Source organism: Chelatococcus asaccharovorans, assembly GCF_003201475.1.
GTDB lineage: Bacteria > Pseudomonadota > Alphaproteobacteria > Rhizobiales > Beijerinckiaceae > Chelatococcus > Chelatococcus asaccharovorans.
The window spans coordinates 283,930-514,615 of sequence record NZ_QJJK01000003.1 but is presented as its reverse complement, the minus strand read 5'-3'; the positions used below and the strand labels follow the sequence as shown (position 1 = coordinate 514,615).

The window sequence follows — 230,686 nt, the reverse complement described above, 5'->3', positions numbered from 1 at the left end:
CGGCGCCGCGCGCGATGCGGAGGTTGCCGCGATCTGGGCGTTCGCAGAACCGGCGCTGGCTGTAAGAGCGGTCGATACGCCGATCGTTGCAAGCGATGTCATCAGGAAGTCGCGGCGACCGGGGTGTTTTTCTGGCTTGCCTGGCATGATCGAGGTCCTGACCCGTGTGAAGAGCGACGTTTTTGGTCCCCCAGCATACACGTTGATTGTCCACCGCCCTCCTTCTCGCCTGAAGGCCGGTCTAGGACCCCTCACGATCGTGAGTTCAGTTCGTCATTGTCGGTGAACGTCCAGAGCATATTCAGTGAACTCCGGTTCACCGAATATGCTCCAGGCCTTTGTTTTTATGCATTTTCCTCACGCGAACCGGTGTCCACTTCGCTCGAAAATGCTCGCGCAAGCGCGACGTTGGCGGCTTCTCGCAACAGACCGACGTCGGATCCGATGGCTATGAAATCCACACCTGCTGCCGCGTAATCGGCGATGAGCCTTTGGTCCGAGGTCAGCACGCCGCATTTTTTACCCGCGCGTTTGATGCGCAGGAATGCATCGAGGACGGCGGCGCGGACGGCCTCATGGCCGGGATTGCCGAGGTGTCCCATGTCCGCCGCCAGATCCGCCGGCCCGAGGAAGAGGCCGTCGATGCCTTCGATCGCCGCGATCGCGTCGAGCGCGGCGAGGCCCTTGCGCGTCTCGATCTGGACAAGCAGGCAGATCTCCGCGTCGGCCGTCCTGAGATAATCGGCCTCGGCGCCGAAGCCTGAGGCGCGAACGAGCGCGGCTCCCACCCCGCGCTGGCCGGCGGGAGGATAGCGCACGGCATCGACGAGGGCCTTCGCCTGGTCCACGCTTTCCACCATCGGGATCAGCAGCGTCTGGCAACCCGCGTCCAGGAGCTGCTTGATCAGCCACGCTTCGCCCATGGGCGGCCGGATCACCGGTGCCACGGGAAACGCAGACATGGCCTGCATCTGCGCAATGGCGGAGCGCAGGTCGTTCGGGGCGTGCTCGAGATCGATGAGCAGCCAGTCAAATCCGACGCCGGCCAGGAGTTCGGCGCTCAGCGGGTTGGCAAGTGCGACCCACAGCCCGGTTTGGCGGCGGCCCTCCCGAAGTGCGGCCTTGAAGCGGTTCTTGGGCGCTGGCATGGGCTATACCTCAGGCGAAATGGCAGGCGACGCTGCCGAGGGGGCCGAAATCGGCGGACATGGTCGAGCCTGGCGGGCATTCGATCGGCCGAATGAACGAGCCGGACAGAATGACCTGTCCCGCGGCAATCCGATGGCCGCCTGCGGCAAGCCGCTCTGCGAGCCAGACCAGTCCGCGCGCCGGCTGGTTGAGCACGGCCGCCCCCAGGCCGGTCTCTTCGACCACGGCGTTGCGCGAGACGATCGCGCCACACCAGCGCATGTCGATGGCGTCCGGAGGCATCGGCCGTCCGCCGAGCACGAAGCCGGCATTGGCTGCGTTGTCGGCGATGGTATCGCAGACATTGCGCAGACGGCCGGAGGCCGCGTCCTGGCGCTCGATCCGCGTGTCGAGGATCTCGAGAACCGGCATCACATAGGCGGTCGCCGCGAGGACGTCATGGAGCGAGGCGCCCATGCCGAGATCCGCCTTCATGATGAAGGCCAGCTCGGCCTCCACCCGTGGCTGAATGAAGCGGCCGGCGGGAATGGTGTCGCCGTCCGCGAAGCGCATGCTCTCCAGCAGATAGCCGGAATCGGGCGTATCGATCGCCAGCGCCTGCTGCATCGCCCGCGAGGTGAGGCCGATCTTCCAGCCGACATGGGAATCGCCGTCTGCGATCTTATGCCCGACCCAAGCCTCCTGGATCCGGTAGGCGTCGGCCATGGTGATGGCAAGATGGCGCAGGCTGAGAAGGCCGATCTGCCTGCGGTCCCGCTCCGCCGCCGCCAAGGCCTGCGCCGCGGTGTCGATGTCCAGCGCGCTCAGCATGATGACATCCTCCGCATCAAGTGGCCGCGACCGTCTCGCGAACCACGCGGTTCTCGAGCGTGCCTATGCCGGGCACGTCGACCCGCACGACGTCGCCATCGACGAGATAGCGGGGCGGATCGAAACGCGCTCCCGAGCCGGTCGGCGTACCCGTCACGATGATGTCGCCGGGCAGAAGTTCCGTGAAACTGGAGATGTAGCTGATGAGATAGGCGAAGGGGAACAGCATGCGGCGGACCGTGTCCTCCTGGCGCAGTTCATCGTTCACCCACGTTTTCAGGGAGAGGTCGTCGAGGCTCCCGGCATCGGCGACCGGCACGATCCACGGCCCGATGCTTCCCGACTTCTCGAAGTTCTTGCCTTGCGTCACGTTGAACTTGGCGTGGCGCATCCAGTCGCGCACGCAGCCCTCGTTGCAGACGGACAGCCCGAAGATATGGGTGAGGGCGGTCTCCTGCGGGATGCGCCGGCCTCCGCGACCGATCACCAGGGCGATCTCGCCTTCGTAGTCGAACTGCGGTGATTCCGGTGGGAGCAGCAGAGGCTCGCCGTGGCCGGTGAACGAGCCGCGGGTACGCAGGAACATGCTCGGGTAGCCCGGCGCCGCCGATCCGTCCTTGTACTCGGCATTGCGGTCCGCGTAGTTGACGCCGATGCAGATGATCTTGTCGGCGTCGGGCACGGGAATGTGGTAGCGGATATCGGCGAGCGCGAAATCGATCGGCGCCTGCGCCGCGATGCGCCGTGCGGCCTCAAGCCCGTCCGGCGAGGCGATCAGGGCCCTGAGCGAGGAGAAATCGGTGCGCGCGCCGAGATCGGCAACGCCGGTCGCGTGAACGAGGCCGAAGCCATCGCGGCCGGCTGCGGAAAAGCTGATGAGTTTCAAGGTTATGTCCTTTGTCGCGTAGATCGCGCGATGACGCCGCTGCGGAATAGGGCGGGGGGTGTCACGCTTCCTGTTCGAGATGGGGCTTGGCGCGCCGGATCGCCGGCATGAGAAGCAGGGCCATGAGGAGGACTGCGGCCCCGAGGAAACCCGCGCTGATCGGGCTCTCCAGGAAGACCATCGGGTCGCCGTGGGAGATGAGGAGCGCGCGCCGGATGTTTTCCTCCAGCATCGGACCCAGGACGAGCCCCAGGATGAAAGGCGCCAGCGAGAATTCGAGCTGCAGGACGATATAGCCGAACACGCCGAACCCTGCGCCGATGAGCACGTCCATCGGGTCGTTCGACAGCGTGTAGATGCCGAAGCATGACAGGATGAGGATCATCGGGAACAGCCAGGAATAGGGAACCTTGAGCAGCGTGATCCACAGGCGGATCAACGGCAGGTTCAGGATCACCAGCAAGACGTTGCCGATCCACATGCTGGCGACCAGCCCCCAGAACAGCTCGGGGCGTTCGGAGATGACGTTCGGGCCCGGGGTGATGCCGTGGATCATCAGGGCGCCGAGCATGAGCGCCATCGTGGCGCTGCCCGGTACGCCGAGGGTCAGGGTGGGGATGAACGAGGTCTGGGCCGACGCGTTATTGGCCGATTCCGGGCCGGCGACGCCTTCAATGGCACCATGGCCAAACCGGCTGGGGTCTTTCGCGCAGCGCTTTTCGAGGACATAGGAGGCAAAGGAACTCACGGTCGCACCGATGCCCGGCAGTACCCCGCAGAACATGCCGATGGCCGTCCCGCGCAGGATCGGCTTGACCGACTGCTGCAGTTCGGTACGCGTCGGCATCAGGGAATCGACCTTGACATTCCCCTCCACCGCCCGATGCGACAGGCTCAGCTCGCGGATGATCTCCGAAAAGGCGAACATGCCGACAGCCACGACGACGAAGTCGATGCCTTCCATCAAGGACTGCTGGCCGAAGGTGAAGCGCATGGCGCCGGAGTTCACATCCATGCCGACGAGGCCGATCAGGATGCCGAGGAGCGCCATCAACAGCCCCTTCACGACGGCGCCCTGGACCAGGACGGAGGTAGCCACGAGCGCCATCGTGATCAGCGAGGCATATTCGGCGGGTCCGAAGGCAAGCGCGGCCGAGCCCAGCATCGGCGCGAACAGCGCGATGGAAAAGGTGCCGATGCAGCCGGCGATGAACGAGCCGATCGCGGCAATCGCCAGCGCGGCACCCGCCCGGCCGCGGCGCGCCATCTGATAGCCGTCGATACAGGTGACGACGGAGGAGGATTCTCCAGGCAGATTGACCAGGATGGCGGTCGACGAGCCGCCGTAGGAGGCGCCGTAATAGATACCGGCCAGCATGATCATCGAGGCGACGGGCGTGAGCCCGTAGGTCATAGGCAGCAGCACCGCGATGGTGACGAGGGGGCCGACGCCGGGGAGCATGCCGATGAAGGTGCCGAGCGTGACGCCGATGAGGCAGTAGAGCAGGTTGTCGAGGGACAACGCGACCTGGAAGCCGAGAAGCAGACCGTCGAGCATGGCAACCTCAGATCTTGATGGGGAGCTTCAGTCCGACGCTGAAGATCAGGATCGGAACCAGGATGCCGATCACGATCAGGACGATCAGCGCCCGTGCTTTGCGGTTGGGATCGGCGAACCATGCCGCGATCACGAGATAGGTCACCGAGACGATGATGCCGAACTCGATCAGGAAGGCGAAACCGGCGATGGCGGCGGTGACCAGCGCGAGCGGACGCCAGGCGACGGCGAACGGTGTGTCGTCGGCCGGCGCGCGCAGGCCGCGCAGGAATAGCAGCACGCCGAGGCCGAGCATGAGCGTCGAAACGATCGTCGGGAAATATCCGGGGCCCATGCTCAAAGCCGATCCGGCCGGATAGCTGCGCGACATCAGCAGGGCGGACAGGCCGATGGCCGCGAACAGGAGTCCGCCCAGGCTATCCTTGGTAACGTGCATGGCAGTTCCTCCCCATGCGTGGCACTTTCTGAGGTCCGTTAGCGGGACACGGCTTTTTTCTTGATGTACTCGTGAAGATTATTGAACTTGTAGTTCAGGTCCGCGCTCATTTCCTGCACTTCGAAGGCCACTGCCAGTGGCCGGCGGTCGTGCAGAGGCCTGAGCAGATCGCAGATGCCCGCAAACACCTGGTCCGCGGCCGCCTTCTTCGTGGCGAGGTCGCGTCCGGCACCGATGCGCAGGACGACATGGACGAAGCTGTTGGCCGGATCGCCGTCGCCGACGATGTAGTCGTCGATGACCTGGAAGCGAACGCGTACGCCGCCGAGCGGAAAGATCCCGGTCTCCAGCGCCGCGTCGTAGACCAATGTCTTGAGTTTCTGAACTTCCGGTTCGTCGGCGATGTTGGCCGAGCATTCGATCCAGGCATGCGGCATGTGAAATCCTTCCTGCGTTCCGGGGCTGGGAGACGGGCGTGCTGCGCCATCTCCCGCGCCGATGTCGTGCTATTCCGGCTTGATGCCTTCTTCCTTGATCAGCGCGGTCCAGCGCTTGATCTCGGTATCGATGAGCTTCCGGAATTCCTCAGGCGTGGAACTGCGTCCGTCCACGCCGGACTTCTCGAGACTCGCCCGCACGCTGTCCTGCTGCAGCGCCGCGACGACCGCGGCATTGAGCTTGGCGACGATGGCTGGATCCGTGCCTTTGGGCGCGGCAATGCCATACCAGCCGGACACGTCGAAATCGGGATAACCGAGCTCGGCGACGGTCGGAACGTCGGGCAGCGAGGGAATGCGCTCTGGTCCCGTGACAGCGAGCGGGATGAGCGACCCGGATTTGATATGCGGCAGAACCGAGACCGGGCTCGACAGCATCACCCCCACGCGCCCCGACAGAAGGTCCGTGAGGGCCTGACCCGATCCGGAATAGGGAATGTGGGTCATTGCGATACCGACGGTCTTCTGAAACAGAAGGGAGGCGAGATGCGATGCCGCCGCGCCGCTGGCGTAGTTGATGCTGCCCGGGGTGGCCTTCGCCTTGGCGATCAGCTCCTGGATGGTCTTCACGCCGAGCTTGGGATTGACCGCCACGACGTAAGGCGACGTCGAGAGCTGCGAGATCGGCACGAAGTCCTTCGCCGGGTCGTAGTTCGTCGCTTTGTAGAGACTGGGATTGAGCGCGAGCGTTGCCTGCAGGACAAAGGTTATCGTCTGTCCGTCCGGGGAAGCCATGGCACCGGCCTTGGTGCCGGCGATCCCTTGCGCCCCCGGCCGGTTATCGACCAAAACCGGCTGGCCAAGACTTTTTGACATCTCCTCGGCCACCACGCGGGCGACGACGTCCGTGCCGCCGCCAGCGTTGAACGGAACAATAAAGCGGATCGGCCCGCTCGGGAATTCCGCGGCACGGGCGGGACCCGGAGCCATGAAGGGGACAGTCGCCAGGGCGGCCAGGGCCGCCACCGACGCGGTGACGAAGTGCATCATTGTTTCCTCCCAACTTGGTTTTGGTCATTGCGGGCCTTGCCGCTCCTCAGGCCTTTTTTGCGATCAGGCCTTTTTGGCGGCGAAAAGCGCGTCGATCTTCTGCTCGTAGGCATGGTAGTTGAGGTATCCATACAGGTCCTCGCGGGTCTGCATGGTATTGAGGATGTCTTTCTGCGTGCCATCGCGGCGGATGGTCTCGTAGACGTTCAACGCGGCCGCATTCATCGCGCGTGCCGCGGACAGGGGATAAAGCGCCGCGGCGACACCCGCATCGCGCAGTTCTTCGGTCGTGAAGTTCGGCGTTTTGGAGAATTCGGTGATATTGGCGAGCACCGCTTTGGGGCGGTTCAGCGCCTTGGCGAGCTGCGTATATTGGCCAAGTTCGGTGAAGGCCTCGGCGAAGATCATGTCCGCACCTGCGTCCATATAGGCCATGGCGCGGTCGATGGCGCCGTCCAGCCCCTCGATCGCCAAGGCGTCGGTGCGCGCGACGATCACGAAATCCTCATCATAACGCGCATCGACAGCGGCCTTGATGCGGTCGAGCATCTCGCCCTTGGACACGATTTCCTTGCCCGGACGATGGCCGCAGCGCTTAAGGGCCACCTGGTCCTCCATATGCATCGCGCCAGCGCCGTCCTTGATAAGGCCGCGCACCAGCCGCGCGATGGAATAGGCCCCGCCGAACCCGGTATCCACGTCCACGAGCACCGGCAGATCGCTCGCATCCGAGACCTTGCGCAGGTCACCGAGCACATCGTTGATCGTCGTGATGCCGAGGTCAGGCAGTCCATAGCTGGCATTCGCGACGCCCGCGCCTGCGAGATAGATCGCCTTGTATCCGACCTTCTTGGCCATCATGGCCGTATAGGCGTTGATGGTGCCCACAATCTGGAGAGGCTGCTCTTCCGTCAGCGCTTGACGGAACCGTGCCCCGGCGGAGGAGCGGACCGGCGTGTGCATCAACATTCGCGAACTCCACAATATGGATTTATCATTGACTTTCGAGTCAAGTTTAGCCATATAATGGATCCGCATGTCAATCCGAGCCTGATAAATCTTTCCTTATTCCATATTGTGGAGTCTTTGATGGAGCAGGGGGCGCAATCCATCTATCGCGCGGTCGCGGTCTTGAAGGCGCTGGCGGCGCGCAACGGCGCGGGGAGCGGCATGACGGAAATCGCGGAGGCGACGGGCCTCACCGGGCCTACCGTGCACCGCATCCTGAGGGCCTTCGTCGATGTCGGCTTCGCCCATCAGCGCATGGCCGACAAACGCTATTTTCTCGGCCCTTTGGTCCATGAACTGGGCCTCAGCCTCAACCACCAGCTCGATCTGGAAGCCGTGGCGCGCGCCGCTACCGACCGGCTGGCGGAGCTTACCGGCGACACCGCCTTTTTCCTGCGTCGTGTCGGTACGGACATGCTGTGCGTCAGCCGAACCTCCGGCTCGTTTCCGGTCAAGACGCTGCTGACCGACGTCGGCACGCGCCGCCTCCTGGGGCTTGGTGCGGGCGGACTTGCGGTGCTGGCCGCGCTGCCGCGTGCGGAGGCGATGGACATCCTGGCGGCCCATGAGCGGAGCTATGCCGAGGCTGGCCGTCCGATCGCGGCCCTGGCCGCGGAGATGGACGAGGCCGCGCAGGCCGGCCATGTCGTGCGCCGGCTCGGTGATCTCGGCGCGACCACCGTCGCTGTCGCCGTCCTCGACAGGCAAAAAAGGCCAATTGCCGCGCTCAGCATGAGCGCCATCTCACAACGCATGCAGGGCGCGCATCTGGACCAGGCGATCACGCATTTGCAGCAGTTGCGGCAGCAGACCGAGGCTCAGATCGCCTTCACCGTACCCAATCTCTCGTAATCAGACATCCGTACGCCTTTTGAGCGCGATGCCGAGAGCAGGCTGGCCCATGCAAAAAGGCAAAGATACAAAAAAAGCCGGGATGCAAGGCGCTGGGATGCAAAGACGAGGGTTGCGGGGCGCGGGAAGATTCGTCGCCAGACGCCCGTCGCTGGCGCCGTTACCCTCGACGTCTTGCGTGACGATCCAGGTCGCGCCATGACCTCCGGGGATCGCGACCCACGCAATCCCTCACGCTCGGAGCCGGTCGGACCGTTGTGCCGCCGGTAGCTGCGGCACAACGCTCCGGGGGCAATTGCCCCTATGCCGGGAGGACGACCACCTTCGTCTTGACCGGCGTGCGGTCGTACAAGTGGATCATGTCCTGGCTGAGGAGGCCGACACAGCCACTCGTGATGCCGGAGCCGATCGATTCGGGATCGCTGCTGGCGTAGATCGTGTAGAGCGTATAGGCGCCGTTCTGATAGAGATAAAGCGTGCGGGCGCCGAGCGGGTTGTCGAGGCCTCCTGGCATGCCGCCGGCATATTTGGCGGCCTCGGGCTGGCGCTTGATCATCTCCTTCGGCGGTGTCCAGGTCGCCCATTCGCCCTTGCGGCCGACATAGGCGTCCCCGCTCCAGCGGAACCCGTCGCGGCCGACATTGGCCCCGTAGCGGGTGGCATTCCCGTCCTCTTCGATGCGGTAGACATAGTAGTTGCCGGGATCGACGATGATCGTGCCGGGCGCTTCCTTGGTCTCGTAGCGGACAGTCCGCCGGTAATATTTCGGGTCGACCTTGCTGACATCAGCCGCCGGAATCGGGAATTTCTCCGTCGGCACAGGCCCGTAGACCTTCTGCGCCTCCGCGAGGCTCATGCCGCCGTCCGAGGTCACGCAACCGCCCAGCCCCAGCGTACCGAGACCGACGACCGCAGAGCCGAACAGAAACGACCGCCGGTTGAGACGTCCCGACCGAAGCCCAAGCAAAGCGACCTGGTCTATCTCTCCAGCATCGGCCTTTTCACCGTCCATAATCATGATTTGGCAGTTTCCCATGTCTTGCTGCCCGACGAGACAATGCTCCGGCATATCCGCTGAACGTCTTGTTGTGCGGAGATTGCTCTCACGCGGCGCGATTGGCAAGATCGAGGTTTCGCTGCGCGGGGGCTTGGCACCCGCGGCGGTTGGTGTCTCCCCCCGATCTCGCAGTCGCGCATCGCGGGGGCTCGAATCCGGCTGACGGAGACGCCGTCGTTGTTGCATGCGGTTCAGAGCATCTCCTGCGCGATAAGGTGATACTGACGTTTGCGCAAGGCGAGCGTCGGCAGAAACTCCTGCAGCATGAACGCGGTGACCCCGGTCTGCGCCGACATGCGCGCGAGGGACGATCGCACCTGTCGTGGCGTTCCCACGAGATAGGCCGGCCAGTCGGCCTCTTCGGCCGGGACCATTCCTCCGAGAAGCGCGATAGCCTCGTCCGGCGTCGGCCATGCGTCGAGGAGAATGTTCTTCTCGCGGCGCAGCTTGAAAACCGCCCGGACCGGCATCGCCAGATACTCCGCCTCCTCCTTGGTTTCGGCGACGATGACGCGCAGCGCAATGATGGGGGTAGGCTCGCTCACGCCCGCCGCATAGGGTGAGGGCGTAAAGGCGCGTTGGTAAGCGGTTACGGCCGGGGCGGCCAGCGCCGGTGCGATGAAGGCGCTGAAGGCCAAGGGAATCCCGTAGCGCGCGGCGCGCAGGGCGCTCCCTTCACTGGCAGCGAGAATCCAGGGCATCGGTCCCGCAGGTTCATCCGGCATGATGCGAATGGCGCGGAAGGGCGAATCGGCGTCAAGCTGATGGCTCAACCAGCCCATCGCTTCACGTATCTGCGCGTCCTGGTCGTCGGGCGGCTCGACCTCGCGCAGGCGGCGCAAGGCGATGTCGGCCAGCGTCGCTATTCTCGCCCGGCCAAAACCCGCATCGATGCGCCCCGGAAACAGCACGCCCAATGTGCGCATCCATTCGGCTGCCTTGTAGGGGCTGTAGTGGTTGAGCAGGATGCCGCCAACACCGATGCGAATCGATCGGGTCGCGCCGGCAAGGGCCGTGGCGAAGACTTCCGGAGCAGGGTTCGCTTCGAACGGCGTGGCATGGTGCTCGACAATCCAAAAGCGGTGATAGCCGAGCTCCTCCGCATATTGCGCCAGGGCGATGGTGTCCTGCATCGCCTGTCCCGAGGTCCCGCCGGTCGATTTCTGCATGGCGTCGAGGATCGACAGCCGGAGTCGGGGCGACATTCAGCTCTTCCTTTTAATCAGGCCGCGGCGATCAAAGCGCGCGTATACGCGTTCTGCGGGGTCTGGACGATGGTGTCGGCCAGTCCCTCTTCGACGATTCGGCCCTGGCGCAACACGGCGAGGCGATCGCAAAAGTGGCGGGCCAGCGCGATATCGTGGGTGATCAGGAGAAAGGCCGTAGCGTTCTCGCGCGCGAGGCTCTCCATCAGGTCCATGATCTCCATCCGCACCGATTGATCGAGCATGGACGTGGGCTCGTCGGCGATAATGAGCTTGGGACGGACGACCACCGCTCTGGCAAAGGCGACCCGCTGCCGCTGCCCGCCCGACAGGGCGATCGGCAGACGGGAGATGAAGGCGCCGTCATGGGGCAGTTTCGCAGCCGCCAGCGCGGCGCGAACCTTCGCGTGGATGACGGCGGGGTCGCGCTCGCCCCGGATGCGCAAGGGCTCGGCGACGATGTCGCGCACGGACATGCCGTTCCGTAGGCTCTGATAGGGATCCTGAAAGACCAGATGGATCGCCTCGCTCATGATCTGGCGGCGGCGCATGCCGAGCGAGGCGATGTCTTTGCCCTGGCAGAAGACGGTGCCCTCATCGGGTGGCAGGACGCCCATGCACAGGCGGGCGATGGTCGATTTGCCCGCCCCGCTGCCGCCCACCAGGCCCAGTTTCTCGCCAGGCGCCAGAGTGAGCGATACGTCGTTCAAGGCCTGGTGCTCGCCGGCATCCGCGGCGCCCAGGGAACGGCGGCGAAAGGTCTTCGATACGTTGCGCAATTCGATGAGCGGCGCCTCCGCAGGCCCGCTCGTATCGGCATGGGCTTGCCAACGCCTGTCCCCGACAAGTGCGGGCAGGCTCTCGAAGAGCGCGCGCGTGTGAGTGTGGCGTGGGGCGCGGCGCAATGCGTCCGGCGCGCCTTCCTCCACGATCGTCCCGCCGCACATGACGGCGAGCCGGTCGGCATGGCGCGCGATCAGCGGCAGGTTGTGCGTGACGAACAGGATCGAGAGATCAAGCCGCCGGCGCAAATCGAGCAGCAGCGCCATGATGTCCTCCTGCACAAGGACGTCGAGGCCCGTCGTGGGCTCATCAGCGATGACCACCTCGGGACGGTTGCAGAGCGCGATGGCGATGACGGCGCGCTGGCGCATGCCGCCGGAGAGCTCATGCGGAAAGCTCAAGGCGTGCCGCGCCTCCAGGCCGACCGACAGGAGATTCTCGACGATGGCGGCCTCACGCGCCTCCGGTGGGCGCCTCCCGCCCTGATCCAGCGCTTCGCCGAGCTGGGCGCCTATCGTCAGCACGGGGTTGAGGGCGTTCATGGCGCTTTGCGGAATAAGCGCGATACGCCGCCCGCGCAGGCGCCGCATCGTCGCGTCGCTGGCCCGCAGAAGATCTTCGCCATTGAGCCAGATGGCGCCGCGCGTCACGCTGGCCGAGGGGCGCAGGAGCCGCAGAATGGCCATCGACAGCGTCGTCTTGCCCGAGCCGGATTCGCCGACAAGGCCAAGGAGTTCGCCGCGCCTGAGGTCGAGATCGACGCCGTGCACCACCTCATGACGGCCGAACTCGGAGTCCCAGGAGACATGCAATTTCTGAACCGACAGAACCGCGCCAGGACGGGGCGCCGCCCCGGCGGGGCGTTCGATCGGCCGCGCCAGCCGCCTGCGGATGCGGGGGGCGAGCGAGGCATCGTAGCCAAAGCCGATCAGGGCCAGCGACAGCACGGTGAGCGAGACGGCGAGGCCGGGCGGCATGACCCAGTAGACCCAGGCGCCGGTCAGAAAGGCCGTGCGGGCATTGGCGTGGAACAGGATGGAGCCCCAGCTGTTCTGCAGGGGGTCGCCGAGGCCAAGGAAGCTCAGCGAGGTCTCGACCAGGATCGCGTTATGGGCGATGCGAACGAACTGCGGCACGATCAAGGGTGCGAGCTCGGGAACAAGATGGCGGATGCCGACGAAATAGCCGCTGGCGCCCATCGCCAGCGACGCTTCAACGAAGGCGCTGGATCGGATCTGCAGGATCTGTGCGCGTAGCTCGCGCACGGACGGCGCCCACATGACGAAGGCGATGACGAGCACCTGGGTCCTTATCGACGCGCCGAAGAACACGCCAAGCACGATGACGAGCGGCATGAAGGGCAGGCACAGAATGATGTCGACCAGCCGCATGATGAGACGGTCGATCAATCCGCCGTTGAACCCCGCCACGACGGCGATGATCGTCGCCAGGAGTGTCGACAGGACAGCCACCGACAGCCCGACGGCGAGTGAAATCCGCGCGCCGTAGAGCAGCTGCGAGAACAGGTCCTGGCCGGCGTCGTTGCAGCCCAGGAGATGGGCTGCGGTCGGCGTCGCGAAAGGCCTGCAGACACTATCGCGGGGCGCATAGGAGGTCAGCAACGGCGCGCATATGGCGCTGAGCATGATGACCGCGAGGATGACCATGCCCACGCGCTGGACCTTGCCGGTCAGCGTCTCGGCCGGGGCGAGAAAGCGGCGGGTGTCGACATAGCGCTCGCTCATGCCGGGTCACCTTCGGCCGTGCGCGGGTCGACCAGCGGATACATGAGGTCGGCCGCAAGATTGGCGAGGATCACGCTGAGCGATACGAGAATGAAGATGCCTTGCAGAAGGTTGTAGTCGCGTGCGTTGACCGCCATCACGATCAGGCTTCCGAGGCCCGGATAGGAGAACACGGTCTCGATCACCAGCGCGCCGCCCACGAGCGATCCGATGCTCATCATGACATTCGTCACCAGGGGCAGGAGCGCGTTGCGGAAGGCATGGCGGAAGAAGATGCGCTGCTCGCTGAGCCCCTTGGCGCGGGCAAAGGTCACATAGTCCTGGTCCAGCGCCATCATGGTCGCCGAGCGCGCAATGAGCAGCACGTTGGCCGCCATCACGAGGCCCAGCGCGAGCGTCGGCATGACGAGCCGCTTGGCGACCCCGACATACCAGGCCCAGCTGCCGGACGGCGTGCCGATCGGATAGGCGCCGTAGGAGGGTAGCCACTGCAGGGTGGTGGAGAACAGGATGATGAGCATCATGGCCAGCCAGAACGGGGGCAGGGAGCCGACGAAGAGCACGCCCGAAATGGTGGCGAGATCCGCGGCGCGCCCCCGCCGCCAGGCCGAATAGGCGCCGAGCAGCGAGCCGACGACGGTGCTGAAGAGGAGCGCGCCGCCCATCAGCAGCAGCGTCCAGGGCAGGCGTTGCATCAGGACCTGCGACACCGGCATGCCAAGCACGATGGAGTTGCCGAGGTCGCCGTGAATAAAGCTTGTCAGATAATGCACATATTGCTGCCAGAGCGGCAGATGCAGATCAAACTCCTCCATGATGCGCTCAATCTGGTCTTTCGTCATGTTCTCCACGACGTCGGAGCCCAGCAAGGCATTGATAGGGTTTCCCGGCGCGAGGCGCGGCAGGAGAAAGTTCGCTGTCAGGACGACAAGCAAGGTCACCGTGTATTGTAGGGCTGTGCGAAGATAATACATCGGTGAAAGCCCGTTCATCCGAGATGAGAGAGGATCTCCCATCTCCCATTCTGGATAGTGCCGATGAATAGCCGGAATTGGGTAAACCCGATTTCGGAGTGAAGCCCAGGGATACCACCGTCATCACCGGGCTTGTCCCCGAGATCGGATTTATCCGAATTTCGGCTTTTGGTCAGGAACTCGGCAACAGCCGAGTTCCTGTGATCTCGACTAGAAAGACGCTTCTATTCATCGGGATGGCAACGGAACTCGGCTGTTGCCGAGTTCCGCGTTGGATAAGTTGAAGTCGGGCAAGCCCGACTTCAACGGAACTCGGCTGTTGCCGGGTTCCGCGTTGGATAAGTTGAAGTCGGGCAAGCCCGACTTCAACGGAACTCGGCTGTTGCCGGGTTCCGCGTTGGATAAGTTGAAGTCGGGCAAGCCCGACTTCAACGGAACTCGGCTGTTGCCGGGTTCCGCGTTGGATAAGTTGAAGTCGGGCAAGCCCGACTTCAACGGAACTCGGCTGTTGCCGGGTTCCGCGTTGGATAAGTTGAAGTCGGGCAAGCCCGACTTCAATGACAGGCCCGGCCATGACAGCTCCACTAGAACCAATAACTTGCTAGTGGTTTTCTTGACTCCGACATTTGCTCCGAGGGTGCTATCGGGCGGATGCAAATGTCGGAGCAGAACCACTAGTGCGGGAACTTCGCGTCGAGCGGCGCTGTCGTGCCGATGCGGCCGGCCTCCGGCAGGAATGAATATTTGTGGAATATTCCATAGCCCGACGACGAGGCATAATTATCGTAGGACTGCCAGCGATAGGCAAACAGGCCGTCGGGATACCAGAGCATGAAGCGGCTCGGGTACTTCACCTCATAGGCCTGCAATTCGAAGCTGGCATCCTTGCGCTTGTCGCGCGTATCGGCCTCCCACCACTTGTTGTAGAGGGCGAGCCGCTCCGGCTCGCTTTCCAGCAGCTTCCTCATCTGCGAAGACGAATAGAACTGCATATACTGGTCCTGATCGGCCAGGCCGTGCGGCGTGATTTCCGAGATCGCGAAATCATATTGACCGGAATTGGAGAGATTGGCGAAGGTCGCCGCATCAACAGCCTCGACATGGGACTTGAAACCCACGTCGGCGAACTGCTTCACCATCAGCTCGGCGGCACGCACGTGCAGTGGCTGATTTGTCGATACCAGAATGCGCCAGTCGATCGGCTTGCCGTCGGGCATGTCGCGGAAGCCATCCTTGTCCTTGTCGACGAGGCCTTGATTATCAAAACCCTTTCTGGCCAGGGCTGCGTCATAGGGCACGGCCAAGCCTGGTTTCGTCCAGGTGCTGTCGAGATGCGGCCAGCCATGCTTGCCGGATTGGGCGCGGCCCAGCATGATGCGCTCCACCATGGCGTCGGGTTGGATGGCGAGCGACAAGGCGTAGCGCAGGTCGCGATTGTTGAAGACGGGCAGATCGAGATTCATCTGCATCCAGGTTCCCCAGAGGCTGGGCGCCTGCGCGATCTCGATGGCCGGGTCGTTCCGCCATTGCTCCACCAGTTCGGGGGGCATGGCCCGGGCGGCGCCGTCGATCTCGCCTGACTTCAAGGCCGCGAACATCGTCTGCGGATCCTTGATCATGATCAGGGTCAGTTCATCGACAAGCGGTTTGCCGGCCCAATACTGATCATGGGCGACATAGTGGTAGTACTCGTCCGCCTTGTAGTCGACCAGCTTGTAGGGACCGGTGCCGATGGCCGGATCGGTCAGGCTGCGCGGATTCTTGATGGTCTCCCACTGCTTCTTTTGCAGGATTGGGAGCTCCGGGGCCGTCACCAGGTCGAAGTTCGGCATCGGCCGCTCGCTGGTGAAGCGTATGCGGGTCGGGCTGATCTTCTCGATTTTTTCGACGCGCGGAACATCCGACACATGATGGGTCCAGCGATTGGCCGGCCCGTCCCGGTAATATTCATAGGTGAAGACAACGTCGTCGACGGTCAATTCGCTCCCGTCGTGGAACTTCACGCCCTGCCGGATCTCGGCTTCCCACACCCGTCCGTCAGCCGTCACGGGGACGACCTCGGTGGCCAGCCAACTGCGGCCCTTGCTGAGATAGGGAGAAGGCTCAAGCAGCTTGTCGAGGCTGAGATACAACACCCAGTCGTTCCAGGAATTGCCGATCGTGTAGGTCGTGATATTGCCAGCCGGGTTCCAGATGCCGATGCGCAGGTGCTTGGCGGTCTTCGGCCCGTCGTGATCTGTCGCGCTCAAAATGCCGGCGGCCGTATGCCTCTCACTGGTCGCGACATGCGGTCCATCGTGGGCGGCGACCGGCGCCGCCGCTGACAGCAGGGCGGAAACAGCTGTGGCGGTTGCGAGGCGTGAGAGCACTGTCATATCCGGAACCTTATCCAGGAGGGATGCGCTTCCAGGTTTTGACGGGCCGGCGGGGGTCAACGAAGCGTTGTGCTCATTTATCGCTATGTATTGCAATCGTCAAGAAAGGATGACATTCCATCGATATTGAAATTCACGGTGCCGCCGGTGGCGGAAGATCGGAAAAAATAATGAGCGTGCTCTTTATACATTCACATTATAATTATTATAATGAGACGAATAGTGCGATGGGCCGCCAAGATCAGGCCAATTCGGTGCTCTCCGTTCGCGAATTGCAGCTCACGGAACGACATTTCCAGGAAGCGACGGGGCTGATTACCACGACCCATCTCGATCAGATCGGCTTCCTGCGCTTCCGCGATGCGGTTGAGGACCTGCTGGATCGCGGCGGGCGCTGGATTTTCAACGGCCATGTCATGAGGCCGCTGGTTGACGGGCTGCGCAACTACGTGCCGCTTCCAAGCCAGCGGCGGGCGGACCTTGACCAGATCCGCCTCCATCCCCATCCCATCTTTGCCGGCATCGACCAGAAGGCGCTCGAGGAAAACCGCGGGGTCGCGGGCTTCTACGGGCGCGGGCACAACCCGATGCCGGAGGGTGCCCTGGCGATCAACGGAATTGGCCCCGAACAGGTTGCGGTGGACTGGGTCTGGGCGAGGCCGCGCGGCGGCGAGATCCTCTCGCACGCGGGCAACGAATTCTGGGGCTGCGGGGATGATCCCGCATTGAAGGCGGAGCTGCTTGATCGCGCCGTCAAATGGGTCGAAGGAACATTGAACTGATGAGCGTCCTGGCCATTCATCCCGGTACATATTACCACATACAAAGCCTCGAGCACGCACCCTTCGCGCCGTATTTCGACGCGCTGGTTCGGCCGGAAAACCTGGGTTGGGGGGAGCTGGAGCGCTACGACGTTCTCTTTATCCCCTGCCGCACCCCTGCCGACCGGATTCTCCCGCACAGGGATATCCTGCAGCGCTATCTCGATGAGGGCAGGACGATCATCTCCACCGGTGAGAGCCACAGCGAGCTCTATCTGCCCGGCGTAAGTTTCACGCCGCAGCCAACCAACTGGTGGTGGTGGCTGACCCCGGGAGCCGACCTCGGTGTGCGGGCCGTGAATACCGATCACTCCCTCTTCCGTTACCTGCCGGAACAGGACCTGACATGGCATCTGCATGGCTGGTTCGATGCGCCCGAAGGCGCGACGGTGCTGGCCGTCAACGAAGCCGGCAAGCCGATCCTCTATGTCGATGACGTGAGCACCAACGGCCGCCTCATCGTCACGAGCCTCGATCCGCTGTTTCATCATGGTTCGCATTTCATGCCCGCCACGACACGCTTCCTGAACGGGTTCCTGCCCTGGATGCGTGATCACGCCCGGCGCCGACCGCCGGAGGGCGAGGGTCCACAGGGATGATCAGGGGCGGGGAGCCGGCGCGGGATGCAGGCCGGCGGTGATCAGCTCGTGGTGCCGATCATCAGCGCGGTGGGCAGGGTGATCGCCCGGGTGTCGAAGCTGCCGGTTTCGATGCGCTTCACCATATGGTAGGCGCCGAGCTGGCCGAGCTCGAAGGCCGGGGAGCGCACGGTGGTGAGGCGCGTGCCGAAATAGTCGATGAACTCCAGTCCGTTGAAACCGGCCACCATGACGTCCTCGGGGATGCGGACCTGCCGGCGCGTCAGCAGGCGATGGGCGGCGATCGCCATCTGATCGTTACCCGCGAAGATGGCATCGAACTGCGCGTTGGAGGCGATGAAGCCCTCGAGCGCGCCCTGGGTCGCACTGGCCGACTCGTCGGTCGAGGTCAGGACCGTCAGTTTCGAACGCGTGCGCGATGTCTCGATGAAGCTGCGGGCGCCAGCGACACGCGCCTGCATGGCCGGCCAGTCGAGCTCCGGCACGATCGCGACGATATGCCGGGCGCCCCGCTGCACCAGATGCTCGCAGACGCCCCGGCCGCCCTCGAAATCATCCTGGCGCAGGGAGCAGATGTCGCCTTCAGGGTCGGGCTCCGGCTGCTGGAACATCACGATCGGTTGGCCCATGGCCTTCAGCGTTCCGCGGAAGGCGGTGTTGGCCATGAAGTTGCCGGACATCAGCACGCAGAGGCCGTCGGTCTGCAACTGCTGAATGAGCGAGGCGCTCGCCAGATCGTCCACATGGAGCCCCTGCAGGACCAGCGAATAGCCGCGCTGATTGAGGCCGGCGCAAAGCCCGTCGATCAGGCTGGTGATATAGGGGTCCGCCAGGAAGCGGCGCCCGTTCTGCACAACGAGCATGCCGACGGCCATCCGCCGGTCTGTCCGCAGCGAACGCGCCGCGATGTCAGGCCGATAATTGGCACGCTCGACGGCCTGAAGCACGCGGTCGCGCGTCTCCTCATTGTAGCCCCGGAGCGTGCCGTTGACGACATTCGAGACGGTCATCGGCGACACGCCCGCCAGGCGCGCCACGTCCTTCAAGGTCGCGCGGTGCCGCGGACGGGCCTGGGGGGATGCTGCTTCGCGGGTAGGGGAGGTGCTGGCGGTATCGCGAGGGGGCATGGACATCCGGCATTGCGTCCGGTCACCTGCTGCCGGATCAGTTGGTGTTACGTTAAATTTATTTCTGACGGACGGCAAGTGCCGGACATCCCGGGGCGGTCGTCCCGTCGACCGGATTCTTGAGAAATCCTTGGGATTTCTTGACGATTCCATCCCCGTTCAGTCGCTCTCGCGGCGGGGACAGCCGGGGTAAGTTTGGCGTTGACTTAACGTTAAATCGTCGCTTAAGGTAGTGATAACCAGAGCGGACAGCAAAGCGACCCTTAGAAACGGCCCCGAGAACGGCCCGCGTCGTTCACAGCAATCGAAGACAGTTGATCAGTTGCCGTAGAGAGCAACGTTGCATGGTTGTGTCCCCAGTACTGTAACGTAACACACCCTGACAGCCCGTAATTCATTACGCTGGCTCATGGACAATCAGGAATGCCAAATGACTGAGACTGTGGCGGAAGCCGTGGCCAGACGACGCCAGTATATTGCCGGCGGCACCATGTCCATCAATCGCGCGATAGGCCCCGCGAAGCTTTTCGTGCGCGCCAAAGGCGCCTATATCTGGGATGCTGAAGGAAATGCCTATATCGACTACCATGCCGGCTTTGCGCCGTATCTGTTCGGTCACGGCGATAAAGACATCGATGATGCGGTGATTGCGGCGATTGGCAGTGGTGCGTCGCTGATCGGCGCCGGTACCATGCCCTGGGAAGCCGAAATCGCCGAAATGCTTGTCGAGGCGGTGCCTGGACTTGAGCAGATCCAGCTGACCAGTACGGGATCGGAGGCCGTTTCCTATGCGCTGCGGCTCGCCCGCGCGGCCACGGGTCGCGATACCGTGGTCGTCATGCAGGGCGGCTACAACGGCTGGTCGGACTATGTCTCGTATAATCTCATGGATCCCGGGGATGTCGTTGCCGACCACCGGGAGGGCGACGAATATCCGCTGCGCGTGACCACCGCCGGCATCCCCAAGGTGATCGATACCACCGTCCGGGTGATCGAATACAACGATCTCGCGGCGGCCGAGCGTGTGCTTGCCCGTGGAGACGTGGCGGCCCTCATCCTGGAACCCGTCCTGCAGAACGTCGGTGTGGTGAAGCCGCTGCCGGGCTATCTCGAAGGCCTGCGCGAGCTCTGTGATCGCTACGGCACCGTGCTGATCTTCGACGAGGTGAAGACCGGATTTCGCCATGCGCTTGGCGGCTACCAGGCCATCGCCGGCGTGCGGCCGGACCTGTGCACCTTCGGCAAGGCGGTTGCCAACGGATATCCCATGGGCGTGGTCGGCGGCCGGCGCGAGATCATGGCGCTCTGCAACGACCCTGACCCCGGCCGGCGCGTGATCATCGCCGGGACTTACAACGGCCATCCCGTCAATGTGGCGGCGGCCCGCGCCAGCCTGCTGCGTCTCAAGGCGCGCGAGCGGGACGTCTACAGCGAGCTCGAGCGCCTTGGTGCGCGGATGCAGGCGGGCATTGAAGCGATATTTGCGCGGCGCAACTATCCCACGACCTTCGTGCGCCAGGGCTCGGCCTTCGCCCTGTATTTCATGGATCACGCACCGCGGAACTGGCGCGATATCGCGCTCCACAATGACAATGAGCGCGATCTCGCCTACCGCAGGGCGATGATCGAGGCCGGGGTGTTCCATTTCCCTGCCGCCACCAAGCAATCCAGCATATCGCTCGCCCATACGGATGACGACATCGATCGCACGCTGGCGCTCACCGAAGACGTTGTTCGTACACTGGGCTGAAACAAGCAATTCAGGGATGGGAAGGTGGCTCATGATCGTCGATTGCCATGTCAATATTTGGGATGATGAGCATGTCTTGCCGCATTATGTGAGCGGCACGGCGATGGCCCGGCACGGAACGATCGGCACCGTCGCCGATATGGACACCGTCTATGCGGCCATGGGTGGCGTCGACAAGGCCATCCTGTTCAGCCTGCGCTACCACGACAGCGCCGGCATCGACGGGAACGACGAGGTCACGGCGCGTGCCGTGGCAAAATATCCCGACAAGTTTATCGGCTTCGCGGCCGTCGACCCGCGCCGCCCCGATGCCATGGATCTCCTGGTGCATGCGGTCGAGGACCTGCATCTCAAGGGCGTGAAGTTCGGGCCGATCTACAACGGCGTGTCCCTGCTCGACCCGCGCATGGTCCCCGTTTACGCGTATTGCGTGAAGCACAACCTGCCGCTGACCATGCATATGGGAACCACCTTCGCGGCCGGTACGCCGATCCAGTACGGCAAGCCGACGGATGTCGACGAAATCGCGCGGCGCTATCCCGACCTGAAGATGATCATGGCGCATCTCGCCCATCCCTGGGCTGAAGAATGCATCGTCATCTGTCGCAAGAACGCCAATGTCTATACCGAAGTCTCGGCGATCTTCTATCGGCCGTGGCAGTTCTGGAACAGCCTGATCGCCGCCCAGGAATATCGCATCACGGAACGTAACAAGATCTTCTGGGGCACGGACTTTCCCTTTGCGACGGTCGCGGAATCGATCGAAGCGCTGCAGACGGTCAATCGCTTCGTCGAAGGCACGCCGATGCCGCGGGTCAGCCAGGAGACAATCGACCATATCCTCTATTCCAACCCGCTCGACCATTGGTGGCACGGCGGATTTCCCGGCTGAGCGGTTGCGCTATTCAGCGCGCCGCCCATCCCGAGACCCTGCCCGATAGACGGCCAGAACCAGAACATGGAAGGAACACAAAGTGCTTAGATTGTTCTCAGCCTTGCTTGTCCCTCTCGCCTTCGTCGCGGGCGCATCGGTTGCCCAGGCCGAGGGTGCCCTTGATCGTATCCTCTCGAAGAAGAAGATCGTCATCGCCGTCCAGAATGACGTCGCGCCCTACTCACTGCTCGATTCCAACAACAAGCTCGACGGCCTCGACATCGAGGTCGGACGGCAGATCGCCAAGGATCTTGGCGTCGAACCGGAGTTCGTCGTGGTCACGGGTGCCAATCGCATTCCGGCGCTCGTCACCAACCAGGCCGACATCACCATCGCGACGCTGACCCTCACGCCGCAGCGCGCCGCGGTCGTCAGCCTGACGGCGCCCTATACCGCCGTGCCCCATGTGGTCGTCGGGCGAAAGGGCAAGGAGATCAAGAACTGGAAGGACATGAAGGACGTCAAGATCGGCGTGCCGCGCGGCAGCTTCCAGGATCAGTACGTGACGCAACTCGTCGGCGGCAACAACATCCGCCGCTTCGAGGACGACGCCACCACCTTCCAGGCGCTGGCCTCCGGCCAGGTCGATGCGACGGCCCTGGGCATCACGGTTGCGAACGCGATCATCGAGAAGAACCCGGATCTCAACCTGGAGATCAAGTTCGAGGGGGCGATGACCTACCCGACCATCGGCACCCGCCACGCCGACTATGACCTTCGGCATTGGATCAATACCTGGATCTTCTACCACAAGACCGACGGGTTTCTTCAGGCCATGCACAACAAGTGGCTGAAGATCGACATGCCGGAACTCCCTTCCTATTGAGCGCGTGAAAGCGCTGATCTCAAGGGTGCGAGCGGCTTACGCAAACCGCTGATCGCGCCGTCCCGAGTGACACGGCCCAACATCATCCAGGCACGGGGGCGATGACGTGACCTATCAATTCCAGTTCGGCGCGGTCTTCGCCCGTGCCGAACTGCTGATCGACGGCTTTCTGCTCACCCTGCAGCTGACGGTCCTGACCGGCCTCATCGGCCTCATCCTGGGGCTGAGCTGTGCCGTCATCCGCACCTATGGCCCGCGACCGGCGCGCATGGCCGTCGCGACCTATGTCGAGATCTTCCGCAATACGCCGTTTCTCGTACAGTTGTTCCTCATTTTCTTCGGCATCCCGGAGATCGGCAAGACCTTCGGCCTGCGCTGGCTGCCGTCGCCCTATATGGCGGGCCTTGCCGCGCTCTCGGTCAATATCGGCGCCTATGCCACCGAGATCATCCGGGCCGGTCTTCAGTCCGTCCATCGCAGCCAGGTCGAGGCCGCGGAATCTCTCGGGCTGACCCGCTGGCAGGTCATCCGCTATGTCATCCTGCCGCCCGCCCTGCGCAACGTCTATCCGGCGCTGTCCAGCGAATTCATCCTCCTGATGCTCGGCACCAGCGTCGTATCGGTGATATCCGTCGAGGAATTGACGGGAACAGCCAATCTCATTCAGTCGGAAACCTACCGGACATTCGAGACCTATGCCTTGATCTGGGTGATCTATTTCGCGCTCGCGCTCGTGCTGAAAGGAATACTCGACGCCATTGCCGCGCGTTTCATCGGCCGGCAGAAGCCGCCGCCCGCCGCAGCCGGTGCCGCCCATGCGTAGCTTCGGCCTCAACGATGTCTGGTATCTCCTGATCGCGACGCAGTGGACGATCTATCTGACAGTCGTCGCCTTCCTGGTCGGCGGCGCGCTCGGGTTGTGGCTCGCCGTCGTGCGCACGGGAGGCTCTCGCTTCGGCAACGGGCTTGCACTCGTCTGGATCCGGTCGTTCCAGAACACGCCGCTTCTTGTGCAGCTCTTTCTCATCTACTACGGCCTCGGGCTGTTCGGCTTTCGCCTGCCCCCCTTCGTCGCAGCCGCCGTCGGGCTCATCTGCTACGCCTCGGCGTTCCTGGCCGAGATCTGGCGGGGGTGCATTCTCTCGGTGCCCCGCCAGCAATGGGAGGCGGCGGACGCCCTGGCGCTGACCCCGTGGCAGATCCGCTGGTATGTCATCCTGCCTCAGGCCCTGCGTATCGCCATCCCGCCGACGGTCGGTTTTCTCGTCAAGCTCATCAAGAACTCGTCGCTCGCAAGTGTCGTGGGCATGACGGAGCTGATGCGCGCCGCCACCGCGATCAACAATGCCACCTACCAGCCGTTCAAGGTCTTTCTCTGCGCGGCGATCATTTATTTCCTGCTGTGCTTCCCCTTGACGATGCTCAGCCGGCGTTTTGAAAGGCAACTCGATGTCAGCACTCGCGGTTAGCGGTGTCTCGAAGCGCTTCGGCAGTCTTCAGGTGCTGCGCGACATCAATCTCAGCCTGGAAAAGGGCCAGATGCTGGCGCTGATCGGCCGCAGCGGTTCGGGCAAGAGCACGCTGTTGCGCTGCATGAACGGCCTGGAGCGCATCGACGCGGGCCACATCACCATCGGCGGGCATGCCTTGAGCTATGCGCCCGCCGCCCTGCGTCGGCTGCGGCAGGATGTCGGCATCGTTTTCCAGGCTTACAATCTGTTTCCGCATCTCACCGTTGGCCGCAACATCATGCTGGCGCCAAGGCTCGTGCTGCGCTGGCCGTCCGCGCGGGCCGAGGCGCGGGCGCGCGAGGTCCTGGCGACCGTCGGCCTGTCGGAGAAATTCGACGCCTATCCGAACCAGCTCTCCGGCGGCCAGCAGCAGCGGGTCGCCATTGCGCGGTCCCTGGCCATGGCGCCGCAGGTGATGCTGTTCGACGAGGTGACCTCGGCGCTCGATCCGGAACTGACCGGCGAGGTGCTCATCACCATGGAGAATTTGGCACGATCGGGCATGACGATGGTGCTCGTGACCCACGAGATGAGCTTCGCGCGGAGCATCGCCCATATCGTTGCCTTCATGCACGACGGCCGCATCCACGAGATCGCACCCGCGAAGGACCTGTTCGCGCGGCCGCGCACCGAAGAGCTGCGCCGTTTCCTGTCATCCACCTTGTGACTGCATCCTGCAACTGCATGCTGTGATCGCCCATACGGAGGCTTCAATGAAAATCACCCGGATCGAACCGATCCTGCTGACCGCGCCCCTCGACAGCGGGCCCGTCGCCTGGTCCGGCGGCCATATCCCGATGTTCTGCGCCTGCCTCGTGCGGGTGCATACCGATGCGGGCATCACCGGCCTTGGCGAGACCTATGGCGGGCTGTTCGCGCCTGAGGCAGCAAAGGCCATCGTCGAGCACTACGAGACCATGGCGGTTGGCCTCGATGCCAGCGATGTGGGCGGCGTTTGGAGCCGCCTCTACATGGGCGGCTTGTTCTGGGGCAGGGCAGGCTTTGCGGTCAGCGTGCTCAGCGCCATCGAGATGGCCCTGTGGGACATCAACGGCAAGGCGCTCGATGTGCCGGCCTACAAGCTCCTCGGCGGCAAGGTGCATGACCGCCTGCGCATCTATGCGTCCGGCGGCCTCGACGGCACGGCTGACCAGTTTCGTCGCGAGCTCGAGGGCTATGTCGAGAGCGGCTTCACGGCGGTGAAGATCCGCGGCGGTTACGGGCCGCGCTACGATGGCGCCCGCGCCGCGCTTGCCCGCGAGACCGTCGGCCCGGAACGCTATCTCATGATGGACATGGTGCAGGGGCACAATCCCCGGCCCTGGAGCGCCGCCGAGGCGATCGTCGTGGCGGAGGCGGTTGCCGATGCCGATCTCACCTGGCTCGAGGAACCCTGCGCCGCCTATGATTACGACGGCTATGCCAAGGTCCGCGCCAAGGCGCGGATGCCGATTTCCGGCGGCGAAAGCTCAACCACCCTGCACGAATTCAAGCATTTCTTCGACCGCGCCGCGCTCGATGTGGCGCAACCCGATGCGGCCCATTGCGGCGGCATGGCCGAGTTCTGCCGGATTGCAACGGCCGCCAATGCCGCAGGCGTGCGCATCGTGCCCCATGCCTGGGGATCAGGACCGGCGCTGACCTCGAACTACCATGCGGCCTTCACCACGGCCAACTGCTTCATGGTCGAGTTTCCGACCATCGAGAACCCGCTCCGCCATGCGCTGCTGGTCGAGCCGCTCAACGTGGTCGATGGCTTCCTGCTGCCGCCGACAGCCCCCGGGCTCGGCCTGCACCTGACCGACGACGTCATCGCCCGCTATCCCTTCAATCGCGATGCGGTGGTGCGGCCGCGCTTCGAGCATTAGAGCAAGCTGTATTTGGATGGAATCCCACGGTCATCCCGGGGCGTTGCGCAGCAACGAGCCCGGGATCCATGAACACGCGGCCCGAGAAAAGACGCATCGGACTGTGCCTCTCTGGTAGACCATGGTGTTCACGGGTTCCGGGCTCGGGCCTTTCGGCCCGCCCCGGAATGACACGGTGGTTCCGTATAAAATCAGCATGCTCTAGCTAGAGCAAGTCCGTCGGTTGCGGACTTGCTCCACTTAAAATTGACGAGAAAATTCATCGGCTTAGATGGTGTCAGACGATTCCATCTAAGCCGGATTTGCTCTAGCGGTTCAGGCAACCGGGCAGGCCTGGGTTATCGCGGCAACGGCCCTCAGGATTGGCGGCCCTTGCCGCATTTCATGCCCAGCGTCACCGCGCCATAGCCGATGACGAGGCTGACGCCGACATAGATGGTTGCGACGACCGCGGATTGCGTGGAGGCGCCCATCAGCACGACCGCGCCGTAGACGAAGCTGGAGAACGTGGAAAGGCCGCCCATGACGCCGGTACCGACCAGGAGGTTGGTATCGTCGCTGATCACCCGGCGCGTGTGGAGCGCGGTGACAAGGCCGAGGAGGAAGGCGGCGGCGATGTTCGCCACCAGGATATCGAGCGGGAAGTTGTCGGAAAGATGCGGCGTGCCGAGCATCAGCAGCTCGCGGACAATCGCGCCGATCGCGCCGCCGATGAAGACCAGAATGATTGAATTGATCATCGGCGCCTCTCATCCCTGCCAAGAGGCGAGCTCGGCGCCGAGAGCGGCGGCTGCCAGTCCGAGCCCGACGGACAGAAGGAGGTAGAACAGCGCGCGGCGGGGTGCCGTTGCAGCCAGTTTGACGGCGTCGAGCTGCATGCTGCTGAAGGTGGTGTAGCCGCCGAGCCCGCCGGTCAGCACCGCCGCGATGATCGCCGTGCTGTAGCGGTCGCGCCAATCGACGCCGATCAGGACCGACAGGTATCCGATGACAAAGGCACCGGATACATTGATCAGAAACGTCGCGAGCGGAAAACCGCCATGATAGCGCTCGCCGACCATTCGGCCGATTGCCCATCGAAGGACCGAGCCGAGGCCTCCGCCCAGACCGACCCATGCGAAATCGAGTGCCATCATCCCGTGTTTCCTCACCGTGCTGCGCAGGTACAGGCGCGCATCGAAGTTCGGTTGGCGGTCGCGATGGGCCGGGCCGGCCGTCGCGGTCAATCAGGACTTGAGGAGCGGATCCGGATTGAAATCATGGAGCGGTACATCCGCGACGCCCCAGCTGCGCTTCACGACGTGGAAATGGACGTCGCGCGCGCTGTGGCGCTTCAGGATATCGACGATCTCGGCGTCCTTGGACGGATCGGCGGCGTGAACCCAGAGGATCAGCCCACCGTCCTGGATCTGCTGCTGAATGCGCTCGGCATGGCGGCGGCCAAAGGCGCGCGCGAAGACGAGGCCGAGGGCGCCGCCCGTCAATCCGCTGCCGCATACGACTGCAATCGTCGGAATGAGCGCGGCGCCACCGGTGGCAACGATCGCCGCCGCCCCCGCACCGGCGACATAGGCCGGCACCCCGACCATCGCAGCCAGACCTTCAACACGCGAGTCGGATGACACATAGGCCTTGCGCTCGACCCCGTCCTTGTCTTCGAGCTCTTCGGTGGTGACGGCCCCGCTTTGCACACGCGCGGAATCGGCGAGAAGGCTCAAGTCTTCCTGCGGCACGCCCGCCTGCAGCAGCTCGTCAACAGCGGCGTTCAACGCCTTTTCATCGTTGAAGACGGCGACGGCTTCACGCTCCTCATAAATGCGTTCGCCGCTGTCGTTGTCTTTGTCGATATTCAGAACCATCACCATCTCCCGAGCGCCGGCGCGGCATCAAGTCTATTTGGATTATCCCAAACCCGTAAGGCAAAACAAACTCTGATGTAAGTTCGATTTTGTTGCCGCAGATCGGTTTCCGGCTTGATCCTTACGTGGCGAGGAGATCGCGCGGCGTGAGCGTCGCGTCGGCGATCTGCTTGAGATAGGGGGTGTATTCCGCGCGGAATGCGAGATATTGGCGCAGGCACCGGTTCCGGTCCTCGGCGACCGGTAGCCCGGCCTTGACCATGGCGTCATAAACGCGGTTGAACTCCGCCACCTTGGGCGGCTCGGAGGCGGGGATCTCCTCGTCGATGACCGGAGCGCGCCCGGCCAGTTGCAGGGCGAGCAGCTGCAGCGTGCTGATTCCCAGAACCCTGCACATGCGCACGGAATCCGGCGTGCCCTGTTGCAGGCAGGACATCACAAGCGACGTCGCGTCCAGGACGGTGGAGGCGGCGACGACCCAGGACTTTCCTTTGTAGATCGACGGAACATAGGCCAGGATGGGTGATAGCGTATGGGTTTCGCGGACACAGCGAAACCAGTCTTCCCAGTCATCCCATCCCTGCTGAGCCTGCGTCTGCCCGCTGGGACCGTGAAGCCAGTATAAGAAGCGCTCGGCGGTCGGATCTTCGTTCGTGCGGGTGTAGAGCCATCCGACCTTGCGTTCGCGCGTCTGTACGGAGGCCTGATAGCCCGGAACGAAGGTGAAGAGCAGAATGACGATGGCAAGGCCGATGGCAGCCTGAAAGATCGCCAGATACTCGCCGACGAAGTTGCTGGGCGTCAGAAAGCCCAGCGTGCTGAGAGCGGATCCGCTCGCGCTCAACGCGCGCCATATATTCGGCTCGATCCGGAGGCCCCAAAGGATGCCGGTAAAGGCGAGTTGCACGAGCAGGAACCAGATGATGACGCAGGTCAGGATGAACAGCGGCATGATCCACGCCTGAGCCTGCTGGATGCGGTCGTGGTCGTTCTTCTTGCCGATGACACTATGAACGATCGCGACGGCCCCGTGGCGGGCGCTGCGCTCGATGATGTCGCTCGACCGTGAATTGAGCAGCGTGACAACGACCATCGACCGAAAATAGACCATCAGCAGCAGGGCGCCACCGAGAACGGCCAGCACACGCAACGCAATTTCCATCGTTCCTCATCTCCTATCCAGCAGGCGCGGACGGGCCGGATATCGACCCCGGTTCTCAGCCGGCGAAGCCCGTTACGATTTAGCTTTCTTGTCCAGGATGCCGCCCTTGATCGGCGCATGCGGATGAGGTTGCAGATCCGCTTTCGGCAGCAGGAACAGCCATGTCACGAAGACGAAGGGCGCCGTGAACGTCGGGATGCCCGCTGGCGCGATCCCGGCATCGAGCGCACCCTGCACGATGACGGTGAAGATGGTGCCGAGCAGCGCGAAGGCGGCTCCGCGCAAGGACGGCGTATAGAACACGCATCCCAGGGCGACAGCGGTCAGCACCGGGCTGAAGCCGTAGAGGCCCGCCGTCACGTCGCTGAGACTGGCGCCAAGCCCCAACGAAACAGCGAGGGCGACGGCCGCGCCGACGGCGGCGAAGAAGGCGGACCAGGGTGAACTGACAATGAGGCCGATCAGGATGAGAACGCCGCTGATCGGATTGTTGATGAGGAACACCTGCGCCGGACCCTTGAGCCAGGCCTCAACGACGCCCCAGGCACTCAGAGCCTCGGGGCTCGCGCCGGTGGTTACCGCCTGAGGCAAAGCTGGCGGCCCCATGGACGCGATGGGCAACTGGCCGAAGGAATAGGCGGCGAGGACGAGGAACCAGGTGGTCAGGACGAAGGGGAAGGTGAGGGCAGGGGCTTCCCAGGTCTTCATCACCTTGGACACCGCCAGCATCACGACCGTCGAGACGGCGGCGCCGATGACGAGGATAAACCACATCCCGGCCCCATCGGCCAGGACGGTGGGAACCGCCGCGCCGACGAGAATGCCGTTGAAGCCGAACATTCCCTGGCTGAGAGACGTCTCATCGGCCTCCAGTAGCATCGCGGTGGCGGTGGCGATGACGAGAGCGACGAGGGCGCCGATGATGATGTCGAGGTGACCGCCGGTGTAGGCGCCCCAGGCGATCGCCGCGATGAAGAACAGCCCCGTCAGCGGATTGTTCTGGAAGATGACCTGCCCGGCGCCGCGCAGATTGACGTCGATGAACCGCAAGGCCGCGTTCCGCGAAGCCAATGTCGACCATGTGGAGATCGCTTCAGACATAATGCCCCCTTCCATGACGCCAGCCTATGGCTCGCGCCCGTCGCCTGACCGGCGCGGCGGAGCTAAGTGCGTTGACCTGCCTCCCGGAGCCGACACCGGTTGGCGCTTGTATCGAAAAGAGCGCGCCGAAAGGCTGCTCTTTCCTAGTGGAGCGAATTTGACATTTGAGTCCCGCCCGACATCAAGCTCCAGATCAAATGTCAAATTCAAAAGCTCCACTAGAACCAATAACTTGCTAGTGGTTCTCTTGACTCCGACATTTGCTCCGAGGCCGGTATCGGGCGGATGCAAATGTCGACGACGAACCACTCGCTAACCTCTTCCCTTGCTACCTCTTGCGCGGCGCATAGCGCTCACGCCCAGAGGAAGTTGTCCGGGACACGCGGGCCGACGACGACCTGCCTTACCTCGGACCAGAACGCTCTGATCGTCTCCATGACCGGCGCCGATTCCATCGCCAGGACCTTGAAAACCAGGCCGGCGTCGTGGGGAAGGCGGCTCACGCCGTGAGCGATGCCGTTCTCGCGATCGAAGACGGGCGTGTTCGCCTCGAAGAGCTGGTCCGCGTTGGCTTTCGGCGTTACGACGACCACATTGCCGAAGACATGGAAATCCCCCATCGCGCCGAGCGCGTGCAGCCTGTCCAGTTTGGGCCGCAGCACGAACTTCTCGGTGAAGAGGGATTCCCCGCTGGGCCGCCCGGCGGTCACTGTCGATGAGAACAGCTCATATTCGAAGATCTCGCCATCGCGATAATACTTCCGCCCCGGCATCATGATCTCGGAATAGATCAAGGTCGCAGTCGGATCGATGTCGATCTTCGTCGTCTGGATGAAGCGCGAGTTCCTGTGAGGGATGATCGGCCGCGGTATATATTCGAGATAGGAGCCCGGGCCGAGCGTCAAAAGCTGCGTCTGGCTCGCGTAGTTGGCATCCATTTCCTGGATGCGCGTCGCCGATTGCGTCGTGACATGCGCCTGCGCATCCGCCTGAAGATCGATCTCGATGACGTTGCGGTCGCCCTGCAGGATGCCGCCGGCATTGGAGATGATGCTGACGCAGGGGAGCCCCGGCATCTCCTCGTCCCAGTAGAGGGCCTGCTGCACGATGAGCGGCGCACGCCGATGCAAGGTGCGCAGCACCGTGCGATGCGCGCCCGGCTCGAAGCCGAGCCGCAGATAGGCATTCTTGCCAAAGGATCCGCTGGGCAGCTGAGGGGGTTCGTCCTGATAGGCCCTCAGTTCCCGGGCGCCGCTGATCATTACACGCCGGCCTTGTCGGAGATGGTCTCGAACAGCACGTTTTCCCGGATCAGGCGCGTGAGGTCCTCGATACCTTCATTCGTCTTGCAGTTGGTGAAGACGAAAGGCTTCTTGCCCCGCATCATGCGCGAATCGTCATCCATGACCTTGAGGCTCGCGCCGACATAGGGGGCAAGATCGGTCTTGTTGATCACGAGAATGTCGGACTGGGTGATACCCGGGCCGTTCTTGCGCGGAATCTTGTCGCCGGCGGCGACATCGATGACGTAGATGAAGAAATCCACGAGCGCGGGGCTGAAGGTCAACGTCAGGTTGTCACCACCGCTCTCGATGAGGACGAGGTCGGAATCCGGGAACTTGGCCTCCATTTCCTCCACGGCCGCCAGGTTCATGCTGGGGTCCTCGCGCACCGCCGTGTGGGGGCATCCGCCGGTCTCGACGCCGATGATCCGCTCCTCGAGGAGGATACCCCGCAGGGTGCGTTGCACGTGCTTCGCATCCTCGGTCGTCACGACGTCGTTCGTGATGACGAGAATCCGATAGCCGAGCTTCACCAGCTCGGGGGTAACGGCCTCGATGATCGCGGTCTTGCCCGAGCCGACCGGACCGCCGATACCGATGCGAGGAATTTTCTTCATCTGTCCAAACCCTGTTGACGCTGACCGCAGCGGGCACCCCGAGCGGATCGGAGTGGTCTTCCCATTGTTTTCGAGCCGCCTGCCTGTCCGGAAAACGGCTCTGTGCTTCCGCCCTGGAACAGGCCACCTGCCCGCCGTTCTCAGTTCATGAACATGCGCACGTGACCCTTCACGTGCACCGCCGCCAGAATGTCGATCATCGGCGCGAAACTCGCCATCTCGTCGATCGTCGCATCCGTAACGCGTGCATAGGCGGGCGCGACCTGGGCCGTTACATCGAGCAGGATCTTCTGCGTGTCCACGAAGGAAATGCGCATGAGCCGCAAGGCCGCGCTCAGCACAGCCGTCGCCACGCCATATTGATGCACGCCGAAGGCGTCCTGACGATTGGCACCGAGGGCGGCGAGCGTGATCGCCAGACTGACGGGATGCGTTCCCGGCGTGTCACCGCTCTTGATGCGCTCGAACCAGTCGCGCGTGGCGCCGTCGGCAATGATGACCGATGACAGCTCACACAGCTTCCGCCCCATGCGCACCGTCATGAGGCGCGTTTCCTCGTTGAGCTTGCGCTCGAAGACAAGGCGGTCGATGTGCTTGAGCGCGTCGATATCACCGGCCTGCGCCGCCCGATGGGCGCAGATGACGGCGACCCCGTCGCCCGTCGCTGCCTGCCACATCGATGTCTCGGTATAGGCCCGCAATGTTGCGGGCCCGTCGACGAGACCTTCCTGGATGGCTGACTCGAGACCGTTCGAGAAGGAGAAACCGCCTACGGGAAGTGCTGAATCGCCAAACTGGAGGAGATACAGCAGCTCCGGCAATGTTCGGCCAGAAGGGCGCTCAATGCCCATGGTCGTGGTCATGGTCGTGCTCATGGCCATGGTCATGTCCATGCCCGTGTTCATGCCCATGTTCGTGCTTGTGCCCGTGCGCATGCGCCGGGCGTCCGTCGCCGTGGTGGTGCGAATGCGGTGTATCGCTCGCCCCGCCGAAGAGACGGCGCGCCTCATGCGGCGCGAGGTAGGGGATGACCTCCAAACCGGGCATGAACTCGTAGCGCACGCCTGGCAAAGCATGGGTCTTCATGACCGAGGACATGACCTTGCGGTCCACGGTCAACGGCACATAGACCTTGGTTTCCTTGACGATCGCAGGCCAATGCTGGTTGCCCAGCGCGTGTCCGAGCTCGAACAGCGTCTGAACCATCTTCTCGACCTTCTCCCCGACGACGTCGGAGAGATCGATGATCATCACTTCACGCAGGTGGATGCGCACCACCGTTGCCGCATGCTTGCCTTCGTCCCACATCAGGACGTCGCCGTCGTGAAGATGGGAGTTGCGATCGAGCGACAGCGCCAGTTCGACATCCCCCGTCGTCGTCTTGCGCAAGCGGCTCTTCTGCGCTTCCCACTGGTCCAGTTCGAGCCAGTCGATCGCGGCCCCTTCCAGAAGCTTCGCCCACTTGGGATCGGAAAGATTGCCAAGCGTATTCTCAATAATGATCATGCGTGCCTCTGCTGCATGCCCGTGCAGACGTTAGCTGAAGAAATAAAGCTGGTTGAGCGAGATCGACTTCGGCGGCTCGACGGTCACATGCGTGCCGTCGATGGTCACGGCGAAGGTTTCCGAGTTCACGTCGATGTTCGGCAGGTAGTCGTTGAGGACCATGTGCTGCTTGCCGAGAACACGCGTCCCGGAGACCGGGCTGACCACACGCTGGAGACCCAGGCGCTCGCCGATATTCGCGTCATAAGCGGCGCGCGACACGAAGGTGAGCGACGTCTTTGGCATGGCGGAGCCGAAAGCCCCGAACATCGGCCGGTAGTACATCGGCTGGGGCGTGGGCAGGGAGGCATTGGGATCCCCCATATTGGCCCAGGCGACGAAGCCACCCTTCAGGACGAGTTTTGGCTTCGCACCGAAGAAGGCGGGCTCCCAGAGCACCAGGTCGGCAAATTTGCCGGGCGCGATCGAGCCCACTTCATGGGCGACACCGGCGGTGATGCACGGATTGATCGTGACCTTGGCGATATAGCGCAGCACGCGGAAATTGTCGTTGCCGGGTGCATCTTCCGCCAGCGGACCGCGCGCCTTCTTCATGGCATCGGCCGTCTGGATCGAGCGCAGGAAGGTCTCGCCAATGCGGCCCATCGCCTGCGAGTCGCTGCCGATCATCGAGATGGCGCCGAGATCGTGCAGCACGCTTTCGGCGACGATCGTCTCCGCGCGGACGCGGCTTTCCGCGAAGGCGACGTCGGATGGGATCTTCGGGTTGAGGTTGTGGCAGACCATGATCATGTCGAAGAGTTCGGCCACCGAGTTCTGCCCGCAGGGCAGCGTCGGGTTGGTCGAGCTCGGGAGCACGTTGCGCTGGCCGACAACCTTCAAGAGGTCAGGCGCATGGCCGCCGCCCGCGCCTTCGGAATGGAAGGTGTGGATCGACCGGCCGTCGAAGGCGGCAATGGTGTCTTCGACATAGCCGGATTCGTTGAGGGTGTCCGTGTGGACGGCGACCGAGACGTCGTAGTCGTCGGCGACCGAGAGGCAGGCGCGGATGGCCGACGGCGTCGCCCCATAGTCCTCGTGGACCTTGAAGCCGGCAGCGCCGCCCACGAGCTGCTCGATCATCGGGCCCTTGCCGGTCGAGTTGCCCTTGCCGAGGAGGCCGATGTTGATCGGCAGGCCCTCGATGGACCGCAGCATCATCTCGATGTTCCAAGGACCGTTGGTGGTCGTCACGCCGTTCGAGCCGTCGACGGGGCCGATGCCGCCGCCCCACAGCGTCGTGATGCCGTTGGACAGGGCCGCATAGACCTGCTGCGGCGAGATATAGTGGACATGCGTGTCCATCCCGCCCGCGGTGAGGATGAGATGCTCACCGGAGATCGCATCGGTCGCCGCGCCTGTCACGAGACCCGGCGTCACGCCCTCCATGGTCGAGGGGTTGCCGGCCTTGCCGAGGCCGACGATACGACCGTTGCGGATGCCGACGTCGGCCTTCACGACGCCGAGCGTCGGCTCCAGCACCGTGACATTCGTGATGACGAGGTCGAGACAGCCGGCTTCCTGGGTCAGCTGGTTGTCCGAGCCCATGCCGTCGCGCAGGGTCTTGCCGCCGCCGTACTGAAGCTCGTCCCCGAAGGTGGCCCGGAGATCCTTTTCGATCTCGACATACAGATCCGTGTTCCCGAGACGGATTTTGTCACCGACGGTCGGCCCGTACAGATCCGCGTACTGCTGACGTGAAATTTGCGACATGGCGGCGTACCTTGCGAAACGGAGAAAAGATGGAAGGGCTTATTTCGCGGACTTCTTGGTCTGCACCCCTGACTTGAAGCCGAGCTCCGCCGCTTTGGCGATCGACACATCTCTATTCGGGTTATAGCCCGGCGTCGGGCCCGTTCCCGTCCATCCATCCACCAGGCCGTTGAAGCCGTTGATAAATTGTTTGCCTGCGAAAGGAACGAGGGTCACGTCCTTCTCGTCGCCCGGCTCGAAGCGCACGGCCGTGTTGGCCGGAATATCGAGGCGCTGGCCGAAGGCGGCCGCGCGGTCGAACGCGAGATATCGGTTCGTCTCGAAGAAATGGAAATGAGAGCCGACCTGGATCGGGCGATCGCCGGTATTGCGCACCGTGACCTTGGTCCGCGGACGACCCGGATTGATCTCGATCGGATCGCTGGCGAGGACATAGCCGCCGACGGGCGTCGGCGCGGAAGCCGCCGCGGTCTTGGCGGCGCGGGTGGATGGCTTCGACGGAGTCTTGGGTAACGGGGTCTTGGACAACGGGGTCTTGGACAAGGGAGCCTCCCTGGAGGGCCTGCCGGCGCTTGGCGCTGGCGGATCAGACTTGGCGCTGGCGGATCAGACTTGGCGCTGGCGGATCAGACTTGGCGCGGGTGGATCAGACTTGGCGCGGGTGGATCAGACTTGGCCCGGGCCTTGGCGCGGGCGGATCAGACGATGGGGCTATGCAGGCTGACGAGCCGGCTTCCGTCGGTGAACACGGCTTCCACCTGAATCAGCTTGATCAGATCGGTCACGCCCTCCATCACATCCTCGGCCTTGAGGACGCTGCGGGCGCCGTCCATGACTTCCTCGACGGTCTTGCCCTCGCGCGCGCCCTCGAGAACATAGGCACTCAGCACAGCCACCGATTCCGGGTGATTAAGCTTGAGACCCTTGGCTTTGCGCTTCAGCGCAACGTCCGCCATCGTGTGGATCAGCAGCTTGTCGAACTCCCGCGGTGTCAAATGCATCATCGCCTCCAAACATGTTACAGCCGCACTGATGATGGATCATACGCGACGTTGCCACGATAATCTCGCTTAATGACAGCCTGTGTCCACAGCGGATAGTCAAGCGAACGTCGAGTGAAGATGCTCCACATGACGTCCGGCAAGTGACACCAATCAATAACACGCCGCCGACTCCGCGAGTCGCGCTTGACGCATTAACCAATTGTTCGCTCACCATGGTCGCATCATGTTACCCACACGCTAGCTAAAGCCGCACCTCTAAGCAACACAAAAGCTGTCCATCGCAAGTCGAACAGGTCATTTTAGATGCCGGAGGATGGCAATCTTTCATTTCTTCTTTGTCTATTCGATGGATCGCGGGGAAGGTGGCCCGCTGTGTGCGATGCGCATTGAGAAACGACCACTGCTAGAGGATGTTGAAAATCCGGACCGCCGCCCAGAAGGCGACGACGGCACAAAGGATCACCACCCAGATGCCGCCGCGTCGTGAAAACGCGACGGCGGCCAGGCCGAGCAGGGCCACAAGCGCAATGATGTCAATGGCTTCGAAGTAATCTGTGAGAAAACCCATCGCCTGCCTCGTTGCCTGCGGGATGTCGATGTCGGGGGTTTGATTCCGAATGCGATTGGCCCGTCAGCTGCGCCTGGCGTTGGTGGCGCATCTCGTCCATCACGGGGCAGTGGGGCTGACGACACGCGGCTCACGCGCCTTGTCCGGCTGAATCGGGCCGCAAGGCTCGCCGGCTTCGGATGCGCTTGCGCCTGCCGGGCTGCACGGCCTCGAGGAGATGGAGCAGGCGCGAAATCTCGAAGTCGATATCGACGATCGCGCTGGTCTCGTCCGCCCGGGACGACAGCAAACCGGCAGGCAAGTTCGGCATGTGGTTCTCAGCGGCAACGAATACTGCCATATCCTGCAGGAGGGCAACACGCGCGGCAATCTCCTGTTTGATAGGTGTGCGCGTTCTTTCCCGCTGTAACTCGGCAAAATACGTGATGTGGTCGCAAAGCCTCTCGGCATTGACGATGAGTGGATACCAGGCCGCCGCTTCGCTGCTGGCCGGAGGCGGCTCGGACAGGGCACGCTGGAGACTGGTGCGGACATTGGACAGGCTGTGATAGGCGCGGCGCCGCGCGGGCAGCATCGCTTCATATCCCGCGGTTGTGACCTTTCCGGCCATGTCGAGATAGGCCGCAACCGCCTGCAGGGCGGCTGCGAAGGACTTGCGGAAATGGCCCTGTGGTGACCGCGGCCAGATGAGATAGCCGAAGACGAGGGCAATCGCCGCGCCCATAATCGTATCGACGAGCCGCTCAATCGCGTAGTCGACGGTCGGCCCAACCACGCTCACGTCGATCAGGAGAAGGACGAACGGCGTCAGGATGGTGCATTGCAGTGCATAGCCGCGCAAACCGGCCCAGGGAATCGCCGCGGCAAGCGCGATGAGGATGGCGATCAGGATCAGGCCCTTTGGCAGCAAGGCCATGAGGGTAACGCCTATGACCACGCCGGCGACGGTTCCGATGCTGCGCTGAACCGCGCGGACGAAAACCGATCCGAAGTCGGGCTTGAGGACGATCGCGACCGTCAGCGGGATCCAGTAGGAGCGATCGCCCGGGGCTGTGTGCTGCACGACAAGCGCGATGCCGATGCACAGCGACAGTTGCAGCGCGGCCAGGACGACCTCGCGTCCCAGCGTGAGCCTGCCCAACAGAGCCTGATAGGACCGGATGGTGAGCCAGCGCGTCAGGTCGTGCGCGGGGCGATAGATCTTCCCCGGCCCCGCCTGCGCCGAAGATTCGGCGGAAGCCGGCCAGATCTCGTCCGCCAGCCGGTCCGCAAAGTTGAACAGGACGTCGTGAGCGGGCGTTTCGCCGGCCAGGGAGGGGCGCCCCTGACGGCCGACGAGCGCGTGCTGAATCCGCTCCAGTCGTTCGGCGATGGCGCGCAGGACGGCGGGGGGCGACCTGCTCCCCACGATCTCCGCGGACATCAGTTCAATGGTCGAGAGCAATGCGGCTTTTCGCTCCTCTGCCGCGGACTGCCCCTCGTTGCCGCGGCGCACATTGAGCAGTCCCGCGAAACCCTTGGCGATGACGTCCGTGAGGCTGCGCCGGGCGATTTCCACGGGTGTGGAGGTGTCGCTACGTTTCTGTGTCGTGGGTGTTTGCGCCTTCACATTGGCCAGATGGATCATCGCGCCGATGACATGCGCGATAGCGACCCGCTCCGGATGGCGCCGATCGATCAGGGCCTCGCAGCCTATGAGAGCAGCCGCAAAAGCCGCGCCTGCCATGAAGAGCAGCGGTGGCAACCAGAGGGGGGCGCCGGAATGTTCGCTCGCTCCGATAATGGCGAGGACCAGCATCTGCATGGCGGCGGTGGACAGCGCCGCGCCGTAGCCGCTGATGATCCCGGACCCGAATGCCACGGCCATGAGCAGCAGAATGGAAAGTGCGCCGTGTCCGGCCGCAGCCGTACCAAGAACGTAGCCGAGCCCCGCGATAGGCGCCGCGATGGCGAGCTTTGCCAGCCGTGCGCGGTAGGGATCGGACTGGACTTTGATGGAGTTGAGAAAGGCGCCCAGGCAGACCAGCAGGGCGGGCTCCCTGTAGCCGCTGAAATGGCCGACGAGCAGCGGCACAGCCACCGCGATCGCCATACGGATCGAATGGCGCCACGGCCAGGGCGCCCGCGGGTTCAGGCGTGCGAGATTCCGCAGCCAGCCGGAAGGCCGGTCAGCCGTCGTCTTGGTGCGTCGCTCGTTGCCGATCGTCACAGTGCCTGTCTCGATCCTCGGAGGTTCTCGTATTTCTAGGGGACGGAGATGGTCACCACAAGCTTAGTGCAAACATGCCTCAGGTGTAAAACGTACAATCGAGCAACGCGCTTCCAACTCCACCTCCCATTGCCGAGACTAGTTTTATAGAGCGATGATGTCTTCATTGCTCCCACGACAGGAGCTGAAAGCACACATATCGCCTGTGGGAAAAAAGATCGCGGTGGGAGAGCCGGGTTGTAGGCGCGCGTCGCCGACGTTAGCCTTGATCCAGCAAAGCAGGCGGGCTGCGGGCTTCGTCGCGGTGGGTAGTCGTGAGTACCATGTCCTTCAATCGGTTGATACTTGCGGCTTGTCTTCCCCTGGCTGGCTGCACATCCGTGGGCGCGCCCTCACTTCCGCTCTTCGGCGCTTATTTTCCGGCGTGGCTTGCCTGTGCGGTCGCCGGTATTCTTGGCGCCGTCGTGATCCGCGTGATCTTCATCCCGATCGGCATCGATGACGTCCTTCCGTGGAGATTGCTGGTCTATGTCTGCCTCGCCCTGGCGATCGCCTTTGCGGTCTCGCGCTTCGTTTTCGGACGCTGACCATGGGCGCTTCGGACGGTAAAGGACGGTCCACGGCCTTAGGCGGCCTCATAGCGGTCGTCATCGTGGTTGCTGCGGCGGTGCTGGGGTGGCGCTATCTCAACAGGGCGGACAGCAATCCGATGTCCGAGGACGCGGTCCTGCAGGCCAATCTCGTGCACATATCCTCGATCGTGCCGGGGCGTATCATCCAGCTGCCGGTCAAGGAGAACAGCCGCGTCAAGAAGGGCGACCTCCTGTTTTCGATCGATCCCGCGGCCTATGCCATCGCCGTCGACCAGGCCACGGCGGATCTGCACATCGCCGAGGCCGCCCTCGCCACCCAGAAGCGCACGATCCGCGCCGAGGCGTCGAACGCGACGATCGCCGGCGAGCAGGTGGTGCGCGCGCGTGCCAATCTCGCTCTCGCGACGCAGACCCTCGAGCGTCTCGTCGCGCTCAGGCCGAAGGGATATGTCACCGCGCAACAGGTCGACGATGCCGCGACCGCCAAGCGCGATGCCGAGGTCAGCCTCAAACAGGCGCTCGTTCAGGTCGAGGCTGCCGATGCGCTGGTGAACAGCGCGGATGCCGCCGAGGCTCTGGTGCAGGCGCGCAGGGCGGCCCTGGCGCTGGCCAAGCGCAATCTCGCCGAGACCGAGATCAGGGCGCCCCATGACGGGCTGGTCGTCGGCTTGACGACGGCGACCGGGGAATTCGTCATCACCGGCCAGTCGGTCTTCACGCTCATCGACACGGATCACTGGTTCGCTTCGGCCGCGTTCCTGGAGACCGAACTGCAAAACATCGCCGTGGGGCGCTGTGCGACGGTCTATGCGATGGCGGACCGCTCCGTCGCCATGCCGGGTGTTGTCGAGGGCATCGGCTGGGGCGTGAGTTCGGACGAAATGCTGCCGATCCCGCGCAACCTGCCTTATGTGCCGAAGACCTTGAACTGGGTGCGGGTGTCGCAACGCTTCCCCGTCCGGATCAGGCTCGATCAGCCCCCGGAGGATCTGATGCGCGTCGGCGCATCCGCGGTCGTCATCGTCCATAACGACAGACGCTGCTGACGCATGCTCGGCGGGATCATTCGTCAGGTGCGGCGCGACCTGGAACCCTTTCCCGGGCGTTCCGGAATGACATGGCGGATCGCGCTGCTCTGCGCCCTCGTGGCCGCGGTCGCGATGCTCTACAAGATTCCCGAGCCCGCGATCGGTTGCTACCTCGTCATCTATCTCATGAAGCCCAATGCGGCCGTGAATATCGCACTGGCGATCGGGGCGACCATCCTGGTGACTATCGTCGTGGCCGTCGTTCTCGTCCTGGTGCAATGGACGATCGACATCCCGGCCTTGCGCCTCGCCACGATGGCTCTCGCCGCCTTCCTGCTGGTGTTCCTCGGATCCGTCAGCCGCCTCGGCCCGCTCGGGTCGGACATGGCGCTCGTTGTCACATTCGCCCTCAGCCTGACGAGTGACGTGCCGGTCGGGGAGGCGGCAACGCGCGGGCTTCTCTACGCCTGGCAGATGGTCACGATGCCGATGGCCCTGATGCTCGTGTTCAACCTGGTTCTGGGGTGGACGCCGGATCGGCTGCTCCGGTCGTCGTTGCGCGAGCGGCTGGAGACGGCCGCGGACGCGCTCCGGAGCGACAACACGCTCGCAATGCGACGCCTCCTGCGGGAGGGCAACGGCGAACAGCAGCAGATGGCGATGCTGGTGCGCCTGTTCCACTACGCGCCGGCGGCAGCAGGCATGGGGCTGTCCCAGGCGGTCGACAGCAGCTATCGGCTCCTGCTGGCGATCGCCGCCCTTCCGCAAGCGCTCGCGCCGGAATGGCGCGCCCGTCTTGCGGCCGAATGCCAACGTGCGGCCGAGGCGCTCTCGCACCAGGCGCCGCGGGAAGCGGATCGGGCGGTCCTGACGGAGGCCACCGATCCTGCGGCGCGTGAGGCTGCTCGAGCCGTCGGCGCACTGGCCGCGCCAGCGAAGACATGGGCGCCCATGCCACAGGAGCCCTTCTTCGCAGCTGATGCCTTGAGCAATCCCGACCACCAGCGCTTTGCCTTGAAGACCGCGGCCGCGGCCATGGCCTGCTATCTCATCTACACCGGCATCGATTGGCAGGGCATCCACACGGCGATGATCACCTGTTTCGTCGCGGCCCTCGGCACGACGGCGGAGACGGTCCACAAGCTCGCGCTGCGTATCGTAGGCTGTCTCATCGGCGCGGCCATGGGCATTGCGGCGATCCTCTTCGTCATCCCGCAGATCACGTCGGTTGGCGGGCTGATGGTTCTTGTCTTTCTCGGCATCCTGCCGGCGGCCTGGGTTTCCTCCGGCAGTGAACGGATCTCCTATGGCGGCGTGCAGATCGGGCTCGCCTTCCTCCTGACCATCCTGCAGGGCTTCGAGCCGAGCATCGATATGGATTCCGCGCGGGATCGCATCATCGGCATCCTGCTCGGCAATGTCATGGTCTATCTCGTCTTCACGCAGATATGGCCGGTCAGCGTCACCCATGGTGTCAAGCTTCGGCTGGCCTCTGCCTTTGCAGCCCTGGCGCAACTGGCCCGACGCGCGCCTGACGAGACGTCGGCTGCGGCGAGCGACGCCTCTGAGGCCGAGAGCGAGATTGCGGCAGCCGCGAACAGCCTCGCCCTGGCGCTGTTCGAACCGCGCCGCCTGCGCCCGAGCGATGCTGAGGCCGAGCGCCTGCGGATGGTTCTGGCCGAGGCCGAGGCTCTCACCCCCAAGCTGTTCATTCTGCACGCCTCCGCCGGCAAGGACAGCGACCCGGAGAGCGCGGAGGCCGGCCTTGCCGCGGTGGGATCCGCGCCGGAAGACCGCGCGCTGCTGGCGGAGCGATTCACCCGGCTGTCGCATGCTGTTGTTGATAGGCCCGTGTCCGATGGCCGACCACGCGGCCAAAAAAACGACGGGGAACATTTACGGCGCGACATGCAGCCGTGTAATACAGTGTCAGAACATATCGATCGGATAGAGGATCTGCTGGCCGGACTGGGGCGTGATGGCGCATAAATGTAAGATGAGCCTTTGCGCCAGCCGGGGCTTCAGCTTTGCCTGTGTGGTTGTGAGCGTTGCACTTGCCGGATGCGCGCAGAACGCCGAGAGCCTGGCCCCATCGTCTCCCTCGCAGCCATGGACGCCGGGCAACACGACCGGCAGCAGCCTTCTGCCGCGATCGGATGCGAGCCAGGGCGCCGGTGCGTCCGTGCGCGACTTTTCCGTTCTGGGCAATGCGGCCGTCGCCGAGCTGCCGCCGCCGCCGCAAACCCAGGCAGGCAAGGTCTATCAGCTCCCGGAACTGATCGACATCGCGGCGCGCAACAATCCCGTCACGCGGATCGCCTGGGAACAGGCGCGGCAGTCCGCCCTGGCGGTCGGCATCGCCGAGGCGACATTCCTGCCGTTGATCACGGCGAATGCGGTTGGTGGTGTCCAGAACACCGATACGCCCGTCCAGGCGCTGGGCGTCCAGCGCTATCTCAACACCACCGCCCGCGGGGTGTCCTCGTCTGTCGCGCTGCAGTGGCTGATGTTCGACTTCGGCCAGCGCAGCGCCGTCGTCGACGCTGCCAGGCAGGTCTCGCTCGCGGCCAATGTGATGTTCAACGCATCCCATCAGAAGCTGATCTTCGACGTGACCCGCACCTACTATCAATATGGCGCGGCACGGACCCGGATGGAGATCGCCGATCAGACGCTGCGCAACAGCCGCGCCATCCTTGACGCCGCCGTGCAGCGCGAGAAGGGCGGCCTCGGGACGACGGTCGAAGTGGCCCAGGCGCGTCAGCAGGTCGCGCAGTCGGAGTTGCGCCGCGTCGTCGCGGAGGGGCAGGAGCGCGATGCCTATCAGGCCTTGCTCGCCGCAATGGGCGTGTCGCCGACGCTGTCCATCAAGGTGGCCAGCGCCGGCAACCGCCGTCTGCCGTCGCCGGTCAGCATGCCCATGGAGGATATGATCAAGCTGGCGCTTGTGCGCCGGCCGGACGTGCTCGCGAGCTACGCGACCATCAAGGCGAGCGAGGCCGGGGTCGAGGCCGCCAAGGCTGATGTCCTGCCGAAGGTCTTCGTGGCCGGTGGATTGGCGACGGGAAGCGGCAGCTTCAACGCCAGCGGCCTCCCGACGATTGGACAGCAGACCTCGGCGACCGGCGTGCTCGTCGGGGCCACCATGCCGCTCTACGACGCGGGTGTGCGCAGCGCCAACCTGCGCGCGGCCCAATCGCGCGTGTCCGCCGCGCATGACATCTTCAAGAAGACCCAGCAGGAAGCCGTCCGCGAGATGGTGGTCGCCTCCAACGCCGTCCGCTCCGCGCTGCAATCCTACCAGGCGGCGACGCGCCTGACGGAGGCTGCGACGATCACCTATGATGCCGCGCTGGACGCCTATCGCAACGGGCTCGGCACGATCACCGCCGCAACTGCGGCCGATACGGGTCTCCTGGACGCGCGTCAGGCCCGTGCCGACGCCCATGCGGCTGCGCTTGTGGCGGCCTCGAACCTCGCCTTCGTCCTGGGCGCGATGACCTCGCGGGATACTCCGGATCAATTGCTCCTGCGGTAGAGCAAATACGGCTTAGACAGAATCATCTGAAACCATCTAGGTCGTTGAAGATTCTATCGATTGTTGACTGGAGCCAATCCGCAACAGACGGACTTGCGCTGAGGTCATATCGGATCATCCCATCAGCAGGACGATGAAGATGCCGCCGATCGTCAGCAGGGTGTTGCCCACGGCGCAGGTCACCGTGAATCCGAGAGCCGGCACCTGGCTCCGCGCCTGCTCGGTCAGCATGCCGAGGGTCGCCGTCGAGGCCCTCGCCCCGGCGCAGCAGCCGAGCAGGATCGCGTCGTCGAAGCGGAACAGGTATCGGCCGATATAGAGGCTGAGAATCAAGGGAACGGATGTCGCCACGACGCCCCAGAGAAAAAGGCTCGCGCCCAGTTGCTCGGCGCCCGCCACGAAGCTCGGGCCGGACGACAGCCCGACGACGGCGATGAAGATGTTCAGACCCAGGGCGTTCATCAGCCAGCCCGCCGCCGGAGGGATCCGGCCGAAGGTCGGATGAACCGCGCGGAGCCAGCCTGCCGCAATGCCGGCGATGAGAACGCCGCCGGAGGATGACAGCGTGATCGGCACCGCGCCGATATGCCAGACCAGCGTGCCGATGAGGGCGCCCGCCACGATCGCCCCGCCGACGAAGCCGACATCGGTCTCGTCGGTGGAGCGGTCGGCGCGGCCGAATTTCGTCAGCGCCGCGGAGATATCCTTGGGCCGTCCGAGCACGGTGAGCACGTCGCCGCGGTGCAGCTCGGTCGCCGGCAGGATCGGGATGTCCACGCCGGTCGCGCCGCGGCGGATGCGCCGCAGGACGAGGCCGCGCACGCTGGGCTGATCCGCCAGATCGGCGAGGGTCTTGCCGTCGAAGGCGCGGTTGGTCAGCAGGACGTCGACGCCTTCGATCGGCACGTCGAGCAGGTCCGGATCCTCGACCTCCTCGAGGGTGTGGCCGAACTGCCTGAGAATATGCCGGTGCGGTCCGGCGATGGCGATGACGTCTCCGCTCTGCACGACGGTGTCGGCGACCGCATCGAAGATCGCGTCGTCGCGCCGTACCCTTTCGATGAAGAGCTGCTGGTGATGGAAGCCCGCCTCGATCTGGGACGCGGTTTGTCCGATAAAGGCGCTGTCCGGCCCGACGCGATAGGCGCGCACGATGAAGTCGTGCCAGGCCGAGCGACCACTGCCCTGGCCGACATGGCCGCCCATCCTGATCTCATAGGCCTTGCAGGCCGCGATGAGGTTGATCCCGAGCAGCTTCGGACCGAGGAGCGCGATGATGAGCGTCGCGCCGATGGTGCCGAAGATATAGGTCATCGCGAAGGCGGTCGGGATGGCATTGACCAGCGCCTGCGTTTCTTCAGCCGGCCGGCCCATCTGTTCGATGGCATCGACCGAGAGTGCCAGGGCGGAAGAGATTGTATTGGCGCCCGCGAACAGCCCCGCCGCGAAGCCCGCGTCATAGCCCGCGAATTTCGCCGACAGCCATGCGGTGCCCAGACACAGCGCGCAGATGATGATCGTGAACGCCGCCTGCGGCAGGCCGTTCCTGGCCACGCCCTGGACGAATTGCGGCCCGACGCTGTAGCCGATGGCGAACAGGAACAGCAGGAAGAAAATCGCGCGGACATCGTTCGAGATGGTGATATCGAGCTGCCCGATCACAAGCGCTGTCAGCAAGGTGCCGGTCACCGCGCCAAGCCCGATGCCCCTGTACGAGACCCTGCCGATGGAGGAGCCGATGGCAAGGGACAGGAACACCGCGATGGCCGGGTTGTCTCGCAGCACGTTCACCAACCACTGCCACATATCAGACCTTTTCTTTTCAACGCGCCGCAGGTTCAATCGAGGCCCCGGAAACGCCGCGAACGGCTCTCTGATGGCGGCTTCCCGCTCGCCGTGAAGGTCCGCGACGGACATTTCACCGGGGAGAGAAGTCCGACCATAGCCGCCTTCGAAACGGGAACCTACTCGGCCAAAGCTGCTCTCCGCCAATCATCGAAGATCGTCCGCGCGCCCTTCGGACCGCCCCCCGCGCGTCGGTCGCATTGCCACTGACGGGGACGTCGGCGTCGCAGTTCAGCGGCGGCCGAGCAGCTATCGAAAACGGATGCTGGGGGACGGAATCGTCTCGCCGGTCGCAGCCGATCGCAAAACAGAGCACGCTGGGCCGGCATCGGTGCAAGGAGAAGCATGATGCGGATGCCGCCATCGGCAGGCAAAGACCCCTAGAGAACACTTTCGCTCGCGGAGGTCGCAATCGGCCGGCCTTTCCGATGCGCTCGGAAACGCGCAACCGCCCCGCTTCAGTCTGGCGATGCTCAAGCGGGGCGGGCTGATCCCTGGTCAGCGGTTGGCCTGGGCCTCGACGAGGCCGGCGATCCAGGCCTCCACGGAAATGCCCGCGGCCTTGGCCTTGGCGCGCGCCGCCTCGACCAGCGTCGGCCGCAGGGGCACATCGAGGATGATCGCGTCGGCGTTGTCCAGCGAATACACCGTGCGCATCACGCGGGCCGCGAACCGCATGACCCGCGCCGACTTCTGTGCATCGGTCAGCGCTGTGTTCGATGCGACGACCGGGCAATAGGCGGCAACGAGGCTGTCGATGACCAGCGTCTCCGGCGTGCCCTGCTGGCGCAGGGCGTAGACGGCGGCGTTCAGCTGCGCGATATCGTCAAAGGCATCGCCGGTTGGCAGAAGCTTTTCCACGTTCGCGGCCTGCTTTCCATCCGCGATGGGCTTCCAGGGGCAGGAGAAGCCCGCCGCGCTTGCCGGCGTCGCCACCGACAGCAGGGGAACCGCGACGCATAGGGCCGCGGTCGCAAGCGATAGTCTCATAAAAGATCTCACGGCGTGACTCATTCGCTGGAATCCCAGGCTCACGCCGACGGCGCGGCGGGGGCGGGCGCATGCAGAGGAGCGGCCGCGAGGGCTTCACGCAGGGCCTGCTCCTTGCTGTGATCGAGCGAGGTCTTGAGGACGGTGCCGCCCGTGCCGCGCAGTTCCTCGAGCACCTTGTCGCCGGTCACCTGCTGCACCAGCACGAACAGCGCCGCACTTCCGGGCTGCAGCGATTCGCTGAGTTCCTTCATGAACTTGTCGTTGATGCCGTAGTCGGTCAGAGCGCCACCGAGCGCACCCGAGGCGGCTCCGACAACGACGCCGACCAGCGGCATCAGGAAAACGGCGCCGATCAGGAGGCCCCAAAGACTGCCCGAGGCTGCCCCGGCTGCCGTCGTGTTCATGAGCTGGTTAAGCTTCACGTGACCATTGTCGTTCTTCGTCGCGATCACGGCGTCGCCGATCTTGATGAGATATTCCTTCTGGAGCTCGAACAGGCGCTGACGAACTTCTTCTGCTTTCTGCTCGGAAGGATAAACAACGACGACAAGATCAGACATTGGAAACTCCACTGGGGTAACCCGTTGGCGGGCCAAAGACAATCTACCGTTTAAGGGCCGCAAATCAACCGAACTGTTCAGATATCGTGAAGATCTGGAGCTGGCCTCCTTGGTCAGATCGTAAGGATGACGCCTGTCGCGTGATTGGCCACCACGGTGGCGCGGTCGCCCCGCCCCGTCGCGGCGGGCGCGCTTCGGGGAGGATCGGGCGGGTGCCTGCCCATGCCCCAGCGGGCGTGGCGGCATCGTGCTGGCGCAAATTCGACTTGAATGGATCCGCCCGATGCCATCCAGGTCGGTGCCTCCGAGCCACCAAGGCCCCGTCTTCTGCGGGCGCGGGCTTCGAGGCGATCGGAAGCCGGACGGCAAGCCTATGCCATGAGCGGGCCGGATATCGCCGCACGTCACAAACTGTCAAGCCGGTGGCACAACCGGTCAAGCGGCCGGGCGTGGCACGCCGATAATGGCGCTATCCGTACCAAACGGATGCGACGCCATACGAACAGGGCGGTGGCGGTGACAAGATGGGGACGAGACGGCGACCGGTGCCGGTGCCATAGCTTCTGTGGCGACGCCAAGGCCTTGCCTCCTCTCACGGTTCGGACCATGTCGGGAGGGATGACATGAACCCGATCAATCCGGCCGCGCCGCATGATCTGCCGTTTTTCATCACCGAGCCCGGTGCGACCGACGTCCTCATGGGGGTGATGGCGACCTTTATCCTCCTCACCGTCCTCGCCGTCGGGCTCCTTTTTCTGCGCCTGCATACGCTGCCTGAGCGCATTGCGCATAAGTCGCACAAGCTGCAGTTCGAGATCGTTGCCGTGCTCGGCTTGCTGGCCCTCTTCACGCATATGCATATTTTCTGGGTGGCTGGCCTGTTGCTGGCGCTGATCGACCTCCCTGATTTCGGACAGCCCCTGCGCAGCATGGCGAAGTCCCTGGAAACGATCGCCGGCATGAAGCCCGGGGCGGAGGCTGAAGGCGACGGTCCGCAGGAGATGTCGGTCGATAGCCCCGCAACGCTGGACAGCAGGCCGTCGCCTCTTCGAACGGACCCGTCGTCCCATGCTTGAGCTTCTGTTGTGCTCCCTTCTCACGATCCTGCCCGATTATCTCTACCGGAGATACGCGCAGGGGAAGCGGATCGGCAAGGAGATTACGTTATATTCGGTCTGGTTCGAATTGAGATGGGGCATAATTTCGTGTCTTATGTTAACGGTAGGGCTTATTACCGTTATTTTTTACAATCATCCCGCGACGAATAACGCGACCGTATTGTTTCGTTCCATTCCTGTTTTGCCGGAATCCAATGGACGCGTCGCGGAAGTATTCGTTGGTTTTAGTGCGGACGTGAAGCAGGGTGAACCCATTTTTCGGCTCGACAGCTCACGCCAGGAAGCTGCAGCCGAAACGGCGCGGCGCCGGATAGCAGAAGCGGACGCTGCTCTCCTGGTTGCGCGCGCCGATTTGCTGGGCGCGGACGGCCGATTGCGGGAGGCCAGGGGCGCCTACCAGCAGGCCGTCGACGAACTGGAAACCAAGCGCGAGATTTATCGACGAAACCCGGGCGCAGTCGCCGTGCGCGACATCGAGAGATTGGAGGTCGCGGTCGAAGGGCGCCAGGGCTCGATCGATGCCGCGACGGCGTCGAAACAGGAAGCGGAGGCCAGGATCAGCGCCCTCTTGCCGGCTGAGAAGGCCAGCGCGGAGGCAGCGCTGGCCCAGGCGCAGGTCGATCTCGACAAGACCGTGATCCGGGCAGGTGTCACAGGGCGCCTGGAGCAATTCACCCTGCGGGTGGGCGATATCGTCAATCCGTTGATGCGGCCGGGCGGCGTGCTGATACCGAAGGAGGCGGGCCGGGGCAACCTGCAAGCGGGCTTCAGTCAGGTCGAGGCGCAAGTCATGCGCGTCGGCATGGTTGCGGAAGCCGCATGTATTTCAAAGCCGTGGATGATAATCCCGCTGGTGGTCACGGGCGTCCAGGACTTTATCGCGGCCGGGCAGTTCAAGGGTGGTGATCAACTGATCGACCTGCAGTCCGTCTCCCAACCCGGGACGATCCTGGTGACGCTGGAACCACTTTATGAAGGTGGGCTCGACGGAGTCATGCCCGGAAGCAGCTGCATCGCCAATGCCTACAGCAGCAACCACGAACAGCTCATGTCAAAAGATATCGGTGCGCTGCGGCGGGCCGCGCTCCATGTCGTCGATGGCGTGGCGCTGGTCCATGCCATGCTCCTGCGGATCCAGGCGATCATCCTGCCGATCCGGACCCTTGTTTTCGGGGGGCACTAGAACATATCGGGTGAATTCCGGTTCACCGGATAGGCCGGTTGTTGTTCGCATTGTCTTCCCGCGAACCGGTGTCCACGTCGCTCGAAACCGTCTAGAGCAAGTCCGTCTTTTGCGGACTTGCTCCGCTCAAAAATTAACGAGCAAATTCACCGACTTAGATGGTATCAGGCGATTCCATCTAAGTCGGATTTGCTCTAGCGCAGGCCCGCCGATTGCGGATCTGCTCCGCAGCGCCCGGTCCGCCCGGAACGCTGTCCGTTCTCGTAGTCCTGTTGCGGGCGAGCCAGATGATGACACCCAGGCCAACAACACAGGAAGAGCGCCGCCCCCGGGGGCTCGGGCTTCGCCCCTCGATCAACTGGCTTCTGATCTTCGCACCGGTCGCCGTCCTGCTTGATCGGGTGGGCCATGTGCCTGCTGGCTTCGTGTTCTTTTGCGCGGCGATCGCCATCGTGCCCTTCGCGGGGCTCATCGTGAAGGGGACCGAGCAGGTCGCGGCCCATGCGGGTGCGACCGTGGGCGGGCTGTTGAATGCGACATTCGGCAATCTTCCGGAGCTCATCATCGCCCTGGCGGCGCTGCGGGCCGGTCTTATCGAGATGGTCCGGGCCTCGATCATCGGAGCTCTTCTGGCCAACCTGCTCTTCGCGCTGGGCCTCTCATTCCTACTGGGCGGCCTGCGCCATTGGAAACAGGAGTACAATCCGCGTGCCGTCGCGGCCTTCTCCTCCACCATGGTGCTGGCCTGGCTCAGCCTGGCGCTGCCGAGCGCATTTCACCGCGCGCTCGGCGAGCAGGCTGCCCAAATCCAGTATGTCGCGCTGGATCTGATCGTCGCCGTGGTGCTGCTGTCTCTCTATGGGCTCTTCCTTCTCTATTCGCTGCGTACCCATCCCGAGACCTTCGCCGAACTCGGCGCGCCCGCGCGGGAGGAGGCAAGCGATCACCCGGGAATGGCGCGCGGCATCCTGATGCTCCTCATTGCCTCCGGCGGCGCAGCCTGGATGAGCGAGATCCTGGTTGGAGCCGCCGAGCAGGCCAGTCGGTCGCTCGGCATGTCGCAGATGTTCATGGGGGTGATCGTGCTGGCCATTGTCGGCGGCGCGGCAGAGGCCGGATCGGCGGTCGCCATGGCACGATCCAATCGCATCGATCTCAGCCTTGGCATCGCACTTGGCAGCTGCGTGCAGATCGCGCTGTTCGTCGCACCGATGCTGGTCCTGCTCGCACCGATCATCGGCTCGACGCAATTCCAGCTCGTCTTTTCCCAGGCCGAGATGTGGATGCTGTTCGGCGCCGTCCTTCTCGGGTCCGCTGTCACGATGTCCGGCCATGCGGATTGGTTCAAGGGCGCGCAGCTCCTGGCGCTTTATCTGATTATCGCGGTTGTTCTCTATCTCATCCCCGGAGCCCCTGCTTAGAGCAAGTCCGTCTGTCGCGGACTTGCTGAAATCAAAAATTGGCGGGGAAATTCAGAGACTTAGATGGCATCAGACGATTTCATCGAAAGCGGATTTGCTCGAGCGCCAATCCGGCGGGATTGAACCAGATGGGCCCATGCAAGCCGGATTTGATCGTCTATTGTGGAGCGCAATATATCCGCAACAGACTGCGCTCAAGGGTCGTCCATGCTGGGCCAACTTCTCGTCGGGATTTTCATAAGCCTCTGCAATATCGCCGCTCACGCCGTCGTCATGACAACGGTCGTGCGCACGGCTCGGGGCGCGACGGCCTGGGCGCATGACCGGCCGCGGAGCTGGCTACCCATCGTGATGGTCGCGACCGCCACCGTGCTTCTTGCGACGCATGTGGCCGAGGTCTTTCTGTGGGCGGCGACATATGCCGTGTTGCAAGTCATTCCTGTCGAAACGGAAGCGATCTATTTCGCGTTCGTCAATTATACGACTCTTGGATATGGCGACATCCTCCCCGCCGCCGAATGGCGCCTGCTCGGTCCGATGGCGGCGATGAACGGCATATTGTTGTTTGGCTGGTCAACCGCGGTGATCTTCGAGGTCCTCCGTCACGCAATGCTGCTCCACGGACAGACGGGACCTGAGCCGCGGTGAGCCGCGACCTGCCAGCCGGGTTTGCCAGCGTCAACGCAGCTCGATCCGTACGGCATCCGCGCCGCCGGCGAGCATCAATCCCTGCCTCTTGGATTGCAGCCGCAGGACGACACCTTTGTCGTTCTGCAGCCACAGCCGTCCATCGCCCTTGCTGGCAAGAGCCCAACCGATCCGGACCTGACCATAGATGCCCTCGAGATCACGGGCCCGGGTCAGATGAAAGACCTCGCCGGTTGCGCGCAGCTTGGATACGCCGACACCGCCGAAGCCGAGGCCATTGATCGTGAAGGGGTAGCTGCGTCCGCGAAAGTGCAATGTGCCACCCCCAACGGCCGCGCTTCCGATGAAGGCGACCTGGGTCTGATCGATCACGACGCGTCCCGCCGGCTTTGGCTTTGCCGTCTGCGCGGAGGCCTGTGCCGCGAGCAGGGTGAGGGCGATGGTGGCAAGAAGAGCGAGCGAGCCGAGGCGTCGCGAAATTGGCATTGTTTCCTCCGTCTGCAATGGGGGCGGCCAACTGTTCAGGCCATGATGCTCAGGCCGCCGTCGACGTAGGTGGTCGTCCCGGTGAGCCGCCGTGCGAATGGCGTCGCCAGAAAGGCTGTCGTGAGGCCAACATCGTCGATATCGATCAATTCCCCGATGGGGCTGCGCTCCGTGGCATCGGCCAGCAGCACATCGAAGTCCTTGAGGCCGGAAGCCGCTCTGGTTTTGAGAGGCCCCGGGGAAACCGCGTGCACGCGGATGTCCTTGGGGCCGAGTTCGTAGGCGAGATAGCGAACCGTGCTCTCGAGAGCAGCCTTGACGGGCCCCATCAGATTGTAGTGCGGCACGACCTTGTTGGCGCCGTGATAGCTCATCGCAATCAGGGTGCCGCCCTCCGTCATCAGGGGCTCGGCGAGGCGTGCCATGCGGATGAAGGAATGGCAGGAGATATCCATCGCCACCTTGAAGCCCTCGTCGGAGCTGTCGACCAGCCGCCCGCGCAGGTCCTCCCTGGGCGCGTAGGCGACGGAATGGAGCGCGATGTCGAGACGCCCCCAACGCTTCTCGATCTGCCCGAAAACCTCCTCGAGCTCGCCGCTGTGGCTGAAGTCGCAGGGCGCGAAGATCCGGGCCTCGAGGGCTTGGGCGAGCGGCTCGACATAGGGCCTCGCCTTATCGTTCAGGTAGGTTATGGCAAGATCCGCGCCGAGTTGGCGGAAAACCCGCGCGCAGCCATAGGCGATCGACTGCTCGTTGGCGATGCCGATGACGAGCGCGCGCTTGCCGTGGAGGACTTTGGAGAGGAGTGGAGCGTCTGATGTCTCGGGCATGAAGGCCTCAGGTGCCGGATGCGGCTTCCGGGATTGTCGGCGTCCCACCGGCGCCATTCTGCACGCGTCGTTTGCTGGAACGTTCCAGCGATCGATGCCGCGGCGAGGGATCGCCAGCATGCGTGTCCGATAGTAGGCCGCGGAGCTTTGCGAGCAAATCCTTCTGGTCAGGATTGGCGTCGAGCCGCATCTCGAGACGCGCGAGAAGGTCAAGAAGCGCGCGCCGGTCGGACGATGCGGGCAAGAGCGCGGGAAGGGCGGCCAGGGCCCTTTCGGGGGCGCGTTCCACAATGGAAGCCTGCTCGCGTATGATGGCGCGAGCCTGCTCCGCCGACATGTCGAGAAGGCCGATATCCCTGCCAGCGAGCTCTCGGGCGCGCTTCATCGCGGAAAGCCGCCGCCTTCCTGTCCCAGCCTTCATCAAAAGGAGCGCTGTGCGCACCATGGCCGCTGTGCGGCCACCTTCGGCTATCCGGGACAGGACCTCTTCGAGAGGCTTGTCGTCCCGGACATCATCGGGTTCGGGATGAGTGCGCCTTTGCGATGGCATGAAAAGGCCCGCAGCCCCGTAAGCTGTGAAGAACGCATTTTCCAGCGCGGCGTCCCGCAGGTCGCGGTAGAGGTCCCAGGTCGCCGAGGTCAAAGCCGCGCAGGTTCTCTCCAGACGCGCGAGGCCGCCCGCCTCGTCGTGCGGCAGGCGATTGGCCTTCACCCAATCCGCCATGCCTTTCACCGGCAGCAGGAAGGGGTTGAGATCCGAGAGCGCCCAGCGCTGCATCCGCTGCGGATGCAGGCTCCTGCGCATGGCCGCCCCCGCGGGCGTGACGAGCGCGGCAATCAAGGGATGCGCATAGGCCTCATAAGCCGACGCCAACACATCGGACGTCGCCTTGACCGCTTCAAACGGAATTTCATCCCTGCGCGCGTATTTTTGCAGCTGGTGCAAGTCTTCCACGGCGCGTTCCGTGAGCAGAGCATCGTAGTGAATTGCACCATCCACCACCTTCTCCTCGATCTGCATGCCATATAGGCCCGGAGGCAAATGCTCGATGTACTCGACGAGATCGAAGATCTGCTTGTGTTCACGCCGGGCGACCTGGCCGGAGACGAAGATGCCGAGATGGCCGACGCTCTTGTGCATCAAGCCGATGATGACCTGCCCGTTGGCCTTCAGCGCCTCGGTGGTGGGATAAAGATCGGCCACCCAGTTGAAGGCCTGCTGCGGAGGCGTGATATTGTCGCCGAGGGAAGCGAACAGGACGATTGGCGATCGGATCGCGCGCAGATCGAAGGCACGCCCCTCCGACCACTCCGCCTCGCCTCCAACGAGATCATTGCCGACGAACAGGTTTTCGACGATCCATTTGATTTCCCGGCGGTCCATCATGAAGAAGCCTCCCCACCACCGCTCGAAATCGAGGAAGCGTTGGGGTTCTGTATCGATCTTTGAGAAGAGGGTGTAGTATTTGTCGAAATAGGTATTCGCCGGATTGAGGGTCTCAAAATTCTGCACCAGTTCGGCACCATCGAAGGTGCCGGCACCGAGGTCGCTCGCGAAAAGCGCCGGCCAGGACCCTCCGAGAAGACCGCCGGAATAGCGCATCGGATTCTCACCGTCGTTCCCGGCCCAATAGGACATGGGCGCCCCGTTGATCACGATGGGGCCGACCGCATCGGGCTCAAGGGCGCCGACAAGCATGGAAGCCCACCCGCCCTGACAATTCCCGATGATGACAGGTTTACGTGTACCAGGATGGCGCTTGGCGACGATTTGCAGGAAATCGGCCTCGGCGCGGGAGACATCCGCGAGGGTCTGGCCGGGCATCGGCTCCGGAAAGAAGATGAGGAAATAGACGGGATGGCCAGCCTTGAGGGCGACCCCGACCTGTGAATCCTCTTTGAACCCGCCGATGCCTGGACCATGACCGGCCCGCGGATCGATGACGACAAAGGGACGTCGCTGAGGGTCCGTCTCCACGCCGGCCGGCGGGAGGATGCGCACGAGAGCGTAATTCACCGGTTGAGCGAATTGACGCGCATCCGCGACCATCTCCCACTGGAAGTGCAACAAGGGCGGTTTGCCCGCCTTTTCGTGCTCCAGCCAGTTGTTGCCCCGCTGGCGCAACGTGTCCCAGAAAAGGATGGAGCGCTGGGCAAAATCCAGCCAATAGCCGGTGACATCGGCCCAGAAGGCGTCGGGTGCCGCCGATGCCTCCGAGAGCGGTCGCGTTGCAGCTTGCGCCGCGTCCAGGTAGGAGGCCCAAGCCGTTGCGCAGCGCGTGGCGAAGACCTGGGCAACCGTCGCATGCAGCTTGAAGACGTCAGGGGGCGCCACATCTGACGTCGACGCCGCGATGGTCGCTTGTTCTTTTGGCATGCCAGAGCCTCCGCCGGCATTGATGATCAGGGCGTGCTCGCCCCCCATTTCAGGAAGAAGCCGACATCGCCGGGCATCCCGCCCGGCCATTCGATAATCATGGCCGACAGGCTGAAGCCCGCGTCTTTCAGTTGGCTTTGCCAGAGTTCATAGGCTTGCCGCGGCCGGCCCGTCAGGGTGTCCGGCCAGGACGGATCACTGTTGTTGATGGCGCGTCCCCGGTCCGAACAGAGCGTGTTTGGAAAACGCATAACCAGCAGTTCCGTATCCCCGCGCTCCGCTGCAGCCCGCAGTTTTGCCCGGAGCGGCTGGAGGACCTGCTTCAGCCGCTCCGGCGTGAGATCGATGCGTTCGGTCAGCTGTTTGACCAGTTCTTTCCGAGCCTGCTCGGCGCGATCCATGCTTTCCATCGATTGCGTGGCTCGCGCCATCTGCATCTCGCTCATATAGCGGCGCAGATCATCAGCCGACATGAACGTTTCGTCGCCCAGTTCCTGCCATCCCTTCGGGTCGCCAGTCCCCGTCTTTTCAGTGCCCATGGCATTGTTCTCCCTGTTCTAGACGCTGTGCCGAGCCGCGTTGATCACGTCCCGCGTCTGTCGCGCGATAACCAGTTCCTCGTTGGTCGGGATGACCCAGGCGGAGGGGGACGCGCTCGATGAGATCCTGGGGCCGCCCGCAGTGTTGGCGGCTTCATCGAGTGTCAGCCCGGTCCATGACAGGCCGGCCACGACGGCCGCGCGCGTTGCGGCGTCGTTTTCGCCTATGCCCGCCGTGAAGATCAGTCCATCGATGCCTCCGAGTACCGCGATCAGCGAGCCTGTTTCGCGGATAATGCGATAGACGAAGAGATCGATCGCCTTGCGCGCGTCAGCATTGGACGGGGCTTCGCGACGCAAGGTCCGCATGTCGTTGGACAGGCCCGATACGCCGAGCAGGCCGGATTGCGTATAGAGAACCCGTTCGGCCTCTTCGGCTGTGTGCCCCATTTCGCGAAGCATGTAGAAGACCACGCTGGCATCGATCGCGCCGCAGCGTGTTCCCATGGGTAGCCCATCGAGCGCGGAGAAGCCCATGGTCGTGGCAAGGCTGACGCCTCCCGAGAGCGCACAGAGGCTTGCGCCGTTACCGAGATGGGCGGCGACCACCCTGCCGCTGGCCAGACGCGGGTCGGTGTCCTCTAGCACCGATGCGATGTAGTCATAGGACAGGCCATGAAAGCCGTAGCGCCGGACCCCGCGGTCGCGGATATCCTTGGGCAGCGCGTACATCGTCGCGATTTCGGTCTGGTTGTGATGGAAGGCGGTGTCGAAGCAGGCGACCTGCGGCACATCCGGAATGCGACGGCGTGCGATGGCGATGGGCTGCAGATTGTGAGGCTGGTGCAGGGGCGCCAACGGAGACAGGGTCTCAAGCCTTGCAACAACCTCGTCGTCGACAAGGACCGGCGCGGCGTAGGCGTCTCCTCCGTGGACGACGCGATGGCCGATCGCCACCAACTTGCGTTCGTTCCGGTACTGCTGGAGCCAGGTGACCAGGTGCATCAAGGCAAATTCGTGGTCGACGCCCTCCTCGGCGGCCCATTGTGCTTCGTCCACGATGGCAGCGGTGTCCCGCGCGACCCGGAAACGGGCTCGCTGACCGAGACCTTCATACTGGCCTTTCCAGACGACTTTGGGATCGACGTCGTCGAGCCTGTCGAAGACCTGGAATTTCAGGCTCGACGAGCCGGCATTGAGAACGACCAGTGTGGGACGCATTCTCATACCTCGCCCATCGTCACGCGATGGCTCTGCGCCTTGGCGACAAGTGAGGCCACCGCGCAGGAGGCGAGGCGTGCGATCGTCGTGTCGGCCCGGCTCGTCAGGATGATCGGCACGCGGGCTCCGAGCACGATGCCGGCTGCGTCTGCATTGGCCAGGAAGGTCAGGCTCTTTGCAAGCATATTGCCCGCTTCCAGGTCCGGCACCACGAGGACGTCGGCGAGACCCGCCACCGGAGACGCGATGTTCTTGATCTTCGCCGCGCCGATATCGATGGCGTTGTCGAGAGCAAGCGGTCCATCCAGAATCCCGCCCCGTATCTGGCCACGGTCGGCCATCTTGCACAGCGCGGCCGCATCGAGCGTCGACGGAACCTTGGGGTTGACGGTTTCCATCGCCGACAGAATGGCGACGCGGACAGGGGAGGCGCCCAAGGCGCGTGCAAGATCGATGGCGTTCTGAACGATGTGGACCTTGTCCTCAAGCGTGGGGGCGATGTTGATCGCCGCGTCCGTAATGATCAGAGCACGGTCGTGGCCGGGGACGTCCATGACGAAGCAGTGGCTGATCCTGCGCGACGTGCGCAGCCCGCCTTCGCGACGCACGACCGCCGCCATCAGTTCATCCGTGTGCAGGCTTCCCTTCATCAGGGCATCGGCTTTTCCGGCGCGAACCTGTTCAACAGCCGCCTCGGCAGAGGCTTGGCTATGGGGGGCATCGATGATGACGAGACTGTCCAGTGATTTCCCCAGGTCGGCGGCCGCGGACCGGATCTTGGCGGTCGGCCCAACCAGGAGTGGATCGATGAGGCCGAGTTCGACGGCATCGAACACCGCTCCTATCGAGGAGGCGTCGCAGGGATGGGCAATCGCGACCCGCAAGGGCGGGAGCGACCGGGCAGCGGCCAGGAGCCGGTCGTATCTCTCATGATGGCGGGGTTGGCCAGTCGCATCCAAAGAGGAGACCGCATCAGTCATTCCACCCTCCGCGGTGTCGTGCCACAAGCCCGCAGAGCGTCACAATCGATGACGTCGGACACGCCATCCAAGGTCCACTCCGGTGGCCTCTCGCTCCGCGGATGAGTATGGTTTCTTCCCGTCATGCTGCTTGACCGCTTGGGCCATCGCTTTGACAGTTTCGGACGGCGCGGGGTGACCCGGGACGGGCTTTCCTATTTGGCGCGCCAGCGAAGTGGCTGCGAAATGCCGGCGCCGATCGACGGCCTCCGCAGGGTTTGTCGACCCTTCGGACCGAACAGGCGCAAACGGAGCCCCGGTCGATGTCTCAAGCTGTCAAGAACCTGTCCCAAAGGATCAAGCCTTCCGCCGCGAAGGGCGCGATCATGTTGCGTTGAAGCCGCGCATTGACAAGCGGCGTCACACGGGCGGGAGCGACAATTCAGAGGCAGTCAGCCACGGGACGCGCCACTGTGCCGCCTCCTTGACCCCGCCCTGCATGGGCAGATTTCACGCCAGCCCCGGACGGGGGTGACCGTTCGCGCGGGAGGAGGATCGGGATGAGCCGGAAGCACGATGTCAAAGCGAAGCGGGCCACAGTCCATGACACGGTGACGTCTCAGGTCCCCATGAAGCGGAAGGCGTTTGAAACCGAGCTACGCAAGCTCCAGGTCGAGCTCGTATGGCTCCAGACCTGGGTCAAGGCCACCGGCGCCAAGGTCATCATCGTCTTCGAGGGGCGGGACACCGCGGGCAAGGGCGGCGTCATCAGCCGGATCATGCAACGCGTCAATCCGCGCATATTCCGGCATATCGCCTTGCCCGCACCGACCGAGCGCGAGAAAAGCCAGCTATATATCCAGCGATATGTCGCCCATTTCCCCGCGGCCGGCGAGATCATTCTGTTCGACCGCTCCTGGTACAATCGTGCTGGCGTGGAGCGCGTCATGGGGTTCTGCAGCCAGGTGGAGTACGACCGCTTCATGCGGCTCGTTCCGTCTTTCGAGAAGGAGGTGCTCGACAACGGGATCATCCTTCTGAAGTATTTTCTGGATGTCAGCCAGGACGAACAACGTCGGCGTTTCGCGGCGCGGATCGAGGAGCCGGTGAAGCATTGGAAGCTGAGCCCCATGGATACCGAGTCGGTGCGGCGATGGTGGGACTACACGGCGGCTTACCAGGAGATGTTGCGCGAAACCGACACCCCGGCGAGCCCATGGTATATCGTTCCCTCCGATGACAAGCGCCGGGCGCGGCTCAACCTTATCGCGCATTTGCTCAGCAAGATCCCCTACAAGAAGGTCAAGGTCGATCTGCCGAAGGTGCCGAAGGTGCAGCGGCGGCCGGATGGGATCGAGGACGGGCTTCCCGTTCGCGAGACGGTGCCCGCGCTTTACTGAACGCGGCAGCTGCCAGGGCCGTCCTTGAGGGCGGTTCGTCTGCGAGGATGCCGGTTCCGATGGGACTATTGCGGTCGTCGGACGGACGTGCTCTCTCGGGGCCTGCGGCGATGGGGATAGGTGCGAGACAGTGCGGCCATGACGTTTCCTGATCCCAGAAAGGCTCGGCCGCTCGCGTCAGGGCCCATCCGTGCGACGGAGGAGGCGGCGACGGGGCGTGGATGGCTGCATTGGTTGCCGGGTCTGCGCACCCTGCTCGCGTATGAACGCGCGTGGCTCGGGCAGGATATCGTGGCAGGTCTCGTGCTCGCGACCATGCTCGTCCCTGTCGGTGTCGCCTATGCCGTCGCGTCCGGCTTGCCAGGGATATGCGGCCTCTATGCCACGATCATTCCCCTTCTCGTCTATGCGCTCGTCGGCCCGAGCCGGATCCTCGTCCTTGGTCCGGATTCGGCGCTGGCGGCCGTCATCCTCGGCGTCGTGCTGCCGTTGTCCCTCGGGGATCCCCAGCGGGCGGTCGTTCTCGCCGGCGCGATGGCGCTTGTCTCCGGTGCCGTTCTGATCGCGGCGGGACTGGGGAAGTTGGGCTTCGTGACCGAACTCCTTTCGAAGCCCATCCGCTACGGATATATGAATGGCATCGCCTTGACGGTTCTGATCAGCCAGATTCCGAAATTGCTCGGCTTTTCGACGGACGCGACGGGGCCTTTGCGCGATATATGGGCCATCGGGAAGTCCATCGTCGACGGCCAGATCAACTGGGTATCCTGCATGATCGGCGTTGCGACGCTCGCGGTGATACTGCTGCTCCGCGGCAGCAAGCGCGTGCCCGGCATCCTGGTCGCGGTCGTGGGGGCGGCGCTGGTGGTCAGTGTCTTTAATCTCGCCGACCGGTTTGGTGTGGCGATCCTTGGCTCGGTTCCCCAAGGTCTGCCCGCTTTCACCTTTCCCCTTATCGCGCTCGACGACATCCTCCCCATACTGCTGGGGGGCCTGGCTGTGGCTCTCGTATCCTTTGCCGACACCAGCGTGCTATCCCGCGCCTATGCCGCGCGTATGGGCACCAAGGTCGATCCCAACCAGGAGATGCTGGGGCTCGGGGCCGCCAATCTCGCGGCCGGGTTGTTCCAGGGCTTTCCCATCAGCAGCAGCAGCTCGCGTACCCCCGTCGCCGAGGCCGCCGGTGCCCGCACCCAGCTCACGGGGGTCGTTGGGGCGGTCACGATTGCGGTGCTGCTCATGTTTGCGCCCGATCTCCTCAGGACCCTGCCCAGCGCGGCCCTGGCCGCCGTGGTCGTCGCCTCGGCGATCGGCTTGTTCGAGGTGGCCGACCTGAAGCGGATCTACCGGATCCAGCGCTGGGAGTTCTGGCTGTCGATCACGTGCTTCGTCGGCGTCGCCGTGCTCGGCCCCATTCCCGGGATAGGTCTGGCGATCGTCATTGCCATCATCGAGTTCCTGTGGGACGGCTGGCGACCCTATTATGCCGTTCTGGGGCGCCCGGCCGGTGTCGAAGGTTATCACGACATCACCCGCTATCCCGATGCCAGCCGCATTCCCGGGCTGGTCCTGTTTCGGTGGGACGCGCCCCTCTTCTTCGCGAATGCGGAATTGTTTCGTGAGCGCGTCCTGGCTGCGGCCGCAGAGTCGCCGACCAAGGCGCGTTGCGTCGTTGTCGCCGCTGCCCCGGTCACGAGCGTCGACGTCACGGCCGCCGACGCCTTGATCGAGGTGGATGAAGCGCTGACGGCCCAGGGGATAGACTTCTGCTTCGCCGAGCTTAAGGATCCGGTCAAGGACAAGCTGAGAAGGTTTGGCTTGTCCAGCCGTTTCGACGCGACGCACTTCTTCCCGACGATTGACGCCGCCGTGCTTTGCTATCTGAAGACGAACGGCCTGGATGATGAGGCCAGGTGAATGGCGCATCGCACACCCGATTTGTCCTGCAGGCCCTCGCGGGGCTCTCTTGCGTTCATTCGCGCAATTCGGGGAAAGACGCATGAGACGCGCCTCGCCGTCGGTCTCGCGGTGCCGGGGCCGACAGAACGTGCGCGATCCACATTCAAGCCGGACAGGGGGCCCAGAGGCGGCCGCTATGCGAGCCGGTCTTCCGCGCGCCAGAGCGTCGGCGGCTGTCCCGACCACCGCCTGAATGCGCGTGTGAAGGCGCTTGCCTCCGAATAGCCGAGGGTCGCAGCGATCTGGCCCAGCGGCATTTTCGTGTCCGCCAGCAACTGCCGCGCAATCTCGAACCGGATCTCGTTCGCAATTGTACGATACCCGATCCCGCAGCCTCTGAGACGGCGGCTCAAGGTTCTGCGATGCATAGCCAGCAACAAAGCGATCTCCTCGGCCGAGCATCGGTGGGTGGTCAACCTCATGCGCAACAGGCGTCGGATATCATCTGAAAACTCCGTTCCCGGCCTGCCTTTCAGTTGATGAACGCGCTCTTCCAGGACCACGCGGAGCATGGGGTCAGCCCCCGGAATGCGAAGATCGAGGTCTCCGACAGGGAACGAGAGCGTGGCACTTTCCTGATTGAAGCGGACAGCCGCGCGAAAGTGGCGCTTGTAGGCGGTCACGTCCTTCGGAGCCTTGCGCGGCAGAAGGACTTCACCCGGGTTCCAATCAGCCCCGCATAAACTGCGTATCGCATTGACGGCGACAGCGAGGGCACCGTCCGATATCTGGTCCGCGCTCGCCGTCTCCGGCTGATAGACCGAAAAGGTGAAGAGCGCCATTCCATCCGAGATCGACAGGGCAGGGACCGCACCGCGGTTCTGGATACTGAGATTGGCAACGAGGCTGCGGAGTGCGTCCCCCATTGTTTCGCAATGCTGCATGAGGCGGCCGACGAGGCCGAGAGAAAGGATGGTTGCACGCTGGCCGACCAAGAGCCCGAAATGGGGGCAGTTGGTTCGGGCCACGCTCAAGGTGAGCAGGCGTCCGAGTGCTGCATGCGAAATGACATTCGTCACATCGTCGAAGAGCGACGGATCAAGCCCGGCCTCCCGGATGACGGGATGGGGATCAACGCCGAAATCCTGCAGTACAGGGACAATCTCCTTGGCCACGCCAAGATGGATATAGCCGGGTTGAAGGAGGCTGCCGAGCTTTTGCCGGGAGGGCTCAACGGTTGCGGCGATCGTTCCGCTTTCGCTCTCGGCATGATACTCCATGCCTTTCATCGGCGCCCCCGAGACTCGACGGATTGGCATCTGACTTCAGCTTGGCAGCGCATCACTCAATGCGCAACAAAACCTATATTATCATAAATCTAAAATCAGCAGTAGCGCCCTCGCTGCGTGAATGGCGCGACACATCGCGCCAAGTATGATCCATAAAATATTGATTTATATCATTTTTGCGTTGTACTGGGCGGCATTCGCGGCGCCTCCGGCCGTCACCCGGATGACGATCACTGCCGATCAAGACTTACCCATGATTGAGCATTTGTGGCGATTGTGCCGCATCGCTTCGGCCAGCCCTTGCGCCACGGCCTTCACGAATGGCCCAAGAGATACCCTTGTCATCACCGGGCTTGTCCCCGAAATCGGATTATCCGAATTTGGCTATTGATGAGGAACTCGGCTGAGCCGAGTTCCGGTGATCCCGACCGGAAAGGCGCCTCGGTTCGTCGGGATGGCTGCGGAACTCAGCGGATGCCGAGTTCCGTGTTGGACAGTTTGAAGTCGGGCAAGCCCGACCTCAAGGACAAGCCCGGCCATGACAGCTGGACATGCTGAATGTCGATTGGTCCTTGTGCTGAGTTCGCGCCTCGACGCTTGTTTTCAGAGCCGGCGCGGAGTGAGCACAATCTGAGTGGCTTCCGTAAAGACAAGATTGACCATGTCACCCCGCCGCAGCGTTTGCATGACGCTGATCACGGCGGGATCGATCACCCGGATGGTTCTTGGTCCCTCCGGGCCGACGTAGCGAACGACGCTGGTCGCTGGATCGAAACTGGTGAACCGTGCGGTGATCGTCGCCTTGCGCACGATCCAGCGGGCCGGCAGGTTATCAAACAATCCCTCGTTGCGGTCCGTCGTGAAAACGGCATCGGGCTTTGTTCCCCGCTTTGCGGGCATGATGGCCAGCAGGGCGCTTTCGACCCGATCGATGGTCAGACGATCACGCCGGCGCAAGCCGGCCAGGCTGCCGAAGTCCTCCGGAACGGTGATGCGCCATTGGCGGCCACTTCGTTCCACGACAACATTGCGGGACGGCAGATCGACGGAAACCACGCGCACATCGATAGTCTCGACCGCTACAGCTCCGACGCCGCGAACATTGACCGACTGTTGGGCCACGGCCGGAGAGGGGATCATGCCGGCTGTTGCGACAAGCATTGTGCTCGAGATGAGTGCTGCGAGGACTTGGCGACGCGGTACAAACATTGTGATCGATCCTTTTGCTGACAAGAATGTCGAGATCAGCCGTGTCCGACGCGACGGACCGCGGCACGGCTGTGACGAAACGTCGGTGCAGAGGTGGTGGCAGGTTCCTCCGTTGAGGCTGCAGGGCAATTCGTCTCAAAGAACCGGCGCCCTCAAGGTTTCAGCTTCTGCAGCGCCTGCGCGCATTCGGGGGAGAGCAGTCTGTGGTTTGTCTTCAAACACTGAAGAAGGCGGCTGCTGCCTGCCCGTACGTCCTTGCAAAATCTTTGCAGATCGGCTTTGCAATATTTGGGGACGTCGCTCCGAGCGCGCGACTGATCGGGTGCAAGGGTGCAGGCAAAGACTGCCAGGACCGTCAAGATTGTCTTCATACGGCTCACCCTGGCGAGAGAACACCTTCCACATATCGGCATTGATGCGCGTCTCGTGTTGCGGACACGGCTCTGATCAATGCATCTGCGCGTGCTATGTCTGAGTTCACGGCGCGCAATCCAGATTACCTGTGCCGGTTATATCCCGCGGGTCGCGGTCCCGGTTGAGCCACCGGGCGATTGAGTATGGTTTCTTCCCGTTTGCTTGCTTGACCGGTTGGGCCAGCCCCATGACATTTTAGGACGGACGTCGGCCCCATGCCGGCAGGATCGGCCAAGCGGCGACAGGCGCCTTCCTTTGGCAGCGCGCTCGCCGGCGTCAAGGGCGACGCCATCACGCAGGCCTCCCGCGCCGGGAACCTGCCTGCGCGAGCCGGCCGCGTCGCACCCCGCCGCTTGCAGATTTTTCCGGGAAATCGCGCCCGTGGCGAGCGATTGCCGGGAATTTCTCCCTGCGCGAGCTCACCGCGAGCATGTATTCTATTGTTAAGTCGAAGATTATGAGTATAATTGAGACGGGGCTGCAGGTGGTTATGCACATGGGGATGTGCTGCCTGCATCGGTGGGGGGAAGATGACCCAAGCTCTTGTTAACCTTTATGAGGACCTGCTGCTGCGCACGCCGGGGCCGGATGAGCTCGCCTTTTGGGAAAGTGCCCTCGTCAGCGGCACTTCCTTGGAGGACATCGAGCGGGCTTTTCGTTTGTCCGACGAATACATTGACCTCCATGAGGTGATCCTGCCGATTGTCGCTCTCTATCAGGGCGCCTTCGGGCGTGCCCCGGATGGGGCCGGACTGGCCTTCTGGGCGGAGCAGTTTCGCAGCGGGGCTGCATCCTTTTCCGATCTTCTCGGCTCTTTTGCGAAGTCCGCGGAGTTTCAGGATCTCCATCCGGAGATCGGCGCCGACGTCACGCCGGAGGAACTGGTCGGAATTTTCTACGAGAATCTCCTCGGGCGGGCCCCCGATCAAGCGGGCTTCGACTTCTGGGTCGACCTGGTCGCAAGCGGTCGTCTCAATGGCAATCAACTGTCTTCCGCGTTCCTGGAAAGCCAGGAGTTTCAGGACCTTGGCGGGGATAACCTGCGCACGTTTCTGGCCGATTTCGCGGATGGCGCGGTCGACGAAGACCATGGCTCCCTGATCGGGGGCGGTGACCCGGATCCAGACCCGGATCCGGATCCAGACCCCGATCCGGATCCGGATCCCGATCCCGATCCGGAACCCGAGCCTGACCCGACCTATGCCGTGACCGCATCGGCGTCGAGGGCCAGCGAGGGGAGCAGTGTCACCTTCACCCTCGAAACGACGCAGGTCGCCGCGGGCACTGCGGTCTCGATCGATTGGGGCGGCACGAGCAGCCCGGACGACATCGACGGCACGCTTCCGGCGAGCTTCACGGTCGGCGCCGATGGACGAGCCGAGATCACCGTCCATTTCCGCGCTGACGCCCTGACCGAGGGCACGGAGACGTTGACACTCGATGTGAGCGGCGCCGCGCCGGTCACCGTTACGATCGACGATACGAGTCTGACGCCTGCTGCCGTCTTCGATCCTGAAACCGGCCGGCTTGAGATCGGGGATATCGCGGCGTCCGTCACCTTAGGCGCGGGCGGCACGTCCGTCATTGTGTCTGCGGCGGGACGGGCATCGGTGGAGGTGGCCCTTGCCAGTCTCATGAGCCTCGCAATCAAGGACGAGGCCGAGGTCACGGTTGTCGGCAGTGACGCGATTTTCACCGACACGCGGCAGATTGATGTCGACGCGAATGCGCGGCTGATCGTCGATATCACTTATCCCGCGCTGTCGCCGACCCATCAGTCCCATGAAGCCCTGAACCTCGCGGGCGTGCGCGTCGGCGGCGATAACAGTCCTTCCGCGGTCTGGGATGTCGTCAGCACCGCGAGCGGCGATATCGGCGACAAGTTCCTGCTGTTCTGGGCGAATGGAGATGCCAAGTATTATGCCGGGGCGCCCGGCGGCGACTATTATAATGTCGACGTCAACCTCGCCAATATCGAGCTGTCCAACATCTATGTCGACTACCTGAACAACGGCGGCGACGCGATCACCGAGATCGTCCAGACGAAAGTCGGCGGCGTTCCGAACTTTGAGGCGCGTCAGCAGTCGTTGCACGACAATCTTCTGGCCAATGTGACGGACGCGGCCATCGATGATCGCTTCCACGGCCAGCCCGACCCGCGGTCTGAGGCGGCGCTCGTCTTCGGCGAGCGGCCGTTCGAGGACGGCGACCCGCCGCAGGCTTTTTCCCAGGCCGATGCCTGGGATGCCCTCCATGGCATCTCCAGGCCCGACCTGGAGAAGACATACGTCGACCTTCAGGACGGGTTCGACAGTATTCCCGAAGGGACGATCGGTGCCTATGACGGCTCCAACGCGGACGACTGGATCGCCGACCGCCTGGCGCCAGCCGGCGTGTCGACTGTGGAAATGGGGGGAGAGCAAGGCAAAGCGATCGCCATCACGGTCAATCCCGACGGACCGACGGGGGCGTCGGATTTTGCGCGCTACCAGGGCGTCCTGATCAAGGACGGCGGCACGGACTATCTGGATCTCGCCCATGGGAGCCATGTGGAGTTCAAGTTCTACATCGATCCGGAATGGTCGCAGGATGAAGGAGCCAAGCAATTAAGCGGGGCCTGGATCCAGATGCAGGACGCGGTCGGCTCCCTCAACGGCGGCGGGCGCTTCTCCATCGCCGAATATGTCGATGCTGATGCCGCGGCCGCTTTGGGTATCAACGGCGGCGATTTCGCGGGGTTCCGCTTCTGGAATTCCGATGAAGGCTGGGATGAGTATGTGTCGTTCGAGGGCACCGGCTGGGTGACGCTCGCCTTCGATTTCACCGGTGATGCTCATGTCTGGAGCCTGAACGGCGAAGTCGTCTACAGTCAGCTCGTGGGAGAGTTCGAAGGGGAGGCGAACACGGTCGCAAAAACCCAGATCGTCCAGAGCGTGATCTTCAACAGCCAGAATTTCGGCGCCGCACAGACCTACCTCTATGACGATGTCGCCGTCACCGGCGTGTCGATCAATCCGGATCTCTATGCCTGAGAACATCCATTGACGTTCGTTTCGTCAACCACTTACGAGCTCCCCCATCGCACGACGGGGGAGCTTTTTTATGGCCCGTGTCCGTCGCCGCAATCCAACCCTTGATACCAAAGCGCGACGATGCTGACGCATCCGCGCTTTGGCGACACTCGGGCGCCGCGCGGGCTTGACCAACGTGCGATGGGTCGAACGCATCGCGCATTGGTCTGAGACAACAGCGGGCTACTGCAAGGCCACGGCGATCTCGTCGACGGTGGGCGCGGTCTTGATCAGCCCGGCTTCCAGCATGAACTGCCCGAAGCGTTCATAGCGGCGGCGGTCGAGGGCTGACGGGCGCTTGGCGAAGCGGGGCAGCGTGTCGATCCAGGCCTGCCGGTTCAGCGCGTCGTCGAGATCGGGATAGGCCTTGATGAAGAGCTTCCAGCCTTCATCGGGATGGTTGGTGAGGTAGATCGCGCCCTGCTCCACGGCATCGAGAAAGCGGGTCAGGCGGCTGTCCTTGAGGAGATCCGGGCGCGTGACGAAGATCAATTCGTCGTAAGCCGGCACGCCGCTGTCCTCCGGCAGGAACGCGCGGCCTTCGTGGCCCTTGAGGCGCATCTGCGTCAGCTCGAAATTGCGGAAGCCGCCGATGGTGGCATCGACCTGGCCGCTGATCAGCGAGGGGGACAGCGCGAAATTGACGTTGACGAGCTCCACATCGGCCTTGTCGATACCCGCAGAGGCCAGCATGCGCTGGAGAAGGGCATCCTCGAAGCCCGACACGGAGAAGCCGACCTTTTTACCCTTGAGATCCGCCAGGGACTTGATGGGACCCTTCGCCAGCACGGTCACCGTATTGAGCGGCGTTTCGACGAGCGTGCCGAAGCGAACGAGCGGGATGCCGGCCGCATGATCGAGATAGAGGCTCGGCTGATAGTGAACGCCGATATCGGCCTGCCCGGATGCGACCGCGCGTGGCACGATTGAGGGGTCGGACGGCGGCAGCAATTCGACGTCGAGGCCCGCTTTGGCGAAGAGGCCGAGCTCCTTGGCCACCACCATGGGGGCATGATCGGGGTTGACGAACCATTCGAGCAGGACCTTCACCGTCTCGGGAGGCTTCACTGTCTCGGAAGATTTGGCCGATTGCTGGGGCGCGTTCTGAGCGGCCGGTTGCGCGAAGGTTGGCGCGGCCGATGTCAGGGAAAGAAGGGCTGCGAGAAGAGCTGAGCGGATCATGACGCGTTCCTGTACAGGGCTTCGATCAGGTGTCGTTGGACCAGGGCGTGAGATAGGGGGTGATGCCGTCGACCGCGGCCCGCATGGCCAGCGTCAGGGCGGCCAGCACCAGCATGGCGGCGAACATCGTCTCGGTCTGCATGCGGGCATTGGCCTGGACCATGACGAAGCCAAGCCCCGCCGAGGCGCCCACCCATTCGCCGACGACCGCGCCAAGCGGAGCGAGCGGTGCCGCGACCTTGAGACCGGAAGCAAGGGCCGGCAGGGCGAGCGGCAGACGCACGTGAATGAGCGTCTGCCAATGAGTCGCCGTGGTCAGGGCCGTCGCATCGAGAAGGTCGGGGTCGGTGCGCCGGAGGCCGTCGGCAAAGGCTGAAGCCACGGGGAAGAAGATGATGATCGTCGTCATCACCACTTTGGAGGCCAGCCCGAAGCCGAACCACAGCACGAGGACCGGCGCGAGTACAAAGACGGGGAAAGCCTGCAGGACCAGCACGAGCGGCCATACGAGCCGGCCGAGACGGGGGAGGGCGGCGATGGCAAGGGCTGTGGCGATGCCGAGGGCAGCCCCGAGCCCGAAGCCGGCGAGGATCTCGGTCAGCGTGACGAGGCCGTTCGTCAGGAGGAACGACGGCTGGCGCAGGAAGACGGCGGCAACGTCAAGGGGCGGCGGCAGGATATAGGCCGGCGGTCGGGCGATCGATACCAGCGCCTGCCAGGCGATGACGAGCGTTGCCGCGATCCGCAGCGGAGTGAGGGCGACGCGCACGCTGGCCCGCCTTCACGAGCTGGGGCGGCGCGGCAGGCCGCGGGCGAAGGCTGGACGCTGTCTGGCAAGGCACATGGCGGGATCCCCAGCGAGAAAGCCAGTGGAGCGAATCTGACATGTGAGTCCCGCCTGACATGAGGCTCCGGATCAAATGTCAGATTCAGAAGCTCCCCTAAAACCAATAACTTGCTAGTGGTTCTTGTGACGCCGACATTTGCTCCGAGGCCCGTATCGGGCGGATGCAAATGTCGACGACGAACCACTAGGATCCGGGCGAGGCGAAGAAGAGAGCGGGGGGTGGCGGCAGTTGCCCCATGTTCCGTTCCTACGCCGGCATCACCCGGATCAGGTTCAAGGGTCCAGCTCACCGCTATCTCAGTGCCGTGCGGCACGCCCCTCGGAATATGACAACTCTATGGGAAATGCCTGAACAGCTGTCAAGCTGGGGGCTCTGGCCGATCGAGGCCGCCCCGCGGCAGCCCGAGCATCGTCCGGTCTCTCGGAGGGAGACGGGGTGCGACCAGGCTGCTGTTCTCCCCCATAAATTGTCCTGAAGAACACGATTTCGGGAATATGCTCCGCGCCCGGAGGTATCGCGCGCGCATCGGCTGGCGATCGGCGAGCGTGCCGAACTTCTGCCGGCGCAATGCGTTTTGTTTGATCGGGCTCGCGGTCAGGATCAGCGAGGCTTCAGGATCAGCGAGTCTTGCGTCGCGGCTGGCGATGGTAAGATTTTGAAAGGATTAACCATGATAGCCTGCGCGAAAGCATGGTGAATCTCGTTAGATCGGTAGGAATGGTATATGCGGCACATGGTCCTGATCGCGACGGCCTGGATGATGGGTACGGGCGCTGCGGCGGCGAATTTCACGCAATGCATCGGTCAGCTGAGGGCTGATGCGGCGCGCTCCGGCATCAGCCAGAACGTGATTGCCCAGGCATTGGCCATCAATCAGCCCGATGAGAAGGTGTTGCGGCTGTCCAAGGTGCAGCCGGAGTTCAAGACCCCCATCTGGGACTACATGGGTTTCCTCGTCGACGAGGAGCGCGTGCGCGACGGTCAGGCCATGATGCGCAAATATGATCGCATTCTGCGCGCCGCCGAGCAGCGTTTCGGGGTCGATCGCCACGTCATTGCGGCCGTGTGGGGTGTCGAGACCAATTTCGGGTCTGAGGCGGGCGACAATTTCCTTCCGCATGCGCTCGCCACGCTCGTGTGCGAAGGGGGGCGTCGCGAGGCCTTCTGGCGTGGCGAACTGATGGCCGCGCTCAAGCTGGTGGATCACGGAGATCTCACGCTCGACGAGCTCTATGGGTCGTGGGCCGGCGCCTTCGGCCAGACCCAGTTCATTCCCACCACCTACCAGCGGCTGGCGGTGGATTTCGACGGTGACGGCAGGCGCGATCTCGTCAAATCGGTCGCCGATGCGCTCGGATCGACAGCCAACTACCTGAAGCGGGCGGGCTGGCGCACGGGGCAGCCGTGGATGATCGAGGTCGTCGTGCCATCGGGCTACAAGGGGCCGACGGGGCGCAACACCCGTGCCTCGCTGGCCACCTGGGCGGGCCGGGGCGTGACACGCGCCGATGGCCGCCCGTTGTCAGGTGGCGGGGAGGCAGGTCTTCTGCTGCCGGCCGGACCTAATGGGCCGGGCTTCCTCGTCTATCCCAATTTCAACGCCATCTATGCCTATAATCAGGCGGAATCCTACGCGCTGGCGATCTCGCATCTCGCGGATCGGATGGCTGGCTATCCCCCGCTGCGGACGCCATGGCCCACCGATGATCCCGGCCTGTCGCGCGCCCAGCGGCTCCAGTTGCAGAAGCTTCTGGCAGCGCGCGGCTATGACGTGGGCGAACCGGACGGGAAGATCGGTGCGCAGTCGCGCGCGGCCATCGCCGCCGCCGAGCAGGCGGCAGGCATGCCGCCGACGGGGCGCGCGGGCAGCAAGATCTATCGTGCGCTCGGTGGCCGGTAAAAGGGCGGTGCGGTATTTATTTGAAAGCGCAACCTCGTTGCAGGAGGGCGCGTTCAAATACAGTCTATCACCCCCGACTTCGCGTATTTCGAGCTCATGCATGCGATAATGACTTGAAGAACGCGAAGTTGGAAAGCCGGCTAAATTCATCGGCCGGTTCTGCTCCAGCTCGCGAGGACACGCGGTGTGTGCGCGACGTGTCGCGACGCGAGCGCGTCGCGCGAGACGGCCGGTCTAGAGCGCGTTTCGCTCTGATTGCATCAGTTCGGCGCTCCAACCTCTTTTATTTCAAGCATAATCTTATCGATCCTCATTTCACTCCGGTCGGATTATGCTCTAACGGGCTCTCTCGCCGATCAATGGATCGGCGATGGTTGCCGCCTGTCGCCCGACATCCGGCCGGGGCCCTGCCCGATGCCGTATGACGGGCGAGGGCAGGCGGCGTTGAAGCCGATGGCCCCTGACGTTGCGGGCTCGTTGCGTCCGCGCCACTTCCTCGGATCGCCTGCGCATTGACGCCGCCGCTCTCCGGCGGGGGCGCAGGTCCCCCTGCCGTCCATGCACAGACTGTCCACAGGCGACGATGCTTGTCCGCCGCTGGGCCGTGCTGGCAAACCGGCCGGAACAGGCCCGGGGATCCTGGGTTTGGGGATTCATTCCCCGTTATCCATAAGCGTCCCTTTGGATTGTCATGGAACAAACAGTGAATTAATGAGAACAAATAGAATACATAAAGGAGCAGGACGATGGTTCAGTGGATCTTCGGTCGGGTTATCGAACTCGCCTCTCTTGGCCTTTTTGTCGGCATGATCGGGGTTTGGGCGAGCGCGCTCGGACTGCCGGCGTGAGTGCCACAGAATCCTACTCGACAGATTCAGTTGCGGAGGCGATGCTCACGCCGGCACTGCGGACAGGTGTGTGAAGCGTCTCGCTTTTCGATTGTTTTCTGCTTTCGCTATTCCCGGTGATTGGCGAGAGGCCAGGTAAAGTCGGTATCGCGCCCCTTGTCTCCGTGCCCCAAAGCCGTTTGGTCAAGGCACGGGGGATCATCGCATGAGCCAGTTTCGACATCGGTGCGCGTCCATCTTCGGCATAGGCAGGGCGGCACTGCTCGGACTTTCTGTTGCGGCGCTCGGGGTGCCCTCAGGCGTCGCGGCCCAGACGCTCGCGCCCGCTCCTGAAGGGGCGACTGTGCGCACGAGCCGCAATCTCGGCGAGGCGCATCAGTTCATGGTGGCCGCCGCCAATCCGTTGGCCGCCGAGGCAGGGCGCGAGATCCTGCGGGCCGGCGGCAGCGCGGTTGACGCGGCCATCGCGGTGCAACTGGTGCTCAATCTGGTGGAGCCGCAGAGCTCGGGCCTCGGCGGCGGCGCCTTCATGCTGCACTGGGATGCGGCCAAACGCGCGCTCCTGACCCTCGACGGCCGCGAGATTGCGCCGGCCTCGGCGACGCCGGAGCTCTTCCTGACGGCGGACGGCAAGCCGATGCCCTTCATGGAGGCGGTTGTCGGTGGCCGTTCCGTGGGCGTACCCGGCACACCGCGTCTGCTGGAGGCCGCCCACAAGCGCTGGGGACGATTGCCATGGGCGCGGCTGTTCGAGCCGGCGATCCGGCTGGCCGATGAGGGCTTTGCCATCTCGCCGCGACTGAACGGCCTGCTCAGCCAGGAGCAGGCTTTGCGCGCCGATGTGCGGGCGCGTGCCTATTTCTATGGCGAGGATGGCAATCCGAAAGCGGTGGGCGCCGTGCTGAAGAGCCCGGCCATGGCGGCCACGCTGCGGACGCTGGCGCGCGACGGCATGGATGCCTTCTATTCCGGAGCCATCGCCGAGGACATCGTCGCCACCGTTGCCGGCCATGCGAAAAACCCCGGCGGCATGACGCTGGCCGATCTCAAGTCCTATGCCATCGCCGAACGTCCCGCGGTCTGTCATCCCTACCGAGTCTATACGGTCTGCGGCATGGGGCCGCCGAGCTCCGGCGGTATCGGGGTTGCCCAGATCCTGACGACGCTCGCGACGCGCGATCTCGCGCGCATGGGGCAGGGCGCCGAGGCCGTGCATTGGATCGCCGAGGCCGGTCGCCTCGCCTATGCCGACAGGGCGCAGTATCTCGGCGATCCGGATTTCCTCGCGGTGCCGGTGCGCGGGCTCCTCGATGCGGATTATCTGCGCGATCGCGCCGCATTGGTGCGGCCGGACCGGTCCATGGGCAAGGCTGCGGCCGGTGAGCCGCCCTTTGCGCGCCGGTCGCAGTTGCTCGCGCCCTCGGACGGCGTCGAAAACGGCACCAGCCATATCTCGGTGGTCGATGCGACAGGGAACGCGGTGTCGATGACGACGACGATCGAGAGTGGCTTCGGCGCCCGCATCATGACCGCGAGCGGCTTCCTCATGAACAATGAGCTCACTGATTTCAACTTCGCGCCGAGCGAGGCGGGCAAGCCCGTTGCGAACAGAGTCGAGCCCGGCAAGCGGCCGCGCAGTTCCATGGCCCCGACCATCGTCTTCGATGCCTTTGACAGGCTCTTCGTGATCACGGGCTCGCCTGGCGGCAGTCAGATCATCAATTTCGTTGCGAAGACGCTGGTTGCCATTCTCGACTGGAAGCTCGACCCGCAGGTCGCGGTGGACTGGCCGAATGTCGGCAGCCGCAACGGGCCAACCGAACTTGAGGCGGGAACCGAGGCGGAAGGCTGGAAGGCGCCCCTGGAAGCGCTGGGCCATCAGGTCTCGGTCGCGCCGATGACGTCCGGCACGCAGGCGATCGTGCTCACGCCGTCGGGCTTCCTCGGCGGTGCCGACAGCCGGCGGGAAGGCGTTGCGATCGGTGATTGAGCCGCGCGCCTGAACTGTGGGGCGAGACCGCGACCGGTCTCGCCAGGACAGATGCGGTGGGCCGGCCGGCGCGCCTCTCAATTGTCCGATGCGCCGCCATGGGCGGATCGGGGCGGGAAGCCATTGCGCCCCCGGCTCGGAAAAATCGCGATATTGCTTCCGCTTGGGGGCACGGACGGCAAGGGATCACCCTCCTGCGTCACCCGGTTACGGCCCTCGCTCTTGGAGCGGTAGAGCGCCGCGTCGGCGGCTGACAGGATTTTTGGGGCGTCATAGCCGTGGGCCGCCGAAGCGGCGATGCCGGCACTGACGGTAACGCCGTGACCATCACAGGACGGCCGGACGGCTTCGACGAAGGATATCCTGATCCTGTCCGCGACGAGGCGTGCGTCATCGGCGCTTGCGCCGGGCAGCAGGGCGGTGAATTCCTCGCCGCCCATGCGAAACAGCAGGTCGCTCGACCTGAGGTAGCGGGTCGCGATCTGGCTGAATTGCACGAGGATCGCATCGCCCATCGCATGGCCGAACGTGTCGTTGACCGCCTTGAAATGATCGAGGTCGAAAGCGATGGCGGCGATCGGCTCCTGCGTCGTGGCATGCCGACGCAGGAGCTGCAGGCCGCGCAGTTCGAAGCCACGGCGATTCAAGGCTTCCGTCAAGGGATCGATCAGCGCCTCGCGTCGATGCTCGAAGCCGATTTGCTCCTTCATGAGGGCGGCGGCGATGAAGGCCATGCCGAGCATGAAGATAAGCGTCTCGAAGGCCAGAACCATGTTCCAGTTCCAGGCGGTCAGGAAACCGCTCTCGGGAAGGGGGAGGTTCGGCGCGTCGATTGTCCGGATAATGAAAACCATGCCATGGACGCAGAGCAGCGCGACCCCGGGAAGGCGAGAAGCCAGTTCACCACGCCCACGTCCGCGCCAGAGCTCCCAGGCGGCTGCGAAGGAATAGGCCGCCACGATACCCGAGACGAGCATGACCCTGAGGGGCAGGACTTCCAGAAATGCCGGTATCGAACAGGCGCAAAGCCAGATGAGAGCGCCAACGGATAAGCCGGCCCATTGCGTGGGACGTCCGTCGAAGGCGCGCGCGCCCTGCCAGGCCGCGCCATAGCCCAGCAGAATGAAGCCGTTCCCTGTGATGATCCCCATGGTGTCGGGCAAGGCATCGCGCGCTGCCAGAAGCGCGACGCCGATGCCGACCAGGAAATAGCAGCTCGCCCACAGGACCAGCGGGCGTCGGTTGCGGTGCTGCAGTGCCGAGAAGCTGAGCCACGCGCCAACAACGATCGTAATGAAAACCACCACGATCAAGAGGGTACGTATGTCGAGCATCATCGGGTGGCCAGTCTCTGTTCGTCCAACCTGACGGCCAGGCCGTCTGATCGAAGCCGCCTCTGGTGCCCGCCACAACGGCCTTCGATTTCCGTGCTTGTAGCGCACGTAGCATACCATGCAAGGGGGCGGTGCAACGGGTGGCCTCTCGCGATCGCGCTACAAAAAATGGCCGGGACGAGCCCGGCCATGACAGTGTCTGGATTGGACGGATGCAGCCTGACGCTCAGCTGCAGCCGGTGGTCGAGCCGCAGGTGTCGCATTTCAGGCAGGTGCCGTTGCGCACCAGCGTGAAGTTGGCGCATTCGGGGCAGGATTCGCCCTCGTAACCCTTCATCCGCGCCTCGGCCCGCCTGTCGGACAGGCTGAGCTGCTGGTTGGCGGGCGCCGCGAAGCCGAGCGACGCGAAGGCTTCATCGCCGACGGGCTCGTCATCCGCCTCAGGCTCGCTTTTCAGGGCGACCGCACCGGTGCCGGCGAAAGCGACCACCGTCCCGTTCGCCGGCGGGGCCGAGGGGCTGGAAGGCTTGGCTGCATCGCGCTTGTCGCCGGGTATCGTCAAGAAGTTGGTCGGCTTGCCGCGCACAAACCCCTTCGAGATCACCTGCTGGCTTTGTGGCGGCGTGCCCTCCGGGGCCTTCGCCTGGTTTTCGCCCTTGCCGATGACGTCGAAGCCGATTTCGCTCGGATCGACATGGGCGAGGTCGTAGCGCGAGAGATAGGAGATCGCCAGTTCGCGGAAGATGTAGTCGAGGATCGACGTGGCGTTCTTGATCGACTGGTTGCCGGCCACGAAGCCCGCCGGCTCGAAGCGGGTGAAGGTGAAGGCCTCCACATATTCCTCGAGCGGCACGCCGTATTGCAGGCCGAGCGACACGGCAATGGCGAAGTTGTTCATCATCGCCCGGAAGGCGGCGCCTTCCTTGTGCATGTCGATGAAGATCTCGCCGAGCCGGCCGTCGGTATATTCGCCGGTGCGGAGATAGACCTTGTGGCCGCCGATGACGGCCTTCTGCGTGTAGCCCTTGCGACGATCCGGCATTTTCTCGCGCTCGCGCACACGCTCGACGCGCTCGATGATCTTCTCGACGATGCGCTCCGCCACCTGGGCGGTTCTCGCCGCGGTGGGCTGGGCGAGCAGGGCCTCGACGGCATCGTCGACCTCGTCCTCTTCCTCGTTGATGAGGGCGGAGTTGAGCGGCTGTGACAGCTTGGAGCCGTCGCGGTAGAGCGCGTTGGCCTTCAGGGCCAGACGCCAGGACAGGAGATAGGCCTCCTTGCAGTCCTCGACCGTGGCGTCATTCGGCATATTGATGGTCTTGGAGATCGCACCCGTGATGAACGGCTGGGCCGCGGCCATCATGCGGATATGGCTCTCGACCGACAGATAGCGCTTGCCGGTGCGGCCGCAGGGGTTGGCGCAGTCGAACACGGGATAATGCTCGGTCTTCAGATGCGGCGCGCCTTCCAGCGTCATCGCTCCGCAGATGTGGATGTTGGCGGCCTCGATGTCAGCCTTCGAGAAGCCGAGATGGGCAAGGAGGTCGAAGCTCGGCTCGGCCAGGCGCTCGGCCGGGACACCGAGGGTGCCCGTGAGGAAGTCCTCGCCGAGCGTCCATTTGTTGAAGACGAACTTGATGTCGAAGGCGGACTTCATGCCGGCCTCGACGGCGGCGATCTTCTCTTCGGTCAGCCCCTTGGCCGCGAGCGTCGTCTTGTTGATGGCCGGGGCCTGGGCGAGTGAGCCATGGCCGACGGCATAGGCCTCGATCTCGGCGATTTCCGATTCGCGGTAGCCGAGCGAGCGCAGGGCATCCGGCACTGCGCGGTTGATGATCTTGAAATAGCCGCCACCGGCGAGCTTCTTGAACTTCACGAGCGCAAAGTCCGGCTCGATGCCCGTGGTGTCGCAATCCATGACGAGGCCGATGGTGCCGGTCGGCGCAAGCACCGTCGTCTGCGCATTGCGGTAACCATGCGCCTTGCCGAGCGACAGCGCCTTGTCCCAGGCGGCCACCGCATGGGCGACGAGGTTCGTGCCGAGGTCGCCGACCTTCGCGGCCGAGGCATGGTCGAGCGGCACAGGGTCGGTCGCCAGCTTCTCATAGCCGGCGGCTTCGCCGTGCGCGGCGCGGCGATGGTTGCGGATGACCCGCAGCATATGCTGAGCGTTCTTCGCATAGCCGGGGAAGGGGCCGAGCTCCTCAGCCATCTCCGCTGAGGTCGCATAGGCAATGCCCGTCATCACCGCGGTGATGGCGCCGGTCAGCGCACGCGCCTCATCGGAATCATAGGGCAGGCCCATCGTCATCAGCAGGCCGCCGATATTGGCATAGCCGAGCCCGAGGGTACGATAGCGGTAGGAGAGCTCCGCGATCTCCTTCGACGGGAACTGGGCCATCGTCACCGAAATCTCGAGGACGAGCGTCCACAGTCGGCACGCGTGCTCAAAGGCTTCCACGTCGAAATGGCGCGCCGAGCGGTCATAGAACTGCAGCAGGTTCGCGGAAGCGAGATTGCACGCCGTGTCGTCGAGGAACATGTATTCCGAACACGGGTTCGACGCGACGATGGGGCCGGAGGCCGGGCAGGTGTGCCAGTCGTTGATGGTGGTGTGGAACTGGATGCCGGGATCGGCCGAGGCCCAGGCCGCGTAACCGATCTTCTCCCAGAGATCGCGCGCCTTCAGGGTCTTGACGGGCTTGCCGGTGAGGCGCGCCTTCAGCGTGAAGTCGCCATCGGCCTCGACCGCCTTGAGGAAGTCGTCGTCCACGCGCACGGAGTTGTTGGAATTCTGGCCGGCGACGGTCGCGTAGGCCTCCGAATCCCAGTCGGTGTCGTAGACGTCGAAAGAGATGTCCGTGTAGCCCTGCCGCGCGAACTGGATGACGCGCTTGATGTAATTGTCCGGCACGAAGGCCCGGCGGGCGAGCTTGATCTCGCGCTTCAGCGCCGGGTTCTTCTCCGGGTCATAGCAGGAGTCCGGCTTGTCGCCGCCTTGCGATTCGCAGTTGACGCAGGCCCTGAGCACGGCCTTGAGGTGTTTCTGGCAGGCCTTGGAGCCGGCGACGAGCGCGGCGACCTTCTGCTCTTCCTTCACCTTCCAGTCGATATAGGTCTCGATGTCGGGATGGTCGACGTCCACCACCACCATCTTGGCCGCGCGGCGCGTGGTGCCGCCCGACTTGATGGCGCCGGCGGCGCGGTCGCCGATCTTGAGGAAGGACATGAGGCCGGACGAACGGCCGCCGCCCGACAGCTTCTCCCCCTCTCCGCGCAGCTTCGAGAAGTTGGAGCCGGTGCCGGATCCATATTTGAAAAGCCGGGCCTCACGCACCCACAGGTCCATGATACCGCCCTCGTTGACGAGGTCGTCGCTCACGGACTGGATGAAACAGGCATGCGGCTGCGGGTGTTCGTAGGACGACTTGGATTTGGTCAGCTTGCCGGTCTTGAAGTCCACATAATAGTGGCCCTGGCTCGGCCCGTCGATGCCATAGGCCCAGTTGAGGCCGGTGTTGAACCATTGCGGCGAGTTGGGCGCCACCATCTGGCTCGCCAGCATGAAGCGCAGCTCGTCGAAGAAGGCGCTGGCGTCGGCTTCACTTGAAAAATAGCCGCCCTTCCAGCCCCAATAGGTCCAGCAGCCGGCAAGCCGGTCGAATACCTGGCGGGCAGACGTCTCGGACGTGTAGCGCTCGGCCTCGGGAAGATCCGCAAGCGCCTCGGTGTCCGCCACCGAACGCCACAGGAAGGACGGAACGTCGTTTTCCTCGACGCGCTTCAGGCGGGCCGGCACACCGGCTTTGCGGAAATACTTCTGCGCGATGACATCGCTGGCGACCTGACTCCAGCTCACGGGAACATCGAAGGCGTCGAGCTTGAACACCGTCGATCCATCCGGATTGCGAATCTCGCTCGTCGCGGCGCGGAACGCGATGGAGGAGTAAGGGGATTGTCCCTCTTCGGTGTAACGCCGCTCGATCCGCATGGTGTAATCCCTTTGGCGGTCGCCCGCCGTCTCTCAATATGGGGGTGGCTCGCCATGCACCAAGCTTGAACGCGGCGGACAGGAGCACCGGGGGGATGCTTCATCCGCGCCCCGCCCTGCGGGCGAAGCCCGGAAGGGAAGGCAGCGTCAGGCCTCGGTACCGACAGGGCCCGGGGGGACATTCAGACACGCAGCAGCCCGCACGCTGTCTCGCAACACCGTCTGCCGCTGAACTCATTTGTGAAACTTATTCCGAGATGCGTCAGCAGAAACGCGGCTAACGCAATGTGGCTGGAAGTTAGTGCGATCCGGCCCCGTGCGTCAATATCTAGGGGGTTCAAGTTTTCTGACGCGCAATCTCTAGAGCTGTTGTCCTGCCTTGCCGTCGTTTGAGCACCACTACAATAAACGCGCCTGATGATGATGGGAAACAACGCTTTTCCCCATTCCTGGGGATAGCGGCCCCAGCGTCACCATTTGTTCACCATAATCGAATTGTCCACCTCCATCCCCATGGGGCTGGACCCGACGCGCCCGATTGAGTGGCCTTTCGGCGATTCCCGCTCGACTGCGTCCCATGCCTGTGGCAGCGCTTTCAGGCGAATCGCAGCGCCATGCCAGGCTGATATTCGCGGGATATCGACAGAGCCGGCGTGCTTGCGGATGGTGGGTCCCTGCGAGATCCCGCGCCGGCCGGTGGATCCCCGCGGCGGCGCGTTGCGCGGGACGGTCGCCGGGGAGACAAGCTGTCATACTGGACAAAGTACCCATGACGGGGCCATAACCACGGCGACGATCGTCGGCTCGGGCCCGGCCTCTGGGATATGTGGTGATGAAAGACTTTCTCCTGCGCGTCTTCACCTGGTGGAACAAGCAGACCTTCGGCACGCAGCTCTGGACGTGGCGGTATGGCGAGCGCGTCGGCCAGGATGAGTTCGGCAACACCTATTATCGCACGAAAGGTGGCGCCAAGGACCCGGCGCTTGGCTTCGAACGGCGCTGGGTGGTCTATGCCGGCTATGCCGAAGCCTCCGAGATCCCTCCGGGCTGGCATGGCTGGATGCACCACACCACCGATGTGCCGCCGACGCAGGATGGCTATGTAGCCCGCGAGTGGCAGCGGCCGCATCGCCCGAATATGACAGGCACGCCCGAGGCCTATCGCCCGGCCGGTTCGACGCTGGCCGAGGGGCGCCGTCCGCCCGCAACCGGCGACTATAGCCCCTGGACCCCCTGACCGGCCGTCTCATCGCCACAATATGGGCCAGCACGGCCGTTATCGTCTGTCACGGGGACGCGTTGCGCCGCCTCACGCCGGTCCTGAGGGGCTATGACGCAGGCAGCAATTCGCATCTCGGGGGCTGTCGCAAGGGGCGCCGGAAGGTGTATGCAGTCATATCCGCTTCCCTCAAGACCGAGCCGCGATAAGATAGCACGATGAATTTCAAGCTCCTGCCCGCCGTTGCCTTGGCGGTGGCCTGTCTCGCTGCGGCCAGCGATGGTGCCAAGGCGGATCGAATCAAGAATCCCATCGCGGTATTCTCGGGGCTCGACAAAATTACCGGCCGAATCGTCTCCTTCGAGGCGGCCGTTGGCGAGACTGTCCAGTTCGGGGCCCTGCAACTCACTCCGCGCGCCTGCTATACGCGTCCCGCGACCGAGACACCCAATACCACGGCCTTCGTGACCGTGGACGAGGTCACGACAGCCAGCAACGAGCGCAAGCGCATCTTCTCCGGATGGATGTATGCTGCAAGCCCCGGCCTGCACGGCATCGAGCATGCCGTCTATGACATCTGGCTGACCGACTGCGAGGGCGGCACGGACGTGATCGTCGACCCCAAGGAAGGGGGCAGCGAAGCTCAGCCGCCGGAGACGCCTGATACGCGCGGCCCGCCGCCGGCGCGTCGCTGAGGCTCAAGCCCTCGCGGCCAGTTCCGCCAGGGCGGCACGCCCCGGGATGGACACGCCCGGAGGCCAGCTCCACCATTCGCCCTGCAGCGCGAGCGCGGCCTCAAGCTGCGCCATATAGACCTTCCGCGGCACGGCAAGCGCCCCGAAGCGCGCGAGATGGTCTGTGACGAACTGGGTATCGAGCAGGGTGTAGCCGCCGCGCTTCAAGCGCGCGACCAGATGGACAAGGGCGACCTTGGAGGCGTCGCGCTGGCGGTGAAACATGCTCTCGCCGAAAAAGGCAGAGCCGAGCGAGACGCCATAAAGCCCTCCGACGAGGCGGCCGCCGTCGCGGACCTCCACCGTGTGGCAATAGCCGAGGTCGAACAGATCGCCGTAGAGCTGGCGGATGCGACTGTTGATCCAGGTTTCCTCGCGGCCGTCGTCAGGGGCGGCGCAACCGGCGATCACGGCGTCGAAATCCTCGTCGACGGCGATTGCGAAACGGTCCGCTGCGACCGTGCGCGCCAGGCGTTGCGGGATATGGAAGCCCTCGAGAGGAATGATCCCGCGCTCCTTCGGCTCCACCCAGAAGAGGCCGGGATCGTCGGCATGCTCAGCCATGGGAAAAAGCCCGCTCGCATAGGCCTTGAGCAGGATCTCCGGCGTGATCTCGACCGACGACCGATTCATCGCGGTGCTACACCGTGATAGGAGCGAAGGGGGCGCAGTTGACCCCATTCTTTGATAATGCGAGAAAAATCAATAAGATCCGCCGATCTTCTGATCTGACGCCTTCGCATTGCGCGTCAAACGGACCCCATGATCTCGTCGACGCCGCCGTCATCGAGGAAATGCTCCAGCCAATGGATGTCGTAGACGCCGTTCTGAATGTCCTGATTGCGCACGAGAGTGCGGAACAGCGGCAGGGTGGTCTCGATACCGTCCACCACGAATTCATCCAGCGCGCGCCGCAGCCGCATCAGGCATTCGGTTCGGCTGCGTCCGTGGACGATGAGCTTGCCGACGAGCGAATCATAATGCGGGGGAATGCGGTAGCCTTGGTAGACGGCCGAATCGACACGCACGCCGAGACCGCCCGGCGGGTGGAAATAGGTGATCATGCCGGGGGATGGACGGAACGTCGCGGGATGCTCGGCATTGATCCGGCATTCGACCGCATGTCCCTCGATCTTGACGTCCTTCTGCTGGATCGACAGCGGGTTGCCGGCCGCGATGCGGATCTGCTCATTGACCAGATCGATCCCGGTGATCATCTCGGTGACCGGATGCTCGACCTGGATGCGCGTGTTCATTTCGATGAAATAGAACTCGCCGTTCTCGTAGAGGAATTCGACGGTGCCCGCGCCGAGATAGCCGAGCTTCTGCATGGCCGTCGCGACGACCGCGCCGATCCGCTCACGCTCGGAATGATTGAGCGCCGGCGAGGGGCCTTCCTCCCACACCTTCTGGTGGCGGCGTTGCAACGAGCAGTCGCGCTCACCGAGATGGATCGCGTTGCCCTTGCCGTCGCCGAGCACCTGGATCTCGATATGGCGCGGCTTCTCGAGATATTTCTCGATATAGACCGCATCGTCGCCAAAAGCCGCGCGGGCTTCGGCGCGGGCCGTCGCCAGCGCATGGTGCAGGTCCTCGGGCGTGTGCGCGACCTTCATGCCGCGCCCGCCGCCGCCGGCGGCGGCCTTGATGAGAACGGGATAGCCGACTTCGGCCGCGACCCGCGTCGCTTCCTCGTCGCCGGTGATGCCGCCGTCGGAGCCCGGCACGCAGGGGATGCCGAGACTGCGCGCCGTGCGCTTGGCCTCGATCTTATCGCCCATCAGACGGATATGCTCGGCTTTCGGGCCGATGAAGGTGATGCCGTGGTCACTCAACACCTCGGCGAAATGGGCATTCTCCGAAAGAAAGCCATAGCCGGGATGGATGGCGTCGGCGCCCGTAATCTCGCAGGCGGCGATCAGGGCCGGAATGTTGAGGTAACTCTCGCGCGCCGCCGGCGGGCCGATGCAGACGCTTTCGTCCGCGAGCCGCACGTGCATGGCGTCGGCATCCGCGGTCGAATGCACGGCGACGGTCGCGATGCCGAGTTCCTTGCACGCCCTCAAGATGCGGAGCGCGATTTCTCCGCGATTGGCGATGAGGATCTTGTCGAACATCGGCATGGTCATTCGATCACAAGGAGTGGCTCGCCGTATTCCACCGGCTGCCCGTCCTCGACCAGAATGGCGGTCACGGCACCTGCGCGCGGCGCAACGATATCGTTGAAGGTCTTCATGGCCTCGACGAGGAGGAGCTTATCGCCCTTCTCGACGCGCGTGCCGATATCGACGAAGGGCTTGGCGTCCGGCGAGGGCCGGAGATAGGCGGTGCCGACCATCGGCGAGGTGACGCTGCCGGGGTGATGCGCGTCCGGCTTGGCAGGCGCAGAGACCGCGGCCGGAACGGGGGCCACCGGGGCAGGCGCCGCCGCCACAGGCACATGCACCGCCGTCGTCACGTTGCGCGCCACGCGAATGCGCAGGTCCCCCTTCTCGACTTCGATCTCGGTGAGATCCGTCTCGGCAATCAGGCGCGCCAGTTCGTGTACGAGTTCAGGATCAATCGGGCTTTGCTTGGCGGTGGGCAGTTTCGTCATTGCGGGGTCCCGGTAGTCTTGGCGGCAGTCTTCGTTGCGTTGGTGCTATCGCGCTTCTCGAGGATAGGCACGAGCGCGTCAAAGGCCAGATCGTAGCTCGCTGCGCCGAAGCCGCAGATGACCCCGATCGCGACTGCTGCGATGGTGGAATGGTGGCGAAAGTCCTCACGCGCATGCACATTTGACAGATGCACTTCAATGGCGAGGGCGTCGACGCTTTTGATCGCGTCGCGCAAGGCGATGGAGGTATGGGTGTAGGCCGCGGCATTCAGAATGATGCCGGCCCCGGCGATCCCTGCCTCCTGGATGAAGGTGACGAGATCGCCTTCGCTGTTGCTCTGGCGGAAGGTCAATGCGACGCCGCCACGCGCCGTCGCGCGATCATTGAGGCGTTGCTCGATATCAGCGAGGGTCAGGCTGCCGTAGGTCTGCGGCTCGCGCCGTCCCAGCAGGTTGAGGTTGGGGCCGTTAACGACGTGGATCGCGACCATATCGGCTCTGCGGTTGTGCCAAGCCGCAAGAAGCGTCTCGGCGGATTGAGTTCACGGGCAGGAGCGTTCCGATGGCAATGGACCATCGTTGCCGCAATCGAGCTGCCAACAGATTCCCGAGCACGACGGCCGTTTTTCATTCCATCGCAAGGGCGCGTCTTAGCGCGAACCGCGTGCCAGGGGAAGAGCATGCTTCTTCAACGGCAACCGTTCCTTGGGAACGGCTGCCGCCGCCAGCGCTCTTCCGCCGCTTTATCGACCGGATCAGGAGCAGGCGGTGCGCCCGCACTGCCGGACCGAGGCGATCGCCTGTTGCAGCGGGGCATGGCCGACGGCGCCGAAGACGACGTCCTTGCCAAGGACGAAGGCCGGCGTCCCGGTCAACGAGAGCCTGTCGCCGAGCGCCAGCGTTTCCCGGATTTCGGCCTTGCGCGCGTCGGAAGTGGCGTCCTTCTGGAGGCGGGCCATATCGAGCCCCATCTCCTTGGCAACCGCGATCGCCTGCTCTTTGCCGACCAGCCCCTTCGCGCCCATCAGGCGGGTGTGGTAATCGAAGAATTTGGCACCCGGGAGCTGGTGCTGAGCGGCCCGCGCATAGAGGGCGGCATCAAGCGATTCGGGGCGCAGGATCGGGAAATCCTTGAGAATCACGCGCAGATTGGGATCCTGCTTCACGAGCTGGGCGACATCGTCGAGCGCGCGCTTGCAGTAGCCGCAGTTGTAGTCGAAAAATTCGACCAGGGTCACATCACCCTTGGGGTTGCCGACAACGATATTGCTTTCGGCGTCGTAGAGCGCCGTCATCTCGCCCGCGACGGCGTCTTCCTGCGCCTTGCGCTGGTTGTCCTGCTGGCGCCGCTCGAGTTCAACCATGGCCTCCTGGAGAACCTCGGGGTTGCGGAGGAGATAGTCGCGCACGACCTGCTCGATGGCCGTCTTCTCCGTGGCCGACAGCTCTGCGGCCGCGGCTGACGTTTGCATGAGCGACGGCGCCGCCAGCAGTGCCACGATGGCGACGGCAGCGGCGCGCGGAAGGAATGAAAAGCGCATCCACGATATCCAATCTGTCAAAGACATTCACACCCTGTGCGCCCGGATTGTGTCACTTACCCGGCGGCCGCTCCGGTTGATAGGCTAAAATGTCATCGGCGCGCAGCCAGGCCGGTGAATTCGGCTTGAGCTTGGCCTTGGCGCGGGTTGCCTGGGTCGCGGCCTGGTCCCATTCGCCACGCGCGAAATAGTATTGGCTCGCTGCCAATTCGGCCATGCCGATGTCGCCCTTGCGCGCATAGGCCGTCGACAGATCACGGAAGGCGTCGGCGAGCTCCGGCTCGCGCTGCGTCGCGTTCGACAATTCGCGGATGGCCTGGTCCACGACGCCCGGATCACCGGAGGCCACCATGGCGCGGCCGAGCATCGCGCGAATCAGCGCCGACGATGGGGTGAGGGCGACGGCCTGGCGCAAGGGCGCGATGGCCTCGCGCGCCCGGCCGCTCTCCAACAGGGCCTGGCCCTTCATCTCCCAGAAATACGGGTTCTTCGGCTGCTCCCGCAAGAGCTCATCCATCAGGGTCACGGCCTGGCTGGAACGGGCGGTCCGGTAGGCCATAATCGCCCGGGCATAGCGCGCCGCCACGGATCGATCGCTGGGGGGATAGCGACGCATGACCGTCTCCGGCCGCTCGGTGAAACCGGACAGTTTGGCGCGCATCAGTTCATGCCGGGCGACGAGCGCCGCTGAATCCTTGGCGTCGTAGGCCGGGCTCTTTTTTGCCAACTGCTCCAACGCTGCCATACGCTCCTTGGGGAGGGGATGGCTGAGGACGTAAGGGTCGAGCCCCGATGTGCGGAACAGGGAATTGTCGTCCATGCGCTTCATCGTATCGAGCAGGCCTTTGGCCGATTGCCCGGTGGCCGTGAGATAACGCACGGCGGCCTGGTCCGCGGCCTGCTCCTCGGAGCGCTGGTAGGAGAGCAGGTTGCGACGCACCAGCTCCTGGGATCCCGCCAGAACCCCGCCGGCGCCGACGCCGCCCTGGCCGACACGTCCGCCGGCGGAGCCTGCCAGCGCGCCCGCGCCCGCGAGCATGCCGACGACCGACAGGATCTTGGCATTGGCGATCTGCTGATGCAGCCGCGCCAGATGGCCACCGGCGATGTGGCCGCTCTCATGGGCGAGCACGCCGATGATCTCGTTGGGCGAACGTGATTCGATCAGCGCGCCCGTGTTCACGAAAATCTTCTGCCCGTTGGCGACGAAGGCGTTGAAGGTGGGGTTCTGGATGAGGATGACCTTGACCGCGCTGACGCGTATGCCTGCGGCCTTCAGCACCGGCGTGGAATAATCCATCAGGAGTTTTTCGATTTCCGCGTCGCGGACCACCTGGGTCCGCTCGCCGCTTTGCGCCTGGGCGGCGACGGGCGCCAGAACCAGGGCCAGACAGGTGACGCCCGCCACCGCATCCCGCGCGGCGGGGGCCACCGCCGCCAACGGGGACAGAAAAGACCGGGGGAAACGGAGAGCTCGAGAAAAACGCATGCTGATGGAACGCAGTTTGTCTTTGATCAGAGATGGAATGGCGCGTCAGTTGGGCGTGACGTCATGCTATCGGGACAAATTGAAGAAATTCAGTCAAATCAGAAAGCCGTCATCGCGATTGGCGCCAAATTTTTGCAAGGATCACTTTTTTATCATGATCGAGCCCAAGTCTTCCGTTCCCGCCGCATGGCCAGGCCCCTGTCTCGCGACACGGATGGCCGCAGTGGCACCGTTCCTGGCCATGGATGTTCTGTCGGCTGCCAAGACCAAGGAGCGGGCAGGGGACAGTGTGATCCACATGGAGATCGGCGAGCCGACGGCGGCCGCGCCGCGTCTTGCACGGGAGGCGGCCCAGGCCGCGCTCGCCATCGGCCGTATCGGCTACACCGAAGCCCTTGGCTTGCCGAGTCTGCGCGCGGCGATCGCCAGCCACTATCGCCGGCTTTACGGCCTCAGCCTGGCGCCCGAACGCATCGCCGTGACGACGGGCTCCTCCGGCGGCTTCGTGCTCGCCTTCCTCGCGCTGTTCGAGCCCGGCGCCAGGGTCGCCATCGCCTCGCCGGGCTATCCTGCCTATCGCAACACATTGCTGGCCCTCGGCCTCGAGCCGGTGCCCGTTCCGGCCAATGCCGCATCCGGCTGGGTCATTGAGGCGGCGGCGCTGCGCAGGATCCACGGGGAGGCGCCTCTGGCAGGGGTCCTGACGATGAGCCCGGGCAACCCGACCGGCACCGTCATGGGGCGGGAGGCCCTGCGGGCGGTGGGGCAGACCTGCCGGGAACTCGGCCTCTGGTTTATTTCCGACGAGATCTACCACGGCCTTACCTATGAAGCGCCGGCGGAAACGGCGCTTGCCTTCGACGACGATGCCATCATCGTCAACTCCTTCTCCAAATATTTCTGCATGACGGGCTGGCGCATCGGCTGGCTGGTGATGCCGGAGCGGATCGTGCGTCCGATCGAGCGGCTGGCGCAAAATCTCTTCATTTCCCCGCCCTACCTCAGTCAGGTCGCCGCCGAGGCGGCCTTCGGTGCGGCCGAAGAACTGGAGATGATCAAGGCGGGATACGCCGCCAACCGGGCCTTGCTCCTCAACGAGCTGCCCGCCCTGGGGCTCGACCGGCTCGCGCCGGCCGACGGCGCTTTTTATGTCTATGCCGACGTCTCGCGCTTCACGAATGATTCCCTCGACTTCTGCCGGCGTCTGCTCGCGGACACGGGCGTGGCGGCGACGCCCGGGCTCGATTTCGATCAGGACGAAGGCCATCGCTATCTCCGGCTGTCTTTTGCGGGCTCCGAGGCCGATTGCCGGGGTACTGTTGAGCGGCTACGCAACTGGTTGCCGCATATTTGAGATGAACGGCGATATTCGAGCGCCCCGGAATGACGCCATGGGCCTCATCGCGACGGTCCTCATCTCGACGATTTCTCTCTGCTCGTGACGGGGAAGCATATCCGTCGAACCTGTTGGCGCATCCTGTATTCGCCGATGCTGCGATCCTCGGCGCCGAGATCGAGGGCCGTCTCTCGGAGGACGCCATCGTCGCCGCAAATTATGTCACGGAGCTGCGCGGGGCGGCGACGAGCCAGGCGGTGCTGGCAGGCCTGCGGGTGAACTGGCGATCGCGTCTTGCGCCCTCTGACGACCGGCGACGTTCGCCGGGGGGCTGCTCCCAGCACGCAGGCTCCCGGCAACATGGCAGCCTCCCGCTCATCGCAGATCGCATCCCCGTTTCAATCTGTTATAGACAGCGGGCCTCATGGGTCGCACCCGTCTCGTTTCCAGGACGTCGATTGCCGGCCGCGACGGCAGAGGGAAACGACCAGGGACCGTCATGAATATCGCACCGCCAGCCCAACACGGCACCCTGACCCATGCTGAGGTGGTGTCGATCATCGTAGGCGTGATGCTGGCGATGTTCCTGGGCGCGCTCGACCAGACAATCGTCGCCACGGCGATGCCGACCATCGGCCGTGCCCTCGGCGATGCCGTCCATCTGCCATGGGTCGTGACGGCCTATCTCCTGGCGGCGACGGCGGTGACGCCGCTCTATGGCAAGTTCAGCGATGTCCATGGCCGGCGTATCACGCTGCTTGTGGGCATCGGCATCTTTATCATCGGATCCGTGCTGTGCGCCCTGGCGCCGACGATGCTCACGCTGATCATCGGCCGCTTCATCCAGGGGCTCGGCGGCGGCGGGCTTATCGCGCTCGCGCAGACGATCATGGGCGACATCACCTCGCCGAAGGAACGCTCGCGCTATCAGGCCTTCATTGCGTCTGTGTTTCTCTCCGCAAGCGTGCTCGGGCCCCTGCTCGGCGGCTTCTTCGCCGATAAGCTGCACTGGTCCCTGATCTTCTGGATCAACCTGCCCCTCGGACTCGCCGCGTTTCTGATGACGTATCGCCTGCTGCGCAAGCTGCCGCGGCACGAACGCAAGCACCGCATCGACGTCCTCGGCGGCATCATCCTGCTGGCGGCGACCGTTTCGCTGATGCTGCTGCTCAACTGGGGCGGCATCACCTATCCCTGGCTTTCATTCGAGATCATAGGCCTCGGTGTGCTGTCGGTGGTGTTCTGGATCGCCTTCGTCGTCAGGCTGCATGCGGCGCCCGAGCCTTTCCTGCCTTTGTCGCTGCTCAAAAACCAGGTGGTGCGCACCGGCAATATCTCGACCGCCTTTTCCATGGGATCGTTCATCGGCCTGTCGATCTATCTGCCGGTCTATCTGCAGACGGTCTATGGCTTCAGTGCCGGGGCAACGGGTGTCGTCCTGATACCCTTGATGGCGGGAACGGTGTGCGGGGCGTTCATCTCCGGCGCACTGATGCCGAAGGTCAGGCACTACAAGCGGCTGCCGATCGTCGGCCTGTCGTTCTCAACGTTGGGGCTGATCGTCCTGGCGCTTCACCCGGAACCCATGCCGCTCATCGCCCTGGAGGCCATCTTCATCATCGTGAGTGTCTCGCTCGGGACCTCGCTACCCGTGACCACCATTTCGATCCAGAACGCAGTGCCGCTGTATCAGCTTGGCATGACCATGGGTTTGATGAACTTCGCGCGTCAACTGGGCGGCGCGATCGCCGTGGCCATTTTCGGCGCCATCGTGTTCGGCCTGCTGTTGCACGGTGGTGGGGCGGGCGGTGGGGCGGGCATGAGCCACGAGAACCTGTCGGCCGCCTTTTCCGGCAGCACGGCGGATTTCGCACCGGCGTTCCGCTGGGTTTTCGTCGCGGCAGCCGTCTGTTTAGGCGTTGCTCTCCTGGCCCTGATCCGCATGGAGGAGCGCCCGCTGCGAAGCACCATCGGCGAGACGCCGCCGCATGTGATGGAGTAGCACCGGATTCTCCATGAAAAAGGGCAGCTCGCGCTGCCCTTTTCTATTTCACATGCAGAGGTCCGCCACCTCGCGTTGATAGTCGTCTCCGCGACGGGGCCTAACTACCCGTGATGGTCGCCTTGGCGCGCGACCACCAGCCAGTACGCTTCGGGCGATTGTCCTTGGGCTGGGCGGCGGATGGTGTCTCTTCTCCAGCGGGAGCCGCGGCCGGCGCCTCGGTTGCGGCCGTCTCGCCCGCCGGCGCCGCCTGCGCAGAAGCATCTGCACCCGCGTCTTCCGTACCTGCGACCGCCTTGGCCTTCGACGCCCGCGGGCGTGCGGTTGCCGCGGCCTTGCGGGGTGCGCGCGCGCCCTTCTTCTTTGCGGGCACCGTCTCGTCCTCTCCGGCTAACGCGGCGACCGGCGCAGTCTCCTCGACAGGAGCCTCCTCAGGAGCCTCCGCGCGGGGAGCGACCGCTTCGCGCGCAACGGCAGTCTCCTTGGTGCCGGCAGCCTTCTGGGTCTGAGCCTTGCGGCGGCGAGGCTTGGCCTTTGCGGGGCTCTCGGCGCTGGGAGCGGGCTCCGCGGGCGCCTCAAGCGTGGCCTCTGCCGGTGCGGCCGCGACCTCAGCCTTCACGGCCTTGCTCGAACGACGGCGCCTCGGTTTGGCGGGAGCCTCGACCACCGCTTCGACCACAGCTTCAACCTCTGGGGCGACGGCCACGACCGGCTCGGCCGTTACGGCAGCCTCCTCGGCGGCCGACCCTGCATCGGCGGTTGCGTCAACGGCCGGCACCTCGCCCTGGACTTCCCACTGGGCCTCCCCGGCGGCAAGCGCGTCGGCCTCATCCTCGGCGTCGGCGTCGTCCTCTGCGCCATGCTCTTGCCCTTCAGCCTGGACGCCGTTGACCGGCTGATCACCGCGATGCTCACTACCGCGGCCACCGCGCCGGCGCCGCCGGCGGCGGCGGCGGCGGCCGCCCTCCTCGCCGAGGGCGCCCTCGCTTTCGCGGCGCTGGTCATCGTGCGGGCGCGCCCCGGCCGGAGCGGCCTGGGCGCTCTCGGCCAAGGCTTCCTCGCCTTCGGCTTGCTCCTCTTCGTCCTCTTTCTCGGCGACGGGCTCTTCCTCTTCCTCGGGGATGATGGTGTCGACCTGAACGCGCGCCGGAAGCATCGAGGGCTCGGGCTTGACGGCGAGCTCGCCGCGTTCAAGCGCGAAATGCGTCGCGCCGATGAAGCTTTCATCAGCGACCACGGTGATCGTCACGCCGAAGCGCATCTCGAGGTCACGCAGATGACCGCGCTTCTGGTTGAGAATGTAGAGGGCGATCGTCGCCGGCGTCTTGATGGTGACGTTGTGCGTGGCGCTCTTCAGCAGGGTCTCTTCGACGGAACGCAGGATATGCAGGGCGATCGAGGGTGTCGCGCGCACGAAGCCGGAACCCGCGCAATGCGGGCAGGGGACGGAGGAGCTCTCGAGCACGCCCGTGCGGATGCGCTGGCGCGACATTTCCATCAGTCCGAAGGCCGAGATGCGGCCGACCTGGATCCGCGCGCGATCGTCCTTGAGGCAATCCTTCAGCTTCTTCTCGACCGCGCGGTTGTTGCGCTTTTCCTCCATGTCGATGAAGTCGATGACGATCAGCCCGGCGAGGTCGCGCAAGCGCAGTTGCCGTGAAATTTCTTCGGCAGCCTCGAGATTGGTCTTGAGTGCCGTGTCCTCGATATTGTGCTCGCGGGTCGAGCGCCCGGAGTTCACGTCGATCGAAACGAGGGCTTCCGTGGGATTGATGACGATGTAGCCGCCGGAGCGCAGCGTCACCTGGTTCGAGAACATGGCATCGAGCTGGGACTCGACGCCATTGCGCACGAAGAGCGGAAGGTTGTCGCGGTACGGCTGGACGGCCTTCGCATGGCTCGGCATGAGCATGCGCATGAAGTCCTTGGCCTCGCGATAGCCTTCCTCGCCGGACACGTGAACTTCGTCGATGTCCTTGTTGTAGAGGTCGCGGATGGCGCGCTTGATGAGCGAGCCTTCCTCATAGACGAGGGCAGGGGCCGTGGACTTCAGCGTGAGTTCGCGCACGCTTTCCCAAAGGCGCAGCAGATACTCGAAGTCGCGCTTGATCTCGGCCTTGGTGCGCAGGGCGCCGGCCGTGCGCAGGATGATCCCCATCCCATCCGGCACCTCGAGCTCCTGCGCCATTTCCTTCAGGCGCTTGCGATCAGCCGCATTGGTGATCTTGCGCGAAATGCCGCCACCGCGCGCGGTGTTCGGCATCAGGACGGAATAGCGACCGGCGAGCGACAGATAGGTGGTGAGGGCTGCGCCCTTGTTGCCGCGCTCTTCCTTCACGACCTGGACGAGAAGAACCTGGCGGCGCTTGATCACTTCCTGGATCTTGTACTGACGACGCAGCGGACGCTGGCGGCGGTCAGGCAGTTCCTCCGAGGCATCGGCGGATCCGCCGACCTGCTCGACGATATCGTCCTCATGGGCGGCATCGTCACCGTCTTCATCGGAGCCTTCGGAGGTTTCGCCCGAGGCGTCCGGAGCCGGGAGATCGCCCTCGCGATGATCATCGTTGCGTGCGACATCGACATCCGCGGAGACGGCCGTGACGCCGTCCTCGTCGCCGGCAGGTGCCTCCTCGCCCCTGTCTGCCGGGGTCGCCTCAGCGCTGACCGCTTTATCGTCGTTGCGGCGGCGCTCACGGCCGCGCGAACTCCGGCGGTTGGCGGCGCGCTCCTCGTCGCGCTCGGCATCACGCTCGGCCTGCGCTTCCTCTTCGATCAGCGCCTGACGGTCCGCGACCGGGATCTGGTAATAGTCGGGGTGGATCTCGCTGAAGGCCAGAAAGCCATGGCGGTTGCCTCCGTACTCGATGAAGGCTGCCTGCAGCGAAGGCTCCACACGCGTGACCTTGGCAAGATAGATATTGCCACGCAGTTGTTTGCGGTTGGCTGACTCGAAATCGAACTCTTCAACCTTGTTTCCGCGAACCACGACCACCCGGGTCTCTTCCGGGTGGGCCGCATCGATAAGCATCTTGTTGGCCATTGCTAACTCTCGTAAGGGCGGCCGTCGCGCGGAGAGTCATAGGTCTGGACGTCTTGGTGCTGAAGGCCATGGCGCCGCTGTCGAGCGACGGCCTGCCAATCCGGAACAATCTGCCAGTCCAACCCGCCGGAGCGGCGGTGACACGCGAAAGCACGCTGACGCGCCGGGGGAGGCCGGCGCCAGTTGGATGCGAAGGGTGAAATGCACAAGGGTCTGGAAGACGCGGGCAGTTTTGAAACGCGGACGGGTGCGCAACAGCCGCTGCCGCATCAGCGACGGCGAGCCTTGTTGCGAGGCGTGCCCGATCCGGGGAACTGCCCATATCCTCCAAGCCTTTAACTCACGGATCCCACCCAATCCGGAGACCGGATCGGGCGAGCGGCCACGGCGACACCGCGGCCCTTATTTCAAATCCGTACCGATGTACCGGGCTGGCAGGGGCAGGCGATGACGGGCCCAGCCTCTCTGCAGACCTGGTAGCCACCGCGTGGATCCCTGTGAGGGCGCCGCGCGTATACCAGAACGGAGACATGATTTCATTACAGATGCATAGCCGCCTTTGGCAAGCGTCATCCACAAGGTGATATGCGTGCAACGCTGTTTCCAAACCGTCAATGAGCCTGAATGATTGGTTAACCATCGGTGGCGTATGCCTTACACAGTGGGGCGGATCACAAGCTTCGCGGGCGTCGGCCAAGGGTGTTGATCACAGCCGGCGCGGGCGATGGAGCGCGAATGATACGGATGCCTTGTGCGCACAACGACTGAAACACTTCGACGCTTAGCGCGTTTCGCCGTGGCCGCGGCGCTTCTGCTGCCGATGTGGGGCTATCCCGCGCGCGCCGAGGCGGTCGAAGGGCGGGCGGTCGAGGGACGGGCGGTCGAGGGGCGGGCCGCCGAGGTGGCCGCACGGCAGGCGCATATGGTCCGCGCGACGGCCGTTGCGGTGGATGCGCGAAAGGATATGGCGCGGCTGACCTTTACGCTCACCGCGGCCGTGACGGCGAAGGCTTTTCTCCTGGAACGGCCGGACCGGGTCATCATCGACCTGCCCGAGGTCAACTTTCAGTTGCCCAAGACTGTCGGGCGTCAGCCCTCAGGCAAAGGAAACTTCATCGGCTCGTTCCGATTCGGCCTCTTTGCGCCGGAGCGTTCGCGCATCGTCATCGACCTGCGCGAGCCGGCGCTCGTCAGCCGCGTCGAGACCGTGACGACCGGCGCCGGCGCTGAACTCGTGATCGAACTGAACAAGGCCACGCGTGCGGCCTATCGGAAGGCTGCCCTGCGACCGATGGTCGATTCCGGCGACAGCCTGCCGGCCGAGCCCGAGGACACGGTCAAGCCGGTGGCCCGTGGCCCCAAGAACGACGCGTTGCCGCTCGTGGTGATCGATCCCGGCCATGGGGGAATTGATCCCGGCGCCCAGACGGGCGATGGCGTCCTGGAGAAGGATGTCGTCTTCGCCTTTGCCCAGCGCCTGCGTGAACGGCTCGAAGAGAGCGGCCGCTATCGGGTGATGATGACACGCACGACGGATACCTTCATCGCGCTCGGCGCCCGCACACGCATGGCGCGCCAGGCGGGCGCCGACCTGTTCGTCTCGATCCATGCCGATACGCTCGGATCGGGTGCGGGGGTGCGTGGGGCGACAGTCTATACCGGCGCCGACCTCGCCACGGATCTCGAATCGGCTCGGCTCGCCGACAAGGAAAACCTGGCCGACCAGATCGCCGGCGTGGAGGCAGCGGAAGATCCGGACGACATCGTCGGGATCCTGGCGGACCTTACGAAACGCGAGACGCGGACCTTCTCGAGCTCTTTTGCCGGAAATGTGATCGATAGCTTCAAGGGTACGGTTCTCCTGAACAAGAACCCGCATCGTTCGGCGGGATTCCGTGTGCTGAAGGCCCCGGACGTACCCTCGGTACTGATTGAGCTGGGTTATCTTTCAAGCGCCAAGGATGCAGCGCTCCTGGTCTCGGACGCGTGGCAGAACGAGGCGGCCAACGCCTTGACCGAGGCTGTCCGCCGCTACTTTTCCCAGCGCGCTCCGACGGAAAAAGCGGGTGGTGTCGCCTTTTCTCCATAGTTGTCGGAGATGTAGCAGGGTACACATCCGCTACGCTGGCACATTTGCTTCTCCTTATGGTAGAAGTAAACGTTTGGGGGCTGGCGGGACGACTGATCGACAGGTTGTTGGGAGGGGGCTCGTGTCACACCCTTCCGGCGTCGGCTTTGGACCAATTCTATGCGACTGATTCTGCGCTTTATCGGTTTTGCGTTCACGGCAGGCGCTATCCTGTTCCTGATCGGTGCTGGCGTCGTTGGCTACGTCTTCCACCACTATTCGCGGGATTTGCCGGACTACACGCAGCTCGCCGACTACGAGCCGATGGTCACGACCCGCGTCCACGCGGGCGATGGCGCTATCCTGGCCGAGTACTCGCGTGAGCGCAGGCTGTTCCTCCCCATCCAGGCCATTCCGCCGCTCGTGGTTGCGGCGTTCCTCTCCGCCGAGGACAAGAACTTCTACAAGCACGGCGGCGTCGATCCCGAGGGCGTGGCACGCGCCGCGGTCAACAACCTGCGCAGCGGCGGCCGTCGCCAGCAGGGCGCCTCGACGATCACGCAGCAGGTGGCGAAGAACTTCCTGCTCACGAACGAGCAGACCTATGAGCGCAAGATCAAGGAACTGATCCTCTCGCTGCGCATGGAGTCGGTCTATTCGAAGGACCGCATTCTCGAGCTCTATCTCAACGAGATTTATCTCGGCACGGCAGGCGGTGGACCCGGCAACTATGGCGTGGCCGCGGCTGCCCTCAATTATTTCGGCAAATCGGTCAACGAACTGACCTTGCCCGAAGCCGCCTATCTCGCGGCGCTGCCCAAGGCGCCGACGAACTACCATCCCTTCCGGCAGCGTGAAGCCGCGATCGAACGCCGCAACTGGGTGATCGATCGCATGGTCGAGAACGGCTATGTCTCGCGCGCTGATGGCGACAAGGCCAAGGCGTCGCCGCTCGACGTCTCGCCCCGCTCGTTGCCGGAAAGTTCGGCCGTTGCCGGCTTCTTCACCGAAGAGGTCCGGCGCGAGCTTGCGGAGCGTTACGGCGAGAAGGAGCTCTACGAGGGCGGCCTGTCCGTGCGAACCACGCTTGATCCGACCATGCAGGTCATGGCGCGCAAGGCCCTCGTGGACGGGCTCGTGCGTTATGATGAATCGCACGGCTGGCGGGGCGCCCAGCAGCGCATCGACCTGGCGAGCGGCGAATGGGGCGAGGCGCTCGCCCAGATCAAGTCATTCGGAGACGTCAAGCCCTGGCAGCTCGCCGTGGTTCTGACCGCCGATGCGCAGAAGGCGACGATCGGCCTTCAGCCGCGGCGCGAGGCCTCCGGTGCCGTCAATACCGAGCGCCGGACCGGCGTGATCGGGCTCGATGGTATCCGCTGGACGCGCAAGGGGCGTGTGAATGCGGCGCTCCAGCCTGGCGACGTGATTTATGCCGAGCCCGTCGATAGCCGCAGCGGCCAGTTCCGCTTGCGCCAGATTCCCGAGATCAGCGGCGCCCTGGTCGCGATGGATCCGAATACCGGGCGCGTCTTCGCCATGGTCGGCGGCTTCTCCTTCGACCAGAGCGAGTTCAACCGCGCAACGCAGGCCTGGCGCCAGCCGGGTTCCTCGTTCAAGCCTTTCGTCTACGCGACGGCCCTGGACAACGGCTATACGCCGTCGAGCATCGTCGTCGACGGGGCGTTCGAACTGGACCAGGGCCCCGGTCTCGGCGTGTGGCGCCCTGAGAACTACAACAGGAAATTCGCCGGCCCGCGCACGCTGCGCTACGGCATCGAACAGTCGAAGAACCTCATGACCGTCCGGCTGGCGCATGACGTCGGCATGCCACTCGTCTCCGAGTATGCCAAGCGTTTCGGCGTGTATGACGACATGCCGCAGCTGTTATCGATGGCACTCGGCGCTGGCGAGACGACCGTTCTGCGCATGACGACGGCCTATTCGATGTTCGTGAACGGCGGTCGCCGCATCAAGCCGACCTTGATCGACCGCATCCAGGATCGCTGGGGCAAGACGGTCTATCGGCATGATGAGCGCCAGTGCGTCAGCTGCAATGCGGACGCCTGGTCAGATCAACGCGAGCCGACCCTGGTCGACAAGCGCGAGCAGGTGCTCGATCCGCTGACGGCCTACCAGATCGTGTCCATTCTGGAAGGGGCGGTGCAGCGCGGCACCGGCACCGTTGTCAAGAGCGTCGGCAAGCCGCTCGCCGGCAAGACCGGCACCAGCAACGATGCCAAGGACGTGTGGTTCGTTGGCTTCTCGCCGGATCTCGCGGTCGGCGTGTTCCTCGGCTACGACAAGCCGCGCTCGCTCGGCGGACGCGTGTCCGCCGGCGTTCTCGCCGCACCGATCTTCCGCGATTTCATGACAATGGCGCTGAAGGACAAGCCGGCCACGCCTTTCCGCGTCCCGCCGGGCATCAAGCTGATCCAGGTCGATGCCCATTCCGGCCAGCGCAGCTCGGGTGGCAGCAAGGGAACCATCCTCGAGGCGTTCAAGCCGGGCACGGCCCCGCCTGACGGCTATGCCATGGCCGCCAACGGCGGCGAAACGACGGGCGCCGTGCCGGGCGATTCCGCCGGGCGTGGCGGTGGTGTCGGCGCCGGTACGGGCGGATTGTACTGACGGCGGGCAAGCTCGCGCGCCGAGATGGTCCTTCGACCGGGGATGCGACGTCGTCGTTGAAACGATGTCGCAGCCTCCTATCTCCTTGCACAGCATCACGCTTCCCCGCGGTTTACAGTCGCCGGCCCGATGCTCTATGAGCACAGGGTCGCGCGTGCGACGGACCCTTCACAGAGATATTGTGCAGCCATGCGAGCCGAGATCGAAGCTCTCGTCGAAACCACCAAGCAGTCCGTGGGACTGCTGAGGAGGCATCTTTGACTGGGATGCTGCCACAAAACGTCTGGAAGAGCTGAACGCTCTCTCGGAAGATCCAAATTTCTGGAACGATGGCGAAGCCGCGCAGAAGATGATGCGCGAGCGGACGGAACTTGAGGACCGTCTGTCGGCGATCGCCCGCATCGAACGCGAACTCGACGATGCCATCACCCTCATCGAGCTGGGGGAGATGGAGGAGGACGATACCGTCATCACCGAGGGTGAGGGCGCCATCCGCGCGCTGCAGGCGGAAGTTGCGCGCCGCCAGGTCGAGACGCTGCTGTCCGGCGAGGCGGACCAGAACGATACCTATGTCGAGATCCACTCCGGTGCCGGCGGCACCGAGAGCCAGGATTGGGCGCGTATGCTCATGCGGATGTACGCCCGCTGGGGCGAGCGCAAGGGTTACAAAGTCGAGCTCATCGAGGAGACCGACGGCGAAGAGGCCGGGATCAAGTCGGCAACGCTGATGATCAAGGGGCACAACGCCTATGGCTGGCTGAAGACGGAATCGGGCGTCCATCGGCTCGTCCGGATTTCACCCTTCGATTCCAACGCGCGGCGTCATACGAGCTTTGCCTCGGCATGGGTCTATCCGGTCATCGATGACCGCATCGAGATCGACATCAAGGAATCCGACTGCCGGATCGATACCTATCGCTCGTCGGGCGCCGGCGGGCAGCACGTCAATACGACGGATTCGGCGGTGCGTATCACCCATATTCCGACCGGAATCGTCGCGGCCTGCCAGAACGAACGGTCGCAGCACAAGAACCGCGCGACGGCATGGAACATGTTGCGCGCGCGGCTCTACGAGCTCGAGTTGAAGAAGCGCGAGGAGGCTGCGTCCGCGGAAGCCGCTTCGAAGAGCGAGATCGGATGGGGACACCAGATCCGGTCCTACGTGCTGCAGCCCTACCAGCTCGTCAAGGACCTGCGCACGGGGGTGACCTCCGGCACACCCTACGACGTGCTCGACGGAGAGCTCGATCCCTTCATCGAGGCATCGCTTGCTGCGCGCATCTACGGCGCCGCTGACAAGGTCGAGGATATCGACTAGCACGGATAGCCCCGACGACCGGCAGTCGATCGCCCGGATGCCTCGCGTCAGAGGTCAAGCGAGCGATCGTCCCGCCGAGGGCTCTCAACGGATCTCGGCCAAAAGATCGGCGGCACGCAGAAAGCGTGTCGGGTTGACGGCGTCGCCGCCGATCCGCGTCTCGTAGTGCAGATGGGACCCGGTCGAGCGTCCTGTGCTGCCAACCCTGCCGATTTGCGTATCGACCGTGACGATCGCGCCTGGACGCACGTCGATCTCCGAGAGATGCGCATAGCGGGTGACGACCCCGTTGCCGTGGTCGACCTCCACCATCTTGCCATATCCGCCCGTGTAGTCCGCGGTGGTTACGCGTCCCGCGCCCGTGGGAAACACCGGCATTCCCTCCGGCTGGGCGAAGTCGATGCCGGAATGCAGCGCGAGCCCGCGGGTGAAGGGATCCGTGCGCACGCCGAAGCCGCTCGTGATTGCGGAATCGAGGCCAGGCCGCCGCAGGGGCAAGCTGTCAACGGTGCGGCGCAGCCGCTCGAGCGTCGTCAGGTCGAGCTGGGTGGTCAGGGCGGAGCGCGTAAAGGGATCGGTCCTCGCCTGATCGAGGCCGAGGAGCGGTCCACCCTGTGCAGGCCGCTTGTTGACGCCGATGAGCGTGTCGGCGTCGAGACCCACCTCCGCGATCACGCCCTTCAACAGGGATGCATTGCGCCGGGCGTGCTGGCTGAGCCCCGCAAGCGTCGTGAGATGGCGCTGGTCCATGGCGTCGGCAAAACGCTTGGCCCGCAGGATACGTTCGCCAAGCGAGTATTTGTCGGATGAGAAATGCGGCGGCAGGCGGGGCGAGCCAAGGTTGCTCGGCAGGAGCGGAGCCGCTGGCGGCCGCGATATGCTCACCCCGCTGGCTGGTGGCGTTCCGGGCGGCGTGAAGACGCTCACGCTGGCGGCATCGCTGGCGACAATCGGGCCGCCGACGGGCATGTTGGCCTGCCTGATCAGGGAATCGACCATGGACTGGCGATCCTCAAGCTGCACCTGGCGCTTGAGGAGATCCATGATGCGCTCGTCATAGATCTCCTGGTCGATCACTTGTTTGTCGGTGACATCGTCGAGCCGCCCACGGAAATCGCGCAGGCGATCCTCATATTCGTAACGCAGCTCGGCCTGACGCGAGACCATCTTGCTGATGAGTCCATCGCGGAAGGCAAAGGCCCAGGTCGCCGCGGCGGCCCAGACCACCGCCAGTATGAAGGTTGCAGCGAAGGCAATCGCGACGGGACGGCCGACGAAGATATACTCGCGTCTGGCCGGCTCCGGGAAAACGAGGTCCCTGAACGGTTCGTCTTTTCCGAACAGGTCCCAGAGATCCGCCATGCCGATTCGTCCCCGCTTGTCTCAGACACGCGGAAATTAATGACATCGCGCGGTTAAATCACCGTAAAAGGTTGTTATTGAAATTAAATGCAACCCAAGGTGTCATTGATTGGAGCGTCAGGACGCCTCACGTGCCGCGAGCGAACGCGCTGCCGCGAGCACCTCCTCGGCATGGCCCGGGACGCGCACCTTGCGCCAAACCTGTGCCACCTTGCCGGTTTCGTCGATGAGGAAGGTAGCACGCTCGATTCCCATATACTTTCGGCCATACATGCTCTTCTCCACCCAGACGCCATAAGCATCGATCGCAGATTTCTCGGGATCGGCGGCAAGCGTCAGGGAGAGGCCGTGCTTGGCTTTGAACCTGTCGTGACTGACGACGTCATCTGCGGAAACACCCACGATCGCGGTGTCGGCCGCGGCGAAGTCCGCTTTCAAGGCATTGAAGGCGATCGCCTCTCTCGTGCAGCCACTGGTGTCGTCCTTCGGGTAGAAATACAGGACCACTTTGCTGCCCCGTAGCGAAGCAAGCGAGATGCGTTGGCTTGCGCCGGTCATCAGCTCGAACGCGGGGGCAGCGGATCCAGCTTCTACGGCCATAATGCCTTCCTTTCGTCAGATTAAAGCGGTTAAGGGTGCTGCGGAAGGCGATTACGTCCGACGAATCCGGTAAACTTCAAGCGCGTCGGCGCGATCTGCCATCGGCATTTGCGTATGAGTGGCTATAGTATCTGCGGGCGTGTGTCGCAGCTGTATATCTGTTGGCCGGTGCGTATTGCGGCAGATCGCAGCATCGCGCGATCCTGATGCCACGAGGGGCGAGAATTCATGCTGAACCCGTTATCGCACCGACCCCGGCCCATCGCGCCGGAGATCGACGGGCGAAAGCGTTGCCGGTGAGTGCCTGCCGGACTCTGTCGCTGCTGATTGAAGGCCGTTGCTGAGACGATATGGCAGCTTATCGTAAAATGAAGCCGAGACGGCGCGTCCATAAGGTCATCAGGAAGCGGCCGTTCCGCATCCTGCGCGGCGCGACGGTTTGCGTCGCGGCCAGTATCCTCCTGCTCACGTGTGTCGTCATTCTGCGCGTCGCGCTTGGGCCCATCTTCATCGGGGATGCGGCGCGCCCGATCGCGGCGGATATGGCGGAACGCCTGGGACCCGGCTGGAAGGTCGACCTGGCGGATGCAGCCCTCACCTTTACCCGCCATGGGCCCACATTGAGGGTCGACCGGATCGATGTGCGTGATCCACGCGGGCTCAGCCTGCTCAAGGCGCAGGAGGCCGAAATCGCTGTTTCGCCGTGGGCGTTGCTGCGCGGCGAAATCACGCCTCGCTCGGTGGAGCTCAGCGGACTTGATCTGCGCCTCTTCGTCGCGCGTGATGGCGGGCTTGCCCTGACGGCGGGAGAGGCGGATCCCCCCGAAGTCACAGCGCCCGCCCAGCCATCGACCGACGTTCAATCCGACCCCGCCACGACCACCGGGGCCGTTCCAGACAAGCGCAGTCTTCCCCTGGCCGTCGGTGCCGTTTCTTTCATCGATCTCGTGTCTGGGGGTGATTCGGCCGTTGCGGGCGTCCAGCGGGTGCACCTGTCCGGGGCCAAGCTGACGCTCATCGACGATACACGCCGCCAGCGGATCACGTTCGACGATCTGTCCTTCAACGTGCTGCGCCCGGCACCAGGCGAATTGCACTTCGCCTTCGGACTGAGAGGCGAGCACGGGCCGTGGCAAGTTTCCGGTACGGTGATCGGCGCGGCCTCCGGCACCGAACGCCGGGTCTCGATGACCGTCGACGGCGTACCGGTGTCCGACCTGTTGTCGCTCAACGGGATCCGCACGCCGCTCGTGACGACGGACATGCCGCTCTCGGGTAAGCTCGATCTGACTGTCGCCGCAGATGATAGCCTGTCCGCATTCGACGCGACCTTGCGCGGCGGGCGCGGCGTGGTCGTGATGGACGATCCGGACCAGCCGCCTGTGACCGTCGACAGCATCGCCGTGTCATCCACATGGGACGCGGCGTCAGGGGAGATGATCATCACCTCGGCGGATCTGCGTGCCGGTCCGTCGCGCTTCTCGATGTCGGGACGGTTGACGCCTGAAGAGGGCGACCGTCTCTGGCGCATGAAGCTGGCGGGTTCCGGGGCCGAGATCGAGAGCCTGACAGACGGGCAGTCACCCATGCCAATCAACGACATCGCCCTCGATCTGACGGGCGCGGTCGGCGGCGGGGTGAATTTCGAGGAGGTGCGGGTATCCGGGGCGGACTACGATATCTCGTTGACCGGTTCGCTCGGCACCGTCGCGGACCAGGGCGGGGTGAGCCTGGATATCTCGATACCGAAGGCGCCTGCCCGTGCCGTGCTGCGCTTCTGGCCGGCTTTCGTCGCATCGGATGTCCGACGCTATCTCGTGGACAATCTGACGGACGGCACGGTCGAAGGGATGTCCCTCAAGACAAGCCTGACGAGCGACGAGCTTCTCGCATCGCGTAACAAGCAGCCGGTTCCCGACGAAACGCTCGATCTCACCTTCGCCGTCAAGGACGGTACGCTGCGTCCCGCGGACGGACTGCCCGTCCTGACGCAGGTGAATGCCTCCGGTGTCGTCACCGGCTTGACGACACGGATCGAAGTCGCGCAGGCCGAGGTCAAGCTTCCCGCCAACCGATCGCTCAGCCTTGTCGACGGTGTCTTCGCCGTCGCGGACCACAGGCCGCCCGTCTTTTCGAGCGCCAACTTCCAGCTCCGCGGGCAGGCCGACGCGCTCATCGCCCTCCTGGGCAGCGATGCCCTGAAAGGGACCGTCCAGATCGACATTGACCCCGCGAAAGTGCGCGGCCAGGCGGATATCAAGGTCGCATTGGGAATTCCGCTGGGCAAGGACATGTCGGCTGCCGACGTCACGGCGACCGCAACCGGTAGTCTCACGAACCTCTCGGTGGATGGTTTCAGCGGCAAGGACAAGCTGGAGAGCGCGTCGCTCGCGTTGAATGTCGATGCGACCGCCTTCACGCTCAAAGGGACGGGGCAGATCGCCGGCCTTCCCGCCACGTTCGACATGCGTCAGCTTCTGCGTTCCAATGCCGGCGAGGCAACGATTTCACTGGTCCTCGACGATGCCGCCCGCGCGCGCAAGGGATTTGACCTGAAGAACAAGCTGCGGGGGCCGGTGGCGGTGAAGCTCGTGAAGAGCCTCGACGCGAAGGTGCCGACGGCTGTCGATGTCGACCTCCAGCGCGCGTCGATCGACGATCTCCTTCCGGGATGGCGCAAGGCAGCCGGACGGCCCGGGCGTCTCACGCTCGCCCTTGTCGACGGGGAGGGCTACGATCTGCGTGACATCGCCCTCGATGCCGGCGCCGTCGCCAAGGGGACGGCCAAGTTCGCCGCGGATGGCACATTGCGCGAGGCGAGCTTCTCGCAGTTCAAATTGTCGCCTGGCGACGACCTGCGCCTCGACGTCAGCCGCAATCGCAACGCCTACCGGCTGACCGTCAAGGGCAACGTGCTGGATGCGCGTCCCTTCCTGGCGATGCTGAGCGATGGTTCGGGCGGCGGCGCCGCGGCCGATATCGATCTCGATCTCGCCGTCAACATCCTCGCCGGCTATAACGACGAGGTCATTTCCAATGCCAATCTCAAGCTGGGCCGTCGGGGCAAGACGATCTCGGACCTCACGCTCAAGGGCCGGCTCGGCAGCGCACCGATCAGCGGCCAACTCGGCAACAAAGGCGCGATTTTCGTGGAGACCGGCAATGCCGGATCGGCTCTCCGCTTCGTCGATCTCTACAAACGGATGGCGGGTGGCTCGGCGCATCTCACGCTGACGCCTGCGGGCGACGACCTGCAGAATGGCGACCTGACGATTTGGGATTTCAGAATCCGCAACGATCAGGGCCTGCAGCGCATCATCGCCGAAACCCCAAAACAGGGACGCACAGGGAATGTGGCGGTTGATCCCTCCGATATCAGCTTCACGAAGCTCAAGGTAAACTTCACGCGCGCGACGGGGCGGATCAATATTCGCGAGGGGGTTGTCTGGGGACCGACCGTCGGCGTCAGCCTCGAGGGGCATCTCGACACAGCCCGCGACCGGCTCGATCTTTCCGGCACCTATGTGCCCGCTTACGCGCTGAACAACATTTTCAGCCAGGTGCCGATCGTCGGGCTCATCCTTGGCGGCGGCCAATATGAGGGCCTGTTCGCGGTCAATTTCCGGGTGACCGGCACGACCGCGGCGCCGGTGATGTCGATAAACCCGCTATCGGCCGTGGCTCCCGGCATCTTCCGGAAGTTCTTCGATCTTGGCCGCGCGGACAGCGGCCGCGTGGAGACGCTTCCGCCAAGCGGTGTTCCCGAGCGATGAGGCTCGTCAGCGCGGGCCGTCCCTCTGTCGCCGAAAAGCCGGCAGGCCGCGCTCCATCAGGCGCTGAATATCAACGCGGCCTTATGAGCACGTGCTTCTTGCGTCCAAGGGACATCTTGATCACGCCGTCGCCGGTGAGGTCTGCCGGCGTCAGAACCGCCCGCTCGTCAGTGACAGGGGCGTCGTTGACGCGGAGCCCACCGCCCTTGATCTGGCGGCGTGCCTCGCCGGTTGAGGCGACGAGCCCGGCGGTGACGGCCGCCGTCAGGACGCCGAGGCCCGTGGCCAGGCTGTCCGCCGGCAAGTCCACGCTCGGCAGCGTATCGGCGAGCGCGCCCTCCTCGAAGGTCTTGCGGGCCGTCTCGGCGGCTTCCTCGGCGGCGGCGCGGCCGTGGACGATCGCGGTGACTTCCGTCGCCAGCACCTTCTTGGCCTCGTTGATCTCGTTACCGCCCAGCGCCGCCAGCTTGGCGATCTCGTCAAGCGGCAGGCGGGTGAAGATCTTGAGGAACTTGCCGACGTCGGCATCCTCGGTGTTGCGGAAATATTGCCAGAAGTCATAAGGCGAGAAGAGATCGCCGTTGAGCCAGACGGCGCCCGAGGCCGACTTGCCCATCTTCTCGCCCGAGGCCTTGGTCAGCAAGGGCGTCGTCAACGCATAGAGCTGCGGGCCGCCCATCCGATGGCTGAGATCGACGCCATTGATGATGTTGCCCCACTGGTCCGACCCACCCATCTGCAGCACCGTGCCGTAGCGCCGGTTGAGCTCGGTGAAGTCGTAGCCCTGCATGATCATGTAGTTGAATTCTAGGAAGCTCAGCGACTGCTCGCGATCGAGCCTGAGCTTGACCGAATCGAAGCTCAGCATGCGATTGACCGAGAAATGCCGGCCGACATCGCGCAGGAACTCGACATAGTTGAGTTTGAGCAGCCAATCGGCGTTGTTGACCATGATCGCCGGGTTGGAGCCGCCGTAGTTCAGGATGTTGCCGTAGACCCGCTTGATGCTCGCGATATTGGTTTCGATCTGCTCCTCGGTCAGGAGCTTCCGCTGATCGTCGCGAAAGGAGGGGTCGCCGACCATGGAAGTGCCGCCGCCCATCAGGCTGATCGCCTGATGGCCGGTTTCCTGCAGCCAGTAGAGCATGGTGACGGAAATGAGATTGCCGATATGGATCGACGTCGCCGTCGCGTCATAGCCGACGTAGCCGGAGATCCGGCCCTTCAAGGCAAGGGCGTCAAGCCCTTCGGGATCCGAGATCTGATGGATGAAGCCGCGCTCATCGAGCGTGCGGAGGAAATCGGAGCGGAAGCGGGTCATGGTGTCTCAGGCTTTTTATCAAATGCGGCGTCATCGGCCGACCGCGAGGACGGCAGCGCGCCCCTTCGAGCGTTCAGATTTCATACGAAATCTCACGGTCATTCCGGGGCCTCGCGTCAGCGAGGAGCCCGGAATCCATGAACACGCGTTCTGGCAAGAAGGCGCGTCGGACCGGCGCTCTTCCGGTCTGCCGTCGTGTTCATGGATTCCGGGCTCGGGTCTATCAACCCGCCCCGGAATGACCGCGATGTCCCGTGTGAACCGCCCCATCCTGTAGCAGGTTTCTCGGCTAATTCCATGGGCTGGCATGTCAATCACCTGCCCGGAATGAAAACGCCCGGCCTCGAGGGGGCCGGGCGCGAATTATCAGTCCAAGATGCAACGCTCTGTTTCAGGCCGCGTCTTCCTGAACCGCGCCAAGGCGCTTGTCGAGATAGCCGTCGACCGCCGTCATCAGTTCCTCGAGCTTGCCCTCGAAGAAGTGGTTGGCGCCATCGATGACCGCGTGCTCGATCTGGATACCCTTCTGGGTCTTCACCTTCTCGATGACGCTGACGACTTCGCGCAGCGGCGCGACGCGATCCTGCGAGCCGTGCACGAACAGGCCGGACGACGGGCAGGGCGCCAGGAAGCTGAAGTCATAGCGATTGGCCATGGCCGCGATCGACAGGAAGCCTTCGATCTCGGGCCGGCGCATCAGAAGCTGCATGCCGATCCAGGCGCCGAAGGAGACACCGGCGATCCAGCAGGTGCGCGCCTCGGGGTTGACCGACTGCGCCCAATCCAGCGCCGCCGCCGCATCCGACAACTCGCCTTGGCCGTGATCGAACGCACCCTGGCTGCGTCCGACGCCGCGGAAATTGAAACGAAGCACGGAGAACCCACGGTTCACGTAGGTGTAATACAGGCTGTACACGATCTGGTTATTCATCGTGCCGCCAAACTGGGGATGAGGGTGTAGCACGATGGCGATCGGCGCACCTTTCTCCTTGGCCGGATGGTAACGGCCTTCTATACGTCCGGCGGGTCCGGTGAAAATAACTTCAGGCATTGGCTCCGACACCATGGCCGTGATGGCGCATCAACTCAGCAAGGGACATATAAGGCGACGTCCCTTGACTTCGTTTGTTGCAGCGCCATAAATCACGGTTAGAATTATTCTAAGGCCTACCGATGCGTGTATCCTGTTGCGATACAACCGGACATGCTTTGGAGGCCGCCCACGCTTTCACGAGCGTATGTAGCACAACGAGGGGGGTTAAAAGCAAGACTTCCATGAAGTCGCGCCATTTTCCCTGGAAACACGCATGACGGCGGGTCGCGTTTATCTGGACTACAATGCATCTGCGCCACTCCGTCCGGAGGTGGTGGAGGCGATGCTGCGTGTCCTGACGGCATCCGGCAACGGCTCCTCGGTCCATCGAGAGGGGCGCGCCGCCCGCGCCGCCATCGAGGAGGCCCGCGCCAAGGTCGCTGCGCTGGTCGGGGCAGGGGGGGCCAAGCTCGTCTTCACCAGCGGTGGCACCGAGGCCAATGCGCTGGCGCTGTCGCCGGATGTGCGGGTGCGCGGCTTCGGCGGACGGGGCGGGAACACCCCGCCATCGCGCTGCTTCATCGGCGCCACCGAGCATCCGAGCGTTCTCGCAGGCGGGCGCTTTCCGGCGGAGGCGGTGACGGTCGTTCCGGTGGACGGCAATGGTGTCGTCGACCTCGCCTGGCTCGCCGAGCGCCTCGGCGCCGACGCCGAAGGCTGGCCTTTCGTATCCGTGCAGATGGCCAATAACGAGACCGGTGTGCTGCAGCCGATCGCCGAGATTGCGCGGCTCGTGCATGGCGCGGATGGCGTCCTGCATGTCGATGCGGTCCAGGCGGCGGCCAAGATGCCCATCGACTTTTCGACGCTCGGCGCCGACATGCTGAGCCTCTCGGCGCATAAGTTCGGTGGCCCTCAAGGCGCGGGCGCGCTTATCTACAATCCGGGTGTCGATCTGGGGCCATCGCTCCTGCGCGGTGGCGGCCAGGAGAGCGGACATCGTGCCGGAACAGAGAATTTGGCCGCGATTGTCGGGTTTGGCGCTGCTTCGGAGATCGCATTTGGCGAAATTGATCATTATATGATGGCAATGGCCGCCATGCGCGACGAGATTGAACGTCACGTCCGGCAGGTCCTGCCGAACCTCGTGGTTTTCGGCGCGGATGTGAGGCGGCTGGCCAATACCTCGGCTTTTGCCATCCCGGGGGTGAAGGCCGAGACCCTGGTCATGGCCTTCGATCTTGCCGGCGTCGCGGTGTCGTCCGGGTCGGCTTGTTCGTCGGGGAAGGTGCGTCCTTCGCATGTCCTTGCGGCGATGGGGGTCGCGCCGACGGTGGCGGAGGGGGCGGTTCGTATCAGCCTCGGTTGGGCAAACCGCGATGAGGATGTCGAGCGGTTCGCGTCGGCTTTTGCCAGTGTGACGCGGAAACTTTCGCCGCGCCGCCAGGGCGACAGGGCGGCGTAGGTTGGGATATTGGCCTGCGGGCAGCGCAGTCCTTGGGCCAGAAGGACGGGCAACCACGGCCCTTGAAGCCGTGAGAGGAGTAGAGCGATGCCTGCAGTGCAGGAGACCGTCGAACGCGTCAAAGCGATCGACGTTGATCAGTATAAGTATGGTTTCGAGACCGAGGTTGAGATGGATGTGGCCCCCGTGGGCCTGTCCGAGGCCACTGTCCGGCTGATCTCCGCGAAGAAGGGGGATCCGGAGTGGATGACCGAATGGCGGCTCGACGCCTATCGGCGTTGGATCACCATGCGTGAACCGACCTGGTCGCGGGTGAAATACCCCCCCATCCCCTTCCAGGACCTCCATTACTACGCCGCGCCGAAGAAAAACGCCGCGCCGAAGTCGCTGGACGAGGTCGATCCGGAGATTCTCAAGACCTACGAGAAGCTCGGCATCCCGCTTCGCGAACAGGAGATTCTCGCCGGTGTCGAGGGCGCTGGCTCGCGCGTCGCGGTCGATGCCGTCTTCGATTCCGTGTCGGTCGTCACGACCTTCAAGGAGGAGTTGAAGAAGGCCGGCGTCATCTTCTGCTCGATCTCGGAGGCCATCCGCGAACATTCCGAACTCGTACGGAAATATCTCGGCTCGGTCGTCCCCGTGACAGACAACTTCTACGCCACGCTCAATTCGGCGGTCTTCACGGACGGGTCCTTCGTCTATGTGCCGGAGGGTGTCCGATGCCCGATGGAGCTCTCGACCTATTTCCGCATCAACGAGCGCAACACCGGCCAGTTCGAGCGCACGCTGATCATCGCCGACAAGGGCTCCTACGTGAGCTACCTCGAGGGCTGCACGGCGCCAGCGCGTGACGAGAACCAGCTCCATGCGGCGGTGGTCGAGCTGATCGCGCTCGACGACGCCGAGATCAAATATTCGACGGTGCAGAACTGGTACCCCGGCGATTCCGAGGGGCAGGGCGGCGTCTATAATTTCGTGACCAAGCGCGGCGATTGCCGCGGCGTCAACTCCAAGATCTCCTGGACGCAGGTGGAGACCGGCTCGGCCATCACCTGGAAATATCCGTCGTGCATCCTGCGCGGGGACAACTCGCGCGGCGAGTTCTATTCGATCGCCATTTCAAACGGTTATCAGCAGGTCGATTCGGGCACCAAGATGATCCATCTCGGCCGGAACACGACGAGCAAGGTCATCTCGAAGGGCATCGCCGCCGGCAAGTCGGACAATACCTATCGCGGTCTCATCTCGGCGCATCGCCGGGCCTCGGGCGCGCGCAACTTCACCAACTGCGACTCGCTCTTGATCGGCGACCAGTGTGGTGCCCATACGGTGCCCTATATCGAGTCGAAGAATGCGAGTGCCGTCTTCGAACATGAGGCGACCACATCGAAAATATCCGATGATCAGATGTTCTATTGCATGCAGCGCGGGCTCTCCGAGGAGGAGGCTATCGCCCTGATCGTCAACGGCTTTGTCAAGGATGTGCTGCAGCAGCTGCCGATGGAATTCGCGGTCGAAGCGCAGAAGCTCATTTCGATCAGTCTGGAAGGGTCGGTCGGCTGACGGGCGCGTGCCGGGCGTCGGCTGACAGGCTGACGCGGCCCGGCAAGCCGATGGCTGTCCACTTCTGTTTATCGTGAACACACCCTTCCGGTTCGGAGCGGCGCAAAGCGCCTTGAGACAGCCGGAAGTCGAATGCGGGATTGAAAGAATGCTTGAGATCAACAACCTGGTCGTCGACATCGAGGACAAGCGCATCCTCAACGGCCTGAGCCTGACGGTGAACGACGGAGAGGTCGCGGCCATCATGGGCCCCAACGGGTCCGGCAAGTCGACACTGTCCTACGTGATCGCGGGGAAGGAGGACTACACGGTCCTCGATGGCGAGATCCTGCTCAACGGCGAGAATATTCTCGAGCTCGAACCCTCCGAGCGGGCCGCCAAGGGCGTCTTCCTGGCCTTCCAGTATCCTCTGGAAATTCCCGGCGTTGCGACCATGACCTTCCTGAAATCGGTGCTCAACGCGCAACGCAAGGCCCGGGACGAGGATGAGCTGACGACACCGGATTTCATGCGCCGCGTCAAGAAGGCGGCTGAAACGCTTGAGATCGATCAGGAAATGTTGAAGCGCGCGCTCAATGTCGGCTTCTCCGGCGGCGAGAAGAAGCGGATGGAAATTCTGCAGATGGCGCTGCTCGAGCCGAGCTTCTGCATCCTCGACGAGACCGACTCCGGTCTTGATATCGATGCGCTCAGGATCGTCGCCGAGGGCGTCAATGCGCTGCGCGCGAAGGACCGCTCGTTCCTCGTCATCACGCATTACCAGCGGCTCCTGAACTACATCGTGCCCGATACGGTGCATGTGATGTCGAAGGGCAAGGTGGTGCGCTCGGGCGGCAAGGAACTCGCGCTGGAGCTCGAGGCGAACGGCTATGCCGACTACCGCGAACTGGCGGCGTGAGGGAAGGCCATGTCAGTCATCACCCCCATTCGTACGCCGGCCGAGGCGGGCCTGATAGATCTCTACAAGGTCGTCAGGAACACCTTGCCGGGCACAAAGGCCACGCTGAAGCATCGCGATGAAGCCTTCGCGGTGATCGAGGCGGCGGGCCTGCCGCATCGGCGCGTCGAGGACTGGAAATACACGGATCTGCGCAACCTGATGCAGGAGGCGCCGCCGCTGGCCGCGCGCCCGCACCTTGCGGAGACGGATCCGGCCATCGCCAAATCCAAGGCGTTTGCGGCTGTTTCCGGCGCGCGCGTTACCTTCGTCAACGGCCATCTCGTGACCACCGAGGCGATCCCCGAGGGCGTCGAGGTGACGCCGCTGGCCGAGGCCTTGACCAACGGACACCCGCTTCTTGCCAGGATGGGCGGTCCCGAGGTCGCGCGGGACAATGCCGCGGTCGCGCTCAATTCGGCCTTCGTGGCCGACGGCGCGATCATCGCGGTTGCCGATGGCGTCACGCTCGAAGAGCCACTGGTGCTGCGTTTCATCAACACAGGCACGAAGGCTTTCGCGACCTCGCCGCGCGTGGTGCTCGCGATGGGCGACGGCGCCGCCCTGACGCTCGTGGAGAGCCATGAAGGGCCGGGCGGCGTGGGCTATCACAGCAACAGCGTGGTGGAGATCGTCGCGGGTTCCTCGGTCGATATCGCCCATATCCGGTTGAATGCCGAGGGTGATCGTGCGCTCGCGCTGTCGACGCTGATGGTGACGCTGGGCGCCGATGCAAAATTTGCGTCGACGGGCGTCGTCGCCGGAGGACATGTGTCGCGGCACCAGGTGTTTCTGGCCTTCGCCGGCGAGCGCAGCGTCGCCACCATCGGCGGTGCGACAATGCTTGCTGGCAAGAGCCTTGCCGATACGACCCTGGTGGTGGATCATAGGGTGCCCGGTTGTCAGAGCCGGGAGCTCTTCAAGACCGTGGTCGACGGCGAGGCCACGGGGGTCTTCCAGGGTAAGATCATCGTCAGGCAACATGCGCAGAAGACGGATGGCCAGATGATGTCCGCGGCGCTCCTCCTTTCCGAGGGCGCGGCCATGAACAACAAGCCGGAGCTGGAAATTTTCGCTGACGACGTGGTTTGTGCCCACGGCGCCACCTGTGGGCAACTCGATGACGAGCTGCTTTTCTATCTCATGGCACGCGGCTTGCCACGACCGGAAGCAGAGGCCCTTCTCGTTCAGGCCTTCTTGGGCGAGGCCCTCGAGCCGATAGCCCTCGAGGACGTGCGGGAAGAGCTGACGGACATGGTGGCAAGCTGGCTTGCCGGACGTGCCGGATAATCCGGCTGGTATGCGGCGGCCTTTTCCGGCGATCCGGAGCAGGCTGCGGAGTGGGACAATCATGTGCCACTCTGACCGGTGCGCCGCCTGAGCAAGGAAGACGAGGCGAAGGCCATGAATATCGCCGTTGCCAACAATACCTATGACGTCGCGGCGATCCGCCGCGACTTTCCCATCCTCGCGACCGAGGTCTATGGCAAGCCGCTGATCTATCTCGACAGCGCTGCGTCGGCCCAGAAGCCGCGGGCGGTGATCGACGCCATGGTCAACTGCATGGAAAGCGGCTACGCGAATGTGCACCGTGGCCTGCACTATCTCGCCAATGCCGCGACGGAAGCCTTCGAGGACGCGCGCGAGGCTGTCCGCGCCTTCGTCAATGCGGAGAGCACCGACGAGATCATCTTCACCCGCTCTGCTACGGAATCGATCAACCTCGTTGCATCGAGCTTCGGCCGGCTTGCCGAGGTCGGCCCCGGCGACGAGATCGTCGTATCGATTGCGGAGCATCATTCCAATATCGTGCCCTGGCATTTCCTGCGCGAGCGCAATGGCGCCGTCCTCAAATGGGCTCCGGTCGACGACGACGGCAACTTCCTGATCGAGGAGTTCGAGAAGCTGCTGACGCCGCGCACCAAGATCGTGGCGATCACCCATATGTCGAACGTGCTGGGCACGGTCATGCCGATCAAGGAGATCGTGCGGCTCGCCCATGCGCGCGGTATTCCGGTGATGGTGGACGGCAGCCAGGGCGCCGTGCATCTCCCGGTCGACGTACGCGAGCTCGACGCGGATTTCTATGTCTTCACCGGTCACAAGGTCTATGGCCCGACAGGCATCGGTGTGCTCTACGGCAAGCGCGAATGGCTGGAGAAGCTGCCGCCGTTCAACGGCGGCGGGGAGATGATCGAGGAGGTGACCCTGGACCGTGTCACTTACAACTCGCCTCCGCACCGCTTCGAAGCCGGCACACCGCCCATCGTGGAAGCGATCGGGCTTGGCGCGGCGGTTCGCTATATCGAGTCCATTGGCCGCGGCGCCATCCTCAACCATGAGGACGAGCTGCGCGACTATGCGCATAAGAGGCTCGCGGGCCTGAACTCGATCCGCATCATCGGCAAGGCGCAGTCCAAGGGAGCGATCGTCTCCTTCGAGATGAAGGGGGCCCATGCCCACGACGTGGCGACGATCATCGATCGTTCCGGCATCGCCGTCCGCGCCGGCACCCATTGCGCCCAGCCGCTGCTGGCCCGCTTCGGCACGACGTCGACCTGCAGGGCCTCGTTCGCGCTGTACAACACGATTGCGGAGATCGACGCCTTCGTCGAGGCCCTCACCAAGGCCGAGCACCTCTTCCTCGACTAGGGAAGCCCTGTCCCGCTCAGGCGCGGCAGCGAGGTCTTTGGGCATCACCCGACCGCGTGATCCTCCGTAAAAGGCCGCGTGGCTTTTCTGAGGGGTGTCAGGAAAGGGCGGATGCGGAAGTGGCTTTCCCTTCTCGCATATCCGATTGAACCGATGCGCGAGAGCGCCTACATCGGGACTGTGAAGCGATCTTCGTCGATTGAAGTGACCGTTTGCGCGTAAAAGGATGGACCGTTGACCCAGTCGCCCGCAAAGCCGGTTGAGGAAGAAACCCCCGACGCCGCCACGGCTTCTCCATCAGCCCTGCCGGAAGGGGAAGTTGAGCGCCTTGGCGATGAGATCGTCGCGGCCCTCAAGACCGTCTATGATCCGGAAATTCCGGCTGACATCTACGAACTCGGCCTGATCTATCGCGTCGACATCGGCGATGACCGGCATGTGACCATCGATATGACCCTGACCGCGCCGGGTTGCCCCGTCGCCGGCGAAATGCCGGGCTGGGTCGAGAATGCGGTCATGGCCGTTGGCGGTGTGCAGGGCGTGACCGTGAACATGGTCTTTGACCCGCCGTGGGATCAGAGCCGGATGTCCGACGAGGCGCGCGTCGCCCTCGACATGTGGTAGCGATGTCTGTCACCCCGAAGCTTGGCCGCATTCTCGAGACGGCGCTCTATGTGGATGATCTTGAGCGCGCCGCACGGTTCTATCGCGATGTGCTGGGTCTCACGACACTCACGCGCGATTCGCGGTTCTGCGCTTTCGATGTGGGGCAGGCGAGTGTGTTGCTCATTTTCAAGCGCGGCTCCACCCTCGACACGGTGACGCTGCCCGGCGGCACCATTCCACCCCACGACGGCCATGGCCCGCTGCATATCGCCTTCGCCGTGGCCGCGGCGGACCTCGCGCCCTGGGAAGAGCGGCTGGCGGCAGCGCATATCCCGATCGAGGGACGCACCGAATGGCCGAAGGGTGGTCGCAGCATCTACCTGCGCGATCCGGACGGGCATTTGCTCGAATTGGCGACACCCGGCATCTGGGCAACCTATTGAGGCCGAGCCTCTCGACCTTGAGGGCCGCAATGCCTATCTTTATGATTGAATGAGATAATCCCAGGGCTTTGAACCCTGCGTGAGGAGTGGTGCCATGGGTGTATCCCGCCCGAAGCTTTCCGTCATGAGCTTGACCGATGCTGCAGCTGCGCGTGTTAAGCACTTGATGGCCAAGACTAACCCGCCAGCTGTCGCCCTGCGCATCGGCGTCAAGAAAGGGGGCTGCGCCGGCATGGAATACACCATGGACTATGCCGAAGCGCTCAAGCCAGGCGAGGATGTCGTCGAAGACAAGGGCGTCACGATCGCGATCGAACCGAGCGCGGTGCTCTTCCTGCTCGGTACGGTGATGGATTTCAAGACCGACAAGCTGAGTTCCGGCTTTGTCTTCAACAACCCCAACCAGACGTCGGCCTGCGGCTGCGGCGAATCGGTGGCCATTACGCCGGCTCGCTCTGAGGCCTTGGCGGGCGCCGCGGGTTAGAGTGCGTTTCGGTCTGAGTACATCAGATCTGGGCTCTAACCTCCCTTATTCCAAGCATACTTCTGCCATGGACGTCGCTGATCTCGTCGATATCTTCCAGGCGTTCGGCCCCGTGCGGGTCAAGCGGATGTTCGGCGGCCACGGCGTCTACCGCGATACGCTCATGTTCGCGCTGGAAGTCGACGGGACGATCTTCCTGAAGGCGGACGACAGCAGCAAGAGCCTGTTCGAGGGCGCCGGCGCGCGGCCCTTCGCCTATGCGCGGCAGGGCGGACGGACGGTGGTGATGTCGTTCTGGAGCCTGCCGGACGCGGCTCTCGACGATCCGGCCGAGGCCGCCCGCTGGGCGGAGCTTGCCTTTGCTGCAGCGAGGCGCGCGCAACAGGCCAAAATGCAACGCGGCATGAAACCGAAGCTGAAACCGAAGGCTGGGGCTGCGACGCGCAAGAACTAGTGGAGCGAATTTGACATTTGAGTCCCGCCTGACATCAAGCTCCAGATCAAATGTCAAATTCAAAAGCTCCACTAGAACCAGTAACTTGCTAGTGGTTTTCTTGACTCCGACATTTGCTCCGAGGGTGCTATCGGGCGGATGCAAATGTCGGAGTCGAACCACTAGGACCAATCGACAAGCAGGTAAGAGGATCCGTTGATCCGTTCTCGGCTCGTGTCATCCCCGGCGGGCTGCGCAGCAACCCGCCGGGGATGACACAGAGATTCCCGGGCTGACTTTGCCTTCAAGTCTCATGGCCGGGGGCTTGCCCAAGCTATGCAAGTCCGCAACAGACGGACTTGCCCTATCGGCCCCCCCTGTGCCTATTCCTCGGCGGTCACCTTTTTCGGCAGCCGGACCGCCTGCAGGACGAAGGCCGGCACATGCTCACCAAAGCCGACGAAATTTGGCCCGTCGTCATCATGGCGGCCACCGCGTCCATGGCTGCGCTCATGCTTGCCTGACGCGGCTTTTTCCAAGGCAGGCTTCGCCGGTTGCTTCGGCAGAGGATGGGGCGCGACATCTGCCGGCTTCGCGCTTTCGGCGCTGCGCCCGCGTCCGCGCTCCCGGCTGCCCGACTCGCCACTGCGGCCGCGTCCGTCGCGGGAGCGGCGATCGCCGCCACGCCCGCCGCGCCGGGGCTCTTCCTCCACCGCATTGGGATCCAGAGGCTCGCCTTCCCAGGCGATCGGCTGGCCGGTCATGCCCTCGATGGCGGCCAGCGCGCGCACATCCGCCGATGTCACGATCATCGCCGTATAGCCCGAGCGTCCAGCCCGCCCGGTGCGACCGATGCGATGCACATAGTCTTCCGGATGATGCGGCACGTCGAAATTGAAGACGTGGCTGACATCGGGAATATCGAGCCCGCGCGCGGCGACGTCGCTCGCCACCAGCAGCTGCACGTCGTTGGCGCGGAAGCGATCCAGCGCCTGGGTGCGTGACCGTTGGTCCATGTCGCCGTGCAGCGCGACCACGCTGAAGCCATGGCGTTCAAGCGAGCGGTGCACGACCGCGACATCGCGCTTGCGATTGCAGAAGATGATCGCGTTTTTCAGGTCGGTCGCGTCGCGAATGAGGCGCCGCAGCACCTCGCGCTTGTCGTGCGGTTCCCGGCCGGAGGCGACGAGACGCTGCGTGATGGTGCTGGCCGTCGATGACTGACGCGCAACCTCGATCTTGACCGGATTATGCAGGAAGGTGTCGACGAGGCGCTGGATTTCCGGTGGCATCGTCGCTGAAAAGAACAGCGTCTGGCGGGTGAACGGCACCATCCGGCAGATGCGCTCGATATCCGGGATGAATCCCATGTCGAGCATGCGATCCGCTTCGTCGATCACGAGCACCTCGATACCCGTAAGCAGAAGCTTGCCGCGTTCGAAATGATCGAGCAGGCGCCCCGGGGTGGCGATGAGCACATCGACGCCGCGGGTCAGTTTCGCGTCCTGATCGCCGAACGACACGCCGCCGATGATCAGCGCCACATTAAGTTTGTGGTTCACGCCGTATTTGATGAAGCTCTCCTCCACCTGCGCGGCCAGTTCGCGCGTCGGTTCGAGGATGAGCGTGCGCGGCATCCGCGCCCGGGCCCGGCCGCTCTCCAGCAGCGTAAGCATGGGCAGGGTGAAGGCGGCCGTCTTGCCGGTGCCTGTCTGCGCGATACCGAGAACGTCCCGACGCTGAAGCGCGTGCGGGATCGCTTGTTCCTGAATAGGTGTCGGCGTCGTGTAACCAGCAGCAGCGACAGCTTGCTGCACCTTGTCACTGAGGCCAAGATCGGAAAATGACATCGTGGTCCGTATGTCGTGGCGCCCGCTCGCGCCAGGATGACACGTGGCTGAGGACGCGGCTGACGCCATCGTCCGCAAAGCTTTGTCCGACGATGGCAATCTGCGCGAACATAGGGCGATCGTGACCAAAGTCAACGGATGGACTTGACAAATGGAAAGCCAAATGGCGGCAAATAGCGCCCAAGCGCGGCCGCCTCGGTTCCGCTAGGGCAAAAAGCCGTCATTTCCAGTGATTGTTAGCCGCCAGCACAGGCGCGCGACACCACGCCTCAGATGTCGAGTTCCGTCGCGAAGGCGGCCCGCTCCTGGATGAAGGCGAAGCGTGCCTCGGGCTTGTTGCCCATCAGCCGCTCAACCACGTCCGACGTTTCCGGGCGGTCGTCATGGGCGACGGACACGCGCAGCAACATGCGCTTCTTCGGATCCATGGTGGTTTCCTTCAATTGCGCCGGCATCATTTCGCCGAGGCCCTTGAAGCGCCCGACCTCGACCTTGCCCTTGCCCTTGAAGACGGTGTTCATCAACTCCTGGCGATGGGAATCGTCGCGCGCATAGACGGTCTTTCCGCCCTGGGACAGACGGTAGAGGGGCGGGACCGCGAGATAGAGATGCCCCTCGTCGATGAGCCGCGGTGTCTGCCGCCAGAAGAAAGTGATGAGGAGCGAGGCGATATGCGCCCCGTCGACGTCCGCATCCGTCATCACGATGACCTTCTCGTAGCGCAGGTCGTCGTGGCGATAGTGCGAGCCGGATCCGCAGCCGAGCGCCAGCAGAAGATCGGCCAGCTGCTGGTTTTGCGCGAGCTTCTCGCGCCCCGCCGAGGCGACGTTGAGGATCTTGCCGCGCAGGGGGAGGATGGCCTGTGTCGCCCGGTTGCGCGCCTGCTTGGCGCTGCCGCCGGCCGAATCACCCTCGACGATGAACAGCTCGGAGCCGGCCGCGCCTGCATTGCTGCAATCGGCGAGCTTGCCCGGCAGCCGCAGCTTGCGGGTCGCCGACTTGCGAGCGACTTCCTTTTCCGCGCGGCGGCGCAACCGCTCCTCGGCGCGTTCGATGGCCCAATCGAGCAGTTTCGTCGCCTGCTGGGGGGCGGCCGCGAGCCAGTGATCGAAAGCGTCCCGCACGGCCGTCTCGACAATGCGCGCGGCTTCGACCGTCGCGAGCTTGTCCTTGGTCTGGCCCTGGAACTCGGGCTCGCGGATGAACACCGACAGCATCGCCGCGCAGCCCATGACGACGTCATCCGCCGTCATCTGGGCGGCGCGCTTCGCCTGGCCGACACGTTCGGCATGGTCGCGCAGGCCGCGCAGCAGGGCGGCGCGGAGACCGTTCTCGTGGGTGCCGCCTTCGCCGGTCGGAATCGTGTTGCAGTAGGAGGAGATGAAGCCATCCTCCTGGCTGAGCCAGGCAACGGCCCATTCCAGCGAACCATGGCCGCCCAGCTTGGTGATCTTGCCGGAAAAGATCTGGTCGGCGACGGTGTCCATGCCGTCGATCTCACGCGCCAGGTAATCCTTGAGGCCGCCCGGGAAACGGAAGACGGCTTCGGCCGGCACCGTGGAGATATCGGCGACAAGGGCCGGCGCGCATGACCAGCGAATCTCGACGCCACCGAACAGATAGGCCTTGGAACGCGCCATCTTGAACAGGCGGCGCGGGTCGAAGCGCGCATGAGGGCCGAAGATCTCGGGATCCGGCTTGAAACGCACGGTCGTGCCGCGCCGATTCGCGACCGGCCCCACGGTCTCGATCGTGGTCAGCGGGAGGCCTCGCGAAAAGACCTGCCGGTAGAGCGTCTTGCTGCGCGCGACCTCGACCTCCAGCCGCTCGGACAAGGCGTTGACGACCGAGATGCCGACGCCATGCAAGCCGCCCGAGGTCTCATAGACCTTCGAATCGAACTTTCCGCCCGCGTGCAGGGTCGTCATGATCACTTCGAGGGCGGATTTCTCAGGGAATTTCGGATGCGGATCGATCGGGATGCCGCGGCCGTTGTCGGTGACGCGCAGTTCGCCGTTGTCTGAGAGCTCCACCTCGATGAAGGTGGCGTGACCTGCGACAGCCTCGTCCATCGCATTGTCGATCACCTCGGCGAAGAGGTGGTGGAGCGCCTTCTCATCGGTGCCGCCGATATACATGCCGGGCCGCCGGCGCACCGGCTCCAGCCCTTCCAGGACCTCGATCGAGGCCGCGGTATAGCCACCCTCGCCAGGGGTCGGGGCAGGGGAAAGCGCGGCAGCTTGCGGCAGGCCCGTCGCTTTCGGTTGTTTCGCGACGGTCTTGCGCTGCGCACTGCCGTCCCGACCGCCGAAAAGATCTGTTGGCTCTGCCATTGTCGCTCTCTGCACTCCCGTTCGTCGCCACATCAGGTTGTCAATTGTCGCACAAGCCCATGAAGGCCCGCGCTGCGGCCAACCGCCCCTGGAAGACTTATCCACTAATCCTCATAGCACGCGATGAGAACAGACAGGAAACAAACCGCCATCGGGCCTTCTGTCAAGTCTTTCCGGGCCATTTTCCGCGGCCGCGGTGATTCGCGCCCCATGATAAGCATCCCGGGCAATACGTCTGGCCCCGATGCCGGAACTGATGCTGTCGCCACCTGTGTGATGGAACGCACAGCGGTCACGGTCGCTTGGCCGCATATTTCCTCAGACGCAATGGAAGGAAGGAGAAAAACAACAATTTGCGGCGATTTGCGATGCTCTTCGCGGCGTCTGCGAGGACGCAGGCGGCCGATCCGGGCTCAGTAACAAAATCGTCAGAGTAGCATTGCGTTAACCGTGCACGAGCAGATTGGCACGATCAAGGAGGTCAAGACCGTGCTTTCGTCCGTCATGATGAATTCGACGCGCACTATCGGAGAAAAGGCCGGGCGCGATGGGGTGCGCCTACGCGCCATTGCCTGGTCCGACGATGCCGCTCGCGATATCAAACTTCATAGGCCCGCCCGGGAGTTCGGCGTCGAACTCTTCGCACTCTGGGCCTGGCTTTCGGCCAGTGCCTGCGCCGCAACAGCCCTGCTGCTGTTTTTCTAGGACTTGCTGGAATTTCGGCGTGGTCTCCGGCTCAAAGTGCCGCCAGATCAGGCCGCAGCAGGAGCTTGGCTTCGGGCTCTCCGGGTTCGGTTTTCGTCGCAAAGGCCAGCCGGCCGCCGCGCCTCAGGCGATCGCGCCAAGTTGCCGCTCGCATCGGCCCGTTCAGTGATCGCTCTTCTTGCGGTCATCGGGGTCGGCGTCCCCTTCCGACGCGGCCTGCTCGCCTTCCTGACGCGGGCGCGCTGTCAGCCTGCTCAGACAATACCCGACCGTCGCCTCGATGGCGTGACCGGAGATCAAGAGCGCCATCGCGACGACGACAGCGGTGACCACCAGAGGCCAGTTGCCGAGGCCGCAAACGATCCCGGCCGCGGCTGTGACCCAAACGGAAGCGGCTGTCGTCAAGCCGTGGATGTCGCCACTGTCTCGATCACGCAGGATCGCGCCCGCGCCGATGAAGCCGATACCGGTCAGGATGCCCTGAATGAGCCCCTGCACGACGCGGCTCAGCGCATCGGGATCGTCCCCCAACGGTTCGAATTCAAGCGTACCGACTGTCACGAGGGCCGTGGCGAGCCCGACGAGGCCCAAAGTTCGCACGCCGGTCGGCTTGTTCTCGAGATCCCGGTTGAGGCCGATGATCATGCCGATGAGTGTCGCGGCGCCTAGGCGCAGGAACTGGTCGAGACTATCTGGGTGCATGGTCGTGTCCCGGGTGTCCAAACCCTAAAGCGCGACCCTGCGAAATGTTCCGCGATGATGGCGGCACCCGCCACCGCGTCTGTCTATGCGCCGGCGCGGGCGAACCGGCCTGCCGCGCGCGGATGTCCGCGGGCGCCGGCGAGGGCATAGCGCGGCGGCTGATAATGGGCCGCCGGCGTATGCGGGCCGGCAAAATGAGCCTCGGCGAGGTCCTGGCGGACGAAGAAGGCGTTGATGCCCATGAGGTCGCATCCCACGAGCGCCATGGTCTTCTGCCTGGCGATCGTGTCGAGGGAGAGCAGGGAGGCGCCGAAATAGCTTGATCCCTGCCAGGCCGCCTGAGGGTCATAGGCAACCTCGAATTCAACCTCCGGGGGAAAGCTCGCGTTGTATTCGAGGCACGCCACCCGGGCCTTGAGCGACAGCGCGCGCCATACGTGGGACGTGTTCATGTCGATGTCGAGCGACAGAAAGTCGATCTCGCCGGACAAGCCGCAGCGCGCGACCACGTCGTTGATGGTCTCCGCCGTGACCGCTTCCTCGATCAGGACGAGCCGGCCATCGGCGAGATAGTCCGCGAGCCGATGCTTGATGGCCGCGACCGCTGCCGGATCACATTCCACCCAGGCGCCGCGCCAGCCGAGCTCGAGCAGGAGGCGGGTATTGTTTTCCGTGCCGTCGCCGACGCCGACCTCTAGAAAGCGCTTCTGGCCAGAACCTATCCGCCCAAAAATGGCAGATATGATGGCGTCCTCATAATTCTGCGAGAATAGATTTGTCTTCGCACCGAGGAGCGGATGCCCGGCGCTGGCATTCACCACGTCGGCGGAGACGACACGCATGAGGCCGTTGAGATAGGCGAGCTCCGCGCAGGTCTTTTCCTGCAGGAACCTCTGCGCCTGCGCCTGTTCCGCCTGGGTCACGCTGAGCTGCGCGAGGCGATCGAGATGCTGCTCGATCCGCGCGATTCGCGCCACCAGATCCCGGGTCTCCCCGCGCGTGGCAAAATGATCGGCAGCTCCCGCCCCGACCAGCCAGCCGATCGATCGAAGAATGCGCTTCAGCATGGTTCCTCCCGCATAGGAGCGCACTAGAGACGCCCGGTTGCAGGGTCAACCATAAACGTTGCAGTGGATGCAAAAAGGCCGGAGCGAGCTCCGGCCTTCGCGATCTGCAGAGCGACGGCGGGAAGGTGCCTCGCCGCCGTCGGCCGTGATCAGACGCTGTAATACATGTCGAACTCGACAGGATGCGGCGTGTGCTCGAAGCGAATCACGTCCTGCATCTTGAGCTCGATATAGGAGTCGATGAAGTCGTCCGTGAAGACGCCGCCGGCCTTCAGGAAGGCGCGGTCCTTGTCGACGTGGCCAAGCGCTTCGCGCAGGCTGGCCGACACGGTCGGGATCTTCTTCAGTTCACGCGGCGGCAGGTCGTAGAGGTCCTTGTCCATCGCCGCGCCCGGATCGATCTTGTTGATGATGCCGTCAAGGCCGGCCATCAGCAGGGCCGCGAAGCCGAGGTAGGGGTTCGCGGTCGGATCGGGGAAGCGGATCTCGACGCGCTTGGCCTTGGGCGACGCGGTCCACGGGATACGGCAGGACGCCGAACGGTTGCGTGAGGAATAGGCGAGCAGCACCGGCGCTTCGAAGCCCGGGACGAGACGCTTGTAGGAGTTCGTCGACGGGTTGGTGAAGGCGTTGATGGCCTTGGCGTGCTTGATGATGCCGCCGATGTACCACAGGCATTCCTGGCTCAAGTCGGCATATTTGTTGCCGGCGAAGACCGGCTTGCCATCCTTCCAGATCGACTGGTGGACGTGCATGCCCGAGCCGTTGTCGCCATAGACGGGCTTCGGCATGAAGGTGGCCGACTTGCCGTAGCTCGCCGCGACGTTGTGGATGCAGTATTTATAGATCTGCATCTGGTCGCCCATGTGCGTCAGCGTGTCGAACTTCATGCCGAGTTCGTGCTGTGCAGAGGCCACCTCATGGTGGTGCTTTTCGACCTTCACGCCCATGGAGGCCATCGCGGCGAGCATCTCGCCGCGCATATCCTGGGCGCTGTCGAGCGGGGGAACCGGGAAGTAGCCGCCCTTCACGGGGATGCGGTGGCCCATGTTGCCACCTTCATACTCCGTGTCGCCGTTCGAAGGCAGCTCGGTGGCGTCCAGCTTGAAGCCGGTGTTGTAGGGTGTCGACGAAAAGCGCACGTCGTCGAAGACGAAGAATTCGGCTTCCGGGCCAACGAAGATCGTGTCGCCGATCTTGGTCGACTGCAGGAAGGCCTCGGCCTTCTTGGCGATGCCGCGCGGGTCGCGGCTGTAGGATTCACCCGTGGTGGGTTCCAGGATGTCGCAGACGATCGACAGCGTGGGAGCCGCGAAGAACGGGTCGAGTTGGGCCGTGGAGGGATCGGGCATGAGGAGCATGTCCGACTCGTTGATGGCCTTCCAACCGGCGATCGAGGAACCGTCGAACATGGTGCCTTCGGCGAAGATATCCTCGTCGATCATCGACACGTCGAAGGTGACGTGCTGCCACTTGCCGCGCGGGTCGGTGAAGCGGAAGTCGACGTACTTGATATCCTGCTCTTTGATCGCCTTCAGCACGTCCTGGGCGCTCTTCATCATTCGTTCCTCGTGTTGCACAAACGTCAATAACCCGCGCTCGCGGCGCTCGCAGGTTGCTTCAGATCAAATCGCGTCGAGACCGGTTTCCCCCGTTCGGATGCGAATTGCCTCCTCGACGCTGGATACAAAAATCTTGCCATCTCCGATGCGGCCGGTTTGCGCGGCCTTGCGGATCGCTTCAACGGCCCGATCGACCATATCGTCGGCAAGGACAATCTCGATTTTCACTTTGGGCAGAAAATCAACGACATACTCGGCGCCACGGTAGAGTTCCGTATGACCCTTCTGTCGGCCGAAGCCCTTGGCCTCTATGACGGTGATGCCCTGCAAGCCAAGATCCTGCAGCGCTTCCTTCACCTCGTCGAGCTTGAAGGGCTTGATGATCGCATCAATTCTCTTCATCCGTCGTGGCCTCCCTGTGCTGCCCAGCTTCTGACGCCGAACGTGACCAAACGGCTCTTAGCATCAATGGGACGGTGGCGGCCATGTCGAAGTTGGAAGAAGGGGCTTCAGGCTGCCGCAATTTTAATCAGCGATAAGATTAAAAAATATGCATATGGTGACATTTTGATCCCTTGCTGTCGTGAGACTGAAAAACCACGCGAATACTGCCTAAGGGATTGGCCATGTGATTGGCCATGTGATTGGCCATGGGATTGGCCATGGGGATTGGCCATGGGATTGGTCTATTTGATTTGCCCATGGGAGCGGCGTCGGCGAGGGTGCAGGCCTTCGCGATCGGTGATCAGACGATCGGATGACACTGACGCTGGCGAGCGTGTGATGCGAGGATGAGATGCGAGGGCCCGATGTATGAGATCCTGACCAACGCTGCTGCGCGCCAGGCTGATCAGCGCGCGATCGCTGGCGGCATACCCGGCTGGGAGCTGATGGAGCGCGCAGGGCGGGCGGTCGCTCATCGGGCTGCCGAATGCGCGCCCAAAGGGCAGCGCGTGGCCGTGGTCTGCGGCCCCGGTAACAACGGCGGCGACGGCTTCGTGGCCGCGCGGATCCTGGATGAGGAAGGCTACCGGGTCGCGCTCTATCTCCTGGGCCCGGTCGAGGCGCTCCGCGGCGATGCGGCCTGGGCGGCGGGCCAGTGGAAGGGTAAGGTCAATCCCCTGGCCGCGCTGGATCTCACGAGCGCAGCCCTTGTCATCGACGCGTTGTTCGGCACCGGCCTGTCGCGCGATCTCGATGGCGACGCGGCGGCGGCGATCGTGGCCATCAATGCGGCGAAGACCCACACGAAGCTTCATGTGGTGTCGGCCGACATTCCCTCGGGCATCGATGGCGACAGCGGCGCCGTGCGTGGTGTCGCCATCATGGCGGATGAGACGGTGACCTTCGCGCGGCGCAAGCCCGGCCACCTTCTCCTGCCGGGCCGCCTCAACTGCGGGACGGTGACGGTTGCCGCGATCGGGATCAGCGACGAGATCATCACGGGTCTCGCTTTGCCCTATGCCGTCAATGCGCCGGGTGTTTGGCTGCGGGCCTATCGCCGGCCGGAGGCTGCGGGGAACAAATACGGACGGGGGCATGCGGTTGCCGTGTCCGGGGGCCTTGCCGCCACCGGCGCCGCACGGCTCGCCGCGCGGGCTGCCCTGCGCGTCGGGGCCGGGCTTGTCACCGTCGCCTCGCCTCCCGCGGCGCTGGCGGTGAATGCCGCCCATCTCACCGCGATCATGGTGCGGTCCGTGGACGGGCCGGACGGTCTCAAGGCCCTGCTGGGCGATGCCCGTTTCAACGCGCTGGTGATCGGGCCGGGCGCAGGCGTCGGCGAGGCCACGCGCGGGCTGATCGCCGTTGCGTCGGAAGCTGGCCGCGCCCTCGTCGTCGATGCCGATGGCCTCACGAGTTTCGCCGGCGACGGCCCGGGCGGCCTCCCCGCCCTGTCGGCGCTTGTCCGCGCCAATGCCGCGCCCACCATCCTGACGCCGCACGAGGGTGAATTTTCCCGTCTGTTTAAGAACATACCGGAAATCATTGAAGCGCCGTCGAAGCTGTTGCGTGCTGTCGCCGCGGCGCAGCACAGTGGTGCGGTCGTCGTCCTGAAAGGGGCCGACACCGTCATCGCCGCGCCGGATGGACGGGCCTTCATCAACGACAATGGCACGCCGTGGCTGGCGACAGCCGGCACGGGCGATGTGCTCGCGGGCTTCATCACGGGGCTTCTGGCCCAGGGCATGCCAGGCCACGAGGCCGCTGCCGCGGGTGTGTGGCTGCACGGCGCGGCCGCCCGAGCGCTCGGCCCGGGCCTGATCGCCGAGGACCTGCCGGAAGCCTTGCCGGGCGTGCTGAAACGCCTCCTGGAGCACGGCGGCCGGTGAGGGGGCTCAGGTCACGGTAAACCAGGTCGCCATACCGCCGCTAAGGCGGTCGAGGATCGCGGAACTGATCATCCATTGGCCCGCGCCTTCGGTGATGAAGGCGATGCGCACGGTGCGCCCGGCCGGAACCGCGATGGTGTCCTGCCAATAGGGCTCCCAGCCATCATCGAGCGCATGAAGGAGGCGCGCGGTGTGGCCATGCAGATGGAGCGCCTGCAGCATCTCGGTCTTGTTGACGAGGCTCAAGACGACGGGCTTGCCCTGGCCGGCGGAGAAGAGCGGCGCAACCGCATCCGTGAAGGCGACCCCGTTGATGCGCCAGATCCGGGACACATCGACCGGGGGTGGTGTATTGGGGGGAAGGCCGCCTTGCAGGACGACATCGACCCGCAGCGCGGCCGCCAGATCGATCGTCTCGGGCAGGCCGTTTCCCGGCGGTTTGATGTCAGCCGCGTTGGCGGAAGGCGCGGGCGCGCCGTCGGTTTTGATGGTGAGAAGCGGCAGGCCTGGGCCGAGAAGCGCCACCACATGGCCCGACACGCCCGCCTCCGGGGCGCAGGTGATGATCAGATCCGCCCGGTTGCCCGGCAGGAGCGCGAGGCTGTTGCGGGCCGGCGTGAAGGGCTCCGCCGGCTGGCCGTCGAGCGCGATGACCTCGACCGCAAGCTGGTCGAAGCGCAGGCTGATCGGGCGGGCATTCGCCGCGTTGAGGAGACGGAGGCGCACACGGCCGCCGGGGGCGACCGAGAAGCTCTCCGGCGGAGGCTCGCTGTTCACCGTGAGCCAGTTGCCGAGCCGGCCCACCGCGCCGATGTCTTCGGCTGTGCCAAAACCCGGCGCGATCTGGCCATCGTCGGCCAGCGCCCAGTCATCGAGCACGATGACAAGATCGGCGTCGACCGGCGGGGGCTCGTCCTCTTCGACCACGAGGACCCCATAGAGGCCGCGTTCGGTCTGCTCGGCAGCCAGGGCCGGAACCATGGAGCGGTACCAATAGGTTCCGGCGTCCCGCGGCGCGAAGCGGATCTCACGGCTTGCGCCGGGCGCGAGCGGTTCCTCGGTCAAGCCGCCGACGCCATCGAGCCGGTTCGGGAGGCGCAAGCCATGCCAATGCAGCGTGATGGGTTGAGAAATTCCGTTCTCGAGCATCACGGCGAGTTCCTCGCCTTTCCTCACGCGGAGGAGGGGCCCGGGCGACGTCTCCTCGAAGCACCACAGCCGGGTCGCGTCACCCGACGGCTTGAGCGGCCAGGATGCCTCCGCCGCGCGCAGGTGCTGCGCGCCGCTCACCGGCGCGGACGTCAGCTGGGGGGGCTCGGCCGCGGCTGGCGTGGGCAGCGAAACGGGGCGGGACGTTTCGCCCGCATCCTCCGCACGGGCGCCGGCGACATGCGCGGCGACGTGCGCCAGGAGGGTCGCGACCAGCCCGCCCTGGACGACGCGCCGCCGGGACAGTCCTGGAGCCGAGAGGGGTGACAATGGCGCGTGTGCCGATTCTGATGGATCTGCCGACATCGGAAATTTCCAAGCTTCACCCGAAGGGATGCGCACCATCAGCCACAAAGATTGACGAACTGCTTGAGAATGGCAGGGTTTTCCCCCGCATTCCACTGTTCGGGCCGTCGGCATGCGTGCAGGCGGCCGCAGCAAAAGCCCTTGGCGGACAAAGCGATGACATTTTTTTGCTGCAAGGGGCCTTTGTCATGATATAGAGCCGCGTCCTGAAGGGCAGGCATGCTGCGGGGCCCGCGCGGGCGTGGCGGAACTGGTAGACGCGCTGGATTTAGGTTCCAGTGACGAAAGTCGTGGGGGTTCGAGTCCCTTCGCCCGCACCAAAGGCCACATCGCTCCCCGTGTCATTGCCTATCCCGAGGGGCCATCAGAAGCACACGAATTTTCGAGAAGCTGTGACAATGCAGGCGACGCAAACCCGGGCCGATGGTCTGAAACGCGAGTTCAAGGTGGTGGTTCCGGCCGCCGAGCTGGAGACCAAGCTGGCAGGTGAGCTGACCGGCCTGAAGGACAAAGTCCGCATCAACGGCTTCCGTCCAGGCAAGGTCCCGATGGCGCACCTGCGCAAGCTCTACGGCCGCCAGGTGATGGCGGACGTTGTGCAGAACACCGTCAACGAAGCCAACCGCAAGATCATCGAGGACAATGCCCTCAAGCTCGCCAACGAGCCGAAGGTGACCTTGTCCGAGGACCAGGCGGAAGTCGAAGCGGTGATGGAGGCCAAGGGCGACCTGGCTTACACCGTCGCGCTCGAGATCCTGCCGGCCTTCCAGCTCAAGGACCTGTCCGACGTCGCGATCACGCGTGAGACGGCCGAGGTGACGGATGCGGAGGTCGACGAGGCGCTGACGCGCATGGCGCGCCAGAACCGCACCTTTGCCGCCAAGCCTGAAGACGAAGCCGCCGCCAGCGGCGATCGCGTGACGATCGATTTCGTCGGCACCATCGACGGCGAGGCGTTCGAAGGCGGCACCAGCGAGGGCGTCCAGGTCGAGATCGGCTCGGGCGGGTTCATCCCGGGCTTCGAGGAGCAGCTCATCGGCGCCAAGGCGGGCGATGACGTGACTGTGAACGCGACCTTCCCCGAGGAGTATCCGGCCAAGCAGCTGGCCGGCAAGTCCGCGAGCTTCGCCGTCAAGGTGAAGGAGGTGGCCGCGGCCGCCGAGGTGACCGTGGACGAGGATTTCGCGAAGGGCTTCGGCCTCGAGAGCCTCGACAAGCTCAAGGAAGCCGTCCGCGCGAGCATCGAGCGGGACTATGCGGCGCAGTCTCGCCGCAAGGTGAAGAAGGTCCTGCTCGACGCGCTCGACACGAAATATGATTTCGAACTGCCGCCCAGCCTCGTCGAACAGGAGTTCGCCGGCGTATGGCGCCAGGTCGAGAACGACATGAAGCAGACGGGCCGCACCTTCGCGGACGAGGAAACGACCGAGGAAGAGGCGAAGGCGGAATACCAGCGCATCGCCGAACGCCGCGTACGCCTCGGCCTTGTGCTGGCTGAGATCGGCGAGCAGGCTGCGGTGAAGGTCACCGACGATGAGGTCACCCAGGCCGTCGTGGAGCGCGCGCGCCAGTTCCCCGGCCAGGAGAAGCTGGTGTGGGACTACTACCGCAAGAACCCGCAGGCTTTGGCGGAAGTGCGTGCGCCGATCTTCGAGGAGAAGGTTGTCGATCACGTCCTGACACAGGTTTCGGTGACGGACAACGTCGTGTCCCGCGAGGCGCTTTTCGCCGATGACGAGAGCGAGGCCGGCGGCAAGGACGAGAAGGACGCGAAGGAGGACGGCAAGGCCGCTCCGAAGAAGGCGTCGCGTGCCAAGAAGAAGGATGGCGCCTGATCCGCACCGGCTTGCGGATCCTGCCGGAAAGCCTATCTCGTGTTGGCCGGGGTGAACCGGCCAACCGACGATGGCGACGGCATATGTCCGGCGCGATCGCCCAAGGCCCGTGCCGCTCTCTACGACACCTGTTAATGATCGCCGTGGGATAATCCGGCGATCAAGGAGACTGATCTGCTATGCGGGATCCGTTTGAGGTCTACAACAACACGCTCGTGCCTATGGTTGTCGAGCAATCGAACCGCGGCGAACGCGCGTTCGACATCTACTCCCGGCTTCTGCGCGAGCGGATCATTTTCCTCACCGGCCCGGTCGAGGATTATTCAGCATCGCTGATCGTCGCGCAGCTCCTGTTCCTGGAAGGTGACAACCCGAAGAAGGAAATCTCCTTCTACATCAACTCGCCCGGCGGCGTGGTGACCTCGGGGCTGTCCATCTATGACACGATGCAGTTCATCCGCTGTCCCGTTTCGACGCTGTGCGTCGGCCAGGCTGCGTCGATGGGATCGCTGCTGCTGGCGGCCGGAGAGCCCGGTCAGCGCTTTGCGCTTCCGAACGCGCGAATCATGGTGCATCAGCCATCCGGCGGTTTTCAGGGGCAGGCGACTGATATCCTGATCCATGCCCGCGAGATCGAAGCCCTGCGTCGCCGTCTCAATGAAATTTACGTGAAGCACACGGGGCGGGATATCGCCGCCATCGAGCAGGCGCTTGAGCGTGACAATTTCATGACCGCCGACGCTGCGCGGGAGTTCGGTTTGATCGATCAGGTGCCGGTGAAGCGGGCGGATGCCGACGCCTGATTTCGGCCTTCCGGCGACCGCAGGCGCTCCCCGACTTTGCGATGTGGGATATGCGGCAAGGTGTCCGCCGCCTATTGATCGCGCGGCGGCCCCATGTTTGCATGTGCTTTGGACTAGGTGCGGCCCGGTCGATTTCGGTGGTGCAGCGATAGGGCATTACCTTTTTTTAGATCCGGGCCTATATGAATGCTTGATGACGCCGGCGTCCTGTGCCCCGGCGGTACAGAGTGGAGACGGACCATGAGCAAGACAGGCGGTAGCGACTCCAAGAGCACGCTCTACTGCTCGTTCTGCGGCAAGAGCCAGCACGAGGTCCGCAAACTGATCGCCGGACCGACGGTATTCATCTGCGATGAATGCGTCGAACTGTGCATGGACATCATCCGCGAGGAGTCAAAATCGTCGCTCGTGAAGTCCCGCGACGGCGTGCCGACCCCGAAGGAAATCCGCAAGGTCCTCGATGACTATGTCATCGATCAGGACCATGCCAAGAAGGTGCTGTCGGTGGCGGTGCACAACCACTACAAGCGGTTGGCGCATGCGACCAAGCACAACGACGTGGAACTCGCCAAGTCGAACATCCTGCTCGTCGGACCCACTGGTTCGGGAAAGACGCTGCTGGCCCAGACGCTGGCGCGCATCCTCGACGTGCCCTTCACCATGGCGGATGCGACGACGCTGACCGAGGCCGGCTATGTCGGCGAGGATGTCGAGAACATCATTCTCAAGCTCCTGCAGGCGTCGGACTACAATGTCGAGCGCGCGCAGCGCGGCATCGTCTATATCGACGAAATCGACAAGATCTCGCGCAAGTCCGACAACCCTTCCATCACCCGTGACGTCTCGGGTGAGGGCGTCCAGCAGGCGCTTCTGAAGATTATGGAAGGCACGGTTGCCAGCGTCCCGCCCCAGGGTGGACGCAAGCATCCGCAGCAGGAGTTCCTGCAGGTCGATACTACCAACATCCTGTTCATATGCGGCGGTGCCTTCGCAGGTCTCGAGCGTATCATTATGGGACGCGGAAAGGGGACGTCGATCGGCTTCGGTGCCCATGTCCAGGCGCCGGACGACCGGCGGACAGGTGAGGTGTTCCGCGAGGTCGAGCCCGAGGATCTGTTGAAGTTCGGCTTGATCCCCGAGTTCGTCGGCCGTCTTCCGGTCATCGCGACGCTGGAGGATCTCGACGAGAACGCGCTCAAGCGTATTCTCCAGGAGCCCAAGAACGCTCTGGTGAAGCAATACCAGCGCCTGTTCGACATGGAGGAGACCGAGCTCACCTTCCATGAAGAGGCGCTGACCCTGATCGCCCGCAAGGCGATCGAGCGCAGGACGGGCGCGCGCGGTCTTCGTTCGATCATGGAAGGCATTCTGCTCGAGACCATGTACGAGCTTCCGGGCCTTGAGGGCGTGGAGCAGATCGTCATTGGACCGGAAGTGATCGAAGGCAAGGCCAAGCCGCTGTTTATCTATGCGGATCGTGCCGCTGAGACGAGCGCCAGTGCGTAAGATTTGGCTGGATTGCCCGGGTCGGGTCGACCCGGGTGATGGGCAACGATGTGATCGAAGCGCCATGAAGGCTTGGCCCTCGCAGCCATGATTTCACTCAACAGCCATCACCTCGCTTTCCGGGTGTCTGGCGATGTTTCCCGTGGATTGGTTCGCACAGCAGACCGGGTGAATCTCCATTTCTGATGGACACTCGGTGCGCTGTTGGCGTTTATGATGGCAGGCTGGCGCGGACGGACGCGTGGTGGCGTTCGCCCCGTCGGGCCTGGAGAGCATAGGGTGACCGTGGCGCGGCAGGACTGCTCGCCCACGCGGGTTGGGCTGCGTTTTGCGGTGGGGCAGTGAGTGTTCGACGTTACAAGGACTTAACTTGAAACGTCGGTGTCGGATAGCCACCTACTGATGTGCGCGACAATTCCGGCATGCTCATTGCGAGGTGATCGGATAGCGGGCTGGGAGCAGCCATTGTTATGGTGAGCGCTTCCAGCGGACCGTCCGACGATCAGCCCATTGAGGGGGGGTCGGCGGACGCAAAACGAAGGACAAGTGGGCGATGACCACAACGAAGCCCCGTCAGGCTGCAGTTCCCGGTACGGTCGGTACTTATCCGGTCCTGCCTTTACGCGATATCGTCGTTTTTCCGCATATGATCGTGCCGCTGTTCGTGGGACGCGAGAAGTCCATTCGCGCGCTCGAGGAGGTCGTGAAGAGCGACCGGCATATTCTGCTCGCCACTCAGATGAATGCGGCTGACGACGACCCCGCGACCGATGCGATCTACACGATCGGAACCGTCGCGAGCGTGTTGCAGCTTTTGAAGCTCCCCGATGGCACCGTCAAGGTGCTCGTGGAAGGGACCGGCCGCGCCAAGATCAGTGCCTACGGGCGCACGGACGACTATTATGAGGCTGAGGCCGAGGTGCTGGCGGAGAGCGTCGGCAGCAAGGTTGAGACGGAAGCTCTGGCTCGCTCGGTGCTGGCCGAGTTCGAGAACTATGTGAAGCTCAACAAGAAGGTCTCGCCGGAGGTGGTCTCTGCGGTCACGCAGATCGAGGACCCGTCCAAGCTGGCGGATACGGTTGCCTCCCATCTGGCGGTGAAGATCGCCGACAAGCAGGGCATCCTCGAGACGACGGTCGTGGCTGAGCGCCTGGAGAAGGCCCTTGGCCTGATGGAGAGCGAGATCTCGGTCCTCCAGGTCGAGAAGCGCATCCGCACGCGCGTCAAGCGGCAGATGGAGAAGACACAGCGCGAGTACTATCTGAATGAGCAGATGAAGGCCATTCAGAAGGAACTCGGCGACGAGGACGGCCGCGACGAATTGGCCGAACTCGAGGAGAAGATCGAGAAGACGAAGTTCACCAAGGAAGCCCGCGAGAAGGCGCTGGGCGAGCTCAAGAAGCTCCGCCAGATGTCGCCGATGTCCGCCGAGGCCACCGTGGTGCGCAACTATCTCGATTGGATGCTCGGTATTCCGTGGGGCAAGCGGTCCAAGATCAAGAAGGATCTGAACCTCGCCCAGGGCGTGCTCGATGCCGACCACCATGGCCTGGAGAAGGTCAAGGAGCGCATTCTGGAATATCTGGCCGTTCAGCAGCGGGCCAACAAGCTGACCGGGCCGATCCTGTGCCTCGTCGGGCCTCCGGGCGTCGGCAAGACGTCGCTCGGCAAGTCGCTCGCCAAGGCAACGGGGCGCGAGTTCGTCCGCATGTCGCTCGGCGGCGTGCGCGACGAGGCCGAGATCCGTGGCCACCGGCGCACCTATATCGGCTCCATGCCCGGCAAGATCATCCAGTCGATGCGCAAGGCCAAGACGTCCAACCCGCTCATCCTGCTCGACGAAATCGACAAGATGGGGATGGATTTCCGCGGCGATCCGTCGGCGGCCCTGCTCGAGGTGCTGGATCCGGAGCAGAACTCCACGTTCAACGATCACTATCTGGAGGTCGACTATGACCTCTCGAACGTGATGTTCGTGACGACGGCCAACACGCTCAACATTCCGCCGGCGCTGCTCGACCGTATGGAGGTGATTCGCATCGCCGGCTATACGGAAGAGGAGAAGCTGGAGATCGCGCGGAAGCACCTCATTCCGGAGGCCGTGCGCAAGCATGGGCTGAACGAGAAGGAGTGGTCCATCGACGACGGCGGCCTGCTGACGCTCATTCGCCGCTACACGCGGGAGGCGGGCGTTCGTAACCTTGAGCGCGAGATCGCCAATCTGATCCGCAAGGCGGTGAAGGAGATCGTTCTCACCAAGCGCAAGGGCGTCGAGGTGACGGCGGACAACGTGGCCGACTATCTCGGCGTGCCGAAGTATCGCTACGGCGAAGCGGAGACGGAAGATCAGGTCGGCGTCGTGACGGGTCTGGCCTGGACGGAAGTCGGCGGCGAGTTGCTCACCATCGAAGGCATCATGATGCCCGGCAAGGGCAAGATGACGGTGACAGGCAACCTGCGCGAGGTGATGAAGGAATCGATCTCGGCGGCGGCGTCTTACGTCCGCTCGCGGGCGCTCGATTTCGGCCTCGAGCCACCCCTGTTCGAGCGTCGCGATATCCACGTGCACGTGCCCGAGGGGGCGACGCCGAAGGATGGTCCGTCGGCCGGCATTGCCATGGCGACAGCCATCGTCTCCACCCTGACGGGGATTCCCGTGCGGCGGGACGTGGCAATGACGGGTGAGGTGACCCTGCGCGGCCGTGTCCTGCCGATCGGCGGCCTCAAGGAGAAGCTGCTTGCGGCGCTTCGCGGCGGCGTCACCAAGGTGCTGATCCCGGAGGAGAACGCCAAGGATCTGGCGGACCTTCCCGAGAGCGTGCGCAGCGGTCTCGAGATCGTGCCGGTTTCCCGCATGGAGCAGGTGCTCAAGGAGGCCTTGGTGCGTCAGCCCGAGCCGATCACGTGGGATGAGCCGGCGGACGATAAGGCGAGGAAGACCTCTTCCGACGGTGAGTCGAGCGCCCTTGTGGCTCACTGAAGTGCTGCAAACAGGTAACGGATACTGTTGAAAAGTGCCCCCTGGCTGCCCAGTCAGGGGGCTTTTTTTGTTTTTGAGCGTCAGACACGTTGATTTCCTTGGAATTCTGGGCCATCGGGGGTGACACGCGCGCTGCTTTTCTGGCATGGACGCGTGTCTCGCGCAGCGCGCAGGACAAACGAAGCGCCTGCTTAGGGCAGGTCAGGAGGTTTGAGATGAACAAAGGTGATCTTGTTTCGGCCGTGGCCGAGAAGGCCAACCTTACGAAAGTTCAGGCCACGGAGGCTCTGGACGCTGCCATCGACGCCATCACCGCCGCTCTCAAGGCCGGCGATGAGGTGAAGCTTGTCGGCTTCGGCACCTTCGCGGTGGCTGATCGCGCGGCAGGCACGGCGCGCAATCCGCGCACCGGAGAGACCATCAAGGTTCCGGCGTCCAAGACGCCCAAGTTCAAGGCTGGTGCTGGCCTCAAGGAAGCCGTCAACGGCAAGTAAGGGCCTTGTAAGGGTCCTGGCCTCTCTTGGCTAGAACAGGCCCGTGGGGGAGGGGCGGCAGCCCTTTGAGAGGGGTCTCGGGCGTCTTGGCCCGATATCGGCGCCCTTCCGCATCCATTGACCGGCTCATTGCGGCATTCAGCGTGCTGCCGCCCGATCCTGTTTTCTGGCGGTTACACGCTGCGGCTGGGCGGGTTGAGGCTGGATCGCCCTCAGGGCCTGGATGGAAGGCCGTGCGGTCAAGGCAGTTAAGGCTTGCCTTGCCGGATGGCTCTCCATTAAATCAACTCAGTTTCGTCCCGAGAGCTGGTGCGAGACTGAACCTTCTCCGTGGCGGCGGCCTACGGATTGAGGGCGGTTAGCTCAGTTGGTAGAGCATCTCGCTTACACCGAGAATGTCAGCGGTTCGAGCCCGTTACCGCCCACCATATTCATTGTCGTCTCGTGCGACCGCCTTCCCTCAGTCGGAGCGCTGAGCCTTTTTGGCTCCCGCTGGACCGAGCGTGATCCTGAACTCCCAAATCCCCGTGTCCACAATTCAACCGTGAGTGGATGTGCTCCCTGCAGGCTTCCCGTCTGCCGGTGGATAGGCTGTTGCCAGCGGCGCTCTCACCGACTTGTGACGGTCACGCTGCCGCCCCCTTGAAACATCAAGAGACCAGCACCACCGTCGGGCCAGGGATCTTCCTTGGGGGCTAGGATCTCCTTTGGGGCTAGAATCTCCTCGGGGGCGAGATCCATCTAGCGATCTCCTGGAGCTTGCAATCGCCCGGGATTTGCCAAAGGTCGTGCCTCAGCCGTTGGCGCTGGCATTCGGCGGTGAATGGCCCGCGGCGAGGGGAGGGCGAGCGACCATTGCGTTCTTTTTGATTGGCTTGGAGCATAATCCGACCGGAGTGAAACGCGGATCGATAAGATTGTGCTTGAAAATAAAAGTGGTTAGAGCGCCGATCTGATGCAGTCAGATCGACCGCGCTCCCGATGATCTCGAACTGATCCGCCGGCGCAGGAGTCAGAATTGGCCGGCATGCGTTGAGCATTCTCCAAACTTGACGCCCCGCGCGCCATCGTTCAACATTTGGGCATAGTTCGTTCGATTGTGTGGCGGCTCCGGGAACACCCATGCCGCAATTGCGTTATCCCGACAGATATTTGAGCGTGTCTCAGTCATGGCTGAGATGCAGCGAGAGGAGACGCTTTCATGCATCACGGCACCAGGTCGACCTCGGATGGCGATTATGCTCTTGCTTCGTTGAGAGCGGATCTTCGGGAAATCATGTCCGAGTTTCGCCCCCCCGTGGGTAGGATAATAAGCATTTTGGAGAGCTTGGCGCCGTTTGCGACAACGGCCGAACGCATTCGGTCACGTGACGAGCTTCTTTCGTTTTTCAAAGAAAAAAGCAACGAAGTCGATTTCGCCCCTGCGCTTGACTGCCGGTTTCCATTTTTCTGGGGCCGTTTCTCACGGGCATGGCTCGACGACGCGGAGGCCACGGTTTCGCCGGATGCGACTGTCGTGCGCCTGTTCAGTGATCCGCGCGTCCAGCGCGGGCAATCGTCCCTCTAAGCCCACCAGCATGGGGGCAGGGCTCATCCCTGCCTTCCTGATCCGTGCCTCGATCATCACGACAAGTGTGGATCAGAGATCATGGAGCTGTCTCGCAAGCCTCCTGGGTCTCAAGCCCTTGTCTCCAGGTCTCGATGCGTTGGTTCCGCGCCGGTGCCTGTCTTTCAGCCGCGATCAAACGAACGCCGCCAACCCTAAGGTTTGGCGGCGTCGTCGTTCGAACAATCAAATGATGGCTCAATGCCGCTCTTTTTCACGCAAATCGGTGTCCACCGCGCGCGAAAAAGACGCTTTAGAGCATTTTCTTCACGCGAACCGGTGTCCACTTCGCTCGAAAATGCTCTAAATCCCCCAATAGGGGTTTACGCCATAATAGTCGTGAAGACGGCGCTCGTAAGCGCGGTCGCCCCAATCCGGCGTGTCGCGGGCTTCATAATGGGGAGCGCCCTCGAGCTGCTCGCGGCTCAAGTTCACGACGTATCCGCCCTTGTCGGTATCGTAGGTCAAGGTTGACCATGGGAGCGGATGGTATTGTTCGCCGATTCCGAGAAAACCCCCGAACGACATGACCGCATAGGCAACTTTTCCGCTCACCTTATCGATCATAACGCTGGAAATCTCACCAAGATGATCTCCAGCTCCATTATAAACCTCAGTTCCAGAGACCTTGTCGGAGCCAATGAGGTTCGTGGTTTCTGTCTTATGATCCATTGTCTTCTCCCGTTATGTCTCGCTCTTGTACAAACGCCGCGATGCTCGGCTTGTTCCCGTCGCTCGTCGGATGGAGACGCATTCGGCCGACCGCCAACTGCTGACCGCCAACTGCTGCACAGAGCCTGGAGTGGGAAAATCCGCGATTGTACTTTTTGGTTCCATAATGTGCCTTATGCGAATTCGCATGGAGAATTGAGTTCTGTCCCCTTCGTCCGATGATCGGCGCTTGAAACGTCAAGGCGCGCGTGATCCAAATCGCGGAACTCATTTCCCAGGAACTCCAGCTCTCGGGCTCAGACCGGTTATCTCGGCCGTACTCCATTGTTCGGCCCCATGTTCGGCGGCACGCCACGGGCGTTTCCCCAGATCCGAGGTAGACATCGTATGAAGGCATCTCCGGATATCAATCAGCTCATCGCGATCATGGCGGCCTTGCGCACGCCCGGCACCGGGTGTCCGTGGGATCTGGAACAGAATTTCGCGACGATTGCGCCTTACACGATCGAGGAAGCCTACGAGGTCGCCGATGCGATCGCGCGCGGCGATATGGACGATCTCTGTGAGGAGTTGGGCGATGTCCTCCTGCAGGTCGTGTTTCATGCGCGGATGGCCGAGGAGGCTGGCGAATTCGCGTTCGGCGATGTGGTCAAGTCCATCACCGCCAAACTCATCCGGCGCCATCCCCACGTCTTTGGCGAGGCCCGCGGGCTGTCGCCTGAGCGCGTGAAAGTGATGTGGGACCGCATCAAGGGCGAGGAGAAGGCCGAGCGGCGGCGGCGTCGGCAGGAGCGGGGATTGCCCGATGAAGGTCCGGCAGGGCTGCTGGATGGCATAGCACGGACGCTCCCTGCCCTCACCCGCGCCGACAAACTGCAGCGCAAGGCTGCCAGTGTCGGTTTCGACTGGTCGGAAGCGCGCGAGGTTGTGGCGAAGCTCCGCGAGGAACTCGACGAAATCGACGCTGCCCTGGCGCAGGCCGATCAAACCCAGGCGGATCAAACCCAGGCCGATCAAACCCTGGCCGATCAAACCCTGGCCAGCGAGTCGGAAGCCCGCCGCCTGGTGCTCGAAGAGATCGGCGATTTCATGTTTGCAGCAGTCAATCTGGCCCGCCATGTCGACGGCGATGCGGAAACGGCCTTAGCCATGACCAATGCCAAGTTCGAGCGGCGCTTTGCCCATATCGAGCAGCGCCTGGCCGCCGAAGGGCGCGGCGCTGCCGATGCGAGCCTCCAAGAGATGGAAGATCTCTGGCAGGAGGCCAAGCGCTTGGAAAAAGAAGCCAAGCACTTGGAAAAAGAAGCCAAATTGGAAAAAGAAGCCGCCCGTTCCGACTGACGGGGGCCGGTCAGCGTATGCGTTTGGCACCCGGGAAGCGGCGCAACAGGCGCGGCTGCTTTGCTTCGGCAACGCGGACGGCCAGCAGAATGCGGCCTTCGTCATCGGAACGCCGGTCGAGAATTTCCGCTTCTTCATAGAGCCAGTTCAACACATCGCCGGCCTGGGGCTCGACAATGACGTGATAGATGCCACGCCCGCGCGCCAGCCGGGTCTCGATTGCGGCGAGAAGCGTATCCATCCCCTCCCCGCTGAGGGCCGAGACCAGGACCGGCCGGAGGTCGGCCGGCCTGCGTGAGGCGAGATTGTCCAGCTTGGCGCGGTCATCCGGCGCGAGGAGGTCGGCCTTGTTCCACACCTCGATCAGGCGCTGGCCGTTCGTCGGGTCGATCCCGAGCTCGCGAAGAATGGTCTCCACATCGCTCGCCTGGGCCTCGGTGTCGCCATGGGAGACGTCGCGAACATGCAGCAGGACATCCGCCTCGATCACGTCTTCGAGCGTGGCCCTGAAGGCGGCGACGAGCATGGTCGGAAGATCGGATATGAAGCCGACCGTGTCCGAAAGAATGGCCTTCGAGCCGTGGGGCAGTTCGATCGCGCGCGCGGTCGGATCGAGCGTCGCGAAGAGCAGGTCCTCGGCCATGACCTTGGCAGCGGACAGCCGGTTGAACAGCGTCGACTTGCCAGCGTTGGTATAGCCGACGAGCGCGATGATGGGATAGGGCACCCGGCGCCTACTCTCGCGGTGCAGTGCGCGCGTCCGCTTGACCTGCTCGAGGTCGCGCTCAATCCGGCTCATCCGTTCCTGGATAAGGCGACGGTCTGTTTCGATCTGCGTCTCACCGGGGCCGCCGAGAAAGCCGAAACCGCCGCGCTGGCGCTCAAGATGCGTCCAGGAGCGGACCAGGCGGCTCTTCTGGTAGGTGAGATGGGCAAGCTCCACCTGGAGCGAGCCCTCACGCGTGCGGGCCCGCCGGCCAAAGATGTCGAGGATGAGGCCGGTCCGGTCGATGACCTTGGCACCCAGGGCCCGCTCGAGGTTGCGCTGCTGCACCGGCGAGAGCGCGCAGTCCATGACGACGAGCTCGATGTCGTCAGCCTTGACGATCCCCGCAAGCTCCTCGACCTTGCCCGAACCGAGATAGGTTGCGGGCCGGATGGCCGTGAGGCCGAGCGGCATCGCACGGACGATCATGAGATCGATCGCCCGCGCCAGCCCCACGGCTTCATCGAGACGCGCAGCCACGTCGCGTGCCGCGTGATCGCCGCTGCGCTCGGGTGGGCCGCGTGTCGCCAGGTAAGGCCCGATCACGAGAACGCGGGTATTCTTGCCCTCCTCATCAGCAGAGGAAGGCGCCGATGGTTGAAAGACGTCCTTACGCTTATCGGGTTCAGTCAATTCAGACCTTTTCTGACCCCATATCGTCGGTCGGCTCGAACAACTGAATCGGATGTCCGGGCATGATCGTTGATATGGCGTGCTTGTAAACTAGCTGCGAGTGCCCATCGCGGCGCAGCAATACACAAAAGTTGTCGAACCAAGTCACAACACCCTGAAGCTTGACGCCGTTGACGAGAAAGATCGTCAGCGGAACCTTGTTCTTGCGAAGGTGGTTGAGAAAGGTGTCTTGCAGGTTTTGCGCGCGTTCGCCCGCCATCTTGTTAAACCTTCTTCTTGCGCCGTGCTCATCGGTCCTTGTTCGCTTACACGGCTCCTGTTGTTGCCTTTGCCTCCACAGCCCGAAGGTTGTGCAGACGCGGGACGCTCATAGACCGATCAATGCATTACAATGGGAGAATTGCTTCAAACGCAAGCACCACGTCCGCCCCGATTGATTTCAGGGCGCGAGGCGGGCTGTCGAGCAGCCTCGCGCTTGATGGGCGGAAGGCTGTCACACGCGAGGGTCAGGAGCCTATGCCGAGCGACTTCAGCTTCCTGTGCAATGCGGATCGCTCCATACCGATAAATTCCGCCGTACGCGAGATATTGCCCGAGAATCGGTTGATCTGGGCCACCAGATACTCGCGCTCGAAAATTTCGCGTGCATCACGCAACGACAGGCTCATCAGCTTCTCGCCTCCGCTCCCTGCCGGCGTCGTAGGTACGAGCGTCCCGATCTCGGCAGGCAGAAGGTCAGCGGTAATCGCCGCGTCGGGATCACCGCCGGTCAATATCATCAATCGTTCGACATTGTTACGCAGCTGGCGCACATTGCCCGGCCAATCGTGCGATTGGAGCACGGCCATGGCATCGTCGGCGATGACGCGCTTCGCAAGCCCCGTCGCTGCTGAAATCTGCTCCATGAAGAAGCTGATGAGTTCCGGGACGTCCTCCCGCCGCTCGGCGACGGACGGCACGCGGATCGGCACGACACCCAGCCGATGGAACAGGTCCTCGCGAAAATGACCGTCGGCGATCTCCTGCGTGAGATCGCGGCTTGTCGAGGAGATGATACGCACATCGACGTGAACGCGGGTCGTGCCCCCTACCCGCTGGAAGTTCTGGTCGACCAGCACGCGCAGGATGCGATTCTGCGTCTCCCGGGGCATGTCGCCGACCTCGTCGATATAGAGCGTGCCGCCGTGGGCTTCCTCCAGGGCGCCGATGCGCCGGCCGCGCCCATCGGTTGCCTCCACGCCGAAAAGTTCGCTCTCCATCGTCTCGGGCGTGATCGCCGCCGCATTGATGACGATGAACGGGCCGCTGGCCCGCTGCGAGCTCATATGCAGGGCCCGCGCCGCCAACTCCTTGCCGGAGCCTGACGGGCCGCTGATGAGCACGCGTGCGTTGGTCGGGCCGACGCGTTCGATGCTCTGCCGCAACTGGTTGATGATCGGCGAACGGCCCACCATGCGACTGGTCTGCCCGGACCGCGTCCTGAGTTCCCGGACCTCGCGCTTCAGGCGCGATGCTTCGAGCGCGCGTTCGGCGACGAGAACCAGCCGATCAGCCTTGAACGGCTTTTCGATGAAATCATACGCACCGCGCTTGATCGCCGAGACCGCAGTTTCGATATTGCCATGCCCGGAAATCATGACGACCGGCACTTCCGGATTCTGCTCCTTGATCACGTCCAGCACTTGCAGGCCGTCGAGCCGGCTGCCTTGCAGCCAGATGTCGAGAAAGACCAGCTGCGGCCGGCGTGCTTCGATCGACGCCAAAGCTTCGTCCGAACCACCCGCTGTCCGCGTCCTGTGCCCCTCGTCATCGAGTATGCCGCCTACGAGTTCACGGATATCCGCTTCGTCGTCGACGATGAGGATGTCGGCGCTCATCCAATTGCCCTTTGTTTGATGTCGTCTTTGCTGTCCACTGCCGCAACGCCACCACTACCAGACTTGGGAAACCACATGCGCACACGCGCCCCCGGCCCGCCCGCGCGAACGCCGGGATGGTCGAGAAGCTCGATGCCGCCGCCGTGGTCCTCGAGAATTTTGCCGACGATGGCGAGGCCGAGGCCCGTACCGCCCTCGCGGGTCGTCATGTAAGGCTCAAGCAATCGCTGCCTGTGCTCCTTGGGAAAACCCTTGCCGTTGTCGCTGACGTCGATCGTCACGATGCCGTCCACATCGCGGACGCTGATATCGATCTCGCCGATGCCGCGCGTATTGCCCTCCACCGCCATCACCGCCTCGGTCGCGTTCTTCACGATATTCGTGACGGCCTGGGAGATGAGGCGGCGGTCGAAATAGGCGGTGATCCCCTCTGCCGGGAGGTCCTCGTTGAAGGTGATGTCCGGCGTGCCCACACGCATCAGGAAGACGACCTGGCGCACGGTGTCGACGACGTCGTCCGTCGCATGGGTCGGCTTCGGCATCCGCGCGAAGGACGAGAACTCGTCGACCATGCGCTTGATATCGTCGACCTGACGGACGATCGTGGCGACGCATTGGTCGAAAATCGCCCGATCCTCGACGATCACCTTGCCGTATTTGCGACGGATGCGCTCTGCGGAGAGCTGGATCGGCGTGAGCGGATTCTTGATTTCGTGGGCGATGCGCCGAGCAACATCCGCCCAGGCGGAGGTGCGCTGCGCGGAGACGAGGTCGGTAATGTCGTCGAGCGTGACGACAAGGCCCTTGTCCTGGCCGGCGGCCTGTTCACTGGTGACGCGCACGTTGAGCATGCGCTCGCGTCCGTCGCGGTTGAGCGTGATCTGCCCGCGGATCAGGAAGCGCTGGCGGCCTCCGATCACCTCATCGAGCAGGGGCGCCACTTCCGGAAGGGCTTCGGTGATCGGCTTGCCGATCACCGCGGCGCTGTCCGTCTGCAGGATCGCCTCGGCCGAGGGGTTGACGATGGTGATCATGCCGGCCGCATCCGTGCCGATGACGCCCGCGGACACGCCGGCCAGAACGGCTTCGTTGAAACGTCGGCGCTTGTCGATCACATCGCTCGCCGCGACCAGACCGTCGTGCTGCTGCCTGAGCTCGCTGGTCATCTTGTTGAATGTCGCGCCGAGATGGGCGAGGTCGCCCTCGGCTCGACGGATCGGCACCTGCACGTAGAAATTGCCGCTCGCGACCTGATCGGTCGCATGGATCAGCCGGCGGACGGGCATGACGAGCCGGTTGGCGAAGCTGAGCCCGAACCACACCGCAGACAGAAGCACGATCAACGCGACCAGCGCGAACATCGATGCGAAGGCGATCTGGATGCCGAGCTTCTTTTCCTCGAGCGCCTGATAATAGGCGACGCCGGTCTGTGCGGCGGCCGGAAATTCGACGGCGCGCGGATCGACCGGCCGTGCCACATAGAGCAGTGTCGGCTCCGGCCAATCCAGCTTGATGAGCGAGCGGAACAGGTTGCCGGTCTGCGGGATCAGGCAGACGGGATCGGTCGTGTTCGCGTCCTTGATATCCTCATCGGACGGCGGCGAGAGATTCTCGAGCGGCTTCTGCTCGATGCGCTCCAGCACCTGGCCTCCCTCGTTGACGAGCATGGCAGAGGGAAAGCCCAGGAACACCGACCGCGACAACATGAAGTCGTGGAACAGCTTGCGATCGGCGCTGAACAGGACCTTGGCCCGGTTGAGGTCGGCGGCCATCAGTTCCGTTTCGCGCACCATGTTGCGGCACTGGCTGTCGCGGTAGGCGTGGGCGATCTCAACCGTATTTGTGATGAGCCCCTTCAGGGAACTCGTGAACCAGGGGTCGAGCCCGCGCTCGAGCGTGATCGACGCGACGATCGCGACGAGGATGGCCGGTAGCGCGGCGACCAGGCTGAACAGGGATACGATGCGGACATGGAGGCCCGCGGCCGCGGCCCCCTCTCGCCTCGCCCTGAACAGGCTGTACGTCTCCCACAGGATCACCGACACGAGGAGCAGGACGAGGATGCCGTTGATGAACAGCGCCCAGACGACGACGATATGCGTCGGCAGGATCGGCGTCATGCCGGCGAGCACAACGAAGGTCACCAGCGCCGAGATCAGGGCGAGCGTGACCGCGACCGTGCCGATGATGCCGGACACGCGGGACTTGCGCTCTTTGGGAAGATCCGTCGTTAAGCTCACGAAGAATGGCCTGCCGTTTCGCGTCCATGCCCAGGCAGAGCTTGTCCGCAGCAGACGGACCCGCTCCCAGGTCGAATCGATTGAATAGCATCCGACAATGATGCGAAGCTACAACACTGTTGTCGAATTACGACAATCCCAAGGCAGGGGAAATGGCCGGAATGCCCCTATGCCCGAGATAAATACGGCTAATTGTTCGTGCGAAATCGATAATTTTATATGTGATACAATGTAATATAGAATTTTCTTCACGAACAGCTGGAAGCTGTGAAGCGGGAGAGCCTTTCGGCAATTTGGGCCTTCGCGTGGCCCGGCTTGGTGCAGGGAAAGCACATGGCCAAAACGCAACAATCGCAGCACGATCGGCTATCCTGTTTCCACGGGGGTTATGGCAGGCCGCCCAAAACCTCGATTGTCGATCGCCTTAATCCGGAAAATGCTCGACGTGGGTTTCGGCCGTCCGGCCGAAATAGAGAGCCCGGCGACCTGAAAACGAGACGATATAGCCGGCGCATCCGGCCGCTACGGCTTTCTCGCAGAAGCCTTTGTACGTATAGCCGGGAACCAGCTGCTGCGCCTCGCGGATCGCGAGCTGCAGGCGCGCGCTGTCGAATGTCGGCGCGACGGCCGCATCCACGCCGTGGGCCGGCAGTTCGAGGCTCTCTCCCTCAGCCAGATAATAGGTTGCCGTCGCCCGCCGGAAGTCGATCGCATAGCCCTCGAACCCGGCTTCCATCAGGGCACCGACGATCTCTGGGAAGGTCATTCTATTCGTTTCCGCCCCCTCGAGGCAGGCCCGGGCCGCTTCCTTCTGGTGATCATTCATCGCGATGGTCTCCGTGACGAGGGCATGACGGGGAGGCCCGCATCGCCCTCGGGCCACCCGCCCCACCCCGGGCCCATCGTCTGAGCGGGCCCGGATGTCGTAGCCACGACAGCCCCCTGCAGTCAGGCGTGGTGCTGAGGCCCGCCCCGGCGGCCTTCAGCGCGACGGCGTGCGGACCACCGACAGGTCAAGGTCGCGGATCTTTTTGCGCAGGGTATTGCGGTTGAGTCCGAGCAGTTCGGCGGCACGGATCTGGTTGCCGCGCGTCGCTGCCAGCGCCATGCCGATCAGCGGCCCCTCGATCTCGCGCAGGATGCGATGGTAGAGGCCTGGCGGCGGCAGAGCATCCTTGAACCCGCCGAAATAGCGGTTGAGATGCCGCTCGACGGAGGTGGCGAGCTGCTCGTCCTCACGGGCTTCCCGCGCTTCGGGAGAGCTGCTGGCGGAAGGCTCAAGCTCGGCGTCGATGATCGGGCCGGTGATGGTGTCCTGGGGATAGAGGGCCGCCAGCCGGCGGACGAGGTTCTCCAGTTCGCGCACGTTGCCGGGCCAGCGGTAGCGCTTGAGGCGGTCCATGGCATCGAGGTCGATCTGCTTGTGCGGCAGGCCCTCGCGCGCCACCATCGTGAAGAAGTGGCGGATGAGATCCGGGACGTCCTCTGCCCGTTCGCGCAAGGGGGGCAGGCGCAGCGGCACCACATTGAGGCGGAAGAACAGGTCCTCGCGGAAAATGCCCTGCTGGATGGAAATCCGCAGGTCCTTGTTGGTTGCGGCGATGATGCGGACATTGGTCTTGATGGGCGTGCGGCCGCCGACGGTCGTATATTCGCCCTGCTGCAGGACGCGCAGGAGGCGCGTCTGCGCTTCCATCGGCATATCGCCGATCTCGTCGAGGAACAGCGTGCCCCCCTCGGCCTGTTCGAAGCGTCCGGCACTGCGCTGCGTCGCGCCGGTGAAGGCGCCCTTCTCGTGCCCGAACAGCTCGGACTCGATCAGGTCGCGCGGAATGGCCGCCATATTGATGGCGACGAAGGGGCCTGTCCGGCGTTTGCCATAGTCGTGCAGCGCGCGCGCCACGAGCTCCTTGCCGGTGCCGGACTCGCCGGTGATCATCACCGTGAGGTCCGTCGGCATCAGCCGCGCGAGCGCCCGATAGATCTCCTGCATGGCCGCCGAACGGCCGACCAGGGGGATGTCCTCGCCCTCGGCATCATGCGCGCTCTTGGCCTGTCCGCGTGGCCGCGACAGGGCGCGTGCGACGATCGAGACGAGCTCCTTCAGGTCGAAGGGCTTGGGCAGATATTCGTAAGCACCCCGTTCCGACGCGCGGATCGCCGTCATGAACGTATTCTGCGCGCTCATGACGATGATCGGCAGGTCGGGGCGCAGCTTCTTGATTCGGGGCAGGACGTCGAAGGCATTCTCGTCCGGCATCACCACATCGGTAATGACCAGGTCACCCTCGCCTTGGCTCACCCAGCGCCAGAGCGTCGCCGCATGTCCTGTAGACCTGACGTCATAGCCAGCCCTCGCCAGCGCCTGGTTCAGCACCGTGCGGATCGCTGTATCGTCGTCGGCGACAAGAATGCTGCCTCTCGCCATTGTACTCATTCCTCCGAGCCACGCCCATCGCGGGCCAGATACATGGGCATCAACACCCGAAACGTCGTCCGGTGCACACCTGCGTCGCATTCCACGACGCCACCATGGTCACCGATGATCTTCGCCACCAAAGCAAGACCAAGGCCACTGCCGGACGCCTTGGTGGTGACGAAGGGGTCGAACAGGTTGGGCACGAGATCCGGAGGAACGCCGGGCCCATTGTCGCGAACGCAGATTTCAAGGGGCAGGCTGACGCGCTGGCCCGAGCCTGGCAATTGCAACCGCATGCCTGGCCGGAACGCCGTCGACAGGGTGATTTCCCCGTCGAGCGCGTCGCGGCCGATGGCTTCGGCGGCGTTCTTGATGAGATTGAGGAACACTTGGACGAGCTGGTCGCGGTTGCCGAGCAGGGGCGGCAGCGAGGGGTCGTAGTCCTCGACGAAGCGGATATGCCGGGCGAAGCCCGACTGCGCCAGACGCTTCACATGGTCGAAGATGCCATGGATATTGACCGGCCCCCGCTCCACGGGCCGCTCGTCACCAAAAAGCTCCATCCTCTCGACGATCTTTACGATTCGATCGGTCTCATCGCAGATGAGCTGGGTCAGCAGGCGATCCTCGTCGCTGGCCGAGCCTTCGAGAAGCTGCGCCGCGCCCCTGATCCCGGAGAGGGGATTCTTGATCTCATGGGCAAGCATCGCGCCGAGTGCCGTAATCGAGCGGGCTGCGCCACGGTGCGTCAATTGCCTGTCCATTTTTTCAGCAATTGTCCGTTCTTGCAGCATCAATGCCACGGATCTGTTCTCGTCACCGAGCGGGACGGCGAAAATATCGACAATCCGCTCATGTCCTATGCGAGGGGTACCGATCTCGATGCGATATTCGCTCACGCTCGCATTGCGGCGACGCGCCTCCTCCGCCAGCGCCAGCACCGGTGAGCCGAAGGGCAGCACGTCGACCAGCCTCTGCCGCCTGAGAACGGGGAGGCTCGCCTCGAAGAAGGCCTCAGCGGCGCTATTGGCGTGGAGGATGGCATCGCCCTGCCCCACCACCAGGATCGGGACAGGGAGCGCGTTGAGAATGAGCCCCTGGTCGAAACCAGGTGCGCTGCCCGCGGAAGCACTTGGGATCTTCGTCTCGCGCATGCGTGTCCAGATCGTGTCGGGTTCAAGTCTTGTGGTGTTCAGGTCTTGTCGTGTCTAAGGTCTTGTACGTGTCCAAAGTCCTGTGCGTGGCGCCAGTCTCGTGTCCGACCCGATCATGCGATGCGTGCGCAAGGGACAGGCTTCATGCGAAGGCGGATCGATAGCGTCAGGCCGCTTCTTTCTGGAGGGGGCTGTCCGTGCTTCCATCATAGAGCCTCTGGATGAGAGCCAGGACGCGATCGGGATCCTCGCTGGTCACGAGTTCGGCGCGACATTGAGCAGCAGCGGCGCTGCCGTGCCGTTCAGCGTCAGCGCAATAGGCAGCCAGATGCTTGCGGGCATGCCGCAACCCGACCCTCTTTCCGTAAATGGTGAGAAGAGTCGTATAATGCTCTGTGATTGCATCTGTTTTCTCAGGCGGCGATGGCGCCGGGGCGGCTTGCCCGGAGCGCAGTTCCGCCGCCACCTGGCCCACCAGCCACGGCTGTCCCAGGGCCGCACGGCCGATCATCACCGCATCGGCGCCGGACTGGTCGAGGGCCTTGCGGGCATCTGTGGCATCGGCCATGTCGCCATTGACGACAAGCGGCAGCGCTGTGGCATCCCGCACCCGCCGCACGGCCGCCCAGCTGGCCGTGCCTTTGTAGAACTGCTGCCGTGTGCGGCCGTGGACGGTGATGAGGACGGCGCCCGCTGCCTCGGCCCGGCGGGCGAGCGCGTCGGCGTTCACGCTTGTCTCGTCCCAGCCGAGGCGCATCTTCACCGACACCGGAACAGCCACGGCACTCACCACGGCCTCGATCAGTGACGTGGCGTGATCGAGATCGCGCATCAGGGCTGATCCAGCCCATCCGCCAATCACGCGTTTGGCGGGACATCCCATATTGATGTCGATCATGGCGGCGCCGGACGCCTCGGCCACGCGCGCCGCTTCACCCATCCAGCGGGCGTCGCAGCCAGCCAGTTGGACGACATGCGGGGTTATGCCCGTGCCTTCCGCGCGCAGGACGGCCTCCTGCGATCCGTCAACGAGCTCCTGGCTCGCCACCATTTCCGATACGACCAGCGACGCGCCGAATCGATGGGCGATCCGCCGGAACGCGACATCCGTGATACCTGACATGGGCGCGAGCACAGCGCCCATCGCAAGATCCGGGCGCCATTGGGGTGTTTCAGCGATGGTGCCCATTTCCGCATCATTCATGGCCATGCTTATAAATTAAACAAAAGTCTTTGTCCCGCCCTTATTGCAGGAATAAAGGGTTCGTGAGCGACCACGAAAGGGATGCGCGGATCCGTCACAAGAGCATTGTATGTGACGGATCCGCGGCCTATCAGGCCCAGTCACTCAAAGCGGACAGGGTACGCATGTCGAAAGTTGTAGCGATCATCGTGGCAGCGGGGCGCGGTACGCGATTGGGCGGCGAGATTGCGAAGCAATATCGCATGATCGCCGGGCGGACCGTTCTGGGCCACACACTGGTCGCGATGGCCGCCCAGGCCGATATCGAGCGCATCGTCGTCGTGATCCACCCCGACGACAGCCTGCATTTCCGTGAGGTTGTCGCGGCCCTGCCCGCCCCTGTGGTCGAGCGGCTTGCGCCTCCCGTCCATGGCGGCGCAACGCGCCAGCTCTCGGTGATGGCGGGGCTCGAGTGGCTCGCCGACGCGGCGCAGGATACGCCGCGTTTCGTGCTGGTGCATGACGCGGCCCGCCCCTTCGTCTCACGGGAACTGGTCGGACGGGCGGTGGCCGCGGGAATCGCGCATGCGGCGGCCGTGCCGGGCGTCAGGATCGCCGATACCATCAAGCGCGTCGACGACACCGGGCGCATCTGCGAGACGCCGGACCGCGATGTGCTGCGGCGCGTGCAGACGCCCCAGGTCTTCGCCTTCATGCCGCTGCTCACTGCCCACCGTCGTGCGGTCGCCGCGGGTTTGACGGGCTTCACCGACGACGGCACGCTCGCCGAATGGGCAGGCCATGTGGTGCATATCTTCGACGGCGAGGCCGGGAACATGAAAATCACCAGCGGCGAGGATATCGCGGAGGCCGAACGCCGCCTTGCGCCTTCGGTTCAGCTCATCGCGCGCGCGGGCATCGGCTACGATGTGCATGCCTTCGGCCCGGGCGACCATATCTGGATCGGCGGCCTGCGCCTGCCGCATGACCAGGGCGTCGTCGCCCATTCGGACGGCGACGTGGCCTTGCACGCGCTGACCGATGCCATCCTGGGGGCGCTGGCGGAGGGCGATATCGGCAGCCATTTCCCGCCAAGCGATCCGCAATGGCGGGGGGCCGCGTCGGACCAGTTCCTGGCCCATGCGATGCGGCTTCTGCGCGCACGGGGCGGCCGGCTCGATCATCTCGACCTCACGATCATCTGCGAGGCGCCGAAGATCGGCCCGCATCGCGCCGCCATGCGCGCCCGCATCGCCGCGATCGTCGACGTGCCGATCTCGTGCGTTTCGGTGAAGGCGACCACCTCCGAGCAACTCGGCTTCACAGGGCGGCGCGAAGGCATCGCGGCGCAGGCGGTGGCCAGCGTCCGGATACCGGAGGGCGCATGACGCCGGATCCGGTCGGGTTGAAACGGGTTATCGTCTGAGAAGCGCAGGCAGGGAGCACAGGGGCATGACCGATATCGAGTTCACGCGCATCGACCGGGACCTGGTCCTGCAGGCCAAAGCCGTGCTTGATCTGTGCCGCGGGCTCGGTCTGCGCATCGTCACCGCCGAGTCCTGCACGGGCGGCCTCGTCGCGGCCGTGCTGACGGAGGCGCCGGGATCCTCGGAGACCGTCGAGGGCGGGTTCGTCACCTATTCCAACGATGCCAAGCGCAGTGCCATTGGCGTTCGCGAGGCATTGCTGGCCGCGCACGGTGCCGTGAGCGAGCCGGTGGCCCGCGCCATGGCCGAGGGGGCGCTCGCCCATTCGCTGGCCGACGTCGCCGTGGCCATCACCGGCGTTGCCGGGCCGGGCGGGGGCAGCGAGGCCAAGCCCGTCGGTCTGGTGCATTTCGCAGCCGCGCGGCGCGGCTTCGCAACGCTCCATGTGGAGCAGCGCTTCGGAGATATCGGACGCGGCGTCATTCGGCGCCGGTCGGTCGAGCAGGCCCTCGATCTTCTCACGGAGATCGCCCGGCAGCCGCTGGTGGCCTGAGCGACCGTCACGCCGCAGCGGGCGAACCGACCTTATACGGGTGCAGTCAGCGGCCCGCCCTTGCCATAGATGCTCGCAGCGCGGGCGACGAAGGCGTCGGCGAAACGCGCGAAGGCCTTGTCGAACAGGGCGCCCATCAGGAGTTTCAGCGCGAAACTCTTGAACTCGTACGTGATGTAGAAATCGACCGTACATCCGCCCCCCTCGATGGGGCGGAAGGTCCAGCGATTCTCGAGATAGCGGAACGGGCCGTCGACATATTCCACGAGGATCTTCAGGCGTGGGCGATCCAGGGTCACGCGGCTCGTGAAATTCTCGCGGATCGATTTGTAGCCGACACCCATATCGGCGACGAGGGTTTCCACCCCCTCCCCGCTCTGGGCGCGCCGGCGAATCTTCAGGCTCTCGCAGAGTGGCAGAAACTCGGGGTACCGCTCCACATCCGCCACCAGGGCGAACATAGCCTCTGGCGACTGCGGAACCGTACGACTGTCACGGAATGAGGGCATGGCGCAAACTTATGACGAGGCAGGACCGTTGCCGCGATGACCGTTGCCGCGATGGCCGTCGCCGCAAGCCGCGCGCGCAGCCTGGCACGAACGCGCCGGCAATGCCGTTCCAGTCAGAGCGTTACAAGCCAAGCTTGAGGCTCCGCGCAGCCTTCAGCCGTTCGAAATCCTCGCCGGCATGATGGGAGGAACGCGTCAGCGGGCTCGACGATACCATGAGGAAGCCCTTGGCATAGGCTGTCGTCTCATAGGCCTTGAACTCATCCGGCGTCACGAAGCGGAGGATGGGATGGTGCTTTTTCGTGGGCTGCAGGTACTGGCCGATGGTGATGAAATCGACCTCGGCCGAGCGCAGATCGTCCATGAGCTGCAGAACCTCGTTCCGCTCCTCGCCGAGGCCGACCATGATGCCGGATTTCGTGAAGATGGACGGATCGAGCTCCTTGACCTGCTGCAACAGGCGGATGGAGTGGAAGTACCGCGCCCCGGGCCGGACCTTGAGATATTTTGACGGCACCGTCTCGAGATTATGGTTGAAGACGTCCGGTCGCGCCGCGACCACAACCTCGAGCGCCCCCTTCTTGCGCAGGAAGTCCGGCGTCAGGATCTCGATGGTCGTCTTGGGCGAGCGCGCGCGGATCGCACGGATGACGGCCGCGAAATGCGCAGCGCCGCCATCGGCCAGGTCGTCGCGGTCCACGGACGTGATGACGACATGCTGGAGGCCGAGCTTTGCGACGGCCGTCGCGACACTCTCCGGCTCGGTGGGATCGAGCGCCTGAGGCAGGCCGGTCTTCACGTTGCAGAAGGCGCAGGCCCGCGTGCAGGTGTCGCCCATGATCATGAAGGTGGCGTGCTTCTTCTCCCAGCATTCGCCGATATTGGGGCAGCCGGCTTCCTCGCAGACCGTGACGAGTTTGTTGTCCCGGACGATGCGGTTGGTCTCGGCCCATTTCGGCGAGCCGGGGGCCTTGACGCGAATCCACTCCGGCTTGCGCAGGACCGGCTGGTCCGGCCGATGAGCCTTCTCCGGGTGGCGCTTGGCCTCGACGTCGCCCGACGCGCCGAGCTTGGCGCGGCGATCCTTGCCGTTGATGAGATCCAATACAACCGCCATAAGGGCCTCGCTCTGCGTCGCTAGTGGAGCGAATTTGACATTTGAGTCCCGCCCGACATCGAGCTCCAGATCAAATGTCAAATTCAAAAGCTCCACTAGAACCAATAACTTGCTAGTGGTTCTCTTGACTCCGACATTTGCTCAAAGGCCCGTGTCAGGCGGATGCAAATGTCGGAGTCGAACCACTAGCACACCGGTCGCTCCTACATATAGAGCTTGGCCGTCCGTCACAAGGAAGGTTCGGCTCATAGTTGGTCTATATCCTGTCGTTGGCATGTATCCTGCGCGAGCATTGAAGGATGAGCTCACTATGTCCCAAGGACGGGAATGGATGTCCCCTATTGCGACGGTTTCTGACGGCCTGGCCCGGGGCCGGGACAATTTCCTGTCGTTACGGCACGTCCTTGCCGGCTGTGTGCTCGTCAGCCATGCCTTTTTCGTCTTCCGCGGCGGTGGCGTGAGCGAACCGCTCCTTGACGAGACCGGCCTCGATCTCGGACAGCATGCCGTGAACCTGTTTTTCGCGCTGTCCGGCTTTCTCGTCGTACAAAGCCTGGAGCGCAGGGGTACCGCGGCCTATGCGAAGGCGCGCGCCCTGCGGCTTCTGCCGGGCCTTGTCGCGGCGACGCTTTTCACGGCCTTCATCATCGGGCCGCTCGTCACGGCCCTGCCGCTCGGGGCCTATCTGCGCGACAGCCGCACCTGGCTTTTCCTCCTCGAGATTGTCCCCCGCTTCAACGGCCATGCGACCTTGCCCGGCGTGTTCGACGGCCTGCCGGCCCACGAGGCCATGATCACCATCTGGACCATCAAATACGAGATTGCCTGCTACGCCCTCCTCGCCCTTGGCGGCGCTGGCCTGTTGAAGCGCCGCCCGGCGGTCGTGCTTGGAGCCTGCGCGCTGGGTTTTGTCCTGATGAGCCTGCCCTCCCGGATCGTCCTGCCGGACTCGGTTCATTCCTTCGCGCGGCTCGGCATGTGTTTCGCGCTGGGCGTTGGAGCCTGGCGCTATCGCAGCCGGATGCCGCTGGACGGCCGCTTCGTTATCGGCGGCATCCTGCTGTCGCTCGCCCTCGCCAAAACGCTATTCGGGCTGCCGGTCATGATCCTTGCGGAATGCTACGGCGCGCTTTGGCTCGCGTTCCTGCCGACAACCTGGCTGAACGGCCCTCTTTCTTTCATGGGAGCGGAATTGACAGGGGGGGCCGGGCTGACGAAGGGGCCGCTGACGTTGCTCGCCGGCGCCGATTTCTCCTACGGCATCTATCTCTATGGCTTTCCCCTCGAGCAGGCCGTCTTCCAGTTCCTGCGGCCCTCAAGTCCCTGGCTCCTGATCGTCGCGGTCCTGCCCGTGGTCCTCATGGTGACCCTGGCCTCGTGGCTCCTCATCGAGAAGCCGGCGCTCGCCCTGAAGCCCCGGGGCGCATCCCGCAGCGTGCCGCAGCTTGACCCCATCCCCGAAGGGCAGACCTCGTGATGCGCGGCGAGGCCGCACAGATTGCCGCGCTCGACAGTTGGCGCGGCATCTTCGCCCTGGCGGTCGCCCTCCTGCATGCGCCGGTGCCCTTCCTGGGCAGCGAGACGGCCTTCGTGCAGTCGTTCTACCTGGCGGTGGACTTCTTCCTGGTCTTGTCCGGCTTCGTCATCGCGATGAACTACGAGAGCCGGTTGTCGGGACCGCGCGAGGTGACGCGCTTTGCGTGGCGACGCTTCTGGCGCCTCTATCCCCTGCATATCACCACGCTTGCCGTCTTCGGCCTCATGGTTCTGGCGATGCAGCGGGCGGGCGCGAACGGCAGCGGTCACCAGGCGGATGCGACACTCGGTGATTTCCTGCGCATGGCCGCCCTGCTCCATGCCTTCGGGACAACCGCCATCGACATCTTCAACTGGCCGAGCTGGAGCATCTCCGCGGAAATCTGGAGCTATCTCGTCTTCGCCAGCGTGGTGCTCGTCACCGGCAGCCATGATCGCCTGCGCGTCGCTCTCTATGGGGCGCTCGGCTGTCTTGGCCTGGCGATCGTCTTTTCAAGCCCTGCGGATCCCGGGCGCGACACCTTCCTCTCCGTCACGGGGCTTGGCATCGGCCGCGGGCTCTTCGGCTTCTTCGCCGGCGTCCTGGCCTGGCGGCTGTTCGAGGTCACACGCCGGGCCCGGCTCTGGCGGTCCGCCGGGCTGATGAGCCTCGTCGAAATCGGGCTCGTCGCCCTGCTGCTGGCGGGGCTTGCCCTGATCGACAATACGACGCCGGCCGTGTTCGGGATCGTCGCGCTGTTTCCCGCGATGGTCATCGTCTTCGCCCATCAGGGCGGGATCATCTCACGCGCCCTTCAGAGCCCGGCTCTGGTGAAGCTCGGCGCTTTGTCCTACGGCATCTATCTCTGGCATCTCATCGCGGCGAAATGCGTCGGCTGGGTGCTCTACCGGCCGCTCAGCGCGGGGATGGAGGCGAGCGGGCAATCCGCCTTTGTGCAGGCGCTCGCCGCCCACGGCCTGCTCGCGGCCTATCTCGGCGGAAGCGTGATCGCCGCCGCCCTCTCCTATCGCCTGATCGAGCGACCGCTGCGCGAATGGTCGCGCAGAACATCTCCCGCGGACCTCGCCAACGGGGTCGCCGGCCGTGATCTGCCGGCGACGAAATAGGCGGGCAGCCTCACCGCTTCTGGAAGAGCCCCAGAATAAAGAGCAAGACAACGGCGCCGACGGTCGAGACCACCAGGCTCGGCCAGAACCCGGCACTCGTCGGCATGAGATTGAGCACGTTGAGAATGAAGGGGCCGATGAAGGCGCCGATCAGGCCCACGATAAGATTGGTCAGAAGCCCATGGCTTCGGCTCATGACCTTTTCGGCGATATATCCGGCCAGGATACCGACGATGATCGCCCCGATGATGCCAACACCCTGCATATGTCCTGCCCCTTGCTTTGACATGTGTTCCGCACACGTTGCCAATGAAACGCGACCGGACGCAAACGGTTCCGCTCAAGCCAGGAAATCAGGGGTGGACAATGCCGGTGGGCTGCATCTGGCGCGCTACTTCGGGCCGCGTGCCTTGAGATAGAACGAGAGGCCAACGACGACCGCCGAAAGGGCGAGCGCCATGACCGGGCTGAGCCAGGGCCCGAGCGGGGCCTCCAGGGCCAGCATGACGACGCCGATGCCGATCACCGCCCCGACGAGCGACTGAGCAAGCCTCCACGGCCACGACGCCGCCCGGCCGTAGACAAGGCCCGTGCCGACAACGGCGAGCAGCACGGTGACGACGGGCAGCCAGCCGCTCACGCGCCGGGCCTGCGTGCCACGCCGATCACGTGTGGATCACGCGTCCGTAGGCGTCCATGACGCTTTCATGCATCATCTCGGACAGGGTCGGATGCGGGAAGACGGCGTTGATCAGCTCTTCCTCGGTCGTTTCCAGGTTCATGGCGATGACGAAGCCCTGGATCAGCTCCGTCACCTCGGCGCCCACCATATGCGCGCCGAGGAGCTTGCCGGTCTTCCTGTCGAAGATGGTCTTGACGAGGCCGTCCGGCTCCCCGAGCGCAATCGCCTTGCCGTTGCCGATGAAGGGGAAGCGGCCGACGCGGATGTCGTAGCCCGCCTCCTTGGCCTTGGCTTCCGTCAGGCCGACCGAGGCGATCTGCGGGTGACAATAGGTGCAGCCGGGGATCATCAGCTTGTCCATGGCATGCGGGTGAAGGCCCTTGATGGCCTCGACACAGATGACGCCCTCATGCTCGGCCTTGTGGGCCAGCATCGGCGGGCCGGCGACGTCGCCGATCGCATAGATGCCCGCGACAGACGTCTTGCCGAAACCGTCGGTCTTGATCGTCCCGCGGTCGAGGGTGACGCCAAGCGCCTCCAGGCCGAGATTCTCGACATTGCCGACCACGCCCACCGCCGAAATGACGCGATCGACGGTGAGGCTCTGGGTGCCGCCCTTGCCGTCGTCGATCGTCGCGGTGACGCTGTCCGCCTTCTTGTCGAGCTTGGTCACCTTGGCGCCGGTCATCACCTTGATGCCCTGCTTCTCGAAGCGCTTGCGCGCCAGTGCGGCGATCTCGGCGTCTTCCACCGGCAGGATCTGCGGCAGCACCTCGACGACCGTCACCTCCGCGCCGAGCGTGCGGTAGAAGGACGCGAATTCGATGCCGATGGCGCCGGAGCCGACGACCAGCAGCGACTTCGGCATGGTCTCCGGCACCATGGCCTCGAAATAGGTCCAGACCAGTTTGCCGTCCGGCTCGAGCCCGGGCAGGACGCGCGGGCGCGCACCGGTCGCGACGATGATGTGCTTGGCCGCATAGGTGCCGGCGCCCTTGGTGCCCTTGGGCGCTGCGGCGGTTCCGTCACGCGGCTTGGCCGCATCCTTGACGACGATTTCGCCGGGCTTCGTGACGGTTGCCTGACCCCAGATGACGTCGATCTTGTTCTTCTTCATGAGGAACGCGACGCCATTGTTCAACTGGGTCGATACCCCGCGTGAACGCTTCACGACGGCGGCCGGATCGGGCCGGATCGTGCCTTCGAGCACGAGGCCGTAGTCCTTGGCATGGGTGGCGTAGTGGTAGATCTCCGCCGAGCGCAGCAAGGCCTTGGTCGGGATGCAGCCCCAGTTCAGGCAGATGCCGCCGAGATGCTCGCGCTCCACGACGGCCGTCTTGAAGCCAAGCTGGGCGGCGCGGATCGCGGCCACATACCCGCCGGGACCGCCACCGATGACGATGATGTCGTATTGATCGGCCATTCACGCCTCCAGATGCCCCCGCTCCATCCGGATGCGGGGCGAGCGTAGTGAAACTCCATGCTCTCTCCACTCGGGAGAGGTCTTTGAGCGAGAAACGGCCCCAAGTCTCAGTGGAGGGCCGCGTCCCGCGCCGATGTCAAGCGCACGGCGCCTCCGCGCTGCAAGCGCGGGCGTGGCGCCGCGGGCCTCACACCAGCATGCCCATCGGGTTCTCGATGAGCTGCTTGAAGGCCGAGATGAGTTCGGCGCCGAGCGCGCCATCGACGGCGCGGTGGTCGGTCGACAAGGTCACCGACATGATGGTGGCAATGGCCGGGGCGTCGTTCTTGACGACGACGCGCTTCTCGCCGGCCCCGACCGCCAGGATGGTGGCATGGGGCGGATTGATCACGGCGGCGAAGTCCTTGATGCCGAACATGCCGAGATTGGACACGGCGGTCGAACCGCCCTGATATTCCTCGGGCTTCAGCTTGCGCGTCCGCGCCCGCGCCGCATAGTCCTTCATCTCGTTGGAGATGGTGGACAAGGACTTGGTTTCGGCCTTGCGCACGACCGGCGTGATCAGCCCGCCCGGGATCGAGACCGCGACGCCGACGTCGGCCTGCTTGAACTTGAGCATGACGCTCTCCGTCCAGGCGACATTGGCCTCCGGCACGCGCATCAGCGCCAGTGCCAGCGCCTTGATGACGAAGTCGTTCACCGAGATCTTGTAGGCGGGCTTGCCGTCCTTGTCCGTCGGGGCGGCCTTGTTGATCTGCTCACGCAGCGCCAGCAGCGCGTCGAGCTCGCAATCGACCGTCAGGTAGAAATGCGGGACGGTCTGCTTGGATTCGACCAGCCGGCGCGCGATGATCTTGCGCATCTGGTCATGCGGCACTTCCTCGTAGCTGCCCGGCTCGAACAGTTTCTTCACCGCCTCGTCGCTGGGGCCGGTGGCGAGCGCCGCCTCGGGCGCGGGAGCAGGCGCGGCCGCCTGCGCTGCCGCCGGCTGGGCCGGCGCGGCCTTGGCCGTTCCTCCGACGAGCGCCGCCTTGACGTCACGCTCGACGATACGGCCATGCGGGCCGGAGCCCTGGATCGCGGCGATGTCGAGGCCGCCTTCGCGGGCAAGGCGCCTGGCGAGCGGCGAAGCGAACACCCGACCACCCTCGCCGGCTGCGGGCTTGCCCGCCGGTTGCGGTTGCGCGACCGGCTGCGGCGCGGGGGATGCCTTGGCTTCGGCCGGAGCCGAGGCCGGGGCGTCCTGGGGCGGCTCGGTCTTCTTCGGCGGCTCGGCTTTGGGCGCCTCGCTCTTCGCGGGCGCAGCCGCTGCACCACCCGTGCCTGCGCTGGCGGCGACGGCCTTGGGGTCTTCGCCGTCGCTGGCGATCACCGCGATGAGCTCGTTCACCGGCACGTCCGCGGTGCCTTCGGGAACGACGATCTTGGCGAGGATGCCCTCGTCGACCGCCTCGACCTCCATCGTTGCTTTATCGGTCTCGATCTCGGCGAGCACGTCGCCGGACGAGACCTTGTCGCCTTCCTTTTTCAGCCACTTGGCGAGGTTGCCCTTCTCCATCGTGGGCGACAATGCTGGCATCAGGATATTGGCGGGCATGGTCGTTTCCTCAAAAACCGGTCGGCCGGCCTGTCTGCGGTCATGCGCCTCAGCGCGGCCTCAAGTAAGTTTCCAGATGGAACGGGCACCACGACGAGTTTTGAGCAGCGTTCCCGAATCTTGGAGCTTCTGCGCAGCCCATCGAATGTCGTATTGCCACGTGTAGTAGAGATCTCCCGACGCCTTGAGCTGAGCTTCGTAGCGTTCCCAAATATACCGAGCGATAGGGACAATCTCGTCTTGGCCACCCAAATGGCGCAGAGCTTCTATGACGAGATCGGGTAGATCGGTCTTCTTCACGTCGTCCTCACCGATAGGTGACAGCCTTGACCGCCTCGATCACCTCGGCGACGGACGGCAGCGCGAGCTTTTCAAGGTTGGCGGCATAGGGCATCGGCACGTCCTTGGCCGATACCCGCGCCACCGGCGCGTCGAGATAGTCGAAGGCCTCCGTCATGACGCGCGCCGCAATCTCGGCGCCGACGCCCGACTGCTGCCAGCCCTCCTCGACGGTGACCAGGCGACCCGTCTTCTTCACGGAAGCGACGATGGTCTCCGTGTCCATCGGCCGGATCGTCCGGAGGTCGATCACCTCGGCATCGATGCCTTCGCTGGCCAGTTCCTCGGCCGCCTTCAAGGCATAGGTCATCCCGACCGACCAGGAGACGATGGTGACGTCAGCGCCGTCCCGGACGATGCGCGCCTTGCCGATCGGCAGGACGTAATCGTCGAGTTTCGGCACCGGGAAGGTGTGGCCGTAGAGAATCTCGTTCTCGAGGAAAATGACCGGGTTCGGGTTGCGGATCGCAGCCTTGAGGAGGCCCTTGGCGTCGGCCGCGCTATAGGGCGCGATGACGGTGAGGCCCGGAATATGGCTGTACCAGGAGGCATAGTCCTGGCTGTGCTGGGCCGCGACGCGGGCGGCGGCGCCGTTCGGACCGCGGAAGACGATGGAGCAGCCAAGCTGGCCGCCCGACATATAAAGCGTCTTCGCCGACGAGTTGATGATCTGGTCGATCGCCTGCATGGCGAAGTTGAAGGTCATGAACTCGACGATCGGCTTGAGCCCGGTGAAGGCGGCGCCGACGCCGAGACCGGTAAAGCCGTGCTCGGTGATCGGCGTGTCGACCACGCGCCTTGCGCCGAATTCCTGCAGCAGCCCCTGGGTGACCTTATAGGCGCCCTGGTATTCCGCGACTTCCTCACCCATGACGAAGACGGCCTCGTCACGGCGCATCTCCTCGGCCATCGCGTCGCGCAGCGCCTCGCGCACCGTCATCTGCACGAATTCGGTGCCTTCCGGCACTTCCGGGTCGGGCTGCGCCTTCGGCTGCGGCGGCACCGAGACCGCGGAGGGCGCCGGTGACGCGGGCTTCGGCGCCTCGGGGGCCTTCATCTCACGCGCGGCGGCTTCGCTGGTCGATTCGTTGGATGACGGCTTCGGCGCCTCGACCGGTTTTGCAGACGCCGCGGCCGAGACGTCCTCGCCTTCGGCGGCAATCACCGCGATCGGCGTGTTCACGGCCACATCCTCGCTTCCCTCGGGAATGAGGATCTTGGCGAGCGTGCCTTCGTCGACGGCTTCCACCTCCATGGTGGCCTTGTCGGTCTCGATCTCGGCGAGCACGTCGCCGGAGCGGACGCTGTCACCTTCCTTCTTGAGCCATTTTGAGAGCTTGCCGCTTTCCATGGTCGGGGAGAGGGCGGGCATCAATACATCGATGGGCATGGGATGGACTTTCGCGAACGGTCTGAGGGCGCTTCGAGGGCGGCCTGCCGGCACGATGCGCCGGGGCCGGGACGGGATCGCCGACGGATTACTTCAGCACGTCCGCCCACAGCTCGGACGGATCGGGCTCGGGATCATGGGTCGCGAAGTCCGCTGCCTCGTTGACGATCTCGCGCACCCGCGCGTCGATGGCCTTCAGTTCGTCTTCCGGCACGTTCCAGTCCGTCAGGAGGCGGCGACGGACCTGCTCGATCGGATCATGCTCTTCGCGCATCCGCTGGACCTCGTCCTTCGACCGATATTTGGCCGGGTCGGACATGGAGTGGCCGCGATAGCGGTAGGTCTGCATTTCCAGGATATACGGGCCATTGCCGGACCGTGCCCATTCCAGGGCGCGTTCGCCGGCTGCCTTGACCGCGCGGACGTCCATGCCGTCCACCTGCTCGCCCGGGATGTTGAACGACGAGCCGCGCTTGGAGAAATCCGTCTGGGCGGAGGAGCGCACCACCGAGGTGCCCATCGCGTAGCGGTTGTTCTCGATGACATAGACCACGGGGAGCTTCCACAGCTCCGCCATGTTGAAGCTCTCGTAGACCTGGCCCTGGTTGGCTGCGCCATCGCCGAAATAGGTCATGCTGACGCGCTTTTCGCCACGATAGCGGTTGGCGAAGGCGAGCCCGGTGCCGAGCGATACCTGCGCGCCGACGATGCCATGGCCGCCGTAGAAGTTCTTCTCCTTGGAGAACATGTGCATCGAGCCGCCCTTGCCCTTGGAGTAGCCTCCGCGGCGGCCCGTGAGCTCGGCCATGACGCCTTTGGCATCCATACCGGCGGCCAGCATGTGGCCATGGTCGCGATAGCCGGTAATGACCTGGTCGCCCTCCTTCGCGGCGGCCTGCATGCCGACGACGACGGCCTCCTGGCCGATGTAGAGATGGCAGAAGCCGCCGATCAGGCCCATGCCATACATCTGGCCGGCCTTTTCCTCGAAGCGGCGGATAAGGAGCATCTCGCGGAAGGCGGCGAGGTCCTGGTCCTTGGTGAAATCGGCTGGAGATGCGGAGCCTGCCCTGGCGGAATTGCGCGCGGCGGCGGCTGTCTTCTTCGCCGGCGCCTTGCCGGCGCGGCTGCCGCGGCGGGAGCCGGCGGCCTCTGAGGTCACGGAGTCAATCTTGGCGTCCGAGCGCGAAGATTTTCGAGCAGCTAGGGACATCTGCATCCTCCCGAAGCGAGTTCTTGGGAGAATATGTAACGTACCCCCGCGCTATTGGCGAGCCCCAAACCGCATAAATATTAGATACAACTGCAACTAACAGCCTGAAAACGCGCGTCTTTTTGAACTTAACCGGATTTCAGTTAAGGGGATGGCGACCCACGCGTGACAGGCGATGCGAAGGACTTGGAGGCACCGTCCCCGTCAGCGTTAAGAAGTATAACGACTTCGTTCTTATGCACAAATCCAAGCGTCTGACGGACCTGACCGTCGAGAACGTCGTAGTCGATCGTGTCGGAGCGCAGCATCGAGGCACGCTTTTCCCAGGACGCGCGCTCGGCCTTCAGCGTTGCCAACTCATCGTTGAGGGCAAACATCTCGCGCTTGAGCTCGCGCTTGGCCTCAAGGCCCCGCGCACCGTGATGCGCGTGAAAGACGAAATAGCCCACGACCGCACTCGATATCGCATAGAGCACGAGGGGGATGAGGACAGCGCGGCGACGTTTGCGAACAACCATGCGATCATCTTGAGCGGTCGTGGTTAAAAAGCAGTTAGGAGGCTTGGTTTCGGGGGATGTTAAATAAAAATGGCCGGGACTTGCCCGGCCATTGTTGCAACTGCGAATATTGCAAATGCGAATGTCGCAAGTGCGAAGCTGTGCTTCGGGCTCAGCCCCGCGCCAGCGCGGCGAGTGCGGCACGGCCGGCGTAGCGGGCCTCGCTGTCGAGTTCCTGCTCGATTCGCAGGAGCTGGTTATATTTCGCCGTGCGGTCCGAACGGGCGAGCGAGCCGGTCTTGATCTGGCCGCAGTTCGTCGCGACGGCGAGATCGGCAATCGTCGAGTCTTCGGTCTCGCCCGAGCGATGCGACATGACAGCCCGATAGCTGTTGCGCTGGGCGAGATCGACCGCGGCGAGCGTCTCGGTGAGCGAGCCGATCTGGTTCACCTTCACCAGAATGGCATTGCCGATGCCGCGGTTGATGCCCTCCTCGAGGCGCGTGACGTTGGTGACGAAGAGGTCGTCGCCGACGAGCTGCGTCTTTGCGCCGACGGCGTCGGTCAGGGCCTTCCAGCCGTCCCAGTCATCCTCGGACATGCCGTCCTCGATGGAGGCAATGGGGTAATCGCCCACGAGCTTGGCGAGATAGGCCACCTGCTCCTCCGGCGAGCGGGTCTTGCCTTCGCCGGAATAGACATAAGAGCCGTCCTTGAAGAATTCGGTCGCGGCGCAATCGAGCGCCAGCACCACGTCGCGGCCGGGCTCGAAGCCGGCGGTGCGGATGGCCTGCATGACGAAATCGAGGGCGGCCTCGGCCGAGGGGAGGTTCGGCGCGAAGCCCCCCTCGTCCCCGACATTGGTGTTGTGCCCGGCGTCTTTCAAGGCCTTCTTCAAGGTGTGGAAGATCTCCGCACCGGTGCGCAGCGCCTCGGAGAAGCTCGGCGCGCCGACGGGCATCACCATGAACTCCTGGAAGTCGATGGGGTTGTCGGCATGGACGCCGCCATTGACGATGTTCATCATCGGCACGGGCAGGACGCGCGCCTGGACGCCGCCGACATAGCGATACAACGGCAGCCCGCTCGCCTGCGCCGCGGCTTTCGCGACCGCAAGCGAAACGCCGAGGATCGCATTGGCCCCGATTCGCGACTTGTTGGGGGTCCCGTCGAGGGCGATCAGCGCCTCGTCGATCAAAGTCTGGTCCTGGGCGTCGAGGCCGCCGATGGCCTCGAAGACCTCGGTGTTGACGGCATCGACCGCCTTGAGCACACCCTTGCCGAGATAGCGCGACTTATCGCCGTCGCGCAGCTCCACCGCCTCATGGGCGCCCGTGGAGGCACCCGAGGGGACGGCGGCGCGGCCGAAGGAGCCGTCTTCCAGCGCGACATCGACCTCGACGGTGGGATTGCCGCGACTGTCGAGTATTTCACGGGCGACGATATCGACGATCGATGTCATGAAGCATCCTCCCAGCCACCAGCGGGCTGTACAATTGACAACGGGCCGCCCACGGCGCGGGCAGCCGCCTTGGAAACACCGTCCGGCTTTTACGCCAACTGCTCCGGGCGGCCAAGTCGTCCGGACGGCCAAGTCGTCCCGGGCGGTCAAGTGGTCCGGACGACCAAGTCGTCCCGGGCGGCCAAGTCGTCCCCGGAGGGCAAAGAGCCGAACAGCGGATCGATCCTCCCGGGCTTAGGTCCGCCATGCTTGTGCCCGGAGGCCGGATCAGCCACAGAACTCGGCGTAAAAGGATGACACCGCGATGACAAGAGACCTCAAATCCCGGAACCTGCAACTGGGCAGGCCCAGCGCCCTGCCCGCCTCGCCCGACGAGGCGGACCTCGACCGGGTGCCCAATCCGCAGATCGGTACACGCTATGTCGCGCGCTTCACCTGCCCGGAATTCACCTCGCTGTGCCCGGTCACCGGCCAGCCGGATTTCGGCATACTCGTCATTGACTATGCGCCGGGTGAATGGCTCGTCGAATCGAAATCCCTGAAGCTCTATCTGCACGCCTTCCGCAATCACGGGGCGTTCCATGAGGACTGCACCGTCTCGATCGGCCTTCGGCTCGCCAGTCTTCTCGAACCGCAATGGCTTCGCATCGGCGGCTATTGGTATCCGCGCGGCGGCATTCCGATCGACGTGTTCTGGCAGACCGGCGCGCCACCCGAGGGCCTGTTCCTGCCCGACCAGGGCGTGCCGCCCTATCGCGCGCGCGGGTAGGCGCGAGGCATGGTCTTCCTCCCAGTCTGTGCAGGTTGACCGTCGGGATCCCCTTCCCGTCGCTACGCGAGGCCGGAGAAGACACGCGGGAGACGCGCCGCGCCGATCCCTCCCCTTCAGGGGAGGGTGGCGCCGCAGGCGCCGGGTGGGGCCCACCTGACGCTGACCCGACCGAAAGGCAGGAACACGTACTGGCCACGGGGCAGCGCCTCTTGCCTCGTGTCCCCCACCCGACCTCGCTCACGCGAGGCCACCCTCCCCTGAAGGGGAGGGATCGGCGCGGGGGCTGTCCTGGTGTCAATCCCCGGCGGGCTGCATAGCAGCCCGGGAATCACTTGGAGTGTGGGAATCACTCGGCGTGTGGGGATCGCTTGGCGTGTGGGGATCGCTTGGCGTGAAGGTTGAGAATGCTCGCCCGAGGGGCCCAGCTATGGCGTCGCGCTGTTCCAAGCGCGGAGGAGCTCACGCACCTCAGTTGCGGGATCCTCGGCCCGCATCACGCCGCCCATGACGGCGACACCGGCGACACCCGCGCGGCGGCAGGAGGGGATCGCGGCGGCGTCGATGCCGCCGATGGCGATGACAGGCAGCGTGGTCGCCGCCACGATCGCTGCGAGACCCTCGGGACCGAGTGCGGGTCCGTAGCCCGGTTTGCTGGCCGTTGGGAAGGCAGGCCCCGCGACGACATAGTCCAGCGCGGCGGCCGGCGCTGCTGCCGCCTCGGCTGGATTGTGCACCGATTGCCCGACGAGCACATCCGGCCCGAGCCGGTCACGCGCGGCCTGCGCATCTCCGGCCGCGGCAAGGTGCACGCCGACACCGGCCGCCTCGGCCACCGCCAGGTCCCCGTGGACGCTCACCACAGCGCCGAACGTGTGAGCCGACGCCTTGATCTCAAGCAAAAGTGCTATCTGAGCATCTCTCGATAAGTCTTTCTCGCGCAAGCTGAACCACCGACATCCGCCGGCGAAGATTTCCGCAGCGATCTCCGGCAGTGGCCGCACGGCCTGTCGGCGATCGCTGACGACCAGCAGGGGGGGCTGCGGGAGCATCAGCTCTCGACGAGGCCGAGTTGCGGGCTCGACGGTTCGGCATAGCGGCGGCGTGGAATCCGCCCGGCGAGATGGGCGAGCCGCCCGGCCTCCACCGCGTAGCGCATGGCGCGAGCCATGCGCACGGGATCGTCGGCGCGCGATACGGCGGTGTTGAGCAGCACCGCCGCACAGCCGAGCTCCATGGCGAAAGCGGCATCCGAGGCCGTGCCGATGCCGGCGTCGAGCACCACCGGTACCGGGCTGCGGCTGCAGACGAGCTCGATGAGATGGGGGTTGGAAATGCCGAGACCCGAGCCGATCGGCGAACCGAGCGGCATCACCGCCGCCGCACCCGCATCCGCGAGCTTGCGGCAGGCGACCGGATCCTCGGTGCAATAGGGCAGCACGATGAAGCCCTTGGCCGTGAGCTCGGCGGTCGCGATCAGGAGCTCCTCGACATCGGGATATTGCAGCTCGCGGTCGCCGATGATCTCCAGTTTCACCCAATGAGTCTCGAGTGCCTCGCGCCCGAGCTCCGCGGTGAGGATCGCATCGCGCGCCGTCTGGCAACCCGCCGTATTGGGAAGGAACCCGACACGGTCCCCAAGCACGTCGATGAGGCTTTCCTCATAGCCGTCGAGGCTGATACGCCGCAAGGAGGCGGTCACGAACTGGGTTCCGCTCGCGGCCACCGCATCCAGCATGGCCTGCTGGTTGGGATAGCCGGCCGTGCCGAGGAAGAGGCGCGAGGTGAAGGCGCGACCGGCGATGACCAGGGGATCATCGGAGGTCGGAGGTGTGTAGACGGTATGCATGGCTCAGCCTCCCTGCCGGGCGCGGACGATTTCCACGCGGTCACCTGCGGCAAGGCGCGTCTCCGGCCACTTGGCCCTGGGCAGGACGGCACCGTTCAGCGCCACCGCGACGCCGCGCGCATCGGGCGCAAGGCGGGACGCCACGAGTTCCGCGACGGTTGCGACCGCGAGGGCCGCTTCCTCGCCGTTCACGCGGATGAGTTCAGACATCATTTCCACTCCAGGGGGCAGCCTCTCGTGCCCTCCGCACACTCCATGACGATCATCCCGGCGAGCGGGATCCGGTCCGCGCCCAATCAACGCGCCCATGATCAGGCCGCCGCCGCGGGACGCGCGAAGCGTCCGAAGCCAAAGGGTGCGGCCAAGGGATCGAGCCGGCCGCTCACGACGAAATCGCTGATGAGATCAGCCGTGATCGGCGTCAGCAGGATGCCGTTGCGATGGTGTCCCGTGGCATAGACGAGCCCCTCGACCGGGCCGGCACCGAAGATCGGTGCGTCATCGCGGCTGCCGGGACGATGGCCGACCCAGGTTTCGAGGACCGGCAATTCCTCGATGCCGGGGAGTGCGCGCCACGCCGCATGCAGCAGCGAGAGCAGGCCGCCGGCGGTCATTGCGGTATCGAAGCCCTTTTCCTCGACGGTCGCGCCGATGATGAGGCGGCCGTCCAGGCGTGGCACGAGATAGACGCCAGGCGCCCATACCACATGCCGCAATAGTGGCGCCGCCGGATCCATGGCGAGGGAGAGCATCTGGCCCTTGATCGGCCGAACGGCCGGGCGCGCTTCAGCCGGAAGGCCGGGAATGCCGCGGGACCAGGGGCCGGCCGCCAGCACCACGCTGTCCGCCTCACAGAGGCCGCCTGCGGTAAGAACGCCCTCGATGCGGCCGTCCCTGATGGAAAGGCCTTCGACCGGCGTATTCTCGGACAACGTGACACCGGCCCGCAGGGCCGCGATCCGCAACGCCTTGGCGAGCTTTCGGTTGTCGACCTGATGATCCTCCGGCGAGGACACGCCACCCGCGACGCCGGGGGCCAGCGCCGGCTCGAGCCGCCTGATGTCGCGACCGGTCAGCCACGACACGGGCAGGCCGAGCCGCGCCTGCAGATCCGCATGGTTGCGCAGCTTCGCCGCGTCGTCGGCCGTGAGCGCCACCATCAAGGTGCCCTCGGTGCGCAGCTCAATGGGCTCGCCGCTTGCCGCCTCGAGCTCGGCGGCGAAGTCGGGCCAGAGCGCCTGGCTTGCCCTGTTGAGGGTCAGCAGCCGCTCTTCGGACGGCTCGATTTCCGCGCAGGCGGCCAGCATGCCGGCGGCGGCGTGGCTCGCCCCCTGGCCGGCTTCCCCCTTGTCGAAAACCGTGACGGTGAGGCCGCGCTGGGCGAGGCGCCAGGCGATCGACAGGCCGATCACGCCGGCGCCGATCACGGCAACCCTGCCCTGACCTGCGCGATTATCTTGAACCATTCGAGGCTCCCTACGCTGGCATGACCCAGACAGGTTCGATGGGTATGATCTCAGCCCCGCGGAACGCGAGGCACCCCAAGCCATGTCTTCCTAAAATGGAGCGTCCCGGTGTCAACCGCAACCCTCATGTATCGCGTCTGAACGTCATTTATCCCGCTAGAACGCCGTTCAACCCATTTGGACCGATCAACATTCAGCGCTTTCAGCTGTCATGGCCGGGCTTGTCCCGGCCATCCCGATTAACCGAGGCGCCTTTCCGGTCGGGATCACCGGGACAAGCCCGGTGATGACGTTGGTATCTCTTGGCAATTCTCGAATGTCGATTGGTCCTAGAACACCGTTCAACCCACTAGAAGGTCATGCAGGCCGCGTTGATGATGCCGGCCGAGAGCGAGGCCGCGCCGAGCAGGCATGCTGCGGCGATCTCGCCCTGCGCAATGCGTCCCGTCAAATTCGGAACGAGAATGCGCACGAGCCAATACACGATGATCTGCACGACGAGCGCGATGATACCCCATAGCACCAGCGCCAGAACGGTCGTCGTATTGACGATCGCGCTCGACAGCGGCAACGCGAAACCGATGAGGCTGAGCCCCAGCGACAGTGCCGCGGAGATGACGTTGCGGCGGATGAGCTCGAACTCGTTGTGGGTCGTCGCGAAGGTATAAACGGCGAGATAGAGCGCAACGAGGATGACCGATATGACGAAATCGACGAGAAAGTCGATGAAATTGACCAGAAGGATACCGTCCATCCTTGCCCCCGCTTTGGCGCTCTGTTGTCCAGGCGCTATGTCTTTCCGCCACCGCGCGCCGCGGTCTCGAATGCGATCGTGACGCCGTAGGCATCCTCGGCGGCAACGACCAGCCGAGGGCCGATCATGCGCGCGGCGATTCCGGCCCTGGCCAATCGTTCGGCGACGACGGCAAGGTCGTCAACCGCGATCCCATAGGCGACGAAGACTTCCTCTTCCACCGCGCCCGCTGCGCCATAGAGGCTGCGGAACGCATCGGTCGAGAGAATGTCGAGCCGGCCGCGCGGCAATTCCGCGCTCACGCCGAGCGATGTCGCGTGCAGGTCGCGCTGCCCGGTGAAGGCCGACAGGAAGATGTGATGATCGGTCGGATTGTCCGCGGTCATGACAGCCGCAGCGACGCCCCTTGCCCCGTTGGCATGGCGCTGGAATGCGGGATTCCAGAAATTCTCCGGGAAATGCTGCTGGCAGACGAAGAAGCCGCACTGCGGGGCACGGTCGTCGCGCGCGAAGGCGAGCGTGAAGGCGACCGTCGTCTCAGCCCCATCGGGGCGGCGCGCATGCCGTTCAAAAAAGAAAGTCTCGAAATCACCGATGCCTGAGGCGGCGAAATCAAGCGCATCGCCGGGGGCGTCGCGGCTTTCGAGCACCAGCATGGTCAAGCCCTCGCCGCGCGCCAGGCTGTCACGGACGAAGGCGCCGAAGCTGAATGTCCGTTCGCCATGCGGGGCGATGGCAGCGCCCTCGCCGACCGTGATGAGCTCGATGAAGGACCCATCGAACTGCACGATACGGTTCGCGGTTCCCCAGGGATGGCGATTGCGCGCACCGACCGTGAAACCGAGGGATTCGTAGAAGGCCCCTGCGGCGTCGAGATCGCGAACAGTGACGACGAGATGGTCGATCCCGCGGGGCTGGCCGACCATCAGACGAGCCGGCTCTGTTCGACGGCCGCGGCCACGAAGCTCTGGAACAGGGGATGCGGCTCGAAGGGCCGCGACTTCAGCTCGGGATGGAACTGCACGCCGATGAACCAGGGATGGTCCACGAGCTCGACGATCTCCGGCAGAAGTCCGTCCGGCGAGACACCGCTGAAGCGCATGCCGCGTTCCTCGAGCCGCTGCCGATAGCCCATATTGACCTCGTAGCGATGGCGGTGCCGCTCGGAAATCTTGGTCATGCCATAGATGTCGGCCACCTTGCTGCCGGCCGAGAGGGAGGCCGGGAAGGCGCCGAGACGCATCGTGCCGCCGAGATCGCCATCGGCACGGCGCTTCTCCAGCTCGTTGCCCTTCAGCCATTCCGTCAGGAGGCCGACCACGGGCTCCGTCGTTGCCCCGAATTCCGTGGAATTGGCCGCCGCAATGCCGGCGAGCGACCGTGTGGCCTCGATGACGGCCATCTGCATGCCGAAGCAGATGCCGAAATAGGGTACCTTGCGCTCCCGCGCGAAGCCTGCCGCCCTGATCTTGCCCTCGGCGCCGCGCTGGCCGAAGCCGCCCGGCACCAGGATGCCATGCACATGCTCGAGGAAGGGCGCTGGGTCCTCACGCTCGAAGATCTCGCTCTCGATCCAGTCGAGATTGACCTTGACGCGATTGGCGATGCCGCCGTGGGTCAGCGCCTCGATCAGCGACTTATAGGCGTCCTTCAACCCCGTATATTTGCCGACGATGGCGATGGTGACCTCGCCCTCGGGGGTCTTGATGCGGTGGGAAATGTCCTGCCAGCGATCGATGTTCGGGGCGGGCGCGCCAGGCATGCCAAAGGCTGCGAGAACCTCGTCGTCAAGCCCCTCGGCGTGATAGGCGACCGGCACGTCATAGATCGTCGCGACGTCGCGCGCCTCGATGACCGCGGTCTCCCGGACGTTGCAGAACAGCGACAGCTTGCGCCGCTCGTCCTCGGGGATCGGACGGTCGGTGCGGCAGAGCAGGATGTCGGGCTGAATGCCGATGGAGCGAAGTTCGGCGACCGAATGCTGGGTCGGCTTGGTCTTCAGTTCGCCCGCCGAGGGAATATAGGGCAGGAGCGTGAGATGGATGAACACGGCCTGCCCGCGGTCCAGTTCCTGGCCGAGCTGGCGGATGGCCTCGAGGAAAGGCAGGCTTTCGATATCGCCGACCGTGCCGCCGATCTCGACCAGGACGAAATCGCTGTCCTCGTTGCCGGTCAGGACGAATTCCTTGATGGCGTTGGTGACATGCGGGATGACCTGGACGGTCGCGCCGAGATAGTCGCCGCGGCGTTCCTTCGTCAGAATATCGAGATAGATGCGGCCTGTGGTGACGTTGTCGTCACGGGTGCAGGGCCGTCCCGTGAATCGCTCGTAGTGGCCGAGATCGAGGTCGGTCTCGGCGCCATCGTCGGTCACGAAGACCTCACCATGCTGGTAAGGGCTCATCGTGCCGGGATCGACATTGAGATAGGGGTCAAGCTTCCGAAGGCGCACGCTGTAGCCGCGTGCCTGCAGAAGAGCTCCGAGAGCGGCTGATGCGAGGCCCTTGCCCAGGGAGGAGACCACGCCGCCGGTGATGAAAACGTACCGCGCCATGGGAATCCTCATTTACTCTATCGCGATCGATTCGGGGAGTGGTCATAGGACCAATCCAGGCGAAAATATGGGCGACCCACGCAATCCAGCATTGCGCATGCGCATTCGGCGCATCGTGCCGGGCCTTTATTCAGGCCCAGCCGGTCACGGGTGATCAGAGAAAGCGCTGCGGCGCCTTCGTAACCGGCTCACTGCGAACCGGGCACCTGAGGCGTCGACGGCGCGGCGGGCGCAGGCGCAGGCGGCGCTGGCGCCGTGGGCTGGCTGCCCTGGATCTGGCGAAGCTGGTCGAGAACGCCACCGCCGGCGCCCGGTGCGACAGGCGCACCCGGAACGGCGCCAGGCGCGCCCCCCGGCATGGAATCGAAAATGGAACGCTGACCGCGCTGAATGCCCGCCAGGACCGACAGCCCGAGGCTCGTCAGGAAGAAAATGGTGGCGAGGATGGCTGTCGTGCGGGTCAGCGCGTTGGTCTGCCCGCGGCCTGTCATGAATCCGGAAACACCGCCGCCGCCCATGCCAAGGCCGCCGCCTTCGGAGCGCTGCAGGAGCACCACACCGACAAGCGCGATGACAACAATGAGGTGGATGACGATAATTACGGTTTGCATGTCAACATCCAACGCCCGGCGCGGGCACGACCGGCCAGGCTCGATTCATTTGTGCCGCTCTAACACAGTCCCGGTCCGCGAGGAAAGACCATAGCGCGGGAGAATTGCCCGCGTCCCATGCAGAGCTTCCCTGCCGGAATGGCAGATCGTGGTGGTGCGACGCAAGATCAAGGGCGGCTCGATGGCCGCAATCGGTCCCTCAGGAGGTGCCGCAAGCCTTGGCGATCGCCAGGAAGTCGTCGGCCACGAGGCTCGCGCCACCGACAAGCGCGCCGTTCACATCAGCGATGGCCATGAGTTCGGCGGCATTGGAGGGCTTGACCGAGCCGCCGTAGAGCAGGCGCACGGCTTGCCCTGCCCCGCCGTAGCGTTCGACGAGCTGGCGGCGAATGGCCCCATGCATTTCGGCCACATCGGCCACGGTCGGTGTAAGCCCCGTGCCGATCGCCCAGACAGGCTCATAGGCCACGACCAGATCACCGGGCAGGCTGTCCGGGAGCGAGCCCGCGATCTGGCGTGCGACGATAGCGAGCGCATGCCCCGCATCGCGCTCCGCGCGCGTTTCTCCGACGCAGACGATGGGGAAAAGCCCCGCGCGCCAGGCCGCTTCCGCCTTGGCGCGGACGTCGGCGTCGCTCTCGCCATGGAGGGTGCGCCGCTCGGAATGGCCGACGATCACGGCCTTGCCGCCGGCATCGGCGATCATCTCGGCCGCGATATCGCCGGTGAACGCACCGGCGGCCGCCGCGTGGCAATCCTGGGCGCCAACGGCGACGGTCGAGCCGCCGGCTCTCGCCGCGAAGGCCGCCAGCAGGGTGGCCGGCGGACACACCATCAGGTCGGCTCGTGCCGCCAGCACGGCATCATGGCCCTTGATCACCGCATCCAGCACGTCCGTGGAAGCCTTCAGGCCATTCATCTTCCAGTTTCCAGCCACGAGATGACGCAAATGACCACTCGCCATGAAGCATGACCCTTGTCGTTGGTGTTTCGATCGATTCGTTCCTTAACCCGTACGGGCGGGATAGCCTAGAGGGCTCGGCCGCGAGCGGCGGACCTGATCGGCGTATCCATTACAAATGATCCTTCTTGAAATGATCCTTCACTATGATCCTTCACATGGAGCTGACGCTGCAGATTGCCTTTGTCCATTGCGGCCCAGGGGCGCCCTCTCTATGATCCGCCACCTTGCTCGGTCAGGCGTGCCTGGTCGGGTCGAGTTCGGCTGTGCCACGTCACCGCAAATGCCTTACGCTGATTAAGACCGGACCCCGCTTCTCATGTTGAACAGTTTTCGCAACGCCGGACAGTCGCTCATTGGCCGCGCCATCATCGCCATCATGTTCGGCTTCCTCATCCTGTCCTTCGGTCTGTGGGGCGTCGGCGACATTTTCCGCGGCTATGCGGCCAACACCGCCGCCAATGTGGGCAAGACGGAAATCACGGTCCAGGCGCTGCGCAACGCCTATCAGAACGAACTCCAGCGCCTGCAGCAGCAGCTCCGCCAGCCCATCAGCGCTGAAATGGCGCGTCGGATCGGTCTGGAGCAGCAGGTCCTGAACCGGCTGATCAACGAAGCGGCGCTCGATGCGCGCGCCCGGGAGCTCGGCCTCGCCATTTCGGACGCGGACCTGGCGCGTGCGGTCATGGACGACCCGGTTTTCCGCAACGCCGCGGGCCAGTTCGACCGCCGCCGCTTCGACGAGTTGCTGCGTTACAACGGCCTGACCGAGGCCTCCTATCTGCGCGACCAGCGTGCGGTCATCATTCGCCGCCAGTTGCTCGAGGGCGTGATGGGCGCGCTCGAAACGCCGATTGCGCTGCAGGAGGCGGTCTATCGCTATGGGGCCGAGCGCCGCGCGGCGTCCTATGTGGTGCTGCCGGCGGCGAGCGTGGGCACCATCGCGGATCCCGACGAGACGGCGCTGCAAAGCTGGTTCGATGCGCGCAAGGCCATCTTCCGCGCTCCGGAATATCGCAGTGTCGTCACGCTGACATTGACCCCGGAGACGCTGGCCAAGCCTGATGCCGTGTCTGACGCGGATGTTCGCCGTGTCTATGAGGCTGACAAGGCGACCCGTTTCGGCACGCCGGAGCGTCGCACGGTTGAGCGCATCACCTTCCCCAATCTGGCCGACGCCCAGGCCGCCGCGGCGAAAATCGCGGCCGGCACGACCTTCGAGGCCCTTGCCGCCGAGCGCGGGCTCGCCGAGAAGGACATCGCCTTCGGCACCTTCGCGAAGAGCGAACTGATCGATGCAGCGGTCGCCGATGCGGTGTTCTCGCTCGCGCAAGGCGTGGCGAGCGGAGCGGTCGAGGGCCGTTTCGGGCCGGTTATCGTCCGCGTCACCGCCATCGAGCCGGCATCGGTGAAGCCCCTCGAGGCGGTCTCTGCCGAGATTCGCCAAGGGCTTGCCCGCTCGGCGGCGCAAAACCAGATCAACGATGTCCACGATCGCATCGAGGACGACCGGCTGGCGGCCAAGCCCCTCGCCGAGATCGCGACGGCGCTCGGCCTCAGCGCGCAGACGATTGCCGCGGTGGACCAGGCCGGCAATGACAAGAACGGTCAGCCCGTTCCCGGCGTGGCCGGAAACACGGCGCTCCTCAACGCGATTTTCGCGTCCGATGTCGGCGCCGACAACGAGGCGATCCGCCTGAGCGATGGCGGCTATGAGTGGTTCGACGTCCGCGGCGTCGATCCCGCCCACGAGCGCCCCCTGGCCGACGTCCGTGACCAGGTGCTGGTGCGATGGCGCGAGGATGCCATAGCGAAGGCCCTGTCGGATAAGGCGCGCGCGTTGGTCGAGCGCCTCAACAAGGGCGAGGCCCTCGACGCCGTCGCGGCCGAGCTGTCGCTGCCGGTCGAGACAGCCACGGGCCTTGCCCGGGGTGCGGCGAGCGGCAATCTGGCCGTCCCGGTCGTCGCCCAGATCTTCGCCGTGCCGGCCGGCAAGGCCGGATCCGTGGCGGCCGGGACGAATGGTGACGCGCGCGTGGTCTTTGTCGTGACCGAGGCGACCGTTCCCCCCTATATCACCTCCACCGGTGATGCGGCGCGCATTCGCGACCAGATGCGGACGGCTGTCGAAGAAGACCTGATCAGCGAATATAGCACCAAGCTGCGCAGCGAACTCGGCGTCACCATCAACCAGCGGGCGATCAACAACGCCTTCGGCAACACCGACCTCTGATCGGGCCGGCGCGCCGGTGACGCCGCGGTCCGGCCGCCCTTGCCGAGGCCGATCGCATCAAGCCACTGGCGTTGCCGCGACGGGTCGGGTATAGCCCGCAAACCCGTGAGGGTATGAGGAACCTTCAGCCGGGCGAAAGGCCCAGCTTGCGGCCCTCGCCCCTAAAAGGTGCCACTTTACCGAGGTGCCTGTGTACCTGAGGTGCCCGTTTCCTCGGGGTGCCTGTTCCTCGGGGTGCCTGTTTCCTCTGGGAAGCGGGCTTGTCGACCCTCTGGGCAAATCTGTCCGGAGGTACGGTGATCCGGACGTATCACGCGACTTCACCCCTCGCGCTGATCACGCTCCCTAACTGAAAAGGTGAGGTTTCCCGCCCGGTTCCAAACGGTCGGTTCGGACCTCAGTACAAGCCATGCTGTTTTCACCGTCTTTCGAAGACTTCGCCGCCACCTATGATAAGGGCGAAGCCAGCGTTCTCAGCGCAAGTCTGGTCGCTGATCTCGAAACCCCGGTCGCCGCCTATCTGAAGCTCAGCGCCGGCGGCACCCTTCCCACCTTTCTTCTCGAATCGGTCGAAGGCGGTGCGACCCGCGGCCGCTATTCCATGATCGGGCTGAAGCCGGACCTGATCTGGCGATGCCGCGATGGCAGGGCCGAGATCAACCGCGCTGCGCAACGCGCCTCGGTCTTCGCTGCGGATGATCGCGCGCCGCTGGACAGCCTGCGTGCGCTGATCGCCGAAAGCGCCATCGCCTTGCCGCCGGGATTGCCGCCGATGGCGGCCGGCATCTTCGGCTATCTCGGTTATGACATGGTCCGGCAGATGGAGCGTCTTCCCGGCGCTCCGCAGGACGCGCTCGATCTGGACGATGCCATCCTCCTGCGACCGACCCTGATGGTGGTGTTCGATTCCGTCAGGGACGAACTCTCGCTCATCACGCCCGTCCGGCCGGCCAAGGCCATATCGGCCAAGGTCGCCTATGAAGCCGCGGTCGAGCGTATCGAGGAGGCGCTGGCGGCACTCGATGAGCCTCTCCCCCGCGATAGCGGACCGGATGTCACGACGCTGCCCGCCCCGACGCCGGTGTCCAACACCGCGCCGGAGCGCTTCAAGGCAATGGTGGAGAGGGCGAAGGACTATATCCGCGCCGGCGATATCTTCCAGGTCGTGCTGTCCCAACGCTTCGACGCACCCTTCACTTTGCCGGCCTTGTCGCTTTACCGGGCATTGCGGCGCGTGAACCCCTCCCCTTACCTGTGCTTCCTCGACTTCCTGGATTTCCAGATCGTCTGTTCGAGCCCGGAAATCCTGGTGCGGGTGCGCGAGGGCAAGGTCACGGTGCGTCCGATCGCCGGCACGCGGCGGCGGGGCGCCACACCGGCCGAGGATCGGGCTCTTGCCGCGGAATTGCTGGCGGATCCCAAGGAGCGTGCGGAGCATCTGATGCTGCTTGATCTCGGCCGCAACGATGCGGGCCGGGTTTCGGCGATCGGCAGCGTCAGCGTCACCGACAGCTATTTCCTGGAGTACTACAGCCAGGTGATGCACATCGTCTCCCATGTCGAGGGGACGCTCGATCCCAAGCACGATGCTCTCGACGCGCTGGTCGCGGCCTTCCCCGCCGGCACGGTCTCGGGCGCGCCGAAGGTCCGCGCCATGGAGATCATCGACGAACTGGAGCGGGACAAGCGCGGCCCCTATGCCGGATGCATCGGCTATTTCGGCGCGGACGGCGAGATGGACACCTGCATCGTCCTGCGCACCGCGCTGGTGAAGAACGGACGCATGTCCGTCCAGGCAGGGGCCGGCATCGTCTACGATTCCGACCCTCAGTCCGAACAGGTCGAATGCGTCAACAAGGCGAAGGCCGCCTTCCGGGCCGCGGAGGAAGCCGTGCGCTTCGCCGCGACGGCCCGGCGCGGGCAGTAGGAGGTTCCGCCATGACGCGTATCGTCCTGATCGACAACTACGATTCCTTCACCTGGAACCTCGTGCATCTCGTCGCGGGCTCGGGTGCCGAGGTCGAGGTTCATCGCAATGACGCGCTGAGCGTCACGGAGGTCCTCGCCAGCGGGCCGGATGCCATCGTGCTGTCACCCGGACCGTGCACACCGAACGAAGCGGGCATCTGCCTCGGCCTCATCACGGAGGCAGGGCCGTCCATTCCGATCTTCGGCGTGTGCCTCGGCATGCAGGCCATGGGCCAGGCCTATGGCGGCCAGGTGGTGCGCGCGCCGGCCCCCATGCATGGCAAGATCTCCACGGTTCGCCATCACGGGGACGGCCTGTTCCGGGGCATCAACGGGCCGTTCAAGGCGACGCGCTACCACTCGCTCGTCGTCGACCGCGCGACCTGCCCGACGGTTTTCGATATCACGGCCGAGAGCGATGACGGCGTGATCATGGCCCTGTCGCACAAGAGCCATCCTGTGCATGGCGTCCAGTTCCATCCGGAGAGTATTCTGTCCGAGCATGGCGCGACGATCATGCGCAACTTCCTCGACCTGGCGGCCGTCTGGAACGAGACGCAACGCCACAACCATAACTGACGGGAACGCCATGGATGCCTTCAAGCCTTTCATCGCCAAAGTCGCCACCGGCGCCCCGCTGAGCCGCGATGAAGCGCGGGCTGCCTTCGACACCCTGCTCTCCGGCGAAGTGACGCCCGCCCAGGGCGGCGCCTTTCTCATGGCGCTGCGCGTTCGCGGAGAAACGGTCGACGAGATCGTCGGCGCGGTATCGGCCATGCGCGCCCGGATGCTGCGCGTCACCGCCCCGCCGGAGGCCATCGACATTGTCGGCACCGGAGGTGACAATTCCGGCAGCTACAATGTGTCGACGCTTGCCTCCATTATCGCGGCGGCCGCGGGTGTCGTCGTCGCCAAGCACGGCAACCGTGCCGCCTCGTCGAAATCGGGCGCGGCGGACGTGCTGATGGCGCTCGGCGTCAAGGTCGGGCAGGACGCGCCGGGCATTGCGCGCACCATCCGCGAGGCCGGGGTCGGCTTCATGTTCGCGCCGACCCATCACGGCTCGATGCGCCATGTCGCGGCCGTTCGCGCGGAACTTGGCACGCGCACGCTGTTCAATCTGGTCGGACCGCTCGCCAATCCCGCGGGGGTGAAGCGCCAGGTGCTCGGCGTCTTCGCCGAGAGCTGGCTGGAACCTCTCGTCACGGTGTTGAAGACGCTGGGGTCGGAAAAAGTCTGGGCCGTCTATGGCACCGACGGCCTCGATGAACTCACCGTTGCCGCCCGAACGGACGTGGTGGCCCTGGAGAATGGCCAGATCCGCCGCTTCTCGGTGAATCCGGAGGAACTCGGGCTGGCGCTCGCGCGTCCGGAGGACCTGAAGGGCGGCGATCCCGAGCATAATGCGCAGGCTCTGCGCGACGTGCTCGACGGCAAGCCCGGCGCCTATCGCGATATTGCCTTGCTCAATGCCGCCGCCGGCCTTGTCGTCGCGGACAAGGCGAACGATCTCAAGGAGGGCCTCGTGCTCGCGGCCAAGGCAGTCGACAGCGGCGCGGCTCGCAGCGTTCTGGACAATCTCATAGCCGTCTCGAATGCGGCTCCAGAGGAGCAACAGTGATGCGTGTCGCCGAGACGGCCCCGGCGGGAGACATCCTCGCCCATATCGAAGCCTACAAGCGCGGCGAGATCGCGGCCGCCAAGGCGAGCGTACCACCTGCGGAGATGGAGCGCCGCGCCCGGGCGGCCGCGCCTGTCCGCCCCTTCGGGCAGGCCATTGCCGGCCATGTCGCGCAGGGACGGCCCGCGCTGATCGCCGAAATCAAGAAAGCGAGCCCTTCCAAAGGCTTGATCCGTGCCGATTTTGATCCGCCGGCGCTGGCGCGGGCCTATGCGGACGGCGGCGCCACCTGCCTGTCCGTCTTGACGGACGGCCCCTCCTTCCAGGGACAGCCCGCCTATCTGGAAGCCGCGCGCGCCGCATCCGGGCTGCCCGTGCTGCGCAAGGACTTCATGTTCGAGCCTTATCAGGTCTTCGAGGCGCGCGCCTGGGGCGCCGACTGCATTCTCGTGATCATGGCGAGCGTGAGCGATGATGAGGCGCGCGCGCTCGTCGATACCGCCCGCGACCTTGGCATGGACGTGCTGGTCGAGGTGCATGACGGCGCTGAACTCGACCGCGCCCTGCCGCTCGGCACGCCGCTGATCGGCATCAACAACCGCAATCTGCGCACCTTCGAGACATCGCTCACCGTCTGCGAGAGCCTCGCACCGCGCATTCCCGACGATCGCATCGTCGTCGGCGAAAGCGGCATCTTCACCCATGCGGATGTGGACCGTCTGGCGCGGTCCAACATTCACGCCCTGCTCGTCGGCGAGAGCCTGATGCGGCAGGCGGATGTGGCAGCGGCGACCCGCGCGCTGCTGTTCGGCGAGATGGCGCGGCCATGAAGGGCCTCACCCATCTCGACGCCGCCGGCCAGGCCCATATGGTCGACGTGTCGGCAAAGCCCGCCACGAGCCGCATGGCGACCGCCGAGGGCGTGGTGCGCATGCGCGCGGAGACGCTCGCGCTCATCCGTGCAGGTGACGCCAAGAAGGGCGACGTGCTCGGCACCGCGCGCCTCGCCGGCATCATGGCGGCCAAGAAAACCCATGACCTCATCCCGCTCTGCCATCCGCTCGCCCTGTCGAAGATCACGGTCGATCTCGCCCTGGACGATGCCCTTCCCGGCGTGCGCGTGACGGCGACGGCGAAGGTCAGCGGGCAGACGGGGGTGGAGATGGAGGCCCTGACGGCGGTCAGCGTCGCCTGCCTCACCATCTATGACATGGTGAAGGCTGTGGACCGCGGCATGGAGATCGGCGCGATTCGCCTTCTCGCCAAGAGCGGCGGACAGTCCGGCGATTTCCGCAGGGACGAGGCCGGTACGGAGGAGAAGCCGTGAGCGGAGAGGCCAGGAAACCGGCCGGAGCGGGTCTGACCTCGGTGGAGGACGCCCTCGCGACGATCGTCGGCATGGCGGGTCCGGCCCTGGCCGCGGAGACGCTCCCGCTTGCCCGCTGCCGCGGCCGCTATCTGGCGCAGGATCTTGCGGCCTTGAGGACGCAGCCGCCCTTCAACGCCTCGGCCATGGATGGTTACGCCGTTCGCGACGCCGATGTCGCCGCCCTGCCCGCCACGCTTCGCGTCATCGGCACCAGCGCGGCCGGCCATCGCTTTGCCGGCCCCCTCGGCGCCGGCGAGGCCGTCCGCATCTTCACCGGCGCGCCCGTGCCTGAAGGCGCCGACCGCGTGGTCATTCAGGAGGACACGTCGCGCGACGGCCAGGATGTGGTCGTGACGGCCCGGTCGTCGTCATCGACCAATATTCGGGCCGCCGGGCTCGATTTCTCCGATGGGCAGAGGCTCATTCCCGCGGGCTCCCGGCTTGATGCGCGGCTGCTGGCGCTGGCGGCGGCCATGGGTCACGGCGCTCTGACGGTCCATCGGCGTCCGCGCGTGGCCATCCTGGCGACCGGTGATGAGCTCGTTCGCCCGGGCGAGCCCATGGGGCCGGATCAGATCGTGACGTCCAACAGCTATGCGGTGGCGGCGATGGCCGAGGATGAGGGCGCGGCGGTGATCGATCTCGGCATCGCCGGCGACAGCTTCGCGGCCCTTGAGGCCGCCATCAACGCGGCCCGGGCGGCCGAAGCCGATGTGCTGGTGACGCTCGGCGGCGCTTCCGTCGGCGATCATGATCTCGTGCAGTCGGCCCTGACCGCCCAGGGGATGGAGCTTGGCTTCTGGCGCATCGCCATGCGCCCGGGCAAGCCTTTGATGCACGGCCGGCTGGGCGCCATGGCGATCCTCGGCCTGCCCGGCAACCCGGTTTCGGCCATCGTCTGCGCCCTTCTGTTCCTCGTCCCGCTGCTGCGGCACTTCGGCGGCGATCCTGCGGCGCTCAGGGAGCGCAGCGAAGAGGCGGAACTCGCCGCCGATGTGCCGGCTAATGATTTCCGCCAGGATTACCTGCGCGCCGAACTCATCGACCGGCCGGACGGCGTCCCGCTCGTTCGTCCCTTCGGCCGCCAGGACAGCTCGATGCTGAGCACGCTGGCCGCCTCAGGCGCGCTTGTCCTGCGCCCGCCGCACGCGCCGGCCGCGAAGGCCGGCGCGCGCTGCCGCATCATGCGGCTTTGTTAGCGTCCACCGCAGGAATGGACTGACTGCTGGCGAACCAGTTCTGCGGGTTCCATGTCTGCTTGACCATGAAAACACTCGGGTGAGAGAACGAGCCGACGTAGTTATCACGGAAATAGGCGCTCATCGCCTTGTCGATAGGATAGTGGGCGCCGTTCATGGAGTAGTCACTGTTATTGACGCCGATGTCGGTATCGCAGTAATTGAAATAGCACCCATCGACGAGTGGATCCGAAAAGGCCGTCGGCGAGGGAATGCCATTCCATCTCGCATAGACGTCGCTATACATATCCTGCAGCCATTTTATATTGGCGGCGGCACGGGCCTCATTGGCGGCGGGATCTTGCGAATCTTCGTACCAATAGGTTCCGTACTGAACTTTCGCGATCGATGAACGCTGGGCAATCGCTGTCTCTTTCGAGGAGACCCTGTTGATTCTTCCCCCGTAGGAATCCAGCTGAAAGAGTGTGGCGCTTAGATCCGCACCTTCGGGCTGCTCGGTCATATAATGAAAATACTTATCGCTTTGATCGCGCGGGACCGCCTGTTTGAGATAAGCTGATTTATACTTCCCGTAACGATTTGGCCCTGATCCATTAACGTTCTGCGTGCCTTCGAGATAGGTATATTTCCGATACGGCAGCGCATCATCCGCCGTCAGAAAGAGACCATTATCCGCAAGCCAGACGGGATGGCCGATATGGGGGGCAGGCGTATTGGACACTTTGCCGATACTGGCGTAACGCTGCTTGCGCTGATTGGTCGTGGCGATCAACGATCGTTCAAAACTATTGATGTCGCCTTGTCGAGTCTTATCGTAATAAGTGAATGACGAAAGAGACAGAGCGCCTGTATATTTGTGATTAATATGTATAATGTTGAAATTGTTCCATGTCAGCTCCGATTGTGAGCATTCATACTCGGCGAATGTCTGAAAGTACTGGAACAATACATCCGGCGTGATGCCTTCCCACGGAAGCGTGATCGTGCTGATGTACATATAATCAGGAGATCGCGGCAGATCCTGGAAGTAGTAGTGGGTGATAATTCCAAAATTTCCACCACCGCCGCCACGCACGGCCCAGAACAGGTCGGCGTGGTTGGACGCATCGCAGTACAGCAATTCCGCCCTGTTGTTGCGGATGACCACGATACGGACGCCGGTGATCCAGTCGACGGTCAAACCGTAGAGCCGAGACAGAAGGCCGTAGCCGCCGCCCGTGACATGCCCGCCAAGGCCTACGGAATAGCACGAGCCCGCCGGCAGCGTCTTCCCGAAGACATTGTTGAGAATTTGATACATATCCCAATTGGCATTGCCGGTGCCGATATAATATCCTTTGTCCCTGTCGTGGCCGAAATCTCTCAACCCGGTCACGTCAACGATGCATTTCGTCTTGGCGCTATAGATGAAATTCTCGTAGCAATGGCGACCGCTGACAATTTGAACTTCATCATGATTGTACATATGAATGAAATTCTCGGCCGCGTTGAGCGCGTCATCGGCTGTCAAGGGCGTATAGACACGCTCCAGATTCGGCGCGCTCCAGCGGCGATCAAATCCCTGCCGGTCGGAGGGCGTAATGGCGTCACCTTCTCTGAAAAGACATGTGGACATGGCTCACCTTCCCCAAGGTTACCAACGTCAAGCGCTTCCCCGCGCACATGGAAATTGCTCCATGATCAACAAGTCTATTCAAGGTTACGGTCAAACGTCAATATTTATTACTAAATTTTCGTCAGTTTTCGTCGTTAACTATATTTGTTTACAATTTAGGGCGTGGCAACAACTGCCGTCAGACATTTCGCAATTTTCATTGATACATGTCGCCTCCTGTGCCGTTACGGCAATATTGCATCCTCGATTATTTCAGTGCGCGCACAACCGGCGAACGAGGCACCATTCGCCGGCCTCCTTGTCTCGTCACCGCGCCGGATGCGATCCCCTCGCCGACCGCTCCGGCGACGTCATGATGCGCCATACCGGTTCTCGCCCGTCGCTTCTGGCGCGATCCGGTCCCTTTATCTCCGGCTAGTCCGGCCAGCGCAGCAGCGATGCAACCCGGCGCTTGCGCCTGTCGGCGAGCGGCGTTGCGATGATGCTGTTGGATTGCTGTGCCTTGTCCAGTTCCTCATTGAGTCGCGCCAGCACCTGATGCTCCTGATCAGGATGCAGGTTGCACGGGTCCATGAAGAAATAGCCGTGCTCGACTTCGTGGTCGCGCACGATGACGGGCGGATTGCCCGCTGCCAGGGCGTCGGCCAGATCCCAGGCGGTGATATGGGCCAATTCCCGATCGACATTGACCTGCAGACGATCCAGGGGATTGTCGGTTGGATCCGCCACGATCGTCGCAGTGATGCCCGGACGGGCCGCCAGGCCGATCTTCCAGAGCTCGAGCGCCCGCAGCTCGCGCGCCCTGATGCCCTCATGATCGCGCCGCTCCCAGGCTTTCAGGGCCGCGATCGTTCCAGCGATCCCTTCCTTGCCGACCTTCATGCCGCGGCCGATGCCGATGTTCTGCAGGAAGGCCGCGCGCACGAGATCCTTGCGGCCGGCGACGATACCGCCGGTCGGTCCGCCGAGGAACTTGTGGGAGGAATAGACGACCACATCGGCGCCGGCCGCCAGGAAACCCTTGAGGTCATATTCGGAAGCTGCGTCGACGATAACCGGCACGCCCTTTTCATGGGCAACCGCGGCGAATTCATCGAGCGGGATCTGGCCGAACTGGACCGTATGGTGCGAGACCACATAGAGCGCCGCCGCGGTGCGCTCCGTGATCGCGCCGGCGAGCTGGTAGCCATAGGCGCTCGTCACCTGGCCGACGGGCACGACCCTCGCTCCGGCGATGCGAACGCTTTGTTCGACCGGCGCACCGAAACTGACGAGATGTCCGCTGAGGACGACCACCTCATCCTTCAGGCCTCGTGCATCGGGCAGCCGTTCGATGGCGGCAAGGTCGGTGCCCGTCATCGCGCCGGCGATGGCCAGGGTGATCCCTGCCGCACAGGAGGCCGTCACGAACCCGGTTTCACCGCCGGTGAGCCGTGCGATCACCTCACTCGCGCGACGCTGCAGATCATTGATCTCGACGAACTGCGGCAGCATCCGGGCGATCGTATCGACCGCCTCAGGCACCACGATCGAGGCGCCAAGGCCGGTCATCGTGCCGGATACGTTGATGATCGGGCGAACTCCGAGTGTGGTCCGGATGTCAGTCATCATGTCGTTCTCCTGGGAGCCTTTCCCAACCGATCTGGTATTGCCTGGCGAGGTGTCACAGGCTTGCGCGCCCGCGGTCCCCGTGAGATCGATCCGCGCATTGATCCGCTATGCCCGCCGCCGCGCAGATCCATTAAGAATGCGGATCCATGGGAACTCCGATGAGAGATATTGCTGCGCGATGGACAGGCGGAGCCCATCCCTCGCAACAGCAAGCTTCCCCTCTCCTGCGAAGTCCCCATGGATCACCTCCGCCCCCCGGCAGCCCTGCTAATCCTGTTGTGCGCCGCACCCGTCGAAACCGCAGCGTGGCATTGGCGCACGTTGCCGCGGCCTGTAGCGCGACGCCTCCGCCACATGGCCATTGCGAATGGCAAAGCGCGGTTCGAACATCCGGGTGAGATGCGCGATCTGCCCCAGCGAATCCGTCACCGTCAGATCGTCGTCGACGAGATCGAAGACGGTCAATTCGGCGTTTTGTCCAACGGCGAGAAGATTGGCGACAGGCAGGCCCACGGCGGTCATCGGCGCGGTCGTGGACGCTGTCACCACATCGTCGAAGGGCAGGCCCACGGACAGGAGCTTCGACATGGTCGTTGCAAGGTCCCACACCGTCGTATCCAGGCACCGCAAATGCAGGTCCGTCGAGATCGAGAAGGGTTTGAGCCCGCGCCTGATGGCAACCTCGGCGACCTTGAAAGAAAACGACGCGCCGCCGTGCCCGATGTCGAGGCGAATGCCACGCTCCGCGCATTTCACCACGAGATCCCACAGATGTTGGTCCTCGGTGATCGACGAGCCGGCCTTGCCATTGAAGCAATGGGTGACGATATCGCCGGGATCGAGGACCGCCAGCACCTCGTCATAGGTCGGCGGCGCTTCGCCGACATGAACCATCATCGGCAGGCCGGCGATCCGCGCCATCTTCTTCGCGATCTTCAGCGGGGTGATGCCCCAACTGCCGACGATGACGCCGCTGGCACGGCATTTGATGCCGACGATGACGTCGCGGTTGGCCTCGATGACGGCCAGCGAGCGGTCCATATCGATCGACCGGGTATCGATGAGCTCGCTCACGCGGTTGCAGGCGACGAGACCGATCGAGCCGACGTTGAGGAAGGCAAGGATGCGTTCCGGCGCCCGATCGATCACATATTCGCGGAAGCCGTGGAAATTCGCCTCGCCGGCCGAGCCGGCGTCGACGATCGTCGTCACGCCACGCTGCAGGCCGGCCTGCGCCGGCCGGATCGAGATGTCCGTGCCGCCATGCCAGACATGCGCGTGAAGATCGACCCAACCAGGCGACACATAGGCATTCTTGCCTTCGATGACGCGCGTCTCGGCATCAGCCTTGAGACCGCGTCCGACAGCCGCGATCTTGCCGCCCTCGTCGATCAAGATATCCACTTGGGCTTCGGGCAAGCTGCCACCGAAGGCCACCGGTTTCACGTCGCGCACAAGGATGCGCGCGCGTCCTCCGGCTTCCTGGGCCCAATGTTCCAACATCGAAATCGTCCTTGCGTGATTACAAATCTTTGGAGAAGCGTGGATCGAGCAGGTCGCGCAGACCGTCGCCCACGAGTTGCAGCGAGAGCACGGCGATGACGACCGCCAAGCCGGGGAACAGCATGATCCACCAGGCCTGGTCCATGTACTGGCGGCCAAGGCTGATCATTGTTCCCCAGGTCGGCACGTCGGGCGACACGCCGACGCCGAGGAAGGAGAGTCCCGCCTCCGCGAGAATGGCGCTGGCGAAGATGAACGTCCCCTGCACCAAAATCGGCGATGTGATGTTGCGCAGCACATGCATGACCATGATGTGCGGCGTCGAGACGCCGATGGCGCGCGCTGCCTCCACATAGGGCAACTCGCGGATGACCAGCGTGGAGGCGCGCACAATGCGCGCCAGGCGTGGCGCATAGACGATGCCGAGCGCTACGATGACATTCACGAGCGTCGGCCCGAGTGCTGCGACGAGCGAGATGGCGAGCAGGATGTCGGGGAAGGACATCATGGCATCGAGAAGCCGCGAGATCGGTGGATCGAGGCGACGGAAGAAGCCGGCCAGCAATCCAAGCGTGACGCCGACGAGGGCGGAGAAGACGACCACGGCAAAGCCGACGAACAGCGACGTTCGTGCGGAATAGACGACGCGGGTGAAAACATCCCGGCCGAAGTCGTCCGTACCAAACCAATGAACGCCGGAGGGCGCCAGCAGCCGGTTGGCCACCGACAGCCGCGATGGGGAGAACGGGGTGATCCATGGCGCCAGAGCGCCCGCCAGCACGAAGACGGCGAGCACGGCGATGCCGATCACCATGGTCTTGCGCTGCATCGTCCGCTTGAGCAGCGACGGGCGTGGCGCAAAGGTGGGGGTGTCGAGCGTGGTCATCAGAAGCGCACCCGCGGATCCACGACGAGATAGAGCATGTCGATGATGAAATTCAGCAGGACATAGAGACCTGCGACGATCAGCAGGGCCCCCTGGATGACGGGGTAGTCGCGGCGCAGCACGGCCGAGACCACGAGATTACCGACCCCGGGCAGGCCGAAGACCGTCTCCGTGACGACCGCGCCCGAAATCAGCACCGCCGCCGTCAGGCCGATGACGGTGAGGATCGGGATGAGCGCATTCTTCAGGGCATGCTGCAGCAGGACCTTCATATGGCCGACGCCCTTGGCGCGCGCCGTGCGGATATAGTCGCTCGACAGCACCTCGATCATGCTGGTGCGCGTGAAGCGCGTGATGAGCGCAGAACTGATGATGCCGAGCGTCACCGCCGGCAGCACGAGATGCTGCATGCGCCCGGCGAAGCTTTCTCCCGGACCGCCGTAGCCGGATGTCGGGAACCAGCCCATGCGCACGGAGAAGAACTGGATGAACAGGAGGCCAAGCCAGAAGCTCGGGATGCTCGCCGACAGCATCGCGACCGCCGTCACCAGTTGGTCCGTCCAGGTGCCGCGCTTCCACGCCGCCATGATGCCGACGGGCAAGGCAATGGCGCAGGCGATCAGCATCGCGAAGACCGTGAGGAAGAACGTCGGCTCGGCGCGCTGGGCGAGCGCACTCAGCACCGTCTGGTCCAGAAAGATCGACCGGCCGAGATCGCCCCGCGCCACCTGTTCGAGAAAGGCGACATACTGGATGAGCATCGGTCGGTTGAGCCCGAGTTGCTCGCGCAAGGCAGCGATGTCGGCTGCCGTCGCATCGGGACCGAGCATGACAGCGGCGGGATCACCCGGCGTGACGCGCACGATGACGAACACCACCGTCGCCACGATGAACATGACGATGATCATGCCGATGAGGCGATTGAGCACGTAGCCGACCATAACTTTACACCCTCACAGGGGAAGAGGGACCGCGTCCCCCACGCGGTCCCGTGCACCCGGGCGATCGATAGACGATCCCCCTGGCGGACTCAGTCCAAAGCGCGAAGATGCTGAGGCATCCGCGCTTTGGCGACGCGCAGGCGCCGCGCGGGCTTGACCAGGTTGGTATCAGTCCAGCGAAGCATTCCAGAAGAACGGCCAGGGTGCTGGCTCGACGCCCTTGAGGTTCGGCGCCTGCGCATAGAGCGCATTGAAATTGCCGACCTTGTAGAGCGGCGCTTCGGCATAGACCGCCTCCTGCACCTTGGCGAACAGCTTCACCCGCTCGGCGGCATTGACGGCCGTGTTGAAGGGCCCGATGGCCGCGTGTTTTGCGGGGGTCGACCACCAGCCCGGCGACGCATCCGACATGTAGCTGGACAGGGCCGGCTCGGGCAGGAACGGGCTGTGGGTGATGTAGATGCTCCACAGCTTGGGATCGGCGCGGCGCTGCGTAAGCGTTGCCCAATCCACCACCTGCATGTCCACCTTGAAGCCCGCCTGTTCGAAATAGGCCTTGGCGACCTGGGCCATCTTGTAGTGGAACTCATATTGGCGGCTCGTCAGGATGACGAGGGGCTCGCCCTTGTAGCCGGCCTTCTCGAGGAGCGCCTTGGCCTTGTCCGGGTTGGCCTGGTTGTAGAGCTTCGTGCCGGCCTCGGTGTGCCAGATGAAGCCCTTCGGATAGAGCGCACCGTCGACTTCGTAGAAGTCCTTGGAACCGAAGGCGGCCAGCAGCATGTCATTCGGATCGAGGGCGGCCTGTACAGCCTGGCGCACCTCCAGTTTCGACAGGATGCCCTCCTTCGTGTTCATGACGAAGACCGGCCAGCCGAAAGACTTCAGGACGGAGGGGGTGGATTTTCCGCCTTTCAAGCGCTCGAAGGATTCGACCGGCAAGGAATCGATATAGGCGAACTGTCCGGCGACAGCCCCTTCGACGCGTGTGTTCGGATCGGGAACAGGAACGAAGCGGATCTCGTCAAGATATTGCTTGCGCGCGCCGCCGTAGAAATCGGCCTCGCCGGCGCGGGACTTGTATCCGTCGAAGCGGGTCAACTGGATATACTGATCGGCCTTGCGCTCCTTCAAGGCATAAGGACCCGTGCCCACCACCTTGGCCAGCGGCACGGCCTGGTTGTCCGCCTCAAGGATGATGGCCGCCGAGTTGTTGAAAGCAAGCAGGGCGAGCAGGGGCGCATAGGCCTCCTTCAGCGTGATCTTCACCGTCAGATCGTCGACCGCATCGATCGCGGCGATATTGGTCGCGGTCTGTTTGCCGCGCGAGGCGTTCTCGGTCCACCGCTTCAGCGAGGCGACCACGTCACGCGACGTCATCGTGCCGCCGTCGTGGAACGGGATCCCTGAGCGCAGCTTGATGGTATAGACCTTGCCGTCCGGCGAGATGTCAGGCAGGGCCTCGGCCAGAAGCGGGGTGATCGCCCAGTCCTTGCCGAAGGTGTAGAGCGTCTCGAAGATGTGCTGGCTAACGATGCCGACGAGATCCGCCGTCGACACCATCGGGTCGAGGGTCGGCGGTTCGCCAACGGTCGCCACATTGATGATCCCTCCGCGCTTCGGCTCGGCTGTAGCGCTCACGGAAAATAATGGAAGCGCGATCAAGGCCGCAGCCAGAAGGGAATGATATCTAGGTTTCATGACCTCTCCCCGTTTTTCTATGTAATAGGAATTATTAGTCTACTTTTTCGATCTTATATTCTCTCTATATACGTATTTATATGAACCGAACGCAGCTTGGTGTGCCAGCTTCTACGCGATAACCTGTATCGCGACCGCGCCCTTCTTTCCAGTCGATATCCCACAGGATGATCGTGTCATCGTTCTGGTTCGCCGCGACGATCCAGCGTCCGCAGGGTGAAAAAGCAAAGTCCCGCGGCTTGTCGCCGCCGCTTGGAATATCGAACCGGGGCGATATCGTGCCGCTCGTCTCGTCGAAGTCGAAGACCGTGATGGCGTTGGCGCCGCGGTTCGAGACGGCAAAGCTACTCCGAGTGGGATGCCAATGCAGCCCCGCGGCGGTGTTTTCCTGCTGGAATGGCGTAAAGAGCGTGGAAAGACGGGCAACGGCCTCCAGCCTGCCATCGTGAAAGCGGAGGGACGACACCTCACTCGCCAGCTCGTGGATGACGAGGAGATGGCGTCCATCCCGGCTGAAGTGGACGAGCCGCGGCCCCGATCCCGCGGGCGGGCGCCAGGCAAGGGCGGGCGCGCGATCGAGATGCCCTTCGCTGAAGGGGTAGCACGTGATCTCGTCCGTACCGAGATCCGGGACGACGACCCAGCGGCCATCCGGCGAGAACCGAACCGCGTGGGGATGCGGGGCGGTCTGGCGGGTGGGGTGGATACTGGCACCGTGGCGCTCGACCACGGATCCTGCCTTTCCGATGCGGCCCTGCGGATCGATGGCGCGCGTGAAGACATGGCCGCTGCGGTAGCATGCACCCGCGAGCCACCGGCCGGTCGGATCGAGATCGATATGGCACAGCACCCGCCCAGGGGCAGCCTCGCGGTCCAGAAGGCGCAGGCGCCCGGCATCGCGATCAAGCGCGATGGTGGCGATGCCGTTGCGGGCATCATCGACTTCAAGGGCCGCAAGAAAGCGGTCCTTCGCAAAGGGCTTGAGATAGGATGGGTTCGGCAGGCCGCTGAGACGGTCGACGAGAGAAAGATCGCCGTCCTCGCCGAGCCTCACCAGGGAGATCCCCTCCCCTGCCGCGCGAAACTCCGCGTAGCTTTCCGTATAGCTGCCGACGACGAAGAGACATTCAGCCATTGCTGCACGCCCCCACGCTCGTCTTGCGGGCGATGCCCGAGGTTGCGCCGGAGCGCATGGCTCGCCTCGGGGCCGTGCTCGGCTCGCAGAGACAGACATCGAACGCCTTGGCGAGGGCCGCGTGTTTCATTTGCGCGCCCCTTTGGGCGGCGGCCCGCTCGATGCCCGGATATTCAGGGTGGGGTCCAGCGTGATCCTGATCGGGGGGCCGGCATATTGACCCAGAATCCTCTCGTGCAGAAGCTTGAGCGCGAGGCGTCCGAGCGTCGATGGATAAGGGTCGACGGTGGTGACGGGCGGATCGAGCGAGCGGGCAAGCAGGCTGTTGTTGATCGCCGCCACGGATACGTCGCGGGGAATGCTGAGTCCCGCCTCGCGCAATGCACGCATGACGCCGACGGCGGTCACATCGTTGCGCGCGAACACCGCCGTGAATTCGATGCCGCGATGGATGAGATCGGTCACCGCGGCATGGCCGGCCTCCTGGGAGGGAAGATCCGGCAGGCAGACCAGTTCCGCATGCTGCGCTATGCGCGCCTCCTTCAACGCCTCGCTATAGCCGCTATAAGGAGAGAAATTATGGAAATGCGGCGCGCCTTCCACATAGGCGATCCGGCGATGGCCTAGTGCGATGAGATGCTCGACGGCAAGCTTGGCCGCCGTGAGGTAATCGGTCGAGATCGTGTCGATCTTCAGTCCCTTCGGCCAGCGGCCGACATAGACCAGCGGCTTGCCGGCCTCGATCACCTTGAGCGCACCCGGCGCCGGCCTGTCGATGGCACCCGGGGCGACCACCGCACCACCGATCAAAGGGTCGCTCGCAACTTCCGCAAGCTGCTCGCTTTCGCTTTCGAACCGGTACTCGGACTGGCTCGCCATGATCTTGAGGTCATGGCTGCGCGCCTCCTGCTCCATCCCGTCAATCATCTCCCCATAGAACGGGCTGGAAAAGGTGGGGATGATCAGCGCCAGACGGGCAGGCTGAATCGTCCCCGGGCGAATGCTCGCCAGCCTGTCGACAACAAAGGTACCACTTCCCGGCCGGCGCTCCAGCCGGCCGGCATCCACGAGCGCGTCGATCGCCCGGCGAATGGTGGTGCGCGACAGGGCGTACTCCTCCATCAGCTGGCGCTCGGACGGAATCGCATGGCCAGGCTCATAGCGGCCTTGCTCGATCGCCTCGCGCAACGTGCGCTCCATCAGTCCGGTCTTGTCAGAAGTCATGGATTGCGTCACCTCATAGAACATGTATTATATATTAAGGCTTCAAAGACAACAACAGCTGAATTTATGATACCGGTACTACCAAAGGGGGATGCCATGAAATCCATCATCGCTGGTGCATGTTGCCTGGTCGCGCTCTCGGGCGCCGCCCTCGCCCAGGACAGGTCGTTCAAATATCCAAGCTGGATGTGGGAAGAAGGCCAGGTCGGGGCCTGGCATAAGGAGCGCAAGGCCGAGTTCGAGGCCAAGCATCCCGGGGTCAAGGTTGAGGCCACGGTCTTGTCTCCGGCGACCTTCGAGAATGTCATCACCACGCAGATCGCCGCAGGCGACGTGCCCGATCTGATGCCAGCCTATACCAATATGCTCGCGCCCCTCATCGATGCCGGCATTCTCGCGCCGCTCGACGACTGTATCGCCGCCTCGTCCTATAAGGATCGCCTCCTGCCCTCCATCAAATTCGCGCAGAAGGACGGCAAGACCTACGGCGTGCCGCTCACCATGAGCCCGCAGTCCATGATCGTGAACAAGGACCTCCTGGACAAGGCCGGGGTGACCAGCATTCCGACGACGCCCGAGGCGTTCCATGCCGCGGCCAAAGCCGTGAAGGAGAAGACCGGGCAATGGGGCTATGGCTTCCCCAACAACATGTCGAACGCGCTCTTTCCCTATCTGCAGAGCATGCAGTGGGTGATCGGGCTCGGCGGGGACTGGTCGAAACCCGACGGAACGATCACCGCGAACGATCCCCTGACCGTCCAGGGCGTGTCCTGGACGAAGCGCTTCCTCGATGAAAATCTCAGCCCGAAGGGGCTCGATGCCAATGCGATTCGCACCATGTTCGCGGAAGGCAAGGTCGCCTTCATCTTCGATGGTCCCTGGGTGATCGGGCAGGTCGCGACGACCAATCCGGATCTGGTCAAGAAGGTGGATTTTGCCGTCATGCCGACGCCGACCCACGCGGCGATCACGGGCGGTGCCTTCTACACCATCCCCGCCGGCTCGAAGCTGAAGGCTGAGGCCTGCGACTATCTCGAGATCATCAATGCGGAGCCGGCCCAGCGCTCCTATGTCGAGAAGCTCTTGCAGATTCCTGGCACGGACGTGAAGCTGAGCCCCGAATTCCTCGCCAAGAACCCTTGGGTTGGCCAGATGGTCGAGATCGCGGCGAAATATCCCGGCGGCCTCGGCTATGCGCCCCCCGGCTATGCCGTCGATGCCGCGGAATTCCGGCAGATCGTGACCGACCATCTCGCCAAGATCTATGCCGGCACCGCGACCGTGGAAGAGGGACTGAACCAGGCCCAGAAGGCCCTTGAAACCTGGGCCAAAACCCGCTGAACAGCCCCGACCTGGGGGGGGCGCCGATATCCCACCGGCATCAGGCGATGCCGGTGGGGCCTCTCACGCGGGAGGGACGCTCCCCGAATGCGCATCGTCCCCGTGCCGTGGGCGACCCGAACCCGGAAGGATGAAGCGTGTTGGGATGCGCAGCTTTGGGAGATGCGCGCCCCCTTTGCGACAACAATGCGCGCGACACGAACGCCCTGCATCCGGCAGCGCGCGAATGCTCTCGGACGCCGCGGGCGCACCCGCAATGGCCCCGGTTGGTCTGAAGGCATGATACCAATTAATACCAGTTTGCGAGCAATCTCATGAAGCGCGATCCATCGATGGCCCCACGGCCGTCGCGAGCGACGCCTTTTGACTGGATGCCCGTCTGGCTCATCGCGCCGGCCGGAATCATCATGGCGGGGCTTCTATTTTATCCCATTGTGCGGGGTATCACGCTCTCCTTCTTCAACACCCGGTTGTTGCGCTATAGCGAGGGACAGTTCATCGGCCTTGCGAACTATGTTGCGCTGGGGAGCGATCCGGCCTTTTGGAACTCGGTAAGCGTGACCTTCACCTACGGCCTGGCGACGATGCTCTGCACCTATGGCCTCGGCCTCGGATTCGCCTTGCTGCTCAACCGCGAGATCCCGGGCCGCGGCTTCATTCGCACGCTGTTCATCATGCCCTGGGCCATTCCCGAGGTCGTCGCCGTGATGATCTTCGTGTGGATGCTCGATGCCCAGTATGGCGTCATCAATTATGCTCTGGTCGAGGCCGGGATCATCAGTGCGCCGGCTGCCTGGCTGACGAGCGCCGGGCTCGCCATGCCGGCGCTCGTGCTCGTGACGAGCTGGCAGCAGTTCCCCTTTGCCATGCTCATTCTGCTTGCCGGCCTGCAGACCATCCCCGACGAGCAGTATGAAGCGGCGATGATGGATGGTGCGGGCGTCTTCCGGCGCTTCATCCATGTGACGCTGCCGGGATTGAGGGCGGTCAACGTCATCCTCATCCTGATCCTGATCCTCAATTCCTTCCGCCGCGTGACGATGATCTATGCGATGACGGGCGGCGGGCCGGCCCGCGCGACGGAAACCTTGTCGATCCTCACCTATAACGTCGCATTCCAATATCAGCGGATCGGCTACGCAGCCGCGGTGGGCGCGGTTCTCCTCGTCATCCTGCTCTGCTTCAGCCTCGCCTATTTCTTCCTGATCGCACGCCGGAGCGAGGCGCCATGAGATCCTTCGTCAATTCGGCCAGGACCATGGGCGCGGTCTCCGCCGCCGGCTCGGCGCGCCTCGCCTTCCTCCGGAGCGCGGCGGCCTTCGCCTTCACCCTCCTGTGCGCAGGCCTCGTGATCTTTCCCTATTACTGGATGTTCGTGTCGTCCCTCGGCAGCAGCTCCCTGTTCGAATGGCCGCCGCGCATCATCCCGAGCAGCATCTCGTTCAAGGCCTATGAGAAGATCTTCACCGAACGTGCGGTTCTGACCTGGCTGACGAATACGGCCGTCGTCGCTTCCGCCACGTCGATCTTCTGCACCATCGTCGCGATCAACGCGGGCTACGCCCTGTCGCGCTTCCGCGGCAAGATGACGGGCGCTTTCGGGATCTTCATCCTGTTCTCGCAGATGCTGCCGGCGACGCTGATCGTCGTGCCGCTCTATGTCATCTTCCGGCAGCTTGGCCTCTATAACACCTTGATCGGGCTGGCGATCGCCGACGCGGCCTTCATCCTGCCGCTGGCGACCTGGCTGATGAAGGGCTTCTTCGACCGCATTCCCATCGACCTCGAGGAACAGGCGCAGATCGACGGCTGCAGCCGCATGGGAGCCTTCTACCGCGTGACCCTGCCGCTCGCGATCCCGGGCCTCGTGGTGGTGACGGCCTTCTCCTTCATCACCGGCTGGGATGAGTTCTTCCTGGCGCGGACACTCATTGCAACGCAAAGCAACTGGGTGCTGTCGGTCGGCCTCACGTCGTTCGAAAGCCAGTATTCGGTGGCCTGGGACGAGATGATGGCGGCATCCGTCGTTTTCGCGCTGCCAGCGGCAGCCTTCTTCCTCGTGATCCAGCGCTATCTCGTCTCGGGCCTGACGTCGGGCGCCGTCAAAGGCTGACCGCCCTCCCTTAAGAGGCCATCCGCAGGCGCGGGCGAAGGTATCGCCTGCGCCTTGTTCTTTTTAACAAACGCCGATCGCCAAAGCGGATGTCGGGGCGTTCCGGGCTCGCTGGAAGCCGGATTGGCCGAATTGGGTCCTGCCGGGCATCTTTGGCCGCGCGTTCTGTCGACACTTTGCGCGGAGGCGTGAAAGCGCGTGAAATATTCCTTTTCGACTGCCCGCTTTGCGAATACGATCTCTAAAATTTCAGCGTTGCCGGCATTATACGGCTCTATTTAAGTCGAGATGACGAGAAGGCCGAGCCCACGCGACGTCAGAAGGGGAGCTCGCTTCATGCTGCATGCTGTGCGCCGTGCCTTTATTGCGCTCGCGCTTGCCGCGTCCACGACGGTGGCCGCGGCGCAGACGAACACCGTGACCGTCGCCCAGGGCTTCGATCCGCAGACGCTCTGGCCCAACGGCACGACGGCCTCCGACAATCTCAATGCCGGCGGCGTGATCGTCGAGCCCCTGCTCTGGAACAACCCCGCGACAGGCAAGACCGAACCCCTCCTCGCGGAGAGCTGGGAACTCGTCGCCCCCACGACCATGAAGCTCACCCTGCGCAAGGGCGTCAGCTTCACCAATGGCGAGCCGCTCAATGCGGATGCGGTGGTGCATAGTTTCAAGGTCTTTCTCGACCCGAAACAGGCGCCCGCCTACGCCAACTATGCCGCGGCCATCGATCGCGTCGAGAAGCTCGACGACATGAGCGTCGCGGTCCATACCAAATTCCCCTACCCGCCCTTCGAGTTGATGCTGACCCAGGTCTATGTCACGCCGCCGGCCTATTGGGCGAGCGTCGGACTGGAGGCCTATGGCCAGAAACCCATCGGCACAGGGCCTTTCGTCCTGAAGGAATGGGTTAAGGACAGCCAGCTCGTGATGGAGCGGAACGCCCAATACTGGGGTAACGGCCCCAAGGGTAACGGCCCCAGGGGTATCGACCGTCTCGTCTGGCGTCCGGTGCCCGATGACGCCGCGCGCGTCGCGGGTTTCACCATCGGTGAATTCGATATCGCCACCAATATTCCGATCACCGCCATCGGCGAGATCGCGCGCCTGCCCGATCGCGCGGTCATTGAGGTGCCGAGCTACCGGATCTTCCAGCTCATCCTGTCGTCGCTCGACGAACATCCAAGTCCGCTCAAGGACAAAAAGGTCCGGCAGGCGATGAACTATGCGGTCGACAAGAAGCTCATCATCGAGACCCTGTTTGCCGGTCGTGCCTTTCCGCTCAACGGCCAGGTGCTGCGCAAGGAACAGCTCGGCTTCGACCCGTCGCTCGCCGACTATCCCTATGACCCTGAGAAGGCGAAGGCGCTGCTGCGCGAGGCGGGCTATCCCGACGGTTTCGAGATCGTCTTCAAGTTTCCCTCGGGCCGCTATGCCCAGGATCGCGAGGTGTCCGAGGCCATCGCCGGGATGCTGGCCAAGGTCGGCGTCCGTGCCAGGATGGTCTCGCTCGAGGCCGGAGAGTTCCTGCGCCAGCTCCGCGCGCGGGAATTGCAGCCGATGGCTTTCCTGGGGCTTGCGCCGCTCGATGATCCGGACTTCCAGGTCGCGCAATATCGCTCCTCCTGGCGTTACTCCTACATGCGCAACGCGGAACTCGACGCGCTGATCGACGCGGGTGCGCGCGAGACGGACAGGGCGAAGCGCACCGACATTTATCGCAAAGCGATGCAGCTCATGCATGAAGAGGCGCCGATCGTCTTTCTCTACGGCGGCTTCGACTTCTACGGCGTGTCGAAGAAGCTCGAAGGCTTCCGGCCGCGCGGCGATCAGCGCTTCTTTTTCTACGGCGTCACGCTCAAGCCTTGATCGTTCTGCCGCAAGAACCCGCCTATCCCACGTGTTCCGTATGACTAGTGTCCCGAATCCGAAATTCGTATCATTTCCGGGAGGCGTCGTTCGAATTTCGGATTCGATCAGGACACTAGCAAGCTAATAATTCTCGTGTGGTTTTCGGATTTTAAATTCGTCCATCACACTCGATCCATTCTGTGACGAATTTCAAATCCACCACACTTGGGGAGTGCAAGGACCATCATGCCATCAGTCTCACCCGATGCCGTTGTCGTCGACGGATTGAATTGCGCGCGCGTCAGCCGCGAGCAGATGCTGCGCACGCTGGAAGGCGGCGTGACGGCCATCAATCTGACAGCGATCCGTCCACCCCATGATTTCGCAACAGCCATGCCCGCACTGGCGCGCACCCTGGCGGTGATCGCCGAAAACAAGGACATCGCCGTCATTCCCCGCAGCGTCGCCGATATCAAGGCCGCGAAGGCGGCGGGCAAGCTCGCCATCATTCTCGGTGCCCAGAATTCGGTGGTCGTCGAAGATGACCTCGAACTTCTGCGCATCCTGCAGCGCATCGGCTTCAGGATCCTTCAGCCGACCTATATGGAACGCAACACCCTGGGCTGCGGCGTGCTGGCCAAGGGGGGCGACGATGGCCTGACCGAAAAGGGCGAGCGATGGGTCGCGCTCATGAACGAGCTCAGGATGCTGATCGACCTGTCCCATGTCGGGTACCGCACGGCGGCCGACGTTCTCGCCCGCTCGAAGCGACCCGTCATCTTCAGCCATTCCAACGCCCGGGCGCTGTGCGACAGCCTGCGCAACATCCCCGACGATCTCATCCTTGCCGCGGCACGCACCGGTGGCACGGTCGGCCTGACGCCCTGGCCGCCGATGACCCGGCACGCGACACGTCCGACCCTGGATGACTGGGCGGAGCAGGTCGCCTATGTCGTCAATCTCATCGGGATCGACCATGTGGCCTTCGGCAGTGACCTGTCGGAAGGATCCTATGCGTCCGAGGAGCAGTGGCAGAAGTCCTTCGGCCCGCGGGGCCTATATCCCGAAGTCACCGGTGTCATGGGCCCGTGGTTCATCTTCACCTGTCGCATGACCGAAGGTTTCGAGAGCCTGACCGACACGCCGCATCTCGGCGACGCCTTGAAACGCAAGGGCTTTCGGGCATCGGACATCGACAAGGTCATGGGCGGAAATCTCCTGCGCGTCTATGCCGAGGTCTGGGGGGAATAGCTCCCTCCCCTCCGCTTGGGCGAGCCAACGGATTCTCCTGTAGGGTCGGATCACACAGATCTGCGGTTCCACATCCTTCCCAAAAAAGAAAGTCCAGTCGGGCTTGGAAGCCCGACTGGACCCTGCACGGATCGGCTCCCCGTATTGGGGGAAGGGAGAGCCTCACGCGCCCCAGATGTCGTGCATCACCCGTAGCCAGTTGCCGGAGGCGATCTTCTCGATGTCCGATGCGCCAAAACCACGACGACGCATGCCCTCCCAGATGCCGGGCGTGTCCTTCATCGACTGGAAGCCGGTGTTGAGACGGGTCTCGTAGCGGTACCAATCGCCGAGGATGCCGGTGATGTTCGGATATTCGCCGTTCGGACCGACCGCCTTGTCCCATTTCACCGGGTCCGGATGCGGCTCGACAAGGTCGGTCGCGAAAGAGACATGGTCGACGCCGGCGACGTTCACCCAATGCGCGACATGGTCGATATAATCGTCGAGCACCGGCCGGCGCTCGATCTTGACCAGGGGCGACCACATCACGGCGCCGATGAGCCCGCCCGTCTCGGCTACGGCGCGGGCCTGCGCATCCGATTTGTTGCGCGGGTTGGGACACAACGCATAGGCATTCGCATGGCTGATGACGACGGGCGCGCGGGCCGCGGCCAGATAGTCGTCGGTCGTCGTCGGGCCGCAATGCGACAGGTCGACGATCAGGCGCTGCTTGTGCATTTCCGCGAGCCAGGCGCGTCCGGCCTCGGTGATGCCGCGATCCGTGCTCGCATCGAAGGATGCACCATAGCCAAAGGCGTTCTGCTCATTGTAGGTCGGCTGCAGGATACGTATACCGAGCGTCCGGAATACGCCGAGCAAGGCCACGTCGGCCTCGACCATGGTGGAGTTCTGGGTGCCGAGGATGACACCGACGCGTCCCGACTCGTGGGCCGCGCGGATATCTCCGGTCGAGGATACGATCAGGGCAATATCGGGCATGGCCTCGATGGTGTCGCGCACGGCCTGCAGGCGCGTCAGGGACGCAACGAGATCCCCAAGCACCGGCAGGCAGGTATAGTTGAGCGCGGTGATGCCGCCCGCATGGGTGCGCACCATCTGGTCGCGGTTCATCGAGGCGCAGTTCAGGCCGTCTATGACGATATGGGACAGTTCGGACACCTCTGGACTCCCTGTGCGCTTGTACGGTCGCTGAAAACGGCGTCGGTCGGGCTTCAAACCAGGGCCGGCGCGCGGACGCTAGTGGAATGAATTTGACATTCGGTACCCGCCCGATGTCGACCTCGAGACCGAATGTCAAATTCGGCAATTCCACTCGAATCATAAACATCCCAGTGGTTCTCCTGTTTCCAACATTTGCCCTCGGGGCCGATACAAATGGGATGCAAATGCTGGAAACGAACCACTAGGCGGCCGATCCCGGTTTCTATTTTGCGTCGCTGCGAAACAGGACCCACATCACTTTCGTGGGGATCGGGCCTGCATTGTAATATTTGTGGGGGCGCTGGCTCGCGAAGCGAAAGCAGTCGCCCTGCCCGAGCACGTAGCGCCGGCCATCGACGAAGAAATCGAGGCTCCCCTCCAGGATAACGCCGGCCTCCTCGCCGTCATGGACAAAGCTCTCGTCGCCCGATTTCCCGTTGGGTTCGATGGTCATCATGTAGATGTCGAGCCGCGGCAACCGGCGAAAGGGCGTCAGGAGCTCCTTCGTGATGCCCGTCTGCGCCAGCTCGATACGCTTGCGATCCTTGACGCGCGCGATGGGCCGCTCGCTATCGCCCTCGTCGAAGGGCGGCTCGAACAGGTCCGCGATGTCGACATCAAGACCATGCGCCAGCCGCGCGAGTACACGCACCGACGCGGAGGACAGGCCGCGTTCGACCTGGCTGATCAGGGCGATCGACAGCCCGGCCCGTTCCGCGACCTCTTTCAGCGAACGACCGCGCGCCAGGCGGAGCTGGCGGATACGATCGCCGACGGAGATATCTGTTTCACGGTCGAGGGCGGCTGGATTGCTGGCGAGGGCAGGAATGGGTGTTACCTTTGATCGCTTGTAACGGAAAGTCCGATCGCGACGATATTTGTGAAATTTTCTTTTGTAAATTCAAAAAATGACGATACGCTCGACATAATTTAAATCCGAGGAGAACCCGATGCGCCCCAACCTGCGTGCACTCGCGCTTGCGGTGTCGCTGCCTTTCATCGCGTCTACAGCGTCTTTGTCCGGCAGTGCCGCGGCGGCGACCTTGACCATCGCCCAGCCTTACGACCCGGCGGATTTGTTCGGCACCCTGTCGACCAATAATCCGTCTTTCGCGATCCTCGAGCCGCTGTTCTTCAACAATCCGCTCAGCGGCAAGATCGAACCGCTTCTGGCCGAGAGCTTCGACAAGATTTCCGAGACGGAGATCCTGATCAAGCTGCGCAAAGGGGTCAGCTTCACCAATGGCGAACCGATGAACGCGGATGCGGTGGTGCACAGCCTCCGTGTCTTCATGGATCCGAAGATCGCCTCGGCCTATACGGTCTACTCGACGGGTCTCGCGGGCGCGGAGAAGGTTGACGACCTGACCGTTCGCCTGCGCCTGAAACACCCCTACCCCGCGCTCGAGCTGATGCTCGCCCAGGTGCTGGTGACGCCGCCGGCCTATTGGGCCGAGGTCGGCCCGAAGGGCTTCGGCCAGAAGCCGATCGGCACCGGCCTGTTCAAGCTCACCGAGTGGGTCAAGGACGACCGGCTGGTGATGGACAAGAATACGGGATACTGGGGCAAGCTGCCGGAAGGCATCGACCGGCTGGTGTGGAAGGCGGTGCCGGATGACACCGCGCGCGCCGCGGGGCTCACCACGGGCGAATACGGGCTTGCCGTCAACCTGCCTGTGACCACCGCGATCGAACTGGAGCGCCGCCCCGATCTGAAGCTGATCGGTGTCGACAGCTACCGGGTGTTCCAGGTGGTGCAGTCCTCGCTTGAGACCCACCCGGGGCCGATCCAGGACAAGCGCGTCCGCCAGGCCTTGAACTACGCCATCGACAAGAAGCTCATCATCGACAACCTCTTCTTCGGCAAGGGCGGGATGTTGCATGGCCAGATCCTGCGGAAGAACCAGCTCGGTTTCGACCCGGCGATCGACGACTATCCCTATGATCCGGCCAAGGCCAAGGCTCTGCTCGCCGAAGCCGGCTACCCCAACGGCTTCGAGGTCGGCTTCAAATGCCCGTCGAACCGCTATCCGAACGATCGCGAGCTCTGCGAGGCCATCGCCGGCATGCTCGACAAGGTGGGCGTGAGGACCAAGATCACCTCGCTCGAGTCCGGCGAGTTCCTGCGCCAGTTCATCGCCCGCGAGCTCGCGCCGCTCGGCCTGATCGGCCTCGGGGTTCCCGATGATCCAGGTTTCGCGATCGCAGCCTACCGGTCGGACTATCGCTATTCCTATATCAAGAACGCCGAACTTGACGCCTTGATCGACGCGGGCGCGCGCGAGACCGACCGCGCCAAGCGGGACGCCATCTACAAAAAGGCGATGCGCATCATGCATGACGAAGCGCCGATCATCTTCCTCTTCGCCGGCGTTGAATTCTACGGCACGACCAACAAGCTGGAGAACTTCAAGCCAAGCGGCGACCAGCGCTTCTATTTTTACAATACATCGCTCAAGTAGTAAGCGCCGATCCTTGTCTTCGGACATAATCGGGGGCCGGGAAGATGAACTCTCCCGGCCCATTCTTGTTGAGAGCATGCTGTATTTGGATGGAATCCCGCCGTCATTCCCGGGCCTCGCGTCAGCGAGGAGCCCGGAATCCATGAACACGAGGTCTGAGAAGAAGGCGCATCGGACTGTGCCTCCCCGGTTAAGCGTGGTGTTGTTGAACCTGGTATTCTTGGGTTCCTGGCTCGGGCCTTTCGGCCCGCCCCGGAATGACACGGTGGTTCCGGTGGCTTCACCGCGGCAACGGTCCACACGCGCTAGGCTAGTCCTTGTTGCCGAGCGTGACGAGCCCCGGGCCATGGCGATCGAGCTGCAGATTGCCGCCGATCGCCCAGTCCGTGCGCTCGTAGTCCTCGAACAGCACAGTCACCCATTCGGCCTTGGCGCCGAGGGTCGCGATGGCCGCGTCGGTAAAGGCCTTGGCCGCGCGCCGCTTGGTATCGACGTTGCGGCCTCTTTCCATCTGGATGGTGATGATCACTGTCGTGATGTCCTTGTTCGTGACGAGAACGGATGTTGCGTGGCCTTCAGCCGTGGTGGCCGGGTTTCAGCGGGCCGTGGCGGTCGAGTTGCAGGTTGCCGCCGATCGCCCAGTCCGTCCGCTCGTAGTCGCGGAACAGGATGGTGACCCAGTCGCGCTCGCCGCCCAGCGTCGCGACGATGGCATCGGTGACGGCCTTGGCGACTTCCCGCTTCTTCTCGACGGAGCGGCCCTTGTCGAACTGAATGGTGATGATGGGCATGACATGTCCCTGTCTCAATGGTCGTTGGTTGGGTGATTGCAGATGTGCGGCCTAGGACGACAGTTGCCGCGGTGAAGCCATGGGAACCTCCGTCGTCATTCCGGGGCGGGCCGAGAGGCCCGAGCCCGGAATGACCGCGACCTTCGGCAAGGCCGACGCGAACAACTGTCCACGCCACCTGACACGGCGGTGGATTAGGGCTTCCCGGCCTTTGCTGCCTTTTCGCGCGCGGCATGGCGATCGAGCAGCAGTTCCCCGCCGATCGCCCAGTTCTCCTTGTCGTAATTCTCGTAGAGCACGGTGACCCATTCGGGCTTGACGCCGAGGGTCGCAACCGCGGCCTCCGTCATCGCCTTGGCACCGGCGCGCTTGGTATCGTCGGTGCGGCTGTTCTCGAATTGAATGGAAATGATCATGGTCGAGCCCTCCCGGGCCGGATCGTTCGCGACGTCAGTTGTCGGAAATCTGCGGGTCGAGCGCGTCGCGGAGCTCGTCGCCGAGAATGTTGAAGGCCAGGATCAGAAGCGCGATGGCGATGCCGGGGCTGAGCGAGACCGACCAGGACAGGCTCATGTATTTGGCCCCGTCGCTGATCATCCCGCCCCAGGTGGGGGATGGCGGCTGCACGCCGAGCCCGAGGAAGCTAAGCGTTGCTTCCAAGAGGATCATGCGGGCGAGATCGAAGCTCGCGTAGACGATCACCGCCGAGAGGACATTGGGGAGGATATGCTGCAGCATGATACGCGGCGTCTTCACACCGATCGCCCGCGCGGCCTCGACGAATTCCTTGTTGCGGACGGAGAGTACCGAGCCGCGCACCACCCGCGCAAAGCGCGGCCATCCCGACAGCCCCATGATGATGATGAGATTGGTCAGCGACGGGCCGACGACGGCGACGACCGCGATGACGAGCAGCACCAGCGGAAAGGCGAGCTGGATGTCGATCAACCGCAGGATCACCGCATCGGCCTTGCCGCCGTAATAGCCGCCGATGAGCCCCATCGCGACGCCCGCCACGCCGGATACGAGGACCGCAAAGATACTGACGAAGAGGGTGATGCGCGCGCCATAGATGATGCGCGAGAGGATATCGCGGCCGAGCTGGTCGGTACCGAGCCAATATCCCGGTACGCCGCGCTCCATGAACGCCGGCGGACGCAGCCGCAGGGTGAGTTCCTGAGCGTAGGGATCATGCGGCGCCAAAAGCGACGGCACCAGCGCGAACAGGAACCCGACCAGGATGATGGCAAGGCTCAGCTGGGCCGCCTTCTTGGTGAAGAGCCGCCGCGTGACGGTGCGCCAGCGGTTCTGCGCGGGGGAAGGTTCAGCGGCGTCGGCGGTCGGTGACAGGGACATGGCGCCGCCTCAGTTGTAGCTGATGCGCGGATCAAGCACCGCGTAGAGGAGATCGACGACGAGATTCACGAAGACGAAGATGATGGCGAAGGTGAAAACGACCGCCTGCACCACGGGGAAATCGCGCGCATAGATCGCCTGGATGGCGAGCCTCCCGACACCCGGCCAGGAGAACACCGTCTCGGTCACCACGACGCCGCCCATCAGGAGGCCGATCTGCAGGCCGATCACCGTCAGCACGGGAATGAAGCCGTTTCTGAGGGCGTGGATCCACAGCACGGTACGCTCACGCGCCCCCTTGGCGCGGGCCGTGCGGATATAGTCCTGCCGCAGCACGTCGAGCATGCAGGATCGTGTGACGCGGGCGATCAGCGCGACGAGATTGAAGGCGAGCGTCGCTGCCGGCAGAATGAGGTTGAGCCAGGAGCCGCGTCCGCCGGAGGGCAGCCAGCGCAGCCAGACGGCAAAGACCATGATGGAAATGATGCCGAGATAGAAGCCCGGCAGCGCCTGCCCCATCAGCGTGACGCCACGAATCGTGATGTCCGCCGGCGTATTGCGGCGATAGGCGGCCGCAACGCCGGCCGGCACACCGATCAGGAGCGCCATGGCCATCGTCGCCGCGGCAAGCTCGCTGGTCGCCCCCAGGCGCTCCCAGACGAGGCTCATGGCCGGCTGGTTGAAGCGCAGCGAGGCGCCGAAATCGCCCAGGAGCCCCTTGCCGAAAAAGGTGACGAACTGCTCCCACAACGGCCTGTCCAGGCCATGGACGGACCGGAAGGCGGCACGAGCCTCCTCTGTCGCATTGGTCGGCAACATGAGATCGGTCGGATCGCCGCTGAGACGCGTCAGAAAGAAACACACCAGCATGATGCCGATGAGCACCGGAATCGTGAGGACGAGACGCTGCACGATGTAACGGCCCATACAAGGGTTCCCCTGCCACCGCCGCGGCCCAAGGGAGCGCGACGGATCGCAATTTCGCGACCGCTGTGATGTGAAGTTGACTAGATCTTATCGGTGACTTCGAAATCTACAAGCCACATTTTCATTATTAGCGATTTTTCTGCAGAAAAATTCACAAATACAGACCTGCCGGCAAGAGCAGGGAAATGATCTGATACCGGCCTGAATGGTAGCTGCCGCCTAGTCGGTAGGACAGAGCAAAGGCGTTCCGGCTGGGTCATTCGCGGGTGTCGTCGCGCAGGGTCACAACCCGAACGGCGCGGGCATATCACCGCGTCCGCCCGCGCGCATTGCGGCGACCGTCGCGACACATGTTGAGATGCTGTCGCGTTACGCAGGGCGCTATAGCCGGGCGTTGAAGGGTCGGGAGACCTGCGCGGCGTCGGTTCAAGGAACGCGAACCGCGACCGGCCCTGCCGAGGACGCGCCCGCGCCGGCCGTACCGACATGCAAGGCATATTAGAAGGTGGCGGCCGTCCGGGCGGCTTGCTCGTAATGTCCGGACAGGGCGCGCATCGTGGAAGCGACCGCGCTGATGGCTTTCGGATCCATCCCCAAAGCGGACACGGCACTGACCAGAAGCCGCTCGCGAATTTCGCCGTATCGCTGGCAGACCTTTTCCCCCGCCTCGGTGATCAGGACGAGCTTCTCCTTGCCCTGCCGGATCCGATAGATCATGCCCTGCGATTCCAGCTTCTTCAGCGCATAGACCACGGTGTGGGAATCCTCGATCCCCAGAACCAGGCAGATGTCGGCGAGGCGCTTCGGACGCTGACGATGCGTCACTGAATGCAGCACAAGTACCTCCAACGGCGAGAGGCCAGGAAGCCCAGCGGCCGCCATGCACCGGCTCATCCAGCGATCGAAGGCGTGGCCCGCCAGAATGAGGCCGAACTCGAACTCAGAAAGCTGGGGCAGCTGACTATTGGCCGCGAGATGCGCCGACGAGACGATGGGACCCGCTTGGAAGGATGGCGCGGCGTAGACGTCATGCGGGGGGGGATCTTGCGGGGGTTGGTCTTGCGGGGGTCGGTCTTGCATCGTTCCACCTCTCAACCGGCGCAGGTCACCGTAAACCCATACAGAAAATCGCTGTCGCTTGGCGTAGCGAATTCCCGGCAATTTATCAAAAAAATATCCGTCTGAACCGCGGCATTCATTGCGCCCCAACAGCTGCTTGGCGCTCACAACCGGCGATCTCAACTGCCGTTTCAATGAGATTTCGATATAACATTGACAAAACATCGATAATATATAAACGTTTTGCCAACGTCAGGTGCAGGGATTGGCCATGAGCTGGGATTTTTGGGTTGACCGGGGCGGCACCTTTACCGACATCGTCGCACGCAAGCCCGATGGATCGCTCGAGGCCAGGAAGTTTCTGTCGGACAATCCGGAGGCTTATCGCGATTCAACAGCGGCCGGCATTCGCGCCTTCCTCGGTTTAGGTCCCGACGAAAAGGTACCGCCGGGGATGATCGGCACGATCAAGATGGGCACCACCGTCGCGACCAACGCCTTGCTGGAGCGCAAGGGCGAGCCGGTCGCGCTCATGATCACCCGTGGGTTTCGCGACCAACTGGAGATCGGCTACCAGGCGCGGCGGGATATTTTCGCCATGCGGATCGAGAAGCCCGAGACGCTTTATGATCGCGTCTTCGAGGTGGCCGAGCGGGTGCTGGCCGACGGGACGGTCGAGGTTCCGCTGGATCTGGCTGCCGCCCGCCTTCAGCTCGAAGATGTGAAGGCGCTGGGCATCCGCTCGGTCGCCATCGTGCTCATGCATGCCTACCGCTATCCCGAACATGAGCGCCAGCTCGGGCAAATGGCACGCGAGATGGGATTCGCCCAGGTTTCGGTCAGCCACGAAATTTCGCCGCTGATCAAGATCGTCGGGCGCGGCGATACGACTGTGGTGGACGCCTATCTCTCGCCGGTGCTGCAGCGCTATCTCAATGAGCTGATCGCCGATCTGGACTTGAACGCCGGCGATGCCCGGCTGCTCTGCATGACCTCTGGCGGCGGACTGACCTCGGCCGACAGGTTTCAAGGCCGGGACGCCATCCTGTCAGGCCCCGCCGGGGGTGTCGTCGGTGCGGCGCGCACCTGCGAACAGGCTGGCTTCGACCGGATCATCGGCTTCGACATGGGGGGCACCTCGACCGATGTGACCCACTACGAGGGCCGATACGAGCGCACGTTCGAGTCCGAGGTGGCCGGCGTCCGGATGCGCGCGCCGATGATGCTGATCCATACGGTTGCGGCAGGCGGCGGGTCGATCCTCTCATTCGAGAGCGGACGCTTTCAGGTTGGGCCGGAGTCCGCCGGAGCCAATCCGGGACCGGCCTGCTATCGCCGGGGAGGCCCGCTGACAATCACCGATGCGAATGTCATGCTCGGCAAACTGCGCAAAGAGAATTTCCCGAGCATCTTCGGCGCGCGCCAGGACCAGCCACTGGACGAAGGCATCGTGCGCGAGCGTTTCGCCGCGCTTGTGGCAGATGCCGGCGGCGGCATGACGGAAGAAGAGGCTGCCGACGGCTTCATCACGATCGCCGTGCAGAACATGGCAAGCGCGATCAAGACGATTTCTGTCGCGCGCGGCTACGATATCACCCGTTACGCCCTGGCCTGTTTCGGCGGGGCGGGTGGTCAGCATGCCTGCCGGGTGGCCGAGACGCTCGGCATGGCGACGGTCGTCATCCATCCGTTTTCGGGCGTCCTGTCGGCCTTTGGCATTGGTTTGGGCGATCTCCGCGCGAGCCGCCAGAAGAGCATCGAGGAGCCACTGGCTCTGCCGGCCATGGCAACGATCGCCAGCATGTCGGTCGCATTGCTCGCCGAGACGCGCGCCTCGCTTGCCGCGCAGGGCGTGGCGGATGGAGAGATCCGCGACGAGGTGTCCGTTCATCTGCGGTACAAGGGCACCGATTCAGCGATCGCGGTGAAGCTTGCCTCCCGGGAGGAGATGCGGCGTGCCTTCGAAGACGAGCATCGCCAGCGCTTCGGATTCATCCAGGCCGGCCATGACCTGGTGGTCGCTGCCCTTGACGTGGAGTCGATCGGCGGCGGCGCCGTCGTACCCGACGCGCCCTGCCCCGCCCCGGCCGCGTCGGCGCGCCTGCCGGAGCGTTTCGCACGCATCTACAGCCAAGGCGCCTGGCGCGAGAGCCGTATCGTCAGGCGTGAGCAGCTTGCCATCGGTGAGGCGCTCGCCGGGCCGGCGCTGGTCATCGAAGCGAACCAGACGGTCGTCATAGAGCCGGGCTGGAGCGGACGGATCACGGAGCGGAACGATCTCGTCCTGACGCGCGAAGCCGTCGGCATCACGGCGTCCGGCGGGGATACGGCCGTCGACCCCGTGAAACTCGAAGTCTTCAACAATCTCTTCATGTCGATTGCAGAGCAGATGGGGGTGGTGCTCCAGAATACCTCCCGCTCGGTGAACATGAAGGAGCGGCTCGATTTCTCCTGCGCGTTGTTCGACGGCGAGGGCAATCTGGTCGCCAATGCGCCGCATGTGCCCGTGCATCTCGGCTCGATGGACAGTTCGGTGCAGGCCGTGCTGGCGCTCAACCGCGGCAGGATGAAGCCGGGCGACGTCTTTGTCCTGAATGCGCCCTATCAAGGCGGCACGCATCTTCCCGACATCACCGTCGTCACGCCGGTCTTCGATGCGTCGGGCGAAACGATCCGTTTCATTGTCGCCAGCCGTGGACATCATGCCGATATCGGCGGCGTCGCGCCCGGCTCGATGAGCCCGCGCGGCCGTACAATCGACGAGGAAGGCGTCTATATCGACGCGATGAAGCTGGTCGATCAGGGCCGCTTTCTCGAAGGCGAGATGCGGGCGATCCTGGCCGGAGCCTCATATCCCGCCCGCAACATCGATGAGAACATCGCCGATCTGAAGGCGCAGGTCGCCGCCAACGAACGTGGCAGCGCCGAGGTGCGCAAGATGATCCGGCAGTTTGGCGAGGATGTCGTCACGGCCTATATGGGGCACGTGCAGGACAACGCCGAGGCGGCGGTCCGGCAGGTGATCGACGGGCTGAAGGACGGCCATTTCGCGCTGCCGATGGACCAGGGCTGCACGATTGCCGTCAGCTTGACGATCGATCGGACGGCGCGCCGCGCCCGCATCGACTTTACCGGAACGAGCCCGCAGCGACCGGACAATTTCAACGCGCCCGAACCGATCACGCGCGCAGCCGTGCTGTTCGTCTTCCGCATGCTCGTCGGACGTAGCATGCCGATGAACGCCGGCTGCCTTCGCCCTATCGACATCGTCATCCCACCCGGCACCATGCTGTCGCCACGCCACCCGGCGGCCGTCGTGGCGGGCAATGTGGAGGTCAGTCAGGCCGTCACCAATTGCCTTTTGGGCGCGGTGGGGCAGCTTGGGTCTTCGCAGGCGACGATGAACAATCTCACCTTCGGCAATGCGGTCTCGCAATATTACGAGACCATCTGCTCCGGTGCGCCGGCCGGGCCGGGTTTCGATGGCGCGGCGGCAGTCCATACCAATATGACCAACACCCGGCTGACCGATCCGGAGATCCTGGAAGCGCGCTTTCCGGTGGTCGTGGAGGAGTTCTCGATCCGCCGCGGCTCGGGCGGTCGCGGCCGCTGGTCAGCCGGCGATGGCGTCCGTCGGGCCATCCGCTTCCTGGAACAACTGGATTGCGCGATCCTGAGCGGGAACCGCAAGGTGGCGCCTTTCGGTGTGGATGGCGGATGCGAAGGCAGCCTGGGCCGCAACGGCGTGCGTCGGGCCAGCGGGCTTGTGGAGGAACTGGATTCCTCGGTGCAGCTGGTCGTCCATCCCGGCGATACGATCATCATCGAAACACCGACCGGTGGCGGCTTTGGCCGCGCCGTCGACGTGGCGCAACCCAATGAGAGCACGCCCGCATAACGGCCGGATAGCCGATGACTGACAGTTGGAAAAGCCCGCCTCGTTCCCGTTACATACGATACATCGACATTTTATCAACGAAACGTCGATTTACATTGACAGAGATTGTTATGCATGTGAGCAAATCTGTCAGGGAAGGCCTGCTGGAACGCCTGCGCGGAGCAGACGAGAACCATCGATCTGGCGAGCGACGTGTCGCGGCATGCCAACCCGGATGGCAGCCATCATGAATGCGCGACCGGAAGACAGACCAAGCTCTTTTCACGCAATGGACACAATAAGAACGGGGAACAACATGAGCGCTGGAGTTTCCATGGGTTTACGCCGGAGAACGTTTCTGGGCCTTGCGACGGCGATGGGCGTGGCCGCTCTCACCGGATCCAATTCTGAGCTGGCGCTGGCGCGGGATAGCGGAAAAACACTGACGTTCGGCCTCTCGGCCAATGTCGGCAATCTCGTCTACGGCCCGTCGCGGGGCGCTGCCCAGTTCATCGTCAATCAACAGCTCCACCGCGGCCTGGTGAAATTCGACGAGAACGGCCGCATCGTTCCGGCGCTCGCCGAGAGCTTCGAGGCCGTCGACCCTTCGACCTATCGGTTCACCTTGCGGGACGGCCTCACATTCCATGACGGAAGCCCCATCACGTCCGCGACCGTCAAGGCGAGCCTGGACTATCTCGCCAATCGCTCGGTCGGCGCGGCCATTTATGCGGCGCTCTCCACGCTAGCCTCGATCGAGACGCCCGACGCACGAACGGTTGTCATCAAACTGTCCAAACCGAATGCCTCGTTCCTCGATTATCTGGCCGATCCGAATGCCGGAATTTCGCCGGCGTCGGCCCTGGCTTCGGGCGCGGCGAACTGGATCGGCGCGGGCCCCTTCAAGCTTCAGGCCAACGACAGCGGTGTCAGCCTCACGCTCGCGAAGGCGGATACCTATTACGACAAGGACAATGTGGCGCTGGCCGGCATCAAATTCATCTACTATCCGGATTCGACCGCGCGGACGAACGCGCTCATCGCCGGCGACGTGCAGATGATCGATTTCGTCGGATGGGAGGATTTCGACCGCGTTGAGGCCGACAAGAAACTCGTGCTCGATGCGGTTCCCGGCCCCTTCGTCTACATGCTGTTCAACACCGAGCGCGCGCCCTTCGACAATCCCAAGGTCAGGCAGGCGGTTGCCCACGCGATCAACCGGGAGAATGTCGTCGCCGCCGCCTTCTATGGTCACGGCACGCCCCTGAACGGCATTCCGGTGTCGCCGGGCAACGACCGTTTCGACCCGAAGATGGGCGAGCTCTGGACATACGATCCCGACAAGGCGCGCGCGCTTCTCGCCAGCGCCGGCGTCGCCGAGGGATTGAAGGTCTCCCTCCTGACGTCGTCGACCTATTCGTTCTTCCGCGACATGGCATTGTCGGTGCAGGCCGATCTGCAGGCAGTCGGCATCGAGGCGGAACTCGACGCGCCCGACTGGCCGACCTACACGGCTTCCAAGAACAGCGGCAAATATGGACTGGCGGTGGCCGGCGGCGCGCCTTCGGTGACGGGGCCGGTCTATCTCCAGGCCTATGTGGTGGGTGCGCCGGCGTCCTCCTTCGGCAGCTACGGGTACAACGCCTCCGACATTGTTGCCCATATCCAGGCCGGCGAGGCCTTGAGCAACGACGCGGCCGCGCGGGCTGAATATATGAAGGCCGTCGACATCATCCGCGATGCCGTGCCCTTCCTGCCCGTGGCGCAGCGGAGCCAGGCTTTCGCTCGCAGCAACACGGTTGAAGGCTTCAAGAACCTGCCCGGCTTCCTCAGCATCACGGGAACCGGTTACATGCTCGAGAAGACGTCTATCCGCTAAGCATCCAGCGCTCCCGCTGGCCCGGCCGCCGGGCTGGCGGGGACGATCACCGACAGGTGCGTGCGCCGTGGCATGGCCAGCGCGCCGTCCCGGCAATCCGAAAGAGTTCATCGCCATGGGATTGGCTGCCTATTGCGCAAAGCGGTTGCTGGTCGGCCTGGCGATGGTCGTCTGTGTGCAGGTCATCATTTTCCTGGCGATCCAGGTCGTTCCCGGTGACCCGGTCGAGGCGATGATGAGCGAGACCGCAGGTGTCGGCCCCGAGGTTATCGAGGCGCTGCGCCAGCAGTTCGGTCTCGACAAGCCAATTCCCGTACGGCTTCTTGATCACATCGTCGGGTTGTTCCGTCTCGATTTGGGAACATCTCTCCAATACAATCAGTCTGCTTTCGCAATCATCACAAGCCGCTTGGCGGTGAGCATCGAACTCGTCGTCCTTGCCGCCTTTTTCGGGATTGTCGGCGGGATCTTCTTCGGCAGCCTCAGTGTCCGGACGCGGTGGGGCGACCGGCTGATTTCGGTCTGCGGCCCGTTCATTCTGTCGGTGCCGGGCTATGTTCTCGGCTCGGTGTTGATTTTGGCGCTGTCGCTGACGCTCGGATGGCTCCCCGCCGGCGGCATGGCGCCTTTCTCCGACCCGCTGGCTCACATGCAACGGCTGGTGCTTCCGGTGATCACGCTGGCGTTGCCGATTGCGGCAACCATCGCAAAGGTGACCCGGTTCGAAATTCTCGAGGTCCGCACGCAGGACTGGGTGAGGACGTCCCGCGCTTATGGCTTCCCGACCAAGGTGACCTTCAGGCGCGATATCCTGCGTAACGCGTTGACGCCCGTGCTGACCATATCGGCGCTGGAACTGGGCGGGCTCATCGGCGCCACGGTCCTCGTCGAAAAAGTCTTCAACCTTCCCGGGCTCGGCTCGTTGCTGGTCTCTGCTGTCGGAATCCGCGACTATGCGCTCATACAAGGTGCAGTCTTCGTGATTTCCACCTTCTACATCATCATCAATATTGCGGCCGACATCATGTATGGCTTCCTCGATCCCCGCGTGAGCAAGCGATGAAACGCTATATCCTGCCGCTGCTCGCCATAACGCTGATCGTTTTCGCCGTCGCCGGCCCGGTTCTGGTGTCCGCCGACCCGATCAAGCAGAACATCGTCGCGCGTTTTGCGCCGATCGGAACCCCCGGACATCTCTTGGGAACCGACAATTTCGGCCGCGACGTGCTGGCGCGGATCGCCGCCGGCGCGCGCGTCGAACTGTTCACCGCGCTGCTCTCGACGCTGATCGCGCTGACGGCCGGTGTGGTGATCGGCGTGACCGCGGCCTATTCGCAAGGGCTGACCGAAGGGGTGCTCATGCGCTTGGTCGACGTCATGCTGTCGATCCCTCCCCTGATCCTGGCGCTTCTGGTCGTCGCCTCGCTCGGCCCCAGCGTGCTGACGCTGATCGGCGTGCTGGCGCTCTTGTTCACGCCCGGCTTTGCGCGGGTGGCCTATGGCCAGACGCTCTCGGTGCGCAGCCGGCCCTTCATCCAGGCCGCGGTCATTTACGGGGCGCCGCGCCGCGCCATTGTGTTCGGCCAGATCCTGCCGAACATCGCCGCGCCCTTGTTGGCGCAGGCCTCATTGACCATCGCTTCCGCGATTCTGGTCGGATCGGGCCTCGGTTATCTCGGGCTCGGCATCCGCCCGCCCATGCCCTCCTGGGGCGGCATGGTGGCGGACGGGCAGCGCTATCTCGGCAGCCATCCGATGCTGATGATCGTGCCGGGCGTGTTTGTCGTATCGACCATTCTCGTGTTCAGCGTGCTGGGCGATGTTCTGCGGACCCTGTGGGATCCGCGTGAGCGCGGAGGCCGCTGATGAGCGCCGTGATACCTGTGGCCGGGACCGTGACCAATCTGGAGAAGGCCGAGCCGCTTCTGGCGGTCCGCGACCTCACCATCGATTTCGGCGACAAAAGCATCGTCAAGAACCTGTCCTTCGCCATCGAGCCAGGCGAGACGCTCGCCATTGTCGGCGAATCCGGCTCCGGAAAATCGGTGACCGCACTCAGCCTGCTCGGCCTGCTCGGCCCGCGCGCGAAGGTCGCGGGCGCGATCGAATTCCGAGGCCAGAATCTTCTGCCCTATGATTTCAAGCGCCTGGCGCATCTGCGCGGCAACGCGGTCTCGATCATTTTTCAGGAGCCCATGGCGGCGCTGAACCCGGTCTACAAGATCGGCCGGCAGCTCAGTGATGTGCTCCGGAACCATATGAACCTGACCGCCGTGGAAGCGCGCATCCGCGTGCTCGAACTGCTCAACAAGGTCAAGCTGCCGACACCGGAGGCCAAGTACGATCAGTATCCGTTCGAGCTGTCGGGCGGACAACTGCAGCGCGTCATGATCGCCATGGCGATCGCCTGTCGTCCAAAGCTCTTGATTGCGGACGAACCGACGACCGCGCTCGATGTGACCGTTCAGGCCGGCATTCTCGATCTGCTGCGCGAGCTGCAGGCGGAAATGGGGATGTCGGTCCTCTTCATCACCCATGATTTCGGCGTCGTCGCCGATATCGCCGACCGTGTCCTGGTGATGCGTCACGGCCAGCAGGTGGAGACGGGAGCGGTCGATACGCTGTTTGCCGCGCCGCGCGAAGACTATACGCGCATGCTGCTGTCGGCGGTTCCCTCCCTTGCGAAGGCCGGCTATCGCGGGAATGCCGCCACGGATGTGCGGTCGCCGGTGCTGCAACTGCGCAACGTCGGCGTCAGCTTCCGAGGCCGGCGCGGACACGTCCTCAAGGCCCTGGACGGTATCGATCTCGCCATCGCGCGCAACGAAGTGGTGGCGCTGGTCGGCGAGTCCGGCAGCGGCAAGAGCACGCTCGGCAATGTCGCGGCGGGCCTCATCCGGATCGACCAGGGCGAGGTGATCGTCGATGGCACGCCACGGCAGGGGGCCGGCGCTTCATCAGGCCTGCATTCACCAAGTCTACATTCCCCTGGCGTGAGCATGGTGTTCCAGGACGCCAATGCCTCGCTCAATCCGCGGATGCGCATCGGGGCGACCCTGCGTGCGGCGTTGAAGTGGGGCCGCCGCTACCGGCCGGATCTGGATGCGAGCGACAGCTATATCCGCAGCATCATGGCCGAGGTGGGGCTCGGTCCGGAGTTGTTCGAGCGCTTTCCCCACGAGCTGTCGGGCGGGCAGAAGCAGCGTGTCGGCATCGCCCGGGCCTTGTCCGTCAAGCCTTCGCTGATCGTCGCCGACGAGCCGACCTCGGCGCTCGACGTCTCCGTCCAGAAGACGGTGCTGGAACTCTTCCGCAAGCTGCAGCAACAGCATGGCTTCGCGTGCATCTTCATCACCCACGACCTGTCGCTCGCGGCGACAAATTCGAACCGGGTGGTGGTGATGAACAAGGGACGGATCGTCGAGCAGGGGCCAACGGCCGACGTGCTGCGCCATCCCTCGGATCCCTATACGCGCGCGCTTCTGAACTCCATTCCTCTGCCCGATCCGGTCGCCCAACGTGCCCGCAGAGCACAGCGGGAGGACGCGGGCGCAAACCCGTGACGCCGCCCCGTGCGACATCCATTGACGAGAGACAAGGCTATGAAGGCGATTATCATCGGTGGCGGAATTGGCGGCATCATCAGCGCGCTGACCCTGACCCATCAAGGCATTGATGTCGAACTCTACGAGCGCGCCGACGGCAACCCCGAGATCGGCTCGGCCGTGCAGTTCACCGCCAATGTGACGAACATCTTCCAGCGGATCGGCTCGCTCGATGTCGTCAAGGCCTGTGGTTCGCCGGTTGAAGTTCGCCATATGCGCGAGTGGAACACGGGCACTATCATCAGCACGAACCGTCTCGGCGATACCATCGCCGAGAGGGAACTGGGCTCGCCCTATCTCGTGTTTCAGCGGTCGGAGCTCCTCGATCGTCTCGGCGAACTGCTTCCGGCGGGCGTTGCCCGCTACGGCATGCGATGCGTGAATGTCGAGCAGGATCAGGACGGCGTGCGCGCGGTCTTCGAGAATGGCCATGTCGCCCAAGGCGATGTGCTGATTGGCGCCGACGGTATCCGTTCCACCGTGCGGCGTCTCGTCTTCGGCGAGGTCGAGCCGGTCTTCTCCGGCAAGGTCGCCTATCGCGGCCTCATCCCGCAGGACGAATTGCCGGACTTCGACAGCTACAAATGGACCGCCAACGCCTGGCCGGCACCCGGCCAGTTCCTCCTGCAGAATTTTGCCGGGCGTGCCTGCATCAACCTGAGCCTCTATCGCTCGGGACAGCGGCTGGAAGACCTCGATACCGGCCATCGGACCGCGGTGGTCTCCACCGAGGAGGTCGTGGCCTTCGTCAAGGATTGGGAACCGTCCGCCGTCGCATGGCTATCCAAATCCCGGGAATTCCTGCGCTGGCCCCTGTTCGACATCGAACCCCTGAAGACCTGGACGGAGGGGCGTGTCGCGCTTCTTGGTGACGCGGCCCATGCCACCCTCCCCTTCATCGGACAAGGCGCCGGTCAGGGGGCAGAGGATGCAAGCGCGCTCGCGGATGCCCTCGCCCTGACGCCCAGCGATCCGGTCGGCGCCTTGAAACTGTACGAGGAATTCCGGCTCCCGCGGGCTTCTCGCGTTCAGCTCGAATCGCGCGCGCGGTCGAATTACATGATGCTGCGCGATCCCTTCGCCATCAACCAGCGCAACCTGCAATGGCGCGAGGCTTCCAAGGCGATCACCGGCTACTTCGGCAATTCGGTCGACCACTGGATCTTGAATTATGACGTCTCAAAGGCGTTCCGAGACCATGTGGCCCTCAAGTCCGGCAACACGGCGGCCTGACGTCGATCCCTCATCTTGGCGGACAGTCAGCACAGGCTCAGTCGCGCCCGCCGACAGAACTACGACAGGACAAGGATTTCATCATGAGCAAGCCTCGTATCGGCATCATCATCGGATCCACCCGGGACACGCGCTTCGGCGAGAAGCCGGCGCGGTGGATGCTGGACCTCGCCTCCCGGCGCGAGGAGATCGACGCCGAGCTGATCGATCTGCGCGACTATGACCTGCCGTTCTTCAACGAGGTCTCGTCGAATGCCTGGCAGGCTTCGCAGGATCCGAAGGTTCTCGCCTGGCAGAAGAAGGTCGGCGAGATGGACGGCTACATCTTCGTGACGTCGGAGTATAACCGCTCCATTCCGGCCTCGTTGAAGAATGCGCTCGATCAGGCCTATGTCGAGTGGAACTACAAGCCGGCCGCCATCCTGGGCTATGGTGCGGTCGGCGGCGCGCGCGCCGTCGAGCATCTGCGGTCGATCACGGTCGAGCTCTACATGGTCCCCGTCCGTTCGACCGTGCATATCAGCGGCACCGAGTTCTTCACCGTCTGGCACGGCGCGGGTGATCAGCCGATGAGCGCGATCGAGGGCACTATCGGCCAGAGCGCGCAGGAGCTGCTCGACCAGTTGATCTGGTGGGCGGAGATCACCAAGGCGGGTCGCGAGGCCCGTGCGAAGAGCGCCGCCTGATCCGGCGGAACCAAGCGGAACCGCGGCTGAAGCGGTCAACGGCACGATCGTCCGAACGTCATCCGCAGGCGTCGGGAGTACTGAACTCCCGGCGTATGCTGCGTATGGCGGAAATCCCGCCGTCATTCCGAGGCCTCGCGTCAGCGAGGAGCCCGGAAGCGAAGAACACGAGGCCTGACAGGACACCCGCTAAAAACGGCCATAGCGCTCATTATATAATGAAACGCCAATTCTATTCTTGATTGCAATGGCGCGGAATTCTTCCATTTCTTAATATAATTTTGTCATCCAGCGATCTCCGTTGACTATCGCACTCCAGACCGAAGGCGCGTGAAGCCAAATCCGCGGGCCGGTTCGCGCCGGACAGCCAGGATCGCGCGGCGGGTTGGAGCGCGGCGCGCGCCCCATCATCAATCGCAGCCGCCGGCACCGCGCGATTTCTGCATGGCGCCGGCGCAGACTCCGCTTTCGGCTTGCGGAACACATCAAGAACGGCTATCGTCGTTCATGATTTGTTTCCTGATTCAGCTGCACTCTGCATCAATGGGGCATTTGCTTCTCGAAACTGATCGATCCCGGCGCTTGGTCGTGTTGAAAGCGGGCAAACGAAAAGGCGGAGTGATGACGACATGCTGACGCGTAAGCAGAATGAGCTCCTCCGCTTCATCCACGAGCGGCTGAGGGAAACGAGCGTGCCACCGTCATTCGATGAGATGAAGGAGGCCCTTGATCTCAAATCGAAATCCGGCATTCACCGCCTCATCATCGCGCTTGAGGAGCGGGGTTTCATTCGCCGCCTTCCCAACCGGGCGCGCGCGCTCGAGGTGATCAAGCTCCCAGACACGATCATGGGGGCTTCCCCGCGCGGAAAGTTCAACCCGAGCGTGGTGGAAGGTGGCCTCGGCCGCGTCCGCAATCTTCCTCCTGCGTCCGAGGCCGAGCTGCCGAAGACGATCTCCGTGCCGGTGATGGGGCGCATCGCGGCAGGCACCCCGATCTCGGCCATTCAGTCACGCAGCAATACTCTCGCCATTCCGGTCGAAATGCTCAGCGCGGGTGAGCATTTCGCGCTGGAGGTGCGCGGCGATTCCATGATCGAGGCCGGCATTCTCGACGGCGATACGGTCGTCATCCGTCGCCAGGAGATGGCGGAGACCGGCGATATTATCGTTGCGCTCATCGATGACGAGGAAGCGACTTTGAAGCGGCTGCGCCGTCGCGGCTCCTCGATCGCGCTCGAAGCCGCCAATCCGGCCTATGAGACGCGGGTTCTCGGCCCTGACCGGGTCCGCATCCAGGGCAAGCTCGTCAGTCTTCTGCGTCGTTATTGAGTTCCCTCCCCCCGTCTTCATCCATCGCATCCTGGACCGCGTCGAGCGGATCGGTCGTCTGGCTGCTCGATGGCGCCGTGGTGACGGGTGGTGTCGCGGTTCGGGGCGGACCGACCGACGCGTGCGGCTGTTGCGGTCTGCCGCCGACGATCCAGGGCCGCGATGCGGCGGGGAGCGCATGGACCGGGTGAAGGCCCATGTCGTGCGGGCTGCGTGCGAGGGTTATCGCGCCGCTGCGGTCGAGTGTCCTTCGGTCGATGACCGTTGGCGCCTTGCAGTTTGGCGGTGCCGGCAGCGGACTGACGATGACGTCGGCGCGGGCGCAATCCTCGGGAAATGCACGTTTGTCGCGGACAAGGGCAATCGTTTGTCCGCCTTGGAGGCGGCCCGTACAGCCAAGCCGGTCGCAGCGCGCCCCGCTGCGCAGGGATGGATCCGCGGGCGCACGGCCGTCCCCATCGGCGCGCAGCCACTGCTCGAGCACGAAGCCCGATGGTTTGCCGAGGATGACGAGCCGGCCGTCGGCAGCGCGCATGGCAAGGCCGCTCGCGCCACGGTCGATATAGATGTCGGGTGGCGTTAGGTCATAGGCCATGGCGATACCGACTGCGGCCGGCAGGAGCGCAAGCCAGCGCAGGACCGTGCTCCAGAGCGTCGCCCACAGGATGGCGACGACCATCAGGCTGAGGGCACCGACGCCAAAGGCCGGTACGATAACCCGCGAGCGTTCGAGTTCGGCGACGGCGCGCGCCGAGGCCAGCACCGGCACGGTGGCCTGGCCGATCAGCCACCAGATCGGGCGGTCGAGCTCGAAGAAGGACGCGAAGACACCGAGCACGGAGAGCGGCATCACCGCGAGCTCGATCAACGGCAGGGCCATGGCGTTGCCGAACAGACCGAACGGGTTGAATGTCTGAAAATGATAGGCGCTGAAGGGGGCCGTGGCGACGGTTGCGACCGTCGTGGTGGTGATGAGCAGGTAAGCCCAGCGCGCCCCGGCGCGCAGCCACCCCAAAGCGCCTGAGGACGGCGCGCCCGCCCCCACGAGGCGCCCCGAGGGCTTCACCGAAAAGGCGATCATGCCGGCGACGGCCGCGAAGGACATCTGGAAGCTCGGGCCGAGCAGCGCCTCGGGGCGCAGGATCAGGCAGACCAGCGCGGACAGCGCGAGGTTGCGCATGGAGAGCGCCGGCCGGTCGATCAGGATCGCGCCCATCATGATAAGGGTCATGACGAGCGAGCGCTGCGTGGCGACCTCCGCGCCCGAGAACAGGCAATAGCCGGTGGCGCCCGCCATGCCGACACCGGCGGCGATCTTCTTGACCGGCCAGGCGAGTGCGATCGCGGGCCACAGCGCGAGCAGAGCCCGGGCCGCCCAGAAGAGGCTGCCCGCCGCGAGGGCCATATGGAGGCCGGAAATAGACACGATGTGATAAATGCCCGCGGCGCGCATGGCGTCGTTGGCCTCTTCGGTGATGAGGCCGCGCTTGCCCGTCACGAGTGCGGCCGCCAGCGCGCCCTCCTGCCCGCCATAGGCATTCGCGATGCGCTGCGTCAGGGCATTGCGCGCCCTGTCATTGGCGATGGTGAGCGCAGTCCAGGCATCCGGCTCTTCCGGTGGCGCCCGGATCGTGATCTTGCCGACGAGCGAACCCACGGCGCCGAGCTCGGCAAAGAAGGCATCCCGCGCGAAATCATAGCCGCCCGGGCGCGCCGCCGTCGGCGGCGGCAGGAGGCGGGCGGTCGCCTCGATGAAGTCTCCCGGCTTGACACTTGCGCCCGGCCGCAGGGAGACCCGGACATGGGCGGGACGCAAGCTTGCATCGAGCCCGCCGAAGCTTGCCACACGCACCACGATCCGCGGCCCGGCCGGCCGCTCGTCGACGCCGAGCACAAGCCCGCTCAGTTTGGCGATCATCGGTCGGGCGAGCACCGGCGTTGTGACTGTGCGGGTTCGCCATGTCGCGGCGGCAAAGCCGGCCATAACGGCCGCGATGGCGACCGCCACGCCGAGAGCGTGGCGATGCCGGCGGGCGATGATCGCCGCCAGGGCCGCCAGGAGCGCTCCGGCCAGCGGCGGCCACAGGGACGGCTCCGCGTCGGCCAAGAAGTACAGGACGATGCCGCTACCGAAGGCAACGGGCAGCCAGAGGAAGGTCCGGCGACGCTCGGCCTCGACGGCGATGAGATGCCGCAGGCCGCGACCTGCGTCGCCAAGGACCAGGCCCCCCCATCCCGCGATGGCTCCGCCGATGGCAGGGCGCTGCGGCCTGCCGTGATCGGCGACGACGATGGCGCGAGGTTTCTGACGGGCCATGCGGGCAACGGCAATTCACAGAGGGCCAGGAAAAGGCCTGGGTTCAATGGAAAGGGATGAAAACGCAGGAACGCTGAAATGGGGGAATGCGGAAATGGCTGAATGCGTGGGACGAACAATGATTTTGGCCAGGCCGGACGAGACTTGTCGCGGCCTTGAAAGCGCCGGAACGCGAAACATATAGCCAGGGACGCCGTCTTGATCACAGCTTGTGCCGGCAGCGACCCGACGAACACCAGACGATGGCCGCAGCGTCGGTTGCCTGGAAAGAGCTTCTTACCCCCAGCCGAGCATCATGCTAAACGACGCCCGACCGTGAGCGGAAGCCGCCTTGGTCAGCCACGATCATCGCTTTGGCACAAGAGAGCACATATCTGAGATGACCGGAACCGTCGTTACGCGTTTCGCGCCTTCGCCGACAGGCTTCCTGCATATTGGCGGCGCCCGCACGGCCTTGTTCAACTGGCTCTACGCCCGCCGTTACGGCGGCAAGATGCTGCTGAGAATCGAGGATACCGATCGCGAACGCTCGACGGATGCGGCTATCGCCGCCATCCTCGACGGTTTGAGCTGGCTGGGGCTTGATTGGGATGGCGACGCCATCCACCAGTTCGCCCGCGCCGACCGGCATCGCGAGGTGGCCGAGGATCTGCTTGCACGCGGGCGCGCCTATTATTGCTATGCCACCCCCCAGGAGCTGGAGGCGATGCGCGAGGAGGCGCGGCGCGAGGGCCGGCCGCTGCGCTATGACGGGCGCTGGCGCGACCGGCCGGCCGCGGATGCGCCGGCCGGCGTGAAGCCGGTGATCCGCCTGCGCGCGCCGACCGAGGGCGAGACCGTGATCGACGACCAGGTGCAGGGCCGGGTCACGTGGCAGAACAAGGACCTCGATGATCTCGTCCTGCTGCGTTCGGATGGCACGCCGACCTATATGCTTGCCGTCATCGTCGATGATCACGACATGGGCGTCACCCATATCATCCGTGGCGACGACCATCTGACGAATGCCGCCCGGCAGAAGCAGATCTACGATGCTCTGGGCTGGGATGTGCCCGTCATGGCGCATATTCCGCTGATCCACGGGCCGGATGGTGCGAAGCTCTCGAAGCGCCACGGCGCGCTGGGCATCGATGCCTATCGTTCCATGGGCTATCTCCCGGCGGCGCTCCGCAACTATCTGGTGCGCCTCGGCTGGAGCCACGGCGATCAGGAGTTCTTTTCGACCGACGAGATGATCGCAGCCTTCGATCTCGGCTCCATCGGGCGCTCTCCCGCCCGCTTCGACTTTGCGAAGCTCGAGAACCTCAACGGCCACTATATGCGGAACGCCGATGACGAGGCGCTGGTGCGCGCCCTGGAAGATATCCTGCCGGAGCTCGGGCCGGCGCGCGGCCTCGGGCCAACACTGCCGCCGCACCTGCGTGAAAAGCTCCTGGCGGCCATGCCCGGCCTCAAGGAGCGTGCCAAGACTCTCGTCGAACTCCTTGATAGCGCGTCATTTCTCTATGCATCGCGGCCTCTGGCCTGCGATGACAAGGCGACAGCCCTTCTCAATGCGGAGGGCCGTGAACGGCTTGCACTGGTGCTCCCCGCCCTTGAAGGGATCAATGACTGGAGCAACACGGCGACCGAGGCCGCGGTGCGGGCGACCGCGACCGAAGCAGGGCTCAAGCTCGGCCAATTGGCGCAGCCCCTGCGCGCGGCCCTGACCGGCCGCGGGACCTCGCCGGGCCTCTTCGACGTCATGACGGTCCTCGGACGTGATGAAAGTTTAGGCCGTATCCGCGATCAGCTCCCATGAGGCATTTCAGTAGCTTGAACGATGCTCGTGGATGGGCTAGATGCATGGTCGGGGCGGGCTGGGATCTCGATGGATACTGGCATCAAGCCATTGATTTTGCGTGACTTGTTGTCTCACAGGGTCAATGGCAGATCCGCGACGGGCCGGCAGCCCACCGAGGTGGGTCCTCACCGGTTCGCCATTCATTGCCGTTGAGCTTCTATGATTTTCATCAGCAAGGGCATGACATTGAACGTGATCGTCACATGTCACGACATCTCCTGCCCTCGCTTGATGGGATCGATCACATTTCTGCGTTTGGACACGTCTCTCCAAAGTTTGGACAAGTCTCTCCAAGCCCATGAATGCGGTCTGGCGGTGACGGCTTCGCTGCGTCTGAGCAGAAGGATATATCCATGAGCGACAAGGCAATCACCTTGACTGTGGACGGCAAGGGCATCGATCTTCCGGTCAAGGAAGGCACGATAGGCCCGAGCGTCGCCGATATCGGTGCCTTGTACAAGCATAGCGGGATGTTCACCTACGATCCGGGCTTCTCCTCTACGGCGAGCTGCGAATCCGCCATTACCTATATCGATGGCGATGAAGGCATCCTCCTTTACCGTGGCTACCCGATCGAGCAGCTCGCCGAGCATGGCGACTTCCTGGAGACCTGCTATCTCCTGCTCTACGGGGAACTGCCGACGGCAAGCCAGAAGGCGGAATTCGACTATGTCGTGACCCGCCACACCATGGTTCACGATCAGATGAACCGCTTTTTCCAGGGCTTTCGCCGCGACGCGCATCCGATGGCGGTGATGGTCGCCTCGGTCGGCGCACTCTCTGCCTTCTACCATGACTCGACGGACATCTCGGATCCGCAGCAGCGCATGATCGCGTCCATGCGGATGATCGCCAAGATGCCGACGCTGGCGGCCATGGCCTATAAATACTCGGTTGGCCAGCCGTTCGTGTATCCGAAGAACGATCTCGACTACACCTCCAATTTCCTGCGCATGTGCTTCGGCGTCCCCTGCGAGGAATATGTGGTCAATCCGGTGCTTGCCCGCGCGCTCGATCGCATCTTCATCCTGCACGCCGACCACGAGCAGAACGCATCGACATCGACCGTGCGCCTCGCCGGTTCGTCGGGCGCCAATCCCTTTGCCTGTATCGCGGCCGGCATCGCCTGCCTGTGGGGCCCGGCCCATGGTGGCGCCAACGAAGCCGCCCTCAAGATGCTCGCCGAGATCGGCACGCCGGATCGCATTCCGCAATATATCGCCAAGGCCAAGGACAAGAACGACCCGTTCCGTCTCATGGGCTTCGGCCACCGCGTCTACAAGAACTACGATCCGCGTGCCAAGATCATGCAGCGGACGACGCACGAGGTTCTCAACGAGCTCGGCATCAAGGACGATCCGCTGCTCGACGTCGCCCTCGAGCTGGAGCGTATCGCGCTGCACGATGAATATTTCATCGAGAAGAAGCTCTATCCGAATATCGACTTCTACTCCGGTATCACGCTGAAGGCGCTCGGCTTCCCGGTGTCGATGTTCACCGTGCTCTTCGCCCTCGCCCGCACCGTCGGCTGGATCGCCCAGTGGAAGGAAATGATCGAGGATCCGTCCCAGAAGATCGGCCGCCCGCGTCAGCTCTATATCGGCGCGCCGGAGCGCGATTATCTGCCCATGGCGCAGCGGTCCTGACGGACATTTTAGGTCGCACGAAAAAGGGGCCCTGGGGCCCCTTTTTTTGTGTCTTGGAACGTCGTGATTTCCCGCGCAATCGCGGGGTCGTTCCGGCCTCCTCGCTGAGGCGAGGCCCCAGAATGAGCGCCTCAGTTGCTCAACCGATGGGTTTGCGCGCGTGAAGCAGATCGGCCACGACGGCAGCCGCCCTGTCGCTTGGCTTGTCCGCGCCGATGCTCATCGCCGCCGCCACGCGATCGAAGGCAGCAAGCTGTGCGGCGCGCGCCGGCGTCGCGGCGATCAGCGGCAGCAATGACCCCGCGAGATTGCTCGCCGTGCAGTCCCGCTGGAGGAATTCCGGCACCACGCGCGCGTCGAGAATGATGTTGGGCAGGCTTGCATGTTTCGCGATGATGAAATGGCGCACCTCTTCCTCGAGCCGCGAGACCTTGTAGCCGACGACCATCGGCACGCGCGCCAGCGCGAGTTCGAGCGTGACGGTTCCGGACGCGGCAAGCGCGGCCGTCGCGGAGCGGAAGGCCGCATATTTCGCCTCCTCGCCCATGACAATCCTCGGTTTGACGGGCCAGGATGCCAACCCCTGCGCGATCAGCGGTGCGACATGGGGAACCGCGGGCAGCACCCAGTTCACAGGCCCATCGAGCGTCGCGGAAACGGCGGCGACCGTCTCGCCCAGGACAGGCATGAGGCGCGTCACCTCAGAGCGCCGGCTGCCCGGCAGAACGAGAACGGTCGGCGACTCGACCTCATAGGGTGGCTCGAGCCGCTCCCCCGGTCCCGGGCGCAGGTCTTCGAGACGCTCGACCAGGGGATGGCCGACATAGGTGCAGGGCGGGCCGCCGAGACGTTCATGCGCGGCCGGCTCGAAGGGCAGCAGGGCCAGCACATGGTCGACATAGGCGCGCATCTTGCGCGCCCTGCCCGGCCGCCAGGCCCAGACGGTCGGACTGACATAATCGACGATGGGGAGATCCGGCTTGGCCGCCCTGACGCGCTTTGCGACACGGTGCGTGAAATCCGGACTGTCGATGATCACCAGCATATCCGGCCGCTCCGCGATGACGGCGGCGGCGGTCATATTGATGCGGTTGATCAGCGTCGGCAGGCGGGCGATGACCGCAGCGAAGCCCATCACCGCGATATCGGCCATGGGAAAGAGGCTATCGAGCCCCTCGGCCTGCATGGCGCGGCCGCCAACCCCCGTGAAGACGACGCCGCCGGGCGAAAGGCGCCGTTTGAGGGCCTGCATGAGCTTGGCGCCAAGCTGATCGCCCGATTCCTCGCCGGCGACCACGACTATCCGCGCGGGCATGGCCTCTCCTCGATCGCAGGAGATGGGTGGCAGAGGTCCGCGCGCCATCGTCAACGGCTTTGTGGCGGGCTTCCCGCCAAATCGACGCCGAACAGGAACAATCCGCGCCGATCGGCCTCATGGATTGTGCGCTCGATCTCGACGATCAACGTCGTTCCCGCGCCGACAGCAATCCCCTGGAGGCCGGCCGCTGCCGCGCGTATCACCGTCTTCGGGCCAATCGTCGGCATGTCGACCCTGAGGTCCTGCTCGCGCTTGGCGGTCTTCACCAGCACCCCGCCATGGGTTGCCCTGAGGCGCGGCCCCCGGCGCAGCCTCTGCACACGCCGCAACATGGCGTCCGTGCCTTCCGGCCCCTCGATGGCTGCGACCCAATGGGCGCAGATGACGGCCGCCTGCCCGACATCGAAGGGCGACAGGGCATCCAGCACGGCAAGACCGCGGGCGATGCTCGACCAGCTCTCGGAATCCGGGGCGACCGCGCCAAGCTGGCCCTGCGGCGCGAGCAGCTCGGGCGCAAGCCGGTCGATGCCGCCGACGGTGAACCCCTCCTCCTCGAGGACGCGTACGACACCGCCGAGCAGTCCGTCATCACCGGAACCGAGGATTGCGGCGATCTCCTCACGATTGCGATAAGCGGACAGCGCGCCCATGAAGGCGATCGGCTTCGGACGCGTGACAGTCCCCACGAGCACGATCTCTGACGGTTGCCACGCCTTGAGCGCCGCCAAGGCCCGCTTGTAGTCGATGAGGTCGATGACCAGATCGGCGCGACGGGCAAGCGCACGCGCCGCAAAACCACGGAAAGCCAGGATCTTGACGGCCCTGCCTCGGCGTTCGAGGGCCGCGATGAGCAACTCCGGGAGTGCGCTGCCCCCAGCCAGGAGCACTACAGGGGCCTCTGCGGCCGCCTTGTCATCGGTCGGCGCCGCAGCGGCGCTCACGCCTCTCGCGCCTCACGCGGCGTGCATATGGCGCGTTTTCCGCCGATCCGGATGAAATCGAGCATTTCCTGAACGACGGCAAGCTTGTCGAACTCCGCGGCCACGTCGTCGACGCGCTCCATCAGGGTGCCTTCGGCCGCGAAGAGAAGTCGATAGGCGCGCCGGAGGCTATGGATATCCTCCCGCGAAAAGCCGCGACGCTGCAGACCGACAATATTGAGGCCGGCGAGATGGGCGCGATTGCCGAGCGCCATCCCATAGGGGATGACATCGTTCTCGACGCCGGACAGGCCGCCGACAAAAGCGTGGGAGCCGACACGGGCGAATTGGATGATCGCCGCACCACCGCCAACGATGACATAGTCGCCGAGCGTCACATGCCCCGCCAGCATGACGTTGTTGGAGAGGATGACATGATCGCCGACCCGGCAGTCATGGCCGATATGGGAATTGGCAAGCAGCGCGCAATGGCTGCCTACAACCGTCTCGAGCCCGCCGCCCTCGGTGCCCGGATTGATCGTCACGCCCTCGCGGATCAGGCAGTCGCTGCCGATGGTCAGCGTTGATGCCTCACCACGATATTTCAGATCCTGCGGCTGGTGGCCGATGGATGCAAAGGGAAAAATGCGCGTCCGGGGGCCAATCGTCGTGCGCCCGGCGACGACCGCATGACTGACGAGCTCGCAGCCGTCACCGAGGACGACCTCCGACCCCACCATTGAGAACGGACCGATCCGCACGCCTTCGCCAAGGCGCGCGCCGGCTTCTACGACGGCGGTCGCATGAATGTCACTCATCGTCTCACTCTACAACCAGCATTGCGCTGACTTCCGCCTCACAGACGAGCACGCCGTCAACCTTCGCCTCGCCGCGGAACCACCACATGTTGCGGCGGTTGTTGATCTTCTTCATGTGGTAATAGACCGTGTCGCCGGGGCCGACGGGCCTGCGAAACTTGGCCTTGTCGATGGTCATGAAATAGACCTCTTTCGGCCGCGCCTTCTGCGCCAGCTTGGACGCGACGCACAGAGCCCCCGCCGTCTGGGCCATACCCTCGATCATGAAGACGCCCGGAAACATCGGCCGCGTCGGGAAATGACCGGCGAACTGCGGCTCGTTATAAGTGACGTTCTTGATGCCGATACATGACTCATCGCCCTTCATCTCGATAATCCTGTCGACGAGAAGAAAGGGATAGCGATGCGGCAGATAGCTCAGAATCTGCAGGATGTCCGCGGTTTCGAGCTTGTCCGGCACATCGTTCATGAAACTTTTCTCCTTATTGGCCCAGTTCAACGTCCGGCGCCGTCATCGCCCCTGTCGCCCGTATCGCGATGGGACGCAAGCTTTTCGATCGTCTTGATCTCGCGGAACCAATCCCGCAGTGGCTTGGCCGGCGTACCGCCCCAGCGCCCGCCACGCGGCACATCACTCGCGACATTGCTCGTCGCGGCGATCTGGGCACCCGCGCCGACCGTGACATGACCGATCACCCCGACCTGCCCGCCGAGTGCCACAAAATCCTCGATCGTCGTGCTGCCGGAGATACCGACTTGCGCGACAATAACGCAATGCCGGCCGATCACCACGTTATGGCCGATCTGGACGAGATTATCGATCTTGGTGCCTTCGCCGATCACCGTATCGCGGCTGGCGCCCCGATCGATGGTGGTGTTGGCGCCGATCTCGACGTCGTCCTGGATGATAACCCGCCCGATCTGCGGTACCTTGAGGTGCCCCTTGGGGCCCATTGCAAAGCCGAAACCGTCCTGCCCGATGCGCACGCCGCCGTGAAGGGTCACGCGGTTGCCGATGAGCGCATTCAGCACAGACGCATTGGCGCCGATGCTCACGTCGCGTCCAATCCGGCATTGGGGCCCGATGACCGCGTTGGCGCCGATGACACTGCCGCTGCCGATCTCGACGTCAGGGCCGATGACCGCGCCGGGGTCGACGATCACGCCCGGTTCGAGATGCGCACCAGGATGCACGAAGGCGCCGGGAGAGATGCCAACCGCCGCAAATGTGGACTGGGGACGGACCGCCGACGGGTACAGGCTCGCCATGACTTGAGCGAAGACACGATAGGGATCCGCGGTCACAAGGGCGACCGTCGTGGCCGGAACCTTGGCAGCAAAACGTTTCGATACAAAGCACGCGCCGGCATGCGTGGCCGCCAGCGCGTCGACATAGCGCGGATTATCCATATAGGCGACTTCAGTCGGTCCGGCCCATTCAAGGGACGCGGCGCCCGTAATCGTCAAATCCGCCTGCACGCCTTCCGGCAGTGAGATGCCGGCCGATACGGCGAGCTCCGCCAGGGTCGGCTCTGCCATACGCGGAAAGAACACCGGGTCTGTCATGAGATCGCGATATCTCGAATCGCGAAGGCGGCCTCATTCCTGAAGCCGCCTGTCGCTCTGTCCACTGGGCTTAGAAGCTCGTGCCGCCGGAGAAGCGGAAGGCCTGCGTCTGGTCCCCGGTGGCCTTCGTCAGCACAAAAGCGTAGTCGAACCGCAGCGGGCCGAGTGGCGATTGCCACAGCAAGCTGGCGCCGACCGACGAACGGATCGTCTTCTTGTCGAGCACGTTCACGCAGGTCGGCTGAGCGGTATAAGCTGTGACGGGCGTGCCAACCGGCGGGCAGTATTCCGGCACGCCATAGGGGGCGAAGTTGGTCGCGCCGTCATAGCCGAACAGCGTACCTGCATCCGCGAAGACAGCGCCACGCAGGCCGAGGTCACGCGGCAAACCCCAGATCGGGAACTGCACTTCGAGCGAACCGCCGAAATAGGTGTTGCCACCGAGCGCGTTGGCGGAAGAGTCACCATTCAGGTCACGCGGGCCGATACCGGAGGGCGCGAAGCCACGCACCAGCGACGGGCCGAGGAAGAAGTTGTCGACGATACGCAGGTCCTTGTCGCCGAATGCTTGGACGCGACCACCCTGCACGCGGATCATGCCCACGACGTCGTCGTACAGTTCGCGATAGTAGCGGGCCTCCGCCGTTGCGCGGATGAACCGGGAGTCGCCGCCAAGGCCCGCGACGTCCGGCTTGACCTCGACATAAAGACCCGAATGC

Annotated in this window: 193 protein-coding genes, 2 tRNA genes, 2 pseudogenes and 2 riboswitches (2 of these 199 running past the window's edge); of the genes and pseudogenes, 81 read left to right on the top strand and 116 right to left on the bottom strand. The window is 64.0% G+C overall.

Annotation, left to right across the window (positions count from 1 at the left end; genetic code table 11):
* The 9 genes from C7450_RS09795 to prpB all read right to left on the bottom strand — a co-directional run.
* A protein-coding gene (locus C7450_RS09795) for a M14 family metallopeptidase (protein ID WP_110374238.1) crosses the window boundary here: on the bottom strand, nucleotides 1–147 show its 5' portion. It extends 1,059 nt beyond the left edge of the window; only the first 147 of its 1,206 coding nucleotides appear in the window; the start codon lies at nucleotides 145–147; the stop codon falls past the left edge of the window.
* A gap of 197 nt (nucleotides 148–344) precedes the next feature.
* A complete protein-coding gene (locus C7450_RS09790) occupies nucleotides 345–1,148 on the bottom strand; it encodes an aldolase/citrate lyase family protein (protein WP_110374237.1) in 804 nt (267 codons plus the stop codon).
* 10 nt (nucleotides 1,149–1,158) lie between these two features.
* A complete protein-coding gene (hpaH, locus tag C7450_RS09785) occupies nucleotides 1,159–1,959 on the bottom strand; it encodes a 2-oxo-hept-4-ene-1,7-dioate hydratase (RefSeq protein WP_110374236.1) in 801 nt (266 codons plus the stop codon).
* A 16-nt stretch (nucleotides 1,960–1,975) separates the two neighbouring features.
* On the bottom strand, nucleotides 1,976–2,851 hold the full coding sequence (locus tag C7450_RS09780) for a fumarylacetoacetate hydrolase family protein (RefSeq protein WP_110374235.1): 876 nt from the start codon (nucleotides 2,849–2,851) through the stop codon (nucleotides 1,976–1,978).
* A 55-nt stretch (nucleotides 2,852–2,906) separates the two neighbouring features.
* Nucleotides 2,907–4,403, bottom strand: a complete 1,497-nt coding sequence (locus tag C7450_RS09775) for a tripartite tricarboxylate transporter permease (RefSeq protein ID WP_110374234.1) — start codon at nucleotides 4,401–4,403, stop codon at nucleotides 2,907–2,909.
* 7 nt (nucleotides 4,404–4,410) lie between these two features.
* Nucleotides 4,411–4,839, bottom strand: a complete 429-nt coding sequence (locus C7450_RS09770; RefSeq protein ID WP_110374233.1) for a tripartite tricarboxylate transporter TctB family protein — start codon at nucleotides 4,837–4,839, stop codon at nucleotides 4,411–4,413.
* A gap of 38 nt (nucleotides 4,840–4,877) precedes the next feature.
* On the bottom strand, nucleotides 4,878–5,276 hold the full coding sequence (locus tag C7450_RS09765; RefSeq protein ID WP_110374232.1) for a 5-carboxymethyl-2-hydroxymuconate Delta-isomerase: 399 nt from the start codon (nucleotides 5,274–5,276) through the stop codon (nucleotides 4,878–4,880).
* Nucleotides 5,277–5,345: 69 nt separating this feature from the next.
* Nucleotides 5,346–6,326, bottom strand: coding sequence for a Bug family tripartite tricarboxylate transporter substrate binding protein (locus C7450_RS09760; RefSeq protein WP_110374231.1), 981 nt, complete (start codon nucleotides 6,324–6,326; stop codon nucleotides 5,346–5,348).
* A 63-nt stretch (nucleotides 6,327–6,389) separates the two neighbouring features.
* Complete coding sequence (prpB, locus tag C7450_RS09755; protein ID WP_245449565.1) at nucleotides 6,390–7,295, bottom strand: methylisocitrate lyase; 906 nt, start codon at nucleotides 7,293–7,295, stop codon at nucleotides 6,390–6,392.
* Between the two features lie 120 nt (nucleotides 7,296–7,415).
* On the opposite strand from prpB, the gene C7450_RS09750 reads away from it, so the two are divergent.
* Nucleotides 7,416–8,186 carry an IclR family transcriptional regulator gene (locus tag C7450_RS09750; protein WP_170147165.1) on the top strand — a complete coding sequence of 257 codons (771 nt, stop codon included), beginning with the start codon at nucleotides 7,416–7,418 and terminating at the stop codon, nucleotides 8,184–8,186.
* Between the two features lie 301 nt (nucleotides 8,187–8,487).
* Here C7450_RS09750 and C7450_RS09745 read toward each other — a convergent pair whose 3' ends face one another.
* The 6 genes from C7450_RS09745 to C7450_RS09725 all read right to left on the bottom strand — a co-directional run bounded on the left by C7450_RS09745 (nucleotide 8,488) and on the right by C7450_RS09725 (nucleotide 16,325).
* Nucleotides 8,488–9,204, bottom strand: coding sequence for a L,D-transpeptidase (locus tag C7450_RS09745; protein ID WP_210206410.1), 717 nt, complete (start codon nucleotides 9,202–9,204; stop codon nucleotides 8,488–8,490).
* A gap of 230 nt (nucleotides 9,205–9,434) precedes the next feature.
* Nucleotides 9,435–10,448 (bottom strand): MsnO8 family LLM class oxidoreductase, encoded by a 1,014-nt coding sequence (locus C7450_RS09740; protein WP_110374229.1) that lies wholly within the window; start codon nucleotides 10,446–10,448, stop codon nucleotides 9,435–9,437.
* A 17-nt stretch (nucleotides 10,449–10,465) separates the two neighbouring features.
* Nucleotides 10,466–12,976, bottom strand: a complete 2,511-nt coding sequence (locus C7450_RS33915) for an ABC transporter ATP-binding protein/permease (protein ID WP_170147164.1) — start codon at nucleotides 12,974–12,976, stop codon at nucleotides 10,466–10,468.
* The gene (locus C7450_RS09730; protein ID WP_170147163.1) at nucleotides 12,973–13,950 is read right to left on the bottom strand and encodes an ABC transporter permease; all 978 of its coding nucleotides are present in this window, start codon (nucleotides 13,948–13,950) and stop codon (nucleotides 12,973–12,975) included. Before C7450_RS09730 ends, C7450_RS33915 begins: the two co-directional genes overlap by 4 nt.
* A 228-nt stretch (nucleotides 13,951–14,178) precedes the next feature.
* Nucleotides 14,179–14,496, bottom strand: coding sequence for a hypothetical protein (locus C7450_RS33510; protein ID WP_146227307.1), 318 nt, complete (start codon nucleotides 14,494–14,496; stop codon nucleotides 14,179–14,181).
* Between the two features lie 128 nt (nucleotides 14,497–14,624).
* Nucleotides 14,625–16,325, bottom strand: a complete 1,701-nt coding sequence (locus tag C7450_RS09725) for an ABC transporter substrate-binding protein (RefSeq protein WP_110374227.1) — start codon at nucleotides 16,323–16,325, stop codon at nucleotides 14,625–14,627.
* Between the two features lie 227 nt (nucleotides 16,326–16,552).
* Here C7450_RS09725 and C7450_RS09720 point away from each other — a divergent pair, with 227 nt between their 5' ends.
* Both C7450_RS09720 and C7450_RS09715 read left to right on the top strand, forming a co-directional pair.
* Nucleotides 16,553–17,107 carry a hypothetical protein gene (locus tag C7450_RS09720; protein ID WP_342588494.1) on the top strand — a complete coding sequence of 185 codons (555 nt, stop codon included), beginning with the start codon at nucleotides 16,553–16,555 and terminating at the stop codon, nucleotides 17,105–17,107.
* Nucleotides 17,107–17,745, top strand: coding sequence for a hypothetical protein (locus C7450_RS09715; protein WP_110374225.1), 639 nt, complete (start codon nucleotides 17,107–17,109; stop codon nucleotides 17,743–17,745). The genes C7450_RS09720 and C7450_RS09715 overlap by 1 nt, the downstream gene beginning before the upstream one ends.
* Before the next feature lie 41 nt (nucleotides 17,746–17,786).
* Here the strand turns inward: C7450_RS09715 and C7450_RS09710 are convergent, their stop codons facing one another.
* Nucleotides 17,787–18,878 carry a LacI family DNA-binding transcriptional regulator gene (locus C7450_RS09710; protein WP_170147162.1) on the bottom strand — a complete coding sequence of 364 codons (1,092 nt, stop codon included), beginning with the start codon at nucleotides 18,876–18,878 and terminating at the stop codon, nucleotides 17,787–17,789.
* Between the two features lie 424 nt (nucleotides 18,879–19,302).
* Here C7450_RS09710 and C7450_RS09705 point away from each other — a divergent pair, with 424 nt between their 5' ends.
* The 7 genes from C7450_RS09705 (at nucleotide 19,303) to C7450_RS09675 (ending at nucleotide 25,761) form a co-directional block, all read left to right on the top strand.
* Complete coding sequence (locus tag C7450_RS09705) at nucleotides 19,303–20,622, top strand: aspartate aminotransferase family protein (protein ID WP_110374223.1); 1,320 nt, start codon at nucleotides 19,303–19,305, stop codon at nucleotides 20,620–20,622.
* A 31-nt stretch (nucleotides 20,623–20,653) separates the two neighbouring features.
* Nucleotides 20,654–21,514: an amidohydrolase family protein gene (locus tag C7450_RS09700; RefSeq protein WP_110374222.1), complete on the top strand. Its 861-nt coding sequence runs from the start codon at nucleotides 20,654–20,656 to the stop codon at nucleotides 21,512–21,514.
* A gap of 82 nt (nucleotides 21,515–21,596) precedes the next feature.
* Complete coding sequence (locus C7450_RS09695) at nucleotides 21,597–22,382, top strand: transporter substrate-binding domain-containing protein (protein WP_110374221.1); 786 nt, start codon at nucleotides 21,597–21,599, stop codon at nucleotides 22,380–22,382.
* A gap of 106 nt (nucleotides 22,383–22,488) precedes the next feature.
* The gene (locus C7450_RS09690; protein ID WP_110374220.1) at nucleotides 22,489–23,205 is read left to right on the top strand and encodes an amino acid ABC transporter permease; all 717 of its coding nucleotides are present in this window, start codon (nucleotides 22,489–22,491) and stop codon (nucleotides 23,203–23,205) included.
* Complete coding sequence (locus C7450_RS09685; RefSeq protein WP_110374219.1) at nucleotides 23,198–23,851, top strand: amino acid ABC transporter permease; 654 nt, start codon at nucleotides 23,198–23,200, stop codon at nucleotides 23,849–23,851. The genes C7450_RS09690 and C7450_RS09685 overlap by 8 nt, the downstream gene beginning before the upstream one ends.
* Nucleotides 23,832–24,560 carry an amino acid ABC transporter ATP-binding protein gene (locus C7450_RS09680; protein WP_110374218.1) on the top strand — a complete coding sequence of 243 codons (729 nt, stop codon included), beginning with the start codon at nucleotides 23,832–23,834 and terminating at the stop codon, nucleotides 24,558–24,560. Before C7450_RS09685 ends, C7450_RS09680 begins: the two co-directional genes overlap by 20 nt.
* A 46-nt stretch (nucleotides 24,561–24,606) precedes the next feature.
* Nucleotides 24,607–25,761 carry a mandelate racemase/muconate lactonizing enzyme family protein gene (locus C7450_RS09675; RefSeq protein WP_110374217.1) on the top strand — a complete coding sequence of 385 codons (1,155 nt, stop codon included), beginning with the start codon at nucleotides 24,607–24,609 and terminating at the stop codon, nucleotides 25,759–25,761.
* Between the two features lie 356 nt (nucleotides 25,762–26,117).
* Here the strand turns inward: C7450_RS09675 and C7450_RS09670 are convergent, their stop codons facing one another.
* The 14 genes from C7450_RS09670 to C7450_RS09610 form a co-directional block, all read right to left on the bottom strand.
* Complete coding sequence (locus C7450_RS09670) at nucleotides 26,118–26,501, bottom strand: CrcB family protein (protein WP_110374216.1); 384 nt, start codon at nucleotides 26,499–26,501, stop codon at nucleotides 26,118–26,120.
* A gap of 9 nt (nucleotides 26,502–26,510) precedes the next feature.
* Nucleotides 26,511–26,897, bottom strand: coding sequence for a fluoride efflux transporter FluC (locus C7450_RS09665; RefSeq protein WP_110374309.1), 387 nt, complete (start codon nucleotides 26,895–26,897; stop codon nucleotides 26,511–26,513).
* 90 nt (nucleotides 26,898–26,987) lie between these two features.
* On the bottom strand, nucleotides 26,988–27,620 hold the full coding sequence (locus C7450_RS09660; RefSeq protein WP_110374308.1) for a hypothetical protein: 633 nt from the start codon (nucleotides 27,618–27,620) through the stop codon (nucleotides 26,988–26,990).
* 121 nt (nucleotides 27,621–27,741) lie between these two features.
* On the bottom strand, nucleotides 27,742–28,782 hold the full coding sequence (locus C7450_RS09655) for a hypothetical protein (RefSeq protein WP_110374215.1): 1,041 nt from the start codon (nucleotides 28,780–28,782) through the stop codon (nucleotides 27,742–27,744).
* A gap of 72 nt (nucleotides 28,783–28,854) precedes the next feature.
* The gene (yut, locus tag C7450_RS09650; RefSeq protein ID WP_110374214.1) at nucleotides 28,855–29,883 is read right to left on the bottom strand and encodes an urea transporter; all 1,029 of its coding nucleotides are present in this window, start codon (nucleotides 29,881–29,883) and stop codon (nucleotides 28,855–28,857) included.
* Nucleotides 29,884–30,236: 353 nt separating this feature from the next.
* Nucleotides 30,237–31,145, bottom strand: coding sequence for an urease accessory protein UreD (locus tag C7450_RS09645; RefSeq protein WP_110374213.1), 909 nt, complete (start codon nucleotides 31,143–31,145; stop codon nucleotides 30,237–30,239).
* On the bottom strand, nucleotides 31,145–31,783 hold the full coding sequence (gene ureG, locus C7450_RS09640) for an urease accessory protein UreG (RefSeq protein ID WP_110374212.1): 639 nt from the start codon (nucleotides 31,781–31,783) through the stop codon (nucleotides 31,145–31,147). Before ureG ends, C7450_RS09645 begins: the two co-directional genes overlap by 1 nt.
* A gap of 140 nt (nucleotides 31,784–31,923) precedes the next feature.
* Complete coding sequence (locus C7450_RS09635) at nucleotides 31,924–32,658, bottom strand: urease accessory protein UreF (protein ID WP_410369505.1); 735 nt, start codon at nucleotides 32,656–32,658, stop codon at nucleotides 31,924–31,926.
* Nucleotides 32,624–33,289, bottom strand: coding sequence for an urease accessory protein UreE (locus C7450_RS09630; RefSeq protein WP_110374211.1), 666 nt, complete (start codon nucleotides 33,287–33,289; stop codon nucleotides 32,624–32,626). Before C7450_RS09630 ends, C7450_RS09635 begins: the two co-directional genes overlap by 35 nt.
* 30 nt (nucleotides 33,290–33,319) lie before the next feature.
* Nucleotides 33,320–35,041 (bottom strand): urease subunit alpha, encoded by a 1,722-nt coding sequence (locus tag C7450_RS09625; RefSeq protein WP_110374210.1) that lies wholly within the window; start codon nucleotides 35,039–35,041, stop codon nucleotides 33,320–33,322.
* A gap of 39 nt (nucleotides 35,042–35,080) precedes the next feature.
* Nucleotides 35,081–35,569, bottom strand: a complete 489-nt coding sequence (locus C7450_RS09620) for an urease subunit beta (protein ID WP_110374306.1) — start codon at nucleotides 35,567–35,569, stop codon at nucleotides 35,081–35,083.
* A gap of 170 nt (nucleotides 35,570–35,739) precedes the next feature.
* Nucleotides 35,740–36,042, bottom strand: coding sequence for an urease subunit gamma (locus C7450_RS09615; RefSeq protein WP_110374305.1), 303 nt, complete (start codon nucleotides 36,040–36,042; stop codon nucleotides 35,740–35,742).
* Between the two features lie 406 nt (nucleotides 36,043–36,448).
* Complete coding sequence (locus tag C7450_RS33910) at nucleotides 36,449–36,613, bottom strand: hypothetical protein (protein ID WP_170147161.1); 165 nt, start codon at nucleotides 36,611–36,613, stop codon at nucleotides 36,449–36,451.
* A 130-nt stretch (nucleotides 36,614–36,743) separates the two neighbouring features.
* On the bottom strand, nucleotides 36,744–38,822 hold the full coding sequence (locus tag C7450_RS09610) for an FUSC family protein (protein WP_110374209.1): 2,079 nt from the start codon (nucleotides 38,820–38,822) through the stop codon (nucleotides 36,744–36,746).
* Between the two features lie 323 nt (nucleotides 38,823–39,145).
* Here C7450_RS09610 and C7450_RS09605 point away from each other — a divergent pair, with 323 nt between their 5' ends.
* From C7450_RS09605 to C7450_RS09590, 4 genes are all read left to right on the top strand, one after another.
* Entirely contained in the window at nucleotides 39,146–39,409 is a 264-nt protein-coding gene (locus tag C7450_RS09605) for a YtcA family lipoprotein (RefSeq protein WP_110374208.1), read from the top strand.
* A gap of 2 nt (nucleotides 39,410–39,411) precedes the next feature.
* On the top strand, nucleotides 39,412–40,461 hold the full coding sequence (gene mdtN, locus C7450_RS09600; RefSeq protein WP_110374207.1) for a multidrug transporter subunit MdtN: 1,050 nt from the start codon (nucleotides 39,412–39,414) through the stop codon (nucleotides 40,459–40,461).
* A gap of 66 nt (nucleotides 40,462–40,527) precedes the next feature.
* Entirely contained in the window at nucleotides 40,528–42,432 is a 1,905-nt protein-coding gene (locus C7450_RS09595; protein WP_245449563.1) for an FUSC family protein, read from the top strand.
* Nucleotides 42,433–42,439: 7 nt separating this feature from the next.
* Nucleotides 42,440–43,981 carry a TolC family protein gene (locus C7450_RS09590; RefSeq protein ID WP_210206409.1) on the top strand — a complete coding sequence of 514 codons (1,542 nt, stop codon included), beginning with the start codon at nucleotides 42,440–42,442 and terminating at the stop codon, nucleotides 43,979–43,981.
* Between the two features lie 114 nt (nucleotides 43,982–44,095).
* On the opposite strand, the gene aspT is transcribed toward C7450_RS09590, so the two are convergent.
* From aspT to C7450_RS09575, 3 genes are all read right to left on the bottom strand, one after another.
* Nucleotides 44,096–45,787, bottom strand: a complete 1,692-nt coding sequence (aspT, locus tag C7450_RS09585; RefSeq protein ID WP_110374204.1) for an aspartate-alanine antiporter — start codon at nucleotides 45,785–45,787, stop codon at nucleotides 44,096–44,098.
* 537 nt (nucleotides 45,788–46,324) lie between these two features.
* Nucleotides 46,325–46,816 (bottom strand): hypothetical protein, encoded by a 492-nt coding sequence (locus tag C7450_RS09580; protein ID WP_110374203.1) that lies wholly within the window; start codon nucleotides 46,814–46,816, stop codon nucleotides 46,325–46,327.
* Nucleotides 46,817–46,857: 41 nt separating this feature from the next.
* Nucleotides 46,858–47,379, bottom strand: a complete 522-nt coding sequence (locus C7450_RS09575; RefSeq protein ID WP_110374202.1) for a DUF1269 domain-containing protein — start codon at nucleotides 47,377–47,379, stop codon at nucleotides 46,858–46,860.
* 623 nt (nucleotides 47,380–48,002) lie between these two features.
* On the opposite strand from C7450_RS09575, the gene C7450_RS09570 reads away from it, so the two are divergent.
* The 4 genes from C7450_RS09570 to C7450_RS09555 all read left to right on the top strand — a co-directional run bounded on the left by C7450_RS09570 (nucleotide 48,003) and on the right by C7450_RS09555 (nucleotide 51,749).
* A complete protein-coding gene (locus tag C7450_RS09570; protein WP_245449561.1) occupies nucleotides 48,003–48,455 on the top strand; it encodes a hypothetical protein in 453 nt (150 codons plus the stop codon).
* A complete protein-coding gene (locus C7450_RS09565) occupies nucleotides 48,448–49,680 on the top strand; it encodes an HlyD family secretion protein (RefSeq protein ID WP_110374201.1) in 1,233 nt (410 codons plus the stop codon). Before C7450_RS09570 ends, C7450_RS09565 begins: the two co-directional genes overlap by 8 nt.
* 287 nt (nucleotides 49,681–49,967) lie before the next feature.
* Nucleotides 49,968–51,101: a calcium/proton exchanger gene (gene cax, locus C7450_RS09560; protein ID WP_110374200.1), complete on the top strand. Its 1,134-nt coding sequence runs from the start codon at nucleotides 49,968–49,970 to the stop codon at nucleotides 51,099–51,101.
* A gap of 351 nt (nucleotides 51,102–51,452) precedes the next feature.
* A complete protein-coding gene (locus C7450_RS09555) occupies nucleotides 51,453–51,749 on the top strand; it encodes a potassium channel family protein (protein WP_342588495.1) in 297 nt (98 codons plus the stop codon).
* Nucleotides 51,750–51,779: 30 nt separating this feature from the next.
* Here C7450_RS09555 and C7450_RS09550 read toward each other — a convergent pair whose 3' ends face one another.
* Genes C7450_RS09550 through C7450_RS09525 form a run of 6 tightly spaced genes read right to left on the bottom strand, consistent with a single transcriptional unit; the run spans nucleotide 51,780 to nucleotide 58,182 of the window.
* Nucleotides 51,780–52,235, bottom strand: a complete 456-nt coding sequence (locus tag C7450_RS09550; RefSeq protein WP_110374198.1) for a hypothetical protein — start codon at nucleotides 52,233–52,235, stop codon at nucleotides 51,780–51,782.
* A 35-nt stretch (nucleotides 52,236–52,270) separates the two neighbouring features.
* Complete coding sequence (gene fabI / locus C7450_RS09545) at nucleotides 52,271–53,065, bottom strand: enoyl-ACP reductase FabI (RefSeq protein WP_110374304.1); 795 nt, start codon at nucleotides 53,063–53,065, stop codon at nucleotides 52,271–52,273.
* Nucleotides 53,066–53,072: 7 nt separating this feature from the next.
* Nucleotides 53,073–55,442: a DUF3141 domain-containing protein gene (locus C7450_RS09540; protein WP_110374303.1), complete on the bottom strand. Its 2,370-nt coding sequence runs from the start codon at nucleotides 55,440–55,442 to the stop codon at nucleotides 53,073–53,075.
* Between the two features lie 26 nt (nucleotides 55,443–55,468).
* On the bottom strand, nucleotides 55,469–55,981 hold the full coding sequence (locus C7450_RS09535) for a hypothetical protein (protein ID WP_110374197.1): 513 nt from the start codon (nucleotides 55,979–55,981) through the stop codon (nucleotides 55,469–55,471).
* Nucleotides 55,982–55,999: 18 nt separating this feature from the next.
* Nucleotides 56,000–57,202, bottom strand: coding sequence for an acetate/propionate family kinase (locus C7450_RS09530; RefSeq protein WP_110374196.1), 1,203 nt, complete (start codon nucleotides 57,200–57,202; stop codon nucleotides 56,000–56,002).
* A gap of 2 nt (nucleotides 57,203–57,204) precedes the next feature.
* A complete protein-coding gene (locus C7450_RS09525) occupies nucleotides 57,205–58,182 on the bottom strand; it encodes a phosphate acetyltransferase (RefSeq protein ID WP_110374195.1) in 978 nt (325 codons plus the stop codon).
* 539 nt (nucleotides 58,183–58,721) lie between these two features.
* On the opposite strand from C7450_RS09525, the gene ppk2 reads away from it, so the two are divergent.
* Nucleotides 58,722–59,561 (top strand): polyphosphate kinase 2, encoded by an 840-nt coding sequence (gene ppk2 / locus C7450_RS09520; RefSeq protein ID WP_110374194.1) that lies wholly within the window; start codon nucleotides 58,722–58,724, stop codon nucleotides 59,559–59,561.
* Between the two features lie 138 nt (nucleotides 59,562–59,699).
* A complete protein-coding gene (locus C7450_RS09515; RefSeq protein ID WP_110374193.1) occupies nucleotides 59,700–61,478 on the top strand; it encodes a SulP family inorganic anion transporter in 1,779 nt (592 codons plus the stop codon).
* Nucleotides 61,479–61,654: 176 nt separating this feature from the next.
* On the opposite strand, the gene C7450_RS09510 is transcribed toward C7450_RS09515, so the two are convergent.
* Nucleotides 61,655–62,749, bottom strand: a complete 1,095-nt coding sequence (locus C7450_RS09510; protein ID WP_245449559.1) for an AraC family transcriptional regulator — start codon at nucleotides 62,747–62,749, stop codon at nucleotides 61,655–61,657.
* Between the two features lie 121 nt (nucleotides 62,750–62,870).
* Between C7450_RS09510 and C7450_RS09505 the strand changes: the two genes are divergently transcribed.
* Nucleotides 62,871–63,140 (top strand): hypothetical protein, encoded by a 270-nt coding sequence (locus C7450_RS09505; RefSeq protein WP_170147160.1) that lies wholly within the window; start codon nucleotides 62,871–62,873, stop codon nucleotides 63,138–63,140.
* 212 nt (nucleotides 63,141–63,352) lie between these two features.
* Here the strand turns inward: C7450_RS09505 and C7450_RS09500 are convergent, their stop codons facing one another.
* Entirely contained in the window at nucleotides 63,353–63,958 is a 606-nt protein-coding gene (locus C7450_RS09500) for a hypothetical protein (RefSeq protein WP_146227306.1), read from the bottom strand.
* 152 nt (nucleotides 63,959–64,110) lie between these two features.
* Complete coding sequence (locus C7450_RS09495; RefSeq protein WP_110374189.1) at nucleotides 64,111–64,329, bottom strand: cysteine rich repeat-containing protein; 219 nt, start codon at nucleotides 64,327–64,329, stop codon at nucleotides 64,111–64,113.
* Nucleotides 64,330–64,902: 573 nt separating this feature from the next.
* Here C7450_RS09495 and C7450_RS09490 point away from each other — a divergent pair.
* Complete coding sequence (locus C7450_RS09490) at nucleotides 64,903–67,404, top strand: DUF4214 domain-containing protein (RefSeq protein WP_110374188.1); 2,502 nt, start codon at nucleotides 64,903–64,905, stop codon at nucleotides 67,402–67,404.
* Nucleotides 67,405–67,626: 222 nt separating this feature from the next.
* Here C7450_RS09490 and C7450_RS09485 read toward each other — a convergent pair whose 3' ends face one another.
* Nucleotides 67,627–68,625 (bottom strand): ABC transporter substrate-binding protein, encoded by a 999-nt coding sequence (locus tag C7450_RS09485; protein WP_110374187.1) that lies wholly within the window; start codon nucleotides 68,623–68,625, stop codon nucleotides 67,627–67,629.
* Nucleotides 68,626–68,650: 25 nt separating this feature from the next.
* A complete protein-coding gene (locus tag C7450_RS09480) occupies nucleotides 68,651–69,394 on the bottom strand; it encodes an ABC transporter permease (protein WP_110374186.1) in 744 nt (247 codons plus the stop codon).
* A 305-nt stretch (nucleotides 69,395–69,699) separates the two neighbouring features.
* Nucleotides 69,700–69,802: riboswitch (TPP riboswitch) on the bottom strand.
* A 395-nt stretch (nucleotides 69,803–70,197) separates the two neighbouring features.
* Here C7450_RS09480 and C7450_RS09475 point away from each other — a divergent pair.
* Both C7450_RS09475 and ggt read left to right on the top strand, forming a co-directional pair.
* Nucleotides 70,198–71,373, top strand: a complete 1,176-nt coding sequence (locus tag C7450_RS09475) for a lytic murein transglycosylase (protein WP_110374185.1) — start codon at nucleotides 70,198–70,200, stop codon at nucleotides 71,371–71,373.
* A 1,053-nt stretch (nucleotides 71,374–72,426) separates the two neighbouring features.
* Nucleotides 72,427–74,211 (top strand): gamma-glutamyltransferase, encoded by a 1,785-nt coding sequence (ggt, locus tag C7450_RS09470; RefSeq protein ID WP_110374184.1) that lies wholly within the window; start codon nucleotides 72,427–72,429, stop codon nucleotides 74,209–74,211.
* Between the two features lie 77 nt (nucleotides 74,212–74,288).
* Here ggt and C7450_RS09465 read toward each other — a convergent pair whose 3' ends face one another.
* Nucleotides 74,289–75,548: a GGDEF domain-containing protein gene (locus tag C7450_RS09465; RefSeq protein ID WP_210206408.1), complete on the bottom strand. Its 1,260-nt coding sequence runs from the start codon at nucleotides 75,546–75,548 to the stop codon at nucleotides 74,289–74,291.
* 223 nt (nucleotides 75,549–75,771) lie between these two features.
* Nucleotides 75,772–79,536, bottom strand: coding sequence for a vitamin B12-dependent ribonucleotide reductase (locus C7450_RS09460; protein ID WP_110374182.1), 3,765 nt, complete (start codon nucleotides 79,534–79,536; stop codon nucleotides 75,772–75,774).
* An 832-nt stretch (nucleotides 79,537–80,368) separates the two neighbouring features.
* Between C7450_RS09460 and C7450_RS09455 the strand changes: the two genes are divergently transcribed.
* Nucleotides 80,369–80,773, top strand: a complete 405-nt coding sequence (locus C7450_RS09455; RefSeq protein WP_110374181.1) for an NADH:ubiquinone oxidoreductase subunit NDUFA12 — start codon at nucleotides 80,369–80,371, stop codon at nucleotides 80,771–80,773.
* Nucleotides 80,774–80,973: 200 nt separating this feature from the next.
* Nucleotides 80,974–81,376, top strand: a pseudogene (locus C7450_RS09450) (DUF2155 domain-containing protein); the annotation flags it as partial.
* 77 nt (nucleotides 81,377–81,453) lie between these two features.
* Here the strand turns inward: C7450_RS09450 and aat are convergent.
* The 6 genes from aat to C7450_RS09420 all read right to left on the bottom strand — a co-directional run bounded on the left by aat (nucleotide 81,454) and on the right by C7450_RS09420 (nucleotide 87,058).
* Complete coding sequence (gene aat / locus C7450_RS09445; RefSeq protein ID WP_110374179.1) at nucleotides 81,454–82,122, bottom strand: leucyl/phenylalanyl-tRNA--protein transferase; 669 nt, start codon at nucleotides 82,120–82,122, stop codon at nucleotides 81,454–81,456.
* A gap of 116 nt (nucleotides 82,123–82,238) precedes the next feature.
* On the bottom strand, nucleotides 82,239–83,606 hold the full coding sequence (gene accC, locus C7450_RS09440; protein ID WP_110374302.1) for an acetyl-CoA carboxylase biotin carboxylase subunit: 1,368 nt from the start codon (nucleotides 83,604–83,606) through the stop codon (nucleotides 82,239–82,241).
* 8 nt (nucleotides 83,607–83,614) lie between these two features.
* Nucleotides 83,615–84,085: an acetyl-CoA carboxylase biotin carboxyl carrier protein gene (accB, locus tag C7450_RS09435; RefSeq protein WP_110374178.1), complete on the bottom strand. Its 471-nt coding sequence runs from the start codon at nucleotides 84,083–84,085 to the stop codon at nucleotides 83,615–83,617.
* Nucleotides 84,082–84,576 (bottom strand): type II 3-dehydroquinate dehydratase, encoded by a 495-nt coding sequence (gene aroQ, locus C7450_RS09430; protein ID WP_110374177.1) that lies wholly within the window; start codon nucleotides 84,574–84,576, stop codon nucleotides 84,082–84,084. The genes accB and aroQ overlap by 4 nt, the downstream gene beginning before the upstream one ends.
* 264 nt (nucleotides 84,577–84,840) lie before the next feature.
* Nucleotides 84,841–85,626, bottom strand: a complete 786-nt coding sequence (locus tag C7450_RS09425) for a DsbA family protein (protein WP_110374176.1) — start codon at nucleotides 85,624–85,626, stop codon at nucleotides 84,841–84,843.
* Nucleotides 85,627–85,678: 52 nt separating this feature from the next.
* Nucleotides 85,679–87,058 carry a M48 family metalloprotease gene (locus tag C7450_RS09420; RefSeq protein WP_245449557.1) on the bottom strand — a complete coding sequence of 460 codons (1,380 nt, stop codon included), beginning with the start codon at nucleotides 87,056–87,058 and terminating at the stop codon, nucleotides 85,679–85,681.
* Nucleotides 87,059–87,269: 211 nt separating this feature from the next.
* Here C7450_RS09420 and C7450_RS09415 point away from each other — a divergent pair, with 211 nt between their 5' ends.
* Together C7450_RS09415 and C7450_RS09405 are read left to right on the top strand one after the other, a co-directional pair.
* Nucleotides 87,270–88,469, top strand: a complete 1,200-nt coding sequence (locus C7450_RS09415; RefSeq protein ID WP_110374174.1) for a pyridoxal phosphate-dependent aminotransferase — start codon at nucleotides 87,270–87,272, stop codon at nucleotides 88,467–88,469.
* A gap of 481 nt (nucleotides 88,470–88,950) precedes the next feature.
* Entirely contained in the window at nucleotides 88,951–90,453 is a 1,503-nt protein-coding gene (locus C7450_RS09405) for an MDR family MFS transporter (RefSeq protein WP_110374172.1), read from the top strand.
* Between the two features lie 100 nt (nucleotides 90,454–90,553).
* On the opposite strand, the gene C7450_RS09400 is transcribed toward C7450_RS09405, so the two are convergent.
* Nucleotides 90,554–93,496: an Rne/Rng family ribonuclease gene (locus C7450_RS09400; RefSeq protein WP_110374171.1), complete on the bottom strand. Its 2,943-nt coding sequence runs from the start codon at nucleotides 93,494–93,496 to the stop codon at nucleotides 90,554–90,556.
* A gap of 751 nt (nucleotides 93,497–94,247) precedes the next feature.
* On the opposite strand from C7450_RS09400, the gene C7450_RS09395 reads away from it, so the two are divergent.
* The 3 genes from C7450_RS09395 (at nucleotide 94,248) to prfB (ending at nucleotide 99,513) form a co-directional block, all read left to right on the top strand.
* Complete coding sequence (locus C7450_RS09395; protein ID WP_245449555.1) at nucleotides 94,248–95,585, top strand: N-acetylmuramoyl-L-alanine amidase; 1,338 nt, start codon at nucleotides 94,248–94,250, stop codon at nucleotides 95,583–95,585.
* Between the two features lie 159 nt (nucleotides 95,586–95,744).
* Entirely contained in the window at nucleotides 95,745–98,195 is a 2,451-nt protein-coding gene (locus tag C7450_RS09390; RefSeq protein ID WP_110374170.1) for a penicillin-binding protein 1A, read from the top strand.
* A gap of 189 nt (nucleotides 98,196–98,384) precedes the next feature.
* A protein-coding gene (prfB, locus tag C7450_RS09385; RefSeq protein WP_110374169.1) for a peptide chain release factor 2 occupies nucleotides 98,385–99,513 on the top strand; the annotation gives its coding sequence in 2 pieces (ribosomal slippage) (nucleotides 98,385–98,453 and nucleotides 98,455–99,513; 1,128 coding nt in all).
* Between the two features lie 84 nt (nucleotides 99,514–99,597).
* Here the strand turns inward: prfB and C7450_RS09380 are convergent.
* Both C7450_RS09380 and C7450_RS09375 read right to left on the bottom strand, forming a co-directional pair.
* A complete protein-coding gene (locus tag C7450_RS09380) occupies nucleotides 99,598–100,875 on the bottom strand; it encodes a M23 family metallopeptidase (RefSeq protein ID WP_110374168.1) in 1,278 nt (425 codons plus the stop codon).
* 117 nt (nucleotides 100,876–100,992) lie between these two features.
* Nucleotides 100,993–101,475, bottom strand: coding sequence for a peroxiredoxin (locus tag C7450_RS09375; protein WP_110374167.1), 483 nt, complete (start codon nucleotides 101,473–101,475; stop codon nucleotides 100,993–100,995).
* A gap of 368 nt (nucleotides 101,476–101,843) precedes the next feature.
* Between C7450_RS09375 and C7450_RS09370 the strand changes: the two genes are divergently transcribed.
* Nucleotides 101,844–105,248 (top strand): YhdP family protein, encoded by a 3,405-nt coding sequence (locus C7450_RS09370; protein ID WP_170147158.1) that lies wholly within the window; start codon nucleotides 101,844–101,846, stop codon nucleotides 105,246–105,248.
* Between the two features lie 70 nt (nucleotides 105,249–105,318).
* Here the strand turns inward: C7450_RS09370 and tyrS are convergent, their stop codons facing one another.
* Both tyrS and C7450_RS09360 read right to left on the bottom strand, forming a co-directional pair.
* The gene (gene tyrS, locus C7450_RS09365) at nucleotides 105,319–106,569 is read right to left on the bottom strand and encodes a tyrosine--tRNA ligase (RefSeq protein WP_110374165.1); all 1,251 of its coding nucleotides are present in this window, start codon (nucleotides 106,567–106,569) and stop codon (nucleotides 105,319–105,321) included.
* A 391-nt stretch (nucleotides 106,570–106,960) separates the two neighbouring features.
* Nucleotides 106,961–107,620 carry an alpha/beta hydrolase gene (locus tag C7450_RS09360; protein WP_110374300.1) on the bottom strand — a complete coding sequence of 220 codons (660 nt, stop codon included), beginning with the start codon at nucleotides 107,618–107,620 and terminating at the stop codon, nucleotides 106,961–106,963.
* A gap of 256 nt (nucleotides 107,621–107,876) precedes the next feature.
* On the opposite strand from C7450_RS09360, the gene C7450_RS09355 reads away from it, so the two are divergent.
* The 9 genes from C7450_RS09355 to C7450_RS09315 all read left to right on the top strand — a co-directional run bounded on the left by C7450_RS09355 (nucleotide 107,877) and on the right by C7450_RS09315 (nucleotide 116,206).
* Complete coding sequence (locus C7450_RS09355) at nucleotides 107,877–109,067, top strand: cysteine desulfurase family protein (RefSeq protein WP_110374164.1); 1,191 nt, start codon at nucleotides 107,877–107,879, stop codon at nucleotides 109,065–109,067.
* Nucleotides 109,068–109,154: 87 nt separating this feature from the next.
* The gene (gene sufB, locus C7450_RS09350) at nucleotides 109,155–110,630 is read left to right on the top strand and encodes a Fe-S cluster assembly protein SufB (protein ID WP_110374163.1); all 1,476 of its coding nucleotides are present in this window, start codon (nucleotides 109,155–109,157) and stop codon (nucleotides 110,628–110,630) included.
* A 148-nt stretch (nucleotides 110,631–110,778) separates the two neighbouring features.
* Nucleotides 110,779–111,528, top strand: coding sequence for a Fe-S cluster assembly ATPase SufC (gene sufC / locus C7450_RS09345; protein WP_110374162.1), 750 nt, complete (start codon nucleotides 110,779–110,781; stop codon nucleotides 111,526–111,528).
* A 9-nt stretch (nucleotides 111,529–111,537) separates the two neighbouring features.
* A complete protein-coding gene (gene sufD / locus C7450_RS09340; protein WP_110374161.1) occupies nucleotides 111,538–112,857 on the top strand; it encodes a Fe-S cluster assembly protein SufD in 1,320 nt (439 codons plus the stop codon).
* A gap of 114 nt (nucleotides 112,858–112,971) precedes the next feature.
* On the top strand, nucleotides 112,972–114,219 hold the full coding sequence (locus C7450_RS09335; RefSeq protein WP_110374299.1) for a cysteine desulfurase: 1,248 nt from the start codon (nucleotides 112,972–112,974) through the stop codon (nucleotides 114,217–114,219).
* 303 nt (nucleotides 114,220–114,522) lie between these two features.
* Nucleotides 114,523–114,843, top strand: a complete 321-nt coding sequence (locus tag C7450_RS09330; protein ID WP_245449580.1) for an SUF system Fe-S cluster assembly protein — start codon at nucleotides 114,523–114,525, stop codon at nucleotides 114,841–114,843.
* 2 nt (nucleotides 114,844–114,845) lie between these two features.
* The gene (locus tag C7450_RS09325; protein WP_110374159.1) at nucleotides 114,846–115,268 is read left to right on the top strand and encodes a VOC family protein; all 423 of its coding nucleotides are present in this window, start codon (nucleotides 114,846–114,848) and stop codon (nucleotides 115,266–115,268) included.
* 94 nt (nucleotides 115,269–115,362) lie between these two features.
* Nucleotides 115,363–115,752, top strand: coding sequence for a HesB/IscA family protein (locus tag C7450_RS09320; protein WP_110374158.1), 390 nt, complete (start codon nucleotides 115,363–115,365; stop codon nucleotides 115,750–115,752).
* A gap of 67 nt (nucleotides 115,753–115,819) precedes the next feature.
* On the top strand, nucleotides 115,820–116,206 hold the full coding sequence (locus C7450_RS09315) for a TfoX/Sxy family protein (RefSeq protein ID WP_110374157.1): 387 nt from the start codon (nucleotides 115,820–115,822) through the stop codon (nucleotides 116,204–116,206).
* A gap of 362 nt (nucleotides 116,207–116,568) precedes the next feature.
* Here C7450_RS09315 and C7450_RS09310 read toward each other — a convergent pair whose 3' ends face one another.
* Nucleotides 116,569–118,035 carry a DEAD/DEAH box helicase gene (locus C7450_RS09310; protein ID WP_110374156.1) on the bottom strand — a complete coding sequence of 489 codons (1,467 nt, stop codon included), beginning with the start codon at nucleotides 118,033–118,035 and terminating at the stop codon, nucleotides 116,569–116,571.
* Nucleotides 118,036–118,304: 269 nt separating this feature from the next.
* Nucleotides 118,305–120,368, bottom strand: coding sequence for a DNA topoisomerase IV subunit B (parE, locus tag C7450_RS09305; protein WP_110374155.1), 2,064 nt, complete (start codon nucleotides 120,366–120,368; stop codon nucleotides 118,305–118,307).
* Nucleotides 120,369–120,818: 450 nt separating this feature from the next.
* Here parE and C7450_RS09300 point away from each other — a divergent pair, with 450 nt between their 5' ends.
* Nucleotides 120,819–121,073: a hypothetical protein gene (locus C7450_RS09300; RefSeq protein ID WP_110374154.1), complete on the top strand. Its 255-nt coding sequence runs from the start codon at nucleotides 120,819–120,821 to the stop codon at nucleotides 121,071–121,073.
* A 162-nt stretch (nucleotides 121,074–121,235) separates the two neighbouring features.
* Here C7450_RS09300 and C7450_RS09295 read toward each other — a convergent pair whose 3' ends face one another.
* The 4 genes from C7450_RS09295 to C7450_RS09280 form a co-directional block, all read right to left on the bottom strand.
* Nucleotides 121,236–121,775: an MgtC/SapB family protein gene (locus C7450_RS09295; protein ID WP_110374153.1), complete on the bottom strand. Its 540-nt coding sequence runs from the start codon at nucleotides 121,773–121,775 to the stop codon at nucleotides 121,236–121,238.
* Nucleotides 121,776–121,858: 83 nt separating this feature from the next.
* A complete protein-coding gene (locus C7450_RS09290) occupies nucleotides 121,859–122,842 on the bottom strand; it encodes a hypothetical protein (protein WP_110374152.1) in 984 nt (327 codons plus the stop codon).
* 149 nt (nucleotides 122,843–122,991) lie between these two features.
* Entirely contained in the window at nucleotides 122,992–124,401 is a 1,410-nt protein-coding gene (gene glnA, locus C7450_RS09285; protein WP_110374298.1) for a type I glutamate--ammonia ligase, read from the bottom strand.
* A 66-nt stretch (nucleotides 124,402–124,467) separates the two neighbouring features.
* A complete protein-coding gene (locus C7450_RS09280) occupies nucleotides 124,468–124,806 on the bottom strand; it encodes a P-II family nitrogen regulator (protein WP_110374151.1) in 339 nt (112 codons plus the stop codon).
* A gap of 407 nt (nucleotides 124,807–125,213) precedes the next feature.
* Between C7450_RS09280 and C7450_RS09275 the strand changes: the two genes are divergently transcribed.
* Nucleotides 125,214–126,734, top strand: a complete 1,521-nt coding sequence (locus C7450_RS09275) for an NAD(P)H-hydrate dehydratase (protein WP_110374150.1) — start codon at nucleotides 125,214–125,216, stop codon at nucleotides 126,732–126,734.
* A 6-nt stretch (nucleotides 126,735–126,740) separates the two neighbouring features.
* On the opposite strand, the gene C7450_RS09270 is transcribed toward C7450_RS09275, so the two are convergent.
* A complete protein-coding gene (locus tag C7450_RS09270) occupies nucleotides 126,741–128,213 on the bottom strand; it encodes a multicopper oxidase family protein (RefSeq protein WP_170147157.1) in 1,473 nt (490 codons plus the stop codon).
* On the opposite strand from C7450_RS09270, the gene C7450_RS33905 reads away from it, so the two are divergent.
* The 9 genes from C7450_RS33905 to C7450_RS09230 all read left to right on the top strand — a co-directional run bounded on the left by C7450_RS33905 (nucleotide 128,213) and on the right by C7450_RS09230 (nucleotide 137,434).
* Nucleotides 128,213–128,446, top strand: coding sequence for a hypothetical protein (locus tag C7450_RS33905; RefSeq protein WP_170147156.1), 234 nt, complete (start codon nucleotides 128,213–128,215; stop codon nucleotides 128,444–128,446). The two genes, C7450_RS09270 and C7450_RS33905, sit on opposite strands and share 1 nt — an antisense overlap.
* Nucleotides 128,447–128,484: 38 nt before the next feature.
* Nucleotides 128,485–128,569: transfer RNA gene (locus tag C7450_RS09265), tRNA-Leu, on the top strand.
* A gap of 78 nt (nucleotides 128,570–128,647) precedes the next feature.
* Nucleotides 128,648–130,084, top strand: a complete 1,437-nt coding sequence (gene tig / locus C7450_RS09260) for a trigger factor (protein WP_110374148.1) — start codon at nucleotides 128,648–128,650, stop codon at nucleotides 130,082–130,084.
* Nucleotides 130,085–130,263: 179 nt separating this feature from the next.
* A complete protein-coding gene (locus tag C7450_RS09255; RefSeq protein WP_110374147.1) occupies nucleotides 130,264–130,887 on the top strand; it encodes an ATP-dependent Clp protease proteolytic subunit in 624 nt (207 codons plus the stop codon).
* 240 nt (nucleotides 130,888–131,127) lie between these two features.
* Nucleotides 131,128–132,393: an ATP-dependent Clp protease ATP-binding subunit ClpX gene (gene clpX / locus C7450_RS09250; protein ID WP_110374146.1), complete on the top strand. Its 1,266-nt coding sequence runs from the start codon at nucleotides 131,128–131,130 to the stop codon at nucleotides 132,391–132,393.
* Between the two features lie 553 nt (nucleotides 132,394–132,946).
* On the top strand, nucleotides 132,947–135,373 hold the full coding sequence (gene lon, locus C7450_RS09245) for an endopeptidase La (RefSeq protein WP_110374145.1): 2,427 nt from the start codon (nucleotides 132,947–132,949) through the stop codon (nucleotides 135,371–135,373).
* A 215-nt stretch (nucleotides 135,374–135,588) separates the two neighbouring features.
* A complete protein-coding gene (locus tag C7450_RS09240) occupies nucleotides 135,589–135,867 on the top strand; it encodes an HU family DNA-binding protein (RefSeq protein WP_110374144.1) in 279 nt (92 codons plus the stop codon).
* A 352-nt stretch (nucleotides 135,868–136,219) separates the two neighbouring features.
* Nucleotides 136,220–136,295 (top strand) — tRNA-Val (locus C7450_RS09235).
* 773 nt (nucleotides 136,296–137,068) lie between these two features.
* Nucleotides 137,069–137,434 carry a hypothetical protein gene (locus C7450_RS09230; protein WP_146227304.1) on the top strand — a complete coding sequence of 122 codons (366 nt, stop codon included), beginning with the start codon at nucleotides 137,069–137,071 and terminating at the stop codon, nucleotides 137,432–137,434.
* Nucleotides 137,435–137,776: 342 nt separating this feature from the next.
* Here the strand turns inward: C7450_RS09230 and C7450_RS09225 are convergent, their stop codons facing one another.
* Nucleotides 137,777–138,145 carry a PRC-barrel domain-containing protein gene (locus C7450_RS09225; protein ID WP_110374142.1) on the bottom strand — a complete coding sequence of 123 codons (369 nt, stop codon included), beginning with the start codon at nucleotides 138,143–138,145 and terminating at the stop codon, nucleotides 137,777–137,779.
* A gap of 387 nt (nucleotides 138,146–138,532) precedes the next feature.
* On the opposite strand from C7450_RS09225, the gene mazG reads away from it, so the two are divergent.
* Nucleotides 138,533–139,486: a nucleoside triphosphate pyrophosphohydrolase gene (gene mazG / locus C7450_RS09220; protein WP_110374141.1), complete on the top strand. Its 954-nt coding sequence runs from the start codon at nucleotides 138,533–138,535 to the stop codon at nucleotides 139,484–139,486.
* A gap of 10 nt (nucleotides 139,487–139,496) precedes the next feature.
* Here mazG and hflX read toward each other — a convergent pair whose 3' ends face one another.
* The 8 genes from hflX to dusB form a co-directional block, all read right to left on the bottom strand.
* On the bottom strand, nucleotides 139,497–140,885 hold the full coding sequence (hflX, locus tag C7450_RS09215; RefSeq protein WP_110374140.1) for a GTPase HflX: 1,389 nt from the start codon (nucleotides 140,883–140,885) through the stop codon (nucleotides 139,497–139,499).
* 1 nt (nucleotide 140,886) lies between these two features.
* Nucleotides 140,887–141,144, bottom strand: a complete 258-nt coding sequence (gene hfq / locus C7450_RS09210; RefSeq protein ID WP_110374139.1) for an RNA chaperone Hfq — start codon at nucleotides 141,142–141,144, stop codon at nucleotides 140,887–140,889.
* A 247-nt stretch (nucleotides 141,145–141,391) separates the two neighbouring features.
* Nucleotides 141,392–142,762: a nitrogen assimilation response regulator NtrX gene (gene ntrX / locus C7450_RS09205; RefSeq protein ID WP_110374138.1), complete on the bottom strand. Its 1,371-nt coding sequence runs from the start codon at nucleotides 142,760–142,762 to the stop codon at nucleotides 141,392–141,394.
* Nucleotides 142,759–145,002, bottom strand: coding sequence for a sensor histidine kinase NtrY-like (locus C7450_RS09200; RefSeq protein ID WP_110374137.1), 2,244 nt, complete (start codon nucleotides 145,000–145,002; stop codon nucleotides 142,759–142,761). The genes ntrX and C7450_RS09200 overlap by 4 nt, the downstream gene beginning before the upstream one ends.
* A gap of 424 nt (nucleotides 145,003–145,426) precedes the next feature.
* Nucleotides 145,427–145,828, bottom strand: a complete 402-nt coding sequence (locus C7450_RS09195) for a DUF1398 domain-containing protein (protein WP_110374136.1) — start codon at nucleotides 145,826–145,828, stop codon at nucleotides 145,427–145,429.
* Nucleotides 145,829–145,984: 156 nt separating this feature from the next.
* Nucleotides 145,985–147,430 carry a nitrogen regulation protein NR(I) gene (gene ntrC / locus C7450_RS09190; protein ID WP_110374135.1) on the bottom strand — a complete coding sequence of 482 codons (1,446 nt, stop codon included), beginning with the start codon at nucleotides 147,428–147,430 and terminating at the stop codon, nucleotides 145,985–145,987.
* A 5-nt stretch (nucleotides 147,431–147,435) separates the two neighbouring features.
* Complete coding sequence (locus C7450_RS09185; protein WP_110374134.1) at nucleotides 147,436–148,575, bottom strand: two-component system sensor histidine kinase NtrB; 1,140 nt, start codon at nucleotides 148,573–148,575, stop codon at nucleotides 147,436–147,438.
* 166 nt (nucleotides 148,576–148,741) lie between these two features.
* Nucleotides 148,742–149,779 carry a tRNA dihydrouridine synthase DusB gene (gene dusB, locus C7450_RS09180; RefSeq protein WP_110374297.1) on the bottom strand — a complete coding sequence of 346 codons (1,038 nt, stop codon included), beginning with the start codon at nucleotides 149,777–149,779 and terminating at the stop codon, nucleotides 148,742–148,744.
* A 164-nt stretch (nucleotides 149,780–149,943) separates the two neighbouring features.
* On the opposite strand from dusB, the gene C7450_RS09175 reads away from it, so the two are divergent.
* Together C7450_RS09175 and C7450_RS09170 are read left to right on the top strand one after the other, a co-directional pair.
* The gene (locus C7450_RS09175) at nucleotides 149,944–151,146 is read left to right on the top strand and encodes a bifunctional 2-C-methyl-D-erythritol 4-phosphate cytidylyltransferase/2-C-methyl-D-erythritol 2,4-cyclodiphosphate synthase (protein WP_110374133.1); all 1,203 of its coding nucleotides are present in this window, start codon (nucleotides 149,944–149,946) and stop codon (nucleotides 151,144–151,146) included.
* A 64-nt stretch (nucleotides 151,147–151,210) separates the two neighbouring features.
* Nucleotides 151,211–151,738 carry a CinA family protein gene (locus C7450_RS09170; protein WP_110374132.1) on the top strand — a complete coding sequence of 176 codons (528 nt, stop codon included), beginning with the start codon at nucleotides 151,211–151,213 and terminating at the stop codon, nucleotides 151,736–151,738.
* A gap of 32 nt (nucleotides 151,739–151,770) precedes the next feature.
* Here the strand turns inward: C7450_RS09170 and C7450_RS09165 are convergent, their stop codons facing one another.
* Nucleotides 151,771–152,247, bottom strand: a complete 477-nt coding sequence (locus C7450_RS09165; protein ID WP_110374131.1) for a type II toxin-antitoxin system RatA family toxin — start codon at nucleotides 152,245–152,247, stop codon at nucleotides 151,771–151,773.
* Between the two features lie 121 nt (nucleotides 152,248–152,368).
* Entirely contained in the window at nucleotides 152,369–153,364 is a 996-nt protein-coding gene (gene lipA / locus C7450_RS09160; protein WP_210206407.1) for a lipoyl synthase, read from the bottom strand.
* Between the two features lie 331 nt (nucleotides 153,365–153,695).
* Between lipA and C7450_RS09155 the strand changes: the two genes are divergently transcribed.
* Together C7450_RS09155 and C7450_RS09150 are read left to right on the top strand one after the other, a co-directional pair.
* Entirely contained in the window at nucleotides 153,696–154,841 is a 1,146-nt protein-coding gene (locus C7450_RS09155; RefSeq protein WP_170147155.1) for an acyltransferase family protein, read from the top strand.
* Entirely contained in the window at nucleotides 154,841–156,007 is a 1,167-nt protein-coding gene (locus tag C7450_RS09150; protein WP_110374129.1) for an acyltransferase family protein, read from the top strand. The genes C7450_RS09155 and C7450_RS09150 overlap by 1 nt, the downstream gene beginning before the upstream one ends.
* Nucleotides 156,008–156,017: 10 nt before the next feature.
* Here C7450_RS09150 and C7450_RS09145 read toward each other — a convergent pair whose 3' ends face one another.
* From C7450_RS09145 to eno, 9 genes are all read right to left on the bottom strand, one after another.
* Nucleotides 156,018–156,272 carry a GlsB/YeaQ/YmgE family stress response membrane protein gene (locus C7450_RS09145; RefSeq protein ID WP_110374128.1) on the bottom strand — a complete coding sequence of 85 codons (255 nt, stop codon included), beginning with the start codon at nucleotides 156,270–156,272 and terminating at the stop codon, nucleotides 156,018–156,020.
* Nucleotides 156,273–156,398: 126 nt separating this feature from the next.
* The gene (locus tag C7450_RS09140) at nucleotides 156,399–156,647 is read right to left on the bottom strand and encodes a hypothetical protein (RefSeq protein WP_110374127.1); all 249 of its coding nucleotides are present in this window, start codon (nucleotides 156,645–156,647) and stop codon (nucleotides 156,399–156,401) included.
* Nucleotides 156,648–156,672: 25 nt separating this feature from the next.
* The gene (gene lpdA, locus C7450_RS09135) at nucleotides 156,673–158,112 is read right to left on the bottom strand and encodes a dihydrolipoyl dehydrogenase (protein ID WP_110374126.1); all 1,440 of its coding nucleotides are present in this window, start codon (nucleotides 158,110–158,112) and stop codon (nucleotides 156,673–156,675) included.
* Between the two features lie 187 nt (nucleotides 158,113–158,299).
* Complete coding sequence (locus C7450_RS09130; protein WP_110374125.1) at nucleotides 158,300–159,709, bottom strand: pyruvate dehydrogenase complex dihydrolipoamide acetyltransferase; 1,410 nt, start codon at nucleotides 159,707–159,709, stop codon at nucleotides 158,300–158,302.
* Between the two features lie 60 nt (nucleotides 159,710–159,769).
* Nucleotides 159,770–160,009, bottom strand: a complete 240-nt coding sequence (locus C7450_RS09125; protein WP_110374124.1) for a hypothetical protein — start codon at nucleotides 160,007–160,009, stop codon at nucleotides 159,770–159,772.
* A gap of 7 nt (nucleotides 160,010–160,016) precedes the next feature.
* A complete protein-coding gene (locus C7450_RS09120) occupies nucleotides 160,017–161,438 on the bottom strand; it encodes a pyruvate dehydrogenase complex E1 component subunit beta (RefSeq protein WP_110374123.1) in 1,422 nt (473 codons plus the stop codon).
* Between the two features lie 88 nt (nucleotides 161,439–161,526).
* Nucleotides 161,527–162,600 (bottom strand): pyruvate dehydrogenase (acetyl-transferring) E1 component subunit alpha, encoded by a 1,074-nt coding sequence (pdhA, locus tag C7450_RS09115; RefSeq protein WP_245449551.1) that lies wholly within the window; start codon nucleotides 162,598–162,600, stop codon nucleotides 161,527–161,529.
* Between the two features lie 194 nt (nucleotides 162,601–162,794).
* Nucleotides 162,795–163,169, bottom strand: a complete 375-nt coding sequence (locus C7450_RS09110) for an FtsB family cell division protein (protein WP_110374121.1) — start codon at nucleotides 163,167–163,169, stop codon at nucleotides 162,795–162,797.
* A 151-nt stretch (nucleotides 163,170–163,320) separates the two neighbouring features.
* Nucleotides 163,321–164,610 (bottom strand): phosphopyruvate hydratase, encoded by a 1,290-nt coding sequence (gene eno / locus C7450_RS09105; protein ID WP_110374120.1) that lies wholly within the window; start codon nucleotides 164,608–164,610, stop codon nucleotides 163,321–163,323.
* A gap of 304 nt (nucleotides 164,611–164,914) precedes the next feature.
* Here eno and queF point away from each other — a divergent pair, with 304 nt between their 5' ends.
* On the top strand, nucleotides 164,915–165,379 hold the full coding sequence (gene queF, locus C7450_RS09100; protein ID WP_110374119.1) for a preQ(1) synthase: 465 nt from the start codon (nucleotides 164,915–164,917) through the stop codon (nucleotides 165,377–165,379).
* 428 nt (nucleotides 165,380–165,807) lie between these two features.
* On the opposite strand, the gene C7450_RS09095 is transcribed toward queF, so the two are convergent.
* From C7450_RS09095 to tpiA, 9 genes are all read right to left on the bottom strand, one after another.
* The gene (locus C7450_RS09095) at nucleotides 165,808–166,431 is read right to left on the bottom strand and encodes a thiamine phosphate synthase (protein WP_110374118.1); all 624 of its coding nucleotides are present in this window, start codon (nucleotides 166,429–166,431) and stop codon (nucleotides 165,808–165,810) included.
* Complete coding sequence (gene thiG, locus C7450_RS09090; protein ID WP_110374117.1) at nucleotides 166,431–167,228, bottom strand: thiazole synthase; 798 nt, start codon at nucleotides 167,226–167,228, stop codon at nucleotides 166,431–166,433. Before thiG ends, C7450_RS09095 begins: the two co-directional genes overlap by 1 nt.
* Before the next feature lie 3 nt (nucleotides 167,229–167,231).
* Nucleotides 167,232–167,438, bottom strand: coding sequence for a sulfur carrier protein ThiS (gene thiS, locus C7450_RS09085; protein ID WP_110374295.1), 207 nt, complete (start codon nucleotides 167,436–167,438; stop codon nucleotides 167,232–167,234).
* 101 nt (nucleotides 167,439–167,539) lie between these two features.
* Entirely contained in the window at nucleotides 167,540–168,694 is a 1,155-nt protein-coding gene (gene thiO / locus C7450_RS09080; protein ID WP_110374116.1) for a glycine oxidase ThiO, read from the bottom strand.
* Nucleotides 168,685–168,782, bottom strand: a riboswitch (TPP riboswitch). Its footprint overlaps the gene before it by 10 nt.
* 261 nt (nucleotides 168,783–169,043) lie before the next feature.
* Nucleotides 169,044–169,448: a DUF350 domain-containing protein gene (locus tag C7450_RS09075; RefSeq protein WP_110374115.1), complete on the bottom strand. Its 405-nt coding sequence runs from the start codon at nucleotides 169,446–169,448 to the stop codon at nucleotides 169,044–169,046.
* Nucleotides 169,449–169,483: 35 nt separating this feature from the next.
* A complete protein-coding gene (locus C7450_RS09070; RefSeq protein ID WP_110374114.1) occupies nucleotides 169,484–170,374 on the bottom strand; it encodes a VOC family protein in 891 nt (296 codons plus the stop codon).
* On the bottom strand, nucleotides 170,374–172,002 hold the full coding sequence (locus tag C7450_RS09065; protein WP_110374113.1) for a CTP synthase: 1,629 nt from the start codon (nucleotides 172,000–172,002) through the stop codon (nucleotides 170,374–170,376). Before C7450_RS09065 ends, C7450_RS09070 begins: the two co-directional genes overlap by 1 nt.
* Before the next feature lie 188 nt (nucleotides 172,003–172,190).
* A complete protein-coding gene (gene secG, locus C7450_RS09060; RefSeq protein ID WP_110374112.1) occupies nucleotides 172,191–172,613 on the bottom strand; it encodes a preprotein translocase subunit SecG in 423 nt (140 codons plus the stop codon).
* Between the two features lie 199 nt (nucleotides 172,614–172,812).
* Entirely contained in the window at nucleotides 172,813–173,577 is a 765-nt protein-coding gene (gene tpiA / locus C7450_RS09055) for a triose-phosphate isomerase (protein ID WP_110374111.1), read from the bottom strand.
* Between the two features lie 316 nt (nucleotides 173,578–173,893).
* Between tpiA and C7450_RS09050 the strand changes: the two genes are divergently transcribed.
* From C7450_RS09050 to C7450_RS09020, 7 genes are all read left to right on the top strand, one after another.
* Complete coding sequence (locus C7450_RS09050; RefSeq protein WP_110374110.1) at nucleotides 173,894–175,807, top strand: SurA N-terminal domain-containing protein; 1,914 nt, start codon at nucleotides 173,894–173,896, stop codon at nucleotides 175,805–175,807.
* Nucleotides 175,808–176,216: 409 nt separating this feature from the next.
* The gene (trpE, locus tag C7450_RS09045) at nucleotides 176,217–177,734 is read left to right on the top strand and encodes an anthranilate synthase component I (RefSeq protein ID WP_110374109.1); all 1,518 of its coding nucleotides are present in this window, start codon (nucleotides 176,217–176,219) and stop codon (nucleotides 177,732–177,734) included.
* 11 nt (nucleotides 177,735–177,745) lie between these two features.
* On the top strand, nucleotides 177,746–178,354 hold the full coding sequence (locus tag C7450_RS09040; RefSeq protein ID WP_110374108.1) for an anthranilate synthase component II: 609 nt from the start codon (nucleotides 177,746–177,748) through the stop codon (nucleotides 178,352–178,354).
* Between the two features lie 10 nt (nucleotides 178,355–178,364).
* Complete coding sequence (gene trpD / locus C7450_RS09035) at nucleotides 178,365–179,396, top strand: anthranilate phosphoribosyltransferase (protein WP_110374107.1); 1,032 nt, start codon at nucleotides 178,365–178,367, stop codon at nucleotides 179,394–179,396.
* Nucleotides 179,396–180,226 carry an indole-3-glycerol phosphate synthase TrpC gene (gene trpC / locus C7450_RS09030; RefSeq protein ID WP_110374106.1) on the top strand — a complete coding sequence of 277 codons (831 nt, stop codon included), beginning with the start codon at nucleotides 179,396–179,398 and terminating at the stop codon, nucleotides 180,224–180,226. The genes trpD and trpC overlap by 1 nt, the downstream gene beginning before the upstream one ends.
* Nucleotides 180,223–180,723, top strand: coding sequence for a cyclic pyranopterin monophosphate synthase MoaC (moaC, locus tag C7450_RS09025; protein ID WP_110374105.1), 501 nt, complete (start codon nucleotides 180,223–180,225; stop codon nucleotides 180,721–180,723). The genes trpC and moaC overlap by 4 nt, the downstream gene beginning before the upstream one ends.
* A complete protein-coding gene (locus C7450_RS09020; protein ID WP_425351163.1) occupies nucleotides 180,720–181,964 on the top strand; it encodes a molybdopterin molybdotransferase MoeA in 1,245 nt (414 codons plus the stop codon). The genes moaC and C7450_RS09020 overlap by 4 nt, the downstream gene beginning before the upstream one ends.
* On the opposite strand, the gene C7450_RS09015 is transcribed toward C7450_RS09020, so the two are convergent.
* The 8 genes from C7450_RS09015 to C7450_RS08980 all read right to left on the bottom strand — a co-directional run bounded on the left by C7450_RS09015 (nucleotide 181,948) and on the right by C7450_RS08980 (nucleotide 192,577).
* Complete coding sequence (locus C7450_RS09015; protein WP_110374104.1) at nucleotides 181,948–183,579, bottom strand: FAD-binding protein; 1,632 nt, start codon at nucleotides 183,577–183,579, stop codon at nucleotides 181,948–181,950. The two genes, C7450_RS09020 and C7450_RS09015, sit on opposite strands and share 17 nt — an antisense overlap.
* 414 nt (nucleotides 183,580–183,993) lie before the next feature.
* On the bottom strand, nucleotides 183,994–185,190 hold the full coding sequence (locus C7450_RS09010; RefSeq protein WP_110374103.1) for an aminotransferase class V-fold PLP-dependent enzyme: 1,197 nt from the start codon (nucleotides 185,188–185,190) through the stop codon (nucleotides 183,994–183,996).
* 267 nt (nucleotides 185,191–185,457) lie between these two features.
* Nucleotides 185,458–186,693 (bottom strand): amidohydrolase/deacetylase family metallohydrolase, encoded by a 1,236-nt coding sequence (locus C7450_RS09005; RefSeq protein ID WP_110374102.1) that lies wholly within the window; start codon nucleotides 186,691–186,693, stop codon nucleotides 185,458–185,460.
* A 19-nt stretch (nucleotides 186,694–186,712) separates the two neighbouring features.
* Nucleotides 186,713–187,522: an ABC transporter permease gene (locus C7450_RS09000; protein WP_425351171.1), complete on the bottom strand. Its 810-nt coding sequence runs from the start codon at nucleotides 187,520–187,522 to the stop codon at nucleotides 186,713–186,715.
* Nucleotides 187,523–187,578: 56 nt separating this feature from the next.
* Complete coding sequence (locus C7450_RS08995) at nucleotides 187,579–188,520, bottom strand: ABC transporter permease (RefSeq protein ID WP_110374100.1); 942 nt, start codon at nucleotides 188,518–188,520, stop codon at nucleotides 187,579–187,581.
* 168 nt (nucleotides 188,521–188,688) lie between these two features.
* The gene (locus C7450_RS08990; RefSeq protein WP_110374099.1) at nucleotides 188,689–190,218 is read right to left on the bottom strand and encodes an ABC transporter substrate-binding protein; all 1,530 of its coding nucleotides are present in this window, start codon (nucleotides 190,216–190,218) and stop codon (nucleotides 188,689–188,691) included.
* A 76-nt stretch (nucleotides 190,219–190,294) separates the two neighbouring features.
* Nucleotides 190,295–191,353, bottom strand: coding sequence for a lactonase family protein (locus tag C7450_RS08985; RefSeq protein ID WP_170147154.1), 1,059 nt, complete (start codon nucleotides 191,351–191,353; stop codon nucleotides 190,295–190,297).
* A 126-nt stretch (nucleotides 191,354–191,479) separates the two neighbouring features.
* Nucleotides 191,480–192,577 (bottom strand): GntR family transcriptional regulator, encoded by a 1,098-nt coding sequence (locus tag C7450_RS08980; RefSeq protein WP_170147153.1) that lies wholly within the window; start codon nucleotides 192,575–192,577, stop codon nucleotides 191,480–191,482.
* 96 nt (nucleotides 192,578–192,673) lie between these two features.
* Here C7450_RS08980 and C7450_RS08975 point away from each other — a divergent pair, with 96 nt between their 5' ends.
* The 5 genes from C7450_RS08975 to C7450_RS08955 all read left to right on the top strand — a co-directional run bounded on the left by C7450_RS08975 (nucleotide 192,674) and on the right by C7450_RS08955 (nucleotide 199,130).
* The gene (locus C7450_RS08975) at nucleotides 192,674–193,918 is read left to right on the top strand and encodes an ABC transporter substrate-binding protein (RefSeq protein ID WP_170147152.1); all 1,245 of its coding nucleotides are present in this window, start codon (nucleotides 192,674–192,676) and stop codon (nucleotides 193,916–193,918) included.
* Between the two features lie 314 nt (nucleotides 193,919–194,232).
* Nucleotides 194,233–195,150, top strand: coding sequence for a carbohydrate ABC transporter permease (locus C7450_RS08970; protein WP_110374096.1), 918 nt, complete (start codon nucleotides 194,233–194,235; stop codon nucleotides 195,148–195,150).
* Nucleotides 195,147–196,031, top strand: a complete 885-nt coding sequence (locus C7450_RS08965; protein ID WP_110374095.1) for a carbohydrate ABC transporter permease — start codon at nucleotides 195,147–195,149, stop codon at nucleotides 196,029–196,031. Before C7450_RS08970 ends, C7450_RS08965 begins: the two co-directional genes overlap by 4 nt.
* A gap of 336 nt (nucleotides 196,032–196,367) precedes the next feature.
* Complete coding sequence (locus C7450_RS08960; RefSeq protein WP_170147151.1) at nucleotides 196,368–197,897, top strand: ABC transporter substrate-binding protein; 1,530 nt, start codon at nucleotides 196,368–196,370, stop codon at nucleotides 197,895–197,897.
* A gap of 228 nt (nucleotides 197,898–198,125) precedes the next feature.
* On the top strand, nucleotides 198,126–199,130 hold the full coding sequence (locus C7450_RS08955) for a dipeptidase (RefSeq protein ID WP_110374093.1): 1,005 nt from the start codon (nucleotides 198,126–198,128) through the stop codon (nucleotides 199,128–199,130).
* A gap of 162 nt (nucleotides 199,131–199,292) precedes the next feature.
* Here the strand turns inward: C7450_RS08955 and C7450_RS08950 are convergent, their stop codons facing one another.
* Nucleotides 199,293–200,291, bottom strand: coding sequence for a dipeptidase (locus C7450_RS08950; RefSeq protein WP_110374092.1), 999 nt, complete (start codon nucleotides 200,289–200,291; stop codon nucleotides 199,293–199,295).
* 265 nt (nucleotides 200,292–200,556) lie between these two features.
* Nucleotides 200,557–201,096 (bottom strand): cupin domain-containing protein, encoded by a 540-nt coding sequence (locus C7450_RS08945; RefSeq protein ID WP_267213151.1) that lies wholly within the window; start codon nucleotides 201,094–201,096, stop codon nucleotides 200,557–200,559.
* A 187-nt stretch (nucleotides 201,097–201,283) separates the two neighbouring features.
* Between C7450_RS08945 and C7450_RS08935 the strand changes: the two genes are divergently transcribed.
* On the top strand, nucleotides 201,284–202,795 hold the full coding sequence (locus C7450_RS08935) for an ABC transporter substrate-binding protein (protein WP_110374089.1): 1,512 nt from the start codon (nucleotides 201,284–201,286) through the stop codon (nucleotides 202,793–202,795).
* Between the two features lie 310 nt (nucleotides 202,796–203,105).
* Here the strand turns inward: C7450_RS08935 and C7450_RS08930 are convergent, their stop codons facing one another.
* The 6 genes and pseudogenes from C7450_RS08930 to C7450_RS08905 all read right to left on the bottom strand — a co-directional run bounded on the left by C7450_RS08930 (nucleotide 203,106) and on the right by C7450_RS08905 (nucleotide 206,949).
* Nucleotides 203,106–203,324 carry a tautomerase family protein gene (locus C7450_RS08930; protein WP_245449549.1) on the bottom strand — a complete coding sequence of 73 codons (219 nt, stop codon included), beginning with the start codon at nucleotides 203,322–203,324 and terminating at the stop codon, nucleotides 203,106–203,108.
* A 46-nt stretch (nucleotides 203,325–203,370) separates the two neighbouring features.
* The gene (locus tag C7450_RS08925; RefSeq protein WP_110374088.1) at nucleotides 203,371–203,586 is read right to left on the bottom strand and encodes a tautomerase family protein; all 216 of its coding nucleotides are present in this window, start codon (nucleotides 203,584–203,586) and stop codon (nucleotides 203,371–203,373) included.
* A 194-nt stretch (nucleotides 203,587–203,780) separates the two neighbouring features.
* A pseudogene (locus C7450_RS08920) lies at nucleotides 203,781–204,008 on the bottom strand (tautomerase family protein); the annotation flags it as partial.
* A gap of 28 nt (nucleotides 204,009–204,036) precedes the next feature.
* The gene (locus tag C7450_RS08915; RefSeq protein ID WP_110374086.1) at nucleotides 204,037–204,942 is read right to left on the bottom strand and encodes an ABC transporter permease; all 906 of its coding nucleotides are present in this window, start codon (nucleotides 204,940–204,942) and stop codon (nucleotides 204,037–204,039) included.
* Nucleotides 204,943–204,951: 9 nt separating this feature from the next.
* Nucleotides 204,952–205,869 carry an ABC transporter permease gene (locus C7450_RS08910; protein ID WP_110374085.1) on the bottom strand — a complete coding sequence of 306 codons (918 nt, stop codon included), beginning with the start codon at nucleotides 205,867–205,869 and terminating at the stop codon, nucleotides 204,952–204,954.
* A gap of 498 nt (nucleotides 205,870–206,367) precedes the next feature.
* The gene (locus tag C7450_RS08905; RefSeq protein ID WP_110374084.1) at nucleotides 206,368–206,949 is read right to left on the bottom strand and encodes a winged helix DNA-binding protein; all 582 of its coding nucleotides are present in this window, start codon (nucleotides 206,947–206,949) and stop codon (nucleotides 206,368–206,370) included.
* Nucleotides 206,950–207,199: 250 nt separating this feature from the next.
* Between C7450_RS08905 and C7450_RS08900 the strand changes: the two genes are divergently transcribed.
* The 8 genes from C7450_RS08900 (at nucleotide 207,200) to lexA (ending at nucleotide 219,539) form a co-directional block, all read left to right on the top strand.
* Nucleotides 207,200–210,826: a hydantoinase B/oxoprolinase family protein gene (locus tag C7450_RS08900; protein WP_110374083.1), complete on the top strand. Its 3,627-nt coding sequence runs from the start codon at nucleotides 207,200–207,202 to the stop codon at nucleotides 210,824–210,826.
* A 313-nt stretch (nucleotides 210,827–211,139) separates the two neighbouring features.
* Nucleotides 211,140–212,684, top strand: a complete 1,545-nt coding sequence (locus tag C7450_RS08895) for an ABC transporter substrate-binding protein (protein ID WP_170147150.1) — start codon at nucleotides 211,140–211,142, stop codon at nucleotides 212,682–212,684.
* A 67-nt stretch (nucleotides 212,685–212,751) separates the two neighbouring features.
* Complete coding sequence (locus tag C7450_RS08890) at nucleotides 212,752–213,747, top strand: ABC transporter permease (protein WP_170147149.1); 996 nt, start codon at nucleotides 212,752–212,754, stop codon at nucleotides 213,745–213,747.
* Nucleotides 213,744–214,550: an ABC transporter permease gene (locus C7450_RS08885; RefSeq protein WP_110374080.1), complete on the top strand. Its 807-nt coding sequence runs from the start codon at nucleotides 213,744–213,746 to the stop codon at nucleotides 214,548–214,550. The genes C7450_RS08890 and C7450_RS08885 overlap by 4 nt, the downstream gene beginning before the upstream one ends.
* A complete protein-coding gene (locus C7450_RS08880) occupies nucleotides 214,550–216,247 on the top strand; it encodes a dipeptide ABC transporter ATP-binding protein (protein ID WP_110374079.1) in 1,698 nt (565 codons plus the stop codon). The genes C7450_RS08885 and C7450_RS08880 overlap by 1 nt, the downstream gene beginning before the upstream one ends.
* 39 nt (nucleotides 216,248–216,286) lie before the next feature.
* Nucleotides 216,287–217,522, top strand: coding sequence for an FAD-dependent monooxygenase (locus C7450_RS08875; RefSeq protein WP_110374078.1), 1,236 nt, complete (start codon nucleotides 216,287–216,289; stop codon nucleotides 217,520–217,522).
* An 83-nt stretch (nucleotides 217,523–217,605) separates the two neighbouring features.
* Nucleotides 217,606–218,208: an NADPH-dependent FMN reductase gene (locus C7450_RS08870; RefSeq protein WP_110374077.1), complete on the top strand. Its 603-nt coding sequence runs from the start codon at nucleotides 217,606–217,608 to the stop codon at nucleotides 218,206–218,208.
* Nucleotides 218,209–218,837: 629 nt separating this feature from the next.
* Entirely contained in the window at nucleotides 218,838–219,539 is a 702-nt protein-coding gene (gene lexA / locus C7450_RS08865) for a transcriptional repressor LexA (protein ID WP_110374076.1), read from the top strand.
* On the opposite strand, the gene C7450_RS08860 is transcribed toward lexA, so the two are convergent.
* Entirely contained in the window at nucleotides 219,517–221,856 is a 2,340-nt protein-coding gene (locus C7450_RS08860; protein WP_110374075.1) for a ComEC/Rec2 family competence protein, read from the bottom strand. The genes lexA and C7450_RS08860 overlap by 23 nt on opposite strands.
* Before the next feature lie 379 nt (nucleotides 221,857–222,235).
* Here C7450_RS08860 and gltX point away from each other — a divergent pair, with 379 nt between their 5' ends.
* Nucleotides 222,236–223,657, top strand: coding sequence for a glutamate--tRNA ligase (gene gltX / locus C7450_RS08855; protein WP_110374074.1), 1,422 nt, complete (start codon nucleotides 222,236–222,238; stop codon nucleotides 223,655–223,657).
* Nucleotides 223,658–224,052: 395 nt separating this feature from the next.
* Nucleotides 224,053–225,345 (top strand): citrate synthase, encoded by a 1,293-nt coding sequence (gene gltA / locus C7450_RS08850; protein ID WP_110374073.1) that lies wholly within the window; start codon nucleotides 224,053–224,055, stop codon nucleotides 225,343–225,345.
* Nucleotides 225,346–225,484: 139 nt separating this feature from the next.
* Here gltA and lpxB read toward each other — a convergent pair whose 3' ends face one another.
* From lpxB to bamA, 6 genes are all read right to left on the bottom strand, one after another.
* Nucleotides 225,485–226,660, bottom strand: a complete 1,176-nt coding sequence (gene lpxB / locus C7450_RS08845) for a lipid-A-disaccharide synthase (RefSeq protein WP_110374072.1) — start codon at nucleotides 226,658–226,660, stop codon at nucleotides 225,485–225,487.
* Between the two features lie 50 nt (nucleotides 226,661–226,710).
* Nucleotides 226,711–227,604 carry an LpxI family protein gene (locus C7450_RS08840; RefSeq protein ID WP_110374071.1) on the bottom strand — a complete coding sequence of 298 codons (894 nt, stop codon included), beginning with the start codon at nucleotides 227,602–227,604 and terminating at the stop codon, nucleotides 226,711–226,713.
* Nucleotides 227,601–228,401, bottom strand: coding sequence for an acyl-ACP--UDP-N-acetylglucosamine O-acyltransferase (gene lpxA / locus C7450_RS08835; protein ID WP_110374070.1), 801 nt, complete (start codon nucleotides 228,399–228,401; stop codon nucleotides 227,601–227,603). Before lpxA ends, C7450_RS08840 begins: the two co-directional genes overlap by 4 nt.
* A 4-nt stretch (nucleotides 228,402–228,405) precedes the next feature.
* Nucleotides 228,406–228,870, bottom strand: coding sequence for a 3-hydroxyacyl-ACP dehydratase FabZ (gene fabZ, locus C7450_RS08830; protein ID WP_110374069.1), 465 nt, complete (start codon nucleotides 228,868–228,870; stop codon nucleotides 228,406–228,408).
* A gap of 26 nt (nucleotides 228,871–228,896) precedes the next feature.
* Nucleotides 228,897–229,967, bottom strand: coding sequence for a UDP-3-O-(3-hydroxymyristoyl)glucosamine N-acyltransferase (lpxD, locus tag C7450_RS08825; RefSeq protein WP_110374068.1), 1,071 nt, complete (start codon nucleotides 229,965–229,967; stop codon nucleotides 228,897–228,899).
* A 70-nt stretch (nucleotides 229,968–230,037) separates the two neighbouring features.
* Nucleotides 230,038–230,686 carry the 3' end of an outer membrane protein assembly factor BamA gene (gene bamA / locus C7450_RS08820; protein WP_425351169.1) on the bottom strand. The gene runs 1,793 nt beyond the window's last position, so only the last 649 of its 2,442 coding nucleotides appear in the window; its start codon lies off the right edge, out of view; its stop codon occupies nucleotides 230,038–230,040.

Coding starts and splice junctions, on each gene's coding strand:
- tig (WP_110374148.1), top strand. CDS start 128,648: ATGCAGGCGACGCAAACCCGGGCCGATGGTCTGAAACGCGAGTTCAAG.
- C7450_RS09540 (WP_110374303.1), bottom strand. CDS start 55,442: ATGCCAAAAGAACAAGCGACCATCGCGGCGTCGACGTCAGATGTGGCG.
- C7450_RS09675 (WP_110374217.1), top strand. CDS start 24,607: ATGAAAATCACCCGGATCGAACCGATCCTGCTGACCGCGCCCCTCGAC.
- C7450_RS09015 (WP_110374104.1), bottom strand. CDS start 183,579: ATGTCCACATGTCTTTTCAGAGAAGGTGACGCCATTACGCCCTCCGAC.
- tpiA (WP_110374111.1), bottom strand. CDS start 173,577: ATGGCGAGTGGTCATTTGCGTCATCTCGTGGCTGGAAACTGGAAGATG.
- parE (WP_110374155.1), bottom strand. CDS start 120,368: ATGGCAGAGCCAACAGATCTTTTCGGCGGTCGGGACGGCAGTGCGCAG.
- aat (WP_110374179.1), bottom strand. CDS start 82,122: ATGAATCGGTCGTCGGTCGAGATCACGCCGGAGATCCTGCTCAAGGCC.
- C7450_RS09730 (WP_170147163.1), bottom strand. CDS start 13,950: ATGTATTATCTTCGCACAGCCCTACAATACACGGTGACCTTGCTTGTC.
- C7450_RS09405 (WP_110374172.1), top strand. CDS start 88,951: ATGAATATCGCACCGCCAGCCCAACACGGCACCCTGACCCATGCTGAG.
- C7450_RS09775 (WP_110374234.1), bottom strand. CDS start 4,403: ATGCTCGACGGTCTGCTTCTCGGCTTCCAGGTCGCGTTGTCCCTCGAC.
- C7450_RS09635 (WP_410369505.1), bottom strand. CDS start 32,658: ATGAGCACGACCATGACCACGACCATGGGCATTGAGCGCCCTTCTGGC.
- lon (WP_110374145.1), top strand. CDS start 132,947: ATGACCACAACGAAGCCCCGTCAGGCTGCAGTTCCCGGTACGGTCGGT.
- C7450_RS09155 (WP_170147155.1), top strand. CDS start 153,696: ATGTCCCCTATTGCGACGGTTTCTGACGGCCTGGCCCGGGGCCGGGAC.
- C7450_RS09460 (WP_110374182.1), bottom strand. CDS start 79,536: ATGCGGATCGAGCGGCGTTACACCGAAGAGGGACAATCCCCTTACTCC.
- lpdA (WP_110374126.1), bottom strand. CDS start 158,112: ATGGCCGATCAATACGACATCATCGTCATCGGTGGCGGTCCCGGCGGG.
- C7450_RS09475 (WP_110374185.1), top strand. CDS start 70,198: ATGCGGCACATGGTCCTGATCGCGACGGCCTGGATGATGGGTACGGGC.
- C7450_RS09750 (WP_170147165.1), top strand. CDS start 7,416: ATGGAGCAGGGGGCGCAATCCATCTATCGCGCGGTCGCGGTCTTGAAG.
- C7450_RS09525 (WP_110374195.1), bottom strand. CDS start 58,182: ATGACTGATGCGGTCTCCTCTTTGGATGCGACTGGCCAACCCCGCCAT.
- C7450_RS09740 (WP_110374229.1), bottom strand. CDS start 10,448: ATGTCGCCCCGACTCCGGCTGTCGATCCTCGACGCCATGCAGAAATCG.
- C7450_RS09595 (WP_245449563.1), top strand. CDS start 40,528: ATGACATGGCGGATCGCGCTGCTCTGCGCCCTCGTGGCCGCGGTCGCG.
- thiO (WP_110374116.1), bottom strand. CDS start 168,694: ATGGTTCAAGATAATCGCGCAGGTCAGGGCAGGGTTGCCGTGATCGGC.
- C7450_RS33910 (WP_170147161.1), bottom strand. CDS start 36,613: ATGGGTTTTCTCACAGATTACTTCGAAGCCATTGACATCATTGCGCTT.
- trpE (WP_110374109.1), top strand. CDS start 176,217: ATGCTGTTTTCACCGTCTTTCGAAGACTTCGCCGCCACCTATGATAAG.
- C7450_RS09175 (WP_110374133.1), top strand. CDS start 149,944: ATGTCGAAAGTTGTAGCGATCATCGTGGCAGCGGGGCGCGGTACGCGA.
- C7450_RS09490 (WP_110374188.1), top strand. CDS start 64,903: ATGACCCAAGCTCTTGTTAACCTTTATGAGGACCTGCTGCTGCGCACG.
- trpD (WP_110374107.1), top strand. CDS start 178,365: ATGGATGCCTTCAAGCCTTTCATCGCCAAAGTCGCCACCGGCGCCCCG.
- C7450_RS08990 (WP_110374099.1), bottom strand. CDS start 190,218: ATGAAACCTAGATATCATTCCCTTCTGGCTGCGGCCTTGATCGCGCTT.
- C7450_RS09535 (WP_110374197.1), bottom strand. CDS start 55,981: ATGGGCACTGAAAAGACGGGGACTGGCGACCCGAAGGGATGGCAGGAA.
- C7450_RS09700 (WP_110374222.1), top strand. CDS start 20,654: ATGATCGTCGATTGCCATGTCAATATTTGGGATGATGAGCATGTCTTG.
- C7450_RS09065 (WP_110374113.1), bottom strand. CDS start 172,002: ATGGCGCGGTACGTTTTCATCACCGGCGGCGTGGTCTCCTCCCTGGGC.
- C7450_RS09145 (WP_110374128.1), bottom strand. CDS start 156,272: ATGCAGGGTGTTGGCATCATCGGGGCGATCATCGTCGGTATCCTGGCC.
- C7450_RS09455 (WP_110374181.1), top strand. CDS start 80,369: ATGAAAGACTTTCTCCTGCGCGTCTTCACCTGGTGGAACAAGCAGACC.
- lexA (WP_110374076.1), top strand. CDS start 218,838: ATGCTGACGCGTAAGCAGAATGAGCTCCTCCGCTTCATCCACGAGCGG.
- C7450_RS09005 (WP_110374102.1), bottom strand. CDS start 186,693: ATGTTGGAACATTGGGCCCAGGAAGCCGGAGGACGCGCGCGCATCCTT.
- C7450_RS08975 (WP_170147152.1), top strand. CDS start 192,674: ATGAAATCCATCATCGCTGGTGCATGTTGCCTGGTCGCGCTCTCGGGC.
- C7450_RS09310 (WP_110374156.1), bottom strand. CDS start 118,035: ATGTCATTTTCCGATCTTGGCCTCAGTGACAAGGTGCAGCAAGCTGTC.
- ppk2 (WP_110374194.1), top strand. CDS start 58,722: ATGAGCCGGAAGCACGATGTCAAAGCGAAGCGGGCCACAGTCCATGAC.
- C7450_RS09760 (WP_110374231.1), bottom strand. CDS start 6,326: ATGATGCACTTCGTCACCGCGTCGGTGGCGGCCCTGGCCGCCCTGGCG.
- C7450_RS09360 (WP_110374300.1), bottom strand. CDS start 107,620: ATGCCTGAAGTTATTTTCACCGGACCCGCCGGACGTATAGAAGGCCGT.
- clpX (WP_110374146.1), top strand. CDS start 131,128: ATGAGCAAGACAGGCGGTAGCGACTCCAAGAGCACGCTCTACTGCTCG.
- C7450_RS09660 (WP_110374308.1), bottom strand. CDS start 27,620: ATGGTTCTGAATATCGACAAAGACAACGACAGCGGCGAACGCATTTAT.
- secG (WP_110374112.1), bottom strand. CDS start 172,613: ATGCAAACCGTAATTATCGTCATCCACCTCATTGTTGTCATCGCGCTT.
- C7450_RS09720 (WP_342588494.1), top strand. CDS start 16,553: ATGGGCCGCCAAGATCAGGCCAATTCGGTGCTCTCCGTTCGCGAATTG.
- C7450_RS09355 (WP_110374164.1), top strand. CDS start 107,877: ATGACGGCGGGTCGCGTTTATCTGGACTACAATGCATCTGCGCCACTC.
- trpC (WP_110374106.1), top strand. CDS start 179,396: ATGCGTGTCGCCGAGACGGCCCCGGCGGGAGACATCCTCGCCCATATC.
- glnA (WP_110374298.1), bottom strand. CDS start 124,401: ATGAAGAGCGCCCAGGACGTGCTGAAGGCGATCAAAGAGCAGGATATC.
- C7450_RS09680 (WP_110374218.1), top strand. CDS start 23,832: ATGTCAGCACTCGCGGTTAGCGGTGTCTCGAAGCGCTTCGGCAGTCTT.
- C7450_RS08935 (WP_110374089.1), top strand. CDS start 201,284: ATGCGCCCCAACCTGCGTGCACTCGCGCTTGCGGTGTCGCTGCCTTTC.
- C7450_RS09570 (WP_245449561.1), top strand. CDS start 48,003: ATGAACCCGATCAATCCGGCCGCGCCGCATGATCTGCCGTTTTTCATC.
- dusB (WP_110374297.1), bottom strand. CDS start 149,779: ATGAATGATGCGGAAATGGGCACCATCGCTGAAACACCCCAATGGCGC.
- hfq (WP_110374139.1), bottom strand. CDS start 141,144: ATGGCGGGCGAACGCGCGCAAAACCTGCAAGACACCTTTCTCAACCAC.
- C7450_RS09375 (WP_110374167.1), bottom strand. CDS start 101,475: ATGGCCGTAGAAGCTGGATCCGCTGCCCCCGCGTTCGAGCTGATGACC.
- accC (WP_110374302.1), bottom strand. CDS start 83,606: ATGTTCGACAAGATCCTCATCGCCAATCGCGGAGAAATCGCGCTCCGC.
- C7450_RS09665 (WP_110374309.1), bottom strand. CDS start 26,897: ATGATGGCACTCGATTTCGCATGGGTCGGTCTGGGCGGAGGCCTCGGC.
- C7450_RS09195 (WP_110374136.1), bottom strand. CDS start 145,828: ATGAATGATCACCAGAAGGAAGCGGCCCGGGCCTGCCTCGAGGGGGCG.
- accB (WP_110374178.1), bottom strand. CDS start 84,085: ATGACGAAACTGCCCACCGCCAAGCAAAGCCCGATTGATCCTGAACTC.
- C7450_RS09095 (WP_110374118.1), bottom strand. CDS start 166,431: ATGCTCCCGCAGCCCCCCCTGCTGGTCGTCAGCGATCGCCGACAGGCC.
- C7450_RS09615 (WP_110374305.1), bottom strand. CDS start 36,042: ATGCATTTGACACCGCGGGAGTTCGACAAGCTGCTGATCCACACGATG.
- C7450_RS09630 (WP_110374211.1), bottom strand. CDS start 33,289: ATGATCATTATTGAGAATACGCTTGGCAATCTTTCCGATCCCAAGTGG.
- C7450_RS09575 (WP_110374202.1), bottom strand. CDS start 47,379: ATGTCTGATCTTGTCGTCGTTGTTTATCCTTCCGAGCAGAAAGCAGAA.
- lpxA (WP_110374070.1), bottom strand. CDS start 228,401: ATGAGTGACATTCATGCGACCGCCGTCGTAGAAGCCGGCGCGCGCCTT.
- C7450_RS09335 (WP_110374299.1), top strand. CDS start 112,972: ATGAATATCGCCGTTGCCAACAATACCTATGACGTCGCGGCGATCCGC.
- C7450_RS09010 (WP_110374103.1), bottom strand. CDS start 185,190: ATGATGACTGACATCCGGACCACACTCGGAGTTCGCCCGATCATCAAC.
- C7450_RS08960 (WP_170147151.1), top strand. CDS start 196,368: ATGCTGCATGCTGTGCGCCGTGCCTTTATTGCGCTCGCGCTTGCCGCG.
- C7450_RS09580 (WP_110374203.1), bottom strand. CDS start 46,816: ATGAGACTATCGCTTGCGACCGCGGCCCTATGCGTCGCGGTTCCCCTG.
- C7450_RS09070 (WP_110374114.1), bottom strand. CDS start 170,374: ATGGTCGGCCAGCCCCGCGGGATCGACCATCTCGTCGTCACTGTTCGC.
- C7450_RS09275 (WP_110374150.1), top strand. CDS start 125,214: ATGTATGAGATCCTGACCAACGCTGCTGCGCGCCAGGCTGATCAGCGC.
- C7450_RS09790 (WP_110374237.1), bottom strand. CDS start 1,148: ATGCCAGCGCCCAAGAACCGCTTCAAGGCCGCACTTCGGGAGGGCCGC.
- C7450_RS09485 (WP_110374187.1), bottom strand. CDS start 68,625: ATGATCCGCTCAGCTCTTCTCGCAGCCCTTCTTTCCCTGACATCGGCC.
- lipA (WP_210206407.1), bottom strand. CDS start 153,364: ATGGCGGTTGTATTGGATCTCATCAACGGCAAGGATCGCCGCGCCAAG.
- thiS (WP_110374295.1), bottom strand. CDS start 167,438: ATGTCTGAACTCATCCGCGTGAACGGCGAGGAAGCGGCCCTCGCGGTC.
- C7450_RS08860 (WP_110374075.1), bottom strand. CDS start 221,856: ATGGCCCGTCAGAAACCTCGCGCCATCGTCGTCGCCGATCACGGCAGG.
- yut (WP_110374214.1), bottom strand. CDS start 29,883: ATGTCTGAAGCGATCTCCACATGGTCGACATTGGCTTCGCGGAACGCG.
- C7450_RS09280 (WP_110374151.1), bottom strand. CDS start 124,806: ATGAAGAGAATTGATGCGATCATCAAGCCCTTCAAGCTCGACGAGGTG.
- gltX (WP_110374074.1), top strand. CDS start 222,236: ATGACCGGAACCGTCGTTACGCGTTTCGCGCCTTCGCCGACAGGCTTC.
- C7450_RS09685 (WP_110374219.1), top strand. CDS start 23,198: ATGCGTAGCTTCGGCCTCAACGATGTCTGGTATCTCCTGATCGCGACG.
- C7450_RS09645 (WP_110374213.1), bottom strand. CDS start 31,145: ATGATCAGCGGCGCCCGGGAACTGAGGGCCTATCAGGACGAACCCCCT.
- queF (WP_110374119.1), top strand. CDS start 164,915: ATGACAAGAGACCTCAAATCCCGGAACCTGCAACTGGGCAGGCCCAGC.
- cax (WP_110374200.1), top strand. CDS start 49,968: ATGATGACACCCAGGCCAACAACACAGGAAGAGCGCCGCCCCCGGGGG.
- C7450_RS08885 (WP_110374080.1), top strand. CDS start 213,744: ATGAAACGCTATATCCTGCCGCTGCTCGCCATAACGCTGATCGTTTTC.
- C7450_RS09255 (WP_110374147.1), top strand. CDS start 130,264: ATGCGGGATCCGTTTGAGGTCTACAACAACACGCTCGTGCCTATGGTT.
- gltA (WP_110374073.1), top strand. CDS start 224,053: ATGAGCGACAAGGCAATCACCTTGACTGTGGACGGCAAGGGCATCGAT.
- C7450_RS09765 (WP_110374232.1), bottom strand. CDS start 5,276: ATGCCGCATGCCTGGATCGAATGCTCGGCCAACATCGCCGACGAACCG.
- C7450_RS08995 (WP_110374100.1), bottom strand. CDS start 188,520: ATGGTCGGCTACGTGCTCAATCGCCTCATCGGCATGATCATCGTCATG.
- C7450_RS08880 (WP_110374079.1), top strand. CDS start 214,550: ATGAGCGCCGTGATACCTGTGGCCGGGACCGTGACCAATCTGGAGAAG.
- C7450_RS09230 (WP_146227304.1), top strand. CDS start 137,069: ATGCATCACGGCACCAGGTCGACCTCGGATGGCGATTATGCTCTTGCT.
- C7450_RS08895 (WP_170147150.1), top strand. CDS start 211,140: ATGGGTTTACGCCGGAGAACGTTTCTGGGCCTTGCGACGGCGATGGGC.
- C7450_RS08985 (WP_170147154.1), bottom strand. CDS start 191,353: ATGGCTGAATGTCTCTTCGTCGTCGGCAGCTATACGGAAAGCTACGCG.
- C7450_RS09000 (WP_425351171.1), bottom strand. CDS start 187,522: ATGCAGCGCAAGACCATGGTGATCGGCATCGCCGTGCTCGCCGTCTTC.
- C7450_RS09380 (WP_110374168.1), bottom strand. CDS start 100,875: ATGGCGGATCTCTGGGACCTGTTCGGAAAAGACGAACCGTTCAGGGAC.
- fabI (WP_110374304.1), bottom strand. CDS start 53,065: ATGCCCGAGACATCAGACGCTCCACTCCTCTCCAAAGTCCTCCACGGC.
- C7450_RS09120 (WP_110374123.1), bottom strand. CDS start 161,438: ATGCCCATCGATGTATTGATGCCCGCCCTCTCCCCGACCATGGAAAGC.
- sufC (WP_110374162.1), top strand. CDS start 110,779: ATGCTTGAGATCAACAACCTGGTCGTCGACATCGAGGACAAGCGCATC.
- C7450_RS09590 (WP_210206409.1), top strand. CDS start 42,440: ATGAGCCTTTGCGCCAGCCGGGGCTTCAGCTTTGCCTGTGTGGTTGTG.
- C7450_RS09185 (WP_110374134.1), bottom strand. CDS start 148,575: ATGCGCGAGACGAAGATCCCAAGTGCTTCCGCGGGCAGCGCACCTGGT.
- C7450_RS08900 (WP_110374083.1), top strand. CDS start 207,200: ATGAGCTGGGATTTTTGGGTTGACCGGGGCGGCACCTTTACCGACATC.
- lpxB (WP_110374072.1), bottom strand. CDS start 226,660: ATGCCCGCGCGGATAGTCGTGGTCGCCGGCGAGGAATCGGGCGATCAG.
- C7450_RS09370 (WP_170147158.1), top strand. CDS start 101,844: ATGAAGCCGAGACGGCGCGTCCATAAGGTCATCAGGAAGCGGCCGTTC.
- C7450_RS09150 (WP_110374129.1), top strand. CDS start 154,841: ATGCGCGGCGAGGCCGCACAGATTGCCGCGCTCGACAGTTGGCGCGGC.
- C7450_RS09325 (WP_110374159.1), top strand. CDS start 114,846: ATGTCTGTCACCCCGAAGCTTGGCCGCATTCTCGAGACGGCGCTCTAT.
- C7450_RS09290 (WP_110374152.1), bottom strand. CDS start 122,842: ATGCTGAAGCGCATTCTTCGATCGATCGGCTGGCTGGTCGGGGCGGGA.
- mazG (WP_110374141.1), top strand. CDS start 138,533: ATGAAGGCATCTCCGGATATCAATCAGCTCATCGCGATCATGGCGGCC.
- C7450_RS09505 (WP_170147160.1), top strand. CDS start 62,871: ATGGCGCGACACATCGCGCCAAGTATGATCCATAAAATATTGATTTAT.
- C7450_RS09510 (WP_245449559.1), bottom strand. CDS start 62,749: ATGAAAGGCATGGAGTATCATGCCGAGAGCGAAAGCGGAACGATCGCC.
- C7450_RS09655 (WP_110374215.1), bottom strand. CDS start 28,782: ATGGAAATTGCGTTGCGTGTGCTGGCCGTTCTCGGTGGCGCCCTGCTG.
- moaC (WP_110374105.1), top strand. CDS start 180,223: ATGAAGGGCCTCACCCATCTCGACGCCGCCGGCCAGGCCCATATGGTC.
- C7450_RS08970 (WP_110374096.1), top strand. CDS start 194,233: ATGAAGCGCGATCCATCGATGGCCCCACGGCCGTCGCGAGCGACGCCT.
- C7450_RS09130 (WP_110374125.1), bottom strand. CDS start 159,709: ATGCCCGCCAATATCCTGATGCCAGCATTGTCGCCCACGATGGAGAAG.
- C7450_RS09170 (WP_110374132.1), top strand. CDS start 151,211: ATGACCGATATCGAGTTCACGCGCATCGACCGGGACCTGGTCCTGCAG.
- C7450_RS09110 (WP_110374121.1), bottom strand. CDS start 163,169: ATGGTTGTTCGCAAACGTCGCCGCGCTGTCCTCATCCCCCTCGTGCTC.
- C7450_RS08965 (WP_110374095.1), top strand. CDS start 195,147: ATGAGATCCTTCGTCAATTCGGCCAGGACCATGGGCGCGGTCTCCGCC.
- C7450_RS09565 (WP_110374201.1), top strand. CDS start 48,448: ATGCTTGAGCTTCTGTTGTGCTCCCTTCTCACGATCCTGCCCGATTAT.
- ureG (WP_110374212.1), bottom strand. CDS start 31,783: ATGAAGAAAATTCCTCGCATCGGTATCGGCGGTCCGGTCGGCTCGGGC.
- C7450_RS08870 (WP_110374077.1), top strand. CDS start 217,606: ATGAGCAAGCCTCGTATCGGCATCATCATCGGATCCACCCGGGACACG.
- C7450_RS09225 (WP_110374142.1), bottom strand. CDS start 138,145: ATGGATCATAAGACAGAAACCACGAACCTCATTGGCTCCGACAAGGTC.
- C7450_RS33905 (WP_170147156.1), top strand. CDS start 128,213: ATGGCGCGTGTGCCGATTCTGATGGATCTGCCGACATCGGAAATTTCC.
- ntrC (WP_110374135.1), bottom strand. CDS start 147,430: ATGGCGAGAGGCAGCATTCTTGTCGCCGACGACGATACAGCGATCCGC.
- C7450_RS09625 (WP_110374210.1), bottom strand. CDS start 35,041: ATGTCGCAAATTTCACGTCAGCAGTACGCGGATCTGTACGGGCCGACC.
- C7450_RS09465 (WP_210206408.1), bottom strand. CDS start 75,548: ATGATGCTCGACATACGTACCCTCTTGATCGTGGTGGTTTTCATTACG.
- C7450_RS09715 (WP_110374225.1), top strand. CDS start 17,107: ATGAGCGTCCTGGCCATTCATCCCGGTACATATTACCACATACAAAGC.
- eno (WP_110374120.1), bottom strand. CDS start 164,610: ATGACATCGATCGTCGATATCGTCGCCCGTGAAATACTCGACAGTCGC.
- thiG (WP_110374117.1), bottom strand. CDS start 167,228: ATGCATACCGTCTACACACCTCCGACCTCCGATGATCCCCTGGTCATC.
- C7450_RS09530 (WP_110374196.1), bottom strand. CDS start 57,202: ATGCGTCCCACACTGGTCGTTCTCAATGCCGGCTCGTCGAGCCTGAAA.
- aspT (WP_110374204.1), bottom strand. CDS start 45,787: ATGTGGCAGTGGTTGGTGAACGTGCTGCGAGACAACCCGGCCATCGCG.
- mdtN (WP_110374207.1), top strand. CDS start 39,412: ATGGGCGCTTCGGACGGTAAAGGACGGTCCACGGCCTTAGGCGGCCTC.
- C7450_RS09495 (WP_110374189.1), bottom strand. CDS start 64,329: ATGAAGACAATCTTGACGGTCCTGGCAGTCTTTGCCTGCACCCTTGCA.
- C7450_RS09075 (WP_110374115.1), bottom strand. CDS start 169,448: ATGGACGGTATCCTTCTGGTCAATTTCATCGACTTTCTCGTCGATTTC.
- C7450_RS08905 (WP_110374084.1), bottom strand. CDS start 206,949: ATGCAAGACCGACCCCCGCAAGACCAACCCCCGCAAGATCCCCCCCCG.
- C7450_RS08910 (WP_110374085.1), bottom strand. CDS start 205,869: ATGGGCCGTTACATCGTGCAGCGTCTCGTCCTCACGATTCCGGTGCTC.
- C7450_RS08915 (WP_110374086.1), bottom strand. CDS start 204,942: ATGTCCCTGTCACCGACCGCCGACGCCGCTGAACCTTCCCCCGCGCAG.
- C7450_RS09050 (WP_110374110.1), top strand. CDS start 173,894: ATGTTGAACAGTTTTCGCAACGCCGGACAGTCGCTCATTGGCCGCGCC.
- C7450_RS09400 (WP_110374171.1), bottom strand. CDS start 93,496: ATGGCCAACAAGATGCTTATCGATGCGGCCCACCCGGAAGAGACCCGG.
- C7450_RS09240 (WP_110374144.1), top strand. CDS start 135,589: ATGAACAAAGGTGATCTTGTTTCGGCCGTGGCCGAGAAGGCCAACCTT.
- C7450_RS08875 (WP_110374078.1), top strand. CDS start 216,287: ATGAAGGCGATTATCATCGGTGGCGGAATTGGCGGCATCATCAGCGCG.
- C7450_RS09550 (WP_110374198.1), bottom strand. CDS start 52,235: ATGCCAATTTCGCGACGCCTCGGCTCGCTCGCTCTTCTTGCCACCATC.
- fabZ (WP_110374069.1), bottom strand. CDS start 228,870: ATGAACGATGTGCCGGACAAGCTCGAAACCGCGGACATCCTGCAGATT.
- sufB (WP_110374163.1), top strand. CDS start 109,155: ATGCCTGCAGTGCAGGAGACCGTCGAACGCGTCAAAGCGATCGACGTT.
- C7450_RS09725 (WP_110374227.1), bottom strand. CDS start 16,325: ATGACAGTGCTCTCACGCCTCGCAACCGCCACAGCTGTTTCCGCCCTG.
- C7450_RS09515 (WP_110374193.1), top strand. CDS start 59,700: ATGACGTTTCCTGATCCCAGAAAGGCTCGGCCGCTCGCGTCAGGGCCC.
- C7450_RS09555 (WP_342588495.1), top strand. CDS start 51,453: ATGGTCGCGACCGCCACCGTGCTTCTTGCGACGCATGTGGCCGAGGTC.
- C7450_RS09605 (WP_110374208.1), top strand. CDS start 39,146: ATGTCCTTCAATCGGTTGATACTTGCGGCTTGTCTTCCCCTGGCTGGC.
- C7450_RS08980 (WP_170147153.1), bottom strand. CDS start 192,577: ATGACTTCTGACAAGACCGGACTGATGGAGCGCACGTTGCGCGAGGCG.
- C7450_RS09165 (WP_110374131.1), bottom strand. CDS start 152,247: ATGCCCTCATTCCGTGACAGTCGTACGGTTCCGCAGTCGCCAGAGGCT.
- hpaH (WP_110374236.1), bottom strand. CDS start 1,959: ATGCTGAGCGCGCTGGACATCGACACCGCGGCGCAGGCCTTGGCGGCG.
- C7450_RS09670 (WP_110374216.1), bottom strand. CDS start 26,501: ATGATCAATTCAATCATTCTGGTCTTCATCGGCGGCGCGATCGGCGCG.
- C7450_RS09705 (WP_110374223.1), top strand. CDS start 19,303: ATGACTGAGACTGTGGCGGAAGCCGTGGCCAGACGACGCCAGTATATT.
- ntrX (WP_110374138.1), bottom strand. CDS start 142,762: ATGAGCGCCGACATCCTCATCGTCGACGACGAAGCGGATATCCGTGAA.
- C7450_RS09710 (WP_170147162.1), bottom strand. CDS start 18,878: ATGTCCATGCCCCCTCGCGATACCGCCAGCACCTCCCCTACCCGCGAA.
- C7450_RS09295 (WP_110374153.1), bottom strand. CDS start 121,775: ATGCACCCAGATAGTCTCGACCAGTTCCTGCGCCTAGGCGCCGCGACA.
- tyrS (WP_110374165.1), bottom strand. CDS start 106,569: ATGACCCGCTTCCGCTCCGATTTCCTCCGCACGCTCGATGAGCGCGGC.
- C7450_RS09390 (WP_110374170.1), top strand. CDS start 95,745: ATGCGACTGATTCTGCGCTTTATCGGTTTTGCGTTCACGGCAGGCGCT.
- sufD (WP_110374161.1), top strand. CDS start 111,538: ATGTCAGTCATCACCCCCATTCGTACGCCGGCCGAGGCGGGCCTGATA.
- C7450_RS33915 (WP_170147164.1), bottom strand. CDS start 12,976: ATGAGCGAGCGCTATGTCGACACCCGCCGCTTTCTCGCCCCGGCCGAG.
- C7450_RS09500 (WP_146227306.1), bottom strand. CDS start 63,958: ATGTTTGTACCGCGTCGCCAAGTCCTCGCAGCACTCATCTCGAGCACA.
- aroQ (WP_110374177.1), bottom strand. CDS start 84,576: ATGGTCGCGATCCACGTCGTTAACGGCCCCAACCTCAACCTGCTGGGA.
- C7450_RS09745 (WP_210206410.1), bottom strand. CDS start 9,204: ATGATTATGGACGGTGAAAAGGCCGATGCTGGAGAGATAGACCAGGTC.
- C7450_RS08925 (WP_110374088.1), bottom strand. CDS start 203,586: ATGCCCATCATCACCATTCAGTTCGACAAGGGCCGCTCCGTCGAGAAG.
- C7450_RS09770 (WP_110374233.1), bottom strand. CDS start 4,839: ATGCACGTTACCAAGGATAGCCTGGGCGGACTCCTGTTCGCGGCCATC.
- C7450_RS09315 (WP_110374157.1), top strand. CDS start 115,820: ATGGACGTCGCTGATCTCGTCGATATCTTCCAGGCGTTCGGCCCCGTG.
- C7450_RS09425 (WP_110374176.1), bottom strand. CDS start 85,626: ATGCGCTTTTCATTCCTTCCGCGCGCCGCTGCCGTCGCCATCGTGGCA.
- C7450_RS09040 (WP_110374108.1), top strand. CDS start 177,746: ATGACGCGTATCGTCCTGATCGACAACTACGATTCCTTCACCTGGAAC.
- C7450_RS08955 (WP_110374093.1), top strand. CDS start 198,126: ATGCCATCAGTCTCACCCGATGCCGTTGTCGTCGACGGATTGAATTGC.
- ggt (WP_110374184.1), top strand. CDS start 72,427: ATGAGCCAGTTTCGACATCGGTGCGCGTCCATCTTCGGCATAGGCAGG.
- lpxD (WP_110374068.1), bottom strand. CDS start 229,967: ATGACAGACCCGGTGTTCTTTCCGCGTATGGCAGAGCCGACCCTGGCG.
- C7450_RS09320 (WP_110374158.1), top strand. CDS start 115,363: ATGGGTGTATCCCGCCCGAAGCTTTCCGTCATGAGCTTGACCGATGCT.
- C7450_RS09415 (WP_110374174.1), top strand. CDS start 87,270: ATGATCGAGCCCAAGTCTTCCGTTCCCGCCGCATGGCCAGGCCCCTGT.
- prpB (WP_245449565.1), bottom strand. CDS start 7,295: ATGTTGATGCACACGCCGGTCCGCTCCTCCGCCGGGGCACGGTTCCGT.